Origin of the sequence: Streptomyces sp. GQFP, assembly GCF_021545335.1 — a bacterium.
Classification (GTDB): Bacteria; Actinomycetota; Actinomycetes; order Streptomycetales; family Streptomycetaceae; genus Streptomyces.
This window is the reverse complement of sequence record NZ_CP089312.1, coordinates 4639267-4867333: the sequence shown is the minus strand read 5'-3', so window position 1 is coordinate 4867333 and position 228067 is coordinate 4639267. Positions and strand designations below refer to the sequence as shown.

211 protein-coding genes, 1 tRNA gene and 7 pseudogenes (2 of these 219 running past the window's edge) are annotated in these 228067 nt (G+C 69.7%); 104 read left to right on the top strand and 115 right to left on the bottom strand.

What is annotated here, in order from left to right; genetic code table 11:
* From LUX31_RS21520 to LUX31_RS21510, 3 genes are all read left to right on the top strand, one after another.
* Positions 1-1112: the final stretch of a S8 family serine peptidase gene (locus LUX31_RS21520; RefSeq protein WP_235476547.1), read on the top strand. It extends 2278 nt beyond the left edge of the window; 1112 of the gene's 3390 nt are visible here — the last part of the coding sequence; its start codon lies off the left edge, out of view; it ends in the stop codon at positions 1110-1112.
* Between the two features lie 85 nt (positions 1113-1197).
* Positions 1198-3501 (top strand): hypothetical protein, encoded by a 2304-nt coding sequence (locus LUX31_RS21515; RefSeq protein ID WP_328285681.1) that lies wholly within the window; start codon positions 1198-1200, stop codon positions 3499-3501.
* A gap of 43 nt (positions 3502-3544) precedes the next feature.
* The gene (locus LUX31_RS21510) at positions 3545-3967 is read left to right on the top strand and encodes a hypothetical protein (protein WP_235476545.1); all 423 of its coding nucleotides are present in this window, start codon (positions 3545-3547) and stop codon (positions 3965-3967) included.
* Between the two features lie 60 nt (positions 3968-4027).
* Here the strand turns inward: LUX31_RS21510 and LUX31_RS21505 are convergent, their stop codons facing one another.
* Both LUX31_RS21505 and LUX31_RS21500 read right to left on the bottom strand, forming a co-directional pair.
* Positions 4028-5497 (bottom strand): FAD-binding protein, encoded by a 1470-nt coding sequence (locus LUX31_RS21505; RefSeq protein WP_235476544.1) that lies wholly within the window; start codon positions 5495-5497, stop codon positions 4028-4030.
* Between the two features lie 209 nt (positions 5498-5706).
* Positions 5707-6186 (bottom strand): DUF5707 domain-containing protein, encoded by a 480-nt coding sequence (locus tag LUX31_RS21500; RefSeq protein WP_235476543.1) that lies wholly within the window; start codon positions 6184-6186, stop codon positions 5707-5709.
* Between the two features lie 189 nt (positions 6187-6375).
* On the opposite strand from LUX31_RS21500, the gene LUX31_RS21495 reads away from it, so the two are divergent.
* From LUX31_RS21495 to LUX31_RS21485, 3 genes are all read left to right on the top strand, one after another.
* Positions 6376-9000 (top strand): ATP-binding protein, encoded by a 2625-nt coding sequence (locus LUX31_RS21495; protein ID WP_235476542.1) that lies wholly within the window; start codon positions 6376-6378, stop codon positions 8998-9000.
* Between the two features lie 103 nt (positions 9001-9103).
* The gene (locus tag LUX31_RS21490) at positions 9104-9793 is read left to right on the top strand and encodes a response regulator (protein ID WP_235476541.1); all 690 of its coding nucleotides are present in this window, start codon (positions 9104-9106) and stop codon (positions 9791-9793) included.
* 34 nt (positions 9794-9827) lie between these two features.
* The gene (locus tag LUX31_RS21485) at positions 9828-10169 is read left to right on the top strand and encodes an SCO4225 family membrane protein (RefSeq protein WP_235476540.1); all 342 of its coding nucleotides are present in this window, start codon (positions 9828-9830) and stop codon (positions 10167-10169) included.
* A 40-nt stretch (positions 10170-10209) separates the two neighbouring features.
* On the opposite strand, the gene LUX31_RS21480 is transcribed toward LUX31_RS21485, so the two are convergent.
* A complete protein-coding gene (locus LUX31_RS21480) occupies positions 10210-11088 on the bottom strand; it encodes a DUF4394 domain-containing protein (protein WP_235476538.1) in 879 nt (292 codons plus the stop codon).
* A gap of 335 nt (positions 11089-11423) precedes the next feature.
* On the opposite strand from LUX31_RS21480, the gene LUX31_RS21475 reads away from it, so the two are divergent.
* The 3 genes from LUX31_RS21475 (at position 11424) to LUX31_RS21465 (ending at position 13977) form a co-directional block, all read left to right on the top strand.
* The gene (locus LUX31_RS21475; protein WP_235480005.1) at positions 11424-12698 is read left to right on the top strand and encodes a PucR family transcriptional regulator; all 1275 of its coding nucleotides are present in this window, start codon (positions 11424-11426) and stop codon (positions 12696-12698) included.
* Positions 12699-12852: 154 nt separating this feature from the next.
* The gene (locus tag LUX31_RS21470) at positions 12853-13650 is read left to right on the top strand and encodes an SGNH/GDSL hydrolase family protein (protein ID WP_235476537.1); all 798 of its coding nucleotides are present in this window, start codon (positions 12853-12855) and stop codon (positions 13648-13650) included.
* An 84-nt stretch (positions 13651-13734) separates the two neighbouring features.
* The gene (locus LUX31_RS21465; RefSeq protein ID WP_235476536.1) at positions 13735-13977 is read left to right on the top strand and encodes a hypothetical protein; all 243 of its coding nucleotides are present in this window, start codon (positions 13735-13737) and stop codon (positions 13975-13977) included.
* A gap of 74 nt (positions 13978-14051) precedes the next feature.
* On the opposite strand, the gene LUX31_RS21460 is transcribed toward LUX31_RS21465, so the two are convergent.
* A complete protein-coding gene (locus tag LUX31_RS21460) occupies positions 14052-15401 on the bottom strand; it encodes a helix-turn-helix domain-containing protein (RefSeq protein WP_235476535.1) in 1350 nt (449 codons plus the stop codon).
* Between the two features lie 219 nt (positions 15402-15620).
* Between LUX31_RS21460 and LUX31_RS21455 the strand changes: the two genes are divergently transcribed.
* Positions 15621-16418: a DUF4232 domain-containing protein gene (locus LUX31_RS21455; RefSeq protein WP_235476534.1), complete on the top strand. Its 798-nt coding sequence runs from the start codon at positions 15621-15623 to the stop codon at positions 16416-16418.
* Positions 16419-16439: 21 nt separating this feature from the next.
* On the opposite strand, the gene LUX31_RS21450 is transcribed toward LUX31_RS21455, so the two are convergent.
* The 3 genes from LUX31_RS21450 to LUX31_RS21440 form a co-directional block, all read right to left on the bottom strand.
* Positions 16440-19502: an AfsR/SARP family transcriptional regulator gene (locus tag LUX31_RS21450; protein ID WP_235476533.1), complete on the bottom strand. Its 3063-nt coding sequence runs from the start codon at positions 19500-19502 to the stop codon at positions 16440-16442.
* Between the two features lie 71 nt (positions 19503-19573).
* Positions 19574-20410 carry an alpha/beta fold hydrolase gene (locus LUX31_RS21445; RefSeq protein WP_235476532.1) on the bottom strand — a complete coding sequence of 279 codons (837 nt, stop codon included), beginning with the start codon at positions 20408-20410 and terminating at the stop codon, positions 19574-19576.
* A 158-nt stretch (positions 20411-20568) separates the two neighbouring features.
* The gene (locus tag LUX31_RS21440; RefSeq protein ID WP_235476531.1) at positions 20569-23427 is read right to left on the bottom strand and encodes an AfsR/SARP family transcriptional regulator; all 2859 of its coding nucleotides are present in this window, start codon (positions 23425-23427) and stop codon (positions 20569-20571) included.
* 212 nt (positions 23428-23639) lie between these two features.
* Here LUX31_RS21440 and LUX31_RS21435 point away from each other — a divergent pair, with 212 nt between their 5' ends.
* Together LUX31_RS21435 and LUX31_RS21430 are read left to right on the top strand one after the other, a co-directional pair.
* Complete coding sequence (locus LUX31_RS21435) at positions 23640-23960, top strand: hypothetical protein (RefSeq protein ID WP_235476530.1); 321 nt, start codon at positions 23640-23642, stop codon at positions 23958-23960.
* Positions 23961-24083: 123 nt separating this feature from the next.
* Entirely contained in the window at positions 24084-24617 is a 534-nt protein-coding gene (locus LUX31_RS21430; RefSeq protein ID WP_053741481.1) for an NUDIX hydrolase, read from the top strand.
* Between the two features lie 230 nt (positions 24618-24847).
* On the opposite strand, the gene LUX31_RS21425 is transcribed toward LUX31_RS21430, so the two are convergent.
* Positions 24848-26179 carry a glycosyltransferase gene (locus tag LUX31_RS21425; RefSeq protein WP_235476529.1) on the bottom strand — a complete coding sequence of 444 codons (1332 nt, stop codon included), beginning with the start codon at positions 26177-26179 and terminating at the stop codon, positions 24848-24850.
* 235 nt (positions 26180-26414) lie between these two features.
* Between LUX31_RS21425 and LUX31_RS21420 the strand changes: the two genes are divergently transcribed.
* The 3 genes from LUX31_RS21420 to LUX31_RS37500 are packed head-to-tail and all read left to right on the top strand — an operon-like array spanning position 26415 to position 29706.
* Positions 26415-27017: a DUF4956 domain-containing protein gene (locus tag LUX31_RS21420; protein WP_235476528.1), complete on the top strand. Its 603-nt coding sequence runs from the start codon at positions 26415-26417 to the stop codon at positions 27015-27017.
* Positions 27014-27829, top strand: coding sequence for a polyphosphate polymerase domain-containing protein (locus tag LUX31_RS21415; protein ID WP_235476527.1), 816 nt, complete (start codon positions 27014-27016; stop codon positions 27827-27829). The genes LUX31_RS21420 and LUX31_RS21415 overlap by 4 nt, the downstream gene beginning before the upstream one ends.
* Positions 27826-29706, top strand: a complete 1881-nt coding sequence (locus tag LUX31_RS37500) for a carbohydrate-binding domain-containing protein (RefSeq protein ID WP_268828176.1) — start codon at positions 27826-27828, stop codon at positions 29704-29706. The genes LUX31_RS21415 and LUX31_RS37500 overlap by 4 nt, the downstream gene beginning before the upstream one ends.
* A gap of 53 nt (positions 29707-29759) precedes the next feature.
* Here LUX31_RS37500 and LUX31_RS21400 read toward each other — a convergent pair whose 3' ends face one another.
* Positions 29760-30674: a peptidoglycan-binding protein gene (locus LUX31_RS21400; RefSeq protein WP_235476526.1), complete on the bottom strand. Its 915-nt coding sequence runs from the start codon at positions 30672-30674 to the stop codon at positions 29760-29762.
* A gap of 256 nt (positions 30675-30930) precedes the next feature.
* Between LUX31_RS21400 and LUX31_RS21395 the strand changes: the two are divergent.
* Positions 30931-31389 (top strand): annotated as a pseudogene (locus tag LUX31_RS21395) (SRPBCC family protein); the annotation flags it as partial.
* A 168-nt stretch (positions 31390-31557) separates the two neighbouring features.
* Here LUX31_RS21395 and LUX31_RS21390 read toward each other — a convergent pair.
* Both LUX31_RS21390 and LUX31_RS21385 read right to left on the bottom strand, forming a co-directional pair.
* Complete coding sequence (locus LUX31_RS21390; RefSeq protein WP_235476525.1) at positions 31558-32250, bottom strand: DUF6766 family protein; 693 nt, start codon at positions 32248-32250, stop codon at positions 31558-31560.
* A gap of 83 nt (positions 32251-32333) precedes the next feature.
* Positions 32334-32747: a hypothetical protein gene (locus tag LUX31_RS21385; protein WP_235476523.1), complete on the bottom strand. Its 414-nt coding sequence runs from the start codon at positions 32745-32747 to the stop codon at positions 32334-32336.
* A gap of 142 nt (positions 32748-32889) precedes the next feature.
* Between LUX31_RS21385 and LUX31_RS21380 the strand changes: the two genes are divergently transcribed.
* Positions 32890-34044 (top strand): aromatic acid exporter family protein, encoded by a 1155-nt coding sequence (locus LUX31_RS21380; protein ID WP_235476522.1) that lies wholly within the window; start codon positions 32890-32892, stop codon positions 34042-34044.
* Positions 34045-34418: 374 nt separating this feature from the next.
* Here LUX31_RS21380 and LUX31_RS21375 read toward each other — a convergent pair whose 3' ends face one another.
* The 3 genes from LUX31_RS21375 to LUX31_RS21365 form a co-directional block, all read right to left on the bottom strand.
* The gene (locus LUX31_RS21375; RefSeq protein ID WP_235476512.1) at positions 34419-34664 is read right to left on the bottom strand and encodes a CDGSH iron-sulfur domain-containing protein; all 246 of its coding nucleotides are present in this window, start codon (positions 34662-34664) and stop codon (positions 34419-34421) included.
* Positions 34648-35325, bottom strand: coding sequence for a HemK2/MTQ2 family protein methyltransferase (locus LUX31_RS21370; protein WP_235476511.1), 678 nt, complete (start codon positions 35323-35325; stop codon positions 34648-34650). Before LUX31_RS21370 ends, LUX31_RS21375 begins: the two co-directional genes overlap by 17 nt.
* A 259-nt stretch (positions 35326-35584) precedes the next feature.
* Positions 35585-36247, bottom strand: coding sequence for a GAF and ANTAR domain-containing protein (locus LUX31_RS21365; RefSeq protein WP_235480004.1), 663 nt, complete (start codon positions 36245-36247; stop codon positions 35585-35587).
* A 299-nt stretch (positions 36248-36546) separates the two neighbouring features.
* Between LUX31_RS21365 and LUX31_RS21360 the strand changes: the two genes are divergently transcribed.
* A complete protein-coding gene (locus LUX31_RS21360) occupies positions 36547-36915 on the top strand; it encodes a PRC-barrel domain-containing protein (protein ID WP_235476510.1) in 369 nt (122 codons plus the stop codon).
* A 101-nt stretch (positions 36916-37016) separates the two neighbouring features.
* On the opposite strand, the gene LUX31_RS21355 is transcribed toward LUX31_RS21360, so the two are convergent.
* The gene (locus LUX31_RS21355) at positions 37017-37505 is read right to left on the bottom strand and encodes a flavin reductase family protein (RefSeq protein ID WP_235476509.1); all 489 of its coding nucleotides are present in this window, start codon (positions 37503-37505) and stop codon (positions 37017-37019) included.
* 94 nt (positions 37506-37599) lie between these two features.
* Between LUX31_RS21355 and LUX31_RS21350 the strand changes: the two genes are divergently transcribed.
* On the top strand, positions 37600-38601 hold the full coding sequence (locus LUX31_RS21350; RefSeq protein ID WP_235476508.1) for an iron-containing redox enzyme family protein: 1002 nt from the start codon (positions 37600-37602) through the stop codon (positions 38599-38601).
* Positions 38602-38636: 35 nt separating this feature from the next.
* Positions 38637-39602, top strand: coding sequence for an LLM class F420-dependent oxidoreductase (locus LUX31_RS21345; protein WP_235476506.1), 966 nt, complete (start codon positions 38637-38639; stop codon positions 39600-39602).
* A gap of 121 nt (positions 39603-39723) precedes the next feature.
* Here the strand turns inward: LUX31_RS21345 and LUX31_RS21340 are convergent, their stop codons facing one another.
* The 9 genes and pseudogenes from LUX31_RS21340 to LUX31_RS21300 form a co-directional block, all read right to left on the bottom strand.
* Complete coding sequence (locus LUX31_RS21340; RefSeq protein ID WP_235476504.1) at positions 39724-39954, bottom strand: DUF5133 domain-containing protein; 231 nt, start codon at positions 39952-39954, stop codon at positions 39724-39726.
* Positions 39955-40055: 101 nt separating this feature from the next.
* Positions 40056-41119, bottom strand: a pseudogene (locus LUX31_RS21335) (YihY/virulence factor BrkB family protein).
* Between the two features lie 110 nt (positions 41120-41229).
* Complete coding sequence (locus LUX31_RS21330; RefSeq protein ID WP_235476502.1) at positions 41230-42711, bottom strand: aminotransferase class I/II-fold pyridoxal phosphate-dependent enzyme; 1482 nt, start codon at positions 42709-42711, stop codon at positions 41230-41232.
* 45 nt (positions 42712-42756) lie between these two features.
* Entirely contained in the window at positions 42757-43734 is a 978-nt protein-coding gene (locus tag LUX31_RS21325; RefSeq protein ID WP_235476500.1) for an ABC transporter substrate-binding protein, read from the bottom strand.
* Between the two features lie 39 nt (positions 43735-43773).
* Complete coding sequence (locus tag LUX31_RS21320; protein ID WP_235480003.1) at positions 43774-44583, bottom strand: formylglycine-generating enzyme family protein; 810 nt, start codon at positions 44581-44583, stop codon at positions 43774-43776.
* Positions 44584-44672: 89 nt separating this feature from the next.
* Positions 44673-47039, bottom strand: coding sequence for an arylsulfatase (locus LUX31_RS21315; RefSeq protein ID WP_235476498.1), 2367 nt, complete (start codon positions 47037-47039; stop codon positions 44673-44675).
* Between the two features lie 155 nt (positions 47040-47194).
* The gene (locus LUX31_RS21310; protein ID WP_235476496.1) at positions 47195-48067 is read right to left on the bottom strand and encodes a LysR family transcriptional regulator; all 873 of its coding nucleotides are present in this window, start codon (positions 48065-48067) and stop codon (positions 47195-47197) included.
* Positions 48068-48096: 29 nt separating this feature from the next.
* Complete coding sequence (locus LUX31_RS21305) at positions 48097-48786, bottom strand: response regulator transcription factor (protein WP_235476494.1); 690 nt, start codon at positions 48784-48786, stop codon at positions 48097-48099.
* On the bottom strand, positions 48776-50065 hold the full coding sequence (locus tag LUX31_RS21300; RefSeq protein ID WP_235476493.1) for a sensor histidine kinase: 1290 nt from the start codon (positions 50063-50065) through the stop codon (positions 48776-48778). The genes LUX31_RS21305 and LUX31_RS21300 overlap by 11 nt, the downstream gene beginning before the upstream one ends.
* 169 nt (positions 50066-50234) lie before the next feature.
* On the opposite strand from LUX31_RS21300, the gene LUX31_RS21295 reads away from it, so the two are divergent.
* Genes LUX31_RS21295 through LUX31_RS21285 form a run of 3 tightly spaced genes read left to right on the top strand, consistent with a single transcriptional unit; the run spans position 50235 to position 54262 of the window.
* Positions 50235-50459: a hypothetical protein gene (locus tag LUX31_RS21295; RefSeq protein ID WP_235476491.1), complete on the top strand. Its 225-nt coding sequence runs from the start codon at positions 50235-50237 to the stop codon at positions 50457-50459.
* Positions 50456-51229, top strand: a complete 774-nt coding sequence (locus LUX31_RS21290; protein WP_235476489.1) for an ABC transporter ATP-binding protein — start codon at positions 50456-50458, stop codon at positions 51227-51229. Before LUX31_RS21295 ends, LUX31_RS21290 begins: the two co-directional genes overlap by 4 nt.
* Before the next feature lie 39 nt (positions 51230-51268).
* Positions 51269-54262: an ABC transporter permease gene (locus LUX31_RS21285; RefSeq protein ID WP_235476487.1), complete on the top strand. Its 2994-nt coding sequence runs from the start codon at positions 51269-51271 to the stop codon at positions 54260-54262.
* 5 nt (positions 54263-54267) lie between these two features.
* Here the strand turns inward: LUX31_RS21285 and LUX31_RS37495 are convergent, their stop codons facing one another.
* Positions 54268-54393, bottom strand: coding sequence for a hypothetical protein (locus tag LUX31_RS37495; RefSeq protein ID WP_268828175.1), 126 nt, complete (start codon positions 54391-54393; stop codon positions 54268-54270).
* Between the two features lie 141 nt (positions 54394-54534).
* The gene (locus LUX31_RS21280) at positions 54535-55620 is read right to left on the bottom strand and encodes a helix-turn-helix domain-containing protein (RefSeq protein WP_235476485.1); all 1086 of its coding nucleotides are present in this window, start codon (positions 55618-55620) and stop codon (positions 54535-54537) included.
* 399 nt (positions 55621-56019) lie between these two features.
* Here LUX31_RS21280 and LUX31_RS21275 point away from each other — a divergent pair, with 399 nt between their 5' ends.
* The 5 genes from LUX31_RS21275 (at position 56020) to LUX31_RS21255 (ending at position 61578) form a co-directional block, all read left to right on the top strand.
* Positions 56020-57003, top strand: a complete 984-nt coding sequence (locus LUX31_RS21275; RefSeq protein ID WP_235476476.1) for a ParB/RepB/Spo0J family partition protein — start codon at positions 56020-56022, stop codon at positions 57001-57003.
* Between the two features lie 180 nt (positions 57004-57183).
* Positions 57184-58410, top strand: a complete 1227-nt coding sequence (locus LUX31_RS21270) for an acyl-CoA dehydrogenase family protein (RefSeq protein ID WP_235476474.1) — start codon at positions 57184-57186, stop codon at positions 58408-58410.
* A 53-nt stretch (positions 58411-58463) separates the two neighbouring features.
* Positions 58464-59531, top strand: a complete 1068-nt coding sequence (locus LUX31_RS21265) for a zinc-dependent alcohol dehydrogenase (protein ID WP_235476472.1) — start codon at positions 58464-58466, stop codon at positions 59529-59531.
* Positions 59532-59627: 96 nt separating this feature from the next.
* Entirely contained in the window at positions 59628-61052 is a 1425-nt protein-coding gene (locus tag LUX31_RS21260; RefSeq protein WP_235476470.1) for an alpha,alpha-trehalose-phosphate synthase (UDP-forming), read from the top strand.
* Between the two features lie 40 nt (positions 61053-61092).
* Positions 61093-61578 carry a flavin reductase family protein gene (locus LUX31_RS21255; RefSeq protein ID WP_235476468.1) on the top strand — a complete coding sequence of 162 codons (486 nt, stop codon included), beginning with the start codon at positions 61093-61095 and terminating at the stop codon, positions 61576-61578.
* Between the two features lie 12 nt (positions 61579-61590).
* On the opposite strand, the gene LUX31_RS21250 is transcribed toward LUX31_RS21255, so the two are convergent.
* Positions 61591-62199 carry a CGNR zinc finger domain-containing protein gene (locus LUX31_RS21250; RefSeq protein WP_235476467.1) on the bottom strand — a complete coding sequence of 203 codons (609 nt, stop codon included), beginning with the start codon at positions 62197-62199 and terminating at the stop codon, positions 61591-61593.
* Positions 62200-62316: 117 nt separating this feature from the next.
* Between LUX31_RS21250 and LUX31_RS21245 the strand changes: the two genes are divergently transcribed.
* The 4 genes from LUX31_RS21245 to LUX31_RS21230 all read left to right on the top strand — a co-directional run bounded on the left by LUX31_RS21245 (position 62317) and on the right by LUX31_RS21230 (position 69910).
* Positions 62317-63576, top strand: a complete 1260-nt coding sequence (locus LUX31_RS21245) for an MFS transporter (RefSeq protein WP_443045983.1) — start codon at positions 62317-62319, stop codon at positions 63574-63576.
* A 136-nt stretch (positions 63577-63712) separates the two neighbouring features.
* Complete coding sequence (locus LUX31_RS21240) at positions 63713-65263, top strand: GMC family oxidoreductase (protein WP_235476465.1); 1551 nt, start codon at positions 63713-63715, stop codon at positions 65261-65263.
* A 109-nt stretch (positions 65264-65372) separates the two neighbouring features.
* Positions 65373-66608 (top strand): phosphatase PAP2 family protein, encoded by a 1236-nt coding sequence (locus LUX31_RS21235; RefSeq protein WP_235476464.1) that lies wholly within the window; start codon positions 65373-65375, stop codon positions 66606-66608.
* Positions 66609-66790: 182 nt separating this feature from the next.
* Positions 66791-69910: a fibronectin type III domain-containing protein gene (locus LUX31_RS21230; protein WP_235476463.1), complete on the top strand. Its 3120-nt coding sequence runs from the start codon at positions 66791-66793 to the stop codon at positions 69908-69910.
* Between the two features lie 130 nt (positions 69911-70040).
* On the opposite strand, the gene LUX31_RS21225 is transcribed toward LUX31_RS21230, so the two are convergent.
* Both LUX31_RS21225 and LUX31_RS21220 read right to left on the bottom strand, forming a co-directional pair.
* Positions 70041-70214 (bottom strand): hypothetical protein, encoded by a 174-nt coding sequence (locus LUX31_RS21225; protein ID WP_235480203.1) that lies wholly within the window; start codon positions 70212-70214, stop codon positions 70041-70043.
* 10 nt (positions 70215-70224) lie between these two features.
* Positions 70225-70581 (bottom strand): PRC-barrel domain-containing protein, encoded by a 357-nt coding sequence (locus tag LUX31_RS21220; protein WP_235476456.1) that lies wholly within the window; start codon positions 70579-70581, stop codon positions 70225-70227.
* Positions 70582-70892: 311 nt separating this feature from the next.
* Between LUX31_RS21220 and LUX31_RS21215 the strand changes: the two genes are divergently transcribed.
* The 4 genes and pseudogenes from LUX31_RS21215 to LUX31_RS21200 all read left to right on the top strand — a co-directional run bounded on the left by LUX31_RS21215 (position 70893) and on the right by LUX31_RS21200 (position 73274).
* Complete coding sequence (locus tag LUX31_RS21215; protein ID WP_235476451.1) at positions 70893-71378, top strand: DUF5994 family protein; 486 nt, start codon at positions 70893-70895, stop codon at positions 71376-71378.
* A gap of 161 nt (positions 71379-71539) precedes the next feature.
* A pseudogene (locus LUX31_RS21210) lies at positions 71540-72010 on the top strand (DUF5994 family protein); the annotation flags it as partial.
* A 26-nt stretch (positions 72011-72036) separates the two neighbouring features.
* Positions 72037-72258, top strand: a complete 222-nt coding sequence (locus LUX31_RS21205) for a hypothetical protein (RefSeq protein ID WP_235476450.1) — start codon at positions 72037-72039, stop codon at positions 72256-72258.
* Between the two features lie 374 nt (positions 72259-72632).
* Positions 72633-73274: a hypothetical protein gene (locus tag LUX31_RS21200; protein WP_235476449.1), complete on the top strand. Its 642-nt coding sequence runs from the start codon at positions 72633-72635 to the stop codon at positions 73272-73274.
* An 88-nt stretch (positions 73275-73362) separates the two neighbouring features.
* On the opposite strand, the gene LUX31_RS21195 is transcribed toward LUX31_RS21200, so the two are convergent.
* The 8 genes from LUX31_RS21195 to LUX31_RS21160 all read right to left on the bottom strand — a co-directional run bounded on the left by LUX31_RS21195 (position 73363) and on the right by LUX31_RS21160 (position 82499).
* Entirely contained in the window at positions 73363-73965 is a 603-nt protein-coding gene (locus LUX31_RS21195; RefSeq protein WP_235476448.1) for a hypothetical protein, read from the bottom strand.
* Between the two features lie 66 nt (positions 73966-74031).
* Positions 74032-75030, bottom strand: a complete 999-nt coding sequence (locus tag LUX31_RS21190; RefSeq protein WP_235476447.1) for a hypothetical protein — start codon at positions 75028-75030, stop codon at positions 74032-74034.
* A 29-nt stretch (positions 75031-75059) separates the two neighbouring features.
* Positions 75060-76340, bottom strand: a complete 1281-nt coding sequence (locus LUX31_RS21185) for a TRAP transporter large permease subunit (RefSeq protein WP_235476446.1) — start codon at positions 76338-76340, stop codon at positions 75060-75062.
* 2 nt (positions 76341-76342) lie between these two features.
* Positions 76343-76981 (bottom strand): hypothetical protein, encoded by a 639-nt coding sequence (locus LUX31_RS21180; protein WP_235476444.1) that lies wholly within the window; start codon positions 76979-76981, stop codon positions 76343-76345.
* On the bottom strand, positions 76978-79140 hold the full coding sequence (locus LUX31_RS21175; protein ID WP_235480001.1) for a hydantoinase/oxoprolinase family protein: 2163 nt from the start codon (positions 79138-79140) through the stop codon (positions 76978-76980). The genes LUX31_RS21180 and LUX31_RS21175 overlap by 4 nt, the downstream gene beginning before the upstream one ends.
* Before the next feature lie 118 nt (positions 79141-79258).
* The gene (locus LUX31_RS21170; protein WP_235476443.1) at positions 79259-80860 is read right to left on the bottom strand and encodes an FAD-dependent oxidoreductase; all 1602 of its coding nucleotides are present in this window, start codon (positions 80858-80860) and stop codon (positions 79259-79261) included.
* A gap of 58 nt (positions 80861-80918) precedes the next feature.
* Positions 80919-81953 (bottom strand): LacI family DNA-binding transcriptional regulator, encoded by a 1035-nt coding sequence (locus LUX31_RS21165; RefSeq protein ID WP_443046064.1) that lies wholly within the window; start codon positions 81951-81953, stop codon positions 80919-80921.
* Between the two features lie 276 nt (positions 81954-82229).
* A complete protein-coding gene (locus LUX31_RS21160) occupies positions 82230-82499 on the bottom strand; it encodes a winged helix-turn-helix domain-containing protein (RefSeq protein ID WP_235476440.1) in 270 nt (89 codons plus the stop codon).
* 184 nt (positions 82500-82683) lie between these two features.
* On the opposite strand from LUX31_RS21160, the gene LUX31_RS21155 reads away from it, so the two are divergent.
* Genes LUX31_RS21155 through LUX31_RS21145 form a run of 3 tightly spaced genes read left to right on the top strand, consistent with a single transcriptional unit; the run spans position 82684 to position 84061 of the window.
* Positions 82684-82965: a hypothetical protein gene (locus tag LUX31_RS21155; protein ID WP_235476438.1), complete on the top strand. Its 282-nt coding sequence runs from the start codon at positions 82684-82686 to the stop codon at positions 82963-82965.
* Entirely contained in the window at positions 82965-83738 is a 774-nt protein-coding gene (locus LUX31_RS37910) for a hypothetical protein (protein ID WP_443045982.1), read from the top strand. The genes LUX31_RS21155 and LUX31_RS37910 overlap by 1 nt, the downstream gene beginning before the upstream one ends.
* Positions 83735-84061 (top strand): hypothetical protein, encoded by a 327-nt coding sequence (locus tag LUX31_RS21145; protein WP_328285679.1) that lies wholly within the window; start codon positions 83735-83737, stop codon positions 84059-84061. Before LUX31_RS37910 ends, LUX31_RS21145 begins: the two co-directional genes overlap by 4 nt.
* Positions 84062-84128: 67 nt before the next feature.
* Here LUX31_RS21145 and LUX31_RS21140 read toward each other — a convergent pair whose 3' ends face one another.
* Entirely contained in the window at positions 84129-84293 is a 165-nt protein-coding gene (locus tag LUX31_RS21140; protein WP_235476436.1) for a hypothetical protein, read from the bottom strand.
* Positions 84294-84530: 237 nt separating this feature from the next.
* Between LUX31_RS21140 and LUX31_RS21135 the strand changes: the two genes are divergently transcribed.
* Genes LUX31_RS21135 through LUX31_RS21115 form a run of 5 tightly spaced genes read left to right on the top strand, consistent with a single transcriptional unit; the run spans position 84531 to position 88069 of the window.
* On the top strand, positions 84531-84848 hold the full coding sequence (locus LUX31_RS21135; protein WP_235476427.1) for a hypothetical protein: 318 nt from the start codon (positions 84531-84533) through the stop codon (positions 84846-84848).
* Positions 84849-84851: 3 nt separating this feature from the next.
* A complete protein-coding gene (locus tag LUX31_RS21130) occupies positions 84852-86213 on the top strand; it encodes a hypothetical protein (RefSeq protein ID WP_235476426.1) in 1362 nt (453 codons plus the stop codon).
* A gap of 11 nt (positions 86214-86224) precedes the next feature.
* Positions 86225-86887 carry a hypothetical protein gene (locus tag LUX31_RS21125; RefSeq protein WP_235476418.1) on the top strand — a complete coding sequence of 221 codons (663 nt, stop codon included), beginning with the start codon at positions 86225-86227 and terminating at the stop codon, positions 86885-86887.
* 12 nt (positions 86888-86899) lie between these two features.
* On the top strand, positions 86900-87520 hold the full coding sequence (locus LUX31_RS21120) for a hypothetical protein (RefSeq protein ID WP_235476416.1): 621 nt from the start codon (positions 86900-86902) through the stop codon (positions 87518-87520).
* A gap of 6 nt (positions 87521-87526) precedes the next feature.
* The gene (locus tag LUX31_RS21115; protein WP_235476415.1) at positions 87527-88069 is read left to right on the top strand and encodes a hypothetical protein; all 543 of its coding nucleotides are present in this window, start codon (positions 87527-87529) and stop codon (positions 88067-88069) included.
* A gap of 114 nt (positions 88070-88183) precedes the next feature.
* Here LUX31_RS21115 and LUX31_RS21110 read toward each other — a convergent pair whose 3' ends face one another.
* From LUX31_RS21110 to LUX31_RS21075, 8 genes and pseudogenes are all read right to left on the bottom strand, one after another.
* The gene (locus LUX31_RS21110; RefSeq protein WP_235476414.1) at positions 88184-89227 is read right to left on the bottom strand and encodes a hypothetical protein; all 1044 of its coding nucleotides are present in this window, start codon (positions 89225-89227) and stop codon (positions 88184-88186) included.
* The gene (locus LUX31_RS21105; RefSeq protein WP_235476412.1) at positions 89215-89865 is read right to left on the bottom strand and encodes a hypothetical protein; all 651 of its coding nucleotides are present in this window, start codon (positions 89863-89865) and stop codon (positions 89215-89217) included. The genes LUX31_RS21110 and LUX31_RS21105 overlap by 13 nt, the downstream gene beginning before the upstream one ends.
* 277 nt (positions 89866-90142) lie before the next feature.
* The gene (locus tag LUX31_RS21100) at positions 90143-90940 is read right to left on the bottom strand and encodes a hypothetical protein (RefSeq protein WP_235476410.1); all 798 of its coding nucleotides are present in this window, start codon (positions 90938-90940) and stop codon (positions 90143-90145) included.
* 227 nt (positions 90941-91167) lie between these two features.
* Positions 91168-92165: pseudogene (locus LUX31_RS21095) on the bottom strand (IS5 family transposase).
* A 235-nt stretch (positions 92166-92400) separates the two neighbouring features.
* Positions 92401-94695: a DUF3488 and transglutaminase-like domain-containing protein gene (locus LUX31_RS21090; protein ID WP_235476408.1), complete on the bottom strand. Its 2295-nt coding sequence runs from the start codon at positions 94693-94695 to the stop codon at positions 92401-92403.
* A gap of 106 nt (positions 94696-94801) precedes the next feature.
* Positions 94802-95959, bottom strand: a complete 1158-nt coding sequence (locus LUX31_RS21085) for a DUF58 domain-containing protein (RefSeq protein ID WP_235476407.1) — start codon at positions 95957-95959, stop codon at positions 94802-94804.
* Positions 95959-96948 carry an AAA family ATPase gene (locus LUX31_RS21080; RefSeq protein ID WP_235476405.1) on the bottom strand — a complete coding sequence of 330 codons (990 nt, stop codon included), beginning with the start codon at positions 96946-96948 and terminating at the stop codon, positions 95959-95961. Before LUX31_RS21080 ends, LUX31_RS21085 begins: the two co-directional genes overlap by 1 nt.
* Positions 96945-99182 (bottom strand): hypothetical protein, encoded by a 2238-nt coding sequence (locus tag LUX31_RS21075; protein WP_235476403.1) that lies wholly within the window; start codon positions 99180-99182, stop codon positions 96945-96947. Before LUX31_RS21075 ends, LUX31_RS21080 begins: the two co-directional genes overlap by 4 nt.
* A 439-nt stretch (positions 99183-99621) precedes the next feature.
* Between LUX31_RS21075 and LUX31_RS21070 the strand changes: the two genes are divergently transcribed.
* Positions 99622-101304 carry a helix-turn-helix domain-containing protein gene (locus tag LUX31_RS21070; RefSeq protein WP_235476402.1) on the top strand — a complete coding sequence of 561 codons (1683 nt, stop codon included), beginning with the start codon at positions 99622-99624 and terminating at the stop codon, positions 101302-101304.
* Between the two features lie 33 nt (positions 101305-101337).
* Here the strand turns inward: LUX31_RS21070 and LUX31_RS21065 are convergent, their stop codons facing one another.
* Both LUX31_RS21065 and LUX31_RS21060 read right to left on the bottom strand, forming a co-directional pair.
* Positions 101338-102108 carry a polysaccharide deacetylase family protein gene (locus LUX31_RS21065; protein ID WP_235479998.1) on the bottom strand — a complete coding sequence of 257 codons (771 nt, stop codon included), beginning with the start codon at positions 102106-102108 and terminating at the stop codon, positions 101338-101340.
* A 299-nt stretch (positions 102109-102407) separates the two neighbouring features.
* On the bottom strand, positions 102408-103511 hold the full coding sequence (locus LUX31_RS21060) for a CPBP family intramembrane glutamic endopeptidase (protein ID WP_235476400.1): 1104 nt from the start codon (positions 103509-103511) through the stop codon (positions 102408-102410).
* Between the two features lie 146 nt (positions 103512-103657).
* Between LUX31_RS21060 and LUX31_RS21055 the strand changes: the two genes are divergently transcribed.
* From LUX31_RS21055 to LUX31_RS21035, 5 genes are all read left to right on the top strand, one after another.
* Positions 103658-106027: a histidine kinase gene (locus LUX31_RS21055; protein WP_235476399.1), complete on the top strand. Its 2370-nt coding sequence runs from the start codon at positions 103658-103660 to the stop codon at positions 106025-106027.
* Positions 106012-106677: a response regulator transcription factor gene (locus LUX31_RS21050; protein ID WP_328285734.1), complete on the top strand. Its 666-nt coding sequence runs from the start codon at positions 106012-106014 to the stop codon at positions 106675-106677. Before LUX31_RS21055 ends, LUX31_RS21050 begins: the two co-directional genes overlap by 16 nt.
* A gap of 462 nt (positions 106678-107139) precedes the next feature.
* Complete coding sequence (locus LUX31_RS21045; protein ID WP_235479997.1) at positions 107140-109080, top strand: serine/threonine-protein kinase; 1941 nt, start codon at positions 107140-107142, stop codon at positions 109078-109080.
* 398 nt (positions 109081-109478) lie between these two features.
* Positions 109479-110207, top strand: a complete 729-nt coding sequence (locus tag LUX31_RS21040) for an RNA polymerase sigma factor (protein WP_235476396.1) — start codon at positions 109479-109481, stop codon at positions 110205-110207.
* Positions 110204-111154 carry a CU044_5270 family protein gene (locus LUX31_RS21035; RefSeq protein ID WP_235476395.1) on the top strand — a complete coding sequence of 317 codons (951 nt, stop codon included), beginning with the start codon at positions 110204-110206 and terminating at the stop codon, positions 111152-111154. Before LUX31_RS21040 ends, LUX31_RS21035 begins: the two co-directional genes overlap by 4 nt.
* 33 nt (positions 111155-111187) lie before the next feature.
* Here the strand turns inward: LUX31_RS21035 and LUX31_RS21030 are convergent.
* A pseudogene (locus tag LUX31_RS21030) lies at positions 111188-111391 on the bottom strand (hypothetical protein); the annotation flags it as partial.
* A gap of 270 nt (positions 111392-111661) precedes the next feature.
* Here LUX31_RS21030 and LUX31_RS21025 point away from each other — a divergent pair.
* The 3 genes from LUX31_RS21025 to LUX31_RS21015 all read left to right on the top strand — a co-directional run bounded on the left by LUX31_RS21025 (position 111662) and on the right by LUX31_RS21015 (position 114690).
* Entirely contained in the window at positions 111662-113182 is a 1521-nt protein-coding gene (locus LUX31_RS21025; RefSeq protein WP_235476394.1) for a catalase, read from the top strand.
* Positions 113183-113249: 67 nt separating this feature from the next.
* Positions 113250-113444: a hypothetical protein gene (locus LUX31_RS21020; protein WP_235476393.1), complete on the top strand. Its 195-nt coding sequence runs from the start codon at positions 113250-113252 to the stop codon at positions 113442-113444.
* A gap of 277 nt (positions 113445-113721) precedes the next feature.
* Positions 113722-114690, top strand: coding sequence for a TerC family protein (locus LUX31_RS21015; protein WP_235476392.1), 969 nt, complete (start codon positions 113722-113724; stop codon positions 114688-114690).
* Positions 114691-114972: 282 nt separating this feature from the next.
* Here the strand turns inward: LUX31_RS21015 and LUX31_RS21010 are convergent, their stop codons facing one another.
* Positions 114973-115842 (bottom strand): UbiA family prenyltransferase, encoded by an 870-nt coding sequence (locus tag LUX31_RS21010; RefSeq protein ID WP_235476391.1) that lies wholly within the window; start codon positions 115840-115842, stop codon positions 114973-114975.
* A gap of 150 nt (positions 115843-115992) precedes the next feature.
* Between LUX31_RS21010 and LUX31_RS21005 the strand changes: the two genes are divergently transcribed.
* The 7 genes from LUX31_RS21005 to LUX31_RS20975 all read left to right on the top strand — a co-directional run bounded on the left by LUX31_RS21005 (position 115993) and on the right by LUX31_RS20975 (position 121783).
* Complete coding sequence (locus LUX31_RS21005; RefSeq protein WP_235476390.1) at positions 115993-117069, top strand: type III polyketide synthase; 1077 nt, start codon at positions 115993-115995, stop codon at positions 117067-117069.
* Positions 117070-117114: 45 nt separating this feature from the next.
* A complete protein-coding gene (locus LUX31_RS21000; RefSeq protein WP_235476389.1) occupies positions 117115-117654 on the top strand; it encodes an isoprenylcysteine carboxyl methyltransferase family protein in 540 nt (179 codons plus the stop codon).
* The gene (locus LUX31_RS20995; protein ID WP_235476388.1) at positions 117651-118664 is read left to right on the top strand and encodes an NAD(P)/FAD-dependent oxidoreductase; all 1014 of its coding nucleotides are present in this window, start codon (positions 117651-117653) and stop codon (positions 118662-118664) included. The genes LUX31_RS21000 and LUX31_RS20995 overlap by 4 nt, the downstream gene beginning before the upstream one ends.
* Before the next feature lie 241 nt (positions 118665-118905).
* A complete protein-coding gene (locus tag LUX31_RS20990) occupies positions 118906-120417 on the top strand; it encodes an SDR family oxidoreductase (protein WP_235479996.1) in 1512 nt (503 codons plus the stop codon).
* A gap of 106 nt (positions 120418-120523) precedes the next feature.
* Positions 120524-121015, top strand: a complete 492-nt coding sequence (locus tag LUX31_RS20985) for a hypothetical protein (protein ID WP_235476381.1) — start codon at positions 120524-120526, stop codon at positions 121013-121015.
* A 139-nt stretch (positions 121016-121154) separates the two neighbouring features.
* A complete protein-coding gene (locus LUX31_RS20980; protein WP_172629543.1) occupies positions 121155-121376 on the top strand; it encodes a type II toxin-antitoxin system VapB family antitoxin in 222 nt (73 codons plus the stop codon).
* A complete protein-coding gene (locus LUX31_RS20975) occupies positions 121373-121783 on the top strand; it encodes a PIN domain-containing protein (protein ID WP_235476380.1) in 411 nt (136 codons plus the stop codon). The genes LUX31_RS20980 and LUX31_RS20975 overlap by 4 nt, the downstream gene beginning before the upstream one ends.
* 165 nt (positions 121784-121948) lie before the next feature.
* On the opposite strand, the gene LUX31_RS20970 is transcribed toward LUX31_RS20975, so the two are convergent.
* Positions 121949-123397: an MFS transporter gene (locus tag LUX31_RS20970; RefSeq protein ID WP_235476379.1), complete on the bottom strand. Its 1449-nt coding sequence runs from the start codon at positions 123395-123397 to the stop codon at positions 121949-121951.
* A 235-nt stretch (positions 123398-123632) separates the two neighbouring features.
* Here LUX31_RS20970 and LUX31_RS20965 point away from each other — a divergent pair, with 235 nt between their 5' ends.
* Positions 123633-124517, top strand: a complete 885-nt coding sequence (locus LUX31_RS20965) for a helix-turn-helix transcriptional regulator (protein ID WP_235479995.1) — start codon at positions 123633-123635, stop codon at positions 124515-124517.
* Positions 124518-124853: 336 nt separating this feature from the next.
* Positions 124854-125567: pseudogene (locus tag LUX31_RS20960) on the top strand (phosphatase PAP2 family protein); the annotation flags it as partial.
* 90 nt (positions 125568-125657) lie between these two features.
* On the opposite strand, the gene LUX31_RS20955 reads toward LUX31_RS20960, so the two are convergent.
* A complete protein-coding gene (locus LUX31_RS20955) occupies positions 125658-126338 on the bottom strand; it encodes a response regulator (protein WP_235476378.1) in 681 nt (226 codons plus the stop codon).
* A complete protein-coding gene (locus tag LUX31_RS20950; RefSeq protein ID WP_235476377.1) occupies positions 126335-127732 on the bottom strand; it encodes a sensor histidine kinase in 1398 nt (465 codons plus the stop codon). The genes LUX31_RS20955 and LUX31_RS20950 overlap by 4 nt, the downstream gene beginning before the upstream one ends.
* A 296-nt stretch (positions 127733-128028) precedes the next feature.
* Here LUX31_RS20950 and LUX31_RS20945 point away from each other — a divergent pair, with 296 nt between their 5' ends.
* Positions 128029-128508, top strand: a complete 480-nt coding sequence (locus tag LUX31_RS20945; RefSeq protein ID WP_235476376.1) for a DUF5990 family protein — start codon at positions 128029-128031, stop codon at positions 128506-128508.
* 682 nt (positions 128509-129190) lie between these two features.
* Here LUX31_RS20945 and LUX31_RS20940 read toward each other — a convergent pair.
* The 10 genes from LUX31_RS20940 to LUX31_RS20895 all read right to left on the bottom strand — a co-directional run bounded on the left by LUX31_RS20940 (position 129191) and on the right by LUX31_RS20895 (position 138715).
* Positions 129191-130603, bottom strand: a complete 1413-nt coding sequence (locus LUX31_RS20940) for an NADH-quinone oxidoreductase subunit N (RefSeq protein WP_235476375.1) — start codon at positions 130601-130603, stop codon at positions 129191-129193.
* The gene (locus tag LUX31_RS20935; RefSeq protein ID WP_235476374.1) at positions 130600-132105 is read right to left on the bottom strand and encodes a complex I subunit 4 family protein; all 1506 of its coding nucleotides are present in this window, start codon (positions 132103-132105) and stop codon (positions 130600-130602) included. The genes LUX31_RS20940 and LUX31_RS20935 overlap by 4 nt, the downstream gene beginning before the upstream one ends.
* A gap of 4 nt (positions 132106-132109) precedes the next feature.
* Entirely contained in the window at positions 132110-133957 is a 1848-nt protein-coding gene (locus LUX31_RS20930) for an NADH-quinone oxidoreductase subunit 5 family protein (protein WP_235476365.1), read from the bottom strand.
* Positions 133954-134259: an NADH-quinone oxidoreductase subunit NuoK gene (gene nuoK / locus LUX31_RS20925; protein WP_235476364.1), complete on the bottom strand. Its 306-nt coding sequence runs from the start codon at positions 134257-134259 to the stop codon at positions 133954-133956. Before nuoK ends, LUX31_RS20930 begins: the two co-directional genes overlap by 4 nt.
* Positions 134256-134807: an NADH-quinone oxidoreductase subunit J gene (locus LUX31_RS20920; protein ID WP_235476362.1), complete on the bottom strand. Its 552-nt coding sequence runs from the start codon at positions 134805-134807 to the stop codon at positions 134256-134258. The genes nuoK and LUX31_RS20920 overlap by 4 nt, the downstream gene beginning before the upstream one ends.
* Before the next feature lie 32 nt (positions 134808-134839).
* On the bottom strand, positions 134840-135784 hold the full coding sequence (locus LUX31_RS20915) for an NADH-quinone oxidoreductase subunit H (RefSeq protein ID WP_235476360.1): 945 nt from the start codon (positions 135782-135784) through the stop codon (positions 134840-134842).
* The gene (locus LUX31_RS20910) at positions 135777-137102 is read right to left on the bottom strand and encodes a hypothetical protein (RefSeq protein WP_235476359.1); all 1326 of its coding nucleotides are present in this window, start codon (positions 137100-137102) and stop codon (positions 135777-135779) included. The genes LUX31_RS20915 and LUX31_RS20910 overlap by 8 nt, the downstream gene beginning before the upstream one ends.
* On the bottom strand, positions 137093-137449 hold the full coding sequence (locus tag LUX31_RS20905; RefSeq protein WP_235476358.1) for an NADH-quinone oxidoreductase subunit A: 357 nt from the start codon (positions 137447-137449) through the stop codon (positions 137093-137095). Before LUX31_RS20905 ends, LUX31_RS20910 begins: the two co-directional genes overlap by 10 nt.
* Before the next feature lie 175 nt (positions 137450-137624).
* On the bottom strand, positions 137625-138143 hold the full coding sequence (locus LUX31_RS20900; RefSeq protein ID WP_235476357.1) for a DUF4396 domain-containing protein: 519 nt from the start codon (positions 138141-138143) through the stop codon (positions 137625-137627).
* An 80-nt stretch (positions 138144-138223) separates the two neighbouring features.
* Positions 138224-138715, bottom strand: coding sequence for a glycine-rich domain-containing protein (locus LUX31_RS20895; RefSeq protein ID WP_235476356.1), 492 nt, complete (start codon positions 138713-138715; stop codon positions 138224-138226).
* A gap of 292 nt (positions 138716-139007) precedes the next feature.
* On the opposite strand from LUX31_RS20895, the gene LUX31_RS20890 reads away from it, so the two are divergent.
* The 5 genes from LUX31_RS20890 to LUX31_RS20870 all read left to right on the top strand — a co-directional run bounded on the left by LUX31_RS20890 (position 139008) and on the right by LUX31_RS20870 (position 142377).
* Positions 139008-139226: a heavy-metal-associated domain-containing protein gene (locus LUX31_RS20890; protein WP_235476347.1), complete on the top strand. Its 219-nt coding sequence runs from the start codon at positions 139008-139010 to the stop codon at positions 139224-139226.
* Positions 139223-139417 carry a hypothetical protein gene (locus LUX31_RS20885; RefSeq protein ID WP_235476345.1) on the top strand — a complete coding sequence of 65 codons (195 nt, stop codon included), beginning with the start codon at positions 139223-139225 and terminating at the stop codon, positions 139415-139417. Before LUX31_RS20890 ends, LUX31_RS20885 begins: the two co-directional genes overlap by 4 nt.
* Positions 139414-141774 carry a heavy metal translocating P-type ATPase gene (locus tag LUX31_RS20880; RefSeq protein WP_268828173.1) on the top strand — a complete coding sequence of 787 codons (2361 nt, stop codon included), beginning with the start codon at positions 139414-139416 and terminating at the stop codon, positions 141772-141774. Before LUX31_RS20885 ends, LUX31_RS20880 begins: the two co-directional genes overlap by 4 nt.
* A gap of 47 nt (positions 141775-141821) precedes the next feature.
* On the top strand, positions 141822-141983 hold the full coding sequence (locus tag LUX31_RS20875; protein WP_235476343.1) for a hypothetical protein: 162 nt from the start codon (positions 141822-141824) through the stop codon (positions 141981-141983).
* A 112-nt stretch (positions 141984-142095) separates the two neighbouring features.
* Positions 142096-142377, top strand: a complete 282-nt coding sequence (locus LUX31_RS20870) for a metal-sensitive transcriptional regulator (RefSeq protein ID WP_099502196.1) — start codon at positions 142096-142098, stop codon at positions 142375-142377.
* A gap of 272 nt (positions 142378-142649) precedes the next feature.
* Here LUX31_RS20870 and LUX31_RS37490 read toward each other — a convergent pair whose 3' ends face one another.
* Positions 142650-142772, bottom strand: coding sequence for a hypothetical protein (locus tag LUX31_RS37490; protein ID WP_268828172.1), 123 nt, complete (start codon positions 142770-142772; stop codon positions 142650-142652).
* Positions 142769-143656, bottom strand: a complete 888-nt coding sequence (locus tag LUX31_RS20865; protein WP_235476342.1) for a DUF5134 domain-containing protein — start codon at positions 143654-143656, stop codon at positions 142769-142771. The genes LUX31_RS37490 and LUX31_RS20865 overlap by 4 nt, the downstream gene beginning before the upstream one ends.
* Positions 143657-143973: 317 nt before the next feature.
* Between LUX31_RS20865 and LUX31_RS20860 the strand changes: the two genes are divergently transcribed.
* Positions 143974-144405 (top strand): DUF6153 family protein, encoded by a 432-nt coding sequence (locus LUX31_RS20860; RefSeq protein ID WP_235476341.1) that lies wholly within the window; start codon positions 143974-143976, stop codon positions 144403-144405.
* 75 nt (positions 144406-144480) lie between these two features.
* Positions 144481-146121, top strand: a complete 1641-nt coding sequence (locus LUX31_RS20855) for a multicopper oxidase family protein (RefSeq protein ID WP_235476340.1) — start codon at positions 144481-144483, stop codon at positions 146119-146121.
* 71 nt (positions 146122-146192) lie between these two features.
* Here the strand turns inward: LUX31_RS20855 and LUX31_RS20850 are convergent, their stop codons facing one another.
* Positions 146193-146750, bottom strand: a complete 558-nt coding sequence (locus LUX31_RS20850) for a hypothetical protein (protein WP_235476339.1) — start codon at positions 146748-146750, stop codon at positions 146193-146195.
* Positions 146751-147179: 429 nt separating this feature from the next.
* Positions 147180-147593, bottom strand: coding sequence for a hypothetical protein (locus tag LUX31_RS20845; protein ID WP_235476338.1), 414 nt, complete (start codon positions 147591-147593; stop codon positions 147180-147182).
* 218 nt (positions 147594-147811) lie between these two features.
* On the opposite strand from LUX31_RS20845, the gene LUX31_RS20840 reads away from it, so the two are divergent.
* Positions 147812-148441, top strand: a complete 630-nt coding sequence (locus LUX31_RS20840) for a class I SAM-dependent methyltransferase (protein ID WP_235476337.1) — start codon at positions 147812-147814, stop codon at positions 148439-148441.
* Positions 148442-148468: 27 nt separating this feature from the next.
* A complete protein-coding gene (locus LUX31_RS20835) occupies positions 148469-149143 on the top strand; it encodes a DUF2218 domain-containing protein (protein ID WP_235476336.1) in 675 nt (224 codons plus the stop codon).
* A 210-nt stretch (positions 149144-149353) separates the two neighbouring features.
* On the opposite strand, the gene LUX31_RS20830 is transcribed toward LUX31_RS20835, so the two are convergent.
* On the bottom strand, positions 149354-150004 hold the full coding sequence (locus LUX31_RS20830; RefSeq protein ID WP_235476335.1) for a TetR/AcrR family transcriptional regulator: 651 nt from the start codon (positions 150002-150004) through the stop codon (positions 149354-149356).
* A 205-nt stretch (positions 150005-150209) separates the two neighbouring features.
* On the opposite strand from LUX31_RS20830, the gene LUX31_RS20825 reads away from it, so the two are divergent.
* Both LUX31_RS20825 and LUX31_RS20820 read left to right on the top strand, forming a co-directional pair.
* The gene (locus LUX31_RS20825) at positions 150210-150488 is read left to right on the top strand and encodes a hypothetical protein (protein ID WP_235476334.1); all 279 of its coding nucleotides are present in this window, start codon (positions 150210-150212) and stop codon (positions 150486-150488) included.
* 29 nt (positions 150489-150517) lie between these two features.
* On the top strand, positions 150518-150778 hold the full coding sequence (locus tag LUX31_RS20820; RefSeq protein WP_235476332.1) for a hypothetical protein: 261 nt from the start codon (positions 150518-150520) through the stop codon (positions 150776-150778).
* A 22-nt stretch (positions 150779-150800) separates the two neighbouring features.
* On the opposite strand, the gene LUX31_RS20815 is transcribed toward LUX31_RS20820, so the two are convergent.
* The 4 genes from LUX31_RS20815 to LUX31_RS20800 all read right to left on the bottom strand — a co-directional run bounded on the left by LUX31_RS20815 (position 150801) and on the right by LUX31_RS20800 (position 154168).
* Complete coding sequence (locus LUX31_RS20815) at positions 150801-151526, bottom strand: F510_1955 family glycosylhydrolase (protein ID WP_328285678.1); 726 nt, start codon at positions 151524-151526, stop codon at positions 150801-150803.
* Positions 151527-151703: 177 nt separating this feature from the next.
* Positions 151704-152729, bottom strand: coding sequence for a C40 family peptidase (locus LUX31_RS20810; protein WP_235476331.1), 1026 nt, complete (start codon positions 152727-152729; stop codon positions 151704-151706).
* Positions 152730-152891: 162 nt separating this feature from the next.
* Positions 152892-153803, bottom strand: coding sequence for a M56 family metallopeptidase (locus LUX31_RS20805; protein WP_235476329.1), 912 nt, complete (start codon positions 153801-153803; stop codon positions 152892-152894).
* Positions 153800-154168 (bottom strand): BlaI/MecI/CopY family transcriptional regulator, encoded by a 369-nt coding sequence (locus tag LUX31_RS20800; RefSeq protein WP_235476327.1) that lies wholly within the window; start codon positions 154166-154168, stop codon positions 153800-153802. The genes LUX31_RS20805 and LUX31_RS20800 overlap by 4 nt, the downstream gene beginning before the upstream one ends.
* A 175-nt stretch (positions 154169-154343) precedes the next feature.
* Between LUX31_RS20800 and LUX31_RS20795 the strand changes: the two genes are divergently transcribed.
* From LUX31_RS20795 to LUX31_RS20770, 6 genes are all read left to right on the top strand, one after another.
* A complete protein-coding gene (locus LUX31_RS20795; protein ID WP_235476326.1) occupies positions 154344-154775 on the top strand; it encodes a DUF6153 family protein in 432 nt (143 codons plus the stop codon).
* Positions 154776-154862: 87 nt separating this feature from the next.
* On the top strand, positions 154863-155510 hold the full coding sequence (locus LUX31_RS20790; RefSeq protein WP_235476324.1) for a DUF305 domain-containing protein: 648 nt from the start codon (positions 154863-154865) through the stop codon (positions 155508-155510).
* Between the two features lie 231 nt (positions 155511-155741).
* Entirely contained in the window at positions 155742-156239 is a 498-nt protein-coding gene (locus tag LUX31_RS20785) for a hypothetical protein (protein WP_235476323.1), read from the top strand.
* Positions 156240-156950: 711 nt separating this feature from the next.
* Positions 156951-158063: a PLP-dependent cysteine synthase family protein gene (locus LUX31_RS20780; protein WP_235476314.1), complete on the top strand. Its 1113-nt coding sequence runs from the start codon at positions 156951-156953 to the stop codon at positions 158061-158063.
* Positions 158060-159358 carry an MDR family MFS transporter gene (locus LUX31_RS20775; RefSeq protein WP_235476312.1) on the top strand — a complete coding sequence of 433 codons (1299 nt, stop codon included), beginning with the start codon at positions 158060-158062 and terminating at the stop codon, positions 159356-159358. Before LUX31_RS20780 ends, LUX31_RS20775 begins: the two co-directional genes overlap by 4 nt.
* A 731-nt stretch (positions 159359-160089) precedes the next feature.
* Positions 160090-161844 carry a GmrSD restriction endonuclease domain-containing protein gene (locus LUX31_RS20770; protein ID WP_235476311.1) on the top strand — a complete coding sequence of 585 codons (1755 nt, stop codon included), beginning with the start codon at positions 160090-160092 and terminating at the stop codon, positions 161842-161844.
* Between the two features lie 261 nt (positions 161845-162105).
* Here the strand turns inward: LUX31_RS20770 and LUX31_RS20765 are convergent, their stop codons facing one another.
* From LUX31_RS20765 to LUX31_RS20755, 3 genes are read right to left on the bottom strand one after another with little or no spacing between them, the layout of a single operon-like run.
* A complete protein-coding gene (locus tag LUX31_RS20765) occupies positions 162106-162513 on the bottom strand; it encodes a hypothetical protein (protein WP_235476308.1) in 408 nt (135 codons plus the stop codon).
* Positions 162507-162935 carry an ATP-binding protein gene (locus LUX31_RS20760; protein WP_235476307.1) on the bottom strand — a complete coding sequence of 143 codons (429 nt, stop codon included), beginning with the start codon at positions 162933-162935 and terminating at the stop codon, positions 162507-162509. Before LUX31_RS20760 ends, LUX31_RS20765 begins: the two co-directional genes overlap by 7 nt.
* Positions 162936-162981: 46 nt before the next feature.
* Positions 162982-163389, bottom strand: a complete 408-nt coding sequence (locus LUX31_RS20755) for an NUDIX hydrolase (protein WP_235479993.1) — start codon at positions 163387-163389, stop codon at positions 162982-162984.
* A gap of 107 nt (positions 163390-163496) precedes the next feature.
* Between LUX31_RS20755 and LUX31_RS20750 the strand changes: the two genes are divergently transcribed.
* The 4 genes from LUX31_RS20750 (at position 163497) to LUX31_RS20735 (ending at position 166591) form a co-directional block, all read left to right on the top strand.
* Positions 163497-164285, top strand: coding sequence for a GntR family transcriptional regulator (locus LUX31_RS20750; RefSeq protein ID WP_235476305.1), 789 nt, complete (start codon positions 163497-163499; stop codon positions 164283-164285).
* Between the two features lie 169 nt (positions 164286-164454).
* The gene (locus LUX31_RS20745) at positions 164455-164811 is read left to right on the top strand and encodes an SCO3933 family regulatory protein (protein ID WP_235476301.1); all 357 of its coding nucleotides are present in this window, start codon (positions 164455-164457) and stop codon (positions 164809-164811) included.
* Positions 164811-166187, top strand: a complete 1377-nt coding sequence (locus tag LUX31_RS20740) for an FtsK/SpoIIIE domain-containing protein (protein WP_235476299.1) — start codon at positions 164811-164813, stop codon at positions 166185-166187. Before LUX31_RS20745 ends, LUX31_RS20740 begins: the two co-directional genes overlap by 1 nt.
* A gap of 77 nt (positions 166188-166264) precedes the next feature.
* A complete protein-coding gene (locus LUX31_RS20735) occupies positions 166265-166591 on the top strand; it encodes a hypothetical protein (RefSeq protein ID WP_235476297.1) in 327 nt (108 codons plus the stop codon).
* Between the two features lie 97 nt (positions 166592-166688).
* Here the strand turns inward: LUX31_RS20735 and LUX31_RS20730 are convergent, their stop codons facing one another.
* On the bottom strand, positions 166689-167177 hold the full coding sequence (locus LUX31_RS20730) for a PIN domain-containing protein (RefSeq protein ID WP_235476296.1): 489 nt from the start codon (positions 167175-167177) through the stop codon (positions 166689-166691).
* Positions 167178-167259: 82 nt separating this feature from the next.
* Positions 167260-167718: a helix-turn-helix domain-containing protein gene (locus tag LUX31_RS20725; protein WP_235476289.1), complete on the bottom strand. Its 459-nt coding sequence runs from the start codon at positions 167716-167718 to the stop codon at positions 167260-167262.
* A gap of 727 nt (positions 167719-168445) precedes the next feature.
* On the opposite strand from LUX31_RS20725, the gene LUX31_RS20720 reads away from it, so the two are divergent.
* The gene (locus LUX31_RS20720) at positions 168446-168667 is read left to right on the top strand and encodes a type II toxin-antitoxin system VapB family antitoxin (protein ID WP_235476288.1); all 222 of its coding nucleotides are present in this window, start codon (positions 168446-168448) and stop codon (positions 168665-168667) included.
* Positions 168664-169074, top strand: a complete 411-nt coding sequence (locus LUX31_RS20715) for a PIN domain-containing protein (RefSeq protein WP_235476284.1) — start codon at positions 168664-168666, stop codon at positions 169072-169074. The genes LUX31_RS20720 and LUX31_RS20715 overlap by 4 nt, the downstream gene beginning before the upstream one ends.
* A 42-nt stretch (positions 169075-169116) precedes the next feature.
* Here LUX31_RS20715 and LUX31_RS20710 read toward each other — a convergent pair whose 3' ends face one another.
* The 3 genes from LUX31_RS20710 to LUX31_RS20700 all read right to left on the bottom strand — a co-directional run bounded on the left by LUX31_RS20710 (position 169117) and on the right by LUX31_RS20700 (position 172523).
* Positions 169117-169500, bottom strand: a complete 384-nt coding sequence (locus LUX31_RS20710) for a hypothetical protein (protein ID WP_235476283.1) — start codon at positions 169498-169500, stop codon at positions 169117-169119.
* Positions 169497-171197, bottom strand: coding sequence for a hypothetical protein (locus LUX31_RS20705; RefSeq protein WP_235476282.1), 1701 nt, complete (start codon positions 171195-171197; stop codon positions 169497-169499). The genes LUX31_RS20710 and LUX31_RS20705 overlap by 4 nt, the downstream gene beginning before the upstream one ends.
* 534 nt (positions 171198-171731) lie before the next feature.
* Entirely contained in the window at positions 171732-172523 is a 792-nt protein-coding gene (locus tag LUX31_RS20700; RefSeq protein WP_235476281.1) for a helix-turn-helix domain-containing protein, read from the bottom strand.
* A 253-nt stretch (positions 172524-172776) separates the two neighbouring features.
* Here LUX31_RS20700 and LUX31_RS20695 point away from each other — a divergent pair, with 253 nt between their 5' ends.
* Positions 172777-173013, top strand: coding sequence for a hypothetical protein (locus LUX31_RS20695; RefSeq protein ID WP_235476280.1), 237 nt, complete (start codon positions 172777-172779; stop codon positions 173011-173013).
* A 449-nt stretch (positions 173014-173462) separates the two neighbouring features.
* Here LUX31_RS20695 and LUX31_RS20690 read toward each other — a convergent pair whose 3' ends face one another.
* The 7 genes from LUX31_RS20690 to LUX31_RS20660 form a co-directional block, all read right to left on the bottom strand.
* A complete protein-coding gene (locus tag LUX31_RS20690; protein WP_235476279.1) occupies positions 173463-173687 on the bottom strand; it encodes a hypothetical protein in 225 nt (74 codons plus the stop codon).
* A gap of 549 nt (positions 173688-174236) precedes the next feature.
* Positions 174237-174374, bottom strand: a complete 138-nt coding sequence (locus LUX31_RS20685; RefSeq protein ID WP_235476278.1) for a hypothetical protein — start codon at positions 174372-174374, stop codon at positions 174237-174239.
* Entirely contained in the window at positions 174371-174691 is a 321-nt protein-coding gene (locus tag LUX31_RS20680; protein WP_235476277.1) for a hypothetical protein, read from the bottom strand. Before LUX31_RS20680 ends, LUX31_RS20685 begins: the two co-directional genes overlap by 4 nt.
* A gap of 90 nt (positions 174692-174781) precedes the next feature.
* Positions 174782-175348, bottom strand: a complete 567-nt coding sequence (locus LUX31_RS20675; RefSeq protein ID WP_328285677.1) for a DUF6817 domain-containing protein — start codon at positions 175346-175348, stop codon at positions 174782-174784.
* A gap of 107 nt (positions 175349-175455) precedes the next feature.
* Positions 175456-176636, bottom strand: a protein-coding gene (locus LUX31_RS20670) for an IS3 family transposase (protein ID WP_235474007.1) whose coding sequence is annotated in 2 segments (ribosomal slippage) — positions 175456-176372 and positions 176372-176636 — 1182 coding nt in all. Because the reading frame shifts where the segments join, the coding sequence is not laid out codon by codon here.
* Complete coding sequence (locus tag LUX31_RS20665) at positions 176620-177942, bottom strand: MFS transporter (RefSeq protein WP_235476274.1); 1323 nt, start codon at positions 177940-177942, stop codon at positions 176620-176622. The genes LUX31_RS20670 and LUX31_RS20665 overlap by 17 nt, the downstream gene beginning before the upstream one ends.
* A 128-nt stretch (positions 177943-178070) precedes the next feature.
* Positions 178071-178868, bottom strand: a complete 798-nt coding sequence (locus tag LUX31_RS20660) for a phytanoyl-CoA dioxygenase family protein (RefSeq protein ID WP_235479992.1) — start codon at positions 178866-178868, stop codon at positions 178071-178073.
* Between the two features lie 787 nt (positions 178869-179655).
* On the opposite strand from LUX31_RS20660, the gene LUX31_RS20655 reads away from it, so the two are divergent.
* Complete coding sequence (locus LUX31_RS20655; protein WP_235476272.1) at positions 179656-180258, top strand: 3'-5' exonuclease; 603 nt, start codon at positions 179656-179658, stop codon at positions 180256-180258.
* 260 nt (positions 180259-180518) lie between these two features.
* Here the strand turns inward: LUX31_RS20655 and pepE are convergent, their stop codons facing one another.
* The 4 genes from pepE to LUX31_RS20635 all read right to left on the bottom strand — a co-directional run bounded on the left by pepE (position 180519) and on the right by LUX31_RS20635 (position 183625).
* On the bottom strand, positions 180519-181238 hold the full coding sequence (gene pepE, locus LUX31_RS20650) for a dipeptidase PepE (RefSeq protein ID WP_235476270.1): 720 nt from the start codon (positions 181236-181238) through the stop codon (positions 180519-180521).
* A 10-nt stretch (positions 181239-181248) separates the two neighbouring features.
* Positions 181249-181680: a LysE family translocator gene (locus LUX31_RS20645; protein WP_235476269.1), complete on the bottom strand. Its 432-nt coding sequence runs from the start codon at positions 181678-181680 to the stop codon at positions 181249-181251.
* Between the two features lie 100 nt (positions 181681-181780).
* Positions 181781-183019: an IS701 family transposase gene (locus LUX31_RS20640; RefSeq protein WP_443045981.1), complete on the bottom strand. Its 1239-nt coding sequence runs from the start codon at positions 183017-183019 to the stop codon at positions 181781-181783.
* Positions 183020-183292: 273 nt separating this feature from the next.
* Positions 183293-183625 carry a type II toxin-antitoxin system PemK/MazF family toxin gene (locus tag LUX31_RS20635; protein WP_144314455.1) on the bottom strand — a complete coding sequence of 111 codons (333 nt, stop codon included), beginning with the start codon at positions 183623-183625 and terminating at the stop codon, positions 183293-183295.
* A gap of 210 nt (positions 183626-183835) precedes the next feature.
* On the opposite strand from LUX31_RS20635, the pseudogene LUX31_RS20630 reads away from it, so the two are divergent.
* Positions 183836-184108 (top strand): annotated as a pseudogene (locus LUX31_RS20630) (transposase); the annotation flags it as partial.
* Between the two features lie 228 nt (positions 184109-184336).
* Here the strand turns inward: LUX31_RS20630 and LUX31_RS20625 are convergent.
* The 6 genes from LUX31_RS20625 to LUX31_RS20605 all read right to left on the bottom strand — a co-directional run bounded on the left by LUX31_RS20625 (position 184337) and on the right by LUX31_RS20605 (position 190113).
* Complete coding sequence (locus tag LUX31_RS20625) at positions 184337-184879, bottom strand: DUF6262 family protein (RefSeq protein ID WP_235476267.1); 543 nt, start codon at positions 184877-184879, stop codon at positions 184337-184339.
* Positions 184876-187161 (bottom strand): tyrosine-type recombinase/integrase, encoded by a 2286-nt coding sequence (locus LUX31_RS20620; RefSeq protein ID WP_235476265.1) that lies wholly within the window; start codon positions 187159-187161, stop codon positions 184876-184878. Before LUX31_RS20620 ends, LUX31_RS20625 begins: the two co-directional genes overlap by 4 nt.
* An 83-nt stretch (positions 187162-187244) precedes the next feature.
* A complete protein-coding gene (locus tag LUX31_RS37485) occupies positions 187245-188399 on the bottom strand; it encodes a tyrosine-type recombinase/integrase (RefSeq protein WP_268828171.1) in 1155 nt (384 codons plus the stop codon).
* 92 nt (positions 188400-188491) lie between these two features.
* The gene (locus LUX31_RS20610) at positions 188492-189361 is read right to left on the bottom strand and encodes an IS3 family transposase (protein WP_443046063.1); all 870 of its coding nucleotides are present in this window, start codon (positions 189359-189361) and stop codon (positions 188492-188494) included.
* 5 nt (positions 189362-189366) lie between these two features.
* Positions 189367-189693: a transposase gene (locus LUX31_RS37905; RefSeq protein ID WP_443045980.1), complete on the bottom strand. Its 327-nt coding sequence runs from the start codon at positions 189691-189693 to the stop codon at positions 189367-189369.
* Between the two features lie 346 nt (positions 189694-190039).
* Positions 190040-190113, bottom strand: a tRNA-Gly gene (locus tag LUX31_RS20605).
* A 322-nt stretch (positions 190114-190435) separates the two neighbouring features.
* Here LUX31_RS20605 and LUX31_RS20600 point away from each other — a divergent pair.
* From LUX31_RS20600 to LUX31_RS20590, 3 genes are all read left to right on the top strand, one after another.
* A complete protein-coding gene (locus tag LUX31_RS20600; protein ID WP_235479989.1) occupies positions 190436-190630 on the top strand; it encodes a hypothetical protein in 195 nt (64 codons plus the stop codon).
* 108 nt (positions 190631-190738) lie between these two features.
* Positions 190739-191314, top strand: coding sequence for a dCTP deaminase (gene dcd / locus LUX31_RS20595; RefSeq protein ID WP_235476264.1), 576 nt, complete (start codon positions 190739-190741; stop codon positions 191312-191314).
* Positions 191315-191319: 5 nt separating this feature from the next.
* Positions 191320-191817: a phosphoribosyltransferase gene (locus LUX31_RS20590; protein ID WP_235476263.1), complete on the top strand. Its 498-nt coding sequence runs from the start codon at positions 191320-191322 to the stop codon at positions 191815-191817.
* 54 nt (positions 191818-191871) lie between these two features.
* Here the strand turns inward: LUX31_RS20590 and LUX31_RS20585 are convergent, their stop codons facing one another.
* The 5 genes from LUX31_RS20585 to LUX31_RS20565 all read right to left on the bottom strand — a co-directional run bounded on the left by LUX31_RS20585 (position 191872) and on the right by LUX31_RS20565 (position 198731).
* Positions 191872-192951 (bottom strand): Yip1 family protein, encoded by a 1080-nt coding sequence (locus tag LUX31_RS20585; RefSeq protein ID WP_235476261.1) that lies wholly within the window; start codon positions 192949-192951, stop codon positions 191872-191874.
* An 88-nt stretch (positions 192952-193039) separates the two neighbouring features.
* Positions 193040-193462: an FG-GAP repeat protein gene (locus LUX31_RS20580; RefSeq protein WP_235476260.1), complete on the bottom strand. Its 423-nt coding sequence runs from the start codon at positions 193460-193462 to the stop codon at positions 193040-193042.
* An 8-nt stretch (positions 193463-193470) separates the two neighbouring features.
* Positions 193471-194781 (bottom strand): FG-GAP repeat domain-containing protein, encoded by a 1311-nt coding sequence (locus tag LUX31_RS20575; RefSeq protein WP_235476259.1) that lies wholly within the window; start codon positions 194779-194781, stop codon positions 193471-193473.
* Positions 194782-194907: 126 nt separating this feature from the next.
* A complete protein-coding gene (locus tag LUX31_RS20570) occupies positions 194908-196305 on the bottom strand; it encodes an FG-GAP-like repeat-containing protein (RefSeq protein ID WP_235476258.1) in 1398 nt (465 codons plus the stop codon).
* Between the two features lie 131 nt (positions 196306-196436).
* Entirely contained in the window at positions 196437-198731 is a 2295-nt protein-coding gene (locus LUX31_RS20565) for a heterodisulfide reductase-related iron-sulfur binding cluster (RefSeq protein ID WP_235476257.1), read from the bottom strand.
* 223 nt (positions 198732-198954) lie between these two features.
* Between LUX31_RS20565 and LUX31_RS20560 the strand changes: the two genes are divergently transcribed.
* The 5 genes from LUX31_RS20560 to LUX31_RS20540 all read left to right on the top strand — a co-directional run bounded on the left by LUX31_RS20560 (position 198955) and on the right by LUX31_RS20540 (position 204310).
* Positions 198955-199983: an MraY family glycosyltransferase gene (locus LUX31_RS20560; protein WP_235476256.1), complete on the top strand. Its 1029-nt coding sequence runs from the start codon at positions 198955-198957 to the stop codon at positions 199981-199983.
* A 107-nt stretch (positions 199984-200090) separates the two neighbouring features.
* Complete coding sequence (dnaK, locus tag LUX31_RS20555; protein ID WP_235476255.1) at positions 200091-201959, top strand: molecular chaperone DnaK; 1869 nt, start codon at positions 200091-200093, stop codon at positions 201957-201959.
* Positions 201956-202624: a nucleotide exchange factor GrpE gene (grpE, locus tag LUX31_RS20550; protein WP_235476254.1), complete on the top strand. Its 669-nt coding sequence runs from the start codon at positions 201956-201958 to the stop codon at positions 202622-202624. The genes dnaK and grpE overlap by 4 nt, the downstream gene beginning before the upstream one ends.
* Positions 202625-202669: 45 nt before the next feature.
* A complete protein-coding gene (gene dnaJ / locus LUX31_RS20545) occupies positions 202670-203857 on the top strand; it encodes a molecular chaperone DnaJ (protein ID WP_235476253.1) in 1188 nt (395 codons plus the stop codon).
* A gap of 6 nt (positions 203858-203863) precedes the next feature.
* The gene (locus LUX31_RS20540; RefSeq protein WP_235476252.1) at positions 203864-204310 is read left to right on the top strand and encodes a heat shock protein transcriptional repressor HspR; all 447 of its coding nucleotides are present in this window, start codon (positions 203864-203866) and stop codon (positions 204308-204310) included.
* An 81-nt stretch (positions 204311-204391) separates the two neighbouring features.
* Here the strand turns inward: LUX31_RS20540 and LUX31_RS20535 are convergent, their stop codons facing one another.
* The 3 genes from LUX31_RS20535 to LUX31_RS20525 form a co-directional block, all read right to left on the bottom strand.
* Positions 204392-206107 carry a PA14 domain-containing protein gene (locus tag LUX31_RS20535; RefSeq protein ID WP_235476251.1) on the bottom strand — a complete coding sequence of 572 codons (1716 nt, stop codon included), beginning with the start codon at positions 206105-206107 and terminating at the stop codon, positions 204392-204394.
* Positions 206108-206233: 126 nt separating this feature from the next.
* Positions 206234-206443 (bottom strand): DUF397 domain-containing protein, encoded by a 210-nt coding sequence (locus tag LUX31_RS20530; RefSeq protein WP_235476250.1) that lies wholly within the window; start codon positions 206441-206443, stop codon positions 206234-206236.
* Positions 206444-206471: 28 nt separating this feature from the next.
* Complete coding sequence (locus tag LUX31_RS20525; protein ID WP_235476249.1) at positions 206472-207323, bottom strand: helix-turn-helix domain-containing protein; 852 nt, start codon at positions 207321-207323, stop codon at positions 206472-206474.
* 189 nt (positions 207324-207512) lie between these two features.
* Here LUX31_RS20525 and LUX31_RS20520 point away from each other — a divergent pair, with 189 nt between their 5' ends.
* Entirely contained in the window at positions 207513-207950 is a 438-nt protein-coding gene (locus tag LUX31_RS20520) for an ATP-binding protein (protein ID WP_235476248.1), read from the top strand.
* Between the two features lie 351 nt (positions 207951-208301).
* On the top strand, positions 208302-208949 hold the full coding sequence (locus tag LUX31_RS20515; RefSeq protein WP_235476247.1) for a Uma2 family endonuclease: 648 nt from the start codon (positions 208302-208304) through the stop codon (positions 208947-208949).
* Between the two features lie 75 nt (positions 208950-209024).
* Here LUX31_RS20515 and LUX31_RS20510 read toward each other — a convergent pair whose 3' ends face one another.
* The 5 genes from LUX31_RS20510 to LUX31_RS20490 form a co-directional block, all read right to left on the bottom strand.
* Positions 209025-210695, bottom strand: a complete 1671-nt coding sequence (locus LUX31_RS20510) for a PA14 domain-containing protein (protein ID WP_235476246.1) — start codon at positions 210693-210695, stop codon at positions 209025-209027.
* Positions 210696-210738: 43 nt separating this feature from the next.
* Positions 210739-212478: a fibronectin type III domain-containing protein gene (locus LUX31_RS20505; RefSeq protein WP_235476245.1), complete on the bottom strand. Its 1740-nt coding sequence runs from the start codon at positions 212476-212478 to the stop codon at positions 210739-210741.
* 31 nt (positions 212479-212509) lie between these two features.
* The gene (locus tag LUX31_RS20500; RefSeq protein WP_235476244.1) at positions 212510-214285 is read right to left on the bottom strand and encodes a fibronectin type III domain-containing protein; all 1776 of its coding nucleotides are present in this window, start codon (positions 214283-214285) and stop codon (positions 212510-212512) included.
* A 14-nt stretch (positions 214286-214299) separates the two neighbouring features.
* Complete coding sequence (locus tag LUX31_RS20495; RefSeq protein WP_235476243.1) at positions 214300-216006, bottom strand: fibronectin type III domain-containing protein; 1707 nt, start codon at positions 216004-216006, stop codon at positions 214300-214302.
* A 136-nt stretch (positions 216007-216142) separates the two neighbouring features.
* Positions 216143-218131 (bottom strand): PA14 domain-containing protein, encoded by a 1989-nt coding sequence (locus LUX31_RS20490; protein WP_235476242.1) that lies wholly within the window; start codon positions 218129-218131, stop codon positions 216143-216145.
* Positions 218132-218454: 323 nt separating this feature from the next.
* Between LUX31_RS20490 and LUX31_RS20485 the strand changes: the two genes are divergently transcribed.
* Positions 218455-219564 carry a sugar ABC transporter substrate-binding protein gene (locus LUX31_RS20485; RefSeq protein ID WP_235476241.1) on the top strand — a complete coding sequence of 370 codons (1110 nt, stop codon included), beginning with the start codon at positions 218455-218457 and terminating at the stop codon, positions 219562-219564.
* Positions 219565-219600: 36 nt separating this feature from the next.
* Here LUX31_RS20485 and LUX31_RS20480 read toward each other — a convergent pair whose 3' ends face one another.
* Genes LUX31_RS20480 through LUX31_RS20470 form a run of 3 tightly spaced genes read right to left on the bottom strand, consistent with a single transcriptional unit; the run spans position 219601 to position 222952 of the window.
* Positions 219601-220443 carry a transglutaminase family protein gene (locus LUX31_RS20480; protein ID WP_235479988.1) on the bottom strand — a complete coding sequence of 281 codons (843 nt, stop codon included), beginning with the start codon at positions 220441-220443 and terminating at the stop codon, positions 219601-219603.
* Between the two features lie 26 nt (positions 220444-220469).
* Entirely contained in the window at positions 220470-221411 is a 942-nt protein-coding gene (locus LUX31_RS20475) for an alpha-E domain-containing protein (protein WP_235476240.1), read from the bottom strand.
* Entirely contained in the window at positions 221408-222952 is a 1545-nt protein-coding gene (locus LUX31_RS20470; RefSeq protein ID WP_235476239.1) for a circularly permuted type 2 ATP-grasp protein, read from the bottom strand. Before LUX31_RS20470 ends, LUX31_RS20475 begins: the two co-directional genes overlap by 4 nt.
* Before the next feature lie 403 nt (positions 222953-223355).
* Here LUX31_RS20470 and LUX31_RS20465 point away from each other — a divergent pair, with 403 nt between their 5' ends.
* Complete coding sequence (locus LUX31_RS20465) at positions 223356-224456, top strand: helix-turn-helix transcriptional regulator (protein WP_235476238.1); 1101 nt, start codon at positions 223356-223358, stop codon at positions 224454-224456.
* Here the strand turns inward: LUX31_RS20465 and LUX31_RS20460 are convergent.
* Both LUX31_RS20460 and LUX31_RS20455 read right to left on the bottom strand, forming a co-directional pair.
* The gene (locus LUX31_RS20460; RefSeq protein WP_235476237.1) at positions 224371-225384 is read right to left on the bottom strand and encodes a helix-turn-helix transcriptional regulator; all 1014 of its coding nucleotides are present in this window, start codon (positions 225382-225384) and stop codon (positions 224371-224373) included. The two genes, LUX31_RS20465 and LUX31_RS20460, sit on opposite strands and share 86 nt — an antisense overlap.
* A 17-nt stretch (positions 225385-225401) precedes the next feature.
* A complete protein-coding gene (locus tag LUX31_RS20455) occupies positions 225402-226415 on the bottom strand; it encodes a helix-turn-helix transcriptional regulator (RefSeq protein WP_235476236.1) in 1014 nt (337 codons plus the stop codon).
* A gap of 87 nt (positions 226416-226502) precedes the next feature.
* Between LUX31_RS20455 and LUX31_RS20450 the strand changes: the two genes are divergently transcribed.
* The 3 genes from LUX31_RS20450 to clpB form a co-directional block, all read left to right on the top strand.
* Positions 226503-226703: a hypothetical protein gene (locus LUX31_RS20450; protein WP_235480202.1), complete on the top strand. Its 201-nt coding sequence runs from the start codon at positions 226503-226505 to the stop codon at positions 226701-226703.
* Between the two features lie 5 nt (positions 226704-226708).
* Positions 226709-227062: a hypothetical protein gene (locus LUX31_RS20445; RefSeq protein ID WP_235476235.1), complete on the top strand. Its 354-nt coding sequence runs from the start codon at positions 226709-226711 to the stop codon at positions 227060-227062.
* 327 nt (positions 227063-227389) lie between these two features.
* Positions 227390-228067: the 5' end (the start) of an ATP-dependent chaperone ClpB gene (clpB, locus tag LUX31_RS20440; protein ID WP_235476234.1), read on the top strand. 1944 nt of this gene lie beyond the right edge of the window; the window shows 678 of its 2622 coding nt (coding positions 1-678); it begins with the start codon at positions 227390-227392; its stop codon lies beyond the right edge, outside the window.

Below are 228067 nucleotides of genomic sequence, written 5' to 3'. Positions count from 1 at the left end.
GACCCGAGCCGACCGCCGACGGCACGTTCGCCGTGTACGCCGGTGACTGGACCCGCGAGGACGACGAGGGCCGACCCGTCACCTACCACCTGGCCTGGAACCGCACCGGCAGGCTGGACGGCTTCGCCGCCACCGTCGAGCAGGACCAGCTCGCCAAGGTCGACCTCCAGGCGGGCGTCCCCGTCGGCGGCAGGGGCGTCCAGATCGAGGTGTCGCCGCACACACCCGACGGCGACCTGATCTTCGGCGCCACCGACCTGAGGGGCGACCTGCCGATACGCACCACCGACTACGTCCTCGACAACGAGGTCAAGTGGTCCTTCCGTATGTGGCAGATGTTCGGCGAGGACCGCGACAGGCACGCCGAGACCTTCCTGATGCGGATGCCGCGAACCTGGGAGGCCGGACGGAGCTACACCGAGCGGTTCAACGTCGGCGTCTTCGGCCCGGTCCTGCCCGCCGAGGGCGACCTCGGACCGGAGCGCGGACTGCCCGGCATCGTGCGGTACGGGAACACCATCAGGGCCTTCCTGCCGCAGTTCGGCGACGGCTCCGGCCACTGGGGCCTCAGCGACTACACCTCGGTGTCGAGCTCGCTCCAGGCGGACGGCAAGGAGATACCCGACGACTACGGCTACTCGCCGATCGACCTCACCGAATACACGGTTCCCGCCGAGGACAGCGCGTACCGGCTGACCGTGGACGCCTCACGTGATCCGGCGGTGTATCCGGTCAGCACCCGCGTCCGGACGGAGTGGACCTTCCGCTCCGCCACCACCCCCGAGGACGAGAACACCGGGCTGCCGCTGTCGGTGGTCCGCTTCTCGCCCGACCTGAGCCTGTCCAGCACGGCGGAGGCGAAGGCGGGCAAGCGGTTCTCGGTGCCCTTCACCGTCGAGGGCGCGGCGGCCGGACAGCGGCCCGCCAAGCTCGCCTTCGAGGTCTCGTACGACGACGGCGCCACCTGGCAGCACGCCAAGGCCGTCGGTACGCACCTGGCGCTGACCCACCCGGCCACGGCGGGCTCCGTCTCGCTGCGCGCCAAGCTGACCGACCGGGCCGGCAACACGCTGGTCCAGACGATCGAGCGCGCCTACCTCACGACCCAGTAACTGTCATAGAACTCTCGTTCGGGGCGGTGTCGACACCGCCCCGAACGGGGACAGCCCTAGGATGCGGCTCCGACTCGGACCACCCTTGTCCCGTCCGCCCTTACGCGGGCGCATCACGCTGCTGTGCCTGTTCCTCCTCCTCGTGGGCAGCCCCTGGGGGCAGCGGCAGGCGGGGGACTTCTACGTCGAGCACTACGACGACGCGGCCACGCGCTGGCTGGTCGAGGGGGCGTTCGTCCCCAGGTGGGACTTCTCCGCCGACGACTACGCCGACGACTACGTCGACTACCTCGGCACCTCCATGCTGGTCGTGCAGAACATCAGCGTCGTGCTGCTGCTGGTGGCGCTCGCCTGGGTGATGGCGAGGCTGCGGGCGCGCGAGACGGTCGGCTGGGGCCGCTGCCTCCTCGCGGTCGTGCTGGTGTCCGAACTCGTGGCCGTACTGCGCTGGTTGCTCCTGGAGACCTACGTCGACGGACTGGAACTGCCGGACCGCTGGCTGCGCACCGAACTCCTGCACGCCCCCCTCGCCTTCGGCCTGCTGGCCGGTGTCCTGATCGCTCTTCTGACCGCCGGACCACCACGTGTACGGATCACAGGGTCGGCCGGCGCCACCAGGGCGCCGTTCCGCCCGAGAAAGGGAGGTGTCGCCATGACGACCCCGCAGGCGCACATGCCGGTCGGGAGCATGCCGGGTGATGTCACCCGGTATCTGTGCGCAGCGGCATACGTCGACGAGGAGTTCGCCGACCGGGTGGTGGACGGGGTGATCGCGGACGAGGCCAGTGCCGTCGCGCCCTCGCCCGGTGTCGACCTGGTGGCGGTGGCCCACCACTGCCTGGCGGCACAGGAGATCCGCCGGCGCCGCGATCTGCGGCTGGCGGGCGCGTTCGCGGTCGTGGCGGTGCTCGCGCCGCTGTGGCTGCTGTTCAGCGCGGTGTTCCTCTCGTTCACCGCGAGCGTGGGCCGCTCCCGGCCCGGCCTCGCCACCCGGGGCCAACACCAGCCGGGCAACAGGGCGTTGGTGAGTACGGTGGTCACCGCGGCAGTGGCGGTGCCCTTCGCCTTCCCCCTCGCCGCCGCCATCGCGTCCCTGCCCGTGTCCGGGTTCATTGCCTGGCTGCTCGGCGCCTACCTGGCCGGGATCCCGGCCGTGCTCGCCTCCGTCGGCGCGGTGGTGTTCGCATACGTGACGGTCGTACGGCACGAACTCGGCATCGACCTGCTGCTGCGCACCACCATGACCCGCGCTGCGTTCGCCCGGCGTCGGCTGCCCGCCCTGCCGCTGAAGCAGTGGATCGTCGACCGGATGGCGGTCGTCAAGGAGGCGCGGGACGGCAACGTCACCGTGTACAGCGGGTTCTCACCGTTCGTCGGCTACGCGCCGCCCGCCTCCACCTGGTCGGTCGCCGTGCCGCTCCTGCCCGCCGACGACCCGGTCGACAAGCGCCCGCGCCCCGGCGGGCCGGTTGCCTTCACCGTCGTCGAACTCGTCGCCCACGTACACGAACACCTCCGCACGGTCGCCGCGCGCGACGGCGCCGACGGCATCGCGGACACCGCGCCGAAGGCCCCGGCATCCTCCGAATCCCTCGGCTCCCTCACCATCGAGGACCGGGTCTTCGTGGACGGCACGACCATCGGCGACGACGAACGGTTCATGACGACCGCCGGCCTGACACCGGCCACGAGGCTGCCGGCCGAGGCGGTCGAGGAGATCATGCTGCGTCCGACGGGCACGGTCCGCTACCACCTGGCGGTCCATGTGCCGCTGTGGGGCGGCGACGTGGTGCCGAGCGTGCTGCTGCACTTCTCGACCGAGGGCAGGACGTTGCACCTGCACTGCGGCAACCATGTGCTCGGACCGGTGGGCGCCGTCTACCACGTCGTGGACCGGCTGCGTGACCCGCTCACCCCCGAGCGGCAGCGCGGACTGCTGGCGGAGGCTCTGCACCGCACCGGCCCGGCGTTCTTCGGCGCGCCCTCCCGGGCGCTGCGCCAGGCCCGGTTCGAGACCCGGCGCACCCAGCGGATGGCGGCCGAGCTGACCGCCATGGAGCAGGACCCGGTCTTCGACTACGGCGCCCGGATGAGCATGCGGGAGATCGCGACGAGCCCCGTCTACCAGAACTACTTCCAGGTCGTGGACGCCGACCGGGTCACCTCGGCGGTGCAACGCCACACCCTCGCCGCGATCCGGGAGTTCCTCGACGCACGCGGCTACGACACCACCGACTTCCGCGCCCAGCAGCAGACCATCCTCAACCAGGGCGTCATCCAGCAGGGCGGTACGAGCATCGTCGGCAACCAGGCGATCGGCACGGGGGCCAACGCGACACAGAACCTCCCGCGGCAGACCGGTCCGGCCGCCGCGCCCGCCCAGAAGTAGCCACAAGCAGCCACAAACAGCCTGAGAGAGAAGGGAGTCCGCGATGAGCAGCAGCAGCGGTGACGACGGCCGTCCCGTGGCGCCCCAACCGCCCGTCAACAACGGGCTGGTGATCAACGGCGGCACCCACTACGTCGGCAACCAGGCGATCGGAAACCGGGCCCAGGCATTCTCCGGCTCGGTCGGCTTCCAGCCGCAGGACCCGGCACAGGCCGCCGCCCGTACGGCCGAACTCCTCGTGTACGTCGAGCAGTTGCTGTCCGAGCACCGCGCGGCGCTGGCCGACCCCGAGGCCACCACCCGCGAACTGCGGCGCCTGCGTGAGGAACTCGACGAGGAGGAGCCGCAGCCGCCGGTGCTGCGCCGCGCCCTGGACCGGCTGACCGAGTTCGTGCAGCCGGTGACCCCGCTGGTCGTCGCGGTCGGCGAACTCGCCCAGACGGTACGGGGAACCCTGGGCGCCTGACGCCAACCACCGTCCGGACAACGGCGGTTGGCGCAGTCACCTCTGGCTGCTGCTACGGCCTCAGAAGATGCCCTGGCCCGGGACGAGGACGCCTCGCGGGTCGTATCTGCGCTTAGCCTCCTTCAACTGCGGCCAGGCCGCGCCGAAGTGGGTCCGCCAGTCCGCGCGGGTGAAGGGGATGCTCCCGACCGGGTACTGGGTGCCGCCCGCCGCCGCGACGGCCTCGTAGGCGGCGCGGTTGGCGGCCAGGAGACGGTCGACGGTGGCGGTGTCGGCCGGCGGGGTGGCCCGCAGGATCGCGAAGAGGTGCGTCAACTCGTCGTCGGTGGTGGGCAGGAGCGCGGTGGACAGGCGATCGCTAGGGAACGGGTAGGTGAGGACGAGACCCGCGCCAACGTCCGCCGGGGTGAGGTCGGCCAGCTCCGCCGCGATGAGCGAGCCGGCGGACTCCCCGGGGAGCAGCAGGTTGAGCCACGGGTGGGCGTACGCCCAGATGCCGGCCTCCTTCAGGGCGGCGACGACGGGGGCCAGCCGGTCGATGAAGTCGTAGTAGGCGAGGTCGGAGGCCTGGACGCCGGCGGTGTTGTGGCGCAGACCGCGCAGCAGGACCGTGTCGTCGGGGGCGGGGCCGACCGGCGGGCCGTAGGCCACGGCCTCCAGGGTGGGGACGCGGAAGTTCCCGTCGGCGTCCGCCGAGATCTGGCCCTCGACGTAGTCGAAGCGGCCGTCCCGGACGAGGGTGCGCTGGTCGTCGAGGAAGGTCTCCAGGTCGTCGTACGGCAGCAGATAGTGCCGTACGGTCTCCGGCGCGGCCACCAGCCGGAGGGTGGCGCCGACGACGACGGCGACCTGGCCGAGGCCGGCGAGGACGGCGTGGAACAGGTCGGGGCGCCGGGCCGGTGAGCAGCGTACGAACTCGCCGGCCCCGGTGACGACCTGGAGTTCGGTGACGTTGTCGGTCTGGGCGCCGTACCGCTGGCTCTGGCCGCCGAGGCCGCCCACGGAGAGCGTGCCGCCGACGGAGAGTTCGATGTAGTCGGTGAAGACGGGCGGGGTGAGGCCGTGGACGAGCGTCGCCTTCGTCACCTCGCTCCATCTCGCGCCCGCGCCGACGGTGACGGTGGTGGCGCCCGGTGACAGGGCGCCGATGGCCGCGAGGGTCGCCGTCTCGATGACCAGACCGTCCTCGACCTGGCCCCCGCCGTAGGTGGCGTGTCCCTGGCCGCGCGGGGCGACCTTCAGCCGGTGCTCGTTGCAGAAGCGGACCATGGCGACGACGTCCTGGACCGATCCGGGGCGCAGGACGGCGCGGGGACGGCGGTGCACGATGTGGCCGTAGTCGTCGGCGGCGGCCGTGAGCGACGCCTCGTCCATGACGAGGGTCCCGTCCAGGGGCGGGAGCCCTACCAGGTCCGGGTCGGGGGAGCCGGTGGTGGCCCAGCTCCGGGTGGTGGTGGCGAAGCCGGTCACCACCGCGCCGGTGACCGTGAATCCGCGCAGAACGCTACGCCGTGACGGTGTGTGGGACATGTGCGCTACACCTCGCAAACAACCTGGAATGGTCAATTCCGGATCAGTGTAAGGGAGTTCATCCGTTTGGCCGCAGTATGACCGCCTCGCGCGGTGCCGACAGTTGAGGGGAGTTGATGGAGCATCGCAGAAGAACCTTGCTCGGTCTCCTCCCCCTCACTCAGTCGCGGCAGCCCTCCTACGGCCGCCCCGAGCCACCGCCGCCGCGGTCAGCGGGTGACGGTGACGTCGAAGGTGGCGGCACGGGGTACGAACGTCGTGCCGCCGTCCACGGCCGTCGCGAGCGCCGAGACGTACCAGGTGCCCTGGGCCAGCTCGGCCGCCTCCGCCTTGGTGACGCGCAGGGTGTAGGTGCAGCGGGAGGTGTCGTCGGTGGTCTTCGCGCAGACGGCGCTGTCGACGTTCCGCAGCTCCGCCTCGGTCGGGTCGAGCTTCGAACTCGCGGGCCAGGCAATGACCTTGACGCCCTTGACGCCCGAGTCGTCGCTCACGTCGGTGGTGAAGGTGAGCGCGCCGGCCTTGCCGTCGGACGGGGCGACGAAGCGGGCCGAGCCGTTCTCCAGGGTCGGCTCGGTCGGCGCGGAGGCGGAGGCCATGGCGAGGCCACCGGCGGCGATACCGCCGACGAGGGCGACACCGAGGAGCGAGGAGAAGAGCATGTGCTTCGAGGAGCTGGACGTCTTGAACATGGGAGATCCCCCTGAACTGGGCGGCTCGGCCGCTGTGGTTGATGTGATCGAATCTATGGCCGGGCACCCGGCCCGGTCTTCGGGCGGACGGACGATCAGCGCGTGCAACCGGAGATAGAGAGACCGGGAAAGGGATCCCCCTTCAGCGGGAGCCGGGCCGCTCACCTGCGGACCTAGCCTGGTCGAGCCATGAGACGAACAGACATCACCACCGACGACCGGCTCCTCCCGGTCCTGCTGCTCTGCGCCCAGGCCGCGGTCTGGCCCGGCGCGGCGCTCGTACGGGGCACGGTCCCGGCCGCGTCCGCACTCCTCGTCGCGGCCCTGGTCGCCGGCCCGGTCACGGCCGCGCTCGCCCTGCGCCGCACCCGTCCGGTGGTCACCCTCGCGCTGGTCGCCGTCGCCTGTGCGCTGGGCGCCGGGGCGCTGCCCACCGGTGCGACGGCGGTGTTCGGCACCGCCGGGGTCGCGCTGGCCCTGTTCACCGTGGCGACCGAACGCGACACGTTCACCACGGTGTTGTGCGTGCTGTCGCTTGCGGTCTGGCAGGCCCTCCAGGACATCACCCTGCACGGCCTCCGCGACCACGACGGCATCGACCTCGCCCTGACCACCCTCCTGTACGGGGCGGCCTGCGGAGCCGGCTTCTTCGTACGCCGGACCAGGCGCGCCCGTAAGACGGCCGAACTCCTCCTGAAACGCGCCGAGTCCGAGCGCCACCGGCTCCCGGCGACCGAACGGCGCCGGATGGAAAGGGAGTTGCACGACGTCAGCGCCCACCATCTGACCGCCGTGGTCGTCACGGCGGGCGCCGCCCTCGGACTGCGCGAACGCCGGCCCGAACTGGCCGCCGAGGCCCTGGAGTTCGCGGTGGACACCGGCCGCGAGGTCAGCCGGGCCCTCGGCGCGGTACGGGCGCCGGCACCCTCGCGCGAAGACCTTCCCTCACCGGAGGAACGGCTCCTCGACCTGGTCGCCGGATTCCGGCGCCTCGACCAGGAGGTCGACTGCGAGATCGACCCCCTGCCGGACGGCGCCGTCGCGGACGCGGCGTACGGCATCGTGCGCGAGGGCCTGACCAACGTGGCCCGGCACGCACCGGGCGCGCACACCCGGGTCCTCGTGCGGTACGGCGACACGCGTACCGACGTCGCGGTCATCAGCGCGGCTCCACCCGCCGGCGCGGCGGCACACGGCGCGGGCCTGGGCGGAGGGCGCGGCCAGGGGTTCCTGCGGTCCCGGGCCCGGGAGGCGGGCGGCACGCTGCACAGCGGCCCCACGGCGGAGGGCGGCTGGGAGGTGAGCGCGGTACTGCCCGGCCGTACCGCCGCCCCCGTGGAACGGTCGGTGCCACGCGCCTACCGCGTGGCCCAGGCGATCGCCGCCGTCGGCCTGGTCCTCCAGCCACTGCTCCCGGCGCTGATCTTCCGGGCGGAGACCGCGTCCAGCGGTGGGCGGGTGTCGGCGGGGCTGCTCTTCGCGCTGCTGGCGGCGGCCCAGGCGGTCGCCCTGCTGTGGCTGCGCCGCGCACCCCGCACCACCCAGACCGCACTGCTCGGCCTCGCCCTCCTCTGGCCGGTGGCGATGCCGGCCGGCCACTACACGGGCCCGACCCTGCTCCCGCCCACACTGAGCGCGCTCGCGACCTGCGCGGCACTGGCGGCGGCCGCGGCCCGCAGGACGGCCACTGGTGACTCGCCGTCCGAGGACCGGGTGCTCCCTGCGCAGGCCCACGGCGTCGGGGCTGCCGTGGCTGTGCTGGTCCGGGGTGCGGCGCGTCCGTTCCGTGCGGTGGGCGCTGCCCGCAATTCCGCTGCCGCCGGTGCCACGCCGTCCGAGGACCGGGTGGTCCCGGCCCCGGCGGTAGTGGCCACCGGTGTCACGGCTGTCGTGGCTGTGCTGGTCCGGGGTGTGACGCGTCCGTTCCGTGCGGTGGGCGGCGCCCGCGACTCCGCTGCCGCCCGTGTCCTCCCGCCCTGGGACCGGGTGCTCCCGGTACTGGCCGTCGTGGTTCACGGCGTCGCCGTTGCCGCCGCCGTCCTGGACCGGGGCACCACGTTCCCGTTCTGGGCGGTGGCCTTCGGCGCCGGGGGCGGCACGGCCCTCGTGGTCGCCGCCGCGACCTGGGCCGGCTCCGTGCGCGGACGGCGCGATCGGGCCGACCGGGGCACGCACGACGAACGGCTCGCTGCCTGGACGGAGGAAGCCGTCCGGGACGCGTGGGCCGAACGGCGGCGCATCGCCGCCGGGTTGGAGACGACCGTACTTTCGCGCACCGCCGACATGGTCGCCGAGGCGGAGGCGGGCCGCCTCGACGAGACCGCCGAACGCGCCCGCGAGGCCCTGGCCGCGATGCGCGCTCTCCTCGACACGGTCCGGCAGCCGGAGGGCGAGGGCGGCGAGGGCGGCGAGGGCGGCCCGGGGCCCGAACTGCGCCCGCAGCCCACCCTCCAGGCCCTCGACCTGCTCGCCCACCAGTGCCGCGCCACCGGCCGCGACGTCGAGATACGCCTCACCGACCGCGTACCGGAACACCTGCCCACCGCCGTCGACCTGGCCGCCTACCACGCCGCCGAGACAGTCCTCGCGGCCGGCGGCGAGGCCCCGGCGCTGCTCGAACTCGACGCCGCCGACGGTACGTTGACGCTCACGGCCACCGGCGTCCCGCGCGCCGCCGGTCCCGCCGTACGGGAGCGACTGGCCGCCCGGGTCGAGGCACTCGGCGGCACCCTGACCACAGACGGGCCGGGTACGGTCCACCTCCGGCTGCCATTCGCGCCGGTCGAGGAGGAAAGGGGGGCAGGGGAGCGATGACGCTCAAGGCGCTGGTCGTCGGCACGCTGACCACACACGGGCCCGGTACGGTCCACCTCCGGCTGCCATTCGCGCCGGTCGAGCAGAGGGAGTTGGGGGAGCGATGAGCCTCAAGGTGCTGGTCGTCGACGATCAGGGCATCGTCCGGGCGGGATTCGTCGCCGTGATCGACGCCGAGGAGGACCTGACGGTCGTCGGCGAGGCGGCCGACGGAGCGACAGCGGTGCGGCTCGCCGAGGAGCTGGCTCCCGACGTGATCGTGATGGACGTACGCATGCCCGAACTGGACGGCATCGCCGCCACCCGGATCATCACGGGCCGCGAGAACGCGCCCCGCGTCCTCGTCCTGACCACCTTCGACCTCGACGCGTACGTCTTCGACGCGCTGCGTGCCGGTGCCTCCGGTTTCCTGCTCAAGGACGTACGCCCGGCCGAACTGCTCGACGGCATACGGGTGGTGGCGACCGGCGAGAGCGTGCTCGCCCCGTCCGCGACCCGTCGCCTCATCGGCCACTACGCCTCCCGGCCGAACGCAGGGAACCGCACCGACGGCGGCGGCCCCCGCGAGCTGGACAGCCTGACCGAGAGCCAGCGGGGCGTCCTCGCCCTGATCGCCGCCGGGCTCAACAACGCGGAGATCGCCGAGGAACTCGGCATCACCGTCGGCACCGTCAAGTCCCATGTGAACGCGCTCCTGCGGAAGTTGGGCCTGCGCGACCGCGTCCAGGCGACGATCCTCGCGTACGACCTCGGGCTGGCCCGCCCGAACCCGCCCGGCAACGCCCACCTCTGACCACGACGGTCATCGACACGACCCAGGAGTTCCCGTGACCGGTACCGATTCCGGCCGAAGTCTTCCCCGTACCTTTCCCCGCCGCATCCGCCACGCGCTCAGTGACCTCGCCGCCCTCGTCTACCTCGGCATCTGCGCCGTCCTGCTCGTGTGGGCGCTCGTCGTGACGATCAACGACAGCACGGACGAGTCCATGGCGCTCGTCATCCCGATGCTCGCCACCGCCCCGGCCAGCTTCGTGCTGTTCTTCCTGCCCGACGGCCCCGCGATGGTCGTCCTCGCCATAGGCGTCGGGGCCCTGGTCAACGCCACGGTCATCGGCTGGTGCGCCCGCGTACTGCGCCGCGGCCCGGGAAAGCCGGACCGCGGCGAGTAGGCGCTGTAGGCGCTGTAGGCGCTGTCGAGGACTCGGAGAGTCAGCTGCCGCTGAGGCTGATGGTGAAGTCCGTGAGCTGGACCGTGTTCGGGAACGTACCGATGAGCGTCGGCGTGCCGGTGAGGATGTCGATGCCGTAGAAGGACGCCCTGCCGCCGTACGGCGTGAGGGCGGCGAAGGCGGTGTTGGCGGTCGTCTTGCCGTTGGTGAGGGTGCTGAAGATGTCGTAGCCGGCTTCGAGGTTCGCGTCGAAGCCGAGCAGTCCGGTCGCGACGAGGTTGCCGGCGTTCGGCGGCGACTGGATGGTGATCTGGTCGTTGTAGGTGTCCACGTTGGTGAGCGTGGTGCCGGTGGCGCCGACCAGGTCGTTGTTCGTGTACGCGGCGCCGGTCACCCCGGTGGCGGCCGTGGTCAACGGCGGGATGTTCAGGTTGGTGTCGGCGACCGTGGTGCCGTCGTTCAGGTTGTGCCGCAGGTTCTGGCCGTTGTTGCTGATCACCCGCAGCCGGTCGGCCGCCGGGTTGAAGTCGATGTCGAAGGATGTGCCGTAGAGCGCGATCTGGAGCTGGGAGACCTTGGTGACGACCACGCTCGTGGTGGTCGGCGGGGTGCTGATCGTGTAGATGCCGCCCTGCACGCCGAGCCCGTACATGAGACCGTTCTGCACCCGCTGGTCGACCGCGACCAGCTTGGTGTCGCCGCTGAGTCCGGTGACATCCTGGACCCAGTTGAGCGTTCCCGGGGTGTCGGTGTAGAAGCTCGCCATTGTCAGGCCGTCAGCGGTGATCCCGTACGCCATCAGCCTGGGTGTGGCGGTGGCCGCGGCGGTGCTGGAGCCGGGCGAGGTCACCATGAGCGCGGTGGCCGCGGACACGACGGCGACCGCGGTCGCGATTCTCTTTCTCGTTCCGGATTTCATGGCTTTCAGCATTGTTACCCTCCCGTTTGAACACAGGTCACTGGAGAACACAGGTCACTGGAGAACACAGGTCACTGGGTGGCACGAGCCCCACGAATTCGAAGGTGGGCCCTTTTCCGAAACGGTCCCCCTGGGCGTCGGGCACGGTTCTCATTAAGCCGAGGTCACAGCGTCCTCACAAGAGAATCGAGCCGCAAGAACGCCCCGATACGGGAACTTTGCGCACTGTGACAAATACGCGGCACGCACACCCTTCACCGTTTCACCGAGATTGATAAACGCCCGTCCGGTTTTCGTCTGTCGCCCCTCTGGCCGTGGGTGACATGCTCACGCTTATGGGGAGCCTCTTCGCCGAACTGGCCCGGAGGGCGTCGACCAACGCCCACCGCGAGGTCGAGACGTACGTACGCGAGATACGGGAACTCGGGTCCCTGGACACGAGTTCCCGGGCCAGGGCCGAGACGATGGAGTACTCGGTCTGGCTCCGCCGCCGCACGGTCGAACTGGCCCCGGGCAACGACATGCTGACCGACGACGACCTCGGCTACATCGCGTCGATGGGCGAGGTCCGGGCCGGCGCCGGGATGTCTCTGGACTCACGGCAACGCATCCTGCGCGTCCACACCGAGCTGATGCTGCGCGAGATCAACGAGGCGACCGAGGCCCAGCGCGGCGGCGACCTCGACGAACTCATGCGCATCATGGGCTGGTTCGCCCCCCAGGGCGAGCGCGGCATCGGCGCCTACCGCCGGGGCTTCGTGACGGTGATGCGCCGGCGTATGCCGTACGTGGAACAAGTCGCGCTGCTGGCACGGTCGTTGCTGTCCGAGAACGGGGCGGCACAGGAGCTGGCCCAGGTCGCCGACATGGAACTGGCCGAGTCCTACACGGTGTTGGTGATCCGGGTGCCGGACCGCTCGCCCGGCGACCGCGAGTTGGACAACGATATCGAGGCGCTGGTGAAGACGTACCAGGTCCCGATGACGTGGTACCCGGAGCACGAAGGAGACGGCACCGTCAGCAGTGGTGGTGCCGGCAGAGGCGGCGAACTGGTCGCCCTGGTCCCGGATCCAGCCCCCGACCCGCTGCCGGACCTGGCATCGGATCCCGTGAGACGCCGCCTCGTACCGGACCTCTTACCGGATGTCGTCCCCGACCTCTTACGGGACTTCGCCGACGCCCTCGGCCGCCCCTGCGCCGCCGGCACCGCCACCGCACCGCTGACCGGCCTCGCCGAGGCGTTCGACCGGGCCCGCCGGATCAGCAGGGCGGCCCCGCTGCGGCGGGCGTCGACCCGGCTGAGACCGCACACCCTGGCGGACGTCTTCGTCGAACTCGCCGTCGGCGAGGTGCCGTTCGTCGACGACTGGCTCCGCACGACGGCCCGGCGCCTGGAGTCCGGCCCGGACCTGTTCGTCACCCTCGACGCGTACTACCGCCACGACATGAACCGCGGTCCCGCGGCGGCAGCCCTCAACATCCACCCCCGCACCCTCGACTACCGCCTCCGCCGGGTCCGCGAACTCACCGACACCGACCCCGGCTCGACCCACGGCGTACGGCTCTTCAGCGCGGTCGTCGCCCGTGACCTGTCGGGAGCGTGGCGCTGACCCGCAGTACAGGAACGGGGGCAGTTCTCGCCGACGAGGGCGCCAATTGCCGGGCATTTTCCCTCACTTACGACCGAGCGGCCCCGAATTGCCCGAATGGCGCACCACTTTACGATCCTCACGCCCTCCCCCTTCCAGTCTCCAGAAGGAACTCATGCGTAAATTGGCGTCAGTTGTCGTCAGCACTGTGGTGGCATTCGCCGGTATGGCGGCGGTGGCAGGCACCCCCGCCCATGCGGCGGGCGAAAAGGAGTACGTCGCCCTCGGCGACTCGTACGCCTCCGGGGTCGGCGCGGGGTACTACGACACCGCCAGCGGCGACTGCAAGCGCAGCCAGCTCAACTACCCGGCCCAGTCGGCCGCCGCGCACTCGGAGTACACGCTCAAGGACGTCACCTGCAGCGGCGCCACCATCGCGGACGTGCGCGCCAACCAGCTGTCCGCCGTGACCAGCGGCACCGACCTCGTCACGCTCACGGTGGGCGGCAACGACGCCCAGTTCTCCACCGTCGTCCAGAACTGCCTGCTGGAGTCGGACAGTTACTGCAAGACGGCCACGGACTGGATGTCGTACTACGCCAAGAACCAGCTGGTGACGGAGCTGGCCACGCTGTACAAGGACATCAAGGCCCAGGCGCCGGACGCCGAGATCGTCGTCGTCGGCTACCCGCAGGCACTGTCCCTCACGGGGACCTGCCCGGTGATCGACCTCAGCACCGCCAAGCGCACCTACATGAACGCCTTCGCCGACGCGCTGGCCGAGGGCGCCAAGGCCGCGACGGCCCAGGAGTCGGTCACGTTCGTCGACGTCCGCGACACGTTCAAGGGTCACGGGGCCTGCGGCACCGACCCGTGGATCAACAACCTGAGCAGCGGCTCCGAGGTCTTCCACCCCAACCTGACGGGCTACATCCACTACGCCGACCAGCTCAACAAGGCCCTGGACTCCTGACCTGGGCTTCGCCGGGCGGTCCGGGGGCGAATTCGCTGCTGGGCCGCCGGCACGCCCGGATGCTGTCGTGGATCATTTCGGTACATGTCCATGAAGCGCATCAATGTCCACGCCGACGCCGACCCCGATGACCTGGCGATCATCAAGGAGGCCGCCAGGCGCCGGGGAATCCACCTCGCGGCCATGGCGAACCGCGTCTGGGACGAGCCGCTGTTCTCGCGCACCTTCGAGGGACCGGGCCGTACGCCGTCCAGGGCCGAGGTCAGTGACACGGTCGCCGACGCGGTCGGCCGCGAGACGGACCCCGAGCCCGGAGACGATGGGTGAGCGTCGGTGAACAGCACCTGCGGGCGGACGGTCGTACGCGTCCTCCCCGGCCACGGGTGTAGCTGCCTCCACCGTCAGCCGGGAATGTTGGGCTCGTACGGGTGGCGCTCCCAGGCGGAGGAACCGTTCGGATACACGTACGAGGGCCGGCCCACGTTGCCGCTCGTGCGGAAGGGGTTGCCGTTGTCGTCGAGGCGCAGGATTCCGTGCTGTGCGCCGCTGGACCACTCCAGCTCCAGGTACCAGCCCACGTAGTACGCCCGTGCGTCCGCGAAGATGTAGAAGACCTCGGGATCCGACTCGCTCACCTTGTACGGGAAGCCGCGCTGACCCGACCTGGGGGAGACCAGGGGCCGCCCGTCGTCGAGGTTCACGTCGAAGGCCTTCGTGTCCACGCCGCCGCCACAGCCGTCGTGCATCTGGTAGTCGTTCCAGGCGAGCGGCTCGCTCTTGTCCACCACCCGCACATGCACGTCCTCCAGGACGACCGTGGCCTTCCCGGTGCCCTGGATGGTCAGCGCGATCATCTGCTGCCCGGCGGTGACCCCGCCGAGCGCGGAGTTCCAGCCGCGCGCGTCCGGCTCGTTCGGCGGCGGAGGCACCTGGTCGGCCTCACGATTGATCAGGAGGTGCGGGCCGCACGGGTCTGCCCACTTGTACGGGTTGACGGTGACGATCGGCGCGGTCGCCCCGTCCTCGACACCGTCGCCCTGCCCGGTCGCCCCGGCCTCGGCGCTCCGGGAGGGGGAGACGGAGGTGGAGGGGGAGGTGGAGACCGTAGGACTGCCGCTGGGCGAGGCGGACGGCGAGGCCGACCCGCTCTTCGTGGCGGTCGGCCCAGAGGTGACGGGACCGCTGTCCGTGACCCCGGGGGCCGCGACCCCCACGGACCGCTTCCCGCTCTCGTCGTCATCTCCCTTGCCGGGTACGAGATTCACCACGAGCGTGGCGGCGACGACAGCCGCGACCACGGCGGCCCCGGCGAGGACGACGGTACGCCGACGCCGAGCCGGGGGAGCCCCGGCGGCCCCGGGTTCCTCGGGTGCCCCGGTGTCCAAGTTCGCTGCCGGCGCCTGCTGTTCCTCCTCGGCGGACGCGGCGGACGCGGCGGACGCGGCAGGCATGGCAGGCGTGGCACCCACGGGTTCCGCCACCGGAGCCGTGGCGGCGCCCGCCTTCTGCTGCCCCCGCATGGCATCCGCCAGGACCCACCGCCGGTGCAGCTCCATCAGCTCCTCGGGCGTCGCCCTGCACAGCCGGGCGAACCGCTCCACGGGTGCGTAGTCCGCCGGTACGGCGTCCCCGTTGACGTACCGGTGAAGCGTGGACGCACTCATGTGCAGCCGCTTCCCGAGCACTCCGTAACTCAGCCCGGATCGCTCCTTCAACCGGCCCAGCAGTTCCGGGAACTCATCCCCCGTCACCGTTCCTCCCTCTTCCCGTGTCCCGGACCGCCATTCCAGGCGGGTGTTGTTCCCCCAGGTCAGAGGGGGTTCTGGCGTTCCAGCGTCCCGGATGCCCCGGCGTTTGTGGCGGCTGGGACGGATCACCGGACAAGCTCTGGCCATCCAAGCACGCCGCTTCCGGCACCCGGTCAGGTGGCCTGCGCACTAACCCTTCTTGTAGCGAAATCGGGGAATCACATGTCCGCACGAACCGCTCGTACCGCCCGCACCCGTCTGCTCGCCGCCGCCGCACTCACGGTCGCCACTCTGACGATGACGGCGTGCAGCAGCGCGGAGGGCACCCGCGACGAGGGCGCCCCGTCCGCTTCCTCCCCCGCCACCGAGTCCACCTCCTCGTCCACGACGAGCGGGGGGACGACCACGGGGGCGGGACAGGCGAGCGACAAGGGCTCGACGGGCACCACTGGCACCTCCGGCTCGACCGGTACCAGCGGCTCCAGCGGGACGACAGGCTCCACCGGCACCTCGGGCTCCACGAACTCCTCGGGCACCTCTGGTTCCACAGGCTCCACGGGTTCGTCAGGCTCCACGGGCTCGGACAGCTCGGACGACTCCGAGTCCAACCTGTCCCCCTGCACCCCCGCCAACACCAGGACGACCGCCACGGTGGTCAACCGCCCCCTGAACCACGTCCTCCTCACCGTCACCAACACCGGCTCCGGGAACTGCGACCTCGCGTACTACCCGGCCGTGCGGTTCGGCGAGGCCCAGTCCGTCCCGCCGGTCATCGAGGACTCCCAGCCGCAGGCCGTGGTCACGCTCGCCCCCGGTGAGTCGGGCTATGCGGGCGTCACCGTCTCGGCGGCGGACGGCAGCGGCTCCAACGGCTACACGGCCAAGACCCTGGAGGTCTACTTCAACTCGGACAGCACGAGCCCCGCCCGCCCGTCCCTGCCCGCCAAGGGCGTGTACGTCGACGACTCGATCACCGTCACGTACTGGCAGTCGGACATGGCCGACGCCCTCTCCTGGTGACATCCCTTGGTGACATCCCTGTCAGGGATACGCGGACACGGCGCTGATCCTCGGCGCCGGTACCGCGTCGCCCAGGGCCTGCAGTCTCGTCCGGAGTTCCGAGGCCGCCGTCGGGTCGGTCCGGACGAGGAGGCCCAGGGCGTGTTCCCAGACCGTGCGGGCCGAGCCGGGGTCGCCGACGGCGAGGTAGGTGTCGCCGAGGTGGCGCAGCGTGTTGGCCTCGCTGAAGGTGTCGCCGATCTCCCGGTACAGCCGCAGCGCGCACTGGAAGCAGGCGATGGCCCGCTGGTGCTCGCCCAGGTGGTGGCGGGCGATACCGAGGCTGTCCCAGGTGTTGGCCTTGCCGTAGCGGGTGCCGTTGGGCCCGTCGAGCCCGGCCAGGGCCTCCTCCAGATGGACGGTGGCCCGGCGGTGGTCGCCGCGCAGGACGTGGGTCCAGCCCAGGGCGTGCTGCGCACTGGTCGCGGCGGCGTGGTCGCCGACGGCCCGGTACAGGGTGAGGGCGCGGCCGGCCGCTTCGAGGGCGCCGTCGTAGTCGCCGAGCCGGTCCAGGAGCCAGGCGTGGCTGCGGTGGGCGTGGGCGAGGCCGGGCCGGTCGCCGAGTTCGGTGCACAGGGCGAGGGACCGCCCGATGTGGGCGCGGGCGTCGTCGTACTGTTCCAGCCGGGCCGAGGCGCGGGCCAGCCCGCGGTGCAGATGGGCCTGGGCGGTGCGGTCGCCGTCCCGGACGGCCGCGTCGAGGCCGGCCCGGTGCAGGGCCACGGACTCGTGGCTGTGCCCCTGGCGGTCCATGAACCTCTCCAGCGTCCAGGCCAGGGACCAGACATGGCCGTCGTACCCCTGTTCGGCGGCGAGGGCGGCGACGGCGTGCAGCACCTGGCGTTCGGCCGTGTACCAGCGCAGCGCGTGCCCGTCGTCGGCGAGCGCCTCGGGGCGGGCGCCCGGGGCGGCGGCGGCCAGCGGACTGGTCCGCCACAGCGGGGAGTAGAGGAGGCCGGCGGCGTGCGCGGTGTGGAGGTAGTGGTCGAGGAGCCGGTGTACGGCGGACTCGCGGGCCTCCGTCGTCTCGTCCTGGCCGGCGCGTTCGATCGCGTAGGTGCGCAGCAGGTCGTGGCAGATATGGCGGCCGGGGGCGTGTTCGGTGAGGAGGTGGGAGCGCGTGAGTTCGGCCAACAGGCTGCGCGCCGCCTCCGGTTCGACGTCCGCGACGGCCGCCGCGGCCGGCACGGTGACGTCCGGGCCCGGGTGCAGGGACAGCAGCCGCAGCAGTCGCGCCGCGTCGGGGCTGAGCGCACGGTACGACCAGGAGAGCACCGCCCGTACGTCCCCGGCCGGGTCCGTGTCCGTGAAGGCGTCCAGACTGCCCTGGGCGGTGCGGAGTTCGTCCGCGACGGCGGTGAGCGGGAAGTCCGGGTTGGTGGCGGCCCGGGTGGCGACCACGGCCAGGGCCAGCGGGAGTCCCGCGCACCGGGCGACGATCTCGTCGACGGCGGCGGGGTCGGTCAGGACACGTTCGGCGCCGAGGCGGCGGGCCAGGGACTCGCGGGCCTCGGCGGCGGGCAGCCGGTCCAGGGCCAGGGGGCGGGCGGCCTCGGCGGTGACCAGGCCGAGGAGCCGGTCGCGGCTGGTGACGACGACCAGGGAGCCGGGGCTGCCCGGCAGCAGCGGGCGGACCTGTTCGGCGTCGCGCGCGTTGTCGAGCAGGATCAGCACCCGGCGCCGGGCCAACAGGCTGCGGTACAGGCCGGTCTGGGCGTTCGCCCCGGCGGGTATGCGCTGCCCGGGCACCCCGAGCGCCTCCAGGAACCCGCGCAGGGCCTGCCCCGGGTCCGTCGCCGCCCCGCCCGGATCGAAGCCGCGCAGATTGACGTACAGCTGCCCGTCCGGGAAGCGGTGGGCGATCCGGTGGGCCCAGCGCACGGCGAGCGTGGTCTTGCCGATGCCGCCCATGCCGCTGATCACGGCGATCCGCAGTCCGGGCGCCGGATCCGCCGACAGCCCGGTGACCTGGGCGAGTTCGGCCCTGCGGCCCGCGAACGTGGCGAGATCCGCGGGGAGTTGGGCGGGCCGTACGAAGGGATCGGGGGCGGACTGTACGAGGGGACCGGCGCCGTTGCCCGCCGAGGACTCCCCGTGCCCGGCCCCGGCCTCCGCCAGCGTGGGGACGGCGGTGAGATGGCCGGACGCCACGGGCCGCACGCGCTCCGTGCGCGGCGTACGGGCTGTGTCGTTCGTGCCGTTGGGCTTGGGCGTTCTGTTCGCGCGGGCCAGTACCGGCGTGTCCGTCGGGCCCTTTGTGCGCGGGCTGGGCGTGGGTGTGTCCAGCCGCAGCACATCCCGTTGTGCGGCCCGTAGTTCGGGGCCGGGGGCCACGCCCAGCTCGGAGTCGAGCGTGACCCGTACGCGCTGCCAGGTGTCCAGGGCCTCCGCGCGCTGCCCGGTGGCCGCCAACGCCCGTACGAGCCGGGCCTGGAGGGACTCGTCGAGCGGGTGGTCGGCGGCGGTGCGGTGGAGCACGCCGAGCAGCTGACCGGAGGCCCCGGCCGCCCGTGTCACGTCGGCGGCCTCCTTCACCACCGTCAGGTACTCGCGTTCGAGCGCCTCGATCGCGGGATGCGAGCGGGCCTCGGCCGGAATCCCCGTGGCGACGGCCCCGGTTCGCAGCGCTAGTGCCTCAAGGAACAACGGAACGGCGGCAGTTGGTGAAGTGCCGCTGTTTTCCCGGCCCTTCGCTGCCGCCCGCGCCCGACGCACCAACTCCCGGAAGCGCAGCAGGTCCAGGCTGTCGGGCGACGCGTTGAGGCGGTAGCCGCCGATGTCCCGGACCAGCCAGTCGCCCGTCGCGCGCATCGCCAACTCCGGTTCCAACAACCGGCGCAGCACCCCGATGTGCCGGTACACGGCGTTGGCGGGCCGGCCCGGGGGCGACTCGCCCCACAGGGCCCGTACCGTCTCCTCCATGGTCACGGGCTGTCCCGCGTGCGCCATCAGCAGGGCGAGCAACAGCCGTTGCTGTGCGGCCCCCAACCGCACCTCCCCGCCGTCGCGCCACACCCGCACCGGTCCCAGCACAGCGAACCGCATAGTCACCGTCGTAACTCCCGCAATAGCCCCGCACGTACGCCCCCCGATTTGCCCCGCAGTCCGTACTGTCCTCAGACGGCGGGCAGTCCCTCTATCCAGCCCAGCACGAGCGCGTTGAACTCCGCCGGCCGCTCCTGGAAGAGCCAGTGTCCGACCCCCTCCAGCACCACGGAGGCGCTGTACGGATGCCCGTTCAGCTTCTCCTCCCAGTCCCCGTCGATCCCCTTGGCCTTCAGCGAGCCGGCGGCCGACAGCGACAGCACCGGGCAGGATCTGCGTGCCAGGAACGTCTCGACGCCGGGCCGGGAGGTCAGCGGGGCCGCCGCCTCGTCGAACAGGCCGTGGAAGACGTCCCGTACGGTCATCGGGTCCATGCCGAGGATCCGCCGACGGTGCCAGGATCGCAGGGACTCCGCCTCGGGGCCGGACGTGGTGTTGTTCTCCAGCCCGCCGATGACCGCCACGGCGGTGCCGACCGGGTCCGGGACGCGGAAGGCGGCGGCGAGCTGCGGCGCGAAGCCGTCCTCGAAGCCGTAGCCGGGGTCGACGGCGACCACGGCCCGTACCAGCGACGGGTGTTCGACCGCGAGCACCGAGGCGACGACCGCGCCCAGCGAGTGCCCGACCACGACGACCGGGCCGGAGTCGATGCTGTCGAGCAGCTCCGCGAGGTCGGCGGCGAAGTCGCGCGGGCGCTGCCCGCCGGTGAGCCCCGAGGAACGGCCGTGCCCCCGCAGGTCCGGCGTGATCACCCGGTGCCGGGCCGAGAAGGCGTCGATCTGCGCGGACCAGTCGTGCGAGTCGCAGGTCGCGCCGTGCACCAGCAGCAGCGTCTCGCCGCGCGCGTCGGCGCCGGGCCCCTCGTCGGTGTGGAACAGCCGGTTTCCGTTGATCATGGTGTACGTCATGGAACTTGCTCCCCGTGTACGGGTGTTGGCGATGTCGGCGGGAGCGTAGGCAGGGGGGAGTGGACGAAGTGTGCCTGCCTTGTGAGCGGGGGAGCGGGCCGCGCGGCAGGACCTCAGCACCTCGACACCTCAGTGATCATCGCTTCGACACACCTCACTCATCGATACTCATCGATCTTCCGCTGGACCTCGGCCGCCCATACGGGATCGAAGTCCTGCATGGCCTCCATCGCGGCCCGCCAGGTGCTCAGGGCCGCCGTCCGGTCGCCGGCCGCGAGGTGGGCGTCGCCGAGCCGGTCGAGCACACAGGCGATGTTGAACAGGTCGCCTGCCTCGCGGAACAGAGCCAGGGCACGTTGGTGACAGGTCACCGACCGCTGATGCTGGCCGAGCCGGGTGTGGACGTGGCCGAGGGTGTCCCAGGTGTAGCCCTCGGGGAGCCGGGCGCCGAGTTCCTGGAACAGGGCGAGCGCCTGGTGGGCGTGGACGAGGGCGTTGCGGCAGTCGCCGAGACAGGCCTCGCCCCAGGCGGTCGCGACCAGGACGTACGCCTGCCCCCGGCGATGGCCGGACGCCCGGTAGATGCCGAGGGCGGGCGCGAGTTCGTCGAGCCCTTCCTTGAACCGGTCCTGCCGGGTCAGCAGCAGCCACAGCGACAACTGGACCTGCGCCAGCCCGTGACCGTCCACGGCCTCCTCGAACACCCCCTGTGCACACCGCAGTTGGTCCTCCGCCTCGGCGTAGTGCCGCAGCATCACGCAGGCCCGGCCGAGCCCGCGATGGGCATGCCCCAGGGCGACCGGATCGCCCAGGCGGTGGGCGGCGGGCAGGGCGGCGCGTTGCAGGGCGAGGTACTCGTGCCAGTGCCCGAGCCGTTCGTGATACCGCTCCAGACACCAGGCCAGCTGCCAGACGTGGCCGTCGAGGCCGTGCTCCAGGGCTTGCCTGAACACCCCGAGCAGCAGGGGCCGTTCGGAGCGGAACCAGGAGCAGGCGGCGGCGTCGTCGCCGAGCGCCTGGGCTTGCACGGACCCTTGGGACGCCTCTTCCGGTGTGATGACGGCCGTCGGAGGGTCGTAGAGCAGCGCGGCGGCGTGGGCGGTGTGCAGACAGTGATCGAGTAACCGCCGCACAGCGCCCAGCCGTTCATCGTCGGTCTCGTCCGCGTGGACGAGTTCGGTGGCGTAGGCGTGCAGCAGGTCGTGGAAGACGTACCGGCCGGGGGCCCGCTCGGTGAGGAGATGGGCGTCGGCGAGTTCGGCGAGCAGCGGCCGGGTCCGTCCGACGGCCAGACCCGCGAGGGCCGCCGCGGTGTGGACGGTGAGATCGGGCCCGGGATGCAGGGCCAACAGCCGGAAGAGCCGGGCGGCCGCGGCCCCGAGCGCGTCGTACGACCACGAGAAGACGGCCCGTACGTCGGTCGCGGTGTCGGCGCCGACGTCGCGGAATCCGTCAAGTGACCTGTGCGCGCCCCGGAGTTGGTCGGCGAGTGCCGAGAGCGGGAAGGCGGGGTGGACGATGGCACGGGCGGCGACGACCGCCAGCGCGAGGGGCAGCCGTGCGGTGAGCGCGACGATCTCGGCCACGGCCTCGGGCTCGGCGGCCACCCGGTCGGCGCCGATCCGCGCGGCCAGCGCGTTGCGGGCGTCGTCGGACGTGACGAGATCCAGGGTGAGGGGCCGGGCGCCGTCGGCGGAGGCGAGCCCGCTGAGCCGGTTCCGACTGGTGACAAGGACCAGACACCCGGCGGCACCGGGCAGCAGGGGCCGCACCTGCGCGGCGTCACGGGCGTTGTCGAGCACCACCAGGATGCGGCGCCCCGCCAGCAGACTGCGGTACAGAGCGGCCTGCGCGTCCAGCGACTCGGGCACGCGCGCCGCCGGCACACCGAGGGCGTCCAGGAATCCCCGTACGGCGTTCTGCGGCGGCGTGGGCGACACCCCGGCGGCGAAGCCGCGCAGATCGACGTACAACTGCCCGTCCGGGAACCGGTCGGCGACCTCGTGCGCCAGATGCACGGCCAGCGCGGTCTTGCCGACACCGGCTGTGCCGCTGATCGTGCAGATCACGGGGGCGGAGGAGGGGCGCGGCCCGTCGGCGTCCTCCAGGAGGCCGCGCAGCCGCTCCAGTTCGATGTGCCGTCCGACGAAGGCGGGGAGAGCGGAGGGGAGTTGGGCGGGTGGGACGGGTGGGGTGGTGAGGGGAGAGGAAGTTGGGGAAGTTGGGGAAGTCGGGGAAGTCGGGGAAGTCGGGGAAGTCGAGGTCGGCCGGGCGGCGGTGAGTTCGGGCCCGGGATCGACGCCCAACTCGTCGGCGAGCCGGGCGGCGGTGGCGCGGAACACCGCGAGGGCACGGTCGGGGTGCCCGGTGGCGGCGAGGGCGCGTATGAGCAGGGCCTGGATCCCCTCGTCGAGCGGACACCGGGCCGCAATGGCGGAGAGAACGGGCAGCACACGGTCGGCCCGCCCACAGCTGAGCGCGAGTTCGGCGGCTTCACGCACGACGCAGTCGTACTCGCGCTCCAGTTCGACAAAGAGAGGGTGGGTGGAAGCGGAAGCGGAAGCCCCTGCGCCGTCCCCATCCCCATCCCCGCCTCGCAAGGAGAGCGCCTCGACGAAGAGGTCGACGGCACCCGCGGAATCACCGAACTCCCTGGCCTGCCCGACGAGTTGACGAAAGACAAGCAGGTCGACGGAGTCGGGCGGCACCGTGAGCCGATAGCCGCCGCCCCCGCGCAACAGCAGCCCGCCCTCGGCCCGCAGGGGCAGCCCCGGCTCCAACAGCCGCCGCAGCTCACCCACATGCCGGTGCACCATGTTCACGGCATGCCCGGGCGGCCGGTCCGCCCACAACGCGTCGACGATGTCCGGCAGTTGCACAGGAGAACCGGCACGCGCCAGCAGCAGCGCGAGCAGGATCCGACGCCCAGGAGGCCCCGGATCGACCTCGACCCCACCCCGCCAGACCCGTACCTCCCCAAGAACCCTGAACCGTAAAGGAACCGGCTCCTCTGGCACGCTTCACCTCCACCCCCGACCGGATTCTCATGCTAGGCATCGGCGGGGACGGTACTCACGGGGTGGGACATTTCGGGCGCGGCGCGATCGGGAGGGCCAGGGGGCGAGGCATGGCTCCCCGACGCTGCGCCTCTTTTTTAGAGTCCGATGATTCGAGACTGGCCCCGGGAGGGCGTGTGGCTGTTCCTGTGGCTCGGAGTCGGGTCCTACGCGTGATCCGCAGCGTGGGCTCGTCCCTGAAAGAACTACTGGAGGAGTTCATAGGCGAGGCAGTGCTGACGGTGGTCGCCTGCCTTGCTGTGCTGGGGCTGGCTCTGGCTCTGGTTCTGGCGTTTGTCTGGGGATGGGAGCGCAACCCACTCGTCACCGGGGGTGTGGGCGGAGCCTTGCTGGCCTTCCTCGGCTATGGCGGCTGGGAGTTGCTTCGTCCTGCCAGGCCAGGGCGGCGCGGACGACTGGCGGGCGCGGCGGCCACCACGTTTGCCGTGGCCGCACTGTTCGTCGCCCACGGCTGGTCCTGCGGTTGCTTCTGAACGATCAGACGGCACGACCGCTTGGACCCCGCTATCTCGTCGAGCTGACGTGATCTGAGCCGACCCTGCTTCGTCTCCGGATCGGTCTGAGATCCTGGAGACCGATCGAGAGGGGCCGCAGGTATGGAGTGGAAGACCCACGGCGAGCGGCAGATCTACACGAACAAGTGGGTGAATCTGTGTCTGGTCGACGTCCAGCAGCCTGACGGGGCCAGGTGGGAGTACCACGTCGTTCGCCTCAGGCACCTGGCTGTGGCCGCCGTGGTCAACGACCGCCAGGAGGTGCTGATGATGTGGCGGCACAGGTTCATCACCGACTCGTGGGCCTGGGAGTTGCCCATGGGCCTGGTCGAAGAGGGCGAGTCCCCGGAAGAGGCAGCGGCCCGCGAGGTCCTGGAGGAAACAGGCTGGCGCCCCGGCCCCATCAAGCCCCTGATCTACGCCGAGCCGGCCAACGGAATCACCGACTCCCAACACCACGTCTTCCGCGCGGACGGCGCGACGTACGACGGTCCGCCCACGGAGAAGAACGAGTCGGACCGCATCGAGTGGATCCCCCTCAGCGAGGTGCGCGGGATGATCGACCGCCGCGAGATCGTGAGCAGCGGATCCCTCGTCGGCCTCCTGTACGTGCTCATGGACGAAGCGATCCGCTGACCGGTGGGAGGAGTTCGCGAAGCCGTGCCTCGAAGGCCAGGGCTACGGGCTCCCGCCTGTGCGGGGCCAACTGCTCGTAGAACTCCCGTATGTGTGCTGCCTTCGCAGAGGCCCTCCCGTTCGCCGGACGGAAGCGCCCCTGACCTGGTACTTCTCCGTGCCCCCGGCACGATCCGAACCCGCGACTCCTGCCTCAGGAGAACGGGTGCCGCCGCCGAGAGCCCGACAAGTCACGACACCGCTTCCGCAGCCGCTCCCGTCTCCCCGGCCCCCGCCGCCTCCACCACCCCCGCAACAGCCCCCAACGCATCCCGCCCCTCGAACTCCCCCCGCAACTCCCCCGCCCGCTTCAGATACCCCGTCTCCCCCAGCACCGTAAGCACAGCCTTGCGGATATCCGCCGGCGCCGGGTCCCCGCTCCGCAGGTCGATGCCGGCGCCGCTCCACTCCACCCGCGTCGCGATCTCCGGCTTGTCCTCGCCGTCGCCGCCCACGACCAGCGGGACCCCGTGCTGGAGGGCCTGGTGGACGCCGCCGTAGCCGCCGTTCGTGACCAGGGCGGCGGCGTGGGGGAGGAGGAGGTCGAAGGGGACGTAGCCGGCCAGGCGGGCGTTGGGTGGGACCGGGCCCGCGGACTCGAGCTCGGCGGGGCCGTCGGGGCGGCCTGTTGCGGCGACGACCAGGACGTCCTCGTCGGCCAGGGCCTCCAGGGTGGGGCGGATCAGACGGCCGAGGTCGCGGTTGGCGAGTGAGCCCTGGGTGACCACGACGACCGGCCGCTCGGCGTTCTGGACGTCCGCCCACCACTCCGGCAGTTCCTCCGTGGTGCGGGGTGTGGAGGGCAGCGGTCCTACGAAGCGGAAGGACGACGGAGCGTCGCCGCGCGGGTACTCGAAGCCCGGGACGGTCAGCTGGAGGTAGTGGTCCGGCACGGTGATCATGCAGTCGAGGAAGAACCCGGGGAGCTTGACGCCGCTCTCGCCGAAGTTCTCCTCCATGTGCTGCTGGGTTCCGGCCATCATCTGTTTGACCTGCTCGTTCATCTCCCTGTGCCGTTCCCTCGCGTCCTCCCCGGTCAGCGGCTGCATACCGAGTCCGACGGGCGGGGCGTCGTCGCTGAGCAGGGTCGGCATCGTGAGGCCGAGGCTCACCGTGACCGGGCGGCGGCCGGGCGGGGCGGAGAGGGCCAGTGCCGCCGTTCCCAGGAACAGGGGGTCGCTGATGACGACCGATGCCGGGAAGCGGTCCAGGAGGTTCTTCAGTGCGCCGTACTGGGCCGCGGTCGGGTCGCCGAAGATGTACTTCATGTCGTAGTCGATCTGCGCCGGGCCCACCGGGACAGCGGCGCGCTCGGGGAAGTACAGCTCCAGTTTCCGGTCGTCGAAGTCCGCGGCGGACGGCAGCGACACGTGGCGGGCACCCACGGCCCGCACCTGCTCGGCGAAGCGGCTCCCCGTCAGTACGACGACCTCGTGCCCCCGCCGCACCAGGTCGGCGGCGACGGTGAGGACGGGCTGGACATGGCCGTGGAAGGGCGTTGCGGTGGCGATGACGAGTGTCACGGACGGCTCCCTGCGCGCTCGGTGGACGGTTGACCGTGGTCGGTGCCACGGGAGCGTAGGGATCATGTGTGCAGAAGCAGTGCGTTCCCGCCCTGCCCTCCTTGCCTGAGTTGTCCGCTGCGGTACGCGTGATTCTCAAGCTTCCTTAAGAAACGGCCCAGTTCATTCACAGCCAGGTTGCTCATGGTTAAACAATGAGCCAAGTCACCGTAAAGACTGGGTCGGGGAGCGCGTCGTGAACCAGTCGCTGCTCGTCGCCGTCGATCTCGTCGCCATCGCCGCCCTCACCTTCGGGGTCTACTTCCCGCGCCACCATCGCCGGGACCTGATCGCAGCCTTCCTCGGTGTGAACGTCGGGGTTCTTTCGGTTGCGATGACCCTCAGCTCCGCTTCGGTGGGGATCGGGCTGGGGATGGGGCTGTTCGGGGTTCTGTCGATCATCCGGCTGCGGTCGTACGAGATCGCCCAGCACGAGATCGCCTACTACTTCTCCGCTCTCGCTCTCGGTCTGCTCGCCGGGCTTCCTGCGAGCCTGAACGTTTTGACGGCCGCCCTGATGGGGCTGATCGTCCTCACGATGTACGTCGGCGACCACCCCCGGCTCTTCGGCCGGCACCGGCAGCTCAGCCTGCGACTCGACTCCGCGTACACGGACGACGAGGCCCTGCGGGCGCATCTGGAGGTGCTGCTCGGCGGGCGGGTGGTGAACATGTCGGTCAAGGGCGTCGACCTTGTCAACGACACCACCCAGGTTGACGTTAGGTACCTCGTCACCGAGGGGTCGCAGGCACCCCGGGAGGCCGGAACTTCCCCCGCACGGCAGGGAGTCGGGGCGTGACCGCGCCCCCCTCCTCCCTCGACCTCGGTCCCATGGTCGGCGTCCTGCGCCCGATCGGGCTCGACGAACTCGTCGAGCGAGCCTCGCTGTTGACCCGCCTGGACCGCAAGTACATGCTCCCGGTCAGTGAACTCCCGCTGTTCATCAGTGGGTTGGGTGGGGACGTACAGGTTCTGGAGATGGGTGGCGAGCGGGACTTCGGGTATCGGTCGGTCTACTTCGACACCCCGGACCTGGACGGCTATCTGCGGACCGCGCGCCGCCGCCGACGCCGGTACAAGTTGCGCGTCCGTACGTATCTCGACTCCGGCGACCACTACTTCGAGGTCAAGACGAGCGGGCCGCGCGGTACGACCGTCAAGCAGCGCATCCCGTACGACGGTGATCTGTGGCGTCTGTCCCCGGAGGCGCGGGCGTACGCCGACGACGTGCTCGCCGGGGCCGGGATCGACTCCGGCGGGTTCCGGTTCGTGCCCACACTGGTCACCTCGTACCGGCGTACGACCCTGTTCCTGTCCGCGAACGACAGCAGGGTGACCGTCGACACCGGGCTGACCTGGACGCTGCCCGACGGGACCGGACTGCGTACGCCGGAACGGGCCATCGTCGAGACCAAGTCGGGGCGGGCCGGGTCGGAGGCGGACCGGCTGCTGTGGTCGCTGAAGCACCGGCCCGTTCCGATCTCCAAGTACGGCACCGGGCTTGCCGCGCTGCGGCCCGGACTGCCCGCACACCGGTGGCTGCCCGTTCTGCGGCGCCACTTCCCCAACCTTCCGACCGATCCGACCGCACTTCACGGGAGCGCAGCATGAGCGCCTACAACAGGAGCGCGTACAACAGGAGCGCGTACAAACTGGCGGGTCTTCTCGTCTCGGTGGGACTCGCAGGCGCCGCGCTCGTCGGGTGCTCGTCGTCGTCCGGTGACAACTCCGGTTCCTCCGAGGCCAGTTCGGGTTCCTCGTCGGCCGCCGCTGCCGTCGACGGGTCCCAGAAGGCCGCCGCCGTGCTCGCCGACAACCAGGACGTCCACGCGGAGTCGGACGACACGGATACGGATACGGATACGGACGCGGACGCGTCCGGGGTCGTCGGTATCGAGTTGACGGGTGACTCCGCCTCCTCCGGCGGCGCCGGCGTCAAGGTCGACGGGGGCACCGTCACCATCACCGCCGAGGGCACCTACCGGCTCAGCGGGAGTCTCGACGACGGGCAGGTCGTGGTCACCGCCCCCGAGGCCAAGGTCACGCTGATCCTCGACGGCGCGAAGATCGCCAACTCCAAGGGCGCCGCGATCGACGTCACCGACGCCGACGAGGTCGTGGTCGTCCTCGCCGACGGCAGCGCCAACACGCTGAGCGACACGGACACTTACGCCGATGACGCCGAGGCCAACGCCGCCCTGCACAGCGCCGCCGACCTGACCATCGGCGGCAGCGGCTCGCTCACCGTCAAGGGCAACGGCAACGACGGGATCACCAGCACCGACGGTCTGGTGATCCAGGGCGGCACCCTCACCGTCGACGCCGCCGACGACGGTATCCGCGGCAAGGACTACGTGGTGGTGAACGGCGGCACGGTCACCGTCACCGCCAAGGGCGACGGGCTCAAGGCCGACAACACCGAGGACGCCGACCGGGGTTACATCGCCGTCGGCGGCGGCACCGTCAAGGTGACCAGCGCGGGCGACGGCGTCGACGCGGCCACCGACCTCGTCACCACCGGCGGGAAGGTCACCGTCACCAGCGAGGCCTCCGACGACTCGTCCGCACACGGGCTGAAGTCGGGCGTCATCACCGTCCTGGAGGGCGGCACCGTCGACGTCACGTCCTCCGCCGACGCCCTGCACGGCGATGGCGCCGTCCACCTCGGCGGCACCGCCGCCACGCTCGCCGCCGGTGACGACGGAGTGCACGCGGAGGGCGACCTCGTCATCAGCGCGGGCACGGTGAAGGTCACGCGGGCGAACGAGGGCCTGGAGGGCAAGGACATCCTCGTCAGCGGCGGTTCGACCGACGTCACGTCGAGTGACGACGGCGTCAACGCGTCGGGCAGCGAGGCCACTTCGAGTGAAGAAGGTGACCAGGGCGGCTTCGGGGGCGGCGGTCCCGGTGGCGGAGGCGGCGGTGAGGGCGTCGGCGACTTCATCGTCAAGGTGACCGGCGGCAGCCTGGTCATCGACTCCGAGGGCGACGGCTTCGACTCCAACGGCACCGCCGAGATCACCGGCGGGACGGTCGTCGTCAACGGGCCCGAGCGCAACGGCAACGGCGCGCTCGACGTCAACGGCAGCTTCACCGTCAGCGGCGGCACACTGCTCGCCGCCGGCAGCTCGGGCATGGTCGTCACCCCCGACAGCGAGTCCGAGCAGGGCTGGCTCTCGGCGACGCTCGACTCGGCCGTCGAGGCCGGCACGACCGTGCACATCGCCGACTCCGACGGCAAGGTCGTGGCGTCGTACGTCACCTCGAAGGCCGCCCAGAACATCGTGTACTCCGGAGCGGGCATCAAGAGCGGCGAGGAGTACACCGTCCACGCCGGTGGCAGTGCCTCGGGCACCGACACCGGCGGTCTGGCCGAGTCGGGTGAGCTGGGTTCCGCCGAGAAGATCGCCACGGTCACGGCGGGGGAGGCCCCGGAGGGCGGCGGAGGCTTCGGCGGAGGGGGTGGAGGCGGGGGCGGCCGCCCCTGACGCTGACGGCCGTTCCGCACACACAGCCCGGCGGGCGCCCGCCGGGAGAACCGTCAGGAGAACAGCAGACGCCAGGTCAGCGGCCCGGGCGTGCCGTCGGCGTCGCCGCGCAGCTGCTTCTGGGACTTCTGGAAGTCCCGTACGTTCAGCCGGTCCGACTCGCCCCAGGACTTGCTCGGGCCGACCTTGTAGTGGTCGCCGAAGCCGCGCTTGACCAGCTGCTTGCCGAGCTGGAGGACGTACGCGTTCGAGGCCCCGGCGACGAAGTACTTGCGCCCCGGGAACGCGGGGACCGCCGGCTTGGCCGGGGTGCTCGTCGCCGGGGTGTCGTCGTCCAGGTCCAGCTCGGCCTTCGCGTACTTGACGACCCTGGCGAAGTCGATCGCGCCGGGGTCGCCGTGGACGTTCTCGGGCACGTGCATGTGCCCGCAGACGCCCTTGAAGGCGTTCCACTGCGCGGCGGTCAGCCGCTGGCCGCCCGCGCCGTACGAAGTGGGGTACGCGGGCCACGACTTGGGGCCGGACAGCGGTACGCCGTGCTCCTCGTGCATCCAGGCCAGGAAGCGGGCGACGCCCTGGAGGGCCCAGTCGGGCGCGTCGGGCCAGTAGATGTGCGCCTTACCGGCCTTCTGCCACTTCGCGTGGGTCTTCGGGTCGCAGGTGCCGACCAGCTCGACCTGGCACACGTTGAGGGTGTTCGTCTCGACGCCGCCGCGCAGGTTGACCAGCGCTCTGGAGGACGTCTCTATGTCGAAGTGCTGGTACCACTTCAGCTTCTTGGCGGCCAGGTCGGGGACCACGGTCAGGTTCGGCGCGGAGGAGCCGCCGTCGTACCCGGGCAGGGTAGGACCCTCAGTGGTGTGCAGGACGACGACGTCGACCTGCATCGGGTCACCGCCGAAGTCGTCCTGGTACCAGTTCGCACGGCTCGCGCCGGGGAAGCGCTGGGGTCCCGTCTTCGTGCTCATCACAGACTCCTGAGTCGGTTGTTTCCTTGATCGGCCCGATCATTCTTGAAGAACGGGCTCCGCGGGACATCGACTCACCGCGTGATCCCAACATCGCTGTCTACAACCGGGGTTAGAGGTTCACTACGACCTCGGCCGGACGCCGACGGGGGGCCGCGGCCGGCCGCGCCCGTTCCGGATGTCTTCAATCGGCCGACGTGGGTACTCGGCGTCGTACGGAAGAAAAACCGCGAATGGCGTGAATGAGGAGGAAACCATGAGCACGGTCAAGGAAGCGGTGGACGTGGAGGTTCCCGTCCACACCGCCTACAACCAGTGGACGCAGTTCGAGGAGTTCCCGCGGTTCATGGAGGGCGTCGAGGAGGTGCGGCAGCTCGACGACCGGCACAACCACTGGACCACCAAGATCGGCGGGGTGCGGCGCGAGTTCGACACCGAGATCGTCGACCAGCTGCCGGACGACAGGATCACCTGGCGGTCCGTCGGCGGTGACACAGAGCAGCGCGGCTCGGTCCGATTCGAACGCCTGGACGACACGCATACCCGCGTGGAGCTGACCATGGACGTCGAGCCCAGCGGCATGGCCGAGAAGGGCGCGGACGCGCTCGGCATCATCGACCGCCGGGTCAAGGGGGACATGCGCCGCTTCAAGGACTACATCGAGGAGCGCGGCGGCGAGACGGGCGCCTGGCGCGGCCGCATCCGGCCCGGAGAGCCCGGCGACCCCGGTACGCCTGGTACGCCCGGCCCCTCCGGCAGCCCCGGCGGCACGCCTGGTACCCCTGGTCCTGGTACCCCTGGTCCCGGTACCCGCGGTCCCGGCACCCTCGGCGGCCCCGGTCCGATCCTCTGACAGCTGACCTCTGACAGTTGTGTCCGAGGCCTAAACCTCCACGCCGGTGGCGTCGTGCGCGGCGCCCACCGGCTTGGACTCGGGGGAACCCCGCTGGCGGAGGTAGACCGACAGCACCGCCATCGAGGCGACGGCCAGCAGCTCGGACTGCCAGTTCTGCAGCGTGCGGTTCCAGAAGTCCGCCGCGCCCAGGTAGTCCGCCCAGCTCAGCGGGGCCTGGAGCTGCCGCAGCCGCTCTTCGTTGTGGGCGGCCGTGCCGGTGATCGACTGGACCAGCCAGGACAGCAGGAAGACCGTCCCCATGACCAGCAGCAGGGAGTGCGAGTACACCGCGCGCCGCCAGCCGCCGGTCCTGGCCCACTTCGGGGAGTCCGCCCTGGCGTACTCCCCGACCAGCTGTTCCTCGTCGGACCCGGTGCCCGCCTTGTCCGGTTCCTTGGACTCCGGGGAACCGCGCTGCAGCAGCCAGACGGTCACACCGACGTAGAGGAAGAACTGCAGGTACTCCGACTGCCAGTTCTCCGACACGTCGACCGCGAAGTCGGACGTCGTCACGTACGTGCCGAGCGAGACCTGCTGGAGGCCGTCCACGGCCATCCGGTTGTTGAAGTCGGCGTGCCCGGCGACCGCCTGCCCGACCAGGGCCAGGACGAACGTGACCAGGAAGAACAGCCCGAGCCCGTTGTCCCGTACGAACTCCCGCACACGTGCCCGCCCGCTCATCGGTGCATCAGCCCCAGGGCCGCCAGATAGACGAGCCCGACCGAGATGATCCCGACGACGACCGTGAACATGACCCTCACACCTCACCCGCCCTTGATCCGGCACCGGTACGGCTGCCCCTGAGGCCTCGGTTCGCAGCCGGCGGCCACGACCTTCCAGCCGGAGGCGAAGCGGGACAGGAACAGGGTGTCCGAGGCGAGCACGGCCCGCGCCTGGTCGCCGTACACATCCGTCCGCCGTACGGCACCCCCCGGCCGCAGCGACTCCTCACCCACGGCCGTCGCGCAGGGGCCGCCGGCCGACTGCTCCAGTTCCTCCACGGTCGCGGGCGCGAGAACGGCGCACACACGGTCGTACGCACGTTCTGCGAGGGCCCGCTCGAACGCGGCCGTCGTGTCGCGTACGTCGTCCCGCCGCTCCGCGACCGTGCCGCACCCGCCGAGGGCGCCGGCGGCCAGCAGGACGGCGACCGTCACTCCGTACGCACGCCGGGGCATCCACCCACCTCCCACGGCAGTACACCGCGGCGAACCCCGCACGGGCGGCTACCGCGCCTCGGCCTTCCCCCGCCCGGCCGATACGTGAGTGAAGTCGCTCTCAGCGGGTGCAACCCGCCGCCGGCGTGGCACTTGCTGTGTCATGGAGTGGACGAGCAGGGCGACTTGGGCCGGCCGGCGCTGGGCCGGGTCCGCCGTGGCAGCGGTGCGGCGGGCGTGGGCCGGACCGGGCCGGGAGCGGGATCTGGCGGCTCAGGCCGTCAAGGCGGCGCTGGCCGCCTGGGTGGCGTGGGCGGTGGTGGGCTGGTGGCTCGCGGCTCCGATGGCGTTCGTGGCACCGTGGGTCGCGGTCGTGCTGGTGGAGTCGACGGTGTACCGGTCCCTCGCACACGCGCTCCAGCAGCTCGCGGCGATCGCGGTGGGTACGGCGGCGGCGACAGCGGTGGCGCTGCTGCTGGACAGCACGATGGCCGCCATGGCCCTGGTCCTGCCGGCGGTCCTGCTGCTGGAACAGTGGCGACGCCTGGGAAACCAGGGCGTCTACGCCGCCACCGGCGCGCTGTTCGTGCTGACCGGCGGTCAGGTGACCGTCGCCTCGTCGGCCGCCCGTCTCGCGGAGGCGGTCTTCGGCGCGGTGGTCGGCGTGGCGGTCAACGTGCTGATCCGGCCTCCGGTGTATCTGCGCGACGCCCGCTGCGCGCTTCAGGACGCGGCCGGTGAGGCACAGGAGATCCTGGACGCGGTGGCCGACGGACTGGCCACCGGTGAGTGGGACGGGCAGGCGGCCGAGGACTGGCACGAGCGCGCACTGCGCCTGGGCCGCCTGGTCGACCAGGCCGGGTCGGCGATCGGCTGGAGCCGGGAGAGCCTGCGCGGCAATCCGTGGGGGAGCCGTGAGCGGGATCTCGCCCCGGCCGGCAAGGCGTACGACGACGCGCTGGCCGTGCTCGACCACCTCGCCGTCCACACCGTGGAGGTGACCCGGGCGGTCGGGGAGATCTCAGGCGGCGGCAAGTCCTCCCGGCCGGCCGCGGGGATCACCCGTGCCTACGCGGACTTCCTACGGCAGACAGCGCGCGCCGTCCGGCTGTACGGCCTGGCCCGGTTCGCGCCGGACGGCCGTGACGAGGTCGCGGCGGAGGAACTGCGGGAGGTGGTGGGGGAGTTGCACCGCACGCTCGACGAGTTCCGCCGACTGCTCCCCGGGGCGGTGCCCGACGACCCGGACGCACTGGTGACATACGGAACGCTGCTGGCCCAGGCACATCGCCTGACTGGCCAACTCGTCCAGGACTGACCCCCTGCCGACGAGTCACGGACGCGCCTTTCGGCCCAGCCGTGGCCGTGGCGGCGATTCCGGCCGCGCCGGCTGCGGTGGCTGCGGGACGGTCGCTGGCCGTGCGGCGGCTTGTGGGGCGGCCTCGAGGCCGCAGCGGCTGCGGGACTGCGGCCGCGCGGCTTCCGAAGGGGCGGCTGTGCGGCGCGGCGTCGGAGATGCCGTGGGGGCCGTGGCCGGCGTCGTCCGTCGTTCGGTCTGCCGGGTGTCGACGTCGGTGCGCGGAAGGAGTCGAAGTGGGCGGCTCCGGTGGGAGCGCCCGTCGATGCCGCTCTGCGGCCCCTGGCTGCCGCCCCGGGCGGGGTGCGACGAGTTCCGTCGGCGAGCTGCGGAGGTTACTGGGAGGCCGCCTTGCCGTCCTTGGTCTCGCCCGGGTCGGGCGGGGTGCGGCGGCGGTGGCTGGTGTCGCACCAGGGGTAGGCGCGGCTGCGGCGGCAGGTGCAGACCGCCACCGTGAAGCGGTCCGAGACCGCCGACTTGCCGTCCTCGCCCACCACTTCGACCGGTCCCTCGATGAGCAGGGGCCCGTCGCGCTGCACGCGGACGCGGACACGGCGGGGGTGTTCAGGTGTGTTCGGCACGGATCACCACCAGCTCCTCCGTCGTCCCGTCGGCCGTCAGGCCCTGCTCACGCAGCCAGGCGAGCCGTGAACGCAGCACCCGGCCGAAGGGCAGCTCGGCCCGGTCCACGACCTTCGCGCGGAGCCCGGCCCGCTCCAGGCGGGTCAGCGTCGCGTCGATGCCGCACAGGTGGGAGTGCACGATCAGGAGCGCCCCCGTCGGCCGCAGGACCGCCGGCGCGGTGTCGCAGATACGGTCGATCAGCAGGCGGCCGTCCCGTCCGGCGTCCCAGGCCCTGGCGGGGCCCCTGGCCGGCGTGGGGCCCGGAGCGGGTACGTAGGGCGGGTTGGTGAGCACCAGGTCGAAGCGGCGGCCGGGTACGGCTGTCGCCAGGTCGCCGTGGCGCACCCGCAGGGTCTGCCCGTTCAGCAGGGCGTTCAGCCTGGTGGTGGCCAGCGCCCGCCAGGAGATGTCGACGGCCGTGACCCGGCCGCCGAGCCGGGCCGCCTCCACCGCGAGCATCCCGCTTCCGGTGGCCAGATCCAGTACGTCCGTCTCCGCAGTGATGCTCTCGCGGCCCATCGCCCGCCGGAGCAGCCGGGTGTCGGTCTGCGGGGCGTACACGCCCGGGGGGACCCAGCAGCGGAGGCCGGGGGCGGCGGTGAGGGCTTCGGTCGTCATGGTGTTGTCGTCCTCAGCCACGTGAGCCACGTACCCGCGACGGCGACGCGACCACCACGGCGGCCGGCGCCTGGGTGCGGGAGGGCTCGGGGGGTTTCCTGGGGTTGACGACGAGTGCTCGCACGTTCGCTCCGGTGTCGGGGGACGGGTGGCCCGCTGCACGGACACGAGCCGCGGCGGCACCTCCCGAGTACCCCCAGGCCGCAGGCGTAACGAGAGAAGGGTCACCGGCGCCCGGGTGGTGGCGGGCCGGCCGGGGTCACGGGAGGCCGCCCTCCTTGCACACCCGGTGGGCGACCTCGCGGAGCTTGACGTTGCTCACCTGTGAGGAGTGCCGCAGCATGTCGAACGCCTCCTTCTCGGTGACGTGGTCGCGGCCCATGAGAATGCCCATGGCCTCGCCGATGACGTGGCGGGTGGCGACGGCCTGTTCCAGCTGCGCGTGGGTGCGGGCACTGGAGAAGGCGACCGCGGCGTGCGAGGCCAGCAGCCATCCGACCAGCTCACTGGTCTCGGTGAACGCGCCGGGCTCGCGGGAGTAGAGGTTCAGCGCGCCCAGGTTCTCGTCCTCGGTGAACAGCAGGAAGCCCATCATGCTGCCCACACCGAGCGCGCGGGCCTGCGGGGCGTAGGCGGGCCAGCGCTGGTGCTCGCCGGTGAGGTCGGAGATGCGGAAGACCCGCTCCCCCTGCGAAGTACGGGCGGCATCGAAGCACGGCCCTTCGCTCAGCCGCTGTTGCAGCAGGTCACTGTCCACGACCAGCCGGTGCGTGGGAGCGAGGGTCTCCACCTTCGCGTCGCGCAGCATGAGAATGCCGGCCGCGTCGCATCCGTCCACCAGCTCGATGGCCGACGCGGTGATCCGCTCGAGCGTGGCTTCCACGGATTCCTGTGCCAGGAGGTCCCGTGCCATCGATGCCATCTGCTGCGCGAACCGACCCCAGTCCACGTCCACTGCGTCCTCCCGCGTTCCGCGCCACCTGGACACGTCTCCTACCCAGCTTTTCACGCGACGTGCACAACCGCGTCGGTGACTCGGCTCACCGCCCCGCCGCTATTTCCCGTGTGTGGAACCCCGGACGTAGGGCACTCGCAAAAAGGCGGTCACGGAAACCGCCGTGCACGACGTACGGAAAAGAACGTACGGAAAAGGATGTACGGAAAAAGGAGGAGCGGCGGGAATTCCCGCTGTCCTCTGTTTACCGGAGGAGTTGTTTTCGCGTGACCGGGAATATGTGGAACTACGGTGCGACCGCGGGCCATCAGGCGGGCGTCGACCTCATCGGATTCAAGGTCGAGGCCACGGACGGCAGCATCGGCAAGGTCGACAAGCACTCCGACGACGCCGATGCCGCGTACCTGGTGGTGGACACCGGTGTGTGGATCTTCGGCAAGGAGGTCCTGCTCCCGGCGAGCACGGTCGTGGGTATCGACCCGAACGAGCGGAAGATCTTCGTCGGTCTCACCAAGCAGGAGATCAAGGACGCTCCGGAGTTCGACCGCGAAAAGCACCTCGGCAACCAGGGCTACCACGACGAGCTGGGCACCCACTACGGCAAGGGCACGCCGTTCGGCGGCCCGCACGCCTGACCCGGAGCCCGCTCCGAGCATCGCGGCCCCGGGACTCGCAAGGAGTCCCGGGGCTCTCGCGTGCCCCCGCCGGCCTGGTCGGGATGGAAGCGGGGTGGCGGTCAGTCCACCGGATGACCAGGGGAGATGCCGTGCGCGTCCTTGAGGGACAGCAGAGTGGTCCGGCCGCCCACGACGTTCTCCGCCGCCTCCGGAGCCAGGAGGAAACCGACGTGGTCACCGCCGTCGATCCGGTTCTCCACGAGGCCCACGAACCAGACGGGGGCCTCGTCGAGGACCGGCGACCCGGCCGGTCCCGGATGCCATGCGACGCCGGTGAACTTGTCGGTGCGGTCGCCGGTCTCGCCGCCGAAGAGCCGGGCCAGCCGGTCCTGGTCGCGGCGGAGACCATGGACCGTGAGCCGCTCGGCGCGCAGGGCCACCCGGTACGTCCGGTTGGCCTTGGACAGCCAGACGACGAACCGGGCGGGCCGAATCGAACACTGCGAGGCGAAGCCGACCAGGCAGCCCGCCCTCTCACCGCCGGCCTCCACGGTCACGACGTACACCGGACAGTCGATCAGGTCGATGAACGGATCGAGATCGGTCACGCCCGCCGGGTTCCCCGAAAGAGCCTGCTCATGTCGCCGCCCGGCCCTCAGCGACGGCGCAGGTGAGCGGTCCGATCGTGGGTACTCGGTGCGCATGCGCCTCCCACCGAAAGAGCCGCCCCTGCCGTCCGCCCGAGGCCCTGTCTCGGCGGCGGTCGGCGAACACCTACAGAACAGCGGGCCGCTCCCGGAAGAAAAGACGGTTTTCGACGCCGACCCTTTCGGAGACGATCTGCAGCTGGCCCTTTACATCTGCTACGAGCTGCATTACCGGGGATTCGCGGACGTCGATGCCGACCGTGAATGGGACCCCGACCTGCTCAGAATCCGAGCCGTTGCCGAACAGCTTTTCCTCGGGGCCCTGCGCGACGCGGTGCCCGCGCGGGAACACGCCGACGAGGCATTGGCCGAACTGCTCGTCGAGCCCGTCGACGGCAGCGGCGTCAGCCACTTCCTGCGGCGTGAGGGCGAACTGTGGCAGGTGCGCGAGTACGCCGCCCAGCGGTCGCTCTACCACCTCAAGGAGGCCGACCCGCACGCCTGGGTGCTGCCCCGGCTGTGGGGGAGGGCGAAGGCGGGAATGGCGGCCGTGGAGTTCGACGAGTTCGGCGGAGGCCGCGCGGACCGCGTGCACGCCCGCCTGTTCGCCGACCTCATGGCCGACCTCGGCCTGGACACCTCGTACGGGCACTATCTCGACGCGACCGGCGCCGAAGCCCTCGCCACTGTGAACGTGATGTCCCTCTTCGGCCTGCACCGCGCCCTGCGAGGGGCCCTGGTGGGACACTTCGCCGCCGTCGAGATCACCTCGTCCCCCGGGTCACGGCGCCTGGCCGAGGCCATGCGGCGCACCGGCGCCGGACCGGCCGCCGAGCACTTCTACGACGAACACGTCGAGGCCGACGCCGTGCACGAACAGGTCGTCCGCCACGAGGTCGTCGCGGGCCTCCTGGAGGAGGAACCCCACCTGGACGCCGACATCGCCTTCGGGGCGGACACCACCACATACCTCGAGGACCGCCTGGCCGAGCGCCTCCTCGGCGCGTGGCGAACCGGGAAGCCATCGCTGCGCGCACCTCTCCCCGAAGCCCCATGACGGGAACCCCGCACAAGAACAAGGAGCAGAGCGGCATGGTTCAGATCGGGTACACGATGATGACCGAGCAGGCCGGACCGCGGGAGCTGGTCGGGCATGTGGTCGGTGCCGAGCGCGCCGGGTTCGACTTCTCCGTCACGTCCGACCACTACTTCCCCTGGCTGGAGTCCCAGGGACATGCCCCGTACGCGTGGAGCGTGCTCGGGGCCGCCGCGCAGGCCACCGAGCGCATTCCCCTGATGACGTACGTGACCTGCCCGACGACCCGCTATCACCCGGCGGTCGTCGCGCAGAAGGCCGCCACCCTGCAACTCCTCTCCCAGGGGCGCTTCCGCCTGGGACTCGGGTCCGGGGAGAACCTCAACGAGCATGTGGTGGGCGGCGGTTGGCCCGCCGCGCACATCCGGCTCGAGAGGCTGGAGGAGGCCGTGGGGATCATCCGCTCGCTCCTCGCGGGGGAGAACGTCAACCACCACGGCGTCCACTTCGACGTCGAGAACGCCAGGTTGTGGGATCTGCCCGACACGCCTGTGCCGATCGGTGTCGCCGTCTCCGGTGACCGCTCGTGCGAACTCGCGGGCCACCTCGCCGACTTGCTGATCGCCACCGAGCCCAGGCCGGAACTGGTCGCCGCGTTCGACCGGCATGGCGGCGCGGGCAAGCCCAAGGTCGGCCAGCTGCCGGTCAGTTACGACACCGACCGCGACGCCGCGATCGCCCGCGCACACGACCAGTTCCGCTGGTTCGGCGGCGGCTGGCCGGTCAACTCCGAACTGCCCGGGCCCGCCTCGTTCGCGGGCGCCACCCAGTTCGTACGGCCCGAGGACGTGGCCGGGTCCATCCCCTGCGGCGACGACGTGGAGGCGGTCGTGGAGGCCGTACGCCCGTACGTCGACGCGGGGTTCACCGAGGTCGCGCTCGTCCAGATCGGCGGCGCACAGCAGGAGCCGTACCTGGAGTGGGCCGAGCAGAAGCTGCTGCCCGCGCTCCGTGACCTGTGAGCGCGTATGTCGTCACCTGGTGGGAGACGTCCGGACCGGCCGGTCACCGCGTCCAGGGCGGGATCCGGCGCGGGCGCAGACCCGGAGACGGCTGGTGAGTGGATCCTCCGTATGCGCGAGGTCAGTCGGCGGTGAGTACGGAGTCGTGCCCGGGGCGGGCCCCGGGCAGCCGGTGCCGGGCGGCGACGAGGGCGGCCTCGATGTCCCGGGTGCCGGTCGACACGCACAGTGTGTAGGCGACGTCCGCCATCCGCTGCCGTACGGCGGGGCCGCCGTTCTCCGCGTGCAGGGCGTGCAGCGTCTCGTACTGCTCGATCAGGTCCTTCAACACCGCGGGGTGAGCCATCAGCACCAGGGGCCTCCATTCACGTGAACCTGTCATCCGCGAGGCGGGTACCCCCGGCCCACCCGCGCATGCGGCCGCGATCACAGGCCGTCGCACCGCCGCCCACCTCAGGGTCCGAGCCGGCGCCGGTCCTTCTCGTCCCACTTCCGGGTGTCACGCGGCTCGACGTACGGCTCGTCGTCGGCCGGACGGCCCCCGGCGACGGCGCGCTGGCGGACCAGCTCCGCGTCGAACTCCAGGCCGAGCAGGATCGCCAGGTTCGTGATCCACAGCCACACCAGGAACACGATCACGCCGGCGAGTGTCCCGTAGGTCTTGTTGTACGAGGCGAAGCTCGCCACGTACAGGGTGAACCCGGCGGAGGCGGCCATCCAGATCAGCAGGGCGAGGAAGCTGCCCGGAGTGATCCAGCGGAAACCGCGGACCTTGGCGTTCGGGGTGGCCCAGTACAGGACCGCGATCATCACCGTGACCAGGACCACCAGCACCGGCCACTTCGCGATCGACCACACGGTCAGCGCCGTGTCACCGACCCCGAGCGCCGTGCCGGCCTGCCGGGCCAGGCCGCCGGTGAACACCACGATCAGCGCGCTGGCCACGGCCATGACCATCAGCGCCACGGTCACGCCGACCCGTACCGGCAGCACCTTCCACACCGGACGGCCCTCGGGGACGTCGTAGACCGCGTTGGCACCGCGGATGAACGCGGCGACATAGCCGGGGCCGACCACACCGCCAGCACCAGACCCACGACCGCCATGACCGAGCCGATCCCGGCGTTGTCCCGCATCTGCCGCACCGCGTTGCGCAGAACGTCCTGAGCCGGGCCCGGAGCGATCTTCTGGATGTTGTCCAGGACCGCTCGCGTGGCCGACTCCCCGACGACCCCCAGCAGCGACACCAGTGCCAGCAGCGCGGGGAACAGCGCCAGGACCGAGTAGTAGGTCAGAGCCGCTGCCCGGTCGGTCAGCTCATCCCTCCTGAACTCCTTCACGGTGCCTTTCAGCGCCGCTCCCCAGGAGCGCGCGGGCAGGTCCGTCGGACTGTCCGGCGCCCGCCGTTCCACGTGCTCGTCCGGCGCGGCGGCGGCCGGGTCCCGTACGGTCCCGCCCTCGCGGTCGGCCGCGTCGCCTCTGCCGTGCCGTCCATGCCGTCTCGATGTCCGTACCATTCCCCACGAGTATCCGGCCCGGCCCCGCACACACGTGGATTCTCGACATGTCGGACTTTCCGAGGTGAGCGGCCCGCACCTGGTTGCCGCACACGACGGTCCTTCGCGGCTCAGTCCTCCGCGACGACCCGTACGGTGTTCAGCCGCCGGTCGGCGGCGTCCGGCAGGAACATGCCGGCCTCGACGCCGGTGACCAGGTACTTCAGTACCGGCTCGGTCAGGCGTTCGCCGGGCAGGACCACGGGGATGCCGGGCGGGTAGGGAGTGATCATCTCGGCGGCGATCCGGCCGGCCGCCTCGGCCACGGGGACCTTCGCGTGGCGCGCGAAATAGGCGTCCCGGGGCAGGCTGGCCTGGTCCGTCCGCAGCTCGGCCGGGGACGGGACGGCGACCTGAGGGGCGTCCCGCAGCGCGGGCAGTACGGCGGCGTGGTCGGCGAGGTCGCGCAGGGCCGTGAGGAGACGGGTGGCGGTCCGCTCGTCGTCGGCGTGGGTGAGCTGCGCGCTGACGCGCCGGTGGTCGAACAGGTGGACGTCGATGCGGTGGTGCGTGCGCAGCCAGTCGGCGGCGCGGTAGCCGCTGGTGCCGAGGCCGCCGATGTCCATGACGACCGGGAGCGGGTCGAAGTCGTGGGCGAGGCCGGGACCGCGGAAGTCCTCCGCGTCGTTGACGTGGAAGCCGTCGATCGCCTCGATGGCCGTGCGGGTACGTGCGGCCAGCTCCAGTGCCCTGCCGAGGAGTTCGTGGCCGTGCTGGACCATCTGCCGGCGCCAGGCGTCGATGCCGGCGTAGATGAGGACGTTGGGGCTGGTCGTGCCGAGGAGGTCGGCCCGGGAGGCGAGTTCGGCGGGGTCGACGAGGTCGCCCTGGAGGTGGAAGACGGAGCCCTGTTCCAGGCCGCTGCCCATCTTGTGGATGCTGGTGACGCAGATGTCGGCGCCCGCGTCCATGGCCCACGAGGGCAGGTCGTCGTGGAAGGGGAGGTGCGCTCCCCACGCCTCGTCCACGATGAGCGGCCTGCCGTGGCGGTGACAGACGTCGGCGACACCGGCGAGGTCGGCCGCGGCTCCGTACGGGGTCGGGCTGGTGACCAGGGCGCCGTCGGCGTCGGGATGCTCCAAGAACGCCTGGGCGAAGTCGGCCGCCGACGGAGGATGGGCGAGGTGCCGGGCGGTGTCCCACCGGGGCTCCACCCACACCGGCTCGACGCCCGACAGGATGAGCCCGGCGACCACCGACTTGTGCGCGTCACGCCCGACGAGGAGGCGGTGGCCGGGGCCGGTCACGGCCAGCATGGCGGCCTTGACCGACAGGGAGCTGCCGCACGTCGAGAAGAACGTGTGGTCGGCGTGGACGGCGTCGGCCATGAGCTGCTCGGCCCGCGTCAGCACACCGCGCCGGGCGAGGTGGTCGTCCAGGCCGCCGTTGGCCAGGACGTCCCCGAAGAAGACGGCGTCGCCCAGCACCGCACGCGCGCGTGGATCCGCCCCGCGTGCCTGTTTGTGGCCCGGGGGCGTGAACCCCAGCTCGTCCTCGTCCCCGTACCGGACGAGCGCGTCAAGAACCGGGGCCTCATCGTGATTCACACCCATGGCGACCGGGTTCCCGGAGCCCGGCCGCCCACACCCCGACCGGGATCAGCCGAGCCAGGCCTTCACCTTGTCCGGGTTGGCGTCGATCCACTTCTTCGCCGCCGCCTCCGGGGTCATCTTGTCCACCGCGATGTACTTGGCGACGGTGTTCTGGTCGGCGTTCGTCCACGTGAAGTTCTTGACCAGGTCGTACGCCGGGCTGCCCGACTTGGCGAAGCGGGTGCTGACGATCTTGTCGAGGTCGAAGGGCCGGTAGTCGCAGGCCACCTTCGCCGGGTCCTTGTCGCAACCCGCCGTGTACGCGGGCAGCTTGATGTGGACCAGCGGCACCTCCGACAGGAACCACTGGGGCTCGTAGAAGTAGCCGATCATCCACTTCTTGTTCTTCTCGGCCTCCCGGAAGCTCTGGATCAGCGCGGTCTCGCTGCCCGCGTACACCACCTTGAAGTCCAGCTTCAGGTTCTCCACCAGGGCCTCGTCGTTGGTCTGGTACGACGGGTCGCCGTCGAGGAGCTGGCCCTTGTCGCCCGACTCGGACGTCCTGAACTTCGCGGCGTACTTGTTGAGGTTCTTCCAGTCGGTGATGTCCGGGTACTTCTTCGCGATCCACGGCGGGATGTACCAGCCGATGATCCCCTTGTTGCCGGTCGCGCCGAGGTTCACGGCGGTCTTCTGCTCGTCGATGTACTTCTTCTTCAGGTCGTCGTGGCCCCAGTTCTCCAGGATGGCGTCGACCTCGCCCGTCTCGAACCCCTGCCAGCCGATCTCCGCCTTCAGGTCCTTGGTCTCCACCTCGCAGCCGAGTTCGTGCTCCGCGACATAGCCGACGACCGCCGCGTCCGCCTCGTAGCCCACCCACGGGTTGACCGCGATGTTGAACGTGCCGCACTCGCCCGAACTGCCGCCCGCCGCCGCGGGTTCGTCGCCCACCTTCGCCCCGCCGCACGCGGTCAGGGTGAGACCGAGTACGGCCACCCCCGCCGCGCCGGAACGCCACCGTCCTGCTTGCTCTCGTTGTGCCATGGGCCCTGCTCCTTACCGTGAAGTCATGAGGTCATGAAGTCATGAAGTGATGTCGTCCAGGGCGCACCGGAAACCCACGTTGCCGGTCGCCGAGTCCGGGAACAGGCCCTGCCGTGCCGCGACCCGGTAGCGGCGGCAGTAGGAGGCGTGGCAGAGGTAGGAGCCGCCCTTGGTGACGCGCTCCTGCCCGCCGGGGACGGGGGAGAACGGATCCTCACACCACTCCCACACGTTGCCCGTGGCGTTGTGGAGGCCGAAGCCGCCGGGGGCGAAGGCATCGACGGGGCAGGTGCCGTACCAGCCGTCGGCCGTGGGGTGGCGGTGCGGGAAGTCGCCCTGCCACACGTTCATCCGGGGGAGACCGCCCGGCTCCAGCTCGTCGCCCCAGGGGAACACCTTCGCGTGCAGGCCCCCTCGGGCGGCGCGTTCCCACTCCGCCTCGGTGGGCAGGCGTTTGCCGGCCCAGGCGCAGTAGGCCTGGGCGTCGTCCCAGTCGACGTGGACGACCGGGTGATCCGCCCGGTCCTCCCACGTGGAGTGCGGTCCGTCGGGCCGCCGCCAGTCGGCGCCCTCGACCTGACGCCACCAGGGGGCGCCCACCACACCCCGGGTCGGCGGGAAGTCGTCCGGGAGCAGCCCGGCGAAGACGAACGACCAGCCGATCCGCTCGGCGGAGGTGCGGTACCCGGTGTCGGCGGCGAACCGCGCGAACCGGGCGTTGGACACCGCGCAGGCGTCCATCCAGAACGCGTCGACGTGCACGGTCCGTACTGGCCCCTCCCCGTCGGCCGGGTAGGCGAGCCGGTCCTCGCTGCCCATGAGGAACTCCCCGGCGGGAACGGCCACCATGCCCTCGGTGACAGCGGGGGGCACGGCGGATCGCTGTGGCTCCGCTGCCCGCTCCACGGCCCGCCCGCCGCCGGACGGCGTACAGCAGCTCACTGCGCCCCCATGACGCGCCGGTGTAGTCCGCCGTCGTACTCGGACGGCTCCGCGCCCTCTGCCCCCAGGTCGATACGCACGGTGTGGATGGTCCCGGTGAACTCGTTGTCGAGGACGGGATAGTCGTCGGTCACCGGGGTGCTCAGGTCCACCCCGACGTCGAGGGTCTCGTCGAAGGAGAAGTAGTACGGGATGGTCCGCTCGACCCGCCCGGCCGCGTGCTGTTCGCCGTCCACCAGGAGTACGGCGGTGCCGCCCTTGCCGAGTCCGCCGCCGTCGTAGGCGAAGTCGAGCCGGATCTCGTGCCGCCCGGGGGAGAGGGGCTCGCCGCCTCGTACGGTGTACACGCTCATGCCGAAGTGGTTGTAGGCGTACGCCGGTCTGCCCCCGGCGAAGTACAGGGACCAGCCGCCGAACCGCCCGCCCTGGGCGATCACCACCCCCTCGCTCACTGCCCCCTCCGGCAGATCCACGTCGGCCGTGATGCTGTGCGAGCGGTTCTTGACGTTGAGGGTGGTCTCCTCGGTGAACCGGCGCATGCCCGCGCGGTAGGTGATGGACGTCCGGTCGCCCATCAGGTCGATACGGCCGGCCATGACCGGGTTCTCCCGCTCGGTGACCCGGTCGTCCAGCGGGAACACCTGGTGCTTCGCCGCCTCGATCAGGAACAGGTCCTGCAACTGCCGGAGTCTGTGGGGGTGTTGGGCGGCGAGGTCGTTGGCCTGGCTCCAGTCGCGGGTGATGTCGTACAGCTCCCAGACGTCGTCGGCGAACCTCCGGTCCTTGCCGTCGGGCACCATCTCCCAGGGGATGCCGTGCCGGGTGACCGCCATCCAGCCGTCGTGGTAGATACCCCGGTTGCCGCACATCTCGAAGTACTGGGTACGGCGATGCTCCGGCGCCCCGGGATCGGCGAGCGTCCGCCGCATGCTCGCGCCCTCGATGGGCTGCTGCGGCACGCCGTCCACACTGAACGGCGCCGGTACGCCCGCGCACTCCAGGATCGTCGGCAGTACGTCGATGACGTGCGCGAACTGGTGCCGCAGCCCGCCCGGTTCGGGTACGCCGCGCGGCCAGTGCAGGACCATGCCGTCGCGGATGCCGCCGAAGTGCGAGGCGACCTGCTTGGTCCACTGGTACGGGGTGTTGAGGGCCAGCGCCCAGCCCGCCGGGGCGATCGGGTAGCTGAGCGGGCCGCCGATCTCGTCGAGGTGGCCGATCATCTCGTCGGGGTCGTCCACGATGCCGTGTCCCAGGCGGTGTTCGACGATCGTGCCCTCGATGCCGCCCTCGCCCGAGGCGCCGTTGTCGCCCAGGATGTAGAGGACGATCGTGTCGTCCAGGACGCCGAGTTCCTCCAGGGCGTCGACGAACCTGCCGACCTGGGTGTCGGCGTGCTCGGTGAAGGCGGCGAACGTCTCCATGAAGCGGGCGGCCAACCGCCGCTGGTTGTCGGTGAGTTCGGCCCAGTGGGGAACTCCCTCGGCCCAGGGGGCGAGTTGGGCTTCCTTGGGTACGACGCCGAGCTTCTTCTGTCGTTCCAGGGTGAGTTCGCGCTGGCGGTCCCAGCCGTGGTCGAACCGGCCCCGATACTTCTCCTGCCACTCGGGGCCGACGTGCAGCGGGGCGTGTGCGGCGCCCAACGCGAGGTAGGTGAAGAACGGGCGATCCGGAGTCAGGGTGCGCTGGGTGCGTACCCAGTCGACGGCGTGGTCGACGAGGTCCTCGGAGAGGTGGTAGCCGTCCTCGGGGCGGCGGTCCGGCTCGACGGGGGTGGTGCCCTCGTACAGCAGCGGGTACCAGTGGTTCATCTCGGCGCCCATGAAGCCGTAGAACGTGTCGAAGCCCTCGCCGGTCGGCCAGCGGTCGAACGGGCCGACCGCGCTGATCTCCCGGGGCGGGGTCTGGTGCCACTTGCCGAAGGCGGCCGTGCTGTAGCCGTTGCCCTGGAGGATCTGGGCCATGGTCGCCGCGCTGCGCGGCCGGAAGCCGTTGTAGCCGGGGGCCGCCGTGGTCATCTCGGTGGTGCCGCCCATGCCGACCGAGTGGTGGTTGCGGCCGGTCAGCAGGGCCTGGCGGGTCGGTGAGCACAGGGCGGTGACGTGGAAGCGGGTGTAGCGCAGGCCGTTGTCCGCGAGCCGCTCGGCGGCCGGCATCTCGCACGGGCCGCCGAAGGCACTGGAGGTGCCGAAGCCGAGGTCGTCGACGAGGACGACCACCACGTTCGGCGCGCCCTCGGGCGGCGGGACCGGGCCGATCGGCGTGAACGGGGTCTCCTGGTCGTGGATGTCCAGTGCGGTCGTCAGGGGCCGACGGGTATCGGGGCGCGGAAGTACATGCCGTCCGGCATCGAACTCAGTCATTCGTTTCTCCGATTCGCTGCCCCGGAAAAGTCTCAGTTCCCGCCGAGGCCGGTCAATAACGGGCCTTGAATTCCCGCGAACCGGTTTTGAATGAGGGGCATAGAAAACTTCTATGACTACTGGAGATGACTACGGGAGATGCCTACTGGCCATTCCTACTTGGCGGACGCGAGGTCCACGAATGCCTGCGCGGCCGGGGACAGCGGGCCCGACCGCCAGACCAGTCGGCCGTGGCGGATCAGGCGCGGCCGGTGGGACAGCATCCTGGCGCCGCGCAGGGCGGCGTCCCGGGCCATGGAGGCGGGCAGCAGGGCGGCGCCGACGCCGGAGAGGACCAGCGGCACGATCATCGCGCGGTGCGCGGTCTCGACCGCGATCCGGGGTGCGACGCCCAGCGCCGTGCACACGTCGTCGACCGCCGCCCGGGTCTCGGTGCCCGGCGGGGTCACGATCAGGTCCAGGGCGACCAGTTCGCGCGAGGTGATGGTGTCGCCCGCCGGATGCGGGTGGTCGGCGGGCAGCACGACGTGCATCTCCTGCTCGGGCAGGTCGATCCCGCGCAGGTCGGTCGTGGGCACCGAGGCGTCCACCAGGCCGAGTTCGCACTGTCCGGCGGCGACCATCTGCGCCACGGCGGGCCCGCGCTCCGGGTCGACGACGCGTACGGAGACCTTCGGATGGGCGCGGTGGAAGCGCCCCAGCATCTCGGCGAGGGGGTCCACCGAGAGGGTCGTCTGCGAGACGATGTCCAGCCGGCCGCCGCTGAGCCCGAGCACCTCCCGGACCAGGGAACCCGCCGTGGACAGGTCCCGCAGGACCTGCTGGGCCGGCCGTACCAGCGCCTCGCCGGCGGCGGTCAGGGCGACGCCCTGCGGCAGCCGGTGGAACAACTGCCCGCCGAATTCCCGCTCCAGGGACCGGATCGCGTGCGACAGCGAGGGCTGGGCGACATGGAGTGCGACGGCCGCGGCGGTGAATCCGCCGTGCTCGACGACGGCGATGAAATACTCCAGCTGACGTCGTTCCATCGATTCTCCATTGTTTCTCTTCTGTTTCTTCAGGCCAGTCGGCGCAGATCCTCCAGATAACGCAGGACCGCCGCCACCCGCCGGTCCACCTGGTCGGTGGGGGACAGGTCGAGTTTGGCGAAGATGCTGCGGATGTGTTTGTGGACGGCGCCCTCGGTGACGACGAGCCGTTCGGCGATGGCGGTGTTGCCGAGGCCTTCGGCCATCAGGGCGAGTACGTCCCGTTCGCGCGGGCTGAGCCGGTCGAGGCGGGTGTCCTGGCGGGAGCGGGTGAACAGTTGGGCGACGACCTCGGGGTCGATGGCGGTACCGCCGGACGCCACCCGGTGCAGGGCGTCGAGGAACTCCTCGACCCGGCCCACGCGTTCCTTGAGCAGATAGCCGAGCCCGCCCACCCCGCCGCCCAACAGCTCGGTGGCGAAGCTCTGTTCGACGTACGCGGACAGCACGAGGACGGCCAGGTCGGGCCGTCGGCGCCGGGCCTCGACCGCCGCGACGATCCCCTCGTCGGTGTGGGTCGGCGGCATCCGTACGTCGAGGATGGCGACGTCCGGCTTGTGCGCGTCGATGGCGGCCAGCGCCTCGTCGGGGGTGCCCGCGGTGGCCACGACGTCGAGCCCCTCGGCGCGCAGGAGGAGGGCGAGGCCCTCGCGCAACAGGGCATCGTCCTCGGCGATCACGATGCGCGTGCCACCGGCATCCGTACGGTCATGCTCCACAGGGAAGATCCACCTTCAGGGTCGTCGGGCCGCCGGGTGGGCTGGCCAGGGAGAGGGTGCCGTCGTGCGCGGCGATCCGGCCGCGGATGCCGGTGAGCCCGGAGCCGCCGTCCTCGTCGGCGCCGCCCCGGCCGTCGTCCTCGACACACAGCAGGAGCCGGCCGCCACTGCTGCGTGCGGTGACGGTGGCTTGCTGGGCGCCACTGTGCTTGGCGATGTTGGTGAGGGCCTCGGCGACGACGAAGTAGGCGGTGGCCTCGACGGAGGCGGCGCAGCGTGCGGGCACGTCGACGTCGACCCGGCAGGGCACCGCGCAGTTCGCGGCGAGCCCGGAGAGCGCCCCGGCGAGACCGCGGTCGGCGAGCACCGGCGGCAGGATGCTCCGGGAGACGGTACGCAGCTCCGCCAGGGCCTGTTCGGCGGCGGACTGGGCGCGTTCGAGGAGTTCGTCGGCGCCCGCCGGATCGCGGGCCACCATCCGGCGGGCGGCGCCGAGCAGGACGGTCACGGAGACGATCCGGTTCTGTGTGCCGTCGTGCAACGACCGCTCGATCCGGCGCAGTTCGGTGGCGTGGGCGTCGAGGGCGGCGGCGCGGGTGGCGGTGAGTTCGACGATACGGAGGGACAGATCCGTCTCCGGCCCGGCCGCGAGGAGTTCACGCCCGGGCCGCGCCTGCAGCCGGGCCATACCCGGCCCGAGCCCGAGGATGATGAAGACCCACCCCAGACCCAGCATGGCCACGGCGAGGGCGTCGGGCCAGGAGTGCGCGTTGCCGTAACCGACGGACGTGGCCGTGGCGTTGCCGGGCATGAACGTCCAGTACGCCGGGAAGAGGGTGTCGCGCACGGCGACGACCGGCAACAGCACGCCGAGCACCCCAAGTCCCAGCCCCAGACTGGCGTGCCGCACCAGCCAGCGCAGCTCCCGCCGGGTGGTGGGATCGACGAGGGCGGCCCGCAGCCGCGTAGGCGGAGCCTCGGGCGCGACGACCTCGGGCCCGCACCGCCCCAACCGCGCACGCTCCCGCCCGGCGAGCCCGTGCAGGGCGCGCAGCAGCGCGGGCACCATGAGCAGCCCGACGCCGACCACGCTGGTCACGGCGGTGAGGGCGAGCCAGAGCAGCAGAAGCAGGGCGGGGAGAGCGGTACGGAGCCCGGAGGCAAGCTCCCCGATGGCGGCACGCGCGGCACGCAGACTCCGTACGACGGTCTCCTTGAGCCCCGAGTCCTTGAACTCCGCGCTCCGGTCATCGGCCGTGGTGTCTCGCGATACGGCCATGCGCCCTCCCTTCGTTGCGAAGGACCTTATGGCGTAGGCCCGTTGGCTGTCGGTTCAGGGGCCGGAAAGTACAGCCTGCTGTACCCCGAACCGGGCGGGCTGCGGGATCGGCCCGAGGGGGGTCCGGTCCATAGCGTCGGTGACGACAGCCGACCTCGGGAGGAACCCCATGACGAACACCGACCCCTACCCCCTTCACCAGCGGCGCGACACCGCCCCCACCCGTGCGGACATCGCCCGGAGCCTGCTCTGGATCCTGGTGGTGCTCAGTGCGGTCGCCAACATGGCGGCCTCGTTCAGTGGTGCGCACACCTGGGTGAACCTGTCCTGCGGTGCGGTCACCGTGCTCGCCGGCGGCACCCTCGTCGTACGCAGCCTGCGGGGCCGTCGATGAGCCCCGTGTTCGCCCGGACCCGCCGCCCCGCGGCCACCGGGTACGACGCGTCGGCGCCGGCCATCGTCCTGGACCGGGTCGGCAAGGAGTACGCGGGTGGCGTACGCGCCCTCGACGAGGTGTCGCTGACCGTGCGGCGCGGCACGTTCCTCGCGGTGATGGGCCCCTCGGGCTCCGGCAAGAGCACGCTGATGCACTGCGCCGCCGGGCTCGACTCCCCGACCTCGGGCAGCGTCCGGATCGACGGTCACGAGATCGCCGGCCTGAACGAGACCCGCCGTACCGAACTGCGCCGGGAGCGCGTCGGGTTCGTGTTCCAGGCGTACAACCTGATCCCCTCGCTCAGCATCGAGGACAACATCACGCTGCCGCTGCGTCTGGCGGGCCGTACCCCGGACCACGACTGGCTGCGGACGCTGGTGGAGCGGGTCGGGCTCGGCGACCGGCTCGCCCACCGCCCGGCCGAGCTGTCCGGGGGCCAGCAGCAACGGGCCGCCGTCGTACGGGCGTTGGTGGCGAGGCCGGCCGTCGTGTTCGCCGACGAGCCGACCGGTGCGCTGGATCTGCGCAGCGCGCACGAGGTGCTCGACCTGCTGCGGGACCTCGTCGACGACCTGCGCCAGACGGTCGTGATGGTCACCCACGACCCGGCCGCCGCCGCCCGCGCACACCACGTGCTGGTGATGGCCGACGGCCGTGTCGTCGAGGCCCTCGACTCACCGACCGCCCCCGAACTGGCCCGCCGCCTCGTCGAGTTGGGAGAGGTCTGACCCATGACTGCCATGACTGCCATGACTGCCATGACTTCCATGACTTCCACGACTTCCACGACTTCCATGTTTGGCCTAGCCGTACAGATGGTCCGGCGCCGGATCAGCGCGCTGATCGCCGTCGCCTGCGCGGTCCTCGGCGGCGCGGCCCTGATCACCGGCACCGGCGTCCTCGCCGAGTCCGGCCTGCGCTCCCACCTCCCCGCCGGCCGGCTCGCCGGCGCGGACGTGATCGTCGCCGCCGACCAGGAGTTCCATCCGCCCGGCGACCTGCCCCTGGTGCTCCCGGAACGCCGTACCGTCCCGGCCCAACTGGTCCGTGAACTGGCGGAGTTGCCGGGCGTCACCGACGCCGTCGGCGACCTCGGCTTCCCCGCCGCGCTCGTCGACGCCCAGGGCCGGGTCGTACCGGCCGGGGATCCCCGGGCCGCCGGGCACGGCTGGTCCTCGGTGAAGCTGCTGGGCGGTGCGAGGGTCGAGGGCAGCGGGCCGGACGGCGCCGACGAGATCGCCGTCGACAGCGCCACGGCCACGGCGGCGGACGTCGAGCTGGGAGACAGGGTCCAGGTGATGGCGAACGCCCGCCCGGCCGTCGTCTACCGCGTCTCGGCGATCGTCGACGCACCAGGCGTTGGGGTCCTCTTCGAGGACGCGACGGCTGTGCGACTGGCGGGGCGGGGCGGTGGGGGCAGTGGCAGCAGCGGGGGCAGCGGCGACACCGGCAACGGCAGCATCGGCGGCCAGGGCACTGGCGCCAGCAGCACCGGCAGCGGTACCACCGGCGCCAGCGACGGCGCTGGCTTCTCCCGTGCCGGAACGGGCGACACCGGCAGTAGTGGCGCCAGCGACGGCGCTGGCTTCTCCCGCGCCGGAACGGGCGACACCGGCAGTAGTGGCGCCAGCGACGGCGCCGGCATCTCCCGCGCCGGAACCGGCGACACCAGCAGCAGTGGCAACGCCAGCCAGCGCATCGGCGCCAACGGCGCTGGCAGCGGGGCCAGCATTACCGGCAGTGGCGGCGACACCACGAGCGCCAGCGGCGATACCACCAGCGCCAGCACCACAGGCGACGGCCCCCGCCCCGCCCCCAGCGACATCCCCAACACCAGCAACCCCCGCGCCGGAACCGTAGACCTGATCGCCCTCCGCACCACCCCCGGCGCCGAAGAGAAAGTCGCCGCCGAAGTCCGAACGAAGTTGAACGGCACCGGACTTGAAGTCGTCACCGGTGCCGATCGCGGGGACCTCGTGTCACCCGGCGCGGGTGCGTCCCGTTCCCTCCTGATCCTGCTCGCCGGGTCGCTCTCCGGGATCGTCCTGCTGATCACCGGGTTCGTGATGGCGAGTGCGCTGGCCGTGTCGATCGCCGGGCAGCGCCGCGATCTCGCGCTGATGCGGGCCGTGGGAGCAACTCCCCGGCAGATACGGCGACTTGCCGCCGCGCAGTCGAGCGTCGTCGCGGCCGTGGCCCTCGTACCCGGTGTGGCGCTCGGCTATCTGCTGGCCGGACAGTTCCGTGGACTGCTGGCGGACCGGGGCTTCATCCCCGCCGAACTCCCGCTCACCTTCAGCCCGTTGCCCGCCCTCGCGACGGTTCTCCTGCTGGGCCTGGTCGTGCAGGTCTCGGCCCGGGGATCGGCGTGGCGCACCTCGCGGATGCCGGCCACCGAGGCGGTCGCCGAGTCGCGCAGTGAACCGCGTGAGCCCTCGCGGATCCGGACGCGTATCGGCGTCCTCGTCATCGTCGCCGCGACGGCCATGTCGGTCCTGCCGCTCTTCTCCCGTACGGTCATCGGCGCCACCGCCACCTCCCTTGCGGGCATTTTCGGCGCGATCGGTCTGGCCATGGCCGGTCCGGCCCTCGTCCGGGGCATCGGCGGTACGGCGGCCCGGCTGACGCACACCGGGGCCTCCGCGCCGACCTGGCTGGCGATGGCCAACGTCCGCGCCTACGCCCTGCGCAACGCGGGGATCGTCAGCACGCTGGCCATGGCGGTCGTGTTCGTGCTGACGTACACCCTCACCCAGACCACCGTGCTGGCCGCCACCGCCGACGACACCCGCACCGGCACCCTCGCCCAACAGAGCCTGAGCGCACCGGGATTGGGCGGACTGCCCGGCGGCACACTCGCCGACGTACGCGGGACCAGCGGCGTACGGGCGGCCGCTCCCGTGAGCGACACCGGTGTCGTGTGGACGTACGAGCAGTTCGGCGAGCCGCAGGCCGAGTCCGGCTCCGCGATGATCCTCACGCCGGACGCGGCGGACGTCCTGGACCTCGGCGTACGGGACGGCAGTCTGAGCCGGCTCACCGGTGCGACCGTCGCCGTCAGCAGCGATGCCGCACGCTCGCGGGACGCGGCGGTGGGCCGGCGGGTGAGTCTCGTGCTCGGTGACGGCGTGAAGGCCGACGCCGAGGTGGTCGCCGTCTACGACCGGGGCCTCGGCTTCGGCGACGTGGTCCTCTCGCACGACCTGGTCGCCGGTCACACCACGACCGGGCTCGACCAGAACGTCCTGGTCCGTACGGACGGCACGGCGGACGCCCGGCAGGCCGTGGCCGCCTTCGCCGCGTCCCGCCCGGGGCTCGCGGTCGAGGACACGAACCCCACGTCTGCCGACGGTCTGAAGGACGCGCCGCCGGAGGTGTGGATCAACCTGGCCACGATCATCGTCCTGCTCGTCTATCTGCTGCTCAGCATCGCCAACAAGCTCGTCGCCGCGACCGCCCAGCGCCGGGTCGAACTGGGCGCCCTGCGTCTCAACGGCACGACGCCCCGCCAGATCCGCGCGATGATGCGCCGCGAGGCGGCGGTGACCGCGGCCACCGCACTCACCACGGCCCTGCTGCTGTCCGCCGTACCCCTCGCCCTCCTGGGCCAGGGCTTCCTCGGCCGCCCCTGGCCGGCGGGCCCGGTGTGGCTGCTGCCCGCCCTCGCCCTGACGGTCACCGCCACGGCGTTCCTCACCATCGAACTCCCCACCCGCCAGGCCCTGCGCACCCCGCCGGCGGACGCGCTCCGCGCACAGTGAGCGGGTCACCGTGGGTCGCGGGCCTGCGCGCGGCCCTCGTACAGGGCGCTTCCCGCCCCGAGGAAGACGACCGCCATGCCGAGGCTGGTCGCGATGCCCTTCGCGCTGTCGTCGATGAGCGGCGCCGTCACGGGAGACAGCCTTTCGGGGAGCGGTGGGTTCCCGGTGGGAGCCGCTGACCTGGTGGGATCGACGATCCCGGAAACGGCAGGCTCCACTCCCGCGCAGGACGCGGGACCCGGCGGCGCCTCCCTCGACCTCCCTCGGCCGCCCTACTCGTCCGACGTGTCCGGCGCGTCGAACCAGCCGCGCCGCTGCGCCTCCGCCCCTGCGGCGAAGCGGGTCTCGGCGGAGAGTTCGTCCATGAACTCGCTGATGCGGCGGCGCACGGTACGCGGGGTCAGTGCCAGCCTCCGGGCGATGGCCTCGTCCTTGAAGCCCTGCCGCATCAGCGCGACGATCTCGTGGCGCTGCCGTTCCCGGTCGCTGCCGCTGGGCGAGGGGGCGTTGGTCAGCGGGCGGGCCTCGCGCCACAGGAGCTCGAAGTAGTGGCGCAGCGCCTCCACGGCGACGGGCGAGGTCAGATGGAGGGCCACGCTCGACCCGGTGGGGGTGAGGGCCAGCAGGGCCTGCGAGCCGTCCGTGATCTTCAGTTTCATCGGCAGGCGCGGTAGGAGTCGTATCTCCTCACCGGCGGCCGCACAATGTTCGACGATCTCGGTGCCCACGGGGTCGGTCAGGAAGCCCGTCTCGTAGATGCTCCGGTGCCGTACGCCCCGCGCGATCGACGCGTCCGTCGGCGGCTGCGCCGAACTCGCCTTCAAGGGAAGGTCGTACTGGAAGGTCTCCAGTGTCAGATGCTCCTGGACGGCCGCCGTGCCGATCGTGTTGGACAGGGCGGCGATGTCGTCGGAGTCGGTGAGTACCTGCGCGAGCCGGTGCGAGGAGGTGTCCTGGGCCTGCTGGTCGGCGAGTTGGCGGATGCGCAGCACCTCGCGCTGGGCGCGGGCGACGACGTCGTACTGGGCGTCCAGCTCGTGCTTCTTGTGGACCAGGGCGGCCTCCACGGCCGGCACCGGAGCCGCCGCCCGCAGCAGCGGCGGATCGTGGGGCAGCACATGGGCGAGGCCCAGGGCCAGCAGCGGGGCCGAACTCCCGCCCCGGGCCTGGTGCGGGGCGTCGGCCTCCTGGAGCGGCGTGGGCCCGTCCGCCTCCGCGAGGGCGCGGTAGCTGTCGGCGATCTCGGCACTCGTCAGCGCCGCGAGCGTGTCGACGGCCCGGGTCAGCAGCTCCGAGGTCGTGCCGAGGGGTGTGGCTGAAATGTCGGCCGGAATGTCAATGGGTGCTGCGGCTGTCAATGGCCGGTTGTCCACTTTCTTCCTCCCCGTTCTGTGTTCGAGCGCCACACTCTCCCAAAGGTCCGTTACAACTCCCGTGAACTGACCGGAACTTGTGCGGAAAATTGCCGTCTTCGAGGTGTCGGCGCAGGTCGGATGGGTTGCTGAGGAGGCGCCTGGGGTGCCGTGGGCCGGGGGGACGGGGGAGGCCGCGACGCGGATCCGGGGGCGCGGAGCACGGGATTCTGGCCGCTTGTGTCCAGTCGGCCACAACTGCCCCTGGCAATCGGACCGGGCGCCAAGTGAACTCGGTGGTGGAGCGACTGCAGAGAGCTACGTGCGGCCATACGACGGGGGAGTCGGAGCATGACCAGCAGTTCTGCGCTTTTTCCAGTTCGAGGACCAGGTGTCGACGGCCGTGTGGACGAACGTGCTGACGAGGTCGCGCCACGCACCGGACGGTTACCGGTCGCGGCGCTCGTGCCCGCCGACTCCCCGCGTGCCGGGGACATCGATCTCGCCTACGCCAGATCACTGGCGGAGGTACGGGACCTGCCGCCGATCCTGGTGTGCCGGCGCACCCTGCGCGTCATCGACGGGATGCACCGGCTCACGGCGGCGACCCTGGCCGGCCGCGCGGACATCGACGTCCGCTACTTCGACGGCGACGAGAAGGAGGCGTTCGTCGAGGCCGTCCAGGCCAATCTGCACCGCGGGCGGCGGCTGAACCAGCGGGAGCGGCTCGCGGCGGCCCAGCGCATCCTGGCCACCTACCCGCGATGGTCCAACCGCGCGGTCGCCCAGGCCGCGGGGCTGTCCACGAAGACGGTGGCGGCCGTCAGACGGCGTGCAACCGGGGAGGAGCCCCAGTCGAACACCCGGGTGGGCCGCGACGGCCGGGCCCGCCCCGTGGACCCCACCGTCGGCCGCAGACGTGCCGCCGGCTATCTGCGCGAACACCCGGACGCCTCCCTGCGCCAGATCGCGGGCGCCGCCGGGATCTCCGTCGGGACCGCCCGCGACGTCCGGGCCCGGGTGCAGCGGGACGAGGATCCCGTCGGCCGCAGAGCCGCCTCCGAGGCCGCCGTACGGGACGAGCCCGTGGCGCTGACCGCGGTGGAACGGAACGGGCGCCTCCGGGAGCCTGTCCGGCCCCGTACCCCGACGGGTCCGGTCCCGGGCAAGGACCCGCTCGCCGTCCTGGCCCGTGACCCCACCCTGCGGTTCTCCGCGTCCGGGCGGCAACTGCTGCGCCTGCTCGACAACCGGGCCCTTCTGGGGGCCGGGGGCGACGCCCTGCTGGCGGCCGTTCCGCCGCACAGCCGGGCCGCTCTGACCCTCGCGGTCCACGAACACATCGACATCTGGCTGGCGTTCGTCAGCGTGCTCGACCGAACGGGCTGAACCTCCGCACCCCACAGGGGCGGCCGGCGTCCTCACGACGCCGGCCGCCCCTTTTTCTGTGTCTTCCCCGCGTCTCTTCCCGCCGTAATACGTCGGTCAAGAGGCCCCCACGCCCGCCGGATTCCGGTCTTGAACGCGAGGTTCCTCCGCCTACGTTCCCAGCAACATCAGGAGGTGGGTATGGCTCAGAACCAAGGGACTCAGAACCAAGAGAACGATCACGCTCTCTCACTGGTCGACGACAGGCCCGTACCGGCGGAGACCGCGGACTGGCTCGGGCGGGTCGACGACATCGCCCCGGTCATCGAGAAGTGGCGGGAGGAGGGCGAGCGGCAGCGGTTCTCCCCGGTGCCGGTGTTCGAGGCACTGCGGGACGCCGGCTTCCCCCGGATGCTGGTCTCCCACGACCTCGGTGGCTCCCAGATCACCCTGGAGACGGGGTCGCAGGCACTCCAGGCACTCTCCCGGCTCGACCCGGCGGTCGCCTGGCAGATGGGCGTGCAGGCCGCCATCGGCCGGCTGTCGGACTACCTTCCCGAGCCGGTCGCGCGTGAACTCTTCCGGGACCAGGACGGGTTGGTGATCGGCTCCGTCAACCCCACGGGGCTCGCCGAGGCCGTCGACGGCGGCTACCGCCTCTCCGGGCGCTGGGGCTTCGCCAGCGGATCGGCGCACGCCACCTGGCTGGTGTGCGCGGCCCGGATCACCGACGGCGGCACACCCCGGCTCACCGAGCAGGGCCCGGAGATCCGGATGCTGTTCGTGCCCCGGCACGCCGTACGGATGCTGGACAACTGGCGCACCCTCGGGCTGCGCGGCACCGGCAGCGAGGACTACGAGGTCGAGGACGTCTTCGTCGCCGACGCGTACACGGTCGCCCAGCGGGACATGTTCCTCGCCCCGCCCGCCCGTCCCTCGCGCGGATACGGCATCAGCTACTACGACTTCGGGCTGTTCGGCTCGTCCTCGACCGTGCTGGGCGCGGCCCGGGGCGCGCTGCAGGAGTTCCAGCGGCTCGCCGTCGCGAAGAAGCCGATGGCCGGCACGACCACCCTGGCCGCGAGCCACACCGTGCAGGAGCGGTACGCCCGCGCCGAGGCGCAGGTCCGGTCCTCCCGGCTGCTGCTGGCGGACGCCGCCTGGCACGCCGAACGGCTCGGCGAGGTCGGCGGGGACGCGCTCAGCGCCACCGTACGGCTGGCCGCGGCGACCGTGGCCGAGCAGTGCTGCCAGGCCATCGACAGCCTGTTCACCGTCGCCGGTACGTCCTCGCTGTACGCGAGCAGCCTGCTCGAACGCTACTTCCGTGACGCGCACTCGGCCGCGAAGCACATCACCCTGTCGCCGACCAACGTCGAGATGACGGGCCAGTACCTGCTCGGCGGCGGCCTGAGCATGCGCCGCTAGCTCCTCTGAACTCCCGTGACCGCAATCTGCCCGATCTGCCCGGAAGGACAACCATGCCGACCATGAAGGCCCTCCAGCTCATCGCCCCGCGCCAGACCCAGGTCGCGGAGGTGCCGCGTCCCTCGGCGCCGGCCGACGGCGTGCTGCTGCGCACCCGTTGCGTGTCGATCTGCTCGACGGACATCTCCTTCTTCGAAGGGCACCTGTTCCCCTCCGAGTACCCGATCGTCCTCGGCCACGAATACCTCGGCGAAGTCGTCGAGAAGGGGCCGGAGTTCACCCGCCCCGACATCGCGATCGGCGACCGGATCGTCTACTGGGGACAGACCGACTTCGGCGGCTTCGCCGAGTACCGCACGCTGCGCCCGATCTTCTCCGGGGAGGTCAAGGAGGACGTGTTCTGGGCCGACCGGAACTTCTCCGACGACCTGCGGGCCGCCGCCGTCAAGGTCCCCGGCGCCCTCGACGACCTTCAGGCGTCGTTCATCGAACCCACCACCGGCGCCCTGCGCTCGATCCTGGCCAACCCGCCGAAGATCGGCGACCGGGTCCTCATCATGGGCACCGGCCCGATCGGCATCATCGCGGGCAGCGTCATCAGGCGCATGTTCGCCCCCAACCAGGTGGTGTCCGTGGACGCCAACCCGGTGCGCAACCAGCATGCCGGGGAGCACTTCTCCGAGCGGGCGTATCTGCCGGAGGAGCTGATCGCCGAGGTCCCGGAGAACACGTTCGACTACGTCTTCGACGCGTTGCCGACCGTCAAGGTCGACGACGAGGAGAAGGATCCCCGGCGGGTTGCCATGCGGCGGCTGAAGCCCAAGGGGCGGTATGTGCTGTACGGGGCCTCGCAGGAGATGCAGAAGTTCGACACGTGGCTGATGCTCGCGAAGGGGATCAATATCAGTGCGTCGCCGTTCGATGTCACGGCGTTTCCGATGCATCACTCCGCCAATGTGATTCAGGCGGCGATGCAGATGTTGTTGTCGGGGGTTGTCGATGGGCGGCGGTTGCTGTCCACCGTGCATCGGTTTGAGGACTATGAGGGGCTCGTCGAGATCTTCAAGAACTATCGGAGCACGACGGATTTGAAGACCATCGTCGATTTCCGGGCCGCGTAGGTCGTTCTTCGTCTGCGGGTGCGTGGGGGCTGGTCGCGCAGTTCCCCCCGCCCCTTTGGGGCGCGACCAGTCCCCTCTTGAGAAGGGATGCAGGGAATGGAAACGGACGCCGATTTTGTCGTCGTCGCTAATCGTCTTCCCGTTCATCTGGAGTCGGGGGAATGGCGGCGCAGTCCCGGCGGGCTTGTCACCGGTCTGGAACCCGTGTTGCGGGACCGGCGGGGGGCCTGGGTGGGGTGGGCGGGGACTACCGGCAGTACGCCCGCCGCCTTTCGGCACGAGGGGGTGCGGTTGCATCCCGTGCCCCTCGACGCCGACGAACACCGGGATTACTACGAGGGGTTCTCCAACGCCACGTTGTGGCCGTTGTTCCATGACGCGGTGGCGGCGCCCGAGTTCGACCGGCGGTGGTGGCAGAACTATCACCGGGTCAACCGGCGGTTCGCCGAGTACACGGCGGGCATCGCCGGGCCCGGGGCCACCGTATGGGTCCAGGACTACCAACTGATGCTGGTCCCGGCCCTGTTGCGGGCCCTCCGGCCCGATCTGCGGATCGGCTTCTTCCTGCACATCCCCTTCCCGCCGCCCGAGCTCTTCCTCCAACTGCCCTGGCGCACCGAGATCGTGGAGGGCCTGCTCGGCGCGGACCTCGTGGGCTGCCAACTGCCCGGCGGCGCGCGGAACTTCCTGCGGCTGGTGCGGCGACTGCACGGCGTCGGCGACGTCGGGGGTCCGCACCGTACGCCGGTGGCGGGGACCGTACGGCTGCCCGAACGGGACGTACGTGTCGGCGCGTTCCCCATCTCGGTGGACGCGGCCGGCCTCGACACCCTGGCCCGCAGCGAGGCCGTACGGGAACGGGCCCGGCGGATCCGCCGTCAACTGGGCGACGGCAGAAGGATCATGCTGGGCGTCGACCGGCTCGACTACACCAAGGGCATCGAGCAGCGGCTGCGGGCCTTCGAGGGGCTCCTGGCCGAGGGCAGGGTCACCGCACGGGACGCCGTCCTCGTCCAGATCGCCACGCCCAGCCGGGAGCGCGTCGAGCACTACCGGCGTCAGCGTACGAGGATCGAGGCACAGGTCGGCCGTATCAACGGGACGTTCGGGACGGTCGGCCGGGTGCCGGTCCACTATCTGCACACCACCGTCGACCGTACCGAACTCGTGGCCCTCTACCGGGCCGCCGACGTGATGCTGGTGACGCCCCTGCGCGACGGGATGAACCTGGTCGCCAAGGAGTTCGTCGCCGCCCGCCCGGACCTCGGCGGGGCGCTGGTGCTCAGCGAGTTCGCCGGCGCCGCGCACGAACTGACCCGGGCGCTCCTGGTCAACCCGCACCATCTCGCCGGACTCCAGGACGCCATGGCCACGGCCCTGCACCTGGACGAGGCTCAACGCAGGCTCCGTATGGGGGAGTTGCTCCGGCACGTCCGCGAACGGGACGTCCACCACTGGGCCCGGTCCTTCCTCGACGTCCTGGCCGGTGCCGACTTCGGCAGCGGCGAACTGGCCGCATGACCAACCCCTTTGTTCCCGACCTCGTTCAAGGAGGCGCCGTATGCCTACCGACACCCGAGAGCTCGACTTCACCAGTGCCATGGCCCGTGTCCCGGGGCCCGTCGTCGTCACCACCACGGTCGACGAGGCCGGCTGCCGCTGGGGGTTCACCGCGAGTTCCTTCGTCTCCCTGTCCCTGGCCCCGCCGCTGGTGACGGTCAGCCTGGACAAGAAGGCGAGTACGCACTCCGCCTTCACCTCCGCCGGGCACTTCATGGTCAACGTGCTCGCCCATGACCAGTCCGACATCGCCCGGCGCTTCGCGACCTCCGGTGTCGACCGGTTCGCCGCCGGTGACACCGTCCCGCTCGAACGGGGGCTGCCCGGCATCCCCGAGGCGGCGGTCCGGCTCGTGTGCCGGCTGCACGACGTCGTCGACGGCGGCGACCACAGCATGCTCATCGGCCATGTGCTGGACTGCGTCACCGACGTGGAGAGGGATGCGCTGGTGTACGTCGACCGGGCCTTCGTCCGCCCGGGCCAGTGACGTACTACGTACTTACTGGGCCTTCGTACCCGTCACGTGCTTCGTCCGCCACGTCGTCTTCTTCGCCTGGTTCCCGCAGGCGTCCATCGAGCACCAGCGCCGGTTGCCCGGGCGTGACGTGTCGAGGAACCAGGCCGCGCAGGCCGGACCGGCGCAGGCGCGGACCCGCTCCAGCGCGGGGGACGTCGCCAGGGTGAGCGCGTCGCGGGCGATGTCGGAGAGCACCGCGCCGACCGGGTCGGCGGCGGTGTGGACGAGCCTGCCGTGGTCGTCGAGCACCGGCACCGGCGGTGCGGCGGAGGCCGCCCGGTTCAGCAGCGTACGGACCTCGGCAGGGCATCCGGCGGGGCCGCCGCCGTCGCGGGCCGTCGTCAGGAGCGTGTGGACGGCCTCCCGCACCTCCCGCGCCTGACGCAGCACGGCCCGCGACGGAACCGGGACGACGGTGTCCTCGGCGTACGGGCCCAGCTGGACCACCCAGGCGGTCAGCGCCTCGGGGGTGTCCAGTTCCTCGGTGACACCGTCCAGGCCGCGCAGCCTCAGGGTCCGCATGAAGTCCAGAGAGATCCGTCCGGAGCCGCTGCGGAAGCGGAACGTCTGCGGTGCGGGGGATGCGGTCATGGCAAACAGCCTACTGCGGAACCGGTATTACTGGTACGTTGATGGAACCGGTTAAAACGGTTCCCCGGGGTGGCGGTGCCACCCCTCTCATTTCTCCCTTCCTGGTCGAGGTGTGTCGTGGCTTCTGCCGTTCCCTCCCCTGCGCCGCCGGTGCTGAGCCGGCCGCTGATCCTGCTGCTCTCCGTCGCCTGCGGCGTCGCGGTGGCCAACATCTACTTCCCGCAGGCGATCAGTCCGCTGATCGCCGACGACCTGCACGTACGCCCCGCCTCCGCGGCCGTCGTCGTCACCTGCGCCCAACTCGGTTACGCGGTGGGCATCTTCCTGCTCGTCCCCCTCGGCGACCGGCTCCGCCACCGCGGCCTGGTCACGACCCTGCTGCTGGTGACCGGCGTGGGACTCGTCCTCGCCGGTACGGCCGACTCGCTGCCCGTCCTCGCCGTCGCCAGTGGCCTGGTCGGTCTGACCACGGTCGTACCGCAGATCCTCATCCCCATGGCGGCCGGTCTGACCGCCCCGGAACGCCGAGGCGCTGTCACCGGCACCCTGCTCTCCGGGCTGATCGGCGGGATCCTGCTGGCCCGCACCTTCTCCGGCACCCTCGGCGAATGGCTCGGCTGGCGCGCCCCCTACCTGGTCGCGGCGGGCATGGTCCTGATCCTCACCCTCGCGCTGGCCGCCGCCCTCCCGCACACCACGCCGAGCACCGACCAGCGGTACCCGGCCCTGATCGCGGCCTCCCTGCACCTGCTGCGCACCGAACCGCTGCTGCGCCGCTCCTGCCAGTACCAGGTCCTGGTGTTCGCCGCGTTCAGCGCCGCCTGGACCGCCCTCGCCCTCTACATCACCGGCCCGCACTACGACCTGGGCACCCCGGCCGTCGGCGTCCTCGCCCTGGTCGGCGCGGCCAGCATGTTCGCCACGCCCGTCGCGGGCCGGCGCGTCGACCGGCTCGGACCCGACCCCGTGAACCTGGTGTGCATGGTGGGCGCCATCGCCGCGGGGGCCGTGCTCCTCACCGGTCATCTGGGCGGCGCCGTCGGCCTGGTGGGCCTGGGCGCGGGGATGCTGCTGCTCGACGTGGCCATGCAGTCCGGTCAGGTCGCCAACCAGGCCCGTATCTTCGCGCTGCGCCCGGAGGCCCGCTCGCGCCTCAACACCGCGTACATGACCTGCGCGTTCCTGGGCGGCAGCGCCGGATCCTGGCTGGGCGTCCGGGCGTACTCCGCCTTCGGCTGGAACGGCGTGTGCGGCCTGGTGGCCCTGCTGGCGGGCCTCGCCCTGCTCCGCCACGTCCTGCGGGACCGGCACCCCGGGACCGCGCAGGTCCCGGCCCCGGCTCCCACCACCGGGGACGGCGTACCCGCGACCCGCTGAAGCACACGCGTACGCACACAGACAGTGAACACACGGCAAGGAATGGAGTCGTCATGACCGAGAACCGCCGCCTGAGGAGCACGACCTGGGGTGTGGCCTTCGACCGGAGCCGAGAGGCGGTCGCGAAGTGAGCGAAGTGAGCAGCGAGAGTCAGTGGGACTATGTGATCGTCGGCGCCGGCTCGGCCGGATGTGTGCTCGCCGACCGGCTCAGCGCGGACGGCACAACACAGGTGCTGCTCATCGAGGCCGGCACCGGAACGCCGGAGACCCGCCCCGAAGTGCGGGTGCCGATCCTGTTCCCCCGCCTCTTCGGGGGCGACCTGGACTGGGACTTCGCCACCGCACCGCAGCCCGGCCTGGCCGACCGGACCATACCGATCCCGCGCGGCAAGGCGGTCGGCGGCTCCTCGGTGATCAACGCACAGCTGTGGACCCGCGGCCACCGCGCGGACTACGACGGCTGGGCCGAAGCCGGCCTCGACGGCTGGGACCACGACACCCTCCAGCCCTACTTCGAGCGGGCCGAGCAGCGGATCAGTCTGGCGGGAATGCGCTACCCGCTGCCGGTGACCCCGGCGTTCACCAACGCGTGCGCCCGCCTCGGGTACGTCCCCGCCGCCGAGGTCCAGGAGGGCTACGCCCTGGCCCGCGCGACCCACCGCGACGGCCTGCGCCACAGCTCGGCCGACGCCTATCTCACCCCGGCCCGCGAACGCCCGAACCTCACCGTGCTGGCGGACACCCTGGTACGCCGGGTGGTGTTCGAGGGCACCCGGGCGATCGGCGTCGAGATCGAGGCCGGGGCCGGCGGACGGGCGGGCACCGAGATCATCCGTGCCCGGCGCGAGGTCGTCCTCTCCGCCGGATCCGTGGGCAGCCCCCACCTGTTGCTGCTGTCGGGTGTGGGCCCGGCCGGGGAACTGTCCCGGCACGGAGTTCCCGTCGTACGGGATCTCCCGTACGTCGGCCGGGACCTGACCGACCATCTGCTCGTCCCGCTGGCCTTCGAGGCGATGGGGTTCTGGTCGCCCGGCGAGGGGGCGTCGGCCGAGCAGATCGACCAGTATCTGCGCGACCGCCACGGCACCCTGGACTCGATCATCTCCGAGGCACTGCTGTTCCTGCGGACGCGCGAGGACCTCGACGCCCCGGACATCGAGGTCGTCCACCTGGTGCTCCCCCTGGGCGAGCACCAGCGGACCGCCGAACACGGCATGGCCCTGGGCGTGATCCTCCTGCGCCCGCGCAGCCGGGGCGCGATCACACTCCGCAGCGCCGATCCGCACGACGCCCCGGTCATCGACCCGCGCTATCTGTCGGACCCGGACGGCGCCGACCTGGCAACCCTGGTGGCGGGGGTCCGTGCCGCCCAACGCGTCCTGCGGCAGCCGGACTTCGCCGAGTGGCTCGGCAAGCCGCTCACCGACGGAGCGCTGTCCGAGGACTCCGACGACATCGCCGCCTACGTCCGCGCCACGGGCGGCAGCATCCACCACCTCGTCAGCACCTGCCGGATGGGCACGGACGAACAGTCGGTCGTCGACCCGACGTTCGCGGTCCGGGGCCTGACGGGCCTGCGGGTCGTGGACGCCTCGGCCATGCCGAGCATCGTACGAGCCCACACGCACGCCCCCGTGACGATGCTCGCGGAACGGGCGGCGGACGTCCTCCTCCAGCAAGGCTGACCGACAGGCGGGAACCCCGACGGGAACCCGGACGGCGATCTTTCCCTCTTCCTTTGCCGGAAGTCATGAACACCGAGCAACAGTCCGGCAAATCAGGGGGAAGCAGTCCATGCCGTCGCGAATACCCTTCTTCAGACCCTGGGCCATGGCGGCCGTGACGGTAGGCGGATTCCTCCTCGCACTGGAGATCGCCGCGCGGCGCCACGGCCTGCCGGGACCCCTCACCAACCAGGCGCGGGAGGTCGTGTACGCCCCCAGGTCGGGGCCCCTGCTCTACGCCGGCATGGCGCTGATGATGGTGGTGCTCACCCGGCGGCAGCGGTTCGTCGCGGCCGGTGCCGCGGTCGGCATCGACCTCGTCTTCGCGCTGGTGCGATGGGCGGCCGGGGCGGGCACGGGCGGCGGGCACTGCTTCGGCAACGGCGCGCTGTGGGCGATCCTCGGCTGCGCGGTCGTCGCCGTCACGCGCCGCACCGGCCGGGAACGGGTTCTGCTGCTCAAGGGCGTCGGGCTCGCCCTGCTGCTGGTGGCCGGGCGCAAGGCGGGCGACACCTGGCTGCTGATCACGGCGAAGACCCGCCCGTTCGTGCTCGACCAGTACGTGGCGACCGCCGATCACGCGCTGGGCGACCCGGCGTGGGTCGTGGGCCGGATCGTCCGGGCCGGCGGCCCCATCGGCGCCCATGTCCTCGACTGGGTCTACATCCAGCTCGCGGTGGCCGCGGTCCTCGTCGCGCTGTACCAGCTCCGCCATGTGGCGGCCGAGCGCCGGTTTCCCCGCCATCACGTGGTGCGCACGTTTCTCGCGATAGGCGTCCTCGGCCCCGGCATCTACATGATCTTCCCCGTGGTCGGCCCGGTCTTCGCCTACGGCACCGGCGCCTTCGGCACGGGCGGCGGGCACTGGGCGGTGGCCGACCTGTGGCCCGACACGCTCCCGCCGCACACCGTCCCGCAGCCGATGCCGTACGACGGGATCACGCCCCGCAACTGCATGCCGAGCCTGCACACGGCGTGGGCCACGGCGATCTTCATCCACTCCCGCAAGGGGCCGCGGTTCCTGCGCTTCGCGGGCACGTTCTGGCTGATCGCCACGCTCACCGCGACGCTGGGCTTCGGCTACCACTACGGCGCGGATCTCGTCGCCGGTGTGGTGTTCGCACTCACGGTCGAGGCGGCCCTGCGCGCGCACGCACGTGGCTGGGACCGATCCGGAATCCAACTGGTCGCCCACGGCACGGCGGTCTTCGCGCCGCTCCTGGTACGGAAGCCCGCGCCACCCCGGAAACCGGAACCGCAACCGGAATCGCGGCGCGACCGGGACCGGCGACTCGAACCGGTCTGAGCCACATCGCACCGCTTCCACACGTGGACACGATCTCTGTACGAATTCTGCACGATTTCGTGCACGAACAACTGTGCGCATGTCATCATCGCCGGGCAGGAAAAGTGATCACCCGGGGGGAACCATCCGATCTGTCCTGCCAGTTGGTGCTGCCCCGGGCCCGAGGAAGGATGCCGCCCCGCATGGGCAGACCCGTTCCCCCGCGTTCCCGTGTCCGGGCGCCGCACCGGCTGCTGTTGCCGGTCACCGCCGCCGGGGCCGCGCTCTTCGTCAGTACCGTGCAGCCCCCGACCGCGCCCCAGGCCGGACCGGACGCGGCGCCGGTCGCGGCCGTGAGCTGTGCCGCCGGGGTGTGGAAGGCGGACTACTACGCCAACACCACCCTCACCGGCACACCCCGCAAGTCCCTGTGCGACAAGGCCGTCAGCGAGAACTGGGGCAAGGGCCACCCGACCGGGATCTCCCTCCCCAACGACCGCTTCGGCGTGCGCTGGACGATGCGCAGGAACTTCGGCGGTGGCGGCCCCTTCCTGCTGAAGACCGCCGCCCAGGACGGCATCCGGGTCTGGATCGACGGCAAGCGGTACGTCAACCTGTGGCGCGACTACGCCTCCACGCAGCGCGCGAGCGTCAAGGTGACCGTGCCCGCCGGAACGCACACCGTGCGGGTCGACTACGTGGCCTACACGGGCTCGGCCAACGTCTCGGCCGGCCTCGCCCCGACCACCCCGGACAAGGTCGCCCCGCTGGCCCCCGGTTCGGCCAAGGCGGTGCCCGGCGACGCCAGGGCGACCGTCAGCTGGGCGCGCAACGCCGAGGCGGATCTGGCCGGTTACCGGGTCTACCGCTCCACCAGCACCCCTGTGAAGATCGACACCGCCCACCGGGTCAGCGGCTCCGCCCCGCTGACCGGCAACTCGTTCAACTCGACCGGGCTGCGCAACGGCACCAAGTACTGGTTCGCCGTCACCGCCGTGGACCGCGCGGGCAACCAGTCCCGCGCCTCGGCCAACGTCTCCGCCGTCCCGGCCGACAAGACCCCGCCGCGCGCCCCCGACCTCCTGGGCGCCGACGGCTACGGCGACATCGACCTCAACGACAACGGCGTACCCGACGCGGGCGACGACCTCGGCGAGAACTACCTCAGCTGGGGCCCGAGTTGGGACGACGACTACACCACCACGGACGCCTTCGCCGGCTACCACGTCTACCGCGCCACCGCCCCCGCCGGCCCCTGGACCCGCATCCGCAGCGCCAACGCGGCGGTGGTCCAGGAGAACGCGTACGCCGACAAGGACGCGCCGATCGGCGTCACCGCGTACTACCGGGTGACCGCAGTCGACACCGCGGGCAACGAGTCCGCCTCGGCCGTCACCGAGGCCGGTGAGTACGCCCGTACCGTCGCCTCCGCGCTCCGCCCCGACACCGGGCTGTACCCGCCGCAGCTGCCGACCGGGCTCAAGGGCTCGCTGAGCGGCGAGACCGCCGTGCTGGTCTGGGACAAGAACGCGGTCGGCAGCCCCGTGCACGGTCTGGGCGCCGGCTACCAGGTGCAGTCCGCCGCCTCGGCCTCCGGCCCCTGGGACCTGCTCGTCGACGCCGACGACCCGCTCACCCTGCCGTACTTCAGCGCCACCGACCTGCCCGTGGGCGGCACCCGCCACTACCGGGTACGCACCGTCGGCAAGCTGATCGACGACTACACCCCGCGTACGTACTCGGCCTGGACCGAGTCCGTCTCCGTCAGCCGTCCCCTCCCGCCGGACACCACCGCGCCCCGTGCGCCCGCCGCCCCCGAGGTCACCGCGCCCGTCGGCGCCACCACCGCCACCCTGACCTGGACCACCACCGGCTGGCCCGGCTACGAGCAGGACTTCGCCGGCTACCAGGTCACCCGGAGCACGAGCGCCGACGGCCCGTTCACCGACACCGGGAGCGCCCGCACCCCGCAGTGCGCGGCCGTGCCGAACACCGAGGACCAGGTCGGCTGCACCCTCACCGACAGCCCCATCGCCGCCGACGCCACCCCGTACTACCGGGTCGTCTCCGTCGACCAGCTGGGCAACCGCTCCGCCGGCACCGTCGTGCAGTTGAAGCGGCTCGCCCCCGAGGCGCCCAAGCCGCCCATGGCCACCGGGCTGACCGCCACCCGCGACCACGAGACCGCCGGCGTCCTGCTCGACTGGGACGACTCCCCGGCGTCCGAGGTCTACAGCTACTACCTGTTCCGCACGACCTACGGCGGCTCGTGCGACATGAACACCTGGACCTTCGAGACGGTCAACTCCTACTACCTGGACGTCAATCCGTACCGCAAGTCCCGTTACTGCCTGAGGGTGCGCGGCTTCGTGGGCAACTACAGCGACTGGATCTGGGTCGACGTACCCGACTGGTCCGAGGGACCCGCCCCCGGCACCCCGCAGGCACCGGAGATGCCGACGGCGACGGCTGGCACCGACGGCATCAAGCTGACCTGGCCGGCGGGCGACCCCGCCGTGACCGAGTACGAGATCTGGCGCCGCACCGAGTCGGACGCCGTGTTCATCAAGACCGCCGAGACCGCCGCGACGACCTCCCCGGAGTGGACCGACACGGGTGCGCCGGCCGGTATCCCGTCCTGCTACCGGACCGTCGCCGTGGACGCCACGGGGGTCCGCTCGGGCCTCTCCGAGGACACCTGCGCGGTACGCCCGTACGCCGAGGACGTCACGCGTCCCGCCCGGCCCGCGGACCTCACCGGACAGCGGGAGAGCGCCACCTCGGTGGTGCTGTCCTGGCAGCCCGTCCCCGGCGCCACCGGCTACCTCGTCTACCGGTACTGGCACGACGCCGCCCACCCCGGCACGCGAGTCCAGGCCCAGCCGGTCACGACGACCACCCTGACCGACACCGACGCCCTGGTCGACTACTCCAACGCCTACTACGCGGTGGTGGCGTTGAACGCCGACGGCGTCCGCTCCGAGGCGGCGGTGCTGCCCTGGATCGGCGCGGGCTTCGGCAACTCCATGACCCTGGCCGCGAGCGGCTCGGCGGACGGTGTGCTGCTCACCTGGGCGTGGGCCTGCCAGTGGGACTTCTGCCCGGAACCGTCCTCGGTCGCGATCCAGCGCTGGAACACCACCACCCAGGTGTGGGACGAACTGACCTCGACCCTCCCCGGGACGGCGGTCTCCTACCTGGACACGGAGGCACCGGCCGGGGCCACCTCGTACTACCGGGTCCAGGTGTACGGCCAGGACAGCGACATCCCCGAACAGATCGGCCACGGAGCGGTCCCGGGCACCCGCCCGGCGAATCCGTGACATCGGTTCGGCCGCGCCCGGCAACCTTCACCTCCTCGGCGACCACTTACCGATCGATCCACGAGCCGATCCACGAGCCGATCCACGAGTCGGCTCGTGGATCGATCCGTACGTGGCGCGTCCAAGGTCATCAGCGGACGGGACGCCGCCGGGCGCGCCGGGACACCCGCGCGCCGAAGAAGACCAGGTCGGCGGCGAAGACCACGATGCCGATGACCAGGAGAAACCCCAGCCCCTCGGCCACCGCACCGATGATTCCCAGTACGACGGCCACCAGGACCAGCAGAAGAAAGAGTGCCATCATCCGGACCACCTCAGCGGCGGGCGAGCTGGCGCTCGCCCCCGGCTCCAGGCCGGTACGTCATGCCGTAGTGCCGGAAGATCTGCTCCTCCTGCTCGGCGGGCAGCACGTCGTCCGTGCCGATCGACGGGGCCTTCCGCACCTGCCCCTTGTCGTAGGAGACCCGGACGTAGCCCGGCCCGAGGACCACGTCGTCGAGGGGGACGAAGACCAGCCGGTGGCGGGTGGGCAGCCCCGTCCGGACGGTCGCCATGGCCGGTTCGTCGGTGGCCGTGTCCACGTAGACCGCTTCGAGCATGCCGATCCGACGCTGTTTGACGTCGACCACGTCCTGGTTGCGCCACTCGCGGATGTCGGCTGAACGGATCATGCCCTGCTCCCTGTCTGTGCGGACTCCGGCGGGTGGTGGACCCATTTTGCCATCGTATGACCGAAACGCACCGTAGGCATCGAGTGCTTCCACGGGCGGTACGGTGCCTTCCGCGTACCCCGCGTACCCCGTTGAGGTCGCACTACTTCCCGGCGGGGCGATTTCCGCCGTTCGGTGTCCCCGTGCGGGGGGCCGGATGTCTCACTTTGCTGCCGGGGAGTACCGTGAAATGGAGAAATCCACCCGAACCCCTTCATTCCAGGCAGGCGGGCAGGCGGGCAGGCGGGCAGACGGGCAGGCAGGCGAGTGCGATGGTCGACTTCGACTCCGGCTCCCCACGGGTGACCAGGCTCCTCCCGGACGCCGTCCACCAGGCCGTGCGGCCCGGGACAGCTGTCGTACGGCTGGAGACGACACATGACCGGCGGGGCGTGCTCGACGGAGTGTGGTGGCCCCGTTCCCGCGACATCACCGCCGAACTCCCCAGCCTGATCACCGCACTGACCGAACACCTCGGGCCCGTCACCCGTGTCGGCCTGGACACCGGCGCCTGGGAAGCGCTGCCGACGCGGATGACCATCGACGGCCGCGTCGTCCACCTCGACTCCTTCCCGGTCGGCGACGACACCGTCCTGATCACCCGGGGCGAACAGGATCTCTTCTCCCTCCTCGTGATCCCACCGCACGCGACACCCGACGCCGCACGCGCGGCCATGGCCGAGGCCGTCCGGGCCGACAGCGGGAGGCAGGCCGAGCAGATCCTCATCGACACCGGCACCCGCGCACGGCAGACCTGACCGTTGCCGGTCCCCCTTCGGCCGTACGGTCCGTTGGGTGTGCCCGCGGAGTACGCTGGCACTACCGAGGACACTTCGCGCACCGGCTGCCATGCCCGTGTCGTTTTCGGCGATCGAATACGCCGGACCGGTCATGACCGGCCCGGGGCAGGGTTCGCGTGATGACCGCGACCGTTTCCCACCCGACGAGAGCCGAAGCCGACGACCGGTTCGCCTCGCCCTCGTCCTCGCCCGCGCCCGCTCTCCGTCTGTCACTGGCTCCCGCAGGTCCCGCACCGGCTCTGCTGGACGGCGCCTGGTGGCCCCGCTCCCGCGACCTCGGCGCGGAACTCCCCGCCCTGACCGCCGTACTGGATCCGCTGTGGGGGCGGATCACCCGGGTCACCGTGAATCCCGTCCACTGGCCGGTCGTTCCGCGCAAGGTGGCCGTCGGTGGGCGCGTGGTGAAGGTGGGCTGGTTCCTGGCGGAACAGGACCCGCACGAACTGCTGCTGCTCTCGTACCGCACGGGCCGCTGGAACCTCCTGGTGGTCCCGCCGCAGACGCCCGCCGCCCAGGCCGCGTGGCTGATGGCCGCGGCGAGCGACCCACTGGGCACGTCGACCGCGAGCCGGTTGATGGAGCAGTCGGCGCATCAGCCGACGGGAAGGTGAGAACCGTGGAGACATTCCTGACCGTGATCGTGACCCTCGCGATGATCGCCGTGGGGGTGCTCCTCATCCACCGGCTCAACTCGCAGCACGACGACCGCATCGCCTCCTTCCACTACGGCCGCTCCGGGACGCCCGTAGCGGGACCGGCTCCGTCGACTCCATCCGCTCCGCGGAAGGTCCGCGACTGGCTCCGCCTCCGGCGCCACACCCACAGAAGAGCGGGGTGAACCGCGTCGTTCCGGCAGCCCCGCCCGGCCCGTACCCGAACCGACAGCACCGACCGAACCGACCGAACCGACAGCACGACCCGTAAGCCCAGGACCCCGGCTGTACACCGCCCACGGCAGGCCGGGGTCTTCTCGTGTCCTGCGGCCCCCTCCAGAACACGATGCCCGCCAACTCGGCCTGCCGGACAGGCAGTTCAGCCGTCACGACCTACACCACCGAACCGAGGAGCCATGCCCCGTCCCCACCTGAACCACGAAGTCCACGCCCCTCGGTCACCCTCACCTCGGTCACCCTCACCTCGGGTTCTCGCCGTCGCGGGCGGTGCGCCGTGACGGCCCCGCCCCGCCAGGGGCCGGCACGGGGTACGGGCGGCATGCCGATTCCGATTCCCACCCACGCGGTCCGGCTGCGCCGGCTGAACCGCTGGCAGGCCGAGACCCTGCGGGAGGACCTGGCCGATCTTTACGTGGAGTCCTCCCGTGCGCAGGCGGGCCAGGAGTACCGAGGCCGCGAGAGGTTCCTGCGGCGGCTCACCGGCAGCATCCGGAAGCCCGGATTCGCCCTGCTGATCGCGGAGGACGCGGCATTCGCCGGGTGCGCCTACGGATTCTCCGTACCGCGTGACGGGACATGGTGGAGGGGATTCGACGGGCCCCTTCCGCAGAGCGTGGAACGGCTCACCGCCTCGGGACACGTCTTCGCGATCACCGAGATCGTGGTGCACCCCCACACCGGCGACCAGGACCTCGCCCGCCGGCTCCAGGAGCGGCTCCTCGCCGACCACCACGCCTCGCTCGGGGCGACGCTGGTCGACCGGGCGGACGCTCCGGCCTACGACGCCTTCCGGTCGCGGGGATGGCAGGACATCGGGACGATCCTCCGTCCGCCGGATCCCACGATCCTCCGCCCGCCGGCCCCCGTGCCACTGCGGGCGCTGGTCCTCGCCCTCGGGCCGCACCGGGCCGGCCACCCGGACGGCCTCGCTCACGAGAACCGCACTCAACGGCCCGACTGACGCCCGGGGTGGCGTGAGGCCCGGGTCGGCGCGCCGACCCGGGCCTTCACCGATTCACCGATTCACCGATTCATCGTGCGGGTGTGGCTCAGTTGTCGTCGCGGATGCTGGTCGCTATGCCCTTGCTGATCACGACCTCGGCGCTGAAACCCTTCTTGGCGGCCGTCTCCAGCTGGGCCTCGGTGCACTCGACGCCACCCTCGCCGCCCGGACCCGTGTTGATGGCATCGCAGATGTCGTCGTAGCCGATGATCTTGGTGTTCTCGGAGGTGAAGAACTGCTGTTCGGTGCCCTTCGAGTCGGAGACGGTGTACGAGCCCGGCGCCACGTAGGAGACGTTGCCGAACCAGGTGCCGCTGACGCCCTCGCCGTCGTTGAGGCCCTCGACGACGGTCCCGGAGGAGTCGGAGTCGGAGTTGGAGGAGCCGGAACCAGACCCGGAGGAGTCCGAGTCGGAAGTGCCGGGCGGGGTGGCCTCGGTGTCCTGGGAGGTGTCGGAGCCCGACGCCGAGTCCGTGCCGGTCGTGGCGGACGAGCTGGGCGAGCTGGCTGCGGTGGGTGAGCTGGAAGTGCTGGGTGAGCTGGCCGAGCCGGACGAGTTGTCGTCCGTGCCGCTCTGGCAGGCCGTCATCAGCAGGCCGGCGGTGAGCGCGGCGGTGGCGAAGACGGTCCTGCGCAGGTGGCGGTTCATTACGGGTGGTTCCTTCCGAGAGGTGCAAATAGCATAGGAATTGGGTGAATCAGGAAAAATTTGGGGTCAGCCCCGGGCTACCGCGATGGCTCCCGAGAGCCGCTCGCCCGCCTCGTAGATCATGTACGGGACGCCGCCGTCGGTACCGAACGAAGGTGCCGCGGCACGTCCGTTCTCAGGCGCCGCGCTGCGCGAGTTGTAGAAGACGCCGAGGTGGGAGCGCTTGGCGAAGTCGTTGCCGACCTCGGTGATCATGATGTCGCCGCCGCTGGACTTGTCCTTGTTGTAGACGACGTAGGTGCTGTTGTTCCGGTGGAGCAGATGCGGGCCGCCGACGTTGACCGCGTCGACGTCGGTGTGCCGGATCAGCGCTGTCTGATCGTAGGTCCAGGTACGGCCGTCGGCGGACCAACCCCAGTGGATGTCACGGTGGTTGGTTGTGTTGTTCAGCATGAAGAGCATCACGTAGCGGGCGCCGCGCGCGGGCAGGTCATGGCGGAAGACCCGGGCGTACGACGTCTCCGTGGTGCCCGCCGGGAGCATGGACTTCGACAGCACGACCTTGTCGTACGTGAACTGGATCCCGTCGGCCGAACGGGCGAGGCGGGTCGTGTGGTTCTCGCCGTGGAAGTACAGCCAGAACTCCTTCTCGTCCGCGTTCCACAGTACGTGGGGCGACGAGACATGGCTGACGGAGTAGTGCGGTGACCACTCGTTGGAGACGATCGGGTTCGACGGGTACTCCGTGAACGGCCCCTCCAGCGAGTCCCCGTACGCCAGACAGATCCCGCCGGGCGGGTCGTGCGGCGCGTAGTACAGGTAGTAACGGCCGAGCGGCGAGGCGATCTTGTCGTAAACCCCCCTGATGCAGGGGAAGATGATCTCCCCGGTGGGGTTGTACTTCAGCTGAGACGCTGTCAGAAGTGTGCTCTTGTAGGTGTAGTTGGGGAATCCGCCGGGCGCGGCGTCGGCGGGCTGGGCACCCAGCGTCGTACCGACGGTGAGCGCGGCTCCGGTGGCGGCGCCGGCGCGCAGGAAGAGGCGCCGGCCGAGGTGGTGGTGCATGGGGGGCTCCAATGACGGGCTGAGGGGACTCAGAGGTAGGTGGCGGCGGTGACGCACAGCCCGCCGAGGGCGACCGCCCACACGTACGGCAGCGTGCGGACCATCACCTGTTGCGGAGTGACGCCCGCGTACTGGGCACTCCACACGGTCTGGGTGCTGGTGGGGTCGGCGACGCCGAAGACCTGGTTGTACGAGGTGGCCATGCCGAGGACGGCGACCGCGGGGTAGATCCCGGCGGCGATGAGGACACCGGCGATGCCCGCACCGAGCCCGAACACGTTGAGCGGGCCCCGGTAGAGGCACAGCGGGACGAGCAGGGTGAAGACGAGGACGAACAGCACCGGGTTCTGCGGACTGACCGACTTGATCAGCGGTTCGAGCGCCTCCACGGCACCCGGCAGTTTCACGGCCGAGAGCAGGATGCCGATGGCGATGAACAGGACGAGCGGCGGGGCCGCCACCTCGAAGCCGCCGTAGAGCGTGCGCAGCAGCCGCTTGTTCATCTCGCCGGGCCGGGTCGTGGTGACCAGCGCGTACAGGACGCCCGCCAACAGCGAGGGGATGATGGCGAGTTCGAAGCCCAGGGCGAGGACGAGCGGGACGGCGGGGGCGAGCAGCGCGTACCAGGGCGCGTCGCCCAGCTCTCGGCGACGTGAACGGGGCTTCTCCTCCAGGGACTTGAGCGACCAGGCGTGTTCCGTGCCGCGCCGCCGTGTCTCGACGAGGACGAACGCGAGGGCGGCCACGAGCGCGAACGGGAACAGCTTCACCATGAAGTCGCGCACGGTCGGGACCGGCAGGTCCAGCGCGGTGGAGAAGAACTGCCACAGCGGCAGCTCGAAGGGGATGCCCACGGCGATGCCCATCAGCACCGTGCCGGCGGCCGTCACCTTGGGCACGCCGACGGCGATCATCGCGGGGATGCCGATGATCCCGGCGAGCATGGCGGCGGGCGCCGAACCGGTCACCGTACCGACGAGCGCGGACACGGCGAGGACACCGAGGGCGACGACGGTCGGGCGGTCGCCGCCGAACTCGACGATCTTGCGGACGAGCGTGCCCGCGATCCCGGTCTCGTCGAGGAGCTTGCCCAGCCAGGAGCCCAGGATGATCGCGATCATCGTGGCCGCCAGGGTCGGCGCGCCCTCCTGGAGAACCGTGTCCAGCACGCTGTTCTCGCCGGTCAGCGGCGCCCCGGCGAGGAAGGCGATGACGACGGCGAGCAGCACCAGCGCGAAGGCGGTGGGAAGTCTGCGGGTGAGCATCAGGCCGACACCGGCGGCCATGACGAGGAGGATGACGACGCCCATGGTCAGTTCTCTCTTCTCGGAGCGGGGCTTCTCGGAGCTGGAGTCCCGGGCCGGGTGAGCGCCGTGCGCAGCGCGGCGGTGAGGAGCAGGGGGCTGCGGCCGAGCCCGCAGACGGTCCGGGCGTAGGCGTGCGCGGCGACCTCTTCGGCGCCGGCGACATGACCGGCCACGCGGTGGCGACCGAGCCGCAGCACGGTGTGGCCGAGCGCCTGCTTCAGCGCGGCCTTCGCGGGGCCGTGGTGCAGGTGCGCGTGCACGGCCTCGTGGGCGAGCGCGGCGGCCCGCACCGAGCCCGGCGGATACCAGTCACGCCAGCCACGCGCGTCGACCAACTCCTCGGCGAGCGCGAGCGTGTCGGTGTACAGCTCGACCGTCGGGGGCCGTGACGTGTAGCGGGCGAGCAGCATCCGCTCCAGGCCGTCGGCCCGCTCGACCACGCGCGCGGTGGAGGAGGGCACGGGGTCGAGGGCCAGCCGGGACCCGAACTCGTCGGCTGTACGGGCCCATTGGCGGAGCAGCTCGGGGTCGCGGCCTTCGTGGGTGGGGGTGGCGGCGAGTAGCCGTACGCCCCATTCGATGTCGTCGACGGATGTGAGGTCCGTCAACTCCCGTTCGGTGGAGGGAAGTTCGGTGGCGGTCATGACCGCACCTCCAGCACCGCGACCACCGGCTCGTCGCCCGCACGCGCCCGCAACTCGCTCTGGGCCAGCGCGAGCAGCGGCTGCGGATCGAGGACGCCGGACAGGTCGGCGATACGGGAGCCGAGCAGCAGCCGCAGGGCGGGAGCGCGTACCCCGCCGTCGCCGTACGAGGTGGACTCGCCCACCAGCCGGGCGAGCACCTCGGGGGCGCCGGCCACGGTGGTGGTCTCCACGTGGGCGTCGGCGGCGTGATGGCGTACGACGCCGTCCATGTCGACGATCCGTACGGCGTGGCGGGTCGGACGCAGGCGTCGGCGCGTCTCCGTCCCGTAGACGGTGTGCGCGGCCGTGCCCGCCAGGACGTGGACCGCCGCCGGGTCGGCCTTGAGGCTGGCCGCCGCCGCATGCAGCCGCTCGGTGTCGTCGGCGCGGTGGGCCCGGTCCTGGGTGCGCAGTTCGGTGGCGCCGGTGGCGACCGCGCGCACGGTGCTGGTCTGCGGATCGACAGTGACCTCGACCTCGACGCCTTCGGCGGCGGCGCCCTGGGCGACGACCGCCCGCTCCGCCTCGGCACGCACGGCGAGGATCTGCTCCTGTGAAGCGCCGCCGGGCACGATCCGTTCGACCTGTTCCCGTACGAGCGCGAGGGCGACGCCGATGGGGCTGATGACCTCGTTGTGGCGGGCGATCCGCCCCTCCATGCCACTGCCGAGGGCGAGGTGCGGGGTGACGGACGCGGCCCCGCCGCCCCCGCCGACGACCACGGCCGTGTCCTTGTCGAGGCGGTAGTCGCGGATCATGGCGTCCACGACCTTCCGCACCTGGGCGGTGCCCGCGTCGAGGATCCGCGTGGCCGCCGTCGCGATGTCGGTGCCGAGCAGGGCGGCCAGCGGCGCGATCGCGGCCCGCGCGGTCTCCGGGTCGCAGTGGGCGAAGTCGCCCTCGGGGACGCGGCCGAGGGCGTTGGCGGCGCAGGTCATGGTGACGGCGAACCGTCCGCCCGCCGCGTCCAGTACGGCGTAGTTGTCGGGGTCGCCGTCCATGGGTTGGACGGTGGCCACCGTGGCGTCGCGCAGTTCGGCGGGGGAGGCGAAGCAGGCGTACGGCAGCCCCGCGATGTGGGCGCTGCGCGGTCCGACGCCGGTGATTCGACCGTCTCCGATCCGCACCATCGACCCGCCGCCGACGCCGACCGTACGTACGTCGAGGGCGTTCAGGTACGAGGTCTTGCCGAGGATGGTGGCGTGCCGGACGGCGACCTTGCCGCGCCGTACGACGCTGATGTCGGTCGACGTGCCCCCGGTCTCCAGGAACACGCCCTCGCTCACCCGTTCCTGCATCAGCGCGCCCGCGACTCCGGCGGCCGGTCCCGACAGGACGGTCAGGAGCGGTCGGCGGCGCATCTCGTCGAGGGACATCACCCCGCCGTCGCAGCGCATCACCATCAGCGGCGCGGTCACACCGGCCTTGGTGATGGAGGCGTCGACGAGGTCGGCGGTGGCCAGCATGCGGGGCAGGATCGCCGCGTTGACCACGGCGGTACGGGTGCGCTTGTGCAGCCCGTACAGCGAGGTGATCTCGTGCGCGGCGGTCATCGGCAGCCCGTACGGCCGGGCCGCGTCCAGCACGGCCCGCTCGCCCTCGGGCCGGTCGACGCTGAACGGCTGGCTGGCGACGAGGACTTGGGCGCCTCCGCCTTTCAACTGCTCGCCTTTCAACTGCTCGTCCTTCAACTGCTCGACGGCGCGGCAGACGGCCGCAGTGTCGCTGGGGTCGGCGACATGCGCGTATACGAGCGGAAGCCTTTTGCCGGGGGTGAGTTCGAGCTTTGCGAAGGAGGCGAGGCGGCGGGTGAACACCGCCGAGGGGCCGGTTCCGATGCCGATCAGTCCGACGGTCGCCACGTCGCCCTCCAGGAGGGCGTTGGTGGCCTGGGTCGTGCCGTGCGCGAGGAAGGAGATGTCGGCCGGGGCGCGGCCGGTCTGCTCCATGAGCCGGTCGAGCGCCTCGACGATGCCGTGGGCGACGCCGTCCGCGTGGTGGTGGCTGGTGGGGACCTTGACCTGGCCCAGGAGTTCGAGGGTCGTGGCGTCCACGGCCACGGCGTCGGTGAAGGTTCCGCCCACGTCGATGCCGACGCGTATGCGGGATGTGTTCATGTCATGGTTGATGTCAGGGTTGTGGGCAGAGTTCATGTCGGGGCACCTCCTTTTACCGTCCGTACCGTCCGTGTGCGGGGTGTTCAGCGGCCGTGCGGCCGCGCAGGCGACGTCGTCCTCAGTAGCCGCGTACGTCCGGCCAGTGGCGCTGCACTCCGTCGCGGTCGAGCAGCCGGGCGAAGTCCTCGAACCGTTTCTCCTCGGCTTGCACCTGCTGCGGCTCGATGTCCTCGGCCACGCAGTGCGCGGCCAGCGCGCCGGCGACCTCGCCGACGTTCCACTCCACCGGGTGGAGCCGGTAGCAGCCGTTGGTGATGTGGGTGGTGCCGATGTTCTTGCCGGCGGGCAGCAGATTGCGTACCCGGCGCGGTACGAGCGCGCCGAGCGGGATCTCGAACGGCACGGACCCGACGTCGATGTAGTTGTCGCCGCCGGTGGAGGGATGCAGATCGATCCGATACCCACCCACACCGACGGAGTCCCGGTACCGGGTGCCGCCGTACGGCCCGACGATGTCGATCGCGACATCATGCTCGGTGACCGTGGTGACGGCCTTGATACGGCGGGACTCGCGCACGTACGCCGACTTGGCCAGCCCGTCCGCCGTGCCGGTCACGTCCGGGCGGATCCGCAGCCCCGGGAAGCCGGTGCCGCCGTCCGGGCGAGGAGCCTCGGTCTGCAGCCAGTACAGCAGCGACAGCGACAACTGCCGTGCCTCGCGCAGCGCTTCGGCCTCCTGCTCTCCGACGTACGGCTTCAACCAGTAGTCGTTCAGCGGCCAGTTGACGAGCGTGATGTCGGAGGCGAAGGCGCCCGGCGTGTGCAGCTTGCGCGCGAGGATGCGCCGGAAGCCCCACAGCTCCTTGTCGCCGGCGTCGGCGCTCTGGTCGGCCGAGACGGCGAGCGGATCGAGTTCGGGATTCGGTACGAAGGTCCGTGCCACCGGCTCCAGCGTGCGCGGGTCGGGCGCCTCGAAGCCGAGCAGCGGGCCGGGCCAGAAGGTGGGCCGGTACGCACGCCAGAAGTCGAAGTCGTCCGGGCGGTCGATCGTGTGGTCCTGGCCCTCGTGGTGGGAGAGCGCGAAGCAGACCGTGATGCCCTGCTGGTTGTCCGGCTGGGCCTCGTCGGGAGCGTGCAGTTCGTCGAACTCGCCCTGCGCCTCGGCCCCGTTGGCGTGCTCGACGCCCGCGAGGGAGAGCAGCTCGCCGGTCTCGGTGGCGTCGAGGACGTACCGTGCCGTGAGGGTACGGCGGGTCCCGTCCCGCAGGTCCTGGAGGGTCACCGTCCGCAGGAAGTCCCCGTCCGACTCGGCGGAGACCGGCCGGTGTTCGGTGAGTACGGTCAGCCGTCCCGCTGCTCGGTGGGGTGCGAGCATGCCTTCCAGGACGGCGAGCGCGACCCTAGGCTCATGGCAGAGCTTGCTGACGCGGCCCGCTCCCGGGTTGAGGTCGGTGAGGGCCAGCGCCTCGGCCCGCAGCGGATACCAGTGCCTGTAGTACCGCCGGATCTCCTCGCGCAGCCGCCGGTACGAGGCGGTGGTCCCGAACCGCTCCACCCACGGATGCTCGTCGGGCGGCACGGCCTGGCTGGTGAGCTGGCCGCCGATCCAGTCCGTCTCCTCGGTGAGCACGACGCTGCGTCCGGCCCGGCAGGCGGCGAGCGCGGCGGCCACACCACCGAGGCCACCGCCCACGACGAGGATGTCCGCTTCGGGTATCACGCTGCTCCTTGCTGCTGCTTCACGGGCGGGTGGGGGGAGGGGGCTGTGCGGACCGTGCTCAGGGACGGGCGGGCGGTGGTGGTCCGGTCGTGGGCCCCGGCCGGAAGACACAGCTGACGAGCGGCTCCCGAGCCCCTTCGCCCTCACCGGCCACGAGCGAGGCCAGCAGCCGTACCGCCGCCGCGCCCAACTCCGGCCGGGGGATGTCGAATCCGGTCGGTACGGGCTCGCTCGCCAGATCGGAGGGCGGGCTGCCGAGCAGGGCGAGGGAGACGTCCACCGGGCAGTCGAGGCCCGCCCCGCGCACGGCGGAGAGCAGGCTCCGCCAGGCCGCCCCGGTGTCGGTCTCCTCCGCGACGAAGGCGGTCACTCCTTCGTCGGCCCAGGAGCGCAGCCGCTCGGCCGTGAGGTCGCGCTCCGGATCACCGGACCGGAAGACGGCGGCGGGCCCGGCGGGCAGCCCGGCGACCTCCAGCCCCTCCAGGAAGCCGTGTTGACGATCCGCCGAGGCGGGCGCGTCGTCGTCCTCGCGGACGAGAACGATCCGCCGATGCCCCAACTGGGTCAGATGGCCCACGACTTCACGGGTGGCGTGGACATAGTCCGCACCCACCCACGCCACACCCTCCAACTCCTCACGGCGGCCCAGGTGGACGACCGGAAAGCCGTCCTCGACCAGCCGCTTCAGCTCCGCCCGGGGAGTGTGCCGCCCCATGAACAGACAGCCGTCGGCGAGCCGGACCCGCCCCAGCGCGTCGGGGACGGCAGCCCCCGCGCCCCCGCTGCTCGACCCGGTGAACAGCACCAGGTCGTAGCCGAGCGCCGCCGCCTCGCACTCCACGCCGACCAGGAAGGGGTAGTACGAGTGCCGCACATCGGTGGGGAACGTGGCGGTGAAGCTGAAGACGCCGAGCAGGTTGTTGCGGGCGGCGGCCAGCCGCCGGGCGGCCGGGTCGGGCACGTAACCGAGGCTGCGGGCCGCCTCCAGGACCCGTTGGCGGGTCTCCTCGGAGATGAGGGGGCCCTTGCCGTCGGGCTTCGGGGAGAGCACCAGGGACACGGTCGCCTGGGACACACCAGCGAGCCGGGCCACCTCGGCCTGGCGGGGCCGTGAGGTACGTCCGGTGGGCGCGGGGGTCCGGCCGGGGCGCTTCTTGGGTGCCACAGTGGCTCCTCCCCTCTCTCCTCCGAGGCGCCAGTTAATGCGTATTACCTAATGCGCATTAATGGAGACTCTACCTCCCCGATCGGCGGGTCAAGTCCCGGGACGGAAGTGCGACAGAAGTGCCGTAGACCAGGGCGGCACCGGCCAGGCAACGGTGACAGGGAATGACGCGGAAGGGGCGGCGCGATGCGACGCGCGGTCCCTTCAGTCGTTCGGATCGCCCTCTGCGGGCGCGTCGCCGGACGGCTCCGGCATGCCGATGACGTACGTCCCTTTCGCGGGCAGCGTCGCGACGAGTCCTCGTTTCCGGAGTTCGACGACGGCGCGACGCACGGTGCCGATGCTCACGCCGTACAGATCTGTCATGGCACGCTCGCCGGGCAGCGCGGCCCCCTGCGGCAACTTGCCCGCCGAGATGTCTGCCGCGATGGCGTCGGCGAGTTTCACGTACTCGTAGCGCGGAAGCTCACTCATCTCTCCACGGTGCCGCAGCCCAGCGCAGAGCGCAGAGCTGGAACGCGTCCCACAGCGGTGGAACGCGGTACTTGTCAGAAGGGTGCAGGGGGACGCAGTTACCGGTATGGTCGAAATGAGCAAGACCCCGGCGAGGTGGACAAGACCTCCCAAGGCGCGGCCAACGCTGAATAGGAGCATCGACATGCACGACCTTTTCCGCCGCACCCTCCACTGGGTGAGCCTCCTCTTCGCCCCTGGTACGGGCAGACGGCGCCGTGTCCGCCGTCACCCCCACCTCTGCGTGGACATCACCGCCGTACGCCGGCCTTCCGCACCTCCGCCCCTGTACCTGCCCCGCCACCGTTCCCCGTACGGCCTGGTCACGTTCCTGGACGGCACCGACTCCGTCCTCGTGCGCCCGTACCTCACGGACACCGTCGACTTCGACCCGCATCTGATCGGCGCCCAGCAGGTGGCCGCCTGATGAAGCGCATCAGCAACGACACCCTGCGCGCTGACCACGCGGAGCACGCGACGCCCCCGTCCTCGCCCCTTCGTCTCCTCCCCTGGCTGTCCCTCGACGGGAAGCCCTGCTACCTGGTCGCGGACGACAACGGCGGCGGATACCTGTCCCGCCTCGCCGACGAGCTGGAGGCCGGCCAGCTCGCCACGGCCGTCGAGGTGCTCGGCCTCGCCCGCCCGCTGCTGGACGACCCGGAGTCCCCGTACACCGAGGTCCGTTACGCCGGTCTCCGGCTCGCCGAGTGTCTGACCGACGCCTTGCGCGTCGCCGAGTCCCGGGGCATGCGCCCTGCCCGTGCCGGACGCCGAGGACGACGGACAGAACCCTCAGGACACAGGGAGCGGACTATGGTCGTAACCACGACGCGTCGAAGGAGTTCCCCGGTCACGGCCGCCCACGCCGCCGAACCGACACCGGCTGTCCCGCCCATGCCCGAACGGAACGCGAAGGCCCTGCGCGAGGCGATCGCCGAACACGCTCCCCAACTGCTTCCCGACTTCGACGAGCACTGGAAGTGGGCTGTCGCCGACGCGTACGACATCAGCACGGTGCCCGCGTTCATGGCCCGCTGGTGGGGCCAGTACGCGATCGCCCGTGATCCGAGGCTCGACGCCCACGTGACCGATCTCGAACACCGTGCGGCGGAGTCCGCCGACATCACCGAGGCCAAGGCGCTCCTCGAAGAGGCATCGAACATCCGCCACCAGGTACGGCGGCTGGAGCCCGGTCGGTGACCGACGACGGATTCATGGGTCCGCAGTGGCAGATGGACTGGACGCTCAAGGCCCAGGCCGCCCGCGACACCCTGCCTGAGAACGTGCGGAAGATGGTCGATGCCGCGCGGGCCGAGCTGGTCACTGCGAAGGGCCCCTATTTCCGGGGTATCGACGCCGACGCGGATCTTCCCCACGGCATGAAGGTCCGGCCGGTCGAGTCCAGCAAGCCGAAGGGCGCCCGCATCTTCCTCTTCGACAACGGACACGGCTGGATGACCTACACCTTCATCCGGCGCACCGAGGATCCCCAGATCGTCGTCGAGGAGGTCTTCTGGCAGTGAGGCGACGCCGGTCACGCCGGTGACGGATCCTCGCCGCCGGGTGGCTGGTGAGCGGGCGGGCCACAGCTCAACGGCCTGCCCGCTTCCACGCGTTGACGAACTCCTTGTACAGGAACCGCTGGAAGGGCTGCGCACCCACGAACGCGAACTGCTTGCCCAGCGTCCGCGCTCCGAACCACAAACCGCTGACGGCGGGCACGCCGGTCGCCACCTGGGTGACAGATGCCGTCACGAGTCAGGTCGAACGTCATGGAAACGGGATGTGCACCACGCACGGTCCTGTTGCCCAACACCCCTGGGATCCCAACGGCCTCACCCGTAAGATCTTTGCTCATGCTGATGGCCGACGGCGCCACACCGCGGAGCCACAGGGCAGGCGCTGCGGCGGTCCGGACGAGCGTCCTTTCGCCCGAGGCTGATCCCAGTCGGTGTCGGCTTGATTCCGACAGGTCAACACAACGGGGGTGCCATGTCAGGCGAAGGCGAGCGCGCTCGGCTCGATCTCGACGTGATCAGAGGCATGGGTACGGGGCTCAACAATGTGAAGAAGGCATTTGACGGAATCGACAAGCTTGGGCAATTCCTGGAGGACTTCGGCGACGGCGACCTCGCCGATAAGTTCGAAGACTTTATGGACAACTGGGAGATAAGCCGCGAGAAGCTGACAGAAGAGATCGGCGCGATGGCTGAGATCGCCAAGGCGGCGGCGCAGGCGTACGAAGATATTGATCACCAGCTGGCTGAGGCGATCCGGGGCGCTCAGAGTTCCAAGAAAAAGGAGAAATAGTTCATGGGGGGACGGCCGCGTGACTGGCATCCAGTGGCGGAAGGTGACCCCATTCCGGGGGATCCCGACCAGATGGCGTCGCTGGGCAGGAAACTACGCAAGACTGCCGATGAACTTGAGCGTCAGATCAAGAATATAAAAGCTGTTACTGAGGTCGACGCCTGGGACAGCAAGGCCGGCAAAGAGTTCCGGGAGAGGGCAAAGGGCAACGTCAAGAAGCTCGAAGCCGCCTTCAAACGGTATGACACAGCGGCTGATGTCATCGGTGTCGAGGTGACAGAGGTCGGTGGTGGCTACCAGGACAAGTTGCACGCCAGGCCCAAAAACTACGCTTCCGACCTGAATCGCGCGCAGGAAATCGCGGACGCGGCCCTCAAAGACGCCAGAGACGCGGATGAGCGTAAAGGTGCGGCGCAGAAGAGCCTGGACGGCTTCACCAGCAAGAAGTCGGAAAAGGACGATTCCGGTGGTGGAGACCGCAAGAAGGCCGAGGCGCAGCGGGATGCCGCGAACGATGAGATCGAGTCGGCCAGGGAGAAGATCAATGAAGCCAAGCGGGTCCGGGATGATGCGGCGGAGCGTGCCCGGGAGTCGATTGAAGCGGTCGTCGACCATGACTCTCTGAAGGACGGATTCTGGGAAACTCTTGTCCAGACGGTCGCCGATGTCACCGAGTTCATTTCTACCTGGGCAGGGATCCTGTCCCTTGCGGTGGGCTGGATTCCGGTCATCGGACAAGCTCTCGCCGGAGCCCTGGGCGCTATTGCCATGATCGCAACTCTGCTTAACACCTTGGCAACCCTGGTCCAGGTTTTCCAGGGAAATGCTGAGTGGTCGGATTTGGCAACGGCGGCCCTCGGATTCATGATGATGGGAGTCGGTAAGGCCTTTTCCAAGGTTGCTGGAAAATTCGCAAAGGCTGCAATCAATCGTATGAGCAAGGCCGGTGTGGAGACCACCTCGAAGCAGATCGGGCGCAACCAGAAGAAGCTAAATAAGATCGCCGGGACCAAACTCACTCTGAGTAAGAAGGATATACTCAAGTCCCTGAAGGAGCCTTTCGCCGAACCTTTCTCGAAAAGTTTCTGGGGCAGCAACCTCAAGGCGCTGAAGCCGGGTAGTGGAAGCTACAGCGAGGCGATGAACACGATTGCAACACGGGGTGGTGGGAGTCGCCTGCTCGGTACTGGTAAGTCGTTTTCGCTGGCCGACCCAGGTGTTGCCTCCGACCTCAAGACGATCAAGCAGGCGTCGCAGGGGCTCGACAGCTTCGGGGCAGTCAACGAGATCTCCAGGAAGGCGACGAGGCTCTCCGCGATCGGCACGGGCATCACGCTTACTGGCCTGGCAGTGGACAACCTGTGAAGGGGACCAAGATGACCACATCGGAAGACGGCGGCGCGGTCGACGACTACGCATGCCGATTCGACTTCCAACCCGGATGGGTAGACCTGACACTTTCCGAGGTCACGAAGGCGAGTGCGAAGGAACTGGCAACCGAGGCTGTGAACCGACTCAACCCATTGAGCCTTGAGATCGAGAAGAGCGCTGTCTACGACGACATTGTTGACCGGGCGGTTGAACTCAATGAGGACAATCCGATCCTCGCGGGCGCCTACTACTCGGACAGCGGAGTGGGATTGGCCAGCCTCAGGGTCGACTCGTACGGCGAGGAAGGTGTATCGCGGCCGACAGCGGCGGAAGTCCAGCCTTTGCTGCTGGAATGGTCCAATGCCGAGGTGGCGAGCGACCCGGATATTACCTACCTGGATCTCCCGGTCGGTCCGGCGGTGCGAGTCCAGGCGGTGCTAAAAGCAAAGCGTCTGCTCGGTTTCGGCCGACGTCTGTCGGAGTTCGTCAAGTATGCGGTGTTCCCTCCCGGTCTCAACAGCCTCATCGTGGTCACGGTCACCTGGGAAGCGGTCCAGCAGACCGAGGAACTCACGCAGTTGACCGATGAATTGGTGTCCACGATGCGTCTTGTTCCGCTTGACGCTGCAGGTAATGAAATCACGGCCATCCCGAACCCTCCGAAGTGAGCCTGCACTGCGATGAAGACAGCGAGCGAATTCACTTCACCTCCCCAGGACTACAACCTGATCGTCCCTGACGGCTGGTTCCAGCTTGTGCTCGACCCGGATTACCGTGACCGTGGCATCATCGCCCTCGCCGATAGGCAGTTCCACGGCGTGGAGAACGCTCCCCATATTAAGAAGGAGTTCATGCGGGATCTGCAGAGGAAGGCGAAGGATGCCTACAATGCCGGCGGCACGGAACTTTACATCTCCATCTTGACCATCGGTCCGGTGCCACTCGCTTCCTCATTGTTGATCAGTGTTCCTGCACCGGACGAATGGCCCGATATTTCGGATGCTGAGGAACTGGCAGAGCATCTGGTCGGTCGGCATGGCGGCAGCGGAAATGGAGACCATGAACTGAGCGTGGTGTCGTTGGCGGCGGCGGGTAGCGCTGTCCGTCATCGCCGGAAGCAGGCGGCAGACCCCGCAACTCAGATGGGCAATACGCTGCCCACCACAACCCTCACCTACTACATTCCCGTTCCGGTCACTTCGCGGTGGTTGATGCTGAACTTCTCGACTCCAATGGACCCACTGGCGGACCAGCTTGTAGAGCTGTTCGACACAGTGGCCGGAACCTTGCACTGGGAGTGAATGATGGTGAGTGAGAACAGTGCAGGGTTCCGGGCTCGGGACGGCTTCGCCATTGCCGGAGTGGTGATCGCCCTCGGTAGCGTGCTTGTCATGGCGCTCGGCTTGTGGAAGTGGTTCGTCCGGGCGACAGTGCCAGTGGTGCTCAACTGGCCCGGCGGATCCTGGGCCTTCGGCATTGCCGCCGGCGTGATCGTGGCCGTCGGCTCGCTCGGTGCCTGGTGGTTCTCTGCGAGACATCTCGGGGAGTCGCGGCTGCGGCGGGCAGGTCGTGGTTTCGGCATGTCGGTTTGCGGGGGAACGGCGTTTGCCGTACTGATGTACGTCCTTGCCTCCCTGCCCGCCAGGAACTGCCCGTCATACAGGGACGGTTGCCAGTACATCCCTGGAACGGGAAGTGCCTTCATCGCCTGCATGGCCACCGCAGCGCTTCTGGGATGGGGCCTGTATCGAGTCGAGAGTGCTCGGGCCGAGGTGCGCCGGACGCGTGAGCGTGAGCGAATGCGAAAGCTCCGCAAGAAGGGCAAAGGCAAGGCTCGCAAGGCGCGGTAGGTCGCGCTTCGCGGGAGGTCCTGAGCATGGTGGGGTGCAGTCGCCACGAAGGCGCCTGTAGCGCCCCGCACCAAGCCCTGGGACTTTACGCGGCCCAGGGCACTTCAAGCGCCTTCACCTGTTGACAGCTTGGATCTCCTGGACAGTGACCGCCTGTTCCCCGCCGAACGTGCCGTCCGGAAGGTCTCCGCCCGCGCCGCCGGTTCCGGTCCAGGCGATGTCCCAGGTGATGGTCGCCCGGAGGTTGAACGTCCCGTCGCCCGAGGAGCGGAGGTACTTGATTCCGCACGGCGGTGTCTGACTGGACTTGCCCTGGGCGTAGGGCTCGCCGATGGAGCCGTCGGCGTTGATCGTGCACTCGCCGGAGGCCGGGTAGGTCGTGGCGTCGGTGGTGCCTGGTTCGAGTTTGAGGGAGAGCGGCTTTGCGGTGGCCGTCGCCTGGATGTTGAGGCCGGCGACGTTCAGTGCCGCCGTCACGGAAACCTCTTTGAACATGGCCTGGTCGAGCCAGGCCCACGTGGCGAGGTTGACCTTGGTTACGTTCTCGGGCGCGAGGGTGACTTTGGTGTCGGGGAGCTGGATCGCGCTGTAGGCGGCCTCGGCCAGCACCTGGGGGGTGACTGCTTGAGGGACACCCGGGTTGGCGTTGTTCTCCACCCAGAAGGGAGCCTTGCTGCACTCCCAGCTGGCGGGGTCGTCCTCACGGTCGGGGTTTCGGACAGCGACCCACCAGTTTCCCTCGTCGGCCTCCCCCTCGTTGTAGTCCTTGTACTCGCCGTCTTTGTAGATGTCCCGGAACTGACCGACCGCGGCCTTGGCGTAGTTGGCTTGGCCAGGAGTGTTGATCGTCTCCTCGTAGAACCCCTCGACGTACGTTCTGAACTCGTCGACGGAACGGGGTTCGTACCAGCATGCAGGCGGCGTCCAGTCGGTGACCGGCTGGACAGCGGCGCCGCTGCCTCGCGACCGTACGGAACCGGAATAGGTCACCTTGGAGACCAGCGTGCCTGCGTTGGAGCTTGCGGTCTGCTCAGTGTTGCCCTGGGTGCCCTTGCTCGGCGGCCAGTCCGCGATCGCTGTTCCCGGCACTGTGATGGCGAGGGCTCCCGCGAGAAGGCCTGCGACGGCGAAGCGGCTGCGAGATATCACGGCGTGCACGACTTGTGGCCCCTCTGCGAAGTCAGCTTGGTTGTCTGCCACACGCCCTGCTTGTTCTTCTCCACGCGCGACGTGTAGAGCACGTACGACTTGTCGGTCACCTCGGTCTTGTAGACCTTCTTGGACGTCCGGTCTTTCGCGTACGCCTTGCCCTGGTCCTCGCAGTAGACGACACTCGCTGACGAGGAATCGAAGACATCGATCTTTGCGTTGTAGTACCGGTTCTCGCCGGTGACGGTGTAACCGTCCTTGACGATGGACTCGACCCAGTCCTTGGCATCGGCCAGGGCGGCACCGCTGTAGTAGAAGCCGAGCGCCGGCACATCGCTACTGGCCTGCGTGATGGCGTAGTTGGTTGCGTCGATCCGCTGGGCGACATCCCTGAGAATCGTGTCCTTGGTCGCGTCACCGGTCTTCCAGCTTTCGAAGGTGTCGGTGAGGTCGCTCGGCAGTGTGATCTCGGGACGGTCAACCGTGTCGCTCGGGCTCGGTGAAGCTGGTGTCTTCGTGTTGCCGACGTCGGCTCCAGCAATTTTGTCGTTGTCGCTGGACTTCTCGTCCCCGCTGCCGCACGCCGTCAGCAGGAGGGCTGCAGTCGCGGCGAGCGCGGCAGCAACGGGCAAAGAGCGGCGCTTCAAGGTGAGCTCCCCGTGAGACAGGTGTTCAGTCAAGACGACTGACGGTATCGCTGAGGTTCCCAGTTTCGCCAGAGCGAACTTCCCCGAAAACGTGGCTAATTCAGGACGCATGGGGACCTTGAAGGAGTGCTCCGTGCTGCTCGTCGTTGCCGCTAGGGCGCGTATCGAGTCCTGATCAGTCCGGAACTGGGCCTTGACGACGAAACCTGGAGCGGTAGATCTTCAGCCACGCAAGTGCAGCTGGCCTACGCGGAATGCCGGGCCTGCCAAACGCGCTCTAGACTGCAGGGGCCCGAGTGGGAGCCGGGACCGGGACTACGGGGCGGGCCGGGCGGGTGACGAAGAGCCAGACACTCAGGCCGACGGCCGTGAAGAATCCGCAGAGCAAGACGGTGACCACGGCGCCGACGGGTACAGAACAGCCCGTACCGGCGAGCCCCATCATTGTCACGACGCTTAGCAGACATACAGTCACGATCGACAGCCCGGACACCGCAATCGTCCGGATGGCTGTGCCACCGGTGACCCGGACTCCATCCAGACCGGGACGGCCATACGCCGCATAGCCGAGGGCAGACACGGCGAGCACCAGGGACAGCAGCAGGACGATCAGAGCACCCAGCCAGCCGGGAGCCTGCCCTCCGTAGTACGCCTTGCCGTAGGCATACGCGCCCTCACAGAGGAGCGCAAACATCGGCAAGGGTGCGCTCTGGCCAAGCAGGCGCCGTGCGTAGTGGACGCGGTCGTAGGGCAGCACGCCCTCAATGAGCAGGACGGCGGCGAAGATGAGCAACGCTCCGGCAACGGAGAACCCGACGCCAGCTACAACATGCTCGAGTAGCGCCCGACCAGGGTTGTCTCCGTCAGCCGCAACGACGCAGTAGGTGAGCGAGCTGAAAACCAGCCCGAGCATGGCCGCGAGTAGCGCGGGAAGGGCTTGGCCGAGCGTTTCTTCCCGACGGCCGGTCGGCGCGGCCTCACCGAGAAAGTGGGAGACGACGATGAACACGGCCGTGAGTGCGAATCCGGCCAGCACTCCGGAGAGTTGGGAGTAAAGCTCGGCGACCGTCTTCACATCGAGTGGCGGAGGTTGGCACGGCATCGGCGGCTCCGGGATAGGCGACGAGACGTAGCGTGCTCCCGGACGGGCCCCGCACCAAGGAGTTCACGGATTTCTGGCACAAGCGACAAGGAGGTGCGATAGGTCGGTGGCTGGCGTCATGCCGTCGACGGGTCCGCTTGTTAAGCGGGGTGTTGTCCGAATCCGATCGTGACGTTGCTCGGGCGCCTATCGAATCGTGATCAACGGACGCATCGGGTGAGTTCTTTGATCCAGATGATCGATGCGCGCAGGTGGAGTCGGGCGAGGTAGTTCGGGGTCTTGTCGTACCGGGTGGCGATACCTCGCCAGGCTTTTAGCTTGTTGATCAGGCGCTCGACGGTGTTCCGCTCCTTGTAGAGGTTCGCGTCGTGGCTGACGGGTCGGCCGCCCCCGGAGCCCTTGTTCCTCCGATTGGATGCCTGGTCTCTCTTTTCCGGGATGACAGCCTTGATACTGCGTCTGCGCAGGTGGGCACGGTTGTCGCGGGATGAGTAGGCTTTGTCCCCGGCGACGGCGTCCGGCCGGGTGCAGGGACGGGCGGCGGGCCCACGGACCCGTATCTTCCTCAGTACGGGGATGAACTGTGGGCTGTCCGCGGCCTGCCCCGCAGTCAGCACGAAAGCCAGCGGTCGGCATCTGCGGTCAGCGGCCAAGTGGATCCTGCTGGTCTGACCGCCTCTGGAACGCCCGAGCAGGGCGGCCTTCAGCCGGAGCTTTCGCCGACGCCGGATGCGCCGTCGTTCCTCCCGCTCACGGACTTCCACGCTGTCCCGCCCGTTTCGTTCTGCGTGGCTGCCCCCTTTTACCTGGCCTTCTCCTCCTCGGCGGCGCCCTTCTCCAGGGCGGCGATGACGTCCTCTCCCAAGTGCATCCCTGCGGCGTCATGGTGGGCCCGTACGGTGGTGGAGTCGATGCTGACAAGGGACAGGTCCACCTCACTCCGCTTTGCGGCTTCGGCGATCAGCCCCTCCAGCAGGGACTCGAAGACCCCGACGTCACGCCACTGTCCGAAGCGATTGGAGACGGTCGGCCAGGCGCCGAACTCCTGCGGTATCTCCCGCCACCCGCCCGTCCTGAACCGCCACACCACGCCCTCGAACTGCTGCCGCAGCCGCTCAGGGTACGGACCGTACTCGCCGATCGGCAGGTACGGCTCGATGAATCCCCATTCCGTGTCTGTCAGTTGCGCTCGCGTCACGTAAGAAGATCTACCGGTTCAGGCCTCGCCCGGATGCGGAATCTCGCCGATTGATCACGACCCGATACGCGCCCTAGGAGGAAGTGCTGGAGCTGCTTGTTCCATGGGTGTCTGCGGGTCGTGATCAGCGTTGCCGTGCTTGGGGCGGCTGCGGGGCAGGGATGGGGCGATCGACCCCCCACTGAGGGCGCATAGGGGGGCTGACCTGTACAGATGGCCGCCGATGGTCTGTCCGTCACGCCCTCCGCCCCCGCCCCCGCCCCCGCGCCGCAGAGCGCAGCAGCCGGACCAGCCGGGTCCGGCGTGGGACGCGGTCCCGGACGGTCTTCTCGACCGCCTCGCAGTCCGCCCACGCGGCGTCCGCCGCAGCGACGTCGGGTCTGCGGCCCGCGTACGCGACCTCGTTGACCAGGGTGGCCAGGGCCGGCAGGCGCCCGCCCACGGCGCCGCCCACGCGCTCCGCGCCGAAGTCGGCGACCTCCTGTGCCGTGTGCGCTCCCGTGGCGGGCAGGCCGATCTCCGTGAGGTGTTCGACGATCTGCTGCCAGGCGCCGAGGACCCGGCGCCGCGCGTCGGGGTCGCCGCGCCGTCGGCTGCGCCTGCGGTACGGCAGCCACAGCGCGTACAGCACATAGGCCGTGGTGAGGAGGAGCAGCGCGAGGGGGACGGTGAGCCAGAGGGGCGGACCCGAGCCGGGCCCTTCCCCGGCGGCGGGGGCTGCCGCGTCCGGCGTACGCGGTGACGTCGACGGTGACGTCGACGGCCGCGCCGGGTCGGTGGTCTCCCGGCCCGCGTTCCGAGGCTCCTCGGGCTCCTGTGCCGATACGCCGACGGAGCCGCCCTGCGTGGCCTCGCCGGGCGTCGGGTGGAACGGCACCCAGCCGACCCCGGTGAACTCCACCTCCGGCCAGGCCAGTACGTCCCGTCCCCGTACCTGCCAGGTGCCGGCGCCGGTTTGCGTGCCCGAGCGGAAGCCGACGGCCACCCGGGTGGGCAGGCCCAGGGTGCGTGCCAGTACGGCGAAGGCGGCGGCGAACTGCTCGGACGTACCCCGTCCGCCGTCCGCCAGGAAGAACTCCAGGCTGCGGTAGGTATGGCCGGGCAGCGCGCCGGGGTCGAGCCGGTAGGCCGTGCGCAGCCAGTCCGCCAGGCGAACGGCCTGTTCGTACGGGTGGGTGCTGCCCTGGGTCACCCGTTCGGCGATCCTCCGGAACGACCGCACCGAGGTGATCGGTTGCCCGGCCGCGTCGACGGCGGGGAGGGCCACCCGGGCCGGGTTGTCGGCGGTGGTCGCGTACCGCAGGCGCTCGGCGTCGTACACGGGGAGGTGCGAGGTCGCGGTGTAGGTGAAGCCGGGCGGGACGGCGTCTCCCGTGGAGAGGACTCCGCTGTCCGGGTCGACGGACAGGGAGGTGCCGCCGGGCGTGCTCACCGACGCGGGCCGGTCGGCGGCGGGGAGCCAGATGCCGGGCAACGACTGCACGGTGAAGCGCTGTTCGAGCGTCTTGGTACGGCCCGGGTCGGCGTCCTTCTCCGCCGGGACCCGGCCACCGGTACGGGTCAGCCCGGCGCCGCTGGTCCAGGTCGTCCCGTCGTACCGGTCGAGGACCGCCAGCCGGTAGTTCCCGGGGGCCGTGCCCGAGGTCCGTACGGTGAAGACCTTCTCGTCGCCGTTGCGCATCCAGGCCGCGACCTGGTCCAACGGGCTGGTGGCCTGCGGCCGTACGGTCGGCGGCGTGACCGCCTCGGTGAGGTCGGCGGGGGCACCGAGACCGGGGAGGTACGGGCCCAGCAGGCCCACGACGAGGGCGGGCGCGGCCACGACCGGTAGCCGGAGAGCCATGGCGCGCAGCGGAAGTCGGCTGCGTGAACGCACGAGCACCAGCAGGGCAGTTGCCCCGGCCAGCGCACTCGCGGCCGGGTAGGCGGACCCCGGCCCGTCCGCGCCGAGCACCAGCGGGAAGCCGAGGGCGAGGACCGCCGGGAGGGCCGGGAGCAGCGGGGCGCGGGTGCGCAGGGCGAGTTCCGCGGAGACGGCGGTGGCCGTCCACACGACGGCGTGCGGCAGCACCAGCAGCTCGGGTTCGCCGGGCGCGGGCAGGATGGTGGAGAGCAGCGCGTGCGGCGCGTCGAGCAGCGCGGCCCACGCGGCGCGCAGCGCGGGCCCGCCGGGCAGGCCGTCGCTCACCTCATGGAACAGCGTCGCGCTGACGACGACGGCCCAGGCGACGCCGGTCAGCAGGGCGGACGGCCAGAGCGGCGCGGTCGCGGTCGGATCTGTCCGGCGGCGGAGCAGCCCCGACAGCACCGCCGACAGGACGACCGGCGCGAACACGGCCACCGCCAGCACCGGAAGCAGCTCGGACACGGGGAAGACCCGCGCGAATCCGTACCCGGCGGCACCGGACACGGCCACCACGGGCAGCAACGACCACAGCCGCCGGGCCCGTTCGGCATCCTCCGCGGTGGGGCTCGTCGCGGGGGCGTCGAGCCGGCCCGGTGCGTCGCGGACGGCGGTGATGGTGCTCATCGGACGGTCTCCCGGCGCCATTCGGCCAGCAGGTCCTGCAGAGACGCGACGCGCATCTGCGGTACGTCGCTTCGGCTCGGGGTGTCGCGGACGGCGGTGATGGTGCTCATCGGACAGCCTCCCGGCGCCATCCGGTCACCAGGTCCTCCAGGGACGAGACCCGCAACCGCGGTACGTCGGAACCGGGGCCGGACGCCTCGTGCGTGGCCGCGTCCTCCGTGCCGACGCACATCACGGTCACGCGGTCGAAGCGGCGGTGTACCCGGTCGGCTGCGCCGAGACCCCGGGTGTCGACGGTGCCGGTGACGACGATCAGGGTTCCGCCTCCGCGGTGGTGTTCCAGGCCGTCGAAGGCGGCGGTCACGGATGTGAGGTCCGAGCGGTGTACGACGGCCAGCGCGTCCAGGAGGGCCTCGCCGTCGTCGCCCGTGCCCTCGGTGTGCAGGAGCGGTCCGGCCGCGCCGACCAGGTGCACGGGGAAGTGGGAGCGGGCGGCCGCGTACGCGACGGAGGCCGCGCAGTCCACGGCCAGCTCGAAGTCGTCCTCCGAGGCGTGGGCGCGCTGCCGGGTGTCGAGCATGAGCGTGGTGTGCGGGAGGGAGACGTCGACCATCTGACGGACCATCAGCGTGCCGGTACGGGCCGTCGACCGCCAGTGGACCCGTCGCAGGTCGTCGCCGAGGACGTACTCGCGCAGCGCGTGGAAGGTGAGCGAGCCGTCGTCCGCGGTGTCGGAGGCCGGCCCTTCCACATGGTGCGCCCGCCCGGACGGCAGCACGGGCAGCGGGCAGATCCGGGGCCGTACGAGCAGCGTGTCCGCTTCGCCGTACGGGCGCATACGGCGGGCCAGCCCGAGGGGGTCGGTGCGTTCCAGCCGCAGCGGTCCCACGGGGACGCGGCCACGGCGGGCGGTGGGCAGCGCGTACCGCAACTCGTGGGACGTGCCCGGGCGCAGCGGCGGCACGTCGACGGCGATGTCCCGGTCACCGCACCGGTCGAGGGCGCGCAGGCCGCGCCGGGTGCGGTCGCCGGTGTTGGTGAGCGTGACGACGGCCTCGGCGGGGTCCCCGCGGACCACCCGGCTCGGCGCGGTCCGCCGCTCGGCGTCCAGCACGGGCGCGGGCAGCGCCCACAGGACGGCCGCGGCTACGGCGAGCAGGCAGGTGACACCCAGCGCCGCTGCCTCGCCGTACCCGAACGCGTAACCGGTCGCCGTGAGTACGACCCCCGCGGCCAGCGTGCCCCACCCGGTGGCCGACAGCATCAGACGCGTGCCCCGCTGTCCAGCCGTACGGTGGCCAGCACCTCGTCGATCACGTCCGTGCCGGTACGGCCGCTCAGCTCGGCCTCCGGGGTGAGGATCAGCCGGTGCGCGAGGACGGGCCCGGCCAGTGCCTTGACGTCCTCGGGGAAGGCGTACGGACGGGACTGCGAGGCCGCCCGCACCCGGACCGCGCGCAGCAGGGCGACGGAGCCGCGCGGCGAGGCGCCGAGGCGTACGTCGGGGAGGGTGCGGGTCGCCGCCACCACCCGCACCAGGTAGTCGTACAGCGCGTCGGCCACCTGTACTTCGCCGGCGGACGCGATGAGTTCGGCGATCTCGTGGGCCGTTGTGACGGGGGTCAACGACTCGGGGGTGGGGGCCGTTGGGGTTCCGGTCAGGATCGCGACCTCGGAGGCGTGGTCGGGGTAGCCGACGGTGATCCGCATCAGGAAGCGGTCGAGCTGGGCCTCGGGCAGCGGGTAGGTGCCGCCCATGTCGACCGGGTTCTGGGTGGCGAGCACCATGAACGGGCGGGGCACCGGGTGCGCGGTGCCGTCGGCGGTGACCCGGCGCTCCTCCATCACTTCCAGCAGGGCGGACTGAGTCTTGGGGGAGGCGCGGTTGATCTCGTCGCCGAGCACGATGTTGGCGAAGACCGGGCCGGGGAGGAACTCGAAGGTGCCCGTGTTCTGGCGGTAGACGGTGACGCCGGTGATGTCGGACGGCAGCAGGTCCGGGGTGAACTGCACCCGCGCGAAGTCGGCCTCGATGGAGGCCGCGAGGCAACGGGCGAGGGTGGTCTTGCCGGTGCCGGGCACGTCCTCGATGAGGAGATGCCCTTCGGCGAACAGGCAGATCAGGGCGAGTTCGACGGTGTCGCGCTTGCCCTTGACGACCCGCTCGACGTTGTCGGCGAGGGCGTGGAAGCACTTGGCCAAGCGGGCGGTGCTGTCGGTGCTGTCGGTGCTGTGGGTGGGGGGAGAGGTCATCTACATTCCCAGACGTCGGGGTTGGAGCGGGAGTTCACGAAGGCGTCGAAGGTGTAGCCCGTGTAGATGCCCTTGCTGTCCACATAGGTATGGAAGGCCCAGACATCGGTGGTGATACCGGCGGCCGTCAGTTCCTGGCCCTTCGCTTTGCAATGGACGGTGACCTCGGGGCTCGACAAGCCGGGGATTTCGCCTACCCGCCAGCTGGTCGCCTTGTCGGTGGTGGGCTTGTTGCGGATCCCGACCGTCTCAGGGCTGGTGTCGTTGTTCACGATGCGCATCCGCTGGTCGGGCGGGGTCAGGTCGAGCCACCCCTGCGTCGCCCTGCCCGATCCGGCGGCGTTGCCCGCCATCACCGCGGCATTGTGGATCCTGCTGTTCTCGAGGTTCTTGAAGACGTAACTGGGTTCGGTGGTCTCCACCACCCCGCTGGGCCCGTTGAGCGTGTACGTCACCGAGCCGTTGGCGTCCTGCGGCGGCTGCCAGGTCAGCGTGCCGCCGTGTCCGCCCTGGGCGGGCGCGAAGGTGAGCTGTTCCGGCGCCCCCGGCGCGATGCACGGCCGCGCGAATGCCGAGGGCGCCGACTCCTTGCCCGGCCTGCCCCCGTCGTACTCCGCGACCACCGTGAAGCTGTACTGCTCCTCGCACGACCCGCCCTCGACCTCGAAGGCGAACGGGCCGTCGGGGCCGATCTCGGCCGGGGTCACGGTCTGGTCCGGTGTCGCCCCCTTGAGGACGTAGCGCTGCGGGGTCGCGCCCAGCGCTTCGGAGAAGGTGACCCGGATGGCGCCCGACAGCGACTCCGACTGCGGTGCTCCCGGGGCCCCGGGCTCCTGGACCGGCGGCGCCGAGGGCGCGGGCCCTGTCTCCGTCGGTCCGGGCTGTCCCGGCACCGGTGCCGGGGCCGACGTGCCGTTCGACGGGGTGACGGTCGCGCCCGGGGCCGTCACCGTCACGCCCGGAGCGGGCGCCCCGGGCGGCAGCTGTGCGGCGGGGACGCCCGTCGGGACGCTGTCCTCGACCGGCCTCTCCCCGGGCTTGCGGGCGGACGGTACGTCCGTCTCGTACTTGCCGATGTGCCTGACCTCGCCGTCGGCGTCGATCACCGCGGCGGCGGCACCGTCCTGGTCGTTCACCCACAACAGGCCGTCGCGGACGAAGAGTTCGAGTTCGCCCGGCCCGTCGGTGATCGGTACCGGGTCGGCGAGCGCCGAGAGGGAGGTGTCGTACACCAGCAGCCTGCCGGTGGACTCGTCCGGTAAGTAGACCCGCTTGCCGAGCAGTTGGGGTGCCCCCAACTCCTGGCCCTGTACGGGCACACGGGCGCGCAGGGTGTGCCTGCTGCGGACGTCGACGACCACCAGATCCCCGCTGCCGGCGTCCAGCACGGGCACCACGGAACCGTCGGTGCCCGCCGGCACCAGGAGCCCGGCCGCCGGGTCCGTCCCGGCGGGTGCGCCGCCGAGTTCGAAGGTGCCCTGTACGCCGCTGACCGTCAGCACCTTCATCGCGGCGGCGGTCCTGTCGGTCACCACGGGGCGGCCGTCGGCCACGGTCAGCGCCAGATCGTGGCCCGCGTCGGCGACCTCGACCGCCGTGCCCTTCGTGCCCTTGACGAACGGCACCACCGTGCCCTGGTCCGGCAGCGGCACCCACAACGTGCCCTGCCCGTCCACCACGGCGGCTCCCGGCTTCCCGCCCAGTTCGACGGGCGGGCTCTCGGGCGTCGTCAGCGCTGGGTCGATCCGCTGGACGGTGCCCTTCGCGGGGTCGAGGACATACGCGTACGCGCCGCCTGCGGCCAGTTGCAGTCCGGCCGTGCCGTAGTCCGCCGACTGTTCTGCGGTCAGCTGGGCGGCGTCGATCCGTACGACCCGGCCGGTACGTTCGTCCAGTACGAGGGTCGTGTCGCCGTTCTGCGCGATCGAGAGCGGGTGGCCCGCCATCCCGGCCGGCAGAACGGCCTTGCCGTCCACCGCGCCGGTCAGCCCATGGGCGTGAGCGACCTCGCCCTTCCCGCTGCCGGCCAGCCAGGCGCCGATGTCGGCGAGCCCGGGCCGGGTGTCGGCCGTACCGGCCCCGACGGCGAGCGAGGTGGCGATGAGCGCGCCGACCGCGCCGATCACGAGGTAGCCGGTGACGCGGTTGCCGGTCGGCCGCAGTCCTGCCTTGGCAGCCCTGACCAGCGTCGAACAATGTTTTCGGACCCCGGGCCTCGCGGATTCCCCCGACATCTCGTGCTCCCTGGTGAGACGCTCAACTCCTCCTGGGGCCAGGGTAGTTGACAGAGGTGCGACTGTCAGGGACGACTCAGGACACGGATGGCTCACGACTTGGATGGCTCAAAACACGTACGAGCATGCTTCCCCTTGTGGTCGGCTTGGTGCTGCTGTGCCCACAGGTGTGTACAGGTGTGTGCGGAGTTGCCCGGGCGCGGTCCGGCCCCCGTGGCCGACCGATACCCCCGTGTCGGACGGGACCGGAGAGCCGGTGCCGTGCCCGGGCCGTACCGACGTTGGCAGGACGCTCCGGCGCCTGGCAACGCATCGGCGTCCGGTGGGATGCTGGGACGCCGAGACACGTGGTGACCTTGTACTTCGGGGGCCTGCTGGGACGCCGGTGGGACGGGGCAGTGGCGCGGCATGACGGTTGGGGCCAAGGGGGCAAGACGAAATGGGATCGCAGCCCGTGGAGTTCGACGAGTTCGCGGCTTGTCTGCGGGCGCTCAAGGAACGGGCGGGCCTCAGTTACGAGGCGCTGGCAGGGAAGACCGGGATCAGCGGTTCCAGCCTGCACCGGTACTGCTCGGGCTCGTACGTCCCGCAGGACTACGGTTCGGCGCACCGGTTCGCCACGGCCTGCGGGGCGTCACCGGAGGAACTGCGCCGATTACACCGGCTCTGGGCCCTGGCGGACGCCGCACGGGATCCGGGACGCGGCACGGACACGGAGCGGGGGCGGGGGCGGGGGCGGGACGGCCGGGGAGACGGTCGTCGTGCCGGCCGGGCTGCCGACGGGGGTGTAAACGGGGGTGGAAACGGGGGTGTAAACCGGGGTGTCGATCAAGACGTCGCCCAGGACGGGCCCCACGGATCGGCCCCAGCCCTGGACCCAGCCCTGGACTCGGACCCGGCCGCCGCCGTACCCGCCCCCGCCCCCGCCCCGGCTGTCCCGGCCGCCGTACCCACCCCCCGCCCGCCCTGGCACCGCAGGAGATCATCCGCTCTCGTCGTGGTCGTGCTGGCCCTTGCGTTGGGGGCGACGGCATGGGGGCTCACGGCCGGGTCCGGCGGCGGATCCCCCGACGACGAGGACCGCCCGCTGTTCTCGGCGGCGTGCGCCGGGCCGGTGACCATGGGGCAGCGCGGTGCCTGCGTACGGGAGGTGCAGCGGCTCCTCGCCCGGGCCGGGGCCGAGTTGGACGTCGACGGCGAGTTCGGGCCGCAGACCCTGCGCCGGGTGACCGCCTTCCAGGTGCTGTCCGGCGTCGGCGTCACCGGGGTGGTCGGCGACAAGACGAAGAAGGCGCTCTACGCGTCGAAGACCCGCATGGACACCTGGTCGCCCGAGAAGGTGCGCCTGCGGATCCGCGAGGTGTTCGGCGAGGTGCCCGACCGTGCGGTCGCCATCGCGGACTGTCAGTCGTTCCTCGATCCGCTGCACATCCTGCCGAACACCGACACCACCCGGAACTGGGGTGTCTTCCAGATCTCCGACGCCACGCTGCGGAGACTCGGCGGCACACCTCGCGACGCGCTGGACCCGGAGTGGAACATCCAGGCCGCCCACCGCCTGTGGAGCCGCGCGCGGAACTTCGGGGACTGGCCGAACTGCGACCGGGCCGCCTCTCCTGTCTCCACGGCCCCTACCGCCTCTTCCACAGCCACGGGTCCTGCCCTGGTGCAGGCGGCCGACAGCCAACCGGTGACACGGCCACCGGACACCCCCGCGTCCTCGGCGTCCTCGGCGCCCACGGCCGCCAACTGCCCGGCGCCGGGGCAGCGGTTCAAGACGGCGGCCACCCACGACCGGGTGTACCTGGTCGGCCCGGGCAGCCGCCTCTACTACATCCCCGACGCGACCGTTTACTTCAACCTCTGGGACGACGACTATCGCGGGGTCGTCACGGTCAGCGGCGGTGTCTTCGCGGACTGCGGGTGGGACGAGGCCCGCGAGTTGGCCGACGCGTTCATCGCCAGGACGAGCAGCAGCCTGCGGGCCTACATCTGGGACGCGTGGTACGGCTACCGCTGGATCGCGGACCAGACCGTCTTCGACACGTACGGGTTCTCGCAGGCGAAGATCCAGATACGGTCCTCGCTGTCCCCCATCAACGGCGACACGAGGTGGCAGTGAGCCAGTGAGCCAGTGAGTTGGTGAGCCGGCGGTTCAACGGACCGGGAAGCCGAAGGCGTAGCCCTCATCCTTGAGCTGGGGGAGGACCCGGCGCAGGGCCTCGACGGTCTCGGAGCGGTCGCCTCCCGCGTCGTGGAAGAGGAGCGTCGGCCCGTTGGGCAGTTCGCGCTCGACGGTGGCGACGATGGCGTCCGCGCCCGGCAGTTCGAAGTCCTTGGTGTCCACGTTCCAGCCCAGGGGGCGCATGCCCCGGGAGGCGGCCAGCTTGCGGCTGTACGGGGTGAAGGCGCCGCCGGGCGCCCGGTAGTACATCGGCCGTACGCCCCCGGAGGCCTCGGTGATCATGCGTTCGGCGTCGAGGATCTGCTGCGACTGGTAGGCCTCGGACTTCTTGTCCATGGTGGTGTCGTGGGACACCGAGTGGTCGCACAGCCGGTGCCCGGCCGCGACGACCTGCTTCACGAGGTCAGGGTGGGCCTGCGCCTGCGTCCCCACCATGCAGAACGTGGCCTTCACCCCGTACTCCCGCAGTACGTCGAGGACTTGGGGCGTCCACTCGGGGTCGGGGCCGTCGTCGATGGTGATGTTGACGCCGCGCGGACCCGCGTCCGAGGCGTGCGCGATGGTCACCGCGACCGGCTTGACGGCGGTGGCCGGCTTGGCCGAGGTCACCTTCGGCGACGCGTCGCCGGCGGCTCCGGCCTGCGCGGTCCACACCGAGGCACCGGTGGCGAGCAGCGTCACCCCGAGCGCCGCGCCGAGCACCTTGCCGTACCAGCCACGCCCGCCGCTGTGCCGTGCCATGTCCGCCCCGCTCTCCCGCAGTTCCACGCCGATTCCTTGGTCACTTCGCAACCAACTGGCAGGACGAGGAACGGAGGCCGGAGGATGCGTCCGTTACCGATCAAGGACAATCCCGGGGCAGCTCCCGGACAACGGGGAACGGGGAACGGGCTCCGCGCCGTCAGCGCGGGGACCGGGTGACGTCACCGGGCGGGGGTGCGGCGGGAGTCGCCCCCGTCGGTGGATTCGGCGCGTCTGTGTGGCCGCCGGGGGAGCCGGGCCCGGGATGCCTGGGGCGTGGGGGAGAGGGCTGTACGCGGTCAGTGCGGGGGCCGGGTGGCGTCACCGGGCGGGGGTGCGGCGGGAGTCGCCCCCGGCGGCAGATCCCGCGCGTCCGTGTGGCCGCCGTGGGGAGCCGGGCCCGGGACGTAGGGGAGAGGGGCGTGACCTGCGGGAAACTGGGGGTACGCGGCGGGGAACTGGGGATGCGCGGTGGAGAAGGGCAGCGGCGGTGGGACCGGTGCCGGTGCGGGGACGGTGCGGGTCGGCGTACGGCGGTGGGTCAGCCAGAGGACGGCCGCCGCGTACAGGGCGATGCCGGTCAGGTCGACGGCCACGACCTGCCAGGGCGCGTCCGCCGCGGTGTCGTCGGTCTTGAGGCCGTCCACGACGGCGGCCGAGACGCCGAACGCCAGCAGGTTGCTCACGGCGTGCAGCCCGATCGCCGCCTCCAGTCCGCCCGTACGTACGGTGAGCCAGCCCGCGACCATCGCGAACACGACCAGATCGGCGAAGCCCCACGGGGTGCCCCAGCCGTGGGCGGCGCCGAACAGGACGGCCTGGGGCACGAGCGCCCACCAGGGGGAGCGCAGGAAGCCGCCGACCGCCTGGGTGAGCCAGCCCCGGAAGACGTACTCCTCGGCGGCGGCCTGCAGCGGTACCAGGACGACCAGCATGGCGAGGGCCGGGCCGAACACCTCCCAGCCCGCCCACCGCACCGGCTCGGCATCGTCCATGGGTAGGAGGAACAAGGCCCCGGTGGTCACGGCGAGGACCGGCAGGGCCGCCAGCACGCACCACCCCAGCCAGCGCCACCGCAGTCCGCCCGTCACGGACGAGACCGTGCCCGCCGGGCGGCGGCCGATCCAGCGCACCGCGAGCAGGACGACGGGGATGGCGGAGGCGATCACCAGCAGATCGAGGGCGGTGCCGGTGACCGGGCCGAACTCGACGGTCCCGTCCGGGGCTTCGGGGTACCCCCTGGCCGCTCCCAGGGCGGAGGCGACGCCGTAGAGCAGCCCGGCCACGACCACGCACGCCACGGCCACGAACCCGGTACCCAGCACGGGCCGCCACCATCGATGACGTACCGAGGCGCGTGCCATGCGGTGGTAGGGGAGCAGTTCGGGGAGGGGGTTCGTCATGAGACAAGCCTCTCCGAGGGCCCGCGCCTCCACATCCACCGTCGGCACGAACGCCGCCTCTGTCGGAGGGTAGAGGCGGGTGGAGAGCGGCCTGGCACCTGGGTCCCGTGCCGGCCGCAGCACCCTGGTCCTACGCTCGTGCCGACATGGAGACGACGATACGCAACTGGCTGCTCCCCGCGCTGCTCGCGGCCGCACAGATCGCCTGGCTGTGGTCCGGAGCCGGCCTGGCCGGCGCCGAGGTGCCCGGGGCGGCCGCACTTGTCGCCGTACTGGGCGCGGTGGCCGCCGAGACGGCCGCGCTGGGCCGGCGACGGCAGACACCGGTCCGGGCCCTCGCCTGGTCCCTCGGTGCCCTCTTCGTGGGTCAACTGGCCTGGCAGGACGGCTACTTCGGGCTGGGTACGCCGATCGGGCTGTACTCGGTCGCGGTCCGCTGCCCGGTACCCGTGACCGTACGCGCGCTCGCCGCCGCCGTGGGCGTCGAGTGGCTCCACTCCCTCGTCCACCTCGGGGTCCGGCCCGCGCTCGCCGCGGAGTTGGTGCTCGGCGCGCTCGTGTACGCCGTGTGCGTGGGGCTCGGTGAGGCGCGGCGGCAGTGGCTCAAGGGGCGGTCGCTCGCGGCCGGGCGGCTGGCCGGTGCGGAGGAGACCCGGCGGCGGGCGGGCGACACCGAACGGCAGCGGCTGGCCCGCGAGTTGCACGACGTGAGCGCCCATCACCTCACCTCCGTCGTCATCACGGCCGACGCCGCACGCCGACTCGGCGACAGCAGGCCGGAGTTGACGGCCGAGGCGCTGACCTTCGCCGAGCGCACCGGCACCGAGACCCTGACGGCGCTGCGACGGCTCGTAGGCCTGCTGCGCGACGCGGACCGCCCCGACCCCCGCCCGATGACCGCCCGTATCGAGGAACTCATCGCCGGATTCGGCCGGTTGGGCCGTCCGATCGACGCCGTACTCCCCGCCGACCTGGCCGGTCCGGCGGCCGAGGCGGTCCACGGGATCGTCCGCGAGGCCCTGACCAACGCCCTGCGGTACGCCCCGGGTTCGGCGGCGCGCGTCGGCGTCGTACGCGGGGAGGGCGTACTGGAACTCACCGTCGACAACGCGCCCCCGCGCGGCGCGGTGCCGGACGGTGTCGGCGGCCTCGGTTCGGGACGCGGTGTGGCGGGGATGAAGGAGCGGGCGGCGGCCGTGGGCGGGGAACTGACGGCCGGCCCCGCACCCGGCGGTGGCTGGCGGGTGCGGGCCACCCTGCCCGACGTCACGGGGCCGTGGGGCCCGCCCGAGGAAGCTGCCCGGCGCGACGTGCTGCGGGAACAGCGGCTGGCCGACCCCGCGTTGGTGCTGACGGCGACGCTCTTCCCCCTGGTGTTCGCCCTGGTGACGGTGGAGGAGTGGACGGGCACGAGCCTGCGCGCCGCGCTCCCTGACCTGCTCCTCCTGGCCGCGTTGCTGACCGCGCACGCGGTGCCGCTGCTGTGGCGGCGGCGCGCTCCGTGGCCGGCGCTCCTCGGTGTGCTGGCCACGTCGTGGCTGTGGCCGGCGGCGGTCGCCGTGGCCGGTCTGCCGTCACGGGTGTCCGGGTTCTTCGCCGGCGGCATGCTCGCGGAACTCCTGGCGGTGTACGCCGTCGCGGTCTACGGCCGGGGAGCCGCCCGCACCTGGCCCGCGTGGTGCGCGGCGGCGGTCTCGCTCTCCGGGACCCTCGTCGCGACGGCGGGCGCGGACGGCAGGCTGCTGGACGAGACCTCGGTATGGCCCACCGCCCTGGTGATGTTCATCCCGCTGACCGTGCTGTTCGCCGCCGTGTTCGCCGCCCTGTGGGGCGCCGGACTCGCCGTACGGCGCCGACGGCTGCGCATCCTCGCCTGGGACGACTACGCGCTGGCCGGCACCCTGTGGCACGCGGAACGGGCCGCGGACGCCGAACGGCACCGCCTGGCGGCGAAGTTGCACGACGCCGTCCTGCACCCCACGACGGCACTGGTCGAACAGGCCCGGCAGGGACGGCTGGAGGAGGTCGCCGCCGGTGCCCGATCGGCCCTGGCCGCCATGCGCGAACTTCTCCACAGCCTGGGGAAACCGGAGGAGGACCATCCCGGGCCGGGGCTCGCTCCGGCGCCCACGGCGGCGGACCTCGACGCACTGTGCCGGTCGCTGCGCGCCGCCGGCCGGGACGTGACCCTGCGGGGCCTGCCGGGGGCCGCGCGGAACCTGCCGCCCTCCGTGACCCGGTCGGCGTACCGGATGGTCGAGGCGGCGCTCGACGCGGGCGGCCCGGGCCCGGTACGGGTCACGCTGCGCCGACGCCGGAACACCCTGCGCGTCACGGTGACGGGCGTACCGCCGGCCGTGACGGGCCCCGTGGCCGAAGCCCTGAAGGCGCAGGTGGGGGCGGGAACAGGCAGCATCACCTACGAACAGACCGGTACGGTACGGGTGTTGCTGTCGACGCGCCCGAGTCCGCGGGAGCCCGTCCAGGAGGTGTTCCCGTCATCACCACCCGTGTGATGGTCGTCGACGACCAGGCGGTGGTCCGCGCGGGATTCGCCGCCATCGTGGACGCCGAACCCGATCTGACGGTGGTCGCCGAGGCCGGTGACGGGGCGTCGGCGGTGGAACTCGCCGCGAGCACGGCGCCCGACCTGGTCCTGATGGACATCCGTATGCCCGGCATGGACGGCCTCACCGCGACCCGTCTCATCACCGCGCAGGAGCCCTGCCCCCGCGTCCTGGTCCTGACCACCTTCGACCTGGACGCCTACGTGTACGAGGCACTGCGCGCCGGGGCCTCCGGGTTCCTGCTCAAGGACGCCCTCCCCGAGGACCTCCTCTCCGCGATCCGCGTGGTCGCCACCGGCGAGGGCATCCTGGCCCCCACCGTGACCCGCCGCCTCATCGACACCTTCGCCCAGGGCGCCCCGCAACCACCGTCGGTGACAGGCGAGTTGTCCGCCCTCACCCCCCGCGAGAACGACGTCCTGCTGCACATCGCCTCGGGCCTGACGAACGCCGAGATCGCCGCCGCGCTAGGAGTGACCACGGGCACGGTGAAGACCCACGTCAACGCCCTGCTGACCAAACTGGGCCTGCGGGACCGGGTACAGGCGACGATCCTGGCGTATGAGAGCGGGCTGGTCAGGCCGCGGGGCAGGGCCTGAGCGCGGGCCTTGTGCGGGGTGGTCGACGCCGGGCGGGGAGGTTCCTGGAGGGGCGGTTGACGCTGGGCGGGGAGGTTCCTGGTGGGGTGGTTGACGCCGGGCAGGGGGGGTTCTGGCGGGGTGGTTGACGCCGGGCGGGGAGGTTTCTGGCGGGGTGGTCGGCGCCGGGCAGGGAGGTCCCTGGTGGGGTGGTTGACGCCGGGCGGGGAGGTTTCTGGCGGGGCGGTTGACGCCGGGCAGGGAGGTCCCTGGTGGGGTGGTCGGCGCCGGGCAGGGGGGTCTGGCGGGGCGGTCGATGCCGGGCAGGGAGGTCCCGGCGGGCCGTGACCCGGCCGTGCTGTGGGGGTTCTGGGCGGGTCAGCGCGGAGTCCGGTGAAGGAGGTCACTGTCGAGTTCCGGCTGCGTACACTCCGTCGTCTGGCAGGACCATCGGTGGGGGCGAGGGGTGGAGTGGTGCTGGTGATGCCGGGGGCCGGGGACAGGATCGCCGGCCGATACCTCCTACAAGAGCCCATCGGCAGCGGCGGTATGGGTGTCGTCTGGCTGGCCTGGGACGAGCGGCTCGAACGGCGGGTCGCGGTCAAGTGCGCACGCCTGGACGACGACCGGGCCGCGCGACGGCTCATGGGCGAGGCGCGCAACGCCGGGCGGCTGCACCACCCGAACATCGTGGGCGTCTTCGACTTCGTCGACGAGGGCGCCACCTGCTGGATCATCATGGAGTACGTCCCCTCGCGCAGCCTCGCCCAGATCGTGACCGAGCGCGGCCCGCTCACGCCCGAGGAGGCCGGGTCGATCGGCTGCCAGATCGCGGCCGCGCTGGCGAAGTCCCACCACGAGGGCGTGGTGCACGGCGATGTGACGCCGGAGAACATCCTCGTCACCGACGAAGGCATCGCGAGACTCACCGACTTCGGGATCTCACGGGCCCTGACGAGCGACGTCACCCACAGCACGACGGGCAGTGTGCGCGGCAAACCCCGTTATCTGGCCCCGGAGTTGGCCAAGGGGCAGCGCGCGGGCGAGAAGTCCGACGTGTTCTCCCTGGGCGCCTCCCTGTTCATGGCGGTCGAGGGCAGGTCGCCGTACGGGGAGGCCGAACACCTCATGGCCTACCTGGCCCGGGCCGTCGAGGGACACATCGAGCCCGCACACCGGGCCGGCCCGCTGGAGGGACCGCTCACCGCCCTGCTGGAGGTGGAGCCGCGGCACCGCCCCGACGCCGCCAGGGCGCAGCAGCTGCTGACACGCGCGGCACCTCCGCCCCCGCACATTCAGGAGCAGTTGCACGACAGCCGTACGGGAGACGACTCCCGCACCCTCCGGCTGCCCCGACTCCTGCGCGGCCAGGGGGACTTCACGCCCTTCATGCTTCAGCTGCCCCGGCCCGTACGCCGACGCCGGCGCCCTTTGGCGATCACGGCGGTGGCGCTGGTCGCGGCGGGCGCGATCACGGCCGGGCTGGTCCTCTTCGGGCCGTGGGCCTCGGAGGACGAGAGCGGCCGTACCGGGGCGGCTGACGCGAAACCGTCGGCCACGGCGCCCGCCGGTGCCATCGGCGACGAGCGTACGGCGGACCCCTGCGGGCTGCTCGACGCCGCCTCGCTGGGCCGCTTCGGCGGCACCGTACTCGACCCGGACTACGGGGAGTTCGACCGTTGCGACGTCCTCGTCCGCAACAACAGCGGTGACGACAACGCGGACGTCCAGGTCAACCTCGACTCGGACCGGGACGACTTCGACGACGTCCTGTCGACCCGCCTCACCGGCGGCCTCACGGTCGTCACCCTCAAACGGGACGGGAAGGCCTGCGAGCGGGCCGTCCTGACCACCGACGGCAAGCAGATCCGCGTCATCGGGAAGCAGCTCGGCAAAGTGGCGCCCGACCCGTGCGAGATGGCCGACGCCGCCACCGACCACGTGGTCGGCGTGCTGTCCGACGGCCCGGTGCCCCGGCGTTCGTCGTCACCGGCGGCGAACTCCCTTTCCCGGCTGGACACTTGCACCCTGCTCGACGCCACCGCGCTCAAGCGGCTCCCCGGCGTCGAGGCGGACAACCAGGACCGCGGCTTCGGTTCCTGGGCCTGCGACTGGTCGAGCGACGACGGCAACCGCGAGGTGGAGATCCAGTTCAGCCGGGACAACTCTCTGGACGCCGACGACGGAACACCGGTGGACGTCGCCGGGACGCGGAGCTACTACTGGGCGAACGAGATCGAGGACGACAGCTGCACGGTACGGACCCCGCACCGCACCTACACGAACTCGCTCGGCGACCCCACCACTGAACTCCTCCAACTGACCGTGTACGCCCCACAGCCGACCGGCCAACTGTGCGACTCCGCGAGGGAGTTCGCGGCTGTCGTCGTGCAGAACATCGCGAAGGGGCTGGGGGAGCGGTGACGTGGCCGGGGGAACGGGCGGCGGGGGTCGCGGCGTTTTTCCTCGCCCCCGCCGCCCCTACCCGTCCCATCCTCGGGGGCGCTGCCCCCGAACCCCCGCATCGCGCTGAACGCGCTCGTCCTCAAACTCCCCCAGAGGGGGGACCCCCAACGGGCTGGGTGGTGCTGGCCGTCGCTTGATCTTTCAGCCCAGGCTCAGGCATTTCAGCCCGTCCGGCGTTTGAGGACGAGGCCGTTCAGGCCGACAGCGGGGGTCTGGGGGCGCAGCCCCCAGGGGATGGGAATGGGTAGGGGCGGCGGGGGCGAGGAGTTTGCCGGGAGAGCGGTGCTGGGGCAGGCCCCGGCCCCCTTGTGATCGTCGCCACAGAGACGACAAGTGCCGAGCGGACAGGGCTGGTTGTGGAACTTTCCCTGCGTGAACGGATACGCGCCGGCGATCCGGAAGCCTTCGCCGAACTGTTCAGCGCGCATGCCCGTGCCGTCTACGGACATGCCGCCCGTCTGTCGGCGGACCGGAGCACCGCGGAGGACGTGGTGTCCCTGACCTTCCTGGAAGCCTGGCGGCTCAGGGAGAAACTGAGACCCGAGTCCGCGGCCCCGGACGAGGACGCCGATGTGCCCGACGGCGACGGACTGCGCCCCTGGTTGTACGGCATCGCCACCAACGTCCTGCGCAACACGCGCCGCGCCGCCCGCCGGCACAGCGCCGCGCTCGCCCGGCTCCCCGGCCGCCCGGCGGACCGTGACACCCTGCCCGACTTCGCCGACGACGTCGTCGGCCGCATGGAGAGGGCCGAGCGGCTCGCCGCCGCGCAGACCGCGCTCGGCCGGCTGCGCAGAGCCGAGCGTGAGGTGTTCGCCCTGTGCGTCTGGTCGGGCCTGAGCTACGCGGCCGCGGGCGAGGCCCTCGGCGTGCCCGCGAGCACCGTACGGTCACGGCTCGCCCGGGCGAGGCAGCGGCTACGGACGCTGTCGGAGGCGGAGTTGGCCCGGCGTACGTCCGCGGATGTTCCCCCTCGGCTTCAGCGGAAAAAGCCGGGACTCGGCCCGCGCACCGGACAGGTACCCGGTGGCCGTCCCGAAACGGCCCGGTCGACGACTCAGACGACTCAGGAGAAGCACCGATGAACCCCGAAGAGCACGAGGAACTGGCCAGGCTGCTGCCGAGCCCGGGTGAGCCGGTCCTGACGAGCGACCGCCACGATCTGCTGAAGGACCACCTGATGAGAGAACTCACCGAGCGAGCCCCGGAACTGGAACTCCTGGACACCGCGACGACCCCCGCCCGACGAGCACGCACCCCCCGCCGCCGGTTCGCCGCCATCGCCGTACCCCTGGCCACGGCGGCAGCGATAGTCGCCGCGGTACTCGCAGGCGCCGGCGGGTCGGAGAAGGCCACGACAGATGCGGACGCGGTCGACCTCCTCAACCGCATAGCCGAGGTCGCCGCCACGAAGGAGTCCGTGCCCGTCCGGGACGACCAGTACGTCTATGTCCGTACGCAGGGCTCCATGAAGTTCTCGGAGAACGACATCCGGGTCCTGCGCGAGGCGAGTTGGACCGCCGTCGACGGCAAGCGCGAGGGACTGCGCCGGGTCACGGTGCTGACAGGCCCGCCGTCCGGGCCCCGGGACCCCTTCTCCTCGTACTCCAAGGGCACACACGACATGAAGCTGAGCCCCGACCCGAACGTCACCACGTTCCGCGAGCTCCAGTCGCTGCCCACCGACCCCGACGCCCTCCTGAAAGAGATCTACGCCGGAACGAAGGGGGAGGGCCAGATCAGGCAGAGCGCGGCCCTGGAGAAGATCGGCGACCTACTCCCCGACGCCACGCTCCTCCCCGAACTGGACGCCGCGCTCTACCGAGCGGCCGCGAAGATCCCGGGCGTCTCGCTCGTCGACGACGCCAAGGACTACACCGGCCGCCCGGGCATCGGCCTGACGTTCGAGGAACGCGACGGCCACACGGTCTGGGTCTTCGACAAGAACTCCCTCGCCTTCCTGGGCTCGACGGACGAGGCACTGCTGGATGTCGGGGTCGCGGACAGGACGGGCGAGACGCCGGCCGCCTGATTGCCTGATCGACTCGGACTGGGGGTCCCCGTCTCAGGCGGGGACCCCCACCCGTTGCCGTTCCGCCTCGGCGAGGCGGGTCGAGCGCGTCCGGGTGCCGAAGACGGCCAGGACGATCGCGCCGACCAGCCACGTGCCGGCGATGAAGTAGATGAAGTAGATGAAGTAGATGAAGTAGAAGACGCTCTGGTAGCCGTGGCCGTTGTAGAGCGCCGCGACGATCAGCGGGCCGGCGGCAGCCTGATCGGCACGGGCGGCATCCCCCTGCACCCCGGCGCGGTCGCGGCGTACCGCTCGCTGCACGGTTGACCATGGCTGGCGTGGCTCAGGCGGATCCGTCGCCCGGGCGATGTTTGACGCGGCCGCTCGGGGTCACGCGGCTTGTGGGCCTCGGGAGGCCCGGCGACACCGAAGGCGACCTGTCCGCCCGATGTGCGGCGCGTTCCGGTGTGTGCCCGTCCCGCGCGACGACTGTGAAACCCGTCGGCAGTCGGCAGAAGGAGTGTCATGACAGAGATCCGCCCCGCCACCACAACCGACTCGGGCGCTCCGGTGGAGAGCGACGAACACTCACTGACCGTTGGACCCGGGGGACCGGTCCTTCTGCAGGACGCCTACCTGATCGAGCAGATGGCGCAGTTCAACCGGGAGCGAATTCCCGAGCGCCAGCCGCATGCGAAAGGGAGCGGCGCTTTCGGTCATTTCGAAGTGAGCCACGACGTGAGCGCCTACACCAAGGCGGCCGTGTTCCAGCCGGGCACGCGCACCGACCTGGTCATCCGGTTCTCGACCGTGGCGGGGGAGCGTGGCAGCCCGGACACCTGGCGCGACCCGCGTGGTTTCGCGGTGAAGCTCTACACCAGCGAAGGCAATTACGACATGGTCGGCAACAATACGCCGGTCTTCTTCATAAAGGATCCGATGAAATTCCAGCATTTCATCCGGTCCCAGAAACGCCGCGCGGACAACAACCTGCGCGACCACGACATGCAGTGGGACTTCTGGACGCTCTCCCCGGAATCCGCCCACCAGGTCACCTGGCTGATGGGAGACCGCGGAATTCCGCGGACCTGGCGTCACATGAACGGGTACTCGTCGCACACGTACATGTGGATCAACGCCGACGGCGAGCGGTTCTGGGTGAAGTACCACTTCAAGACCGACCAGGGCATCGAGTTCTTCACCCAGCACGAGGCCGACCAGATGGCCGCCGTCGACACGGATTACCACACGCGTGACCTCTTCGAGCACATCCGTGACGGGGAATACCCCAGCTGGACCCTCCATGTGCAGGTCATGCCGTACGAGGATGCCGCGCACTACCGCTTCAACCCGTTCGACCTCACCAAGGTGTGGCCGCACGGCGACTACCCGCTCATCCCGGTCGGCCGTATGACGCTCGACCGCAACCCGACGGACAACCACGCCGAGATCGAGCAGGCGGCCTTCCAGCCGAACAACCTGGTCCCCGGCATCGGGCCGAGCCCGGACCGGATGCTGCTGGCCCGCCTGTTCTCGTACGGGGACGCGCATCGCCACCGGATCGGCGCCAACTACCAGCAGCTTCCCGTCAACGCGCCCGTCGTCGACGTCCACTCCTACTCCAAGGACGGCGCGATGGCCTACCGCAAGACGACGGACCCCGTCTACGCCCCGAACTCCAAGGGCGGGCCGGCCGCCGACACGGCCCGTTACGGAACCCCGCCCAGCTGGGCGGCGGACGGCGAGATCACTCGTGCCGCGTACGTGTCCCATCCGGAGGACGACGACTGGGGGCAGCCGGGAACCCTGATACGCGAGGTCATGGACGACGAGGCCCGTGACCGCCTGGTCGACAACGTCGTCGGCCATCTCCTCAACGGGGTGAGCGAGCCCGTCCTCGAACGCGCGTTCGCGTACTGGTCGAACATCGACGAATCGACCGGCAAGCGCATCGCCGACGGCGTGCGAGCGAAGTCCCACGAAAAGGACCCGAAGGTGGCGGAACAGGGCAACCCCGCGCGCCGCGCCATGCAGCACAAGGCATAGAACCCGTCAGCTGCGTCCGCGTCGAGCGACACGGCCCACGACCCGAAACCCGAGCGAGGGGAACCCCATGAAGACCCCCGGTGACGACGACACACCTCCGGTCGACGAGAAGACGCGTGAACGGTCCGCAGAGGAGCGGAACGTCGTCACACCCACACCGCGAGATGTCCGGGACAAGGCCGAGGACGACGACGAGCCCGATCTCCCGACCGGAGCGACCGGAGCGACCGGAGCGACCGGAGCGACCGGAGACGATTCCTGACCGATGCTTTCCCCCCGGGGGAAGGGGCGCCGCTCAGCTCGCAGGGCTTCAGGGCAGGCCCGAGCCCCACCAGGGGCCGGACAGCGGTATCGATCCGGGCGCCACCGTGCCCATCGCCCTCTCGGACGGCGAAACGTACGAGCACGGCGAATGGCCGGCCGGTGAGGAGAACCTCCGGCCGGCCTCGCCCGCTCCGCATGCTCCCGGGGGTGCGATGGCGGACACTCCTGTGTAGGGGCCGGCGTATTTCGCGCGGGCCATGGTGAAGGTGTTCGGCGTGCTTGAGGTCCCGCTCTGGCTGTGGGGGGCGTTCGCCGCGACGGTGGTCGTGTCGCTGGCGGTGGACCTGCTGTCCCACCGCACCGCGCACGTCATCCACTTCAAGGAGGCAGCCGCCTGGAGCGGCCTGTGGGTGAGCCTCGCCCTGATCTTCGGCGCGGTCGTCTTCCTCGTCCTCGGCTCCACCGCCGGCACCGAGTACACGACAGCCTGGCTGCTGGAGAAGAGCCTGTCGGTCGACAACCTCTTCGTCTTCGCCGTGATCTTCGCGTACTTCAAGGTGCCCCGCGCCTACCAGCACCGCGTGCTGTTCTTCGGCGTCATCGGCGCCCTCGTCTTCCGCGGGATCTTCCTCTCCCTCGGCGTGGCCGTGGTCAGCCGCTTCACCGCGGTGCTGTTCGCCTTCGCGGCGGTCCTCTTCTACAGCACCTACAAGCTCCTCAAGGACGAGCAGGAGAGCTTCGACCCGGGCAAGAGCTTCGCCGTACGGATGCTCCGCAAGATCATCCCGGTCCGGGACGAGTACGCCGGGGCGAAGTTCTTCGTCAAGGAAGCCGGCAAGAGGATGGCGACCCCGCTGCTCGCGGTGGTCGCGGCTATCGAGGCCGCCGACCTGATCTTCGCCGTCGACAGTGTCCCGGCGGTCCTCGCGGTCAGCGACGACGCCTTCATCGTCTACACCAGCAACGCGTTCGCCATCCTCGGCCTGAGGGCCCTCTACTTCATGCTCGCCGGCCTCCTGGACCGCTTCCACTACCTGAACAAGGGGCTGGCGATCATCCTCGCCTTCATCGGCGTCAAGCTCATCCTCCAGGCGTCCCACAAGATGATCAGCAGCGGCATCCCGGAAATCCCCTCACCGGTCAGCCTCGCGGTCATCGTCGTCGTCCTGGCAGGGTCCGTGGTGCTCAGCCTCAGAAGGCCCGCCCCGACAGACGCCCAGGAACAGCCCGACGAACAGCGGTGAGGAGGCCGTGCACTTCCCTGTGCGCCGCTACGGGCATATCGTAAAAATATGGTCAAAAGGAAGCGCAAGCCCGAAGCGTACGTGTGTCCGGCCTGCAAGAAATCCGTGCCGGCCGCAGTCCATCGCCACAAGACCCTCGGCGTATTCGTACCCGTGTGGGGCCCGGGTGCATGTCAAAACCGCGACTGCCCCGACTTCCGGCTGGACCCCAGCCGCAGCAAGCACTCCCCGGCCCGGTGACGAATTCGACAGCGCGGTGAGCCGGCCGGCGAGGAGGCGGGGTCAGGCGATCCCGGTGCCGCGCAGCAGCAGCAACGTCACGTCCACCACCGCCACGGCGACCGCCGCCGCGAACGCCGCCCGCGCCCAGTGGCGTCCCAGCACCGTCCCCGCCACCGCGACCAGGCCGGCCACCGCGAGCGCCGCCACTCCCCGTCCGCCGGGTGGTCCGGCGGGCCCCAGCACCAGAACCGCGGACGCGGCCACCAGCGGCACCGGCAGCAGTAGCCGTGCGCCGTCCGGGCCCAGCCGGTGCGGCCAGCCCCGTACGCCCGTCGCCAGATCCCCACGGATGTCCGGCAGTACGTCACCCAGATGGGCCCCGACCCCCAAGAGCGCCCCGGCGGTGACGACCCACCAGGCCGGCCACGGCTGCCCCGGCAGCCCCAGCGCCACGAATGCCGGGAGCGCGGCGAAGCCCACCGCGTACGGCGCCCAGGACCACGCTGTCGCCTTGAGCCGCAGGTCGTACGCCCATGCTGCCGCCACCCCGGCCAGGTGAACGGCGCCCGCCCACAGGCCACAGGCGAACGACAACGGCACGCACAGCGCCAGCGCGGCACAGGCGGCCACCCACACCTCCGTCACGCCGACCGTGCCGTCGACGACGGGTTTGCCCCGGCGACCGGCGGCGATGTCCCGGCGCGCGTCGAACGCGTCGTTGCACCAGCCGACGGACAACTGCCCGGTCAGCACGGCACCGGCGGTCAGGACACCACGCGCGGCGCTCTGGCCGGCGGTGACGGCGAGAGCGGCCATCAGGGCGGTGACCGCTACGACGGGCCCGGGGTGGCACGATCCGGCCAGGCCGCCCACCCGGACGGCCCAACTCGCGGCCGGGCGGCCGGCCGTCGACTGCTCGGGAGTGCCCACCCGGCCGATCGTAGGCGCCCCGGCCCCACCCAGCCGGTGCACACGCCCCTCGGGAGGAACGGCCGGACGGGCGATCCCTGGTGTCGAAGCCCCGGACCGGGGAACACCTGGGGAGCAACTCATCCCAGTCGGTAACCGGACGGGAACCCTATGACGCGGATCGCCGCCGTTCACGGTGCCCTCGCACCGCACCGCCGCACCCAGTCCGAGATCACCGACATGGTGGCCCGCACCTGCCTGCCCGAGGGCGCCGACCGCCGGGTCCTGGACCGGCTGCACCGCAGCGCGAAGGTCAACTCGCGTCACATGACGCTGCCGCTCGAACGGTACGCGGAACTGGACGGATTCGGTGCCGCCAACGACGTCTTCGTCGCCGCCGCCACCGACCTGGGCGCCCAGGCCGTCCGGGGCGCGCTGCACACGGCCGGTCTGACCGCCGCCGACGTGGACCTGCTGATCTTCACCTCCGTCACCGGCATCGCCACCCCCTCGATCGACGCACGGCTGGCCGGCCGCCTCGGACTGCGGCCGGACGTCAAACGGCTGCCCCTGTTCGGCCTGGGCTGCGCCGGCGGCGCCGCAGGGCTGGCCCGTACGCACGACTACCTGCTGGGCCGGCCCGACCAGGTGGCGGTGCTGCTGTCGGTCGAACTGTGCTCGCTCACCTTCCAGCGTGACGACGCCTCCATGGCCAACCTGGTCGCCACCGGGCTGTTCGGCGACGGCGCCGCCGCGGTCGTCGCGTGCGGCGCGGACCGCCCGGACCGCCCGGGTCGCCCGGAAGAGACCGCTGGGCCGACGATCGTGGACACCCGCAGCCACCTGTACCCGGACACCGGACGCGTCATGGGCTGGGACATCAAGGACTCCGGCTTCCAGGTCGTCCTCGACCCGCGGGTCCCCGATGTGGTGCGCCGTTACCTCGCCGATGACGTCCAGGGCTTCCTCGGCGACCACGGGATCAAGCCGAAGGACGTGACCGCCTGGGTGTGCCACCCCGGCGGCCCCAAGGTCCTGGAAGCCGTCACCGAGGCCCTCGACCTGCCCGCCGACGCACTCGATGTGACCTGGCGTCATCTGGCCGACGTCGGCAACCTGTCCTCGTCATCGGTACTCCACGTACTGCGCGACACCCTGGCCCAACGCCGCCCACCGCCGGGCACCCCGGGCGTGCTGCTGGCGATGGGGCCAGGCTTCGCCTGCGAACTCGTGCTGCTGCGCTGGTAGTTCGGCCATCGAAGGACACGAAGGACACGAAGGACACAGGGACACATGATCTGGTACGGACTGCTGGTGGCCGCCGTCGCCGCCGAGCGCGTCGCCGAACTCGTCGTCGCCCGCCGCAACGAACGGTGGAGCACCGCCCGCGGCGCGACCGAGACCGGGCAGGGTCACTACCCGGCGATGGTTGCCCTCCACACCGGCCTGCTGATCGCCTGCCCGGCCGAGGTGTGGCTGGCCGACAGCCCCTTCGTACCCGCCCTGGCCTGGCCGATGCTGGCCGTGCTCGCGGGCGCACAGGCGCTGCGGTGGTGGTGCATCCACACCCTGGGACCCCGTTGGAACACCCGGGTGATCGTCGTACCCGGCCTGCCGCTGGTGACCGGCGGCCCCTACCGCCGGCGGTGGCTGCGGCACCCGAACTACGTGGCCGTCGTCGCCGAGGGCGTGGCCCTGCCACTCGTCCACACCGCCTGGGTCACCGCGGCCGTGTTCACGGTACTCAACGCCGCCCTGCTCACCGTCCGCGTCCGCTGCGAGAACCGGGCGCTGGCCGCCGCGACCACGCCGACCGCACCCGCTCCGGCGTGATCGACGTACTGGTGGCCGGCGGTGGACCGGCCGGTCTTGCCGCCGCCATCCACGCCGCGCTCGCCGGCCTGGAGGCCGTCGTCGTCGAACCCCGGACCACGCCCGTGGACAAGGCCTGCGGAGAAGGAGTCATGCCCGGCGGTGTCACCGCGCTGAGCGCACTGGGCGTCGAGGTCACCGGCCGCGAACTGCGCGGCATCCGCTACCTGGACGGCACCACCCACGCCGAAGCGCCCTTCCGTGGCGGCAACGGGCTGGGAATCCGCCGTACGACGCTGCACTCCGCACTGCACCGGCGCGCTCTCGACCTCGGCGTGCGCATGCTGCCGGGCAAGGTCGGCGAGGTGCGCCAGAGCGCGGACACGGTCACCGCCGCCAACACCACGGCCCGTTGGCTGATCGCCGCCGACGGCCTGCACTCCCCGGTGCGCCGCAGCCTGGGACTGGACCTGCCGAACCGCCCCCACGGCCGCTACGGACTGCGGCGGCACTACCGCGTCGAACCGTGGACGGACTTCGTGGAGGTCCACTGGTCCCGGCACGGCGAGGCCTATGTGACACCGGTCGGCGACGACCTGGTGGGCGTCGCGGTCCTCAGCCGCAGCCGTCGCGGGTACGACGATCACCTGGCCGCCTTCCCGGCTCTCACCGCCTCGCTGCGCGGCTCGGCCGCGACGGAGGTACGCGGCGCCGGACCGCTGCGCCAGCGGGTGCGGCGCAGAACCGCAGGCCGTGTCCTGCTCGTCGGCGACGCCGCGGGCTACCTGGACGCCCTCACCGGCGAGGGCATCGCCCTCGCGCTGGCGACGGCCGGGGCCGCCGTCCGCTGCCTGGCCGCCGGGCGCCCGGACGCGTACGAGCGCGCCTGGGCCCGGCTGACCCGCCGCCACCGACTGCTGACCGGAGCCCTGCTGGCCGCCGGCCGCCATCCCGGCACCGCCCGCCTCATCGTCCCCGCAGCGTCCCGGATGCCCCCGGTGTTCTCAGCCGCGGTCCACGCACTGCAGTGACGGCAGGCCGGACCCGGCCGGACCCGGACACCGCCCGGGTCCCATGGCCGGGCGGAGTGTTCGTCGCGACCACGCGGTTGCGGTGCTCGCCCTCGGCCCCAAGCATGGCCTCAGGGGAACAGCGACAGAGCCCCCGGTGGGGCACCTCCCGGGAAGACATGAGAGCCATGACGTTTCTTGCGGACCGGTCCGCCGACCGCCGCCGGACAAGGCGCACTCGACCGGCGTGCGTGCGATCGGCATGACCGACGACGAGCGGCCGCTGCGTTGTCTGGTCACCGGCGCCACCGGTTACCTGGGCGGCAGGCTGGTGCCGGAGTTGCTGGCGGCCGGGTACTCGGTACGCTGCCTGGCCCGCTCGCCCGGCAAGCTGCGGGACCATCCGTGGGCAGGGCAGGCGGAGGCCGTGCGCGGGGACGTGACGGACGAGGCGTCCGTGCGCGCGGCCATGGAGGGAACGGACGTCGCGTACTACCTGGTGCACGCGCTCGGCACCGGGCGGGGTTTCGAGGAGACCGACCGGCGCGCGGCCAGGATCTTCGGGGAGCAGGCGCGTGCCGCCGGAATCCGGCGGATCGTCTACCTCGGCGGGCTGACCCCCGCCGGCGTACCCGAGCACGCGCTCTCACCCCATCTGCGGTCCCGTGCCGAAGTGGGCCGCATCCTCCTGGCCTCGGGCGTACCGACCGCCGTACTGCGGGCAGCCGTGATCATCGGGTCGGGTTCGGCCTCGTTCGAGATGCTGCGCCATCTGACCGAGCGGCTCCCCGCGATGGTGACCCCGAGCTGGGTGCGCACCCGCATCCAGCCGATCGCCGTCCGCGACGTGCTCCGCCTCCTCGTGGGGTGCGCGCGGCTGCCGTACGACGTGAACCGAACCTTCGACATCGGCGGGCCGGATGTCCTCACGTACCAGGAGATGATGCGGCGGTACGCCGCCGTCGCCGGACTGCCGAGACGCGTCATCGTCCCCGTTCCGCTGCTCACTCCCCGGTTGTCCAGTCTCTGGGTCGGTCTGGTCACCCCGGTGCCGGGCGCTCTCGCGCGCCCGCTGGTCGAGTTGCTGAAGCACGAGGTGGTCTGCGCCGAGCGGGACATCGTCCATTACGTGCCGGACCCGCCGGAGGGACCGCTCACCCTCGACCGGGCGATCCGGCTGGCTCTGCGGCGCGTCCAGGACGCGGACGTGGCCACCAGATGGTCCTCGGCCTCGACTCCCCGCGCCCCCAGCGACCCGCTGCCGACCGACCCCGACTGGGCGGGCGGCAGCCTCTACACGGATCACCGCGAGCGTACGGTCGCGGCGTCGCCGCAGGCGGTGTGGCGGGTGGTGGAGGCGATCGGCGGCGAGAACGGCTGGTACTCCTCGCCGCCGGCCTGGGCCCTGCGGGGCTGGCTGGACAGCCTGGTGGGCGGTGTCGGCCTGCGTCGGGGCCGCCGCGACGCGACCCGGCTGCGGGTCGGCGACAGCCTGGACTTCTGGCGAGTGGAGGAGATCGAGCCGGGCCGGCTGCTCCGGCTGCGCGCGGAGATGCGACTGCCGGGTCTGGCCTGGCTGGAGATGACCGTCGACCGGGATCCCCAGGGCCGCACGGTGTACCGGCAGCGGGCCCTGTTCCATCCGCACGGTCTGGCCGGGCACGCCTACTGGTGGGGCGTGGCACCCTTCCACGCCGCGATCTTCGGCGGCATGGCCCGCAACATCGCGGCTGCGGCCGAATCGGCCGCCCCCGAACCGGCCCGTACCCACTGAGACCCACTGAGACCCACTGAGGGGTACCGAGGAACCGTGCACGTCTCCGTTGCCCTGTTCACCGCGGACCTGCGGGTGCCCGACAACCCGGTCCTACAGTCACCGGGTGGCCGTCAAGACCGTACGCGGCGCGGTGATCGGCTCCTACCTGGGCGGCGTCACCGCACAGAACGACGACCCCCAGCCCACGGCGACCATGACACCGGTCACGGACCAGGTCACCGAGGGCCAACCACTGCTCTGGCGGATCACCCTCTCCGCCGCCGCCGACGTGGCCACATGGACGGACCTGCAGCTGCTCCCCGTACCCGACGCCACCGAACTGTCCACAACGGACGTCCCCGCGACCTGGCTGGACGAGAACTTCGGAGCCTCACCGGACCCCGAACGCCCCCTGTCCGCAGCCCTCCCGGACGGCACGCTGCTCATGTCCGAAGTACCCGCGGGCAGCCTGAGCATCGACCTGCCCGTACCCACCGTCACCGACCACCTGAACGAGGACACGGAGTCGCTACGGCTACGCCTGTGGACCTACGACGCGAACGGGGAGGCGATCGAGGGCCCGGAGTTCACCGGCACGGTAGGTGACGCCTCCTAGCGGAGTCCCCGTACCGTTCGAGGCTCCATGAGGTGCAGTCGGCTTTCCCGCTCCCGGCGGGAGGGCCGACAGCTGGACCCGCGAATGTTGGTGACGTATTCTTCTATGTACATCACCAACATTGCGAGGGAGGCGCCACATGTCTGTAACCCAGATCGACATCGACGATGACGCCCTGGAACGGGCGATGGCTCTGTCCAAGGTCAGGACCAAGAAGGAAGCGGTCAATCTCGCCCTGCACTTCTACGCCGAGCAGCAGGAGCGTGCGGCGCGCATAAGCCGTCACTTCGAACGTGCGCGTGAGTGGGGTGCCGTCGAGGACGCCGAGCGACTGCACCGGGCGGAGAAGCACAGTCGGTGATCTACTTGCTCGACACATCCGGCCTGGTCCGGCTGCTCCGCGATCCAAAGCTGCAATCGGCCTGGTACGACGCGATCGATGCCGGGGCCATCGCATCCTGTTACGTGCAACGCGCCGAGTTCCTCCACAGCGCCAGGAACGGACGCGAGTACGACGAGATCACGGAGATGTTCACTGATCTCTACCCGGACGTGTCGGTGCCGAAGAACGCGGGGCGCTGGATCGGCGCGGTGCAACACCGCATGGCCCAGGCCGGGGAACATCGCAGTGCGTCGGCGGTGGACCTCGTCATCGCCGCCACCGCGGCCCATCACGGTCTGGCTGTCCTCCATGACGATGCCGACTACCGCGCTATCGCCCGGCACGCATCCGACCTGACTGAGCACAACGTCCACGACATCGCCTGAGGTGCCTGCGCCGCCAGACCCCGCCTGCCAACTGCCGTCGTGCGCCCACACCAGCCAGCCGTACGGGTTCGGGCCGCGCCGGCCGACCTCCTCGCGCCGTGGGTCGTCGAGGCGTACGGAGGCCGGGGGCCCTGGACCGGCGCCCGGGGCCCGTACCGCCCGTCGTCAGTGCCCGCTCGGCCGGGCGCCGCGCAGGAACAGGGCGCTGGTGAGGGTGCCGACGAGCACGATGGCGGCGTTCATCGCGATCGCGACCTTCAGACCGCCGAGGACGGCGGAGGCTCCGCTGCCGGTCATGGCGGCGGTAGTGATGGCGCTCATGATCGGCGTACCCATGGTGATGCCGACCTGCTGGGTCATGGTGGCGAGGCCGGTGGCCAGGCCCTGTTCGTGGTCGGCGAGGCCCGAGGTGGCGGTGACCATGAAGCCCACGATGACCAGCATGTTTCCGACCCCGCCGGCGAAGGTGGCGACCAGCAGCAGCCACATCCATGAGCGGTCGTCGCCGAGGCCGAGCAGGGCCACGGTGAACACGGTCTGCAGGATGCCGCCCACGATCAGCGTCTGCCTGGTGCCGATCTTCCCGATGACCCGCGGTGCCGTGGATCCGCCCACGACCGTTCCGATGCCCAGTACGCCGAAGGACAGACCGGCGGCGAGCGCGGAGAAGCCGAGCACTTCCTGGAGGTAGAGGGTCAGCAGGAAGACCAGCGAGGTCTCGGTGAGGAACGCGATCAGACCGGCGACGTTGCCCCAGGCCACGGAGCGTTTGCCGAGCACGCTGAGCGGGACCAGCGGCGCGGACACCCTGCGCTCGACGGCGTAGAACACGAGCAGCAATGCCACGCCCGCCGCCAGCGGCAGCAGCGCGTCCGCCGAGCCCCAGCCCTTCTCACCGGCCCGGGTGAGGCCGAAGACGATGGCCAGCAGGCCGATCGTGACGCTGATGGCGCCGGGCAGATCGAGCTTCGGACGTTCGTCGGGCCGGGACTCCTTGATGACCGTCGGGGCGATGACCAGCACGGCGAGGGCGACGGGCACGTTGATGAAGAACGCCCAGCGCCACGACAGCAGGTCGGTCAGCAGGCCGCCGAGGACGGCTCCGGTGGTGAACCCGGCGGACATCAACGCCCCGTTGAGGCCGAGCGCCTTCTCGCGCAGCGGACCCTCCGGGAACGAGGTCGTCAGGAGCGACAACCCGGCCGGGGTGACGGCGGCGGTGGCCAGACCCTGGCAGACGCGGGCCGCGATCAGTACCTCCGGGCTCTGCGCCAGGCCGCCCACGAGCGAGGCCGCACCAAGGAGGACGAGGCCGCCGAGAAACAGTCGGCGACGGCCGAACAGGTCCGCGACCCGGCCGAAGAGCAGGGTGAAGCCTGCGGCGCACAGAGCGAACGAGGTGGCGATCCACTGCAGGTGCCCGAGCGAGAAGCCCAGGCCCTCACCGATCACCGGCAGCGCCACGTTCAGGATGGAGAAGTCCACGGCCAGCATGAACTGGGAGGCGAGCAGCAGCACCAGGACGAGCCGGAGCCGGGGTGTGAGCACGGTCGGTGCTGGGCCGACGGCGGTGCCGGACGCGGCACCGGCCGCCTCCGCATCAGTGACAGACATGACGTCGAGTCCCTTTCTTCTCACGCGCGGCTACGGCTACGCCTGCTACGGCTACGGAGAAGAGGCTCGCTGTTGCCCGGACGGCCAGCCAGAACCGTGTCCCGCACAGTCGGCGGGCGGGTAGTCATCACAGGACCACCCTCACGGCCCCCGGCATCGGGGACGGGCGGGCATCATGGGAAGTCAGTGGCCCAGTGGCCACGGCCTGTCGCACCCCACCGACCTGGAGGCATGGATGGACGCCCGGTCCGAGTTGGGAGACTTCCTCAAGTCCCGCCGCGCCGCGCTCCGTCCCGAGGACGTCGGCATCACCCCGCCCCCGAACCGCCGCCGCGTCACCGGCCTCCGCCGCGAGGAGCTGTCGATGCTCGCGGGCGTCAGCATCACCCACTACACCCGCCTCGAACAGGGGCGTGTGCCCAACGCCTCCGACGGCGTGCTGGAGTCGATCGCCCGCACCCTGCGCCTGTCCGACGACGAGAAGGCCCATCTGAAGGACCTCGCCCGACCAGCCGGCGCCTCGTCCCGGCCGACTCCGCCCCGCGTGGCGCATGCCAGCGCCTCGGCCCGGCAACTACTGACGGCCATGAGCGACGTACCGGCCCTCGTCCTGGACCGGCACAACGACGTCCTCGCCTGGAACCGGATGGGGCACGCTCTCCTCGCCGGACATCTGCCGCCCGAGAGCCCCGACACTCCGGCAACCCGCCCCAACCTGACCCGGATGCTCTTTCTGGACGAGCAGTACCGGGAGTTGTTCACCAACTGGAACGAGGAGGCCCAACTCGGCGTGGCCTCCCTGCGCCTGGTCGCGGGCCGCCACCCCCACGATCGTCCCCTCGCGGAACTCATCGGCCAACTCACCATGAACTGCGACGAGTTCGCATCCCGCTGGGCCCGGCACCCGGTACGCACCTGCACGTCCGGCGTGAAGCACCTACGTCATCCGATGGTCGGCCCGATGGACCTCAGCTTCGAGAACCTCGTCATCCCCGGCGCTTCCGGCCAACGCCTCATCGCCTACACGGCCGAGCCCGACTCACCGTCGGAGGCGGCCCTGCGGCTCCTCGGCAGCGTGACGGCTCCGGTGGCGGAGGACTCGACGGCGGTACGGCGCTGACGCGAGGTCCAGCAGCGCATGGCTGCCGCCCAGGAGATCTGCGGTGGGCCGTCCCACGGAGGGCACGCTGCACGAGACAACAAACAACCCCCAGCCGCTGGCCTGGGGGCGAATTCTGGAGCGGGTGACGAGAATCGAACTCGCACTCTCAGCTTGGGAAGCTACGGCGCTTCCGTGGTTACGTGTGCGCTGACCTGCGTTGATTCGTTGTGCCGATGTCGTTGGTGGGCACGCTTTGGGCACGACTAGCGTGGGGGCGGCGGTTTCCTGCGTTATTGGGCCCTCAAGTTTGCAGTGCCGCCCGATTCCGAAGTCGGCAGGCCGATCGCCTTGCGGATGTACACACCTCGTGGGCCGGCTCCCTGGTTCCCGGCGGTGTCAAGCACGACGATCGTCGGGGGCCGGTCCGGGCCGTTCGACTCGGGTGTGCGTGGGCGGTCGTTCCTAGCGTCGGGTCGCATGAAGACGAAGTCTCGTTACAACGTCGTCCGTCGAATTCCTGGCGCGCTGACGGCACTGGCCGCGGGCGCGGCGGTTATCGCCCTGCTGTATCCGGGTGGGCTGGGTGAAGCGGGATCTGTGCGGGTGACCGACGGTGCCTCGGTGTCGGTGTTCCGGAAGCTGAACGGTGCGGTGGCCGACGCGCCCTCGTGGGCTGGGCCGTTCCTGGAGGTCGCCGCCGACGGTCTGCTGGTCGTTCTCGGTCTGCTCGTTGTCCGGGCGGGTTGGACGGCTCTGCGCCGCCGCGATGCCCGTGTGCTAGCCGGAGTGGTTCTGACCGTCGTCGGCACGGTCGTCGCCTATGCGGCCAGTGAGGCGCTGAAGTTGGTGGTGGACGAGGAGCGACCGTGCCGTGCCGTGCGGGGGTTCGAGCTTGTCGCCGAGTGCCCGGGCGCGGGTGACTGGTCCTTCCCCAGCAACCATGCCGCGCTGGCTGCCGGGCTCGCCGTCGGCCTGGCCGTGCCGCGCCCCCGTCTGGCGGTCGTCACCTTGCCGTCGGCGGTGGTGGTGGCGACGGCACGGGTGGCGGCGGGCGTCCACTATCCGCACGACGTGGTGGCCGGCGCGGCACTCGGGGTCGCTGTGGTGACAGCGACCCTGCTCATCGTCGTACCGTCCGCCACCCGAGCCGCGACGGTGCTACTCGGCCGGTCGGGGCGCCGGGACGATCCCGGCCTCGTGGGCGACCACGGCGGCGGCCGCCCGGTTGTCGACGGCCAGGCGCGCGAGGATGGAGCTGACGTGCGCCTTGACCGTTCCCTCGACCACATGCAGGCGCCTGGCGATCTGGCCGTTGGTCAGCCCGGCGCCGAGGAAGGCCAGCACCTGGCGTTCCCGGGGGGTGAGCGCCTCGACCCGACGGCAGGCAATGGCGCGTCGTTCGGCCTGCGCGCCGGCACCTCCGGTGGCGAGGTGGGCGATCACTCGGGCCGCGACCTTGGGTGACAGGTAGGCGGCGCCGTCGGCCACGGCACGGACCCCGGCGATCAACTCCTCGGGCTCGCCTGACTTGATCAGAAAGCCTGAGGCTCCATCGGCGAGCGACCGCAGGATGTACTCGTCCTCGCCGAACGTCGTCAGCATCACGACGCCGGTGGCGGGGAGGGTCCGGTGGATTTCCGCCGCGGCGCGCAGACCGTCCACGCCCGGCATACGGATGTCCAGCACAGCCACATCGGGCCGGTGGAGCTGGGACAGTGCCACCGCCTGGTGACCGTCGCCGGCCTCGGCGACGACGTCGATGTCGGGTGCGGTGGACAGCACGGCCCGTACGCCCTTGCGGACCATGGGCTCGTCGTCGGCGACCAGGACCCGGATCACTGGGAGACCACCTGCTTGAGGACCAGCCCGTTCGCACGGAAACACAGACGGTAGGCATCGCCGGAGTCGTCGTCGAAGGGGTGCGCCGTCATCGCGTAATACTCGCATCGCATGCCGGAGGAGGCCGAGCCGTTGTCCGCCGGGCGGTGGGGCGTCTGCCGGTCGGGGAGAACCGCGGCAAGTTCCGTGCGGTCCTGTCCCACGTGGATGCGGGCGTAGGCATCGGGCGCCAGCACTGACGCACGGACCAGGAACAGATCCCATGCCCGCAGCCCCGCGCCGAGCAGAATGACGGCGGCCAAGGGCACCCAGACGGCGGCACGCGCGACGCGGCCCAGGCGCTGCCGTTCGCGCCGGTGTTCCTGCGGCACCTCTTGACGGTCTCGCGCTGCCGGGGCGGCCTGCGGCATGGCCGATCCGGGGCTACGGGGAATGCGGGCAACGACCGCGAAGCCGCCTTCGTGTGGGCCGTACGCCATCGAGCCACCGGCCAGCCGAACCCGCTCGTCCAGACCGACAAGCCCACGCCCACCGCCCTGCGCGGCGCCGCTCATCGTGGGCGCCGGCCCGTTCTCCGCTCGTACCTCGGTCTCGTCCGCGGTGTGCCGGATCCGTACCGCCACCGCCGCGCCGGGCGCGTGCTTGGCCGCATTGGTCAGCGATTCCTGCACGACCCGGTGCACAGCACGCTCGGCCGCCGGGGACAGCTCGCCCGGCTCGCCCTCGGTGGCCAGTGTGACGGGAAGTCCGGCCGCGGACGCGCCCTCGACCAGATCCTCCACGCGGGCCGCAGACGTGACCGCGTCGTTTCCCCGCAGGATGCCGATGATCTCGCCGAGGCGGTCCACCGCGGTGGCGGCACGAGCGCGGATGTCCCCGGCGGCTTCCCGTTGTTCGTCGGGAAGGCCGGGCGCGAGCTTCATGGCGCCCGCCGACAGGGCGATCAGACTGAGGTCGTGCCCGAGCAGATCGTGCATGTCCTGGGCGATGCGGGCGCGTTCGCGCAGGCGGGCCTGCTCGGCGACCAGCTGCTGCTCGCGTTCCAGGTGCTCGGCCCGTTCCCATCCGGCCCGCACCAGCGCACGGTACTGACGCCAGAACCGGCCGGCGAACCACGGCAGTACGGCCGTACCGACCAGCACTGACACGAACCGATCGCCGAGCGTGATCCATGACGGGACCACGGCCACCGCCACCACTCCCACTGCCACCACGGCCGACAGCACGACAGCCGCCGTACGGGCAAGCCCCGGCTGCCGACCTGCAGCGCAAGCCAGGAGGACCGTTGCTGCGGTCCACCAAAGGCTCGCCAGGCTCAGCGTCACGGTGCATGCCGCGACCACGAGCAGTGGCGCTTCCGACCCGAGAATGCCCGTCCTGATCAGTTGCCTCACGTTCGCGACCCTACGAAGACAGAGCACCGCTGAACACTGCCGAAAGTAGAAGCCCAGGCGCGAGCCGTCCCCAGCACGCGGCCGAGGGCCTCCCGCAAGGTGCCACATCCCTGACCCGACGTACCGGCAAAAAGGGGGGGTGATTCATACATCGTTCGACCTCCCGGCGGTGCCACTCGGGAGCGAAGCAGGCTGAGAGCCCACCGGCAGTGGATTTTCGCAAAGCGCTCGGCCGGTGAGGCGGATCGGGGTGGTGGCGGTAACGCAAACAGCACCCGGCACGGATGATGGCCGACATGCGCATCCGCATCGACGCTGTCGACCTTCCCGGCCTGACCTGCCCACCCGGAGCGTTCGCCGGCGACGACGTCTCGGCGTACCGCAACATCCACGTCGCTGTGCAACGCCGCGACCGTCCGGCTGAACTCCTCGACCCCAAGCCCGGCGACGTCGCCACGGCGACCTGGACCCTGGAGTGCACCACGGTGGCCTCACCGGACGGCACCGACGTGAAGGGCCCCTACGTGCAGGGCCGTCCTGGAGGCCGGTTCATCTACCTTTCCTGGGGCAGCGTCGACGACTCCGGCACCTTCACGATGTTCCGCCGCGCCAAGCTGATGCTCGACGCCGTGCCCACCGACGTACTCGACGCAGCTACGTCCACCGGCCTGCTGGTAGGCAGCCTCGGACTGACTGACGCACGAGGCGGGCCCTTGTGCGCACGGGTCGTACCACCCCGCATCACCTGGACCGCCGAACCCGCGGTAGAGGAGTGAAGGGAACGGTGAACCTGATCACTGGTCACCAAGGTTTCACCCAATCACCTCGACCGAGACCAAAATGCCCAGTTTTCAGCCTGGTCAGGGGCCGGTGGCGCTCGATCGATCGCGTGGCGGTGTTGGAGTCTGTGTATGCCGATTGTCCCCTCGGAGTGGCAGTGGTGCCCGGTAGGTTCTGCTGGGGCGCATCACCACGTCGGGCGCCGAGACGATGCGCCTGAAGGTCGCGCACTTCTTCCGACGGGCCACCCCGGATCAACAGAGAGCTGCTGCCCAAGCAGTGGATGACACCGCTGTGCAGCTCACCTCGCCCTCTCCAGAGGCTCAGGAGCTCGCAGATCGACCGGATCTGCTCCGGGAGATCACCGCGAGCGTCGTCGACCGCGACCCGCAGGTGCTCGAATGTCTCACGCACCACGACGGGCGCGAGTGCCTGTCGGAGACCGGCGGAATGTCTCCGTGGATCTTCATCCGGCGAGGCCGCGTTGGATGCCGTCGGCCGCTGGCGGCGTCACATCTGCCGATCACTCACAAGGCGACTCCGGCGGAGAGCGCACAGCACAAGGCGCCAGGCGCCCGGATCCGAAAGCGACGGGCCGGAGTTCGTTCCCTAGGCAGACGGGCAGACGGGGCCCACCCCACTCGACTTCCTGGAAACGGCCGACGGGTGATCACCCCGTCAAGGCGCAAGAGCGTCCAAGACGGGTCCACCCGCCAGGCCGAGTCCGATTGAGACAGCCGTGGCGGCGTACGCGACGACGCGTGCCGTCCGGTCCCCGTCCCCGTCGACCGGCAAGGGTGCGCCGCTACCGGAGACCGCGGGCACGATCCAGCGCAGGTAGTAGAAGAGCGAGGCCACGGTGTTCGCGGCGGCCAGGGCCGCGAGCCAGGCGTAGCCGCCGTCGAAGGCGGCGCTGAACGCTTCGAGTTTGCCGAGGAAGACGGCGGTGGGCGGCGTACCGACGAGGCCCAGGAGGCAGATGACCAGGCTCGCGGCGAGCAGTGGACGCTCCTTGGCCAGTCCGCGATAGGAGTCCAGTGTCTGCGCCCGGGGGAGGGCGCAGACGACGGCGAACGCGCCGAGGTTGGTGACCGTGTACGCCGCGAGGTAGTACAGCAGTGCCTGCTGGGCGAGGTCCGAGCGTCCGGCGACGGCCACCGGCATGAGCAGGTATCCCACTTGGCTGATCGTCGAGTACGCGAGCAGCCGCTTGACGTCCTGCTGGAAGAACGCGCCGAGATTGCCGAGCGTCATCGACGCGGCTGCGAGGACGGAGATGAGTGCGGGCCATGGCAGCGTGCTGTCCGCGAAGACCGCCTCGCCGAGCCGGAACAGTGCGGCGAGTGCCCCGATCTTCGGAACCGTCGTGAGGAGGGCCGCCACCGGTGGGCTGCTGCCCTGCACGGCGTCGGGAACCCAGAAGTGCGCCGGCACGCCGCCGGCCTTGAACAGCACGCCCGCCAGGAGCCCGGTCGCCCCGGTGGCCAGCAGCGCCTTGGGAGCGTCGCGGAAGGCGTCCCCGAGCACCGGGTAGCCGGTGGCTCGCCCGGCCGCGAACAGGATGGTGATGCCGGTCAGCAGGAGTACGCCGAGCAGGGCGCCGATCACGTAGTACTTCAGGGCGGCCTCGGTGCCGGGGCCGTCCTTGCGGAATCCGGCGAGGGTGTAGGCGGGGATGCTGGCCAGCAGGTATGCGGCGGCGAGCAGGAGCAGGTCCTGTGCTCCGGCCATCATCAGGGCGCCGAGGGCGGCCAGTTGCAGCAGGACGTAGAACTCGCTCTCCCGGGGGTCCCCGCGCAGGGGGCCGAAGGTGAGGGCGAGGACGAGGAGTGTGCCGCCCAGGACCACGATCCGGGATGTGCTCGTGATCGGGTCGATGGCGAAGGCGTCGCCGAATGCTGTGATGGCGGGCTCGGTGGCGGCCACCGACGCGGCGACGATCCCTGCCACGCAGGCGAGGACGGCCAGCAGGCCCACCGCCCACTGCCGGGCGCGTGGCAGCCAGGAGCCGAGCAGCAGGCCCAGGACCGCCGAGGCGGCCAGCAGCACCTCGGGCAGCAGGTCGAGGGGGTTCTCGTTCATCTCGGTCATCGGGCCAGCAGCTCCAGGACGGAGCGGGAGGCCGGCTCGATGACGTCGAGCAGGAAGCGTGGTGCCACGCCGAGGACCACGGCCAGGACGAGGAGCGGTACGACGGCGAGGCTCTCGTGCGCGCGGAGGTCGGGGAACGCGCGGGGCGTGCCCGGGGCGTCGGGCAGGCGCAGCGGGCCCGTGAACACCTGCCGGAGCGCGCGCAGGAAGAGCCCGGCCGTGAGGAGGATGCCGGTCACCGAGAGCGCCGTGGCCACAGGCCGCGGTCCGAGGCTTCCGGTGAAGATCTGGAACTCGGCGATGAACCCGGAGAAGCCGGGCAGGCCGAGCGAGGCGAAGGCCGCCACGCCCGTCAGGGCGGCGAAGGCCGGGGCCGTGGCGGCGAGTCCGGAGTAGGCGCCCATGTCGTACGTCCGCCCGCGCTCGTACAGGACGCCGGCGAGCAGGAACAGCGCGCCGGTGAGCAGCCCGTGGCTGACCATCTGCGTGACCGCACCGGTGACGGCCAGCGAGCGGGCCTGTTCGGAACTGTCGGCCGTCGCCGCGGCGGCACCGACCGCCAGCACGACGTAGCCCATGTGGTTCACGGACGTGTAGGCGATCATCCGTTTGAAGTCGGTCTGCGCGAGGGCGACCAGGGCGCCGTGGAGGACGGAGACGACGCCGACGACGACCAGGACGAGGGCGTAACGGCGCCATGCCTCCGGCAGCATCGGCATGGCGATGCGGACGAACCCGTACGTGCCCATCTTCAGCAGTACACCGGCGAGGATGGCCGAACCGGCGGCGGGCGCCTCGACGTGGGCCGGCGGCAGCCACGTGTGGAACGGCACCGTCGGGGTCTTCACCGCCAGGCCGACCACCACGGCGAGCAGCACGAGCGCGCCGTAGACGGAGCGTCCGGCGAGCGGGTTCTGCCGCGTCAGCTCGACCATGTCGAAGGTGTGCGGGGTCGCGGCGAGGTACAGGCCGATGAAGCCGAGCAGCAGGGCGAGTGAGCCGATGAAGGTGTAGAGGAAGAACTTCAGGGCGGCGCGGGCTGCCTGCCGGTGGCCCCAGCCGGCGATGACGAAGTACATCGCCACGATGGACAGGTCGAAGAAGACGAAGAACAGGATCAGGTCGAGGGCCGCGAACAGGCCCAGGCAGGTGGTCTCCAGGAAGAGGAACAGCGCGGCGAACTCGCGGATGCGGCGGTTCTCGCGCAGGGAGTACAGCGCGCAGGCGAGGAACAGCAGGCAGGTGAGGGCGAGCAACGGCAGCGACAGTCCGTCCACGCCGATGTGGTAGCCGACGCCCGCACTGGGGATCCAGCGGGCGTGTTCCTCGTACTGCATGCCGCCGTCGGTTTCGTACCCGGCCCACATCGCGATGACCAGAGCGAGTTCGACGGCGGACACGGCCACCCACACGGCGCGGAACACCGCCGGTGCCGTACGGCGGGGGAGGGCGAACAGCAGCAGAGCGACGGCCGTGGGCGCGAAGACGAGGGCGGTCAGCAAGGGGTCACCTCACGAGGACGAGCACGACGGCGAGGACGGTGAAGGCGGCGACGGCCTGGGCGAGGTACTGGTGCAGCTGCCCGGTCTGCGGGCGGCGGGCCAGGCTTCCGAGCGCGCGGGTCCCGGCGGCCACGGCGGTCACCGTGCCGTCGAAGGCACGCTCCACGACGCCGTCCGTCCAGCGGGCGATCCGCAGGGTGACCGTGGCCGAACCGTCGACAGCCCGGTCCAGGACCTGGTCGTCGAACGTGGCGGCGGCACGGGCGAGCCGCATCACGGGGGCCACCAGCAGGGCATGGGCGGCACGTTCGAGGAACAGCCAGTCCGCGAAGCCCGCCTTCGCCCGCCCGGGCAGGGGCAGCGGACGCGTCCCCCAGGCCCACGTCACCGCGCTCGCCAGCAGGGCAAGGCCCCCCGAGAGGACGAACTCCCAGACGTGTGGCGAGGATTGGCCGTCGTACGCGAGAACCCGCCCGACACTGTCGCGCAGCGGAGGGAAGGCCAGCGGAGTCAGCGCGACGCACGCCAGTGCCAGCAGGACCAGGGGGGCCACCGCATCGCCCGGGACACGGCGGGCGTCGGGCCGTGGCACGGCGGGCCGCCAGACGAACCACAGAGCTTTGGCGCTGTAGACCGCCGACAGCAGAGCGGCGGCCAGCCCGGCGGCGTACAGCCACGGATTGCTCTCCAAGGCGTCCGCGAGCAGGACGTCCTTGGCGGCCCACAGCGACAGCGGCGGCAGGCCTGCCAGGGAGAACGCGGCCACGGTGAAGGCCACACCGACCGTACGGTGGTGACGCGCGGCGCCGAGCAGTTCGGGCAGCCGCTGGGTGCCCAGGGCGGTCAGCCAGGCGCCCGCGGCGAGGAAGAGCAGGCTCTTGGCCGCCGCGTGGGCGATGAGCTGCAGCGTGCCGCCGGCCGTGGACCCGACTCCCGCCGCGAGCACCATGAAGCCGATCTGCGCACAACTCGACGCGGCGAGCAGTTGCTTGAGGTCGGTCTGCGCGACCGCGACCAGTCCGAGGCAGAGCGCGGTGGCGGCGCCCGTCCACGCGACCAGGTCGTCGCCCCAGCCGGACGCGTCCAGCAGCGGGCCGGTCCGCAGCAGCAGATATGCCCCGGCGATGACCATCGTGGCCGAGTGCAGCAGCGCGGAGACCGGGCTCGGCCCCTGCATGGCCTTCGACAGCCAGAAGCTGAAGGGGAGTTGGGCGGACTTGCCCAGGGCGGCGGCGATGATGCCGGCGGTGACGAAGGACAGCCACGGGTCGTCGGCGCGCGCCAGCCCGTCGAGCGAGAGTGTCGTGTCCCGGCCGCTCGCGAGGGCGGCACCTGCTGCCATGTACAGACCGAGGTCGGCGGTGCGGGTCGTGAGGAACGCGGTGTCGGCAGCGCTCGTACGCTCCGGATCGCGCCACCAGTAGCCGATCAGCGCCCATGACGTGGCGCCCATGACCTCCCAGCCCATGAGCAGGACCGGGAGGGTCGCGGCGGTCACCGTGGCCAGCATGCTCCCGGCGAACAGCAGCATCAGCCCGAAGAAACGCGCCCGCGCCTCGTCCGCGCCGAACTCGGCGGCGCTGAACAGGAGTACGGCCAGGGTGACCCCGGTGACCGTGACGACCAGCACGCCCGACAGACCGTCCACCGCCAACTCCACGGGCAGACCGTCGAGGAAGGGCGCCGACACGGAGGGATGGCGGAAGGCGGCGGCGACGGCGAGTCCCAGCGCTGCGGCCGTCACCGCGAGCGCGATGCCCGCCGCCATACGATCCGCCCGCCGACCCGCCACCAGAAGCAGCGCTCCGACGCCGAGCGGCAGGGTGACCAGCACCCACAACAGGGCGCTCACTCCTTCAACTCCGCCGCCATGTCGGTCATGTCGACCTCCCGCGACCGGAACAGTGCGGTGACCACGGCGAACCCGACCGCCATCTCCAGCGCCATCGCCGTGACCGCGAGGACGATCAGCACCTGCCCGTCAGCAGCAGCCGGCGCGATGTAGTGCCAGACGGCCGCTGCGGCGAGGATCACCCCGCCCAGCATCAGTTCGAGGCCCATCATCAGCATCACGATCGACTGCTGGGTGAGCGCCCCGAACAGCCCGACGCAGAACAGCGCGGCGGCCAGCAGCAGGAACAGCTCCAGACTCACCGGCCGACACCGCCTCGTACCGGATCGTCCGCGCGCCGCGCCCGCAGATCGTCGCCGAGCCGGTCGTACCGTCCCCGACGGGTCGCCAGTACGACGGTGGCAAGGATCGTCGCGAACAGCGCCATGCCCAGCGTCATCATGGTGAGCATCTGCGGGCCCATGAGGGACATGCCGAGGTCCATGGTCGGGTCGGCGGGCGCCTTGCCCTTACGCGCGGGCCAGGGCGCGAACAGGATCCCGGCGGCCAGGAGCACGAAGACGAGGCCGCAGACGACGGCCGCGCCCTTCTTGTTGTGCATCATCGTCATCGGCATGAGCCCGGCCGGGTTCATCATGTACATCACCATGAAGACGGCCATGATGGCCATCTCGATCGTCATCATCAGCACGATGACGATGCCCAGGTAGTCCAGCCCCACGAGGCCGCCCACGCACAGCAGCGAGGTGAGCAGCGAGAACGTGGCCCGGGCCATGGAGTCGAAGCGGAACACCATCACGCCGCTGACGACCGCGAGGACGGCCAGCACCCAGAACACCGCGACATCCATTTACGTACGACACCTCGCTCCCGTCATCGGATTCACCGGTTCAGTACTACGACGGCCACGACCAGGGCCTGTGCGATGGCCAGCGGGGTCAGCACGACCCAGGCCAGCTCCAGATAGCGGTCCATGCGCAGGGTCGGCACCCGGCGCCGGGCCCAGAGCAGGAAGGCCAGGACGGCCGCTGTCTTGAGTACGGTCCACGCCCAGCCGGGCAGCAACGGGCCGTGTCCGCCGCCCAGGAACAGCGGCACGCTGAACGCCGCCGCCACGACCAGCAGCAGCCACCGGCCGCCGAGGAACAGCACCCGGTCCGCACCGGACAGTTCGGAGGCCGCGCCACCGGCGGCGTCGTGTCCGACTGGTTGATCGAACGGACCCCAGAACGCCATCGCCATCGCGCTGAGCAGATAGATCCCGAAGGCCGCAGGCATCCACACCGCGAACCACAACCCGGCCTGGGCGTCGACGACTTCGCCCACGCGCAGCGACTCCGCCCCCAGCGCGGCCGTCGTGATCGCGAGCATGTGCGGCAGCTCGTACGCCAGCCCCTGTGCCAGGAACCGGTACCCGCCGATGAGCGACAGCGTCGAGTTCGGGCCCCAGCCCGCCAGCCACACCGCCGCCCAGGCCAGCGCCTCCATCGCGTTGAACCAGACGATTCCGTCCGGCAGATCGGACACCGACCGGAACCCGAGCGGCAGCACTACGGCGGCCAGGACGGCGGCGACAGGAAGGAGAGCCGCTCCGATCCGGGCCAACGGTACGTCGGACGCACGTGTCCGCCGCGGCTGTTGCACGAGGTGCCGCAGTACCTCACGGCCGGGCCCCGTCGCGCGGACGGCCAGCTCACGCACGGATGCCGGTCGTCCGTTGCGCACGCCGGCCGAGAGCACGGCGTCGAGGCCGGCCACGACCACGGCCACCGCCACCAGGAGAGCGGGCAGAACGAGGACGGCCCACAGAGGGGTGCGTTCAGTCATGGGCCGCCCCTGCCGCCGGAACGTGCGCGAGCTCGTCGAGGTCCGGGTCCAGGCTCGCGACGATGATCCGCGCACACGCGAACTCGGCGCCCTCCAGCAGGCCGGGCAGGGCATCCAGCAACGCCCGCGACGGAGGCACCGGTCCGTCGAGCTCCCCGCGAGGCCCGACGGCTTCCGCCCCGTCCAGAAGGCCGCCGCCGTCACAGGCGGCCGCACTCCGCCCGACCGCGTCCAGCCACACGAGCATCCGGCTGTACGCGTCCCCGTCGGCGCCCAGGGCCGGGCCGGTGACCCCGAGATGCCGCGCGTGCTCGGCGGGCAGCGGACCCAGCCCGGCGGTCAGCCACCGCAGGGTGCGGGACCGCTCGGCCCTGCGGATCAAGGGACGTACGAGAGTGGAGAGTTCGGCGGTGTCCGCTCCGGCCAGCGCGCGGTCCCGTACGTGCCGGGCGCGGTCGGCCATGTCGGCCCACCCCGCCACGGCGAAGAACCGGCCCAGGCTGTCCAGATGCGCCGCACACAACCGTCGTGCCGCATCGCCGCGTGTCACGCGCTCGCCCGCGACGGCGCGGAGCCACGGCTCGTTCCAGAAGGGCGGACGCGGGGAGGCGGGGACCAGCGGCTCGACGCCGGCCTGCTGGACGACGTCGCCCTGGAGGGTCAGTCGCAGGATCAGTCCGGCGGGCCAGGCGGGGAGGCAGGGGCCGAGCGGTACGTGCAACCGGTCGAGCCTCAGCCCGTCCCTGTCATCGGCGCGATCGGCCATGGGCAACCCGTCCACGACGCCGCCCATGTCGTGTCCGGCGTGACCGTGATGACCGCCGTCCATCTGGTGCCCGGCGTGCCCGGCGTGCCCGTCGTGCCCGTCGTGCCCGTCGTGCCCGTCGTGCGACTCGTGTCCACCGTGCGCATCGTGATGATCTGTGTGCCCGCTCTGGTCCGGTCCTCCGGCGGACCCGTCCCTCCTTCGCTGACCACCGTCCGGGGCGCCGACCGTACGCGCCGGTTCTCCGCGCCGGAGTTCGGCGAGCCCTCGATCGAGGGTCTCGGTGACCTGGTCGGTGTTGGTGAGCAGTACCCGGGACTTGGGGGCCGGCATGGCCCGCCACAGATTCGCGACCCAGTCACTCTCCTCGGCGTCGCGATCGCCCACGATCACCAGCAGATCCGCCTCCGCGGGAACGGCCACGCAACGCCACCCGCGCTGCGCCAACTCCGCCTCGACGGCGAGCCGTTCTCGCGTGGCACCGGGACACACCGCCAGCAGAACCCCCGGCCGGGCCATGGCCGTTCGCGTGAGCCGACGCCTCAGTTCCACCGGAAGGCCCCCTCCCGCCAGGCGTATCCGACGCCCGCCAGCAGGATGCCCAGGAAGAGGAACATCTCGACGACCGCACTCGTGCCGACGGCCGAGACGACCTTCGTCCACGGATACATGAACAGCATCTCCATGTCGAAGGCGAGGAAGACCATCGTGACGGGATACCAGCGGACGTGGAACCGTGAGAGGGGATGCTCCTGCGGTTCGAGCCCTCCGCTGAACGGTCCGGTGTGCAGTGGCTCGCGGACCGCCCTCACCGCGATGGCCAGGGCATGGAGCAGGACGACGGCTGCGACGACCAGCACGAGGAGGGCCAGGACCGGTTGCCAGTCCGATGTCTGCATGCGGTCCCCTTCCCGGTGCTCGCCGTCACAGGGTTACCACGCCGGGCAGCATGTCAGTCGGCCGCGTAGTACGGAACGTACGACACGAGGTCGCCGGAATGCCGCCAGGCGGAAGCCTCCTGCTGAACGTTCCCTGGCTGCTGACTCCTGGGCAGGTCGCCCACGAGGAAGGTGGTCAGTGGTAGGCGTGGACGACGGCGTGGCCCTTGCCGCGGCCGATCATCCACTTGTTGACCGGGGTGGTGAGCAGGAAGGCGATGACGAACCCGCCCAGCAGCGACGTCCAGAACAGGGTGTCGGACAGGTGGGCGTCCATCGCGTTGGGGACCAGGGCGATGATGCCGTTGTCGACGAGCTCCATCACCGCGATCGAGACGGTGTCCGCGGCCAGCGCCACTTTGATGGCGGTCCTGAAGTCCAGGCCCGCCCGGCGGACCGCGAACAGGGTGAAGGAGTAACCGAAGACGAACGCGAGGGCGATCGCCAGGACCATGGTGGGCACGTTGCCCCACAGCAAGGCGGTGCCGATGACCATTCCGAGGATCTCGCCGATCGCGCACCCGGTCAGGCAGTGCAGCGTCGCTTTCGCCGCGGTCTCCCAGGACGCGCCGCCGTGCATGTGTTCACCACGACCGCCGGCCGCCCGGTGCGCGGCATGGTCGTGAGCGGTGTTGTGATGTGCGGTGTGGTCCATGATCGCCATCCCGGGTTTCGTCGAGTGGGGACCGGCTTCGCGGCCTGACGCGGCGAAGCCGGTCGGTACGTCTGTTTCCGTCAGTTCCCGGTCGTCGTCGAGTCGCCGTCCGGGGAACTGCAGCACTTGCCGTCGCCGCTGTTGCAGTTGGCGGACAGGTCCGCCGCGCCGGCCCACAGGTCCTCGTCGATGGCGCCGTCCAGGCTGCGAAGCGCCTGAGCGGTGTCGGCGATGCTCCCGGAGGCCCCGGCCGTGGCTGCGCCGTCCTTGGGGGAGTGGTGGATGAAGCGTGCGGCGATCCGGTCGCAGAAGGCCGCGTACTCCCGGGTGTAGAGGATGAACGTGTGCCAGCCGATGTCGACCAGCGGTGACGGAGAGAAGCCCCCGGCGGGGTGCTCGGCGGCGAGCCGCAGGAATCGCAACGTCTCGTTGACGATCCGCTCGGCGAGCGGCCGTTCCATCGCCTCGTCCTGGACGACGCGGTTCACGAGGCGGTCCCACAGCTCGTCGTCGACCAAGTGGCGCTGGTCGGAGCGGACGTGAGCGTCGGAGATGGTTGCCAGGTTGGTCACGGGTTTCCGGTTTCCCTTCGGTTCCGGGCGTCGGAAGCGGCGGCGAGCGCTTCGCTTCAGACACCCCCCATGGGTATCCTGGGCAACGTAACATACCGATGGGGGGTATGGGTAAGGGCTGCTGTGCGCCGGAGCGGTCACGTGTGTCGAGGGGGTCGGGTGAGAGGCGGCTCACATCGGTGCACCCATGTCGGCTCCATACCCCCTAGGGGTATATATTGTTCTGGGTGGACCGCTCACAGCGGCCCCACATCCATCAGTCAGCGCATCACGAGATCAAGGGAGAACGGCCATGCTTCAGGACGTCTACACCGTGAAGGGCATGACCTGCGGCCACTGCGTCGGTTCGGTCAGTTCCGAGGTCGGCGGCATCGACGGCGTGAAGGAGGTCGAGGTGGACCTCGCCACGGGCCGGGTGACCGTGACCAGCGAACAGCGCCTGGACTACGCCGTGGTCTCGGCGGCCGTCGACGAGGCCGGTTACGAGCTCACCGCACGGGAGGACAAGTGAGTACGGCCGCCAAGCTGGGGCTCTACGCGGCGGCGCTCGCCGTCGCGTTCCTGGGAGCGTTCGGGATCGGCCGGCTCGCGGGGCCGATCGGGGACGGCGACTCGGGAGGCGACGAGATGCCCATCGACCACGACATGGACATGGGCATCTCGGTTCCGAACGCGGTCATCACCGGATGGGAGGCATCGTGAGCGGCACCGGGAATGATCTCAAGGCCGCCAGTGACGGGGAGCTCGACGTCGTCGAGCTCGCCATCGGCGGGATGACCTGCGCCTCGTGCGCGGCCCGCATCGAGAAGCGGCTGAACAAGCTGGAGGGCGTCACCGCCACCGTCAACTACGCCACGGAGAAGGCGAAGGTCCACTACCCCGGCTCCTACGTGCCGGGCGACCTGGTGGCGGAGGTCGAGAAGGTCGGGTACACCGCGCAACTGCCCGCGCCGCCGCGTGACGAGGGCGCCGGGACCGACGCCCCCGCTCCGGCCGAGGTGGACCACACGCGTTCGCTGCGGGACCGGCTGCTGATCTCCGCGCTGCTGTCCGTCCCCGTCATCATCATGGCGATGGTGCCCGCCGCACAGTTCGAGTACTGGCAGTGGGCGTCGCTGACGCTGGCCGCCCCGGTCGTGGTGTGGGGCGCCTGGCCGTTCCACAAGGCCGCCTGGACCAACCTGCGGCACGGCGCGGCCACCATGGACACGCTGATCTCGGTGGGCACACTGGCGGCGTTCTTCTGGTCCCTGTACGCCCTCTTCCTCGGCACCGCCGGCACGCCGGGGATGACCCACCCCTTCGAGCTGACCATCTCCCGCTCGGACGGGGCCGGGAACATCTACCTGGAAGCCGCCGCGGGCGTCACCACCTTCATCCTGGCGGGGCGCTACTTCGAGGCCCGCTCCAAGCGCCAGGCGGGTGCCGCGCTCAAGGCCCTGCTGGAAATGGGCGCCAAGGACGTCGTCGTACTGCGCGGCGGCCGCGAGGAGCGCATCCCGACCAGCCGGCTCGCCGTGGGCGACGTCTTCGTGGTGCGCCCCGGCGAGAAGATCGCCACCGACGGCGTCATCACCGACGGCACCTCGGCCGTCGACGCGAGCATGCTCACCGGCGAGTCCGTCCCCGTGGAGGTCGCCCCCGGTGACGAGGTCATCGGCGCGACCGTCAACGCCGGCGGCCGCCTGCTGGTGCGGGCCACCCGGGTCGGCTCCGACACCCAGCTCGCCCAGATGGCCCGGCTGGTCGAGGACGCCCAGAACGGCAAGGCCCAGGTCCAGCGCCTCGCGGACCAGATCTCCGGGATCTTCGTACCGATCGTGATCGCTCTCGCCCTGGGCACCCTCGGGTTCTGGCTGGGCGCGAACGGCAACTGGGCCGAGGCGTTCACCGCCGCGGTGGCCGTGCTGATCGTCGCCTGCCCCTGCGCCCTGGGGCTTGCCACCCCGACCGCCCTCATGGTCGGCACCGGTCGCGGAGCGCAGCTCGGCATCCTGATCAAGGGCCCCCAGGTACTGGAGTCCACCCGGCGGATCGACACCATCGTGCTGGACAAGACCGGCACGGTGACCACCGGCAAGATGGGCCTGGCCCTGGCCGCCCCCGTCGCCGGAGGTGACCGGCTCGAACTGCTGCGGCTGGCCGGCGCGGTCGAGGCCGCCTCCGAGCACCCGATCGCACAGGCCATCGCCATCGGCGCGGTACGGGACACCGGCGAGGACCTGCCCGATGTCGCCGACTTCGCCAACATCGAGGGCCTGGGCGTCCAGGGCGTCGTGGAAGGCCACGCGATCATCGTGGGCCGGCCCCGGCTGCTGAACGAGTGGGCCATCCCCCTCCCCGAGGACCTGGAAAGGGTGATGACCGACGCGGAACGCGAAGGCCGCACCGCGGTGGCGGTGGCCTGGGACGGCGAGGCCCGCGGCGTCCTGGTGGTCTCCGACACCATCAAGCCCACCAGCGCCACGGCGATCCGCCAGTTCCGCGACCTCGGACTGCGCCCGATCCTGCTGACCGGTGACAACGCCACGGCGGCCCGCACGGTCGCCGCCCAGGTCGGCATCAGCGCCGACGACGTGATCGCCGAGGTGATGCCCGCCGACAAGGCGGACACGGTGCGCCGGCTGCAGAGCGAGGGCCAGAAGGTCGCCATGGTCGGCGACGGGGTCAACGACGCCGCCGCCCTGGCCCAGGCCGACCTGGGCCTGGCCATGGGCACCGGCACCGACGTGGCCATCGAGGCCAGCGACCTCACGCTGGTCCGGGGAGACCTGCGGGTCGCGGCGGACGCCATCCGCCTCGCCCGCCGCACCCTGACCACTATCAAGGGCAACCTGTTCTGGGCCTTCGCCTACAACGTGGCCGCCATACCCCTGGCCGCGGCCGGGATGCTCAACCCCATGCTCGCGGGTCTCGCGATGGCCTTCTCCTCGGTCTTCGTGGTCGCCAACAGCCTGCGGCTGCGCGGCTTCCGCGCACTGGCGGAGAACCGCGACGACACTCCGCAACCGTCACCGGCCGTCCCGGACCGGCGCGCCACCACCGGCGCCGCGGCCTGACCCCCGTCGACGGAGCCCATCGCGTGAAAGGGCGAGAGGACCCGGCCATGCACCAGACACTGAACCTCCTCCGGCGCACAGCGACCAACCCGGTCGTACGCGTCATCGCCGTGAGCCTGCTCCAGGCGGCCGCCACCCGACTCCAGCAGCCGAGCGCGTCCGCGGCGAACCCCGCCCGGTGCGGGACACCGGGCTGTGCACCGCGCTGAAACCGCACTGACACCGCCCTGGGATACCCCCACCCCGTATGTACTGGGTGGGGGTATCCTTGCCGAGGGGATGGCTCCCAACAATCTTCAAAGGACGAGGGGACACCGAACCATGGCCGGCCAGAAGAAGCACAAAGACGACGTACTCCTGCGCTTGCGCCGCATCGAGGGCCAGGTACGCGGTCTGCAACGGCTGGTCGAGGAGGACACCTACTGCATCGACATCCTCACCCAGGTGTCGGCGACCACCCGGGCCCTCCAGTCCTTCGCGCTCCAGATGCTCGACGAGCACATGGCCACGTGCGTGAGCGACGCCGTGGAACAGGGCGGCGAAGAGAAGGAACTGAAGCTCAAGGAGGCGTCCAACGCCATCGCCCGCCTCGTGCGCTCCTGAGCCGGCCGACCGCCATCCGGAAACAGGCCCCAACAAGGCCCCGACAAGCCGAACACGCCGGATCACACACCGAATCGCTTCCCGCTCGACACCCGCACGCCCGGAAGGCTTGATGCCTCGCCGGCCTCCAATACTTCCGCCCTGGCCGCAGCGGCCGACTTCTGTTCCTCAACCATGCCCGGAAGGGTTCTGAGCAGCCCACCGGCGGTGACGAGCGGGGCGGCGTCAAGGCCCCGCTGCTGCCGCTGCGCGTCATCACCGAGCGCAACCGCTCAGGCGCCAGTGATCCGCACGGCCTCGCCGAGGGCCTTCTGCCGCGCGGGCGTGAGCCCGTCGAGCATCGTCTGGCGGACGGCGGCCACGTGGCCGGGCCGTCCCGTGCCGGCCGGCCTCACACGGCCATCATCAGCAGCATCGCGGACATGGTCCCGCCCATGCCGATGTGGGCCGCCAGCGCCGCATCCGGCGCGGCTCCGAGTTTGCGGCGCCGCCCATGGCCTGCCCGCTGTTCTGTACGGGCCCTGTCCCACACCGAGGTCGTCAGGGATGCCAGGAAGACGAACACCGTGTCCGGCATGGCGAGCAGCCAACGACCCCAACTGAACCGAGCCCCAGTGCCCCGGCCGCCCTTGCGTGTGCGCCGGGCCCTGGCCCACACGGACGCCCCGATCGACAGTACGAAGTACACGGCGAGCGCCACGATCAGGAGCCGCCACACGGAGGCGGACCCGGCGGAAGCGCCGGTGTCGGCCGCGGCCTGCGTCACACCGTGCATGTCCATTCCGTGCGCGGAGTCCATCCCCTCCGTGGATTCCATGCCGGCCATCTCGTGGCTGTGCGCCGTGCTTGCGGTGCTTGCGGTGCTCGCCGTGTTCTCCATGCCCGGCATGTGCGCCATGGAGGAATGCCCCAGGGCGAGCACCGGGCCGGACGACGTACTCGTCATCGCGAGCGTCATGATCACCATGCCGGCGCTGCCGACGATGAGATGCACCCAGTGACGGCCGTGCTTCCATCCGCCCTCGCGCGTGTGCTTGACCGCCATCGCCACGCCCACGAGAGAGAGGAGGGCGAACGCTCCCGACCACCACATGCCGTAGCCCGCGTACCAGGCGACCGTCGCCGGCAGGGCCATGGCGACCATGCACAGGCCCATCAACAGGTCACCTCCGGCCGCGAGCCGGGCCGCACCGCCGGTGGTCACCACGCGGACCGCACTGACGGCGGCCACCAGAGCGGCGACCACCGCGACGGCCCAACTGAGCTCCATGGTCCCCATCTTCACCTTCCCGATCGTCTGAGCGCGGCCGGACCGCGATGCCGACGCGACCTCGTCGCACAGAGCACTCGTGGGCGTCTCCTGGGCTGTCAACTGCTAGTGCCCTTAGTACGTGTTGAGGTTGGGGAGCGTTCAGGGGCCGGTGAGATTTCGCGGCGGGGCGCTACAACGGGCTCGGCCCCGATCGAGCCGTGCGGGTACCCCTAGGGGGTACCGTTCGGGTACCCCCTGGGGGTAAGATGCGGGTTCGAGAAGCAACGAGCACAGCATTCGAGAAGCAACCAGCACAGCAAACGAGCACAGCACAGGTGGAGCGCATGTCGATTCGGTCAGCTCGCAGCGGTGGCGCAGCCGCCCGCTGGGCGTACGGGGTGTTCCTCACCCTGTGCGTCGCGCTGGCCGTGCTCGTTCACCACGAGACGTCCGCGATGGGCCTCCCGTCCGTGCCGAGCGCAGCCCACGCCGCCATGCCGGGCATGGCCCATGCCGCTCACGTGATGCCGGACGAGACGGCACCGGCGGTCTCGGACGACTCCTCCCACGGCGCCGACGACAACGGCGCGTGTGCCGCGCCCGGTATGCAGCACTGCGCCGCGGCGAGCATCGACTCCGTGCAGCTCGCCGTTCCCGCCCAGGCCGCGTTCGACCCGCTGGCGAACCCGGGCCAGGCCGTGGCCGGACGTACACCCGGCGCCACGGTCGGCCGAGCCCCGCCCGATCTGTCCGTCCTCTCGCAACTGCGCATTTAGGCCGCGCCCGACGGCGCGCGATGTGCCGTCCCTCCGCGACCGCATCGGCAGTTTCGAAACAGAGGACACCACCCCATGAACAGCATCAACCGACGCTCCGTCCTTCTCGCCGGACTGGGAGCCGCCGGGGCGGGCGCGCTCGCCGCGTGCAGCAGCGGCTCCGGCTCTGGCGGCAGCAACGCACTGGTGAACCCTTCCGGCTCGGCGGTCGCCGCCGCCGCCGAGAAGAAGCGCAAGGGCACCGGACGCCGCCAGAAGCTCACCCTGACCGCGGCGCCCGCCATGATCGACCTGGGCGGCGGTGTCATGCCCAGGACCTGGGCGTTCGACGGCCGCGCCCCCGGCAAGGAGGTCCGCCTGTCCGTCGGCGACACCCTGGTCGCCGAGCTGTCCAACCAGCTCCCGGACAGGACGGCCACGTCGATCCACTGGCACGGCATCGCGCTGCGCAACGACATGGACGGCGTACCGCCCGCCACCCAGACCGCCGTCCGGACCGGCTCCACGTTCACCTACGAGTTCGTCGCCGACGCGCCGGGCACGTACTTCTTCCACCCGCACGTCGGCGTCCAGCTCGACCGCGGCCTGTACGCGCCGCTGATCGTCGAGGACCCTAAGGAGACCCTCGCCTACGACGACGAATGGGTCGTCCTCCTCGACGACTGGGTCGACGGCGTCACCGGCACCCCCGACGAGGTCTTCGCCGAGCTCAAGCAGGGCATGGGAGGCATGGACATGGGGGAGAGCGCGAGCCCGAGCCCGAGCTCCAGCGGCATGGAGGGCCACGACATGGGGGACATGGGGGACATGGGAGGGATGGACATGGGCGACTCCGCGTCCCCCTCGGCCTCCGCCTCCTCGTCCGGCGACATGTCGACGAAGTTCATGCTTATGAGCGCCGAAAGCGACCTGCTCGGCGGCGACGCCGGTGACGTGAAGTACCCGTACCACCTGATCAACGGCCGGGTGGCGGCCGACCCGGACGTCTACACCGGAAAGCCCGGCAAGAAGGTGCGCCTGCGGATCATCAACGCGGGCGGGGACACCGCCTACCGGGTCGCCCTCGGCGACCACAGGCTGACCGTCACGCACACCGACGGTTTCCCGGTCCGGCACCAGGAAGTGGACGCCCTGCTGGTCGGCATGGGCGAGCGGTACGACGTCCTCGTCACCCTCGGCGACGGGGTCTTCCCGCTCGTCACGCTGGCCGAGGGCAAGAACGCGAACGGTCTCGCCCTCGTCCGCACCGGCTCGGGGAGCGCGCCGAAGGCAACCGTCCGCCCGAAAGAACTCAACGGCATGATCATGAGCGCGTCCCAGCTGCGTGCCGCCGACGACGTACGGCTGAAGTCCGCCAAGACCGACATCACGCACCAGATCAAGCTGACCGGAGGCATGGACAAGTACGACTGGGCCATCAACGGCACCCCGTTCGACATGAACGACCCCGAGGCGCACCCGATCCTCGTCGAGGAGGGCCAGCGCGTCCGGCTCGACTTCGTCAACGACACCGACATGTGGCACCCGATGCACCTGCACGGGCACACGTACCAACTGGGCGACTCCGGGCCGCGCAAGGACACGTCGATCGTGCTGCCCAAGAAGAAGCTGTCCGTCTTCTTCGACGCCGACAACCCGGGCCAGTGGATGCTGCACTGCCACAACGCCTACCACGGCGAGGCCGGGATGATGGCGAACGTGGCCTACCGGGCCTGACGTTCTCCTCGCGCCGTCCGGGCGGGCCCACCGGCTGGCGGTGGGTGCGTCCGGACGCGGCGTACAAGAGGTTACGGCGAGATGTCCCCCTCACGGGGAGCAGGTTCAAGGGCGGATACCGTCGGCTCTTCCCGCCTGCTGTGGCCGTCCTCCGTCTGACCGGATTCCTCCTCGGCCGCCGCACTGGATTCCGGTGCCGGGGACTCGGAAGCGGGCGTGGAGGGCTCCTCGGTGCTGTGCTTGTCCGTTTCCTCCTCCGTGCCGCCGCCGTGGCTGTGCCCGCTCTCGCCGGAAGGTTCGCCCAGTCCGTCCGCCACAGCCCGCAGGCCGAAGAAGCTGACGGCGGCCGTGAGGAGCACTGCCAGACCCAGGGACCCGAAGATGCGGTGCCAGGACGACTCCGCGTCCTTGAGCACGAAGGCGATGAAGGAGACCGCTATCCCAGGGGGACCAGTACGGCGCCCCGGTCCGGGAAGTCCTCGAAGTGCTGCAGGCCCCCCGCTGAGCATGCCGATGCCGAACGAGAGCATCAGTGAAGCCGCGACGATGAGGACCGCGCGTCGTAGTGCGGGCCGGTCGGCGACGAGCAGGAACTCGTTGACCACCGTCGCGGCCAGGAAGACCTGCACCCCGATGACGGCGATCTTCGTGTACCGGGCCGGTCCAGTGGGTGGTGCACCACGGCGCCGCTGATGAGGCCCGCGCCGACGAAGTACAGCACGTATCCGACGTAGCGGCCCGCGAGGGGTGCGGGCCTGCGGGCGCGTCGGCGGCGGGCGCGGCGGGCCGCCGCTCGGCCGCCTCCGGGGTGCGGCTGCGGGGGTACGGAGGGGGTGGGGTGGTCGGTGATAACGGACAAGACAGGGCCTTTCAACGGCTCGGAGTCGAGGAGGAGGGGGCAGCGGGCGGGGCAGGGCAAGGGTGCAATGCCGGGCGTTCGGCGGAGGCCGAGGCGCGGTGCGTGGCTGGCTTGCCGGTTCAGGGCGTACGAAGCCCTTCACGGTCCTGGGGCAGGCGCGAGCAGGAAGCGGCCCGACAGTGAGATGAGCTCGGTCTGCCTAGATGCGCAAAACGGAGGGTGCGCTGGGTGACCTCGTGTCCGGGTCCGCCTCGACGGCGTGGATGCCGGAGCGTGGCAACAGGTGGCAGGGGTCGGTCACTTCGAGCGGCGACGTGCTGGGCGGGGGCACGTCGAGTGCCTCACTCGGCTGGCTCGGCGCGCAATTGTGTGCGGCCGTCGCGGATTCGCCGTCCTCCTGGTGGCCGTGATCGTGGCCGGCGGAGGACTCCGGTTCGGCCACGGGCAGCGACGCGGTGACGCCCGCATCGAGGTGCCCGGCGGCGCTTTCTCCGTGCAGGCCATGGGAGAACAGCAGGCCGAGCAGCAGCGTCGAGAGCCACAGAAGACGGCTCGGCCGCGGAGCCCGCGTGCGGGCTCGCGTCTGGGCTGCGGCCGTCCGTTCCGTGAGCACGGCGCGATCATAGCCAGTCCGGCAGAGGCGTGTGCCGTCGCTCGCACGATGGGCTCGGCTCCGACGCGCCCCCTGGCTTCGAACCCATCGATGTGGACGTGACGCCGGTCTAAATACACTGTGCATTGACATAGACATAGTGTCTCGATAAAGCTGGGAGTCGTCACGAGGATCCGGACGACGACCCGGACGCCAGACGCGACGGGAAGGACACCGGCATGGCCGGCTCACTCCGTTACCCCCACCCGCACCGCGGTTCCGCCGAGCCGCCAGAGCCCGACGACCTGTATGCCAGTCCGCCGCCCTGGGACATAGGCCGACCGCAACCGGCGTTTCTCGCTCTCGCCGAGGCGGGCGTCATCCAGGGCCGGGTGCTGGACGTCGGCTGCGGGACCGGCGAGCACGTGCTCATGTGCGCCGGCCTCGGTCTGGACGCCACGGGCGTCGACCTCGCCGCCCGGGCCTTGGGCGCCGCCGAGGAGAAGGCGCGTGGGCAGGGCCGCGCGGCGAGGTTCCTCCTGTGGGACGCTCTGGAGCTGGCTGACCTGGAGGAATCCTTCGACACGGTGCTCGACTGCGGGCTCTTCCACATATTCGACGCCGAAGACCGCGCCGCCTACGTCGACAGCCTGCGGGCCGCGACGCGGCAGGGCGGCCGCTACTTCATGCTGTGCTTCAGCGACCGGCAGCCCGGCGAGTGGGGCCGTGTGCACAAGCTCGGGCGGGACGCGATCGAAGCCTCGTTCGCCGACGGATGGCGTATCGACTCCATCGAACCCAGCACGATCGACATCACCACCGACCCGGACGGCATCCGGGCCTGGCTCGTCGCCCTCACCCGGGTCTGACCCGGTGAGCAGCCCGAAGGGAACGCCATGCTGACCGCCGAGGCCCGCGTCGAGACCGAACGCGCGAGCCGCTACCTTGACCAACTCTGCCGCCACGCCCAGCAGATGGGGCAGCGCCCCCACTACCGGCCACGCGCTCACGGCGGCGGCGCCACGCACAGGCCCCCCGAGATGCACGATGTCGAATGGTCCGAAACCCGGGGGACCGTCCGCCTGAGCTTGGGCCAGTGGGCTTTGCGGGCCACGCCCGAGGCGCTGGTAGTGCGCATCGAGGCCGCCAACGAGGATGACCTGCAACGCATGCAGGACCTCATCGCCGCGCGCCTCGAAAAGATCGGCAGGCGCGACCACCTCAGCGTGTCCTGGCAACGATCCGAGGCAAGCGGAGTTCAGCGCGCCGAAGCCGCCGAGACCGACGGCTCGCATCCGCAGCAGGCGACACGGCAGGTAGCCGGCACCGCACGGCGCTGGCCCCTCAGGACAGTCGGCGGAATCGCGGCACTGCTTGTAGTCGGGCATCTCGCGCTGGGGGGAACCATGCTGGCGGCTGCGCAATGGTGGGGCTGGGGAGCCGGGGCCGTCGTCCTGCTGCTCGTCGTTTTGAAGGCCATCGGGCTAGGTGGCCTCGCCGCCCGTCACGGCCACCGCCACAGGCGTAGGGATAGGGAAAGGGTGCTCGGACGGCAGAGGCCGAAGACGTGATGCCCGTACCCGCCAGGGCTCAGCAGTGACCGTCGCAGAAGGCGGCGGCGTGTGCGGCTGCGCGGAGTTCACAGTCCGCCTGGACACGGTGGTTCCGCCGCGGTCCCCTGGAGCACTGGCTGCACGTCGCCACCCGACTCAGTCGCGACCTCAAGTGACCCCGACGTGAATGCACTTGAGGTACGGAGCTGCGAGAAGAGTAGTCGGAACTCAGTGACCGGAGTGCCGTGCGCGATGGCCGTGGTGCCCGCGAGGACTCGTCGCCTGCTGGCCGTCCGGCGCGACGTGCGCGTCACGGAGCCCGGACAGGGTGACCGTGACGAGCCGGTCCGCCGCCGCTTCGGAAGGCAGGGCGGCAGCGGCTGTGAGGGAGTGGAGGCAGTACGTCGCGAGTTCGTCGGGTGTCACGTCGCCGCGGAAGTCACCGCTCTGTACGCCCTCGGCCAGCAGGTCCTGAACCATGCCGTGGAGCTGCTGCTGGGCTCGTACGACCCGCTCGTCCCGATGCAGGAACACCGCGAGTTCGGTGCCGTGATGGCCGCTGGACTCACGTGAGATATGGGCGAACGCCCTCAGGACCGCCTCGAGTTGTGCGGCGGCTCCATCGGTCTGGTCCCGGACCTCCGACAGGAGTCCCAGGTGCTCGGTGATCTGGCGGTCGTGCCAGGCGAGCAGGATCGCCTCGACGTCCGGGAAGTACTTGTACAGCGTTGCCCGCCCGATGCCGGCCTGCTCGGCGATCTGCGACATCGTCACGGACCGTATCCCGTGTTCGGTGGCCAGCTCCGCGGTGGTGTTCAGAATCGCGTCGCGCACCGCACGGCGGTGCGCCTCGATCGTCTCGTTCCACAGCTTCGGCACCGGCTCAGTGTACGTGGCGGCGGTGTCGGTACACCCTGCTTGTCTTCGTAGACATCGTGTCTCGTAAAATGCGAGCCGAGACCACATGCCAACGACGCCCAGTGAGGGACACATACATGGCCGACTCGCCTTCCGCCGCCGCCCTCCTCGTGGCGTTCGTGGTCATGCACGCGCTCGGCGGCGGCATGGGCAACCACTGATCGCGATGACCATGCACCCTCGCCTCCGCAAGATCGCGCTCACCGCGCACGTCACCTCGTCGGTCGGCTGGCTCGGTGCCGTCGCCGTCTTCCTCGCCCTCGCCGTCGCGGGTCTGACCAGTCAGAGCGCCCAGACCGTGCGCGGCGCCTATCTCGCCATGGAGCTGACCGGCTGGCTCGTCCTGGTCCCGTCAAGCCTCGTCTCTCTGCTCACCGGGCTCGCCAGGCGCTGGGGACCGCGTGGGGGCTGTTCCGGCACTACTGGGTCCTGTTCAAACTGCTGATCAACATCGTCGCCACCGTCCTGCTGCTCGTGCACATGCATGTGATCGCCCAGGTCGCCGACGCCGCGGCCGAGGCCGGTCTGTCCAGTGGTGATCACTTCGGGATGAGGGTCCAACTACTGGCCGATGCCGCCGCTGCTCTGCTGGTGCTGCTCGTGGCCGTGGCGCTCTCGGTGTTCAAGCCGAGAGGGCTGACCCGCTACGGATGGCGCAAGCAGCAGGAGTCGCGAGTGGGGGAGCGTTCGGCGGCCCGGGGTGACCAGGCGGCCGGTCTGGGTGTCCGTCGGTAACGGCCGCGAGGGCTGGAGCTTTTCACGAGGCGAGGAGCGCGAGCTCGGTGAAGGTCTTTCCGCCGTCGAGGGATTCGTACACGGCGGTCTGTGTCGCGGCGAGAACGTGCTCGGCGTCGACCGCGGTCAGGGCCTGGGGCTGTCCGCCCGGCACGGTTGCGAGCTGCTTCCACGTCTTGCCGCCATCCGCGCTGCTGCTCAGCATCCCGGACGGGTCGATGCCGAACAGGGACTTTTCCGCGGGCCAGGACAGGAATGCTTGGACCGGCTCAGCACCCTTGCCGAAGGTGTGCCCGCCGTCGGTGCTGGCAACGACGCCGTCGGCCGTGGTGGCCAGCAGCTTGTCCCCGGCCGGGCTCACCGCGAGGTCGAGTGCGTCGAGCGTGGCCCGGTCGTCCCAGCTCTTGAGGTCGCTGCTGACCCGGACCCGGCCGGCCTCGTATCCGTAGACGGTCCCCTCGGCCGAGTCCAGTGAATGGAAGTCGGCCTCCCCGGAAAGTGACCGGGACGTCCATGAGCGGCCCGCGTCCTTGGTCTCGATGAGGCCGACGTTCCCCGGACGGTCGCTGCCCTCGGCGCCGTGCCCGCTGGCGATGAACGTGTTCTCGCCGGTCACGGTGAAGCCCATGAAGTCGTCTTCGCCGTCGCCGACGAGCTTCGGCTTCCCGCCCTTGGTCACGGTGTAGACGCCGGTGTGGGTGGCGACGTACACGCGTCCGTCGGCGGGATCGACGCCCAGACCGTGCACGGGAGAGCAGTCCCGACGAGTCCGAAGTATCTACCGCCGTGTTCGTGCCCGCAGAGCCGCCGCCGCACGCGGAGAGGGCCAGCAGGGAGGCGATCGAGGCGCCCACGACGGCGAGCAGCTTACGGACGGCCGGGCGTGCGGTCACTGAAATTCCTTGCGAGATACGGGTGTTGGTGCTCAGGGCCGGGACGCGGCGAAGAACGGTATGGAGTCCAAGGGGACGATCTCGATGTTCTTGCCGGTGCGCGGCGCGTGGATGGCCTTGCCGTCGCCGACGTACATGCCATTGTGCTGGGTGTCGTTGTACCAGTAGATGATGTCGCCCGGCTGAAGGTCCGACTTGGACACCTTCCGGCCGGCGTCGTACATCTGCTGGACGGTACGGGGCAGGGAGACGCCCGCCGAGCGCCAGGCCGCTCCCACGAGTCCTGAGCAGTCGTAGGAGTTGGGGCCGGTCGAACCCCACTCGTACGGCTTGCCGAGCTGGGCGTACGCGAACTCGATGGCGGTCTTGGCGCGACCGCTGGCGGGGCCGTCGTAGGAGGCGGAGGAGTCGCTGGCGCCCGCGGAGGCGTCGTCGCGCTCCTGCGCGGCCTCCATCCTGGCGCGCTGCTCGGCGGTCAGACTGTTCAGGAGCTTGCGGGCCTCCGTGAGCTTGCTCTGGACCTCGTCCTTCTTCGCGGCGGCCTTGGCGCGCGTCTCATCGAGGGACTTCAGACGCTTCTGGGCGTCCTCCCGCTCCTGGGTGAGTTCGCGCTGCTTGGCCTGCATCGCCCGCAGGGCGCCGGCCTGCCGGCTGCTCGTACGGTCGAGCATCTCGGCCTGGTCGAGGTAGTTGTCCGGGTCGCCGGACAGGAACAGCTGCACACTCGGGTCGATGCCGCCGCTGCGGTACTGCGCTGCGGCCAACGGGCCTATCTTCTCCCGCAGTTCGTTGACCTCCTGCTGCTTGCGGGCCAGCCGGTCCCGCGCGCCGTCCACCTCGCGCTGCAGCTTCTCCTGCTTCTCGCTGACGGCGTTGAACTCCTCCGTGGGAGCCTCGGCCTCCTCGTAGAGCTGCTCCACCTGCTTGCGCACCTCGTCCACCGTCGGCTTGGGGGCCGCCTGGCTCTGCGTCGGCAGGAGGCTGACGGCGCCGGCGGCCATGCCGAGGGCGGCTATCCGGGCACGGCTGGGTGGCTTCGGCCGACGGTGGGTTCCCATCGTGGGGTGACTCCTCTGCGCGGTCTGTGTACCAGGCGACGGGCTGTGGCGGCCGTCGTACCGGCGCACAGTGCGCCGACCCGTCAAGCAAGATAAAACTTAGTAGCTTAGTAGTTTGTATCGCAAGCGAGTCCGAGTCGCAGGTGTCTCACGCGAAACCGGTCAGCCGAGCGCGGGCGGGCAGGCAACCAGCAGCGGCAACAACGGAATCGCCATGGCCACGGCGGCGACGCAACCCCACAGGGCCGGATGGGGCGCCTTGCGCGGACCGAGAACTCGCTTCACGCGGATGAGGACGGTGTGGCCACCCGCGGCGAACGCGCCCTTGGGGGCACGGGTCGCCGCCATCTCGTACATCGCTGTGGCCAGCACCTCGTCGGAGTGACGGCGCAGGGCACGGTCGTCCGCGATCATCTCCAGCAGCAGCGCCGTCTGCTCCCGGGCGTGGCGGGCGAGCGGGAGCCGGCGGAACACCGAGTGGAAGGTCTCCACGGCGGCCAGGACCAGGTGATGGCGGCCCGCGATGTGCGCCTGCTCGTGCGCCAGTACGGCGCCGAGCTGATCCGGTGTGAGCTGACGCACGGTGGCATCACTGATCACGATCCGGGGGTGACGGCCGGGCAGGCAGTACGCGGCGGGGATGTCATACGGCAGGACGGTGGCGCACAGGCGGGTTGAGTGGCGGCCCACCAGGTCGAGGGCCTCGCGGTGCCGCGTGCGCGCCCGCCGGGCCCGGACGACGTGGAAGACGAAGCCGGCCGCCAGAGCGATCCCGACGGCGGCGGGCACGCCGACAGCCAGCCGGTCCGCCGTGTCGGGGTCGGGCCTGCCCGCACCGACATCGAGCCCGCAGGAGTGCAGCAGGCCGACCAGGCCGACGTGCAGGTGCTCGGTAGGCATGGCGAGGTTGTACGCGAAGAGCGCCGCCCCGATCGAGAACGAGACCGCAAGTGCGTGCCACACCGCCGCCGCCAGGGCCGGAGCCCGGTACGGCCAGCTGCTGCGCAGCATCAGCTGCGGAGCGACGAAACCCACCGCGACCGTGTAACCGGCCAGGACTGGGGCCGCGTTCACGACTTCGCCTGTCGTCCGACGTTCCGCAGGGCCCTGCGCAGGGCGGCCACCTCTTCCTCGGACATGCGCTCGACGAAGTGGACCAGCGCGGCCGGACGGTCCTTGCTGGCTCCCAGGCCGACCTCCATGAGCGCGGCGGCATACGCCTCGCGGCTGCGGACCGGCGTGTACAGCCAGGCCCGCCCCTGCTTGCCGCGCAGCAGCCAGCCCTTGGTGTACAGGATGTTGGTGACGGTCATCACCGTCGTGTACGCGACGGGGCGGGTCTTGTTGATGTCGTCGACGACCTCACGCACCGTGGCCGGACGGTTCCACGTCCAGAGGCGATCCATGATCTCCGCCTCAAGCTCCCCCAGCCGTCGCATGGACCTGACTCCCTTTCGCCACCGAATGCGCAAGCGAATACGCAGATCCATAGTAGACGGCTGGTCTGCCGGAATCCCTTGGCGGCGGAGGTGCACACCTGCTCGGCCGGTTCGTAGCCCGCCTCGCGTACGTCCGAGACGCAGGGGATCAACGGCCTGTGCCTACGATGGCGCCGTGACGCGCCGCGTACAGCTCGCCCCTTCACCGCAATCGCTCTTGCGGTCCTGTGGGTTGCTCGTGGGCGCTCTGCTGCTGGGCCTGCTCGGTATGCACGGTCTCGGACCGGTGCCGGAGCTCGCGGCTGCCCACGGGCACGACCGGACGGTGGCGTCCGCGGGCATGGGTATGGGCATGGGCATGGGTGCCACGGTGTCCAAGTCCGCCGGCTGCGATCACGGCGGCGACTGCCAGGGCCACACGAACCACGCGGATCCGACCTGTGCCTCCGCGTCGGTGACCGGGGCACCCGGTGTCGTGCCCGAGCTGCTGCCCGATGTGGTGGCCTGCGCCGGAGTGCCCCTCGTGGTCACTTCTCCGGGCGGCAGCGGCCCCGACGGCGGCCGGGCGCCGCCTTCACTCTCCGAACTCCAGCTCCTGCGGATCTAGAGCGGCCCGCGTGACGCCGCATGCCCATGAGGGCGCGGCGCCACGTATCGGCATGCCCTTCGCAGATCCGACCCCAGGAGTTCAACCATGACCGCACACCGCAAGCTCATCCGCCGTACCGCCCTCACCGCCACCGCCGGAATGGCCGCCCTCGTGCTCACCGCCTGTGGCGGCGGAGGGCACGACATGGGATCCATGGGTTCCGACTCCAGCCCCTCCGCACCCGCACCCGCACCCGCGTCCGCCTCGGCCGAGGCCGGCGAGCACAACGACGCCGACGTCGACTTCGCCACGGAGATGATCCAGCACCACCGCCAGGCCGTCGAGATGGCCGAGCTGGCCGCCGACCGTGCCTCGTCGCAGGAGGTCAAGGACCTCGCCACGAAGATCAAGGGGGAGCAGGACCCGGAGATCAAGACGATGTCCGGCTGGCTCACCTCATGGGGCGAGGAAGTTCCCGCCGACATGTCAGGCATGGAGGGCCACGACATGTCGTCCGACATGCCCGGAATGATGAGCAGCGAGGACATGGACAAGCTGGAGAAGGCATCCAGCGCCGAGTTCGACAGGATGTTCCTCGACATGATGGTCCAGCACCACGAGGGCGCCATCGAGATGGCCGAGACCGAGAAGGCCGACGGCAAGTACGGCCCCGCGACGAAGCTCGCGGACGCCGTCATCACGGCCCAGACCGCCGAGATCGAGCAGATGAACAAGATGCTCGGCAAGAGCTGACGCAGCGCCATGAATCGGTGGGCCGCCGGGGACTCACCCCGGCGGCCCACCGCTTTCGTGTTTGCCGCGAGGTTCGAGGCACCGTACCGACTGTTTGCATTTGATGAAGTACCTTTCCCGTCCCTGTGATTGGTCTCACGCGGTGGCAGGCTCAGGCGTACGTGGCTTGTTCACGCAGTGTTCCCATCGCTCAAAACGCAAGTGGCTTCTGAGGCGGGTTAGGATCACGGCGTGATTACGGCCTGGTCGCCTTCCGGTGTGCAGCGGAGCCGCTCGACAGCGGTTCTGTGGCGCGTGCTGGGCCTGGGCCTGTTCCTCTTCGGTCTGCTGTATACGCATGCCGTCAGCCCCGATACCACGGTGCGTCACGTCGCTTCCGGCGAAGGCGCCACGGTGTCCGACGTTCATTTCGAGCCCATCGCGGTCCGCGAGAAGGTTGCGATTGCCACGTCGACGGTGTCCGCGAGCGCGACGCCCGACGCTCCGTCAGGCGACCATCACGACGGTCATGGGCAGCACGGGCAGCACGGGCAGCACCATGTCGGCGGGGAGTGCGCGCTGGGGCAGCCTCCGCAGGGGCCCGGTGTGAGCGTGCCCTGCCTGTCTTCGCTGAGCTCGGAGAGCGGTGACGGCGGCCTGCCCCGGCTGGCGGACACTCGTCACGCCGCGGCCCGGGACTTCGTAGCCACGCCAGCGCATGCGGCGGACTCCGCGGTTCTGCGTATCTAGGTCAGCGCGCCTTCCTGGCGTCTGACCTCCTCCGCGTGGCGTTCTTCGGCGCGGTGCGGGGATGGTCGACGGCCGATTCCGCCATCACGCCATCCCCCCACTGATCTCTGTCCCTGCCGTGATCCTTCCGGCCGGGGCAGGGCCGCACGGAGGACTTGTGCCCCCCACGCCTGCCGCCGTCCCCATCCATATCCATATCCATGCCCACACGGCGTGTTCGCTCCGGAGGAACCGATTCGTCTGGGCCGCGCTGTACGCCCTGCTGTTCGCGATGCTGACGTGTCTCAGCGATCAGTTCCTACCGTCGGAGCAGCGTCACGGTCACTTGGCCGCCGCGTCGAGTGAAGCCCCGTCGCCCCCGGACGACTCCGAGGACGAGATCCTCGACGCATCGGGCACTCCCGACCGTTGTCACGACGCCCCTGCCGAGGCAGCCGCGTTCTCGAAGTCCTCGGCTCGTGTCTCATCGCCTGCGACCACCGACGCGGCGTCGCTGACGGACGCGGCGGACCGCCTCTCGCACGATCCCCATGGCGCCGCGCGAAGACTTCCGCCGAGCGGTGTCCGGTCCGCTCTCATCTCCCTCTGCCAGTGGCGCATATAGGCGTCGCCCTGGCAGGTCGGCCCCGGCCGGACCCGCCGCGCGCCGCGCACTCGCAGGCGCGCGAGACGAGCATCCGCACGCGTCCGCATCGAACGAGAGCGAAAGAGATGCACTCTCTGACCACGAGTGACTTCACCCCCGCCGACTCCACCCTCCCCGGGCTGGTCGGCAACACCCCTGTCCTGCGCGTATCCCAGCCCTTCTCTCCGCCCGACCGGGGCTTCTGGGCCAAGCTGGAGGGCTTCAACCCCGGCGGCATCAAGGACCGTCCCGCCCTGCACATGGTCGAACGGGCCCGCGCCCGCGGCGATTTGCGTCCGGGACGTCCGATCATCGAGTCGACCAGCGGCACGCTCGGCCTGGGCCTCGCCCTGGCCGGAATGGTCTATGGGCACCCCGTCACCCTGGTCACCGACCCGGGCCTCGAACCGTCGATGAATCGTTTGCTCACGGCCTACGGGGCCACAGTCGACATGGCGCCCGAACCGCACTCCGTCGGCGGCTGGCAGCAGGCCCGCCGCGACCGGGTCGCCGAACTGCTGACGCGGAGCCCCGACGCCTGGTGCCCCGACCAGTACAGCAACCCGGACAACGTCTCGGCCTACACCCCGCTCGCCCTCGAACTCGCCTCGCAAGTGGGCCACATCGACGTACTGGTCTGCAGCGTCGGGACGGGCGGCCACTCGGCCGGCATCTCGCGCGTCCTGCGCCAGCTGTACCCCGAGATGCGACTGGTCGGCGTGGACACCGTCGGCTCGACCATCTTCGGCCAGCCCGCCCGACCCCGCCTGATGCGCGGCCTCGGCTCCAGCATCCACCCGCGCAACGTCGCCTACGAGAACTTCAGCGAGGTGCACTGGGTGGCACCGGGCGAATCGGTCTGGGCCTGCAGGAAGTTGGCCACCTCGCACTACGCCACGGGCGGCTGGAGCGTCGGCGCGGTCGCGCTGGTCGCCGGCTGGCTCGCCCGTACGACTCCTGCCGGCACCCGGATCGTGGCGATCTTCCCCGACGGGCCTCAGCGGTACCTGGAGACGGTCTACGACGACGAATACTGCGCCAGGCACGGGCTGTTGGGCGTGACGCCCGCCCCCGAACCGGAGGTAGTGGGCAGGCCCGACGAGAAGGAAGTCACCCGCTGGACCCGCTGCACGAGGGTCAGCGACCCCCTCGCCCTGATGGCCGAGACGGCCGGCGCCGAAGGCGAGGCGGCGCGGTGAAGACGATGCTCACTCAGGTCCGCTCCTACGAACGGAGCGTCCAACTCCTCATGGTGAACCAGTTCACCATCAACCTCGGCTTCTACATGCTGATGCCGTACCTGGCCGCCCACCTATCCGGCTCCCTCGGCCTGGCCGGCTGGCTGGTCGGACTCATCCTGGGCGTACGGAACTTCAGCCAGCAGGGCATGTTCCTCATCGGCGGCACCCTGGCCGACCGACTCGGCTACAAGCCGCTGATAGTCGCCGGATGCGTGCTGCGCACGGTGGGCTTCGCCACGCTCGGTCTGGTCGACTCGGTTCCCGCGCTGCTCGCCGCCTCGGCGGCGACCGGCTTCGCGGGGGCGTTGTTCAACCCGGCCGTACGTGCCTATCTCGCCGCCGACGCGGGGGAGCGCAGGGTCGAGGCGTTCGCCCTCTTCAACGTCTTCTACCAGGCGGGCATCCTGCTCGGCCCGCTGGTGGGGATGCTGCTGACCGGCTTCGACTTCCGCATCACCTGCCTCGCCTCGGCGGCGGTCTTCGCGGTACTGAGCGTCGTACAGATCCGCTCGCTGCCCACGAGGCGGGCGGACGACGCGGAGGACGCGAAGTCCGGCGGGCGGGAGCGCGTGCTGGCCCAGTGGGGCGGGATCCTGCGCAACCGCGCGTTCCTGCTCTTCTCGACGGCCATGATCGGCTCGTACGTCCTGTCCTTCCAGGTCTACCTGGCACTGCCGCTGGAGGTACGACGCCTGGGCGGCGACGGCGAGTTCGGAACCGCGGCCGTCGCGGTGCTCTTCGCGGCTTCGGGCCTGGCCACGATCTTCGGCCAGACCCGGGTGACCGCGTGGTGCAAGGATCGGCTGGAGCCCGGACAGGCCCTGGCCTGGGGGCTGTTGAGCATGGGCGTGGCGTTCGTACCGCTGCTCGCGGCGACGGCCGTGCCCATACCGGACGAGGGGGTGGGGCGCTGGCTGCTCGCCGCCGTCCCGCCGACGCTGGCCGCGCTGCTGCTGGCGCTGGGGACGATGATCGCGTACCCCTTCGAGATGGACACGATCGTCCGCCTGTCCGGCGATCGCCTGGTCGCGACGCACTACGGCCTCTACAACACCATCTGCGGTGCCGGCATCACCTTGGGCAACCTGCTCACCGGGGCGGCCCTCGACGCCGCGCGGTCGGCGGGCATGTCCGCACTGCCCTGGCTGGCCCTGCTCGTCCTGGGACTGGCCTGCGCCGCGTCCCTCTACGGACTGCACAGGACCGGCCACCTGACCCGCGAGGCCGCTGAGCCTCAGCCGGCGGTGGTCTGACCCAGAACCCGCACCCCGAATTGGACTAGGCAACAAATGAACCCCAGGTCGCTGACCTGGGGTTTCAATATGGAGCGGGTGACGAGAATCGAACTCGCACTCTCAGCTTGGGAAGCTTGGGGCTTCTGAGGGCGATTGCTGGCCTGACCTGCGGCGGGGCGGCTACGACACCTGATTGGTCGACGACATGGTCCCCGCCGTTCCCCGTGGTTCCCCGTACGACCTGGCACGGTTCTGGCACGATCTCTTCGTGCTGTTGCCCTCATCGGGGCTCGTCTGTCGTTGTTGGTCGCCGGTGAGTGACCTCGGCAACCGGCGGACGGCCCAGCATTGATCATTGCGAACGCCCGCTTGGCCGACGGCGGCCCCCTCGACTCCGTCTGTCTGAACCTCAGCCGCCGACAGCCAGCCACGATGGCGGGCCGGCCAACCGATCAGGTGCGCGTGTGCCTCGTTGCACCCCCACCGGCCTTAGCCACGCTGTCGTGGTGCTGACCAGAGCAACCCACGACGACCGGCCGGTGACTACGATGCGGGGAGCCCTCTGGGTGGAGACCGTAGGGGGTGGAGGCGACTTAGCAATGCGAGCAGATGGAGACCTGCCAGCCCGCTCCTTGCACAAACTCAGACACAGTACGCCCGGACGTGCCAAGCTGTGCGGACTGCACACCGCACACGCGAGGGAGCGGACCTTGTCGTCTGAAGTCCACGTTTCCATTACCCCCCGAGGCATGAGCGTTCAGGAAGCATATCGGCTTTTCAGGGACGACTCACTCCTGGTGAATCGACGGTACCAGCGAAAGCTCGTATGGTCTGTAGCCGAAAAACAGCTCCTAATTGACAGCATCCTGGACGGCTACCCCATCCCCCTGATCCTTCTTGCTGAAAGGCCGGAGATTCACGGGAGCGGAAAGTACGAGATCATTGATGGCATGCAGCGCCTAGATGCCATCTTTGCCTTCATTGAGCAGAAGTTCGAGTATAAGGGCATGCATTTTGATCTGGGGCAAAGCGCTCGGGCGCGCCAGGCTGCTGAGGCTAAGGCTTTCACACCAGCTGAAACTGAAACCCTGCTCCCTGCCGCCAAGTGTGCGAATCTACTCGATTACCAACTAGCCGTTACGATCTTTCCGACCCAGACTGAGGGGCAAATCACAGACGTATTCAGTCGGATTAACTCGAATGGTCGCCAGTTGAGCGCTCAGGAAAAGCGGCAAGCTGGAATGCTCAACTCCTTTTCGGAGTTGGTGCGGACCGTTGCGAGCTCTCTGCGAGGAGATGTTTCCGATGACGTTCTGCTTCTCCATGACATGCCCAGTATCTCCATTGAGTCATCTCGCGAAAAGCAGCAGTATGGGGTTCGCGCAGAAGACACGGTATGGATCCGGCATGGCATTCTCAACGTAAAACAACTGCGGGAAGGCGACGACGAACAGATGGTGGCGGATGTTGCGGCCTCTATTTTGCTCGGAAGTCCTTTCCCTGCCAGTAAAGAAGAGTTCGATGAGATCTATGATTCGCAAAGCGAAAAACATAAGCGTGTCGAACGAACCCTTGCAGCCCACGGCAGTCGGCGACTACAAGAGGAGATCCAGTCCACGTTCTCTGTACTGACGGAGGTGATCGACTCCCAACTCCCCGGCCCGAACGGTCTCAGGAATCTGGTTCGTCCTGGGAGTGGAAACCCTATCCGGACACCGTTCTATGCCATTTTTATGGCTTTCTTTGATCTCATTGTTCGCCAGCAGAAGTCGCCCGCCGACAATGCGGCCATTGTTGCTGCCCTCAGGAATGTTGGACCTCGCCTAAAGAGTGCACGGCACTATACTTCGGCCGAGGAGCGCACTTCTAATATTGATACAATCACGGGGCTTATCCAGAGATACTTTGTGAACAGGGTGCCTCCTGTCTTTGGTCACGGGCCAGGGTTGGCTCTGGACTTCGAGAACTCGTTGCGTAGATCCAGGATTGAAACCAGTCGGTACGAGTTTAAGCAGGGGGTCCTCAGGCTAGATAACCGCAGAAAGTGGGATGACGCACTATTCCAGCGGCTAGCCGAAACCATTTGCGGAATCGCTAATGTGCAACGAGGTCACGAGGGTTATCTGTTTGTTGGGGTCGCCGACAAGGAAGCCGATGTGCAGAGAATCGAAATGCTTGATTCTGTGACCTCAATGGAAGTCGGACAACATCACGTCGTGGGCGTAGACAGGGAAGCGAAGATTCTTAAAATCTCGCTGGATGCTTACGTGCAACGCTTTGTGGCGAAACTTGCCCAGCAACCGATCAGTGAACCTTTGGCGACCCAAATTATGAGCGGTGTGGACACAATCGAATATAAAGGTCTCTCGGTTATTAGAGTCTTGATTCCCGGTCAAAGCGATCTTTCCTATTGTGGGGATCGAGTCTTCGTCAGGCAAGGTTCTTCCACGGAAGAAATCACCGAATTTAGGAAAGTCGCAGCTCTCGTGAAGGGATTCAGCTGACGATCGGGCACCTGACAGACAGGTCGGTGTAGCGGAATTGCGATGGCACTGATTTGACGCGAGTGATCATGGCCCAGCGAAGGCGGTCGCCTCAGCCGCGACGTACCCTTCTCCGGCACCAGGCCGCTGACTGTTCTGAGGGCGGCCTGGGCGTCGGCCGGGCTGGAGCGGGACGAAGGCAGGAGCGCAGGCCCGGCCGGGGGCCGGGCCGCGCGCGGGGAGCGGAGCGAGCCGCCTTGAACCAGTAGAGAAAGTTGTAACTCAGTCGGTCTGCTGGGGCTCGGTTCTGTGGCTGGTGGGGGCCTTGAAGTCGTGTGCACAGGCTGGGAGTTCGACTCCTTGGCGGTGTGTGAGGGGCAGGAAGAGCGCCGGTCGGACGGTCCAGGTGATACGAGTGTCGGCGTGGGTGATGGACACCGTGCAGGGTCTTGCGTGAAGGAGAGCTCTCCTGGTTTCGATGCGTCCGTCGTAGAGCCAGGCCCATGCCTCGTCGGAGGCGTCCGAGTCGAGTGCCGGTGAGATGGTGCGCAGCGCGATCGCAATCCATCTGTCTGCCTGGGGTGGCGAGTAGGCGTCGAAGGACGCCCGCAGTACGGGCTGCTCCGCCTCGGTCAGGTCCTCGGTCCAGCACTCGCACCAGAAGCCCCGGCGGGGCCCGTTTGTCAGCACGGAAGACCTCCCGAGCGCGTGTCCTTGAAGAGTTCCGCAGTCACCGTGTAGCCGTACTGGCTGTCGTGGACCACGACCCGGTGGGCGAGTGCGCTGACCATGCCCAGGCCCCGGCCGTGCTCCGCCTCCTGGTCCCGGTGCTCGACCTTCGGGGCCGTGCCCGTGCCCCCGTCGTCCGTGACCGACAGGGCGATCACCTGCGCCGAGACCGCGAGTGCCAGATGGAAGCTTCCGGCCTCCAATCCGCTGGCCGTGTGCAGAACCGCGTTCGTGCTCAGCTCGCTGACGATCAGTTCGGCGTCGTCGGCCATGGGGGAGTCGCGCAGGATGTCGCGGGTCCAGCGGCGGGCCCGGCTGATCTCTTCTGGGAAACCTGGGCAAGTGAGTCCCCAGACTCGTGCTGTGCTCATATACTCGTGCATACAAGTTCCTTCGTGCTGGTAGGCCGCCATGTGCAGCGGGTTCGGGCTAGACGAGTTTCACGCCGTCGTGGGCGCGGACGGCCGGCGGGGAGGTGGCGTCGAGTGCGTCCAGGACGCGGATCGCGTATGCCTCGTCGGCAAGCTCGGAGACTTCTTCGCGGGTGGCCCAGCGCAGTGCGCGGGTCTCGGTTCCGGTGGTGGGGGTGCCTTTGTCGGCCTCGCAGCGGAAGACCAGCGAGACGATCAGGCCCGTCATGTTCTTGTAGACGCCGGTGAGGGTCGCCGGAACTGCGATCTTGATGCCGGTTTCTTCGAGGACCTCGCGTTGCAGGGCTTCGGGGATGGTTTCCTCGCGTTCGAGGACGCCGCCCGGGGGTTCCCACTGGCCGTTGTCGCGACGCTGGATCAACAGAGCGCGGCCCTGGTCGTCGACGATGACTCCGGCAACGCTCACGGAGTGCGGACGGTCAGTGCTCACGTTCCTCGGCCCTCTCAGGTGGCTAGGCTCTCCACCGTAGCAACAACACTCGCCCACTCGTCTAGATATCTGAAGGAGTACTCATGACCTCACTCCCATCCGGCTTGCTCGGTGATCTCGACCCCACGAGCGATCGTGCGGTCTTCCGACAGATCGCCGACCAGCTGCGCGAGGCCATCGACCGTGGGCGGTTCACCGAGGGCGCCAAGCTGCCCTCCGAAGCTGAGCTTGTCGACCACTACGGGGTTTCCCGGATGACCGTCCGAAACTCCTTCTCTGTCCTCCAGGGGGAGGGGCTTGTGCACGCGGAGCACGGGAAGGGCGTGTTCGTACGGCCCCGGCCGCCCGTGCGGCGGCTTGCCTCCGACCGGTTCGCCCGGCGGCACAGAGAGCAGGGGAAGTCCGCGTTCATCGTCGAGGCCGACGCCGCCGGCAGTCATCCGCAGGTCGACAGTCTTGAGGTGAAGGAGGAGAAGGCCAGCCAGGACATCTCCGCTCGCCTCGGCTCGGTGCGGCGGGTGCTCGCCCGGCGGCGCCGGTATCTCCTCGACGGGAAGCCGGTCGAGTTCGCCGCCTCCTACCTCCCGCTCGACATCGCTCGCGGTACCGCGATTGCTGAACCCAACCCCGGACCCGGCGGCATCTACGCCCGGCTTGAGGAACTCGGCCACCGGCTCGACCACTTCGAGGAGGAGATCCGGGCCCGCATGCCCGCACCCGCCGAGGTCAAGACGCTGCGGCTGGCCTCCGGTGTGCCCGTGATCCACCTGATCCGTACCGCCTTCGACACCGAGGGGCGGGCCGTGGAGGTCTGCGACACCGTGATGGCGGCGGACGCGTACGTGCTGTCGTACCAGCTCCCGGCGACGTGAGCGCATGACGGGCGGTGGTGCGCGGGGCTCCTTCTCCGAACTCGTACACCCCAACAGGCGTACTCGTATAGACGAGTGGGCAAGTTGCGTGTCAGAGTGATCCGCGTGAGCCCGGAAGATCGGGTTCGCGTCACGCATCTTGTATAGATGACTAGGTAGGAGAACTGTCTTGCGTACCATCCGTGTTGAGACCTCGGCCGCGACGATCCTGCTGACCGAAGCTCCCGAGCCCAAGGTCCGCGACCGGCAGACGGGCGAGATCGCCAAGGACGCCGTCACAGGTGAAGCGCTGATGACGATCGGTGTCGTTCACATCCAGGACGGCGAGTCGTCGCTGATCAAGGTCACCGTTCCCGAGGGCGGTGTCTCCGAGGGGCTCGCGCTCGGGGCGCCCGTCTCGCTGCCGGGGCTCGTCGCCCGGCCGTGGGAGAGCGTGTTCAACGGGCAGCAGCGTCACGGCATCGCGTTCCGGGCCGCCGCTGTCACCCCGGCCGCGTTCCCCGCCGCGATAGGGGCCACCGCCTGATGAGCGACCTGACGACGCTTCTGGAAGTGGGTGGTCCCCTCGCCGCACTCGGTGGCGGGGCCGCCTACACCCGGGCCAAGCACCCGGCTGCGTACTGGTCCACGGTCGGCCTGCCGATCTCTACGGCCCGGCTGCTCGGCTCGTACACCTCGGTCATGGAGGCGTGCGGCCTGACCGTCGCTCCGTCCCGGCTGCGGGTGCTGGCTGTGAAGGCCACCACCCGGCGTGAGGTCCGGCCCGTACCACCGCGCCGGGGCATCATCCGGCCCACCTCGACCGGGCTGCGGGTTCGTCTGCGGCTCGCTCCGGGGCAGGAACCCGCCGACGTCGCCGCTTCGGCCGAACGGCTGCGGCACGCCTGGGGCGTTCACGCCGTGTACGTCACGACCGTCAAGCCGGGCGTCGTCGAACTGCGGCTCGTCGGCTTCGACGTACTGCGCCGGGTACGAATGCCCCGCAAGGCTGATACCGGGTTGCTGAAAGTTTCTGTGGCGCTGCGGGAGGACGCGACCGCGTTCGTACGCGACTACCGGACCGTTCCGCACCAACTCACCCTCGGCGCAACGCTGTCGGGCAAGTCCATGTACCTGCGGCATCTCGTCGCCGGACTGGCCCGGCAACCCGTCGCCCTGGTCGGCATCGACTGCAAGCGCGGCGTCGAACTGGCGCCGTTCGCCGCCCGGCTCTCCGCGCTCGCCACCGACCCCGACCAGGCGGCCGAGCTACTGCCCGCGCTGGTCAAGGAAATGGAGGACCGATACGACCTGATCAAGGCCTGCCAGGGCATCGCACCCGGCACCCCGGACGAGGAGATCACCTCGGACATCTGGGGCCTGCCTGAGAAGCAACGCCCGGTGCCCATCGTGCTGTTCGTCGACGAGGTGGCCGAACTCTTCCTCGTCGCCACGAAGAAGGAGGAGGAACGGCGGGACGAGATGGTCACCCAGCTCATCCGGCTGGCTCAGCTCGGACGTGCCGCTGGGATCTACCTGGAGGTCTGCGGGCAGCGTTTCGGCGCCGAACTCGGCAAGGGTGCCACCATGCTCCGCGCCCAGCTCACTGGCCGGGTCTGTCACCGCGTCAACGACGAAGCCTCCGCCAAGATGGCCCTCGGCGACATCGCGCCGGAAGCCGTCGGTGCCGCGTGCGCCATCGCTTCCGAACGGCCCGGCCTGGCCGTGGCCGGTGACACCTCCGGCGGCTGGTCCCGGATCCGTACGCCGTACCTCTCCCTCGGCGACGCCGCCGAGATCTGCCGGGACTCGGCCCACCTGGTGCCCGACCTGCCCGCGCTCAAGCCCTTCCGGCCCGACGTGCCCGTAGCTGCCGTGGCAGCACCGGCCCCGGCTGTCCAGCCGCGCCCGGTGACCGACTGACTCTCCTCCCTGCCCCGCTCAACTCCTGTCGTCGACTCCCTACCCCTCCCATGCCTGAATCCGGAAGGAGCGACATCATGCGCGCCCAACTGGCCCGCGTCGACGCGGCTCGCGATGAAGCGGTACGGCAGTGGCAATCGGGCCGAGTACCGGATCACTACTACGGTGCCAATCCTCAACCAGTCTGTGTCATTCCGATCGGCTCCCTGGCCGAACTGCCGCTGTACGGGCACCGATTGGACCCCAAGCAGGTGTACGGCACGTTCGGCGTGGTCGGTGGTGACGTGACACTGTGGGACCCCGAATCGGGCGACGCCTTCCCAGTGCCCTCCGATGCGGTACAGGTGCTCTTTGCCGGGGAGGGTGCACCCGGTGCCGCGATTCCCCGTAGTTGTCGTTCCTGAGTGGATGACGATCTCGGTGAAGCCGAGTTCCATGTGCTTGCCAGTAGCGTGGTGCCGCGTGCGCACGGTCACCGCCTTGCGTGCTTGAGAACGGCAGTCAAGGCGTGATTGCAAGCGTTCGTAGGGCTGCCGCCGAGACGACCAGGCCCTGCTGCTCCAGCCTGGCGATCACATCGTCCACTGTGCCTGGCGGCTTTCGCCAGCTGTCCGCGATCCTCTGCACCGCGCCGTAGACGACCTGCGGGGCCAGATCGATCTGTGTCTCCAGGAAGGCGTCCGGATGCACAGCTTCGACGTCCCAGGGGGCCAGGGCATCGGTGGGGAAGTCCTTCAGGTTGAAGGTGACGACGACCTGTGCCTTGGCCCGGATCGCTGCGGCCAGGACATGCCGGTCGTCCGGGTCTGGCAGCTTCACGGCATCGATCAGTGGTTCGTGTCCTCTGACCAGGCAGTCCCGGATTGCAGCGTTCATCAAGGCGCGGACGCGGTCGAGCTTCTCGGGCGGGATGTCCTGGTGGTTCTTGAGGATGTTACGGAATGTCTCGTCGAGGATCTTGATCGGTCCACTTGGCTTGGACGAGGCCACCCTGCGCGATTCGGATGAGGACGTCGCGCAGGGTGCTGGGGTAGAGGACGTTGGCGTCGTAGATGGCGACGAAGGCCATGTGCTAGATCATTCCCATTTCCTGGCCGAGCTGGGTGAGCTCGTCGGCGGCTTCGCGGCGACGCTGGTCGTCCTTGCGCTTGTACTGCAGGAGCGACGACGCGGTGATCCGCCGATGTGTGCCGACGGTTCGGTATTCGATTTCTCCGGCCTCGAGCAGCCCGATCAGGAATGGCCGCGACACGTTGAGCATGTCCGCTGCCTGCTGTGTGGTGAGCTCGGCGTCGGACGGGACGACCGAGACGGCGCGGCCGGCCCCCAGGTGGGCCAGCAGGCCGGCGAGCAGTTCCACAGCCTCGCGGGGTAGGGCGAGGAGCTCGCGCTCTCCGTCCTCGACTGTCACGGTGATCTCTGCGAGGTCCTGGTGTGCCGCCAGGTAGCTGCGGACCTGTGCGAGCGCGTGAGCTGCGGCCGCGGCCTTCTCAGGTGGCAGCTTCACGGGTCGGATGTCTGTCTTGGCCATGGTGCGCCCCTGTCGGTGCGGGAGGCAGGCGTCGAGTCTGCGTATATCCATTATTCGAAACAATCGAAGTAAACGCAACAAGTGAAACAAGATGACGGTTCGGGCGGCTGTCGAGCCCGCGGCACTCCGAACATCCGGCCCTCTTCGTCAAGGGGACGGCAACCTGATGGCTTTGGCTCGTGTCTTGCCATGACCCCGTGCGCCAAGGGGCGTGCCAGACCGTGTAGTTGAGGAGAGGGGTAGGCGGCGACCGAATACGCCGAGGGGACCCCGTGCCCTCCGCGTGCCCTATCTCGAGCCGTGTCGGGGGGCGCGAGAGGAGACGAAAGGTCTGGAAAGCAAGTAAGCCCCAGGCCGCTGACCTGGGGCTTCAATAAGAGCGGGTGACGAGAATCGAACTCGCACTCTCAGCTTGGGAAGCTACGGCGCTTGGGCCGGTACATGGCTTCTGACCTGCACGGATTCGTTCTGTCGCTGCAGGCGTGAGTGCTTGGTGGCACCGCTGTTGACCGTGGTTGTCCGCTCTTACGGGCACGCTGTGGGCACGGGGGTGACCAGTAGCCGGGCCGTACAGCGTGCAACGCCTGCGCCGACCGGACCGCATCGTCTGTGGGGCTGATCTGGAGGGTCCGTCGCGACTGCATACACCGGAGCTGACAGGTGGACCCGTAAATGTTGGTGACGTATTCTTCTATGTACATCACCAACATTGCGTGGGAGGCACGGTATGTCCGTGACCCAGATCGACATCGACGACGACGCCCTGGAGCGCGCCATGGCTCTGGCTCACGTCCGGACCAAGAAGGAGGCGGTCAATCTCGCTCTGAACTTCTACGCCGAGCAGCAGGAACGCGCGGCGCGCATCAGCCGTCACTTCGAGCGTGCGCGTGAGTGGGGTGCCGTCGAGGATGCGGAGCGTCTGCACCGGGCGGAGAAGAACAGCCGGTGATCTACTTGCTCGACACGTCCGGCCTGGTCCGGCTGCTCCGCGATCCGAAACTGCAGTCGGCCTGGCACGACGCGATCGACGCCGGGGCCATCGCATCCTGCTATGTGCAGCGCGCCGAGTTCCTCCACAGCGCCCGGAACGGACGCGAGTACGACGAGATCACGGAGATGTTCACCGACCTCTACCCCGATGCGGCCGTACCGAAGAACGCGGGGCGCTGGATTGGTGGGGTCCAGCACCGTATGGCCCGGGCCGGAGAACATCGCAGTGCCTCGGCGGTGGACCTCGTCATCGCCGCGACCGCAGCCCATCACGGACTGGCTGTCCTGCACGACGATGCCGACTACGGCACTGTCGCCCGGCACGCATCCGACCTGACCGAGCACAACGTCCACGACATCGTCTGAGGCGTTTTCAGCGCCTGACAGGTTGTGGAGTTGTCCTCACCGTCATGCGAAGGTAGCGATCAAGGCGAGAGCAGAACTCACCAGGGATACGAGTCCGGGGATGCCGTCGCATTTGGTCAGGATCTGTTCCAGCGTGGTCCTCGCCACGGTGCGGCCGCCGGTGTCGTCGAGGCGTTGCTGGGCGGTGAGATCGAGAAGGACGACGCACTGCTGGTAGTCGTTGACGCGGCCTTGCTCGGCCGCCAGCTGCTGTCGGATGCGGTCGAGCAAGGCGGTGAATTCCTTCGACTGATCCTGGCCAGAGCCGGTGTTGGTCTGGTTCTGGTGGGAGTTGGTGGCACCCGGCTGGTTCTGGACGTTCCCCATCGCCCCGTAGTTCACGACGCCGGAACTGTCGTTCGGGGGTTGGCTGTTCCTGCCAATCACGCTTTTCCTCCTGTTGGCGGGGGCTGGGCGTTCATCTGAGAACCGACGGCTCCGGGCTGGTTCTGTACGGATCCCATCTCGCCGTAATTGATGACGCCGGAGTTCTGGAGAATGACCGTGGTCTGCTGCACGTAGGAACCGGTGTCGACGTTGTGATCCTCGAGAAACCTCTCGACCGAGTCGAAGATGCGTCGTTGCATCATCTCGATGTAGCGGCGCGCGTCGTCGTACTGGAGCATGTCGTCCATGTACCGGGTCGAGTACGCCTCGCGGAGGCTCACCGGCCCTTTCTGCTTGTCGAGTTCCGGGCGTCGGTGGTTCTTTCCGGGGTTGAGCAGCCGGACGAACATCAGCGCCACGTCCACGGCCGAGGCGAGCCAGGCGCCGCGGTGCCAGGACCAGCCGGACTTGGTGGCCTCGCCGTCGGCGCCACGCAGAGTGGGATGGAGAGGGTTCATCACGTGGGGGCGGACGGTGACCCTCAGGTAGTGGTCCTCATAGGCGAAACCCACGAAGACCGAGGCCGCCAGTTCACCGTCCCAGGAGATGACCCGGGCGCACAAGAACCGGCGGGCCACCTTCGGGGCGCGTTCCGCACCGACGGCCTGGGCGCCGTGTTCGGCCAGGACGTTCAGTGACGTCCACAGTTCGGGAGTGATGTCCTTCCAGCGCTCCGCGGAGATCGCGGCGACGCCGTACGCCTCAAGCCGGTTGTCCGGGTGGAAGTCTGGGCTGGGCGCGGCACCGCGCTTGAGCTCGCGTACGACATGCGTGAGCAACTCGTCCGGGGTGAACCGCCTGACACCGGCTGGTTCTGGTCCGGTCGGGATACGGGGACCCGGGACAGCGGAGTGAGGTCCGTCGTCGTTCTCGGGCTTTGGCTGGGCGGGCAGGACGTCGATGCCGATCGGGGCCTCGTACCAGACTTTCCCGGCTCCGACGAAGTGGTATCTGGGGCTGCCTGTGCGGATCTCGGTGACGTACGGGATCACCTTCCCGAACTTGAGCTGTCTGACGGCCGTCAGGGCGCGGCGGCTCTTCCGGGTGAGACCGCGTGCCCGAGTGCCCGTCTCGATGGATCCTCCGGCCATCCGCACGAGGCGGCGGTGGGCGAGGAACCTGTCGAGGTAGAAGGCGGCCCATAAGCCTGCGACCGCCACAACAGGGGCCAACTCGGCGGCTGTGGTGCGCAGACACGCGAGTCCGGCCAGTAGAGCGAGGGTCATGACGGCCCGCCGAAGGTACAGCAGATCCTCGGCGGCGGCGCAGCGCTCGATGACCGGGGTGAGTTCGAAACCGAAGGCGGGCACAGGGCGGCCAGCGGCGACGCGGTTGCGTACCCAGCGAACATAGCCGTGCCCGATGATTACTTTCGGCTGTGATTTCTCGGGCACCTCGTCGGCGGCGGCGTCCTTCTGTGCTTTCTGCTTCTTGTCCAGCCACTTCTGCACGAACTCGGGCGTCAGCTTCTTCTTGAGCTTGGCCCGCTCGTTCTTATGCCACGTGCGGAACTCCGCTGTGGAGTCAGGTCGCAGGTAGGCCGCCGCACTCAATAGCCGTGTCGTCTCCGTCTGCTCCAGCCCCTGGCCGTGCGTGCCGCCCAGGACACCCAGCGGTACGGAAGGCGCGTTGAACAACAAGCTGTCGACGGTCGCGGAACTGTCCGCGTCCTTGCCGAGCTCTCTGCCTAATCCCATGGCTCGCTCACGCCCCGTCCGCGCCCCGGCGTGCCCCCCTTGGCTGCCGACGGTCCATGGTGCCGCGTGTCCTGGACTCTGGCTATACCGCCAACCGCAACAAAACCGGCAGGCCAAGGAGCACGAGTGGCGTCCGGATCGCGCTGCTCCGCGGTGAGGGGGCAACGGTGGTATCGAGGGCTCCGGTGGCTCCGTGCTGACGAATAAACCCCAGGCCACTGGCCTGGGGTTTCAATCGGGAGCGGGTGACGAGAATCGAACTCGCACTCGCAGCTTGGAAAGCCACGGCGCTTGGTCGGCCATGCGGTCACTGACCTGCACATACTCGTCACAACACTGCGGAGGCGAGGATCTGTTGACACCGCTGCTGACCGTGGTTGTCCGCTCTGAAGGGCACACCATGGGCACACCGCCCGAACAGGGGACGAGGGAGTCCCTGCACGTCGGCAGAGGGGCGCCCGGCTCCGGGCGCGACCATCGGTCGGCAGCGGCCATTGCGGAAGCACACGCCCTAGGGCTGCCGATGGCCCCATGCTAAGGGCAGTGGCGTGCCACATACGCTTCCAGCGGCTCCAGCGCGCCCCACGCCTGGTCGAAGCTGTCCGCGAAGTACGCCAGGAAGGCCGGCCCCTCCACGCTGAATCCCGTCAGCTGTTGACGGCCAGCACCGGAGAAGGACAGAAAAGTGACGGAGTCGTCCACGAGGCCGGTGTTGTGCCAGGCGCAGGAGGCAGTCCAGGGCATGACGCGCGCCTCGTAGGCATATATGTCCGTCGTTTCCTCCTGGTGTTCGCGCAGCCACTGCAAGTAGGCCGCCCGCGGTGCTCCGTCGCGTTCAGGAACACCGATGATGCGCCGGACACTGGCACCCTCACCGGAGTGGTCCCTGGCCCACTGCAGCACCGTGCTGAAGTACTCGGCCACTTCCGCCGCTCCCCAGTGACCAGGCGGGTGGAGCCGGACGTAGGTGAGCCGGATCTCGCGGCGAGCCGTCCGGATCCGGTCGGCGGCGGCTCGGTAGAAGGAGGGCGGGTCTGGGTAGCGCACCATCTCGGCTCGCAGCGCTTCCACCGGCGCCTCAGGTCCCTCCCGCTTGAGCGTGTCCAGTTCCGTCCTGGCCTCACGCCACAGAGCCTGCCACTGGGTCCAGTCCCCGCCCAGCACGGCAACCAGGCGGCGGGTGACCATCTCGCCGGGCAGGCGACGCCCGTTGAGGGCCTCGGAGACCGTCGCGGGACTGCACTGCGCCCGCGCGGCGATCGTTTTTATCTGAAGGTTGCCCTTGGCGATGCGCAACCGGCGCAGCTCCGATGCGAATTGCCGCACAGGTAACGGCGCGCCGCGTGGGTGGGCGTCCATGGTCCCTCTCCAAGAGCCTCGCCGGGTCCGACGACCGTGATCGTCCCACTTTCGCCGGGCAACCGCCGAACATCACCGAATCCCGCCGAAGAAGCCTGAAATCCTCCGATGCATTCCGAGAATGCCGGACTGCGCAGGAATCCTTGGACCACGTGGAGGGACGGCTGGTCGAATGGACCGATGTCTCAAGCCGAGGACTAGACGGGGAAGGTGAGCAAGCATGCCGATCGACCTGAGGATGTCGCTCCGCCGCCATTACATGACATTTCTTGCCGTGCTCGTGACCGGGGTGGTTCTGATCACGGTGGTCAACGGCACCGCGCAGTCGACGGTGGTCTACCTGGACTGCCTTCTGGGAGTGGGAGGACTGGTTGCCGGCTACGCGCTCGCACCGCCCGAGCCCTCCCGTCCGGGCAATCCGGATCTGCGGCCCGGCGTGGCGGAGAGCGAGGCATAGCGAATACCGCGTCTCCTCGGTCCCATCGCGGGTACCACGGCGACGGGCAGGCCACCACTGTCAGCCGCGCGTCGACACGGGTTGATCGGACCGTGCTCGGCGAGCGCATCGCCACCTGCCCCGACCGGTCTGTCAGGGCCGTGTTGCGGTAGCCGTCGCCGTTGAAGTCGCCGCGGACCGCTCCACGCACGGCGGCTGCGGGGACGACCGGCAGCAGCGTCCCGCGACCGTGCTGACCACGCCGAACGCGGATCCGCCCCGTCTGCCCATGAGCCCCGCCACCCCAGGAGCGTCAACTGTGCGCCGGCACAAGGCGGGAAGTGCAAAGGCGCCCGGTGACATCAAGTCCCCGGGCGCCCTGGAAGGCCGAACTCACCGCCTAAGAAAGGACCTTGTAGCCGCTCCAGCCGCTCGCGACCTGCGCCCGCGGACCGAACGAGCCCTTTCCGTCACCGCTGTTGCGCCGGCACCTTGCCACTGGTGTCGCGGGAGACCAGGTCCGGCCTGCCGTCGTCCGTGATGCCGCCGACCCCGACGACCGCGTTGTACGAGCCGCCCCAGTTCGACAGCACCTTGACGCGGGCCGTGAACGTGCCGTCGCCCTCGCCGTTGTAGCGCGGGCACGCGGCCGGGCCACCCCACGCCCGGCCGCTCCTCCTGCTGTAAGCACACAACGCCGACCGGTCTCGTCGGGGGAACGGCAAGCTGAGGGCTTTCACCGGCGAGCGAGCCGATCCTTCGAGCAACATCGCAGGTCAGCGACTTCCCGCTGGCTGGCTCTGCGAGATGCCCCGGAGTTCGTGCCCTCCGCGTGCCCGATCTTCCCAGGCTCCACCTACCGAAACGACCCCGAAAAACCCACCAATACACAAGCCCCAGGCCACTGACCTGGGGCTTTGAAAAGAGCGGGTGACGAGAATCGAACTCGCACTCTCAGCTTGGGAAGCTATGACGCTTGGGCGGGCGCTATGACGCTGACCTGCGCGTATGTCTCTCCATACGGTGGTCATGCATGTTCGGAGATACCGCTGTTGACCGTGCTTCTCCGCCCTTAAGGCACGCGGAGGGCACGGAGCCGGACCGGGAGGCAGAACTGCGTCTGTGCTGCTTTCGTTGTGCTCGCCCAGCTCGACATGAAGGCCAGCACTCGGTGGGGCGTTGCGGTCGCACATTCCCGGCCACGGTGGTTGTTTGGGGCGCTGTCGCCAGCAACTGGTGGCCGGTCAGCGCGGGTCGAGCCACGGGTTCGACGGTGTGAGTCCCCAGGCCGCGCGGATGCCGTCGAGCAGGATGCTGGCGCTGAATGGAGAGACGGCCAATTCTTGGCGGGCCTCCGCGAGCCGTTGCGGATCTCCGTTCATGACGTCGTGTGTCGGGCCTGCTCGAAGCGGTTGTCGAAGTCCGGTACTCCGAAGATCTGCAGAAGGGTCCAGGAGAAGTACGGATGGCGTCCCGCCATGTGCAACGGCGTTGCACTACAAGGGACACGACCTAACCTGCTCCCGTGCACCCCGTAGTGCTTGCTGATCTCCGACGCTGTCATGGAGGCGCGCACCGCGATGCCGTACAGCTTCTCGTCACCGTCGTGGTCCCACGTCCACCGCGACCGTTCCGGCCCTAAGCGATGGAACACGCTCACCCCCGATGGCCGGATCACGGTGCTCAGACGCAGATTCATACCTCGGAGCCCATGGTGGTGCTCGCTGAACCGCAGGCTGATCAGGCCAAACCTCGCCAGCTGAACCGCCGTACTGGCCGACGCGGGGACCTACGCCAGTTGTTGGGCGACGGCATCCTGCGCGGCTGACGACATCAGCGAGCCGGCCCGTGTGAGGAAGGCGAGCAGCTCGGGGCCGTGCTGCTCGGCCAGGGCGGTGTTGTGCTTGAGTACATCGAGTTCATTGGCGGCCGTGATCTCAAGAAACGCCCGCAGGTCGGCGAGCGGCGGAATCCGCTCAAGGCCAGTGAAGCGATCCCGGAAGGCGACTGCCCCAGTGCCGTCGATACGTGGGTAGACGGCGGCACGGTCGCAGCTGGCGTACAGGTAGACCAACGACTCCGCCGGTTCACCGATCAGTGCGACGAGGGTCGCCCGTTCGGTGAGGGGCAGCAGTGCCGGTGCGAAGCCGTCGGTTCCGTATGTCGCATGACAGAGTCCTGCGGTCTGGATCGCGGGGTCCGCGTCCCATTCGGCCAAGAGCAGCTGAACTCGCCGCAGGTGCTCCAGAAGCGTGCCGCCCGGATGAGGCATCCGGCCTGCTCCCCGGCCGCGGAGAAACGACTCGATCGCTGCGTGAGTGGTTCCGGCCAGAGGTCGTCGCGGGGCCGGTGCCATGGGTGGATGTCCTTTCACCGGTGGTGTTCTCGACTTGTCGGTGCGGGCTTCTCATTGTGGTGATTGAGGGGCCTCGCGTTTTCCGGACAGGTGTCTGACCGTCTGTTTCACGCGGTAATTCGCAACTTCTCGTATTCGGCGTGGACTTCGCGCGGAGGGCGGTAACCCACTGCCGAGTGGAGGCGTTTGCGATTGTACCAGAATTCGATGTAGCGAGTGATGTCCTGCCGGGCGGCCTCGCGGGTCAGGTAAGTCACCCTTGATGCACGCTCGTTCTTCAGGGCGCCGAAGAATGATTCGGCCATGGCATTGTCGAAACAGATCCCGGTGCGGCCGGAAGATCTGCGGAGTCCGTACCGGTCGAGCGTCTTCCCGAACTCGGCTGACATGTAGTTGCTTCCGCGGTCGGAGTGAAATATCGCGCCGGCCGAGAGGTTCCTGTTGCGTGCCGCGTTGTGGATCGCCCTGGATATCAGTGGGGTTTGGTAGTGGTCGTCCATTGCGTAACCGATGACTTCCTTCGTGCAGCAGTCGATGACCGTTGCGAGGTACAGCCAGCCTTCCCCGGTCGAGATGTAGGTGATGTCGCCGACGAGTTTTTCGCCGGGCGCATCCGCGGTGAAGTTGCGCCCGACGAGGTCCGGCACCTGGCCGGCCGCGGCCTTGGTGAGGCTGAACCTCTTCGGCTGCGGCTGGCAGGGCTCAAGGCCCAGCTCGCGCATGAGCCGGCGGACGAGCTCCAGTCCCGCGGTGACGCCCCAGCGGTGCAGCTGGGCCTGGATGCGCCGGTGTCCGTAGGTGCCGTCGGACATGTCGAAGGCTTTCTCGACGAGCAGTTTCAATTCTTCGCGCCGCTGGGTCGTCGCGGATTCCGGGCGGGATCGCCAGTCGTAGTAGCCGGATCTAGATACGCCGAGTCGGCCGCACATGAACTCGACGCTGTATGCGTACTCCTCGGTGTCGAGCCGCATCTCGTCGATGAACTCGTACTTGCTTGCTACCGGGGATCCTTCGCGAAGTACGCTGCGGCTTTTTTCAGGAAGGTAACTTCCATCTCCAGCTCGCGGTTGCGTCGTTCGAGTTCCTTCAGGCGCGCCCGCTCGGTTACCGTCAGTTCGGCGTCGGGAGCCGGTTCCTGCTGCTTCTGGTGCTTCTTGACCCAGCCGCGTAGTGTCTCCGGGTTCAGCTCAAGCTCCCGGGCGACTTCGGAGATCGTCTTGCTTGACCTCAACGCGATCTGGACGGCTTCCTCGCGGAACTCCGGCGAGTACTTACTGGGTGGCGCCACTTCTTCCTCGTTTCCTGTTCAGGACAACCCTATTGGGTCCCCGTCCGGAAACTTCGTGGCCCCTCAGATCGTCGCTGGGGCCGTTTGACGAGCGGTTTCTGGTCCATCGTGCACTCTGCAGCAGGAGGCCGCCTCCCAGAAGTTGGACCAGGAGCTGGGTGGCCAGGGCCGTGCGGAAGTCCGCTGGGCTCGGGCCTGCGGCGGGCGCGTGTGTGTGGTCGAGCGTAACGCCGATGAGCATCATGGCCAGCAGAGCAGCTGTGTAGCCGCCGATATTGGCGATGCCCGATGCGGCACCGACCCTGTGGGGTGGGCTGCCGGAGCGCGCGATGTCCAGGCCGAACACTGCGGCGGGGTTGCCCAGGCCGAGGACGGTCGCCAGGAGGAACAAGATGAAGAACGGGGCCTGCCCGCCGGGCCACAACAGCACTGTGCCCCAGGCCAGTGTGGTGGTGGAGACGATGCCGAGCACGATGGGTATGCGCCAGTGGGGGCGTCGACCGGAGATGACGCCGAACACGGGGCCGAGCACCATGGTCACTACCAAAGGCACCGCAGTCACGTAGCTGGCCGTCGTCTCGGACAATCCCTGGGCCTGTGTCAGGAAGGGATAGCCCCACAGGAGGACGAATACCTGAACCGGGAAGTGAACCGTGAACATCAGCCATAGGCCCAGCTGAGTCGTGGGTTGCCGCCACGCCTCGACCAGGCCGGTCCGCAGGGTGCTGTCTCCGGCATCGTGCGCACCAAACAGCGGACTGTCAGGAGGCGCGTCGCGAACCACCAGCCACACCACGGCAATCATGCATGCGGTCACCAGGGCGATGGAGAAAAATACCGGCTCCCATCCGAAGGCCCTCAACGCGGTGGACAGCGGGGGCGCGGCCGCGAGGCCGCCTGCGGTGCCGACCACGACGGTGACCTGCGCGAGAACGGGAGTACGCGGAGCAGGGAACCAAGCCGTGATCAATCGCAGCACGCTGATCATCACCATGGCGTCACCGCAGCCCAGCAGAGCGCGGCCGACGAGAACCATGGGGAAGTTCACGCCCCCAGCCACCAGCATCTGTCCGGCCGCCATGACCGCCAGGCTCGTGGTCAGCAGTTTCCGCGGCCCGTAGCGGTCGACAAACAAGCCGACGGGGATCTGGGTGGCGGCGAAGACGCCGAGTTGGACAGCGCTGAACGTGGACAGAGCTGTGGCGTCGATCCCGAGGCGATCTGCGGCCATCGGGCCGGCCACGCCGAGACTTCCCCGGTTGAAGATGGCGATGACGTAGGTCAGCGCGCCAGCCGACCACGCCAACCAGGCTCGACCAGAGACCTGGGCTGCCCAACCCTGGCCACCTTGCGTCGGCGGTTTGCCTGACTCGCTCGCTACATGACCGGACCGCGACCCGGCCGGATCCCGTTGCGGTTCGCTCGAAGGTGAGCTCAACTCTCCTCCCACACAGGGACATCCAGTGATGCGAGGAGAGCCGCGTGACCTCCGTCCATAGTCATCCCCGCCGCCTCCTCCTCAGGGAGACCGAGCTGTCGCCGCTGTCGCACCATGTTCGCCTGCGAGAAATACCTCGTGCGTTCACTGCTTCGGCCAAAGGTGACGAAGGCCGAGATGCGTTCGCGTAGTGCGTGGAGTTCCGGCGAGTCCGGGTAGGGAACCATGGCCCCGGCATGAGTGATCCGCACGTCGAATACCACGATGTCGCCGGCCTCCATCAGTACCTCGGTAGGCCGCACCGGTTGCAGGTGCGGGCGCAGATGCGAGCCCGGGTCCACCCGCAGGCAGTTGCTGCTTGTCGACTCCTGGAGGTAGATGCCCAACTTCACGACTTCGGGCACCCCTTGGAAGAGCGCTGCGGACGATCCGCCGAAGTATCCGCAGAGCGGATCCCCCAGGGCTTCACTGCCGCTGTCCTTGTGCCAGCCCAGGGTGAACCCCTGATGGGCGTCGCTGTGACCGGTGAAGGTGATGTCCCGCGTCCCCAGCGCGGCCCTGGCGACTTCGACGATCTGAGGATGGGCGTAGAGCCAGGCGAGACCGGGAACGAGGTGAGCAGCGGCCGGCTGCACCTTCGCCCCGTCGAGTAACAGGCCCTTCCCTGCTTGGAAATGCGCGGCGATCAGGGTCCGAGCGTTGTGGATCTCATCGGCATCGAGGCAGTTTTTGGCGATGGCCCAACCTTCGGTGGTGACGCGAGTGGCCAGCTCGACGGGCTGCGCATAGGTCATGTCCACGACAACTCCAGTGTTGTGATGGACGGACTCGGTTCGTGCGACTGATGAGCGAAGGGCGCTGTGCCCATTAACGTGTCGCGCCAATACGGCGGACCGATCGGACCTGCTGGGCAAGCTCTGTACGGATGACTTACCGATCGTACGATTGAAGATAGATGGCAAATCTTGCTGCACAGGCCAATGGAGATTGCACAGATCGATAATAAATGGTGCGGGTACTGTAATGGTGGACGGAAGCAGATCTGGCGAGAAATCACCTTTGCTGACGATACAGGGACCCGGCGTGTATCCCGATTTCCCGGTTCGCAGTGAGCTCCTTCAGGGCATCCTCCGATCGGGTGACGCTGCGACGGCGGCTCGATTCAGCAGGAGCGGCAACTGCCCCGCCTGACGGCCTCGTCAACACACTCGGCGGCCTCGCCCGCCGGAGGGGCGACAGAAGAAGCTCACTGGCCGCCGCGGCCGAGTGGTGCCAGCGCGCCACCCGCCAGACATTCGCTGCCCCGAACGGGCTGATCGAACGGGCACAGCACCGCGCCCGCCGGCGGGCACAGCAGCACGACGGGCCCCACCCCGCGCCCAGCTCTGGCGGTGGACGGCAAATGTCTGCGGGGCCCGCCACCTCGACGGCAGCTGCGTGTTCGTTCCGTCCGCAGACCGCCACGGCATCACATGATCACCACGAACTGGAAAACCGGGATGCACGTCGGGGCCCTGGCTGACGATGGGCTGCAATACACGGGGTAATCTGGCGGCAATCCGCGCCAGAGGGAGATCCGTTGTGCCCACATTCGTTGTGTTTGACCTTGAATTCACGTCATGGCCGGGGGCGCTTGAGCAGGACTGGGGTGCACCGGGACAGCTTCGCGAGATCGTACAGATCGGCGCGCTCCGCCTACACGAGGACTTTTCCGTCGTCGAGGAGTACGAGGCACTGGTGCGGCCCGAGGTCAATCCTCGGCTGTCCACATACTTCACCGAGCTGACCGGCGTCGACCAGGAGACGGTGGACAGGGAAGGGATTCCCGCAGCCGAAGCGCTCGGCGACTTTCTGGGGTTCTGCCGGGGTCAGTCGGTGCTCTCCTATGGTAACGACATGGTTGTTCTCGGGGAGAATGTTGGCTGGGCGCGAGCCCGTGGTCAAGAAGTCAAGAACGGTTTCCTCGCCGCCCATTTCCTGAATATCCGCCCTTGGTTGAACGCTCTCGCACCTCAAACGGCAACATCCAATGTGGGTCGCTTGTGGCAGGTACTCGGCCTTCCCAAGCCCGCAGCCGGGAAAGAGCATTCAGCGCTCTTCGACTGCTATTCTTTCGCAGCAGCCATCGAGCACCTCAACAGAACTGGGGGCACCCTGCCCGAAGGCTGTCTGCAGCATTCTTGATTAGTACTGCGGTACGTCTGCGGTAGTGGCAGACGCGGACAATGGTCTGGCTACGCCTGCGTCAGCATTACGCAGTCTGTGCGCCACGGTGAGGGGGGGGCAGATCGGCTGCCTCGTTTCTGCAGCCCTGACTGTCGGCGTCGATGGAGTTCTCGGCGCCCGTGGATCCGACCGGAAGACCGTGCCTGCCGACGCGACATCTTTGATCCCGCCTGCCCTTTGACCCGTACCGTGACCGGCAACTTCAGCTTGTACACCGCTCATTGGTCGAAGTGAGCTGGAGCCTCAAGCAGTGCGCTGAGATCAGTGCGCTGCTTGAGTTGCTCGGGTGCTGAGCCGCGCTGGAAGAGCACACCTCCAACTTCGGAACCGCAGAGGGTCATCCGGTCTGCATCCTGCTGGAGCCATGTCCCCTCTCGGATTCCCACGACAGGGACATCATTTTCTTCAAGGAACTCCTCCAGTCGCGCGGACCGGGTTTCCCCCATGTGAGTACTGTCGAGATTGCGCTCAACATAGTGAGGGTTAATCTGGAACGGCACCAAATTAAGTGCTTGAAAAGTTGGCGGTTCGACGATAGGCATATCATTTGTTGTGCGAAGGGTGGGGCAAGCCATATTAGTGCCTGCACTTGACCCAATGTAGGGTACGCCACCTTGGACACGTTCACGAACGACATGTATAAGGCCCTTCTTGTGTAGGGCCTTAAGCAAGCGGAAGCTGTTGCCTCCTCCGATAAATATCGCCTCCGCCTTTTGGGCGAGCCTAATAGGCTCGCCGGTGTGTGCACCGGTGACTGTCACGCCCAGAGGAGCAAGAGCTTCGGCGGCCTGAGCGGTGTACCCATCGTGATCCGCCAAGGCGAATGGCACAAAAAGCACCTCCTTTATCTCGCCCAGTATTTGCGATATCGGCTCCAGGGCGTGTTCCAGATATGTTCGCCCGAACACGGTTGAGTTCGAAAGCAGCAGCAGCTTCATGACACCCTCTCTAGAGGACTACAGGGATGATTAGCTTGGCCCCGAAGGTAATGACGACTAGGCCAGCGACGCAATCCAAGCCTTGTTGAACTGGTGGTTTGTTTAGCCAGGGACCCAGGAAATGAACGCCGAGAATTAGCAGGCTAAACCAAATCAAGTCGATGGCGTTATGGATCAAAGCCAAAGTCAGCCCCATCAGGAAATGGGGCGCCCCTTCCGGGATGAACTGCGGCAACATCGCCATAAAGAAGAGACCGAAGCGTGGATTGAGTAGATTCGATAAGAACCCTCTGGACCAGGCGCGAAAGGGAATTTCCTTGCCAACTTTTAAACTCATGGCATCGGTATCAGAAGTCCGGTCACCTAGTACTCCAGCAGTACTTCGTGGCTTGACCTGGGGAAACGTCGAGCGGTGGGAGTGTAGCGGGCGGGAAGTCGTCACGGACGGCTTCTGCCCACACGCCCCTCGAAGGAGTGCCCACGACGGCGGTAGTGGCAGCGGCGGGCCACCGCTTGGCGTCGTCGGCGCCAGTGCGACCAGCTCAACGCATGGCTGCGGGTGCGAAGGGCTCGGGGTGCGTGAGCTGCCAGGAGTCGCCGCACTTCCGCCACGGTGAGCTCGATGACCACGGCCTCCTCACCGGTGGATCCCCTTTTTCGGCTGCTCGCGCGCTCATCGCAACGAGGAAGGTGTGGGCGAGCATGGCCAGGGTGATGTGCCGGTACCAGCCGACGTAGCGGCGGACTTCGTACTCGTCCAGGCCGCACTCGTTCTTCGCTGCCTGGAAGCATTCTTCGATCGCCCACCGGGCGCCGGCGACGCGCACCAGTTCGTCCACGCCGGCATCCAGCGGTGCGTAGCCGAGGTAGTAGGCGATCTCGTCCGGCCGACTCAAGCTGCGTCGTGCCAGCGCCCACCGTCGACGGATCAACACGCCGTCCTGGTGGTCGTACTCGGACACTGGGCGCAACTGGACAGCCGCCCAGTCGTATTCGCGCTGTCCCTTCGCGCCCGCGCCGCAGGAACGGCGTTCCCATGCCTGGTCGGGGGCCTGCTCGAAGGCCTTGTCGATGCGTGGGCCGGCCAGGGAGAACTGGGACTTGGGGACGGCGAGGACGTAGCCGACGCCGAATGTTTCCAGCATCCGGCGGAAGCGGTTGTCCTGTCCGTAGGCGGCGTCCGCCGTGACCCAGGCGACCGGCAGCGGCGAGGCCAGCGCTCTGCGGACGATCGTCGCCGCGAGGGTGTTCTTGGTGGCGAACTCGCGCTCGTCGGGGACCTTGGCGGCGCGGCAGCGGTCACGGTCGTCCGTCCAGGACTTGGGCAGGTAGAGCTCCCGGTCCACCAGGGCGCGGCCGGCTGTGCTGGTGTAGGCGGCGAAGACGCCGATCTGGCAGTTCTCGGTGCGGCCGGCGGTGCCGGAGTACTGCCTTTGGACTCCGGCGGATGTAGTGCCCTTCTTCAGGAACCCGGTGTCGTCGATGATCAGTACACCGTCGGGGCGGCCGAGGTGTTCGGCGACGTAGGTCTGCAGGTCGTCGCGGATGTCGTCGGGGTTCCAGCGGGCTCGGGAGAGCAGGTACTGCAGTCCGTCCGGGGTGGCGTGGCCGGCGTGTTCGGCAAGTTGCCAGCTGTTTTTTCGGGCCACCGGGGCGAGCAGTGCGCGCACGTAGTCCCGCATGCGGCGGCGTGGTTCGACGCGGCCGAAGTGGTGCCCGATGGTGGTGAAGAGGTGGTCCAGGTCGCGGTCCCAGGTCTCGGCTGCCTGTTCGGTGATCACGACCCGAGGCTTCCCAGAGCCCGGGGCGACCTTGCCGTCGGGGGCACTCCTTCGAGGGGCGTGCGGGCAGAAGCCGTCCGTGACGACTTCCCGCCCGCTACACTCCCACCGCTCGACGTTTCCCCAGGTCAAGCCACGAAGTACTGCTGGAGTACTAGTACTCCAGCCGTAGATCGTGATCTTGTCAGTGGGGGCGCCGCTGATATGGCGCGGCCACTATTGACCATCTCGACGAGACCGGCCGCGCCATCGGCGGCGTCCATCCCTCTCTGCCTACTTGAGTCCACCGAGACGAAGGGCATCCTCGATCTCGCTGAGCTTCGCGGACGGCAGGACGCCCGCCTGCCCGGTCAGGTCTTCCCTAGCCAGGGTGACCAGCCAAGTGCAAGGGATGAGGTCGGGACGTGGAAGTGCGACTCTCAGGACGCCTTCGAGAGGCAGTCCTTCGGGGGCACCTACTGCCACCTCAACGGCCACGCCGCTGAGATCGGTGCCCGCGGGAGCGACGACCTGCATCGCCAAGAAACCGGACGCCTCTTCTCCCGACAGCAGTACGACTGCCCGCTGCTCGTTGAAATCTGCCCACCAGACTTCGCCACGTCGCATATGTCCTCCTGATACGGGACGGTGCGCCTGCGTCGCCCCTTCGACCGCCGCCTACTCCAGGCACAGATCGTAATGTTGGCTGGTCAGGGCCGACGATAAGACGGCTGCGGCCACCGTTGATCATCGTGAGTTGTGTGGACTGACGAAGAGACGGTGGCCGCAGGTCACAGCATAGAACCCGCCCGTTGGCGGGACGCGTTCGAGGGTCTGATGGGCCGGATCGCGGGGCGCTTCGCGCGGGTCGAACCCCGGCGCAGGGCGGCGCGGTTGGTGCTCGGTCTATTGGCCGACCTGCCACGCAAGAACTGCTGGACAATCGCGGAGTGGGCCGGCGAGACCACTCCGGACGGTATGCAGCACCTGTTGGGCCGGGCCAAGTGGGATGCCGATGCGGTACGCGATGACGTACGGGAGTACGTGGTGGAGCATCTGCACGACGACCGGGCGGTACTGGTGGTCGACGAGACCGGGGACGTGAAGAAGTGAACCGCCCCGGGTTCGGTAGAGATCTCAGATTGTGGTTTTGACCTGGGGTTTTATGGATTCCATGTAGTGATTGGCCTCGTACTCGACGGGCGGAACGTGGCCTATCTCACCGTGGAGGCGTTTCTCTCGGGGTCGTTTCGTCGCTGTGGCTTCAACTTGTGAGTCTTCGCAGGTGGGTGCGGGGTTGTCGGGCTTCTCCCGTGTCCGACACCTGTGGTGCATGGCTCACGTGGTGGGGCGGGCGGTGTTGATCTGGGCCATGAGTTCGCGGTTCGCCGCGCGGGCGGCAGCGAGGTCTTGTTCCCGTTCCTCGAGTTGCAGGCGGATGTCGATGACCTGCTGTTCCAGGTGAGTGATCTTCTGGTTGAGGGTGTCGATGTCGGCGGGGGCGCCGAGCCCGCTGTCGTGCCAGGTCTGGCGGCCAAGGTGTTCGGAGAACTTCTGCTCAAGCTGGTGGATCCGGGCGGCCTGCCGGGCGGTGCGGTGCCGGGCGGCCAGGAGCTCGGCGTGCAGGGACGCCCGGCTGACGCGTGTGTTGTCTGTCGAGGGCTTGGGGGCTTGCCTCTGTGCGGTGTGGATCTGTTCCAGCAGGTCGGGGTGGCGATAGAGGAAGGACCGGTCGACTTTTGCCGCGCGAGCGATGGAGCTGGCGGTGATCTCTGATCCGGCGGCCTGGGCCTGGCGGAGAGCGTCTTGGACGCGGGTGCGTCGTCGATCGGAGTCGGCTCGGCGTCCGGCGTGCATGGCAAGTTCCGGCTGGTGACTCAACTCTGCTGCTCCTGGCGGGCGTCGAGCGGGGTGACGCGCATGCGGGGCATGCCGAGCATGACGGTGCGGTGCCGGCGGACGAGGGTGACGGCGTCGTGGATCTGTTCGCGTTCACCGGTGTCGAGGTCGTCCATGCCGCTGCGGATCCGGTTGATCAGGTGGCGGACGCGGGAGATCTCTTCTTCGGAGGGCAGGGCCTCGGCGCGGGCCCAGTCATCGAGTTCGACGGCGGCCCGGATGCGTTCGCGGTTGCGCAGGAGGTCGTCGAGGTAAGCGGTCAGGTCGGGGAGATAGGAGACGTCGGTGCGGAAGTGGTCGCAGCCGGTGCAGCGGAACCGGAAGGGACAGGACTGTCCGCCGGCCTGGACGTTGCTGGGCTCGCCGCAGGTCCCGAAGGGGACGGCGACGGATCCGACGGCCCGGCGGACGTGTTCGGAGTCCATCAGCTCGGCGGCCTGGCGCCAGATGCGGTTGCCGTGGCGGTCGAACTGGAGGGTGGTGACCTTGTCGACGGCCGTGCGGCGGCGGCCCTCGCCGACCCGGTAGTACCCCTGAGTGGTGGTGATCTTCCGGTGGTCCATGAGCTCGCAGAGCACATCGACAGGGACGCCGGCATCGGCATGGCGCTGGGCGTAGGCGTGCCGGTAGGCGTAGAGGACGATGTGCCGCTTGTCGAACTCGGCGCCGTCGCGGGTGATCAGCGGCGGCAGGTCCTTGATCCAGGTGCGGTGGTAGAAGGCCGCACTGAATGCGGTGATCGCGCGGCTGCCTGCGGGATTGCGTCGGTCGGTGGGCAGCAGGACCAGGTCGCCGGGCGGAGTGAGGGGATAGCGGTCGCGTACTCGCTGCTGCTGGGTGGTGATCACTGTGGCGGTGGTCTCGCTGATCGGGAGGCGGCGGCCCAGGCGTTCGGCCTTGTGGTTGTCGAAGAGCAGGACAGGGTGTCCTTCGCTGTCCCGGGTCAGGCATTCATAGCGCAGGCTGCAGATCTCCTCGGGGCGCCTTCCGGTGTCGATGGCCAGCTCGACGGCCGTGCGCATGTGAGCGGGTCCGATGCGGTCGAGGTGTTCGCAGAGCTGCCGCATGATCTCTCCCGGAAGGTCTCGGTCGGCCTCGGCCCGTTCGGACTTGGCGGGGATGTCGTCGGTGTGCAGGGCGAAGTCCTCGCCCAGGCCGGCGGCAATCTGGGCGGGCCGGGTCAGGCCCATCGCCCGGATGCGGACCAGCACCGTGCGGACCTCCCGGCAGGACCGGGTTCGGGCGTCCTTGGACAGCTGACCACAGCTTTCCAAGTAGGCCAGGCGGTGCAGGAAGGTCTCCATGTCCGTGCGGGACAGTGCCGCGGGCACCTCGCCGCCGTCCCCGCGCAGGGCGAGGACCTGGGAGAGGCGGGCCAGGCAGCCGATGTGGTGACGCACGGCCAGGCCCGAGCTGGTGCGGCGGCCGGGACGGACCCGACGGCGGGGCAGATCATCGGCGGCCCACCGTTTCGCGGACTGCCGCAGCCAGTTCTGACGAATGATGGTGAAGTCCAGCGACCCACCCTGCCCGAACAGGGCCAAGTCCCAGATGTCCTTGCCGACTTCGTCCTCGGTGCTGGACTGGGCCCGGCGGGCATGCGTAGAGACCGCGGCGGTCAGCGCGGGAAACGTCCCGACCCTCGGGCCGGCCGGCGTGAAGTCCTCAAGCCGTTCCACCTGTTGCCTGCGCAGATGCTCAGCGAAGACCCGCAGGTCGCTGTCCTTGGTCTTGACTCCGTCCAGGCGGCAGCGTTGTTGCAGGCCCAGGAGGACCTCGCAGACCACACGGTCCGCCAGTCCCCGGAAGCTGACCTCCCCGGCCAGGGAGACCGGCGGTTCGGTGGCCCGCCAGCGAGGTTCCTTGAGCGCGGGATCGGTCTGCCGGGCCGCCCTCAGGCGGGCCTGGTGGACCTCGCAGTACTCCGCGACGCCGCGGCGACGCTCCCGTAGACAGGCCACCACCAGGCAGTCCTGGCCGGGGAGAGCCGCGGGGAGGAGCGAACGTGGACAGGGCCGGGGCGGCAGCACCGTCAGGCCCTCGACGTCCAGCCCGCCCTTCTCCATCCGTTTGCGGCAGCCCGGACAGATCCGGTTCAGCGTCACCGCGGTCGCCTCGCAGTCGCCGACCCGGCAGACCGGGCGTCCCAGCAGCGGATGCGCGGCCGAGGGCCGCATCACGTGCTGGTGGCAGTCCCAGCCGATCTCGTCCAGGAAGACCTCGTCCAGCAGCGCGGCCGCCCTGCGGGCCTGCAGGTCGGGCAACCGTCCAGCGAATACCACCGGTCCGGGCCCGCCCGGAATCGACGACGGCAACGGTGTCGCGGGCAGGGCCCGCAGCGACGTACTCATCGCGCGGCCCCCGTTCGCGGACTGGGAACCCGCTCGACCGCGTCCCGCAGCCGAGCCGGATCAGGATGCAGATAGACCGCGCTGGAGGAGGCGGCCGCGTGCCCCAGAAGCTCCATGATCTCGTCCAGGCTCGCTCCGGCATCAGCCAGATTGCTGCCGAAAGCATGCCGCAGCTGGTGCGGACGGACCCTTCGCTCCAGGCCGGCCCGCCGGCTCGCAGCAGTAATCAGCTCGTTCACCGCCCCGGGCAGCATCGGCCGGCCCACCGGCTCCCGAAACAGGTTCACCAGGACGAAGTCACTGTCCTGAGCCGCGGGCACCTCCCCGCGTTCCAGGTCGTAGGTATCGAAGGCCATCACGCCGAGGAAGTCCAGCGGAACCACCCGCTGCCGGCGGGACTTCGCCCAGGCCTCGTTCACATTGTCCCGTCGCACGACGTGCAGATGAGCCCGCACCGCCGGGCAGCCCAACGGCCGCGAATCCAACGCGAGATGGATGTCGCTGCGGCGCAGGCCGCACATCTCTCCGCGCCGCAGACCGGCCCGGGCCATCAGCAGCACGATCAGCCGGTCCCGGGCGGAACCGCAGGCCCGCAACAAGGACACGATCTCCTCGTCGCTGGCCCGGTCCACCCCCGCCTCCGGCTCGTGCAGCCGATGCCGAGCCCGCATCCGCCAGGCCATCGCCGCGTCCTCGCCCCGGGCCTCCTCCGGAAGGTCCCGGGCATCTCCCACCTCGTAGAGAACCGGCAGCAACCGTCCCGGCGCCCGCCCCGCCGCCACGGCGTGCGCGACCAGCGAACGCACCGCGGTCAGCACGCCGTTGATCCGCTTCGCCCCGCGGACTGGATCCGTCCCCGGACCAGCCAGCAGCACCCCGTCCCCATCCTCGGTCTCACGCGCGTGCCGCAACCACATGATGAACAGGCCCAGATGCTCCACCCCGGCATGCCAGTGCCGTCCCGTCCCCTCGCACCAGCGCAGGAACAACGCGATCGACCCCGCGTACGACTTCGTCGTCAGCTCAGAGCGATCCCGCCCCAGCCGCAGATGCCGCAGGAAGTCATCCGCCTCGGCAACGATGCCGAGGTCTTCGTCCAGCACCGTCCAGTACCGCACCCCCGAGGGCAAGGTGATCACGAACGCCCGCATCCCAGCACTCCGCTCCCATGGCAATCACGACGACACACCACATGAACGACACCCCATGAGAAACGTCGCGGAACGAGAGCAGAGACCACCCCCTACGAAACAGAGCACCACACCTGATCCACCCCGAGAGAAAGGCGCCGGTGGTTGTACCAGTCGACCCACTCGGCGGTGGCCAACTCGACCTGGGAGAGTGACTTCCAGGGACGCTGGGGTTTGATCAACTCGGTTTTGTACAGACCGATCGTCGACTCCATCAGGGCGTTGTCGTACGCGTCCCCGACTGATCCAATACTCGCCGCGATGCCGGCCGCGTCGAGGTGTTCGGCGAGGCGGAACGACGTGTATTGCGACCCGGCATCGGAGTGGTGGATCAGCTGCCCCGGAGTGTGCCGGCGGTCCTCGCGGTCGCGCTGCCACAGGGCCATCTCCAGCGCATCCAGGACGAGTTGGGTCTCCTTGGTGGTGGAAGCGGACCAGCCGACGATGCGCCGGGAGAAGGTGTCCACGACGAAGGCGACGTAGACGACACCGCTCCAGGCGGCGACATGCGTGAAGCCGGCAACCCAGCAGCGGTTCGGGGCACTGGCGACGAAGTCGCGGTCCAGAAGGTCCGGGGCCCGCCCGGCGGCCGGATCGGTGATCGTCGTGATCACCTTCTTGCCGCGGACGGCGCCGGCGATGCCGAGTTCGCGCATCAGACGCTCGATGGTGCAGCGGGCCACCGTATGTCCCTGCCGGTTCAGCTCGCGCCAGATCTTCCGGGCCCCGTAGACACGGTAGTTGGACGTGTAGACCTCGTGGATCCGTTCTTTGAGTTCCTCGTCGCGCACGGAACGGGCGGAGGGAGTCTCAAGGCGTTTCTTGTGGGCGTAATACGTGGAAGGGGCGATCTTGCAGTCGTGCTCGGTGAGCGTCCTGCAGATCGGCTCGACGCCGCCGAAGCGGTCCCGGTGCTCGTCAATGAACGCTACGAGCGTGTGTGTGGCCGGTCGAGCTCGGCCGCGAAGAAACTCGCCGCGGCCTTCAGGATCTCGTTGGCCCGCTTGAGTTCGGCGTTCTCCTTCTTCAACGCCTTGAGCTGGGCGGACTCCTCCGTCGTCGTCCCCGGACGCTGGCCCCCGTCGATCTCGTGCTGCTTCACCCAGTTCCGCAGCGTCTCGCGCGAGCCGATGTCAAGCTTCTCGGCCACCGCCTGCAAGGCGGCCGTCTCGGTCGGATAGTCGTCGCGCACCTCGGCGACCATGCGCACCGCACGACGGCGGAGCTCAAGCGGGTAACGGGAAGGTCGTGCCATGACTCGATCCTTTCATGAAATCGAGTCTCCATTCGAGCCGGGGCGGTTCACATTGTGTAGCACCGGTTCATGGCCCGGGGTGGAACCGTCAAAGCTCGGGCTGTGCACCGCCCATCAAGTCGCCCTTTGCGTATGCGACTTACCTATCATTTGCTTAACCTGTGACCCAAGTCACCGAAAATGGATCTCGCCATTTGAGATGCGGCGGCGTCGTGGGCCCTGAATTCGCGTCCCGAGGCCCCGGAACGGGCACTTCACCTCGACTTAGGGCACACGGAGGGCACGCCACCCTGAAATTGGACTAGACAACAAACAAGGCCCAAGTCTCTGACCTGGGCCTTTGGCATGGAGCGGGTGACGAGAATCGAACTCGCACTCTCAGCTTGGGAAGCTGATGTTCTACCACTAAACTACACCCGCGTAAGACGCCGGACGGAAATGAACCGGTGTCGGAACGCTCAGTCACTCTACCTCATGCCAGGCCCCCGGCGCCGAGCCGTGGGGCCTGCCTCCGTTTCCGGAGGATTCCGGGGGTGTTCCAAGTGTCGGCCGGGTGGGTTTTCGCGGGGTGGCCGGGCTGCGGGCGGCCGGAGTTGGGGCGTACGGTGGGGGCGCGGAAGAGGGGTCGGGCGGGACCGGAGTGCCGCCTGGAGGCCGCCCTTTTCGTCCCGTAATGTGGCTTTCCTCGTTGGTCTCGACAGTGACCGGCGACGGCTCTTGGGGAAGGGACTCTGAGGACTTGATCGAGCGCACCGTCGTCCGTTGTGCCGAAGGGCACGTGTTCAGCACCGCTTCGTTCCCGATGCAGCAGGCCGAGCGGCTCGGCCCTGGCCGGCTGGTCCGGTGTCCCCGCTGCGCGCGGCTGCGCAGTGTGGTGCCGGTGACGTTGGAGCAGCAGCATGAGCATCAGCCGCATCGCAGCGGTAGCAGTAAGTAGCGAAGAAGTAGAGCCAGTGAAGCAGAGTAAGTAAGAAGTAGAAGCAGTTGTAGGCGCGCGGAGCCGTCCGATTGTGGCGGGTCCGCGCGCCTTGCGTATCCTCGGGGCGTGCTTCTCTCAGACAAGGACATCCGGGCCGAGATCGACGCCGGGCGAGTACGGATCGATCCCTACGACGAATCAATGGTTCAGCCGTCGAGCGTGGACGTGCGCCTCGACCGCTTCTTCCGGGTGTTCGAGAACCACCGCTACCCCCACATCGACCCCTCGATCGAGCAGGCCGACCTCACTCGGCTCGTCGAGCCCGAGGGTGACGAGCCGTTCATCCTCCACCCTGGGGAGTTCGTGCTCGCTTCGACTTACGAGGTCGTCTCCCTCCCCGATGACCTCGCCTCCCGTCTCGAAGGCAAGAGTTCCCTCGGGCGGCTCGGGCTCGTCACCCACTCCACCGCCGGGTTCATCGACCCGGGGTTCAGCGGACATGTGACGCTGGAGCTCTCCAACCTCGCCACCCTCCCCATCAAGCTCTGGCCCGGTATGAAGATCGGCCAGCTGTGTCTCTTCCGGCTGACCTCGCCCGCCGAGTTCCCGTACGGCAGTGAGCGCTACGGCTCCCGGTACCAGGGGCAGCGCGGACCCACCGCCTCCCGGTCCTTCCTCAACTTCCACCGGACGCAGGTCTGAGCGCCATGAGCGGCATACGGGAGAACCTGACCTACGAAGCGTTCGGCGTCGCCGTTCGTGAACTCGCGCAGACCATCGCCGACGACGGGTACGAGCCCGACGTCGTGCTCAGCATTGCGCGTGGGGGTGTGTTCGTGGCCGGGGGGCTTGCCTATGCCCTCGACTGCAAGAACATCCACCTTGTCAACGTCGAGTTCTATACCGGCGTCGGGACCACACTCCCCATGCCCGTCATGCTCGCGCCCGTTCCCAACGCCATCGACTTCTCCGACAAGAAGGTCCTCATCACCGACGACGTCGCCGACACCGGCAAGACGCTCAAGCTGGTGCGGGATTTCTGTCTGGACGCCGTCGCCGAGGTGCGTTCCGCCGTCATCTACGAGAAGACACAGTCCCTTGTGAAGTGCGAGTACGTGTGGAAGCGCACCGATGAGTGGATCAACTTCCCGTGGTCCGTCGAGCCCCCGGTCGTCCGCCGCGCGGGCCAGGTTCTCGACGCCTGACCGGGGATACGGGGGCGTGGGCCCCCGTATCCCCGTACTCCTCGAACGCTTCCCTTAGAACGTGCCCAGCTTCACGATCGACAGCAGCGCGATCAGCTGGATCGCCGACGCTCCCAGCGCCTTCGGCCACGGGAGGTCGTGGGAGCGGCGGACCATCAGGGTCAGCAGGATGCCCGCCGCGACCCAGGTCACCCAGCCCAGGATCTGTACGAAGGGTGCGTCGCCGCCCGCGAACATCGCGACGACCAGGCGGGGGGCGTCCGTGATCGACATGATCAGCATCGACAGGCCCACCGTCGGCTGCCAGGCTCCGTCGCCGCCGAGCTGGCGGGCCAGGGTGTGGGTGACCACGCCCAGGACGAAGGCGCTCAGGACCATTGCCACGCCCGTCGTCAACACGATCGGGATCGCGTTGTTGAGGGTGGCGTTTATCGTGTCCTCGCGCGTGTCGTCGAACCCGAAGACGGCGATCAGGCCGTACAGGAACGTGACGACGAGGGCGGGTGCCCACACCTGGTAGTCGCGCATCTGGAGGAACGTGCGGTCGGGGGAGGTGACGATGCCCCGCAGCAGTTCCTTCCAGCGCAGGCGCGGACCGGACGGCGGGGCCGCGGCGGCGCCGGCGCGATAGGTGTCGCCCTGGTGGTACCCGTCGTCGCCGACCGTGAACGCCTGTGTGTGACCAGGGTTGTTGGCCGCGTACGGGTCCACGGGGTTGTTGGGGTGCCCCTGGGGGCCGTGCCCGTGCTGCCCATGCCCGTGCTGCCCGTGTCCGTCGTCGCCGAAGTACTCCGGCTCGCCGTGACCCCCGGGTCCGTTGTAACCGCCGCCGGCCGCCGTCGCCTGCGGGGGCCACTGCCGTCCGGCGCCGCCCGGGCCGCCGTACGACGGCTGTCCGCCGCCGTACGGCTGCTGAGGCGCGGACGGGTAGCCGTACGACGGGCCGCCCTGCGGGGGCTGCTGGCCGTACGGCTGCTGCCGCGGGTTTTGTTGCGGTCGCGCTTGCGGGGGGCGGTTGTCCCGGCCGCCGCGTCCGATCCTGAATCCAGCCACGTCATCGAACGTACCTGGTCCCGGAGAGTGACGGGTGGGGCCCGGGCTTTCGGAGCCCCCTTTGCTGCCGACCTGTGACATCCCTTAAGGGGCCCTTCACATTTCCCCTAGGGAACCTGAGGAACCTGAAGAACCCCCAGGGAGGCATCCCCGTCGGCTCCTCTACGGGCTACGGAAGCATCCCGTCGATCACGCTCTCCGGCACCGACGTCGCCCCCGTCGTCCTGATCCCCGTCGCCGAGCCGAGCAGCCGCACCGAACCGTTGCCGCCCGAGACGTACAGGTCGGCCTTGCCGTCGCGGTTGCCGTCGCGCAGGCGGAGCTTCGCGCCGAACATGTCGCCGTCGGTGACATCGCCCGGGATGCCCGCCGAGCTGCGGGCGAGCCACTGTGAGCCGGCGGTCGTGAGGCCCCCGGCGCGGCCGTACAGGACGTGGAACCCGCCCGCGTACGGCTTGTCGGCGATCCGTTCGCCGTACGAGCCGATCGCGAGGTCGCGGTAGCCGTCGCCGTTGATGTCGCCGGCGGCGATGCTCGCGCCGAAGTTGTCGTACGTCTCCGCGCTGTCCGCGATGCCCGCCGTGTACGACACTCCATTTCCTACAGGAACTCCGAGCTGGAGAACGTCACCGACGGCTCCGCCGCCACCATGTCGCCCTTGACCCCGGCGTACACAGCCACCTCGTCCCAGGTCTCTCCCCGGTACGTCCGCACCACCAGGTCGGCCCGTCTGTCGCCGTCGAAGTCGCCGACCGTCAGGACGCGCGTCGTCCCCTTCGCCGGTGGCGCGACGGTCACCATGCCCTTCGCCGAGATGCCGGCCGCCGCGTTCGGGGCCCGGAACACCCTCAACCGGGAGCCGCTGGAGACGAGTTCGTCGCGGCCGTCGCCGTCGAAGTCGCCGGTGTCGAGCATCGAGCCGGGGGAGGCGAGGGTGCCGGAGGTGGCGTCGGGGAGGTCGTACCGCAGGGACGTTTCGCCCATCGCGCCCACTGCCGCGTCCAGGTCCTTCCCCTTGCCGAAGCGGCCTAGGGCGACATCGATGCCCTCGGGCAGCGCCGTTCCCGTGCGCGTCGGACCGTTCGGACCGCCCAGCACGACCGCCGACCTGGCGGTGCCCTCCGTCGTACGGACCACCAGGTCGTCGTATCCGTCATGGTTCACGTCGGCCGCCGGGCCCGTCGGGACGTTGCCGGGGGCGGTGATCGGGGCACCGGCCTTGCTCGGGGCGCCCTTGCGGGTGAACGGGCCGCGCAGATAGCTGAGTTGCTTGCCGGAGGCGTGGACGGCCAGGTCCTGGGCGCCGTCCCCGTCGAAGTCGCCGCACACCGGCTGGTCGGGCCAGTCGTTGCCCGCGCGGGCCCGCGCCGGGATCGTGAGGGCGACCGCGCGGCCGGTGAGGCCGTCGGGGGAGCCGAAGAGGAGCTGGAGCGGCACCGAGGGCTGGCCCTGGCCGTCGTAGGGCGGGTCGGTCGACACGACCAGGTCGGTGAAGCCGTCGCCGTCGAGGTCGCAGCTGGCCTCCGCGTCGAAGACCGCCGGCAACTGGCCCTTCGTACGGGCCGCTTGACGGGCCGGGCTCAGCAACTGCCGGGCGCCGGGGACGAGTCCGGTCGGTGAGCCGTAGACGATGCCGATACCGGCGTCGTCGGTGTGGAGCTGGTCCTTGACGAGGTCGTTGAGGACCAGGTCACGGTGACCGTCACCGTTGAAGTCGTCGGCGGTCTTGCTGCCGTCGCCCTGCGGTATCGGGCGCTGGGCGGGGGCCTTGGCGGCCTGGACGGGGGTCTGGGTGGCGGCTGCCCGGTCGTCACTGGAGAGGGGGCCGCAGGCGGTGAGTGCCACCAGGGCGGCGATGGCCGCCAACCCGCCGGTGACCGCCGTACCCCGACCGCCTCTTCGCACGCGCACCCTGCACCTCGTCCTGACCGTTGACCCCATTGGCAACTGCTCAGTAATGATGCACGTGTTCGAGATGTGAAGACACCCCTGTGCCGGTGCGGAACACGACACAGGGGCGCCTGGCTGCTACGGCGGTCAGTCCGTCAGCTCTGCCGCCATGAACGCCCGTGCCCCCAGGCCCAGTTGGGGGACGGTGAGCGTGCGGGAGCCGGTGCCCGTCGGGCCGGACGAGGTGCCGGGGAGGATGTGGAGGCGGCCCCCCTCGTTGGCCGTGGCGATCAGCTCGGCGCGGCCGTCGCGGTTGAAGTCGCGCAGGAGAAGGGAGGCGCCGAGCCAGGCGTTGTCCGGGGAGACGTTCGGCAGGTCGGCGGTGGTGCGGTCGTACTGGCGGGCGTTCCTGCCGGTGAGGCCGGTGGAGCCGCCGCGCAGGACGGTGATGGAACCGTCGGCCCAGTAGCTGCTGCCGAGCGCCTCGTAGGGGGCGCCGACGGCCAGGTCCGGATAGCCGTCGCCGTTGGTGTCGGCGGCCGAGACGTCGTACCCGAAGTAGTCGCTGTCCTCCACGCTGCCGGGGACGCCCGCGGTGTTCTGGGTGAGGGTGAGGAGCTTGCCTGCTGGGCCGGTGGCCGTGCCGGGCAGGACACGAACCGCGCCGCCCCTGCCTGAGCGGGAGACGCCGATCGCGAGGTCGCCGTAGCCGTTGCGGTCGAAGTCGGCGATCACGGCGCTGGAGCCGACGAGGTCGGAGGAGGCGGGCAGGGTGCGCTTCCAGGGCTTGGCGGGGCCGTTCCTGCCGCCCTTGTAGAACCAGACGCGGTTGCTGTTGGTGTCCACGTCGTACCCGATGAGCGCGAAGTCGGCGGTGCCGTCCTTGGTGACCTTGCCGGCCACCACCATCTCGGCCTTGATGTTCTCGCCGTCCCACGGGTCGAGGTTGGTGGCCTTGCCGCGCCCGCCGGCCTTGGTGAACGGGCCGCGCAGGAACCAGACGAAATCGCCGTCCACGGAGACGATGTCCAGCTGGCCGTCGGCGTTGAAGTCGCCGATGGCGGCGTCCAGGCCGAAGGTCTCCGCCTTGCTGCCCGGGGACGCGTACGTACTGCCCTTGGTCAGGCCCGACTTGGAGCCCCACAGGACGGTGAGCGTGCCGTGGCGGCCGGCGTGCAGTTCGCCGGGGGAGCTTGCGACGACGTCCGCGTAGCCGTCCTTGTTCAGGTCGGCCGAGGTGACCTTCGCGCCGAAGCGGTCCTTCGCCTCGGCCACGCCCGCGATGCCGGGGCTGTTCTGTGTGATGACCGAGCGTTTGGCGGGGTTCAGGCCTGTCGCCGAGCCCCAGATGACGACGACCGCGCCCGCGTTCCGCTGCCCGGCCACCGTGGCTGTCGAGTCGCCGAGGAGCAGGTCGCGGTGGCCGTCGCCGTTGAAGTCGTCCACGTGCTTCGCCGCGGCGGCCGGGGCCGGGGCGGCGAGGGCCAGCGGACTCAGGGTGGCGGCGACGAGAGCTGTGGCCAGGAGGGAGGCACGGGAGCGCAAGGGGTCTCCAAGGTTGCGGTGATCACCGGGGTGATCAGGAGACCCGTGACAAGTGGCGATGGTTGTACGGGAGTTGAGAATGGGGTCGACGCCACCGGCGTCGACCCCATTCAGACCTGCTCCGGACCCGCCTACTTCACCGGCTGCGGCTCCGGCGCGCTCTCCGCTTCCGCCGTGCCCGCCGGGGGCTCGTCGTCCGGGACCGGGGTCTTCACGGACTCCAGGAGCAGCTGGGCGACGTCCACCACCGTGATGGACTCCTTCGCCTTGCCCTCGTTCTTCTTGCCGTTGACCGAGTCGGTGAGCATGACCAGGCAGAACGGGCAGGCCGTCGAGACGATGTCGGGGTTCAACGACAGGGCCTCGTCGACGCGCTCGTTGTTGATGCGCTTGCCGATCCGCTCCTCCATCCACATCCGCGCGCCGCCCGCGCCGCAGCAGAAGCCGCGTTCCTTGTGGCGGTGCATCTCCTGCTGGCGCAGGCCCGGGACGGCCGACATGATCTCGCGCGGGGGCGTGTAGATCTTGTTGTGGCGGCCCAGGTAGCAGGGGTCGTGGTAGGTGATGAGGCCGTCGACCGGGGTCACCGGGAGCAGCTTGCCCTCGTCGATGAGGTGCTGGAGCAGCTGGGTGTGGTGGATGGTCTCGTAGTCGCCGCCGAGCTGCGGGTACTCGTTGCCGATGGTGTTCAGGCAGTGCGGGCAGGTCGCGACGATCTTCTTCGCCGACCTCGGCTTCTTGGACTCCGGGGTGACGTTGCCGTCGTCGTCCGTCTCCTCGCCGAACGCCATGTTCAGCGCGGCCACGTTCTCCATGCCGAGTTCCTGGAACAGCGGCTCGTTGCCGAGACGCCGTGCCGAGTCACCGGTGCACTTCTCGTCGCCGCCCATGATCGCGAACTTGACGCCCGCGATGTGGAGGAGTTCGGCGAACGCCTTGGTGGTTTTCTTCGCTCGGTCTTCCAGCGAGCCCGCGCAGCCGACCCAGTACAGGTACTCGACCTCGGTCAGGTCCTCGATGTCCTTGCCGACGACCGGCACCTCGAAGTCGAGCTCCTTGAGCCATTCCAGGCGCTGCTTCTTCGCCAGGCCCCAGGGGTTGCCCTTCTTCTCCAGGTTCTTGAGCATCGTGCCCGCCTCGGACGGGAACGCGCTCTCGATCATCACCTGGTAGCGGCGCATGTCGACGATGTGGTCGACGTGCTCGATGTCCACCGGGCACTGCTCGACGCAGGCACCGCAGGTCGTGCAGGACCACAGGACGTCCGGGTCGATGACGCCGTTCTCTTCGAGGGTGCCGATGAGGGGCCGTTCGGCCTCGGCCAACGCCGCCGCGGGCACACCGGTGAGCTGCTCCTCACTCGCCTTCTCCTCGCCCTCCATCGTCTTGCCGCCGCCCGCCAGCAGGTACGGCGCCTTGGCGTGGGCGTGGTCCCGCAGGGACATGATGAGCAGCTTGGGGGAGAGTGGCTTGCCGGTGTTCCAGGCCGGGCACTGCGACTGGCAGCGACCGCACTCCGTACACGTCGAGAAGTCGAGCAGGCCCTTCCAGGAGAACTGCTCCACCTGGCTGACGCCGAAGACGTCGTCGTCGCCCGGGTCCGTGAAGTCGATCGGCTTGCCGCCGGACGTCATCGGCTGGAGGGCGCCCAGGGCCGTGCCGCCGGTCGCCTCGCGCTTGAACCAGATGTTCGGGAAGGCGAGGAAGCGGTGCCAGGCGACACCCATGTTGGTGTTGAGCGAGACGACGATCATCCAGACGAACGACGTGCTGATCTTCACCATCGCGGTGAAGTAGATGAGGTTCTGGAGGGCGCCGACGCTCAGGCCCTTGAAGGCGAGGACGAGGGGGTACGAGGCGAAGTACCCGGCCTCGTAGTGCTCGACGTGGTGGATCGCGCCCTCGAGGCCGCGCAGCACGTAGATCGCGAGGCCGATGGTGAGGATGACGTACTCGACGAAGTACGCCTGGCCCGCCTTGGAGCCCGCGAAGCGGGACTTGCGGCCGGGGCGCGAGGGCAGGTTCAGCAGGCGGATCACGATCAGTACGGCGATGCCGATGATCGTCATCACACCGATGAACTCGATGTACATCTCGAACGGCAGGAAGCCGCCGATGACCGGGAGCGTCCAGTCCGCCGAGAACAGCTGGCCGAAGGCCTGGGCGAGGGTCGGCGGCAGCGTGAGGAAGCCGACCGCGACGAACCAGTGTGCGAAGCCGACGATGCCCCAGCGGTTCATCCGCGTATGGCCGAGGAACTCCTTCACCAGCGTCACACTGCGCTGGTTGGGGTTGTCCGTCCGCACGCCGGCCGGGACCGGCTGGCCGAGTTTGAAGTACCGGACGAACTGACCGATGGCGCGTGCGAGCAGCGCGACGCCGACCACGGTCAGGACCAGCGACACGATGATCGCGGCGAGTTGCATGTCGGGGCTCCTCAGGCCTGCGCACGTAATGACTGACGTTCAGCGGTATTACTAAGCGGTAACTTAGGCAGTCTGTCAGAGACTACTCATATCTTGGCTCGCACTGTAGTCAGCGGCGGAGTGATCTGAGTCGCTGAGGCTTACCTGAGTCGTAGATCAAATATCATCAGGGTAAATCGTGTTATTCGTACAGGATTGTTACCTTTCCATCTAACGTGAGCCCGTGCTCTACGGGATCCTCGCAGCCACCTCAGCCCTCCTCCTCGCCGCCGTCCTCACCGCCCTCCTGCGGACCCTCGCCCTGCGCCTCGGCGTCCTCGACCGGCGCCGGGCCCGCCCCCTGCCGCTGCTCGGCGGGCTCGCGGTCGTGCTCGCCACCGGGCTGGTCGCGGGGGTGGGCGAGTGGACCGGGTACGCCCCTCTGGGGGACGGGATCGGTGCGCTGCTGCTCGCCGGGGCGGGCGTCGGCGCACTCGGGCTCGTCGCCGACGTACGGCGGGTGAAGGCGCGGTTCCTGGTCGCCGGTACGGCCGTCGCCGCCGCGTTCGTGGTGCCGTACCGGGAGTTGGGGTTCGGGGCCGGGCTGCTCGCCGTCGGCTGGATCGTGTTCGTCGCCGTCGCCTTCCGGGCACTCGACCATGCCGACGGGCTGGTGGGGACGGTCGGGGTGCTGACCGCCTTCGGGGTGAGCGCGTGTGCCGCCGTCGAGGTGTTCGACGGGCTCGCCGTGCTGCTGAGCGTGCTGGCCGCCGCGCTCACCGGGTTCCTCATGCACAACTGGCATCCCGCGCGGATCGCGTTCGGCGCGTGCGGGTCCCTGTTCACCGGGTTCGTGCTGGCCTCGGCGGCGGTGGTCGTGCGGACCGGGCACGAACTGGCGCCCAGCGCGGGGGTGTTGTTCGCGCTCACCGCCGTGGCCGGCGCGGATGTGGTGCTCGTGGTCGTGTCGCGGCGGGTGGCCCGGCGGCCGCTGTCGCGCGGGGGCCCGGACCATCTCGCGCACCGGCTGCGGCGGCTGGGGCTCACCCCGCGCGGGACGGCCGTGCTGCTCGGGGCGGGGGCCTTCGGGGCGGTGCTGGTGGGGGTGCTCGCGCATGGCGGGTGGGTCGCGGGAACGGGGCTGTGGTGGGTGGTGGGGGTGGCCGGGATGGTCGTACTGGGGCTGCTGAGGGTTCCCGTGTACGGGCTGCGGCGGGCACCGGCCGTACAGTCGGCGCAGGTCAGGGCGGCATTGCGTGTAAGGAACGGATAAGAGTTGAGTGGGGTCGACTCAGCTCTGTTGACCGCGCGACGGGAGTGATGCACACTTGAGTCCGTTCCACTCAAGTCATACTTCGTCATTCCCCTGGAGGAATTGAAATGGCACGTGCGGTCGGCATCGACCTGGGCACGACTAACTCCGTCGTCAGCGTTCTGGAGGGCGGCGAGCCCACCGTCATCACCAACGCCGAGGGTGCCAGGACCACGCCGTCCGTCGTCGCCTTCGCGAAGAACGGTGAGGTGCTGGTCGGCGAGGTGGCGAAGCGCCAGGCGGTCACCAACGTCGACAGGACCATCCGGTCGGTCAAGCGCCACATGGGCACCGACTGGAAGATCGAGCTCGACGGCAAGAACTTCAACCCGCAGCAGATGAGCGCCTTCATCCTGCAGAAGCTGAAGCGCGACGCCGAGGCCTACCTGGGCGAGAAGGTCACGGACGCGGTCATCACCGTCCCGGCCTACTTCAACGACTCCGAGCGTCAGGCGACGAAGGAGGCCGGCGAGATCGCGGGCCTGAACGTCCTGCGTATCGTCAACGAGCCCACCGCGGCCGCGCTGGCGTACGGCCTCGACAAGGACGACCAGACGATCCTCGTCTTCGACCTCGGTGGCGGCACCTTCGACGTGTCCCTCCTGGAGATCGGCGACGGCGTCGTCGAGGTGAAGGCCACCAACGGTGACAACCACCTCGGTGGTGACGACTGGGACCAGCGCGTCATGGACTACCTGGTGCAGCAGTTCCGCACCGGCCACGGCGTGGACCTCGGCAAGGACAAGATGGCCCTCCAGCGCCTCCGCGAGGCCGCCGAGAAGGCCAAGATCGAGCTGTCCTCGTCCACCGAGACCTCGATCAACCTGCCCTACATCACGGCGTCCGCCGAGGGCCCGCTGCACCTGGACGAGAAGCTCACGCGCGCCCAGTTCCAGCAGCTGACGGCCGACCTCCTGGAGCGCTGCAAGACGCCGTTCCACAACGTCATCAAGGACGCGGGCATCGCTCTCTCCGAGATCGACCACGTCGTTCTCGTCGGTGGCTCGACCCGTATGCCCGCCGTCGCCGAGCTCGTCAAGGAGCTGACCGGCGGCCGGGACGCCAACAAGGGTGTGAACCCGGACGAGGTCGTCGCCATCGGCGCCGCGCTGCAGGCCGGTGTCCTCAAGGGCGAGGTCAAGGACGTCCTGCTCCTCGACGTGACGCCGCTGTCCCTCGGTATCGAGACCAAGGGAGGGATCATGACGAAGCTCATCGAGCGCAACACGACGATCCCGACCAAGCGTTCCGAGATCTTCACGACGGCCGAGGACAACCAGCCGTCCGTCCAGATCCAGGTCTACCAGGGCGAGCGCGAGATCGCGGCGTACAACAAGAAGCTCGGGATGTTCGAGCTGACGGGCCTGCCGCCGGCCCCGCGCGGCGTGCCGCAGATCGAGGTCGCCTTCGACATCGACGCCAACGGCATCATGCACGTCACGGCCAAGGACCTCGGCACGGGCAAGGAGCAGAAGATGACCGTCACCGGCGGCTCCTCGCTGCCGAAGGACGAGGTCGACCGCATGCGCCAGGAGGCCGAGCAGTACGCGGACGAGGACCACCGTCGCCGCGAGGCCGCCGAGACCCGCAACCAGGGCGAGCAGCTCGTCTACCAGACGGAGAAGTTCCTCAAGGACAACGAGGACAAGGTCCCCGGCGACATCAAGGCCGAGGTCGAGGCCTCGATCGAGGAGCTGAAGACCGCCCTCAAGGGCGAGGCCGCCGAGGGCGACAACACCGCCGAGATCCGCACCGCCACCGAGAAGGTCGCCGCCGTCTCGCAGAAGCTGGGCCAGGCGATGTACGCGGACGCCCAGGCCGGTCAGGCCGCCGGTGACGCGGACGCGCCCGGCGCCGAGGCCCCGAAGGCCGACGACGACGTGGTCGACGCCGAGATCGTCGACGACGAGCGGGAGCGCAAGGACGGTGCCGCGTGACCGAGGAGACCCCGGGCTTCGACGAGAAGCCCGACGTCCCCTCCGGCGCCACCTCCGACGACGCCGAGCCGAAGGCCGCCCCCTCTTCGGAGGGGGCGTCCCCGGCCGGGGACGCAAACGCAGCAGCAGTACAGGTCGCCGGTCTGACGGCCCAGCTGGACCAGGTACGTACGGCGCTCGGTGAGCGCACGGCGGACCTCCAGCGGCTCCAGGCCGAGTATCAGAACTACCGCCGCCGGGTCGAGCGGGACCGGATCACGGTCAAGGAGATCGCCATCGCGAACCTCCTGAGCGAGCTCCTGCCCGTGCTCGACGACATCGGCCGCGCGAGGGAACACGGCGAACTGGTCGGCGGGTTCAAGTCCGTCGCCGAGTCGCTGGAGACCGTCGCCGCCAAGATGGGCCTGCAGCAGTTCGGCAAGGAGGGCGAGCCCTTCGACCCGATGATCCACGAGGCCCTGATGCACTCGTACGCGCCGGACGTCACGGAGACGACCTGCGTGGCGATCCTGCAGCCGGGCTACAAGTTCGGCGAGCGCAACCTGCGCCCCGCGCGGGTCGCGGTGGCCGAGCCCCAGCCCGGGGCGACGCAGGCCGACAAGGGCGACTCCACGGAGTCGGCGGACGGCAACGGCAAGGAGAACGGTGGCCCGGAAGAGGGCTGACGTGAGTACTGAGGTGGAGGACTCCAGGAAGGAGGGACGTCGGGGATGAGCACCAAGGACTTCATCGAGAAGGACTTCTACAAGGTCCTCGGCGTCCCGAAGGACGCCACCGAGGCCGAGATCAAGAAGGCGTACCGAAAACTCGCCCGCGAGTTCCACCCGGACGCCAACAAGGGCAACGCCAAGGCCGAGGAGCGCTTCAAGGAGATCTCCGAGGCGAACGACGTCCTCGGCGACCCCAAGAAGCGCAAGGAGTACGACGAGGCCCGCGCCCTCTTCGGCAACGGCGGCTTCCGCCCCGGGCCGGGCGCGGGCGGCGGCTCCTTCAACTTCGACCTGGGCGACCTCTTCGGAGGCGGCCCCCAGGGCGGGGCCGGCGGTTCCGGTGCGGGCGGCTTCGGCGGTGGCATCGGGGACGTCTTCGGCGGCCTGTTCAACCGGGGCGGCGGCGGGACCACCCGTACGCAGCCCAGGCGCGGCCAGGACATCGACACCGAGGTCACGCTGAGCTTCACGGAGGCGGTGGACGGCGCGACGGTCCCGCTGCGCATGACGTCCCAGTCACCGTGCAAGGCGTGTTCCGGGACGGGCGACAAGAACGGCACACCGAGGGTGTGCCCGACGTGCGTAGGCACGGGCCAGGTAGCCCGCGGCTCAGGCGGCGGCTTCTCCCTGACCGACCCCTGCCCGGACTGCAAGGGCCGGGGCCTGATCGCGGAACACGCGTGCATGGTGTGCAACGGCAGCGGCCGGGCCAAGTCCTCCCGGACGATGCAGGTGCGCATCCCGGCAGGGGTGGCCGACGGCCAGCGCATCCGCCTGCGCGGCAAGGGAGCACCGGGCGAGCGAGGCGGCCCGGCGGGCGACCTGTACGTCACCGTGCATGTCGACGCCCACCCGGTGTTCGGCCGCAAGGAAGACAACCTGACGGTGACGGTGCCGGTGACGTTCGTCGAGGCGGCACTCGGCGGCGAGGTCAGGGTCCCGACCCTGGGCGGTCCGCCGGTCACCCTGAAGCTGCCGCCGGGCACGCCCAACGGGCGCACGATGCGCGCGCGGGGCAAGGGCGCGGTCCGCAAGGACGGCACCCGGGGCGATCTGCTGGTCACCGTCGAGGTGAGTGTCCCGACGGAGCTGACGGGGAAGGCTCGTGACGCACTGGAGGCGTATCGCGAGGCGACCGCGGACGAGGATCCGCGGGCAGAGCTGTTCGAGGCAGCGAAGGGAGCTTGATCGGAGATGGACGGCCGTCGACGCAACCCGTATGAACTGACCGAGGAAACCCCGGTCTACGTCATCTCGGTGGCGGCCCAGCTCTCGGGCCTGCACCCCCAGACCCTGCGCCAGTACGACCGCCTGGGCCTGGTCTCCCCCGACCGCACCGCCGGCCGGGGCCGCCGCTACTCGGCCCGCGACATCGAACTGCTCCGCGCGGTGCAGGCACTGTCGCAGGACGAGGGCATCAACCTGGCCGGCATCAAGCGGATCATCGAACTGGAGAACCAGGTGGCTGCGTTGCAGTCCAGGGTGGCGGAGATGGAGGCGGCGCTGGATGGGGCCGCTGCGGCGATGCAGCAGCGGGAGGCGGCGGTGCATGCCTCGTACCGGCGGGACCTGGTGCCTTATCAGGAGGTTCAGCAGACCAGTGCGTTGGTGGTCTGGCGGCCTAAGAAGGCGAAGGACTAGGCCGGTCCACAGGTGACATGGGTGAAGGGGCCCGGAGGTTCGGTTGAACCTCCGGGCCCCTTCGTGTGCTCGGGGTGCCGCTCAGGGCCGGAGAACGGCTGAGTCCCCGCCGGGCGCCGATTCACTGCCGTCGGCGAACAGGGCGGTCACCCAGTAGAAGTGGGTGGTGCCCTTCGCGGCGGTCTCCGAGTAGGACGTACCCGTCGTGGTGAGCGCCAGCTTCTCGTAGGCCTCGGTTTCCGGGTTCCAACGGTAGACCTGGTAGCCGGTGGCATCGGCCACGGAGTTCCAGTTCAGCACGACCTGCCCGTCCGGTCCGGTGGCCGCCGACAGCTGGACCGGCGAGTCCTCGGGCGTCGGCACGGTCGGAGTCATGTCCAGTTCGGTCGCGCTCACGACATGGCCCGAACGGGTCTGCACCCACGGGGAGTTCCAGGAGGTGTCGTAGACGTCGACGAGGAAGCAGCGCTCCACGCCGTCCGGGAGGGTGGGGTAGTTGTACGACGTGACCTCGGGCATCAGCCACTCCGCCTGGTGCGCGTAGCAGACGCTGTCCCCCTCGGGGTCCTCCTCGTCGCGAATGATCTGACCCGCGTAGACGACGTACTGGGACACATCGGGCGCCGGGTTCGTGTCCCAGCTCAGCGCGAAACCGTACTCGGTCGGGGTCACCGTCAGGCCGGTGACGACGGGTGGCGGGGTCTGGTCCCAGCGGGACCCGCTGACGGTGGTGGACCGCCCGGACTCGTTGCCGGCCGCGTCGAGCGAGCTCACCCGGTAGTAGTACGTCGTGCCCACCGTCGCCGAGGCGTCCTGGTAGGAGAGCTGGTCCGTGCTGCCGACCGCGGTGTACGTCCCACTCTCGCTGTCCGCCCGGTACACCCGGTACGACGTCGCCTCCGCGGCGGCGCTCCAGCCCAGCCGCAGCCCGTCCGCCTCGGACCTGTCGGTGATGGCCAGGCCCGCGGGCACCGCCGGGGCGACGCGGTCGACGGTGGTGACGGACTTGTCGGCGCTGCCTGCCGACTCGTTGCCGGCCTTGTCATAGGCGCGGACGGAGTAGTCGTACGCTGCGCCGGTCACCGGGAGTGTGGTGTCGGTGTACGAGGTGGCGGGGGTCGTCGCGAGGGGGGTGCTCGGGTACGAACTCCCGGTCAGGCGGCGGTAGACGCGGTATCCCCCGAGGTCCATCTCGTTGTTCTTGGCCCAGGTGAGCTTGGCTTTGCCCGTCGTTTTGTCGTACGTGACGGTCGGGGCCGTCGGGGCGAGGGGCTTGACCTTGTCGACGGACGCCGAAGTGCGGGGCGTGTAGGCGAAGTTGACGTTGGCGTTGCCGGTGAAGTTGGCGTAGTCGATGCGCAGGGTGTGTTTGCCGGAGGGGATGGTGAGGTTGAGGGTCTTCTTCTGGGTTGTGGTGACGTTCTTCCAGAGGTTGACCTTGATCTTGCCGTCCAGGTAGACGCGGATGCCGTCCTGGGCGGCGGCCGTGAGGGCGAAGGGCCCGCCCGAGCCGAAGTCCCTCGTCACCGTCCAGCGAATGCCGAAGTTGTCCTTCGGGAGGCCGGTGGCGGGGGCTTTGGCGCCCCAGTTCTCGGCGATGGCGGAGTCGCAGTCGGTTCGCTTGGGGGCGCCTGACAAGGCGGTGTTCGCGAAGAACTGGCGCTTGTAGACAGGGGAGTTGCAAGTGGTCGCGGCGGAGGCGACGGGGGCTGCAGTGCTGAGCAGCGCACCGGCAGTGGCGAGCACGACGGCGGTCGCGGTGGTGGCCGCGGGTGTCGTGCGTCTGGCTGGGTTCAATGCGGTCCTCACGAGTCCTGATGGTCAACGGCAGGAGGGAGCCGTTGACCATCAGGACTCGTGAGGGTGGGGGTTGGTTGTACGGGTGTTGCGTGAAGGTTCCAGAGGGGCGAGGCAGGCTGCTGCTCAGGCCGAGGGGAGTTCGTCGGCCTTCAGCGCCGTCATGAACGAGGTCCAGGCCTGGGTGTCGAAGGCCAGGTTCGGTCCGGACGTGTTCTTGCTGTCGCGTACGGGGAGGGCGCCGGGGAATCCTTCGGCGACCTCCAGGCAGTCGCCGCCCTCTCCGCTGTGGCTGCTCTTACGCCAGGTCGCTGTCACAAGACTGGGGACACTCATCCCTGTTACCTCTCTGCGTTCCATGCCGCTACAACTCCCGTCGCACCCGGCCGATCAGGCCGAGGGTGTCCTCGGGACTCAAGGCGATTGACCGGAGCGAGTCGAAGATAAGCGCATACTCCGCCGCCTCCTCCGGAGACTCCAGGTAAATCGTTCCCGTGCGCTGCTCCAAGCACACGACATCCGGGAGCGATGGACCAGGGAACGCAAGGAGGACGAACGATCCAGTCAGTCCCACGTGCGCGCCCGCCCGGTCAGGGACGACTCGAATCTCCACGGACGGATGACCGGCCATCTTCTCCAGGTGCTCCAACTGCCTGCGCAGCACCCCTGTGCCACCCACTTGAACGCGGAGAGCCGCCTCGCCTTCGATCACGCACAGCCGTGGAGGGGTGGACCTTTCCAGGAGCTCCTGACGTTTCATCCGTGCTTCCACCAGCGCATCAATGTCTTCGCGTTTCAAGGTGGAGGGCGCGGCGGAGATGATCTCCCGCGCGTAGTCGGGCGTCTGCAAGAGGCCGGCGATGACGCTGTGCTGGTAGGACCGGATGTAGTCGGTCATGTCCTCGTACTCGATGAAGTCCGGGTATGTCGGGCGTGCTTGCCCCGCGCGCTGCACCCAGCCCGGTTCCCGCCGCCGTCTGGCCAGCGACACCATCTCGTCAACCCGGGCGGAATCCTCGACCCCGTAGAACGTCAGCAGGTCACGCAGCTCCCCCAAGGAGATCCCCAAGCGCGCGTTCTCAATGCGGTTGATTTTTGTTCGGTGGCATCCGATACGGTCTGCCGCTTCGTCAAGGGTCTTCCCTGCCGTCTCCCTGAACTCGATCAGCAGTGCAGCAAGGCGACGTTGTCGAACCGTTGGGCGAGATCCGGCCATGCGAGCCCCCTTCCTGGATGCCTGTCCGCGTGAACGTTAGCCCATTATTTTGATCATGGATATATTTCCAAAAGGGATGTTGCGAGCAGAGAGATTGCCGTGCACTCTGGAACCAGTTACTCACCGCTCCAACCGCGTGACGGATGAGTCACCTTGACGCGCCGTCACCCGCCCGCAAGGGGATGTGCCATGCCCACAAGAGCCCTGCCAGCAGGAGTCGCACCGCTGACCGCGACGCACCGCTTCCCCCGGCACCGCCGCAGCGTCGGCCGCGCTCGCACAGCCCTCCGTCACCAGCTCGCGATATGGCACATCGACGACACCGAACTCGCCGACTCCGCAGTCCTGTTGCTCTCCGAGCTGACCACCAACGCCGTGAACGCCCCGACAACCCCCGGCCGTGAGATCGGCGTCCGGTTCGAACTGACCGGCGCCGCACTGCGCCTTGAGGTGTCTGACGCGAGCGACGAGCAGCCGATGCTGCGGCATGCGGCGGACGACGACGAGTCGGGGCGGGGCCTGGCGCTGGTGGAGGCCCTGGCCGATGGATGGGGCGTCGAACCGCGAGACACGGTTGGCAAGGTCGTGTGGGCGCTCCTGCTCCTGCCCGAAGAAGGCACACCGTGACGGCGACCCCGGACCGGTGCGGGAAAGTACGCGCCTCCCTTTTCTACGGTGCCCCGATACTCAGCGAAGTGGGCGCGTGTGTACGGGAGTCCGGGCACCCGGGGGACCACCGCGATGCCCGTGGAGGTACCTGGTATCTGATCCCGCTCGTCCCCATCCCGCTCCCGCCCGGGGACGAGAAAGGGACGGACTGACGTTCCCGGCAACGGCGGGACGGCGGATCGTTCCGTCCTCACTCCGTCGGGTGGTCCGGAGGCGAATCCCCTGGTCAGCCGAACAATCGTACCTAGCGTGATCGTGTTGCTTGTGCCCCAAGGACGCCAAGCCCACACTTGAGGAGGAGGTGCCGCCATGACCGCTCTTGCGCACGAGAGGCCCGAGACCATGTCCGAGTCCCAGGCTGAATTCGTGAACGAACCCAACCTGGACGAGGTCGTGTGGCAGGTATGGAAGGCCATAGAACTCCCCGAGGGCTACCGCGCTGAGATCATCGAGGGAGCCATCGAGGTGTCGCCCACAGGACGTTTTTCGCATGCCCAGGTTGTCAATCGCCTGCGCGATGCGCTGGCGATCTTTCTCCAGGACAGTGAGTACGGCGCCTGGAACGACACGAATGTGATCCATCCGCTCAGGGCGTGGGTACCGGACGGGTTCGTGGCTCCTCGGGACGGTGACCCGATCGAGGCGGAGGACGGCCTCGGCATCAACGCTTCAGCGGTGCACGTCGTGATCGAAGTCGTCTCTCCCGGTAAGCGCAACCAGGATCGTGACCGGGTTCGCAAGCGCCGCGAGTACGCCCGGGCCGGAATCCCCGTGTACGTGATCATCGACGACTACGACAACCACGGAACGGTGAGCATCCTGACTGCTCCCCTGCCTGAGCACGCCCGCTACGAGGACGAGCACCGGGTGCCGTACGGCACAGAGGCCGTCGTCCCGGAGGGCCCTGCCAAGGGCTTCGTCATCGGTGAGGCGATCACGGGACCCAAGCGAAGCTGAGGACCGTCGCGGAAGTGGCCGGGAGGTGAGTAAACCTCCCGGCCCCATCGCGTACGTGCGGGCTTGTCGCAGCCGTCAGCGCAGAACCAGGACCTCCGCCGTGGACGCCTCCGCGCTCTCGCGGCCGTAGACGTCGACGGCCCGTACGGTGACCGTGTAGCCGCCGGTGTACTGGGGCTGGAACTCGATCCGGCCCGTCGTCGTCAGCTGCTGGCCGCTGGGGGAGCCGTATCCGTCGAAGTCCCAGGAGTAGCCCTTCAGCAGCCGGGTCTCGTCGCCCGTGCCGGGCTTGACCTCGACGATGATCGGGGAGCGGGTGCCGCCCGTGGAGACCACGGTCAGCTTCGGGGCCGCCGGGCCGGTCGCGGTCGCCGGGGTGAGGCGGTTGACGCTGATCTGCGCCGAGGGCACGGACTCGGCGCCCGTGCTGTCGACGGCGGTGACGTAGTAGTACGCGGTGCCCTTGGGGGCCGAGGTGTCGTCGTACGACGAGGCTGTCGAGCCGTCGACACTGCCCACGAGGGTCCCGACTCCGTTGGTGGCGGTGCGGCGGTAGACGTGGAATCCGGTCACCGTGCCGTCCTCCGACGGCACCCAGGAGAGGGACGTGGAGGCGTCGGCCGGTGTGCCCTCCAGGGCGGTCGGAGCGGGCGTGGTCGATGCCACGGGGCGCGTCACCGTCACGGGCTCGGAGACCGGAGAGACGTTCCCGGCGCCGTCGACGGCCTGGACCTTGTACGTGTACGGCGTTCCCGCGTCCACGAGCTGGTCCGCCCAGGACGTTCCGAACACCGGCTGCGGTCCGTCCGGGTCGCTCTGGCCCACCGGGGCGGCCCACAGGTCGTAGTGGTGTACGTCCTTCGAAGAGGCCGTCCACGTAAGGAAGTTGCCCGCCGTGGTGCCCTGCCCCGCTACCCCGGTGACCTGCGTCGGCGCCGTCTTGTCGACCGTCGTCACGCTCACGTCGGCGCTGCCCGCCGACTGGTTGCCGGCCTTGTCGCGGGCGCGGACCTCGTAGGCGTACGTCTCGCCGGTCTTCGGGAGTGTCGAGTCCGTGTACGTCGTGGCGGTGGTCGTCGCGAGGGCAGTGCTGCCGAAGGGGCTGCCCTTCAGGGCGCGGTAGACGCGATACCCCGCGAGGTCCATCTCCTTGTTCTTCGCCCAGGTGAGCTTCGCCTTGCCCGTCGTCTTGTCGTACGTGACGGTTGGCGCCGTCGGTGCGAGGGGCCTGACCTTGTCCACCGACGCCGAAGTCCTGGGCGTGTACCCGAAGTTGACGTTCGCGTTGCCCGTCAGGTTGGCGTAGTCGATGCGCAGGGTGTGCTTGCCGGACGGGATCGTGAGGTTGACGGTCTTCTTCGCCGTCGACGTCACGTTCTTCCAGACGTTGACCTTGACCTTGCCGTCGAGGTAGACGCGGATGCCGTCCTGAGTCGCGGCGGTGAGGGTGAAGGGACCGCCCGAGCCGAAGTCCCTCGTCACCGTCCAGCGGACGCCGAAGTTGTCCTTCGGGACGCCGGTGGCCGGGGCCTTCGCGCCCCAGTTCTCGGCGACGGCGGCGTCGCAGTCCGTCCGCTTCGGTGTGCCGGAGAAGGCGGTGTTCGTGAAGAACTGGCGCTTGTAGACGGGGGAGTTGCAAGTCACCGTGGCCGCCGAGGCGGTCGGGGCTGGGGCCACGGTGAGGAGGCCGCCGGCGGTGGCGAGTGCCACGGCGGTCGCGGCGGTCGAGCGTCTGGTGATGCTCATACGGTTCTGCGCTGCTCTTTCTGCTTCTGCGTTACGTGTGCGGTCAGTTCACGGGGGCGTTGATCGCCCAGTCGCCCGCCGGAAGCGACTCCGTGCCGTCCGCCGCCACCGCCGTCACCCAGTAGTAGGACGTCGTGCCGGGCTTCGCGCCCGCGTCGACGTACGCGGAAGCCGTGTTGGCGAGGGTGGCGATCTTCTCGTACGCCGAGGCTGCCGGGTTCCAGCGGTAGACGCGGTAACCGCCCGCCGTCTGCGGGGAGTTGGCGTCCAGGCCGCTCCAGGAGAGCTGGTTGGGACTGGCGCCTTCGGTCGAGTCTGCCGTCAGGCGGAGGGGGGAGCCGGACGGAGTCGCCACGCTCGGGGTGGTGTTCAGCTCCGTGGCCACGACCGTCGGGGCGGTGCCGGTCTCCGTGTAGACGGAGTTCCAGGCGCCGTCGAGGGCGTCGACGAAGAGGCACGCCTGCTCGCCGTTCGGGCGGGTCAGGTGGGAGTACGAGGTGGTGTCGGCCTTCACGTACTTCACGAGCTCGGCCGAGCACACCATCTCGCCCGTGGCCTTGTCCTCGACCAACTCGCCCACGTAGACGGCGTATCGCGCGAGGTCGGCGGCCGGGTTCGCGTCCCAGTTCAGCTGGAAGCCGTACTCGGTCGGCGTGACCTTCAGGCCGGTCACGGCGGGCGGTGCGATGTCGTCGTCGTACGTGCTGTTGACGACGGGCGAAGCCCCGGACTCGTTGCCCGCCGCGTCGACTGCCGAGACGCGGTAGCGGTAGGCGACGTCCTCGACGACCGAGGTGTCCAGGTAGGAGACCTTGTCCGTGCGGCCCATCTCGAAGAACCTGCCCTGCGCACCGATCGCCCGGTACACGCGGTACGACGTCGCGCCCTCGACCGCGCTCCAGCTGACCCGCAGCCCGTTCGCCGCCGACTCGTTGACGATCGTCGGCGCCTGGGGCGTGGCCGGAGCGGTGCGGTCGACGGTGACGACGCCCTTGTCCGCCGTACCGGCCGACTCGTTGCCCGCCTTGTCGTACGCGCGGACCTCGTAGAAGTAACTCGCGCCCGTGACCGGGAGGGTGGTGTCCGTGTACGAGGTGGAAGCGGTCGTCGCCAGGGGGGTGCCGCCGAACGAACTCCCGTTCAGGCGGCGGTAGATGCGGTAGCCGGCGAGGTCCAGCTCCTTGTTCTTCGCCCAGGTGAGCTTGGCCCTGCCGGACGACTTGTCGTACGTGAGCGCGGTGCTGGTCGGGACCAGCGGCTTGACCTTGTCGACGGCCGCCGAAGTGCGGGGCGTGTAGGCGAAGTTGACGTTCGCGTTGCCGGTGAAGTTGGCGTAGTCGACGCGCACGGTGTGCCTGCCGGAGGGGATCGTCACGTTGACCGTCTTGGTACGGGTCGCCGTGACGTTCTTCCAGAGGTTGACCTTGGCCTTGCCGTCGACGTAGACGCGGATGCCGTCCTGCGCGGCGGCGGTGAGGGTGAAGGGGCCGCCGGAGCCGAAGTCCCTCGTCACCGTCCAGCGCACTCCGAAGTTGTCCTTCGGGAGGCCGGGGGCGGGGGTCTTCGCTCCCCAGTTCTCGCTGATCGTCCCGTCACAGTCGGTCTTCTTCGGGGCGCCCGAGAAGGCCGTGTTCGTGAAGAACTGGCGCTTGTAGGTAGGGGAGTTGCAGGTCACCGTGGCCGCCGAGGCGGGCGTGGCGGCAACCGCGGTGAGGAGGCCTCCGGCGGTGGCGAGGACAACGGCCGTCGCGGCCGACGTGGTCGTGCGTCTGGCGATCTTCATACGGCTCTGTGTCTGCACTTTCTCTGTCTCGTCAGGTCGCAGGGGTCGCGGGGGTCGTGACCGTCCAGCCGCCAGCCGGCACGGATTCCGTGCCGTCCGCGGCCAGGGCGGTCACCCAGTAGAAGGACGTCGTGCCTCGCGGGGCGCCGGTGTCGTAGTACTCGGTGACATCGCTGCCGAGGTCCGCGACCTTTTCGTACGCTCCGGTGGCGGGGTTCCAGCGGTGGACGCGGTACCCGGTCGTCTCCTGGGCATCAGAGCTCCAGGACCAGCCGAGGTGGTTGCCCTCGTCGCCCTGAGCGCCCGTCGCCGTCAGCTCCAGCGGGGAGCCCTCGGGTGTGGCCACGCTCGGCCGCATGTCGAACTCGGTGGCCAGTACGACGTTGCCCTCACCCGTCCACCTGAAGGTGGAGTTGCCGAAGTCGTCGACGGCGTCGACGAGGAAGCAGCGCTCCTCGCCGTCCAGGAGGCCCGTGTGCCAGTACCCGCCCCCGGTGGTGGTGTACGTGAACGAGGTCCTGTCACCGGACAGGTACTCCTCGGCCACGCTCGCGTAGCAATTCTCCGAGCCGTCCTCGTCGATGTCGGCCATCACGCCCTGATAGAGCCGGTACCAGGTGAGGTCCTCGGCCGGGTTCGCGTCCCAGTCCAGCTCGAAGCCGTACTCGGTCGGGGTGACGGTCAGGCCGGTGACGGCGGGCGGCGGGACGTCGTCCTGGAGGCGGCCCGACACGGCCTCGGAGCGCGCGGACTCGTTGCCCGCCGCGTCGACGGCCGTGACCACGTAGAAGTACCCCGCGCGCTCCACGGCGGAGGCGTCCCGGTACGTGAGCTCGGTGGTGCCGCCGAGCTTCGTGTAGGTGCCGGGCACGTACTTGGCGCTCTGGTACACCTCGGGCGCCCGGTACACCACGTACGACACCGCGCCCTCGACCGCGCTCCAGCCGAACCGCATCCCCTCCGACTCCGACGAGCTGATGAGGGCCACGTCCTGGGGCACGCCCGGGGCGACCCGGTCGACGGTGGTCACGGCCATGTCCGCCGTACCGGCCGACTCGTTGCCCGCCTTGTCGTACGCGCGGACCTCGTAGAAGTAATTCGCGCCCGTGACCGGGAGGGTGGTGTCCGTGTACGTCGTGGCGGTGGTCGTCGCCAGGGGGGTGCCGCCGAACGAACTCCCGTTCAGGCGGCGGTAGATGCGGTAGCCCGCGAGGTCCATCTCGTTGTTCTTCGCCCAGGTGAGCTTCGCCTTGCCCGTTGTCTTGTCGTACGTGACGGTCGGGGCTGTCGGAGCGAGGGGCTTGACCTTGTCCACCGACGCCGAAGTCCGGGGCGTGTAGGCGAAGTTGACGTTCGCGTTGCCCGTCAGGTTGGCGTAGTCGATGCGCAGGGTGTGTTTGCCGGAGGGGATGGTGAGGTTGACGGTCTTCTTCGCCGTCGACGTCACGTTCTTCCAGACGTTGACCTTGACCTTGCCGTCGAGGTAGACGCGGATGCCGTCCTGCGCGGCGGCGGTGAGGGTGAAGGGGCCGCCGGAGCCGAAGTCCCTCGTCACCGTCCAGCGCACCCCGAAGTTGTCCTTCGGGAGGCCGGTGGCGGGGGCCTTCGCGCCCCAGTTCTCGGCGACGGCGGCGTCGCAGTCCGTCCGCTTCGGCGTGCCGGAGAAGGTGGTGTTCGCGAAGAACTGCCGTTTGTAGACAGGGGAGTTGCAGGTGGGAGTGGCCGCCGAGGCGGTCGGGGCCGCGACCGTGGTGAGCAGGCCACCCGCGATCGCGAGCACGAGAGCGCGGGAAGCGGCGGTAGTCATGGGTGCCGGCCGGTTCACTCGGCTGCCTCCGGGTCCGCCGCGGGCTCCGTCACCGTCACGTACGAGAACTCCTCGCCGGTGTCGAACCGGGAGTTGCCGTACGAGTCGACGGCGAGCACGGCCCAGCGGACGGTCACGCCCAGGGGGTAGTAGATCTCATGGCTGTAGCCGACGAGGGGTTGGTCGGTTCCGGGCTGGCGGAGGCTGTAGTCGCGGGTCCACTGCTCGTACTGCCAGACGCCGTCGATCAGGACACCGCGGTAGACGTTGTAGTACTCGACGTCGTCCTCCGGGCTGCGGTCCCAGACCAGATCGATGTCGGTGCCGTTCATGGCCCCGCGAAGCCCGGTCACCGGCGCCGGGGCGAGGCCCGTGGCCGGTGCGGTGGCGGTGACCGGGGCCGAGGCGACGGACTCGTTGTCGATGTCCGCGGCGGTCACCGCGTACGTGTATGTGACGCCCTGCTGTACGCGGATGTCGGCGTACGAGGTCCGGCTCGGTCCCACCTCGCCGACGAACCGGCCGTCGCGGTAGATCCGATACTTGCTCAGGTCCGACGAACTCGGCCCGGTGGGCGCCTTCCACGTCAGCGCGATCCCGGTTGCCGTCGTCGTGGCGGTCAGGCCGGTGGGCGCCGAGGGCGCGAAGTCGCCGCGCTCCACCCCGACGGACGCCGACCGGGCGGACTGGTTGCCGGCCTTGTCGACCGCTGTGACCCAGTAGCTGTAGGACTGGCGCTCGTTCACCTTGACATCGGTCCAGGCGGTGGACGTCACCGTCGCCACCTTCACCGGGCCGTCGCCGTACTGCCAGTGCCGGTGGACGACGTAACTCGCCGCGCCGGGTACGGGGTTCCAGGACACCGTGATCCCGGGCTGCTCGTCATTCGCCGTGACGCCGGAGGGGATCGCGGGGGCTGTCCTGTCGAGAGTGGTCACGGGCTTGTCGGCGGTGCCGACGGACTCGTTGCCCGCCCTGTCGACCGCGCGGACCTCGTAGAAGTACGTGTCGCCGGTCGCGGGCGTGGCGTCGGTGTACGTCACCGCCGTCGTGGTCGGCAGGCGCTTCCACGCGTCGCTGTCCTTGAGCCGGCGGTACACGCGGTAACCGGCGAGGTCCATCTCCTTGTTCCTCGTCCACTTGACGGTCGTCTTCCGCGTTCCCTTGTCGTAGGTCGTCGAGACGGCGGCCGGGGTGAGCGGCGCGATCTTGTCTACCGTCGCCGAAGTCCGGGGCGTGTAGGCGAAGTTGACGTTCGCGTTGCCCGTCCAGGACGCGTAGTCGACGCGCAGGGTGTGCTTGCCGGACGGGACGGTGAGGTTGACGGTCTTCTTCGCCGTCGACGTCACGTTCTTCCAGACGTTGACCTTGACCTTGCCGTCGAGGTAGACGCGGATGCCGTCCTGCGCGGCGGCGGTGAAGGTGAACGGCCCGCCGGAGCCGAAGTCCCGGGTCACCGTCCAGCGCACCCCGAAGTTGTCCTTCGGGAGGCCGGTGGCCGGGGCTTTCGCGCCCCAGTTCTCGGCGATGGCGGCGTCACAGTCGGTCCTCTTCGGCGTGCCGGAGAAGGCGGTGTTCGCGAAGAACTGCCGTTTGTAGACGGGCGAAGTGCACGTCGTCGCGGCGGAGGCGGCCGGGGCTGTGGTGCTGAGCAGGGTGCCGGCGGTGGCGAGCACGAGGGCGGTGGTGGCTGCCTGCGTCGTGCGTCTGGCTGGGTTCAATGCGGTCGGTCCTTCGAGTCCTGATCGTCAACGGCGAGAAATGGGCCGTTGACGATCAGGACTCGTGAGGATGTGGATTGGTTGTATGCCTATTGTGATTATTTTTGATTTCTGAGCTGTCTGATGCCGGTGGGACTCAGCCCACCCTGAACTGCACCGTCGCCGCCGCCCCCGTCCGGCCCCCGTAGTAGTCCACCGTCCGCACCTCGAACGTGTACGTGCCCGAAGCGGGCGGTGTCCACGTCACCGTCGGGTCCGGTGTCCTCGTGTAGGCCGTGTCGCCGCTGAACCTGTACTCGTAGCCCCAGATCAGACGGTCCGAAGGCGGAGTCAGGGTCACCTTGAGCGGGGTCCCCGAACCGCCATGCGCCACGCAGTCGTTCGCCGTGCACTGCGTGTACGGGGCGGACAGTGCGATCGTCGGCGGTGCCGGCGCGGTCGGTGTCGCCGGGGTCGCCCGGTTCACCGTGACCAGTCCCGTGGGGGCCGACTCGTTGCCGTACTGGTCGTTCACGGTCACGTAGTACTGGGCGGGGCCGGCCGGGGCCGCGGTGTCGTCGAAGACCAGTGACGTGTAGTCGTCCTCGCTCAGCCTCGTCCACGCCTCCGACGTACCGACCCGGCGGTAGATCCGGTAGCCGTACCGGGTGCTGTCGGTCGAGTAGTCCCAGGTGAGTTGGGTGCCGCTGTCGCGCGGCGTGGCCGTCAGTCCCGTGGGCGTCGCCGACTCGCCCGGGGCGGGCCGGGTCGCCGTGACCGTCTCCGACACCGGCGAGATGTTCCCGTACGCGTCGACCGCCTGGACGCGGTACGTGACCGCCGCGCCCACCTCCGCCACCGCGTCGTTGTACGACGTCCCCGTCACGATGTCCGGGCCGTCCGGGTCGGACGACTGGCCGGCCGGGACCGCCCACACCTGGTAGTGCTCCACGTCCGCCGAGGACGCCTGCCAGCGGACCGCGTTGCCCGCCGTGGTGCCCTTCGCCTGCAGACCCGTGACCTGGTCGGGCGCGGTGGTGTCCGGCTCGCCGGGGTCGGCGGTCGCGGACGCGACGGACTCGTTGCCGAGCTTGTCGACGGCCGTGATCCGGTAGTACGCGCGCTGCTTGATGTCCGCTGTCACGTCCGTGTAGGAGGTGCCGGCGAGCGAGTCGGCGATCCGCGTGTACGGGCCCTCCGGCGCGCTCGCGCGGTGGACGCTGTACGAGGACGCGTCGTGGACCGCGTTCCAGTCGAGCCGCAGCGTGGACGCCCCCACGGTCACCTTGACCCCGGTGACCTGCGCCGGCCCGGTCTTGTCGACCGTCGTCACGCTCACGTCCGCGCTGCCCGCCGACAGGTTGCCGGCCTTGTCGCGGGCGCGGACCTCGTAGGCGTACGTCTCGCCGGTCTTCGGGACCGAGGCGTCCGTGTACGTCGTGGCCGTGGTCGTTGCGAGGGGGGTGCTGCCGAACTGGGTGCCCTTCAGGGCGCGGTAGACGCGATACCCCGCGAGGTCCATCTCCCTGTTCTTCGCCCAGGTGAGCTTCGCCTTGCCCGTCGTCTTGTCGTACGTGACCGTCGGCGCCGTCGGGGCCAGCGGCTTGACCTTGTCCACGGCCGCCGAAGTGCGGGGCGTGTAGGCGAACTTGATGTTCGCGTTGCCCGTCCAGGCCGCGTAGTCGACGCGCACGGTGTGCTTGCCGGACGGGATCGCGAGGTTCACCGTCTTGGTGCGGGTCGCCGTGACGTTCTTCCACAGGTCGATCCTGCGTACGCCGTCGACGTAGACGCGGATACCGTCCTGGGCCGCCGCCGACAGGGCGAAGGGGCCGCCCGAGCCGAAGTCGCGCGTCACCGTCCAGCGGACGGAGAAGTTGTCCTTCGGGAGGCCGGCCGCGGGGGCCTTGGCGCCCCAGTTCGAGTCGATCGCCGCGTCGCAGTCCGTCCGCTTCGCGGTGCCGGAGAAGGTCGCGTTGCCGAAGAACTGCCGCTTGAAGGCGGGGGATTCGCACGTCACCGGGGCCGCCGAGGCGGGTGCCGCCGCGACCGCGGTGAGCAGTCCGCCTGCGGTGGCGAGCACGACCGCGGTCGCGGAGGCGGCCCTCGCGGTCGCCCTGGCCGTCGTACATCTGGCTGAGATCATTCGGTCCTTCGCATCCGTCGTGTCCATCGTGCCCGTGTCGGGGACGGCGGAGTCGAGCTGTCAATGATCATGACTCGCGAGGAATGCACTTGGTTGTACCGGGCATCGGGTGGAGGGCGTGCGGCGGCTGTGCGGCGGCTGTTTGTGCAGACATTCGCCGCTTCTCCACAGGGCAGCGGAGCGTGATGTTGCCATCTCGTTAAGTAGTTCCGCTTGACGTCCGGGTGCTCGTCGACGTTGGCTTTCAGCCACATGGGTCGCACTGCTGCGTCCTCGTCCCCGAAACGCCTGAAGTGAGTCCCTCAATGCCCAGAACGCCCCGTATGCGTCGTATTTCCATAGCCGTGGCCGCCTCCACGGCGATGGTCTCCCTCGCCGCGGGTTGCGGAGTACTCGAGGCCGGCGGGGAGACCGCCGAGGCGACCCCGACCAAGGGCAACGACATCACGGTGGGGCTGTTGCTTCCGGAAACGGAGAACACCCGGTACGACAAGTTCGACTACCCGATCATCAAGAACAAGGTCGCGTCGCTCACCAACGGCCAGGGCCGGGTCGACTACGCCAACGCCGGGGCGGACGCCGACAAGCAGGCCGAGCAGCTCCAGAAGATGATCGACGACAAGGTCGACGTACTGCTCCTGGACGCCGTGGACGCGCACGCCATCGCGAGCGGGGTCAAGAAGGCCAAGGAAGCCGGGATTCCCGTCATCGCGTACGACAGGCTGGCCGAGGGTCCCATCGACGCGTACATCTCCTTCGACAACGAACTCGTCGGCGAGGTGCAGGGACGTTCCCTCCTGGAGGCCCTCGGCGGTGACGTCGACCCCGCCGCGAAGATCGTCATGATGAACGGGTCGGTGACCGACCCGAACGCCGCCCAGTTCAAGGAGGGCGCCCTCTCCGAGCTGGAGGGCAAGGTGACGATCGCGCAGTCCTTCGACACCAAGGACTGGAAGCCCGAGAACGCCAAGTCGAACATGACGAGGGCGATCGCCTCCATCGGCGAGGACAACATCGCCGGCGTCTACTCCGCCAACGACGGTATGGCGGGCGGCATCATCGAGGCCCTGGAGGCAGCCGGCGTCACCAAGCTGCCGCCGATCACCGGGCAGGACGCCGAACTGGCCGCCGTACAGCGGATCCTCTCCGGCGAGCAGTACATGAGCGTCTACAAGTCGTACCCGCAGGAGGCCGAGACGGCGGCCGAGATGGCCGTCGCCCGCATCCAGGGCCGCGACATCCAGTTCGACGCCCTCACCCGGGACAAGGTCGACAGCCCGACCGACAAGGACGTCCCGGCCCAGCTCGTGAGCGTCGTCGCCCTGACGAAGCTCAACATCAAGACCACGGTCATCGAGGACGGCATCTACAAGGTGTCCGACATCTGCACGGCCAAGTACGAGGACGAGTGCGAGGCCATCGGCCTGAAGTAGCGCCCTGGGGCAGCGAACTGTCCCAGGGCCACTGCCTCACGCCACCCGCGTGAACTCCACCGTCACCTCCGGCGGCCCCCCGGCCACGCCCCGGTACACGCCCTTGTGCGGTGTCACGTCGTCATAGTCACGCCCCCGGCCCACCACCACGTGGGACTCGTCGGCGCGTGTCCGGTTCGTCGGGTCGTAGCCGCACCAGTCGCCGGCCCAGTACTCGACCCAGGCGTGCGACTGCCCCTCCACCGGGCGGTGCAGCTCCGCCTCCCGCTCCGGGTGGAGGTAACCGGAGACATACCGGGTGGGCAGACCGATGCCCCGCAGCAGCGCGATCGTCACATGCGCGATGTCCTGACAGACGCCCGCGCCCTGCTCCCACGCCTCCGCCGCCGACGTGTTCACGCCCGTCGTACCGGGCAGATACGACACCCGGTCCGCGACCAGCGCCGACACCGCGGTCGCCGTCCCGTGCGGATCGAGGCCCGCCGCCACCTCCCGCGCCCGCTCGACCAACTCGGGCGGGACCGTCGTACGCGTGGTGGTCGTCGCGTACTCCAACAGGCGGGATTTCGCGGTCCGTTCGGCCACCTCGGCCCAGCTCGGCGCGGGGTCCAGGGGGCCCGGCGGGGCCGTCTCGACCAGGCTCTGGGCGGTGATCGTGAGGTCGGCGTGCGGGTCCATCAGGTCGAAACCGGTGACCTGCGTGCCCCAGTAGTCCCAGTACGACCAGGTCGGCGTCGTCGGGTTCACGGTGACCCGGGCGTCCAGCGTCGTCTGGCCGGGGAGCGTCAGCGGGGTCATCCGGACCTCGTTGTGCGAGGAGACCGCGGCCTGCGCGTACGCGACCCGGGTGACATGCCGGATACGGAGCCGGCGGGTCATCGGCGCGCTCGTCGACATGATGCTCGTCATACTGCTCGCGCTCCTTCCTGGGCCCACTCCACGGGCCCCTGGTACGGGAAGAACCTCTCGGCGACCGCCTCCGCCGAGGCCATGCAGGCAGCCTGCAAGTCCCGGAGGAGGGACGGGAGTTGGTCTTCCATGGCCTGCGAGTCCAGATACTCGAGTCTGGTCCGCAGCCGTCCGATCGGTCGGCGGGCCGGATCCTGGCGCGGACGGCCGAGCGCCGCGAGGCACTCCTCGGCCGTGGTGAGAGCGTGCAGCGCCGAACGCGGGAAGTCCCGGTCGAGCAGCAGGAATTCGGCCACTCTCGGGGTGTCGCCGAATCCGCCGTACACCCGCGCGTACGCCTCGTCGGCGCCGGACGCGCTCAGCAAGGTCGGCCAGTCCGGGGCATGCGCGGCGTCCAACACCCGTACCGACAACAGCCGTACGGTCATGTCCACCCGCTCAAGGCTCCGCCCAAGGACCACGAAACGCCAGCTGTCGTCGCGGCTCATGGTGGAGTCCGCGAGCCCGAAGAAGAGGGCCGCGCGACGCCGTACCAGCTCCAAGTAGGCGTACGGGCCCGTGCGTCGGGCCGCGAGCCGCTGGTCGGCGAGGGCGTGCCAGGTGGAGTTGAGGCACTCCCACATCTCCGACGACACCGCCTCGCGCGCACTGCGGGCGTTCAACCGGGCAGCCCCGAGAGCCCCCTCGATGGAACACGTCGAACGGGCGTCGAAGGCGAGCTGGTCCAACACCTGCTGCATGTCGACGGGTTGGCCGCCCGCGTCGACGCCGAGGATGGCGTACAGGGAGCGGCAGGCCGCGTCCTCGTCGCGCCAGGGGTCCTCCAACAGGCGGTGCAGATAGGCGTCCAGGATGCGGCCCGTGGCATCGGCCCGCTCCACGTAACGGCCCGTCCACGTCAGGGCCTCGGCTATCCGGGAAAGGATCACGTCGTTCACTGCTGCTGCGCCCCTTCCTGTACGAGGGTGAGGTTGCCGTCGGGGCCGTGCTGGCGCGGGGCGACCTCGGGGAGTGCGCCGGCCGGTTCGGGGTCCGGGCTCTCGGTGGGGCCCTCGGCGAGCACCCAGGTGTCCTTGGAGCCGCCGCCCTGGCTGGAGTTGACGATGAGGTTGCCCTCCTGGAGCGCGACGCGCGTGAGCCCGCCCGGCAGGACCCAGATGTCGCTGCCGTCGTTCACGGCGAACGGGCGCAGATCGATGTGGCGCGGCGCCATCCGCTCGCCGGCCAGGGTGGGGGAGGTGGAGAGGGCGACGGGCCGCTGGGCGATCCAACCGCGCGGATCGGCGGCCACCGCCCGCCGGCACTCCTCCAGGGTCTCCCGGTCGGCCTTCGGCCCGATGACGATGCCCTGGCCGCCGGCGCCGTCGACCGGCTTGATGACCAGCTGGTCGATCTGGTCGAGAACGGCCTCCAACTGCCCCGGCTCGTCGGGCCGGAACGACTCGACATTCGGAAGAATCGGTTCCTCAGAGAGGTAGTACCGGATCAGATCGGGTACGTACGTGTAGAGCAGCTTGTCGTCGGCGATGCCGTTCCCGACGGCATTGGCGAGGGTGACGGTCCCCGCCTGAGCGGCGCTCAGGATGCCCGGGCAGCCGATCACCGAATCGGGCCGGAAATGGAGCGGGTCGAGGAAGTCGTCGTCCAGCCGCCGGTATACGACATGGACGGGTACCTCACCGCGCGTGGTCCGCATCCACACCCGGTTGTTGCGGCACACCAGATCGTGTCCCTCGACCAGCTGCACGCCCATCAGCCGGGCCAGCAGGGCGTGTTCGAAGTAGGCGGCGTTGTTGGGCCCTGGGGTGAGGACCACCACCCGCGGATCACTCGCCCCGTCGGGCGCGGCGGCGCGCAGGGCGGCCAGCAGACGCTGCGCGTAGCCGTCGACGGGGACGACGTGCTGCTCGGCGAAGAGGGACGGGAAGATACGGGTCATCGCCCGCCGGTTCTCGATGACGTACGACACCCCGGACGGCACCCGGACGTTGTCCTCAAGGACCCGGAAGTCACCGGCCTCGTCGCGGACGAGATCGATGCCGGCGACATGGATGCGTACCCCGCCCGGTGGCTCGATGCCGTGGGCGGCCCGGTGGAAGTGGTCCGAGCCGAGCAGCAGCCGCCAGGGTACGACCCCGTCCTCGAAGGCCCGGCAGGGCCCGTAGGCGTCCGCGAGATAGGCCTCCAGGGCCCGCACCCGCTGGGCGACCCCGCGCTGGATGAGGTCCCACTCCAGCGCGTCGAGGATCCTCGGTACGAGGTCCAGCGGCCAGGGTCTCTCCTCGCCCGCGAAGGCGTAGGTCACCCCGCGGTCGGTGAAGGCCCGGGCCATCTGGTCGGCGCGGAAGCGCAGTTCGGTCGGTTCGATGGGCTGGAGCGCCGCCAGTACCGGCTCATAGGCGGTCCTGACCTCACCCGGCCGCACAAACATCTCGTCCCACGCGTCGGCCAACGCGTATGCGTCAAATATGTCCGCCATGGCCTGACGGTAGGGGCGGGACGTAACGGGACGATCTCTGAGTGGTTTCCGGCAGTTTGCGCGAATGGTGTGGTACGCGCTTTCTCCCGGGTTTGCGGCGCGCGGTTCGGGGCAGCCTGATGCCCCGGCCGGATGGGGGCACCCTGCCGGGGCGGCTTCGGACGTTCCCCCGTGCACCCGTAGGCGCCCCCGTTACGTCCATGGGAAGCGCCTTCCACAATGCCCTCACGAACAACGCCCCACCACCGTCAGCTTGTTGCAGGGACACGGGCGGAGGAGGGGCGAAAGTCGGACATAGTAGGGGGATCGGGGGCGCGTGACGGGCGGAGCCGTGTTGCGGACCACGTCCGGGCCGCGCATAGTTGCGCTGCAAACAGGGCTGGACGCAGGGGTGGGATGGGCGATGGCCGGGCACGGGACGGACGAGCATCCACACGGTGCTGACCGACTGTGCGAGGCCGGGGATCGCGTGTATTCCCGGGCCGTACGGCGGGGCCGTGTGCGGCGCCTCGACGCGGAGGCGGTGCCGTGCCTGCTCGAGCTGGCGCTGCTGCACCCCGACCCCGACGACATGGCCTGGCTGGTGCCGACCTCCCCGCAGGAGGTCATGACCCGGCTGCTGCGCGGTGTCTACGACGAGGTCAGTGTGAGCCAGCGGCGCGTGGGCTCGGCGGTGGCGGCGTTCGAGTGGTACGCGGCCCTGGGCGAGCAGATCCAGTCCCCGGGCGCCGGCGAGGGCACCGCCCTGCGCGTCCTGGACGGTCTCGCCCGTATCCAGGCCGCAATGGACGAGGCGACGGACGCGTGCACGACCGAGGTGCTGACCGTGCAGCCCGGCGGCATCCGCCGCGAGTACGAACTCTCGGAGGGCCTGCACCGGGCACTCGAACTCCGCCGGCGCGGAGTGCGGATGCGGGACCTCTACAACCATGTGGCGCGGCACGGCCAGGGCCTGCTCAACTACCTCGAATTGATGGGCGACACGGTCCAGGCCCGCACGCTCGACGAGGTGGTCGAGCGGCTGATCCTCTTCGACCGCACGGTGGCCTTCATCCCGGCGAACGCGGAGCGGACGGTCGCCCTGGAGATCCGCCACCCGGCGTTGGTCCAGTACCTGGTCACGGTCTTCGACCGTCTGTGGCGCCTCGCCGTCCCGCTGACGGCTCCGCTCCCCGACACGGGCATCGAGGGCATCTCGCACCGGGAGCGCTCGATCGCCGCCCTCCTCGCCGAGGGCCACCAGGACGCGGTCGTCGCGGAACGGCTGGGCATCAGCGTACGAACGTGCCGGGCGCACATCGCCCGCCTCTCGGAGACGCTGGGGGCGGCGAGCCGGACGCAGCTGGGGGTGCGGATCGCACAGACGGGGCTGGACGGGCCGCCGGGGGCGCCGGGTCTGGGGGACCCGGGCGGCGCCCTCAGCCTTCCCGGGCCGGCGGCTGAGCCTGGTTCGACTCCGGGTCCGGCTCCTGCTTGTGCTCCAGAATCCCCGACTGTCCTATGAGGTAGCCGAGTTGGGCGCGGCTTTCGCTGCCGAGGGTGGCGGCGAGTTTGGCGATGTGGACGCGGGCGGTACGGACGTTCATACCGAGGCGGGCGGCGATGACGGCGTCGGTGTGGCCTTCGACGAGGAGGGCGGCGATGGCTTGTTGGCGGGGGGTGATGCCGTTGCGGGACGGGGGCTGGACCGCCTCGGGGTACATGGGGGTGGCCAGGCGCCACAGGCGGTCGAAGGTGGTGGCGAGGTAGTTCACGAGGACCGGGTGGCGGACTTCCAGGGCGAGGGTGCGGTCCTTGCTGGCGGGGATGAAGGCAACGGTTCGGTCGACGACGATGAGCCGGTCGGTGACCTCGTCGAGGGTGCGTGCCTCGGCATCGCCCCTCAGCTGTTCGTAGCGGGCGCGGATGGCGGGGGAGTGGCGGAACGTGTGCTGGTAAAGGGTGCGGATGCACGCGCCCCGGTCGAGGAGGGCCTGGTCGCGTTCCAGGGCGGTCAGAGTCGTGATGGGGCGGCCCGAGTAGGGCTGGATGGCGAGAAGTTCGCTGGAGGCGTCCGCCAGGGTCTGGGCGATGACCAGGTTGATCCGGTCGAAGCCGCTGAGAATGCCGATCATGGGTGTGTCGGTCGCTGTGTCCGGGATGTCGGCGCGCATGAGCGGTTCGAACAGTTCGGCCAGCCGTGCCTCGCTCTGTCGCCGCCTGGCGATGTCCTCCGAGCTTTCGCGCAACAGCCGGGGAAGGGCCACCGCGGGGGCCAGTGGACGCAGTCGGCGCACGTCTTCGAGGTCGGGCTGGAGCAGCCCGAAGTCGATCAGGCAGGGGGTGGCAGCGGTCTCGTCCGCCGATATGTGGCCCTCGCGCAGCGCGCGGACGTACAGGCTCATGCCCGCCTCGCACAGTCTCTCGGCCCCGTGCGGGTGCACATCGGCCACTGGTGACTCCTCCCGTCCTAGCGTTCCTGGTCCAGGAGCCCGGACTGCGCGATGAGATAGCCGAGCTGGGCGCGGCTGCCGCTGCCCAGGGCGGTGGCCAGCTTGGCGATGTGGGCTCGGCACGTGCGGACGTTCATACCGAGGCGGCGGGCGATGGCCTCGTCGACGTGGCCTTCGATGAGCAGTTTGGCGATGGAGTGCTGGATGTCGGTGATGCCGTCGGGGTCGGTCTCGTAGGGAGCGCCGGCGCTCAGGGGGACCGCGCGTCCCCACATGAACTCGAAGACCTTCACCAGATAGCGGACGAGCCCCGTGTGACGGATCTCCAGGGCCACCTGGCGGTCGTCACGGATGGGGATGAAGGCCACGGTTTCGTCGCAGATGATGAGGCGCTCGACGAGTTCGTCGATGGTGCGGTACTCGGCTTTACCGTCCGTGAACTGGTCCACGTAGGCGAGTCGCTCGGGGCTGTAGCGGGCTGTGTGCTGGTAGAGGGTCCGGATCCGCACTCCGCGGTCGCTCATCGGCCGGTCTCGGTCCAGTGCCTCCACGAGCCGGTTCTCGGAGCTGCGGTGGCCGCTGGGCTGGATGGTGAGCATCTCGACCTGGCACTGGGCGGTGGCCAGGTCGAGTGCCGAGTTGATGCGGTCGAGGCCTTCCAGCACCGTGATCGAGTGGGTCGGGGTGGCTTCCTGGGCGCTCAGGGCCATGAACGGCTCGAAGAGCTCGGAGAGCGCGATCGACTGGCGTCGCTGCTCGGCGATCTCGCGTTCCAGTGGATTGAGCCGCTGGGCCAGCGCGACCGACGGCGGAACCGGACGCAACCAGTTGGCGTCATCGGGGTCGGGCTGAAGGAGGGCGAACTCCATCAGGCAGGGAGCGGGCTCGACGTCCGCCCGCAGGATGCGTCCCGTACGCAGGGCGTTTGAATAAAGGCGGGTTCCCTCCACACACAGTTCGGTCACCGCATGGGGATGTGTCGCCTTAGTCCCATTTGCTACCAAATCTCCACCCCCCAGGGTCCTGAACATGCAGGAACATGATGCACCGATCGTGTGGCCATGACGTGCCTGAATAAGCCATCGTCTTATCAGACGGGGGAAGAAGGGGACCTTCAAGTGAGGACGAAGCCGACTATGCGTAACAGAATGCTTCGCTCGGTGCTTGTCGCCGCCTTCTCCGCCGTTGTGGCCTTCGGAACAGTGGCCGGCCTCTCCGGTGTGAGTAGCGACGCACACAAGGCGGACGGCGTCCAGTATGTGGCCGACGAGGCTGTGAGTGACGCGACGACCACTCCCGCGGACAGCAAGTGGGACTGAGTGTGATGACAACCCCACCCGACGACCGCTCGTTCCGCCGCGAAATGGCCACAGCCTACCGCTCCGGCTGGCACTTCATCGACCTGGTCACCGCCGTCCCCCACAGCGGTGACTCGCTGATGGTGACCGTGTTCGGAGAGCCGGTTGTCGTGACGCGGGACGACGACGAGGACGTACGGGCGTACCGGTGTCTGCGGCGGCCTCGGGGGGCGCCGCAGCCCGTACGGTGTGCCATCCGGTACGGAATGATCTTTGTGAACCTGGATCAGCGCGACCACCGGCTGGACCACCCCGACATCCCGGATATCCCCGATATCCAGGACGTACAGACCATCTCAGCCACCCCCCGCAGTGCCTGACGCGATTCCCCCGTCGCAGTAGATCGCTCAGGTGCTTCCCCCCGCAGCGGCGTCACCGTGACCTGAACACGGTGACGCCGCTGCAGTTTTACGGGAAATGTTCGGGTTTAGCGGCATCTCGCCCCGGGTATGGCAAGCGCTCGCTTGGCTGAAAGTGATCGTTACCGCGCTTCCCGCTCGGTGATCTCGGCCGTCCATCCGTCATGAGGATGGGCGGCTTTTCGGTCTGTCCGCCCTCCGGCCCCACCTTGAGTGGAATAGACTCAACTTTGTGTACGTTGGCTGTGTCAGTCATGCAGGGAGAGCCGTGGAGAGGAGACAGCGACCGTGGACGCCGAGCTGACCAACAGGAGCCGGGACGCGATCAACGCGGCCAGCAGCAAGGCCGTGTCCGGAGGTCACGCGGATCTGACCCCGGCGCATCTGCTGCTGGCGCTGCTCAGCGGCCAGGACAACGAGAACATCACCGACCTGCTGGCCGCCGTCGAGGCCGACCAGGCCGCCGTACGCTCGGGCGCCGAACGCGTACTGGCCTCGCTGCCGAGCGTGACCGGCGCGACTGTCGCACCCCCACAACCCAACCGGGAACTTCTCGCGGTCATCGCCGATGCGGCCGAACGGGCGAAGGAGCTGGGCGACGAGTACCTCTCCACCGAGCATCTCCTCATCGGCATCGCCGCGAAGGGCGGCGCCGCCGGGGACGTACTCTCCCAGCAGGGCGCCGGCGCGAAGAAGCTGCTGGACGCGTTCCAGAAGAGCAGGGGAGGGCGTCGCGTGACCACAGCCGACCCCGAGGGCCAGTACAAGGCCCTGGAGAAGTTCGGTACGGACTTCACGGCCGCCGCGCGGGAGGGCAAGCTCGACCCGGTCATCGGCCGCGACCAGGAGATCCGCCGGGTCGTCCAGGTGCTCAGCCGTCGTACGAAGAACAATCCCGTCCTCATCGGTGAGCCCGGCGTCGGCAAGACCGCCGTCGTCGAGGGCCTCGCCCAGCGCATCGTCAAG

What these genes read in the sequence shown, in the direction of transcription:
- LUX31_RS21510 (WP_235476545.1), top strand. Translation starts at nt 3,545, where the DNA reads ATGAGCAGCAGCAGCGGTGACGACGGCCGTCCCGTGGCGCCCCAACCG.
- LUX31_RS21505 (WP_235476544.1), bottom strand. Translation starts at nt 5,497, where the DNA reads ATGTCCCACACACCGTCACGGCGTAGCGTTCTGCGCGGATTCACGGTC.
- LUX31_RS21500 (WP_235476543.1), bottom strand. Translation starts at nt 6,186, where the DNA reads ATGTTCAAGACGTCCAGCTCCTCGAAGCACATGCTCTTCTCCTCGCTC.
- LUX31_RS21495 (WP_235476542.1), top strand. Translation starts at nt 6,376, where the DNA reads ATGAGACGAACAGACATCACCACCGACGACCGGCTCCTCCCGGTCCTG.
- LUX31_RS21490 (WP_235476541.1), top strand. Translation starts at nt 9,104, where the DNA reads ATGAGCCTCAAGGTGCTGGTCGTCGACGATCAGGGCATCGTCCGGGCG.
- LUX31_RS21480 (WP_235476538.1), bottom strand. Translation starts at nt 11,088, where the DNA reads ATGAAATCCGGAACGAGAAAGAGAATCGCGACCGCGGTCGCCGTCGTG.
- LUX31_RS21475 (WP_235480005.1), top strand. Translation starts at nt 11,424, where the DNA reads ATGGGGAGCCTCTTCGCCGAACTGGCCCGGAGGGCGTCGACCAACGCC.
- LUX31_RS21470 (WP_235476537.1), top strand. Translation starts at nt 12,853, where the DNA reads ATGCGTAAATTGGCGTCAGTTGTCGTCAGCACTGTGGTGGCATTCGCC.
- LUX31_RS21465 (WP_235476536.1), top strand. Translation starts at nt 13,735, where the DNA reads ATGTCCATGAAGCGCATCAATGTCCACGCCGACGCCGACCCCGATGAC.
- LUX31_RS21455 (WP_235476534.1), top strand. Translation starts at nt 15,621, where the DNA reads ATGTCCGCACGAACCGCTCGTACCGCCCGCACCCGTCTGCTCGCCGCC.
- LUX31_RS21450 (WP_235476533.1), bottom strand. Translation starts at nt 19,502, where the DNA reads ATGCGGTTCGCTGTGCTGGGACCGGTGCGGGTGTGGCGCGACGGCGGG.
- LUX31_RS21445 (WP_235476532.1), bottom strand. Translation starts at nt 20,410, where the DNA reads ATGACGTACACCATGATCAACGGAAACCGGCTGTTCCACACCGACGAG.
- LUX31_RS21430 (WP_053741481.1), top strand. Translation starts at nt 24,084, where the DNA reads ATGGAGTGGAAGACCCACGGCGAGCGGCAGATCTACACGAACAAGTGG.
- LUX31_RS37500 (WP_268828176.1), top strand. Translation starts at nt 27,826, where the DNA reads ATGAGCGCCTACAACAGGAGCGCGTACAACAGGAGCGCGTACAAACTG.
- LUX31_RS21400 (WP_235476526.1), bottom strand. Translation starts at nt 30,674, where the DNA reads ATGAGCACGAAGACGGGACCCCAGCGCTTCCCCGGCGCGAGCCGTGCG.
- LUX31_RS21390 (WP_235476525.1), bottom strand. Translation starts at nt 32,250, where the DNA reads ATGAGCGGGCGGGCACGTGTGCGGGAGTTCGTACGGGACAACGGGCTC.
- LUX31_RS21385 (WP_235476523.1), bottom strand. Translation starts at nt 32,747, where the DNA reads ATGCCCCGGCGTGCGTACGGAGTGACGGTCGCCGTCCTGCTGGCCGCC.
- LUX31_RS21380 (WP_235476522.1), top strand. Translation starts at nt 32,890, where the DNA reads ATGGAGTGGACGAGCAGGGCGACTTGGGCCGGCCGGCGCTGGGCCGGG.
- LUX31_RS21370 (WP_235476511.1), bottom strand. Translation starts at nt 35,325, where the DNA reads ATGACGACCGAAGCCCTCACCGCCGCCCCCGGCCTCCGCTGCTGGGTC.
- LUX31_RS21365 (WP_235480004.1), bottom strand. Translation starts at nt 36,247, where the DNA reads ATGGCATCGATGGCACGGGACCTCCTGGCACAGGAATCCGTGGAAGCC.
- LUX31_RS21350 (WP_235476508.1), top strand. Translation starts at nt 37,600, where the DNA reads ATGCGCCTCCCACCGAAAGAGCCGCCCCTGCCGTCCGCCCGAGGCCCT.
- LUX31_RS21345 (WP_235476506.1), top strand. Translation starts at nt 38,637, where the DNA reads ATGGTTCAGATCGGGTACACGATGATGACCGAGCAGGCCGGACCGCGG.
- LUX31_RS21330 (WP_235476502.1), bottom strand. Translation starts at nt 42,711, where the DNA reads ATGGGTGTGAATCACGATGAGGCCCCGGTTCTTGACGCGCTCGTCCGG.
- LUX31_RS21325 (WP_235476500.1), bottom strand. Translation starts at nt 43,734, where the DNA reads ATGGCACAACGAGAGCAAGCAGGACGGTGGCGTTCCGGCGCGGCGGGG.
- LUX31_RS21320 (WP_235480003.1), bottom strand. Translation starts at nt 44,583, where the DNA reads ATGGTGGCCGTTCCCGCCGGGGAGTTCCTCATGGGCAGCGAGGACCGG.
- LUX31_RS21315 (WP_235476498.1), bottom strand. Translation starts at nt 47,039, where the DNA reads ATGACTGAGTTCGATGCCGGACGGCATGTACTTCCGCGCCCCGATACC.
- LUX31_RS21310 (WP_235476496.1), bottom strand. Translation starts at nt 48,067, where the DNA reads ATGGAACGACGTCAGCTGGAGTATTTCATCGCCGTCGTCGAGCACGGC.
- LUX31_RS21300 (WP_235476493.1), bottom strand. Translation starts at nt 50,065, where the DNA reads ATGGCCGTATCGCGAGACACCACGGCCGATGACCGGAGCGCGGAGTTC.
- LUX31_RS21295 (WP_235476491.1), top strand. Translation starts at nt 50,235, where the DNA reads ATGACGAACACCGACCCCTACCCCCTTCACCAGCGGCGCGACACCGCC.
- LUX31_RS21290 (WP_235476489.1), top strand. Translation starts at nt 50,456, where the DNA reads ATGAGCCCCGTGTTCGCCCGGACCCGCCGCCCCGCGGCCACCGGGTAC.
- LUX31_RS21285 (WP_235476487.1), top strand. Translation starts at nt 51,269, where the DNA reads ATGACTTCCACGACTTCCACGACTTCCATGTTTGGCCTAGCCGTACAG.
- LUX31_RS21270 (WP_235476474.1), top strand. Translation starts at nt 57,184, where the DNA reads ATGGCTCAGAACCAAGGGACTCAGAACCAAGAGAACGATCACGCTCTC.
- LUX31_RS21265 (WP_235476472.1), top strand. Translation starts at nt 58,464, where the DNA reads ATGCCGACCATGAAGGCCCTCCAGCTCATCGCCCCGCGCCAGACCCAG.
- LUX31_RS21260 (WP_235476470.1), top strand. Translation starts at nt 59,628, where the DNA reads ATGGAAACGGACGCCGATTTTGTCGTCGTCGCTAATCGTCTTCCCGTT.
- LUX31_RS21255 (WP_235476468.1), top strand. Translation starts at nt 61,093, where the DNA reads ATGCCTACCGACACCCGAGAGCTCGACTTCACCAGTGCCATGGCCCGT.
- LUX31_RS21250 (WP_235476467.1), bottom strand. Translation starts at nt 62,199, where the DNA reads ATGACCGCATCCCCCGCACCGCAGACGTTCCGCTTCCGCAGCGGCTCC.
- LUX31_RS21235 (WP_235476464.1), top strand. Translation starts at nt 65,373, where the DNA reads ATGCCGTCGCGAATACCCTTCTTCAGACCCTGGGCCATGGCGGCCGTG.
- LUX31_RS21230 (WP_235476463.1), top strand. Translation starts at nt 66,791, where the DNA reads ATGGGCAGACCCGTTCCCCCGCGTTCCCGTGTCCGGGCGCCGCACCGG.
- LUX31_RS21225 (WP_235480203.1), bottom strand. Translation starts at nt 70,214, where the DNA reads ATGATGGCACTCTTTCTTCTGCTGGTCCTGGTGGCCGTCGTACTGGGA.
- LUX31_RS21220 (WP_235476456.1), bottom strand. Translation starts at nt 70,581, where the DNA reads ATGATCCGTTCAGCCGACATCCGCGAGTGGCGCAACCAGGACGTGGTC.
- LUX31_RS21215 (WP_235476451.1), top strand. Translation starts at nt 70,893, where the DNA reads ATGGTCGACTTCGACTCCGGCTCCCCACGGGTGACCAGGCTCCTCCCG.
- LUX31_RS21200 (WP_235476449.1), top strand. Translation starts at nt 72,633, where the DNA reads ATGCCGATTCCGATTCCCACCCACGCGGTCCGGCTGCGCCGGCTGAAC.
- LUX31_RS21195 (WP_235476448.1), bottom strand. Translation starts at nt 73,965, where the DNA reads ATGAACCGCCACCTGCGCAGGACCGTCTTCGCCACCGCCGCGCTCACC.
- LUX31_RS21190 (WP_235476447.1), bottom strand. Translation starts at nt 75,030, where the DNA reads ATGCACCACCACCTCGGCCGGCGCCTCTTCCTGCGCGCCGGCGCCGCC.
- LUX31_RS21185 (WP_235476446.1), bottom strand. Translation starts at nt 76,340, where the DNA reads ATGGGCGTCGTCATCCTCCTCGTCATGGCCGCCGGTGTCGGCCTGATG.
- LUX31_RS21180 (WP_235476444.1), bottom strand. Translation starts at nt 76,981, where the DNA reads ATGACCGCCACCGAACTTCCCTCCACCGAACGGGAGTTGACGGACCTC.
- LUX31_RS21175 (WP_235480001.1), bottom strand. Translation starts at nt 79,140, where the DNA reads ATGAACACATCCCGCATACGCGTCGGCATCGACGTGGGCGGAACCTTC.
- LUX31_RS21160 (WP_235476440.1), bottom strand. Translation starts at nt 82,499, where the DNA reads ATGAGTGAGCTTCCGCGCTACGAGTACGTGAAACTCGCCGACGCCATC.
- LUX31_RS21155 (WP_235476438.1), top strand. Translation starts at nt 82,684, where the DNA reads ATGCACGACCTTTTCCGCCGCACCCTCCACTGGGTGAGCCTCCTCTTC.
- LUX31_RS37910 (WP_443045982.1), top strand. Translation starts at nt 82,965, where the DNA reads ATGAAGCGCATCAGCAACGACACCCTGCGCGCTGACCACGCGGAGCAC.
- LUX31_RS21135 (WP_235476427.1), top strand. Translation starts at nt 84,531, where the DNA reads ATGTCAGGCGAAGGCGAGCGCGCTCGGCTCGATCTCGACGTGATCAGA.
- LUX31_RS21130 (WP_235476426.1), top strand. Translation starts at nt 84,852, where the DNA reads ATGGGGGGACGGCCGCGTGACTGGCATCCAGTGGCGGAAGGTGACCCC.
- LUX31_RS21125 (WP_235476418.1), top strand. Translation starts at nt 86,225, where the DNA reads ATGACCACATCGGAAGACGGCGGCGCGGTCGACGACTACGCATGCCGA.
- LUX31_RS21120 (WP_235476416.1), top strand. Translation starts at nt 86,900, where the DNA reads ATGAAGACAGCGAGCGAATTCACTTCACCTCCCCAGGACTACAACCTG.
- LUX31_RS21090 (WP_235476408.1), bottom strand. Translation starts at nt 94,695, where the DNA reads ATGAGCACCATCACCGCCGTCCGCGACGCACCGGGCCGGCTCGACGCC.
- LUX31_RS21085 (WP_235476407.1), bottom strand. Translation starts at nt 95,959, where the DNA reads ATGCTGTCGGCCACCGGGTGGGGCACGCTGGCCGCGGGGGTCGTACTC.
- LUX31_RS21080 (WP_235476405.1), bottom strand. Translation starts at nt 96,948, where the DNA reads ATGACCTCTCCCCCCACCCACAGCACCGACAGCACCGACAGCACCGCC.
- LUX31_RS21075 (WP_235476403.1), bottom strand. Translation starts at nt 99,182, where the DNA reads ATGTCGGGGGAATCCGCGAGGCCCGGGGTCCGAAAACATTGTTCGACG.
- LUX31_RS21070 (WP_235476402.1), top strand. Translation starts at nt 99,622, where the DNA reads ATGGGATCGCAGCCCGTGGAGTTCGACGAGTTCGCGGCTTGTCTGCGG.
- LUX31_RS21065 (WP_235479998.1), bottom strand. Translation starts at nt 102,108, where the DNA reads ATGGCACGGCACAGCGGCGGGCGTGGCTGGTACGGCAAGGTGCTCGGC.
- LUX31_RS21060 (WP_235476400.1), bottom strand. Translation starts at nt 103,511, where the DNA reads ATGACGAACCCCCTCCCCGAACTGCTCCCCTACCACCGCATGGCACGC.
- LUX31_RS21055 (WP_235476399.1), top strand. Translation starts at nt 103,658, where the DNA reads ATGGAGACGACGATACGCAACTGGCTGCTCCCCGCGCTGCTCGCGGCC.
- LUX31_RS21045 (WP_235479997.1), top strand. Translation starts at nt 107,140, where the DNA reads ATGCCGGGGGCCGGGGACAGGATCGCCGGCCGATACCTCCTACAAGAG.
- LUX31_RS21035 (WP_235476395.1), top strand. Translation starts at nt 110,204, where the DNA reads ATGAACCCCGAAGAGCACGAGGAACTGGCCAGGCTGCTGCCGAGCCCG.
- LUX31_RS21025 (WP_235476394.1), top strand. Translation starts at nt 111,662, where the DNA reads ATGACAGAGATCCGCCCCGCCACCACAACCGACTCGGGCGCTCCGGTG.
- LUX31_RS21020 (WP_235476393.1), top strand. Translation starts at nt 113,250, where the DNA reads ATGAAGACCCCCGGTGACGACGACACACCTCCGGTCGACGAGAAGACG.
- LUX31_RS21005 (WP_235476390.1), top strand. Translation starts at nt 115,993, where the DNA reads ATGACGCGGATCGCCGCCGTTCACGGTGCCCTCGCACCGCACCGCCGC.
- LUX31_RS21000 (WP_235476389.1), top strand. Translation starts at nt 117,115, where the DNA reads ATGATCTGGTACGGACTGCTGGTGGCCGCCGTCGCCGCCGAGCGCGTC.
- LUX31_RS20990 (WP_235479996.1), top strand. Translation starts at nt 118,906, where the DNA reads ATGACCGACGACGAGCGGCCGCTGCGTTGTCTGGTCACCGGCGCCACC.
- LUX31_RS20980 (WP_172629543.1), top strand. Translation starts at nt 121,155, where the DNA reads ATGTCTGTAACCCAGATCGACATCGACGATGACGCCCTGGAACGGGCG.
- LUX31_RS20970 (WP_235476379.1), bottom strand. Translation starts at nt 123,397, where the DNA reads ATGTCTGTCACTGATGCGGAGGCGGCCGGTGCCGCGTCCGGCACCGCC.
- LUX31_RS20965 (WP_235479995.1), top strand. Translation starts at nt 123,633, where the DNA reads ATGGACGCCCGGTCCGAGTTGGGAGACTTCCTCAAGTCCCGCCGCGCC.
- LUX31_RS20945 (WP_235476376.1), top strand. Translation starts at nt 128,029, where the DNA reads ATGCGCATCCGCATCGACGCTGTCGACCTTCCCGGCCTGACCTGCCCA.
- LUX31_RS20940 (WP_235476375.1), bottom strand. Translation starts at nt 130,603, where the DNA reads ATGACCGAGATGAACGAGAACCCCCTCGACCTGCTGCCCGAGGTGCTG.
- LUX31_RS20920 (WP_235476362.1), bottom strand. Translation starts at nt 134,807, where the DNA reads ATGGATGTCGCGGTGTTCTGGGTGCTGGCCGTCCTCGCGGTCGTCAGC.
- LUX31_RS20915 (WP_235476360.1), bottom strand. Translation starts at nt 135,784, where the DNA reads ATGACTGAACGCACCCCTCTGTGGGCCGTCCTCGTTCTGCCCGCTCTC.
- LUX31_RS20905 (WP_235476358.1), bottom strand. Translation starts at nt 137,449, where the DNA reads ATGCAGACATCGGACTGGCAACCGGTCCTGGCCCTCCTCGTGCTGGTC.
- LUX31_RS20900 (WP_235476357.1), bottom strand. Translation starts at nt 138,143, where the DNA reads ATGGACCACACCGCACATCACAACACCGCTCACGACCATGCCGCGCAC.
- LUX31_RS20890 (WP_235476347.1), top strand. Translation starts at nt 139,008, where the DNA reads ATGCTTCAGGACGTCTACACCGTGAAGGGCATGACCTGCGGCCACTGC.
- LUX31_RS20875 (WP_235476343.1), top strand. Translation starts at nt 141,822, where the DNA reads ATGCACCAGACACTGAACCTCCTCCGGCGCACAGCGACCAACCCGGTC.
- LUX31_RS20870 (WP_099502196.1), top strand. Translation starts at nt 142,096, where the DNA reads ATGGCCGGCCAGAAGAAGCACAAAGACGACGTACTCCTGCGCTTGCGC.
- LUX31_RS20865 (WP_235476342.1), bottom strand. Translation starts at nt 143,656, where the DNA reads ATGGGGACCATGGAGCTCAGTTGGGCCGTCGCGGTGGTCGCCGCTCTG.
- LUX31_RS20860 (WP_235476341.1), top strand. Translation starts at nt 143,974, where the DNA reads ATGTCGATTCGGTCAGCTCGCAGCGGTGGCGCAGCCGCCCGCTGGGCG.
- LUX31_RS20855 (WP_235476340.1), top strand. Translation starts at nt 144,481, where the DNA reads ATGAACAGCATCAACCGACGCTCCGTCCTTCTCGCCGGACTGGGAGCC.
- LUX31_RS20840 (WP_235476337.1), top strand. Translation starts at nt 147,812, where the DNA reads ATGGCCGGCTCACTCCGTTACCCCCACCCGCACCGCGGTTCCGCCGAG.
- LUX31_RS20835 (WP_235476336.1), top strand. Translation starts at nt 148,469, where the DNA reads ATGCTGACCGCCGAGGCCCGCGTCGAGACCGAACGCGCGAGCCGCTAC.
- LUX31_RS20825 (WP_235476334.1), top strand. Translation starts at nt 150,210, where the DNA reads ATGACCATGCACCCTCGCCTCCGCAAGATCGCGCTCACCGCGCACGTC.
- LUX31_RS20810 (WP_235476331.1), bottom strand. Translation starts at nt 152,729, where the DNA reads ATGGGAACCCACCGTCGGCCGAAGCCACCCAGCCGTGCCCGGATAGCC.
- LUX31_RS20800 (WP_235476327.1), bottom strand. Translation starts at nt 154,168, where the DNA reads ATGCGACGGCTGGGGGAGCTTGAGGCGGAGATCATGGATCGCCTCTGG.
- LUX31_RS20790 (WP_235476324.1), top strand. Translation starts at nt 154,863, where the DNA reads ATGACCGCACACCGCAAGCTCATCCGCCGTACCGCCCTCACCGCCACC.
- LUX31_RS20780 (WP_235476314.1), top strand. Translation starts at nt 156,951, where the DNA reads ATGCACTCTCTGACCACGAGTGACTTCACCCCCGCCGACTCCACCCTC.
- LUX31_RS20770 (WP_235476311.1), top strand. Translation starts at nt 160,090, where the DNA reads ATGAGCGTTCAGGAAGCATATCGGCTTTTCAGGGACGACTCACTCCTG.
- LUX31_RS20760 (WP_235476307.1), bottom strand. Translation starts at nt 162,935, where the DNA reads ATGCACGAGTATATGAGCACAGCACGAGTCTGGGGACTCACTTGCCCA.
- LUX31_RS20750 (WP_235476305.1), top strand. Translation starts at nt 163,497, where the DNA reads ATGACCTCACTCCCATCCGGCTTGCTCGGTGATCTCGACCCCACGAGC.
- LUX31_RS20740 (WP_235476299.1), top strand. Translation starts at nt 164,811, where the DNA reads ATGAGCGACCTGACGACGCTTCTGGAAGTGGGTGGTCCCCTCGCCGCA.
- LUX31_RS20735 (WP_235476297.1), top strand. Translation starts at nt 166,265, where the DNA reads ATGCGCGCCCAACTGGCCCGCGTCGACGCGGCTCGCGATGAAGCGGTA.
- LUX31_RS20725 (WP_235476289.1), bottom strand. Translation starts at nt 167,718, where the DNA reads ATGGCCAAGACAGACATCCGACCCGTGAAGCTGCCACCTGAGAAGGCC.
- LUX31_RS20720 (WP_235476288.1), top strand. Translation starts at nt 168,446, where the DNA reads ATGTCCGTGACCCAGATCGACATCGACGACGACGCCCTGGAGCGCGCC.
- LUX31_RS20705 (WP_235476282.1), bottom strand. Translation starts at nt 171,197, where the DNA reads ATGGGATTAGGCAGAGAGCTCGGCAAGGACGCGGACAGTTCCGCGACC.
- LUX31_RS20695 (WP_235476280.1), top strand. Translation starts at nt 172,777, where the DNA reads ATGCCGATCGACCTGAGGATGTCGCTCCGCCGCCATTACATGACATTT.
- LUX31_RS20685 (WP_235476278.1), bottom strand. Translation starts at nt 174,374, where the DNA reads ATGAACGGAGATCCGCAACGGCTCGCGGAGGCCCGCCAAGAATTGGCC.
- LUX31_RS20680 (WP_235476277.1), bottom strand. Translation starts at nt 174,691, where the DNA reads ATGAATCTGCGTCTGAGCACCGTGATCCGGCCATCGGGGGTGAGCGTG.
- LUX31_RS20675 (WP_328285677.1), bottom strand. Translation starts at nt 175,348, where the DNA reads ATGGCACCGGCCCCGCGACGACCTCTGGCCGGAACCACTCACGCAGCG.
- LUX31_RS20660 (WP_235479992.1), bottom strand. Translation starts at nt 178,868, where the DNA reads ATGACCTATGCGCAGCCCGTCGAGCTGGCCACTCGCGTCACCACCGAA.
- pepE (WP_235476270.1), bottom strand. Translation starts at nt 181,238, where the DNA reads ATGAAGCTGCTGCTGCTTTCGAACTCAACCGTGTTCGGGCGAACATAT.
- LUX31_RS20635 (WP_144314455.1), bottom strand. Translation starts at nt 183,625, where the DNA reads ATGCGACGTGGCGAAGTCTGGTGGGCAGATTTCAACGAGCAGCGGGCA.
- LUX31_RS37485 (WP_268828171.1), bottom strand. Translation starts at nt 188,399, where the DNA reads ATGCGGGCGTTCGTGATCACCTTGCCCTCGGGGGTGCGGTACTGGACG.
- LUX31_RS37905 (WP_443045980.1), bottom strand. Translation starts at nt 189,693, where the DNA reads ATGGCACGACCTTCCCGTTACCCGCTTGAGCTCCGCCGTCGTGCGGTG.
- LUX31_RS20590 (WP_235476263.1), top strand. Translation starts at nt 191,320, where the DNA reads ATGAGCGGCATACGGGAGAACCTGACCTACGAAGCGTTCGGCGTCGCC.
- LUX31_RS20585 (WP_235476261.1), bottom strand. Translation starts at nt 192,951, where the DNA reads ATGTCACAGGTCGGCAGCAAAGGGGGCTCCGAAAGCCCGGGCCCCACC.
- LUX31_RS20565 (WP_235476257.1), bottom strand. Translation starts at nt 198,731, where the DNA reads ATGCAACTCGCCGCGATCATCGTGTCGCTGGTCCTGACCGTGGTCGGC.
- dnaK (WP_235476255.1), top strand. Translation starts at nt 200,091, where the DNA reads ATGGCACGTGCGGTCGGCATCGACCTGGGCACGACTAACTCCGTCGTC.
- dnaJ (WP_235476253.1), top strand. Translation starts at nt 202,670, where the DNA reads ATGAGCACCAAGGACTTCATCGAGAAGGACTTCTACAAGGTCCTCGGC.
- LUX31_RS20540 (WP_235476252.1), top strand. Translation starts at nt 203,864, where the DNA reads ATGGACGGCCGTCGACGCAACCCGTATGAACTGACCGAGGAAACCCCG.
- LUX31_RS20530 (WP_235476250.1), bottom strand. Translation starts at nt 206,443, where the DNA reads ATGAGTGTCCCCAGTCTTGTGACAGCGACCTGGCGTAAGAGCAGCCAC.
- LUX31_RS20525 (WP_235476249.1), bottom strand. Translation starts at nt 207,323, where the DNA reads ATGGCCGGATCTCGCCCAACGGTTCGACAACGTCGCCTTGCTGCACTG.
- LUX31_RS20520 (WP_235476248.1), top strand. Translation starts at nt 207,513, where the DNA reads ATGCCCACAAGAGCCCTGCCAGCAGGAGTCGCACCGCTGACCGCGACG.
- LUX31_RS20515 (WP_235476247.1), top strand. Translation starts at nt 208,302, where the DNA reads ATGACCGCTCTTGCGCACGAGAGGCCCGAGACCATGTCCGAGTCCCAG.
- LUX31_RS20510 (WP_235476246.1), bottom strand. Translation starts at nt 210,695, where the DNA reads ATGAGCATCACCAGACGCTCGACCGCCGCGACCGCCGTGGCACTCGCC.
- LUX31_RS20505 (WP_235476245.1), bottom strand. Translation starts at nt 212,478, where the DNA reads ATGAAGATCGCCAGACGCACGACCACGTCGGCCGCGACGGCCGTTGTC.
- LUX31_RS20500 (WP_235476244.1), bottom strand. Translation starts at nt 214,285, where the DNA reads ATGACTACCGCCGCTTCCCGCGCTCTCGTGCTCGCGATCGCGGGTGGC.
- LUX31_RS20490 (WP_235476242.1), bottom strand. Translation starts at nt 218,131, where the DNA reads ATGATCTCAGCCAGATGTACGACGGCCAGGGCGACCGCGAGGGCCGCC.
- LUX31_RS20485 (WP_235476241.1), top strand. Translation starts at nt 218,455, where the DNA reads ATGCGTCGTATTTCCATAGCCGTGGCCGCCTCCACGGCGATGGTCTCC.
- LUX31_RS20480 (WP_235479988.1), bottom strand. Translation starts at nt 220,443, where the DNA reads ATGACCCGCCGGCTCCGTATCCGGCATGTCACCCGGGTCGCGTACGCG.
- LUX31_RS20470 (WP_235476239.1), bottom strand. Translation starts at nt 222,952, where the DNA reads ATGGCGGACATATTTGACGCATACGCGTTGGCCGACGCGTGGGACGAG.
- LUX31_RS20465 (WP_235476238.1), top strand. Translation starts at nt 223,356, where the DNA reads ATGGCCGGGCACGGGACGGACGAGCATCCACACGGTGCTGACCGACTG.
- LUX31_RS20455 (WP_235476236.1), bottom strand. Translation starts at nt 226,415, where the DNA reads ATGTTCAGGACCCTGGGGGGTGGAGATTTGGTAGCAAATGGGACTAAG.
- LUX31_RS20445 (WP_235476235.1), top strand. Translation starts at nt 226,709, where the DNA reads ATGACAACCCCACCCGACGACCGCTCGTTCCGCCGCGAAATGGCCACA.